225 protein-coding genes, 8 tRNA genes and 1 other RNA gene (2 of these 234 running past the window's edge) are annotated in these 225,300 nt (G+C 56.1%); 116 read left to right on the forward strand and 118 right to left on the reverse strand.

The window, feature by feature from the left end:
• On the reverse strand, positions 1-1,197 hold the 5' portion of the coding sequence (locus ACR0NN_RS00845; RefSeq protein ID WP_170718788.1) for a class I adenylate-forming enzyme family protein. Its footprint begins 321 nt before the window's first position; only the first 1,197 of its 1,518 coding nucleotides appear in the window; its start codon is at positions 1,195-1,197; its stop codon lies off the left edge, out of view.
• Positions 1,198-1,262: 65 nt separating this feature from the next.
• Between ACR0NN_RS00845 and ACR0NN_RS00850 the strand changes: the two genes are divergently transcribed.
• Positions 1,263-1,886: an XRE family transcriptional regulator gene (locus tag ACR0NN_RS00850; protein WP_170683679.1), complete on the forward strand. Its 624-nt coding sequence runs from the start codon at positions 1,263-1,265 to the stop codon at positions 1,884-1,886.
• Here the strand turns inward: ACR0NN_RS00850 and ACR0NN_RS00855 are convergent.
• The 5 genes from ACR0NN_RS00855 to ACR0NN_RS00875 form a co-directional block, all read right to left on the reverse strand.
• Positions 1,875-2,192, reverse strand: a complete 318-nt coding sequence (locus ACR0NN_RS00855) for a hypothetical protein (protein ID WP_480683715.1) — start codon at positions 2,190-2,192, stop codon at positions 1,875-1,877. The genes ACR0NN_RS00850 and ACR0NN_RS00855 overlap by 12 nt on opposite strands.
• Before the next feature lie 106 nt (positions 2,193-2,298).
• Entirely contained in the window at positions 2,299-2,958 is a 660-nt protein-coding gene (locus ACR0NN_RS00860; protein ID WP_170718790.1) for an MIP/aquaporin family protein, read from the reverse strand.
• On the reverse strand, positions 2,955-3,431 hold the full coding sequence (locus ACR0NN_RS00865) for an arsenate reductase ArsC (protein ID WP_170718792.1): 477 nt from the start codon (positions 3,429-3,431) through the stop codon (positions 2,955-2,957). Before ACR0NN_RS00865 ends, ACR0NN_RS00860 begins: the two co-directional genes overlap by 4 nt.
• A gap of 26 nt (positions 3,432-3,457) precedes the next feature.
• Complete coding sequence (locus ACR0NN_RS00870; RefSeq protein WP_170718794.1) at positions 3,458-4,282, reverse strand: arsenate reductase/protein-tyrosine-phosphatase family protein; 825 nt, start codon at positions 4,280-4,282, stop codon at positions 3,458-3,460.
• 32 nt (positions 4,283-4,314) lie between these two features.
• Positions 4,315-6,141, reverse strand: a complete 1,827-nt coding sequence (locus ACR0NN_RS00875; RefSeq protein ID WP_170718796.1) for an extracellular solute-binding protein — start codon at positions 6,139-6,141, stop codon at positions 4,315-4,317.
• 292 nt (positions 6,142-6,433) lie between these two features.
• On the opposite strand from ACR0NN_RS00875, the gene ACR0NN_RS00880 reads away from it, so the two are divergent.
• Both ACR0NN_RS00880 and ACR0NN_RS00885 read left to right on the forward strand, forming a co-directional pair.
• On the forward strand, positions 6,434-7,207 hold the full coding sequence (locus ACR0NN_RS00880; protein WP_170718798.1) for a 3-hydroxybutyrate dehydrogenase: 774 nt from the start codon (positions 6,434-6,436) through the stop codon (positions 7,205-7,207).
• 64 nt (positions 7,208-7,271) lie between these two features.
• Entirely contained in the window at positions 7,272-8,297 is a 1,026-nt protein-coding gene (locus ACR0NN_RS00885) for a patatin-like phospholipase family protein (protein ID WP_170718800.1), read from the forward strand.
• On the opposite strand, the gene ACR0NN_RS00890 is transcribed toward ACR0NN_RS00885, so the two are convergent.
• The 4 genes from ACR0NN_RS00890 to ACR0NN_RS00905 all read right to left on the reverse strand — a co-directional run bounded on the left by ACR0NN_RS00890 (position 8,298) and on the right by ACR0NN_RS00905 (position 11,520).
• On the reverse strand, positions 8,298-8,975 hold the full coding sequence (locus ACR0NN_RS00890; RefSeq protein WP_170718803.1) for a DUF502 domain-containing protein: 678 nt from the start codon (positions 8,973-8,975) through the stop codon (positions 8,298-8,300).
• A gap of 64 nt (positions 8,976-9,039) precedes the next feature.
• Complete coding sequence (locus ACR0NN_RS00895) at positions 9,040-9,954, reverse strand: pseudouridine-5'-phosphate glycosidase (protein ID WP_170718805.1); 915 nt, start codon at positions 9,952-9,954, stop codon at positions 9,040-9,042.
• Positions 9,951-10,844, reverse strand: a complete 894-nt coding sequence (locus tag ACR0NN_RS00900) for a PfkB family carbohydrate kinase (RefSeq protein WP_170718807.1) — start codon at positions 10,842-10,844, stop codon at positions 9,951-9,953. Before ACR0NN_RS00900 ends, ACR0NN_RS00895 begins: the two co-directional genes overlap by 4 nt.
• Before the next feature lie 55 nt (positions 10,845-10,899).
• Complete coding sequence (locus tag ACR0NN_RS00905) at positions 10,900-11,520, reverse strand: thiamine phosphate synthase (RefSeq protein WP_170718809.1); 621 nt, start codon at positions 11,518-11,520, stop codon at positions 10,900-10,902.
• A 166-nt stretch (positions 11,521-11,686) separates the two neighbouring features.
• Here ACR0NN_RS00905 and ACR0NN_RS00910 point away from each other — a divergent pair, with 166 nt between their 5' ends.
• Genes ACR0NN_RS00910 through ACR0NN_RS00925 form a run of 4 tightly spaced genes read left to right on the forward strand, consistent with a single transcriptional unit; the run spans position 11,687 to position 16,015 of the window.
• Positions 11,687-12,430, forward strand: a complete 744-nt coding sequence (locus ACR0NN_RS00910) for an RNA methyltransferase (protein ID WP_170718811.1) — start codon at positions 11,687-11,689, stop codon at positions 12,428-12,430.
• Between the two features lie 60 nt (positions 12,431-12,490).
• Positions 12,491-13,636 carry a heme A synthase gene (ctaA, locus tag ACR0NN_RS00915; protein ID WP_480683718.1) on the forward strand — a complete coding sequence of 382 codons (1,146 nt, stop codon included), beginning with the start codon at positions 12,491-12,493 and terminating at the stop codon, positions 13,634-13,636.
• A gap of 4 nt (positions 13,637-13,640) precedes the next feature.
• The gene (locus ACR0NN_RS00920; RefSeq protein WP_170718815.1) at positions 13,641-15,110 is read left to right on the forward strand and encodes a carboxypeptidase M32; all 1,470 of its coding nucleotides are present in this window, start codon (positions 13,641-13,643) and stop codon (positions 15,108-15,110) included.
• A 53-nt stretch (positions 15,111-15,163) separates the two neighbouring features.
• Positions 15,164-16,015, forward strand: a complete 852-nt coding sequence (locus tag ACR0NN_RS00925; RefSeq protein ID WP_170718818.1) for an alpha/beta hydrolase family protein — start codon at positions 15,164-15,166, stop codon at positions 16,013-16,015.
• 42 nt (positions 16,016-16,057) lie between these two features.
• Here the strand turns inward: ACR0NN_RS00925 and gyrA are convergent, their stop codons facing one another.
• Positions 16,058-18,781, reverse strand: coding sequence for a DNA gyrase subunit A (gene gyrA / locus ACR0NN_RS00930; RefSeq protein ID WP_170718820.1), 2,724 nt, complete (start codon positions 18,779-18,781; stop codon positions 16,058-16,060).
• Positions 18,782-18,975: 194 nt separating this feature from the next.
• Between gyrA and ACR0NN_RS00935 the strand changes: the two genes are divergently transcribed.
• Entirely contained in the window at positions 18,976-19,245 is a 270-nt protein-coding gene (locus ACR0NN_RS00935; protein ID WP_039535770.1) for an usg protein, read from the forward strand.
• A 9-nt stretch (positions 19,246-19,254) separates the two neighbouring features.
• On the opposite strand, the gene ACR0NN_RS00940 is transcribed toward ACR0NN_RS00935, so the two are convergent.
• Together ACR0NN_RS00940 and ACR0NN_RS00945 are read right to left on the reverse strand one after the other, a co-directional pair.
• Complete coding sequence (locus ACR0NN_RS00940) at positions 19,255-20,829, reverse strand: caspase family protein (RefSeq protein WP_170718822.1); 1,575 nt, start codon at positions 20,827-20,829, stop codon at positions 19,255-19,257.
• Positions 20,830-20,919: 90 nt separating this feature from the next.
• The gene (locus ACR0NN_RS00945) at positions 20,920-21,873 is read right to left on the reverse strand and encodes a radical SAM family protein (RefSeq protein WP_170718826.1); all 954 of its coding nucleotides are present in this window, start codon (positions 21,871-21,873) and stop codon (positions 20,920-20,922) included.
• 162 nt (positions 21,874-22,035) lie between these two features.
• On the opposite strand from ACR0NN_RS00945, the gene zwf reads away from it, so the two are divergent.
• The 4 genes from zwf (at position 22,036) to ACR0NN_RS00965 (ending at position 27,500) form a co-directional block, all read left to right on the forward strand.
• Positions 22,036-23,490, forward strand: a complete 1,455-nt coding sequence (zwf, locus tag ACR0NN_RS00950) for a glucose-6-phosphate dehydrogenase (RefSeq protein WP_170718829.1) — start codon at positions 22,036-22,038, stop codon at positions 23,488-23,490.
• The gene (gene pgl / locus ACR0NN_RS00955; RefSeq protein ID WP_170718831.1) at positions 23,487-24,158 is read left to right on the forward strand and encodes a 6-phosphogluconolactonase; all 672 of its coding nucleotides are present in this window, start codon (positions 23,487-23,489) and stop codon (positions 24,156-24,158) included. Before zwf ends, pgl begins: the two co-directional genes overlap by 4 nt.
• 5 nt (positions 24,159-24,163) lie before the next feature.
• On the forward strand, positions 24,164-25,774 hold the full coding sequence (gene pgi / locus ACR0NN_RS00960; RefSeq protein ID WP_170718833.1) for a glucose-6-phosphate isomerase: 1,611 nt from the start codon (positions 24,164-24,166) through the stop codon (positions 25,772-25,774).
• A gap of 106 nt (positions 25,775-25,880) precedes the next feature.
• On the forward strand, positions 25,881-27,500 hold the full coding sequence (locus ACR0NN_RS00965) for a long-chain-fatty-acid--CoA ligase (protein ID WP_170718835.1): 1,620 nt from the start codon (positions 25,881-25,883) through the stop codon (positions 27,498-27,500).
• Positions 27,501-27,518: 18 nt separating this feature from the next.
• Here ACR0NN_RS00965 and ACR0NN_RS00970 read toward each other — a convergent pair.
• The 4 genes from ACR0NN_RS00970 to ACR0NN_RS00985 all read right to left on the reverse strand — a co-directional run bounded on the left by ACR0NN_RS00970 (position 27,519) and on the right by ACR0NN_RS00985 (position 29,972).
• Positions 27,519-27,593, reverse strand: a tRNA-Asn gene (locus ACR0NN_RS00970).
• A 173-nt stretch (positions 27,594-27,766) separates the two neighbouring features.
• Positions 27,767-28,381, reverse strand: coding sequence for a hypothetical protein (locus ACR0NN_RS00975; RefSeq protein ID WP_480683721.1), 615 nt, complete (start codon positions 28,379-28,381; stop codon positions 27,767-27,769).
• 527 nt (positions 28,382-28,908) lie between these two features.
• Positions 28,909-28,983 (reverse strand) — tRNA-Asn (locus ACR0NN_RS00980).
• Between the two features lie 74 nt (positions 28,984-29,057).
• Positions 29,058-29,972, reverse strand: coding sequence for an MBL fold metallo-hydrolase (locus ACR0NN_RS00985; RefSeq protein ID WP_170718836.1), 915 nt, complete (start codon positions 29,970-29,972; stop codon positions 29,058-29,060).
• Positions 29,973-30,016: 44 nt separating this feature from the next.
• Here ACR0NN_RS00985 and ACR0NN_RS00990 point away from each other — a divergent pair, with 44 nt between their 5' ends.
• Positions 30,017-31,336, forward strand: coding sequence for an ATP-binding protein (locus tag ACR0NN_RS00990; protein WP_170683703.1), 1,320 nt, complete (start codon positions 30,017-30,019; stop codon positions 31,334-31,336).
• 2 nt (positions 31,337-31,338) lie between these two features.
• Here the strand turns inward: ACR0NN_RS00990 and ACR0NN_RS00995 are convergent.
• Positions 31,339-31,415 (reverse strand) — tRNA-Ile (locus tag ACR0NN_RS00995).
• Positions 31,416-31,522: 107 nt separating this feature from the next.
• On the opposite strand from ACR0NN_RS00995, the gene purM reads away from it, so the two are divergent.
• The 3 genes from purM (at position 31,523) to rnd (ending at position 34,430) form a co-directional block, all read left to right on the forward strand.
• Positions 31,523-32,569: a phosphoribosylformylglycinamidine cyclo-ligase gene (gene purM, locus ACR0NN_RS01000; RefSeq protein ID WP_170720149.1), complete on the forward strand. Its 1,047-nt coding sequence runs from the start codon at positions 31,523-31,525 to the stop codon at positions 32,567-32,569.
• Positions 32,566-33,162 carry a phosphoribosylglycinamide formyltransferase gene (gene purN / locus ACR0NN_RS01005; RefSeq protein WP_170718838.1) on the forward strand — a complete coding sequence of 199 codons (597 nt, stop codon included), beginning with the start codon at positions 32,566-32,568 and terminating at the stop codon, positions 33,160-33,162. The genes purM and purN overlap by 4 nt, the downstream gene beginning before the upstream one ends.
• A gap of 110 nt (positions 33,163-33,272) precedes the next feature.
• Positions 33,273-34,430: a ribonuclease D gene (rnd, locus tag ACR0NN_RS01010; protein WP_480683723.1), complete on the forward strand. Its 1,158-nt coding sequence runs from the start codon at positions 33,273-33,275 to the stop codon at positions 34,428-34,430.
• Here rnd and ACR0NN_RS01015 read toward each other — a convergent pair.
• Positions 34,427-34,951, reverse strand: a complete 525-nt coding sequence (locus tag ACR0NN_RS01015) for a hypothetical protein (RefSeq protein WP_170718842.1) — start codon at positions 34,949-34,951, stop codon at positions 34,427-34,429. The genes rnd and ACR0NN_RS01015 overlap by 4 nt on opposite strands.
• Positions 34,952-35,092: 141 nt before the next feature.
• Here ACR0NN_RS01015 and ACR0NN_RS01020 point away from each other — a divergent pair, with 141 nt between their 5' ends.
• Positions 35,093-35,503 carry a SufE family protein gene (locus ACR0NN_RS01020; protein ID WP_170683708.1) on the forward strand — a complete coding sequence of 137 codons (411 nt, stop codon included), beginning with the start codon at positions 35,093-35,095 and terminating at the stop codon, positions 35,501-35,503.
• Between the two features lie 3 nt (positions 35,504-35,506).
• Here the strand turns inward: ACR0NN_RS01020 and ACR0NN_RS01025 are convergent, their stop codons facing one another.
• Positions 35,507-36,172: a DUF1638 domain-containing protein gene (locus ACR0NN_RS01025; RefSeq protein WP_170718844.1), complete on the reverse strand. Its 666-nt coding sequence runs from the start codon at positions 36,170-36,172 to the stop codon at positions 35,507-35,509.
• A gap of 101 nt (positions 36,173-36,273) precedes the next feature.
• On the reverse strand, positions 36,274-36,972 hold the full coding sequence (locus ACR0NN_RS01030) for a cobalamin B12-binding domain-containing protein (RefSeq protein WP_170683710.1): 699 nt from the start codon (positions 36,970-36,972) through the stop codon (positions 36,274-36,276).
• Positions 36,973-37,290: 318 nt separating this feature from the next.
• Here ACR0NN_RS01030 and ACR0NN_RS01035 point away from each other — a divergent pair, with 318 nt between their 5' ends.
• Positions 37,291-38,358 (forward strand): PA0069 family radical SAM protein, encoded by a 1,068-nt coding sequence (locus ACR0NN_RS01035; protein ID WP_170718846.1) that lies wholly within the window; start codon positions 37,291-37,293, stop codon positions 38,356-38,358.
• Positions 38,359-38,367: 9 nt separating this feature from the next.
• On the opposite strand, the gene ACR0NN_RS01040 is transcribed toward ACR0NN_RS01035, so the two are convergent.
• From ACR0NN_RS01040 to gltX, 3 genes are all read right to left on the reverse strand, one after another.
• Positions 38,368-39,309, reverse strand: a complete 942-nt coding sequence (locus ACR0NN_RS01040) for an autotransporter outer membrane beta-barrel domain-containing protein (RefSeq protein ID WP_170718850.1) — start codon at positions 39,307-39,309, stop codon at positions 38,368-38,370.
• A 173-nt stretch (positions 39,310-39,482) separates the two neighbouring features.
• Positions 39,483-40,778, reverse strand: coding sequence for a citrate synthase (gltA, locus tag ACR0NN_RS01045; RefSeq protein ID WP_170683712.1), 1,296 nt, complete (start codon positions 40,776-40,778; stop codon positions 39,483-39,485).
• Between the two features lie 113 nt (positions 40,779-40,891).
• Positions 40,892-42,298, reverse strand: a complete 1,407-nt coding sequence (gene gltX / locus ACR0NN_RS01050; RefSeq protein WP_170718852.1) for a glutamate--tRNA ligase — start codon at positions 42,296-42,298, stop codon at positions 40,892-40,894.
• Positions 42,299-42,376: 78 nt separating this feature from the next.
• Here gltX and ACR0NN_RS01055 point away from each other — a divergent pair, with 78 nt between their 5' ends.
• Positions 42,377-44,404 (forward strand): ComEC/Rec2 family competence protein, encoded by a 2,028-nt coding sequence (locus tag ACR0NN_RS01055; protein ID WP_170718854.1) that lies wholly within the window; start codon positions 42,377-42,379, stop codon positions 44,402-44,404.
• On the opposite strand, the gene lexA is transcribed toward ACR0NN_RS01055, so the two are convergent.
• The 6 genes from lexA to ACR0NN_RS01085 all read right to left on the reverse strand — a co-directional run bounded on the left by lexA (position 44,398) and on the right by ACR0NN_RS01085 (position 49,215).
• The gene (lexA, locus tag ACR0NN_RS01060; RefSeq protein WP_170720151.1) at positions 44,398-45,096 is read right to left on the reverse strand and encodes a transcriptional repressor LexA; all 699 of its coding nucleotides are present in this window, start codon (positions 45,094-45,096) and stop codon (positions 44,398-44,400) included. The two genes, ACR0NN_RS01055 and lexA, sit on opposite strands and share 7 nt — an antisense overlap.
• Before the next feature lie 70 nt (positions 45,097-45,166).
• Complete coding sequence (locus tag ACR0NN_RS01065; RefSeq protein ID WP_170718856.1) at positions 45,167-46,339, reverse strand: molybdopterin molybdotransferase MoeA; 1,173 nt, start codon at positions 46,337-46,339, stop codon at positions 45,167-45,169.
• Entirely contained in the window at positions 46,336-46,809 is a 474-nt protein-coding gene (gene moaC / locus ACR0NN_RS01070; RefSeq protein WP_170718858.1) for a cyclic pyranopterin monophosphate synthase MoaC, read from the reverse strand. Before moaC ends, ACR0NN_RS01065 begins: the two co-directional genes overlap by 4 nt.
• Positions 46,809-47,621 (reverse strand): indole-3-glycerol phosphate synthase TrpC, encoded by an 813-nt coding sequence (trpC, locus tag ACR0NN_RS01075; RefSeq protein WP_170683717.1) that lies wholly within the window; start codon positions 47,619-47,621, stop codon positions 46,809-46,811. Before trpC ends, moaC begins: the two co-directional genes overlap by 1 nt.
• A complete protein-coding gene (gene trpD / locus ACR0NN_RS01080; protein WP_170683718.1) occupies positions 47,618-48,637 on the reverse strand; it encodes an anthranilate phosphoribosyltransferase in 1,020 nt (339 codons plus the stop codon). Before trpD ends, trpC begins: the two co-directional genes overlap by 4 nt.
• Positions 48,634-49,215, reverse strand: a complete 582-nt coding sequence (locus ACR0NN_RS01085; RefSeq protein ID WP_170718860.1) for an aminodeoxychorismate/anthranilate synthase component II — start codon at positions 49,213-49,215, stop codon at positions 48,634-48,636. Before ACR0NN_RS01085 ends, trpD begins: the two co-directional genes overlap by 4 nt.
• Before the next feature lie 197 nt (positions 49,216-49,412).
• Here ACR0NN_RS01085 and ACR0NN_RS01090 point away from each other — a divergent pair, with 197 nt between their 5' ends.
• On the forward strand, positions 49,413-50,900 hold the full coding sequence (locus ACR0NN_RS01090) for a divergent polysaccharide deacetylase family protein (RefSeq protein WP_480683729.1): 1,488 nt from the start codon (positions 49,413-49,415) through the stop codon (positions 50,898-50,900).
• Between the two features lie 24 nt (positions 50,901-50,924).
• Here the strand turns inward: ACR0NN_RS01090 and trpE are convergent, their stop codons facing one another.
• From trpE to fabI, 5 genes are all read right to left on the reverse strand, one after another.
• The gene (trpE, locus tag ACR0NN_RS01095) at positions 50,925-52,436 is read right to left on the reverse strand and encodes an anthranilate synthase component I (protein ID WP_170718861.1); all 1,512 of its coding nucleotides are present in this window, start codon (positions 52,434-52,436) and stop codon (positions 50,925-50,927) included.
• Between the two features lie 11 nt (positions 52,437-52,447).
• On the reverse strand, positions 52,448-54,289 hold the full coding sequence (locus tag ACR0NN_RS01100; RefSeq protein WP_170718864.1) for a SurA N-terminal domain-containing protein: 1,842 nt from the start codon (positions 54,287-54,289) through the stop codon (positions 52,448-52,450).
• 81 nt (positions 54,290-54,370) lie between these two features.
• Complete coding sequence (locus ACR0NN_RS01105) at positions 54,371-55,546, reverse strand: aminotransferase (RefSeq protein WP_170718868.1); 1,176 nt, start codon at positions 55,544-55,546, stop codon at positions 54,371-54,373.
• A gap of 40 nt (positions 55,547-55,586) precedes the next feature.
• On the reverse strand, positions 55,587-56,096 hold the full coding sequence (gene gpt / locus ACR0NN_RS01110; RefSeq protein WP_170683723.1) for a xanthine phosphoribosyltransferase: 510 nt from the start codon (positions 56,094-56,096) through the stop codon (positions 55,587-55,589).
• Between the two features lie 5 nt (positions 56,097-56,101).
• Positions 56,102-56,908 carry an enoyl-ACP reductase FabI gene (fabI, locus tag ACR0NN_RS01115; RefSeq protein ID WP_170683724.1) on the reverse strand — a complete coding sequence of 269 codons (807 nt, stop codon included), beginning with the start codon at positions 56,906-56,908 and terminating at the stop codon, positions 56,102-56,104.
• A 134-nt stretch (positions 56,909-57,042) separates the two neighbouring features.
• Between fabI and pdxH the strand changes: the two genes are divergently transcribed.
• From pdxH to ACR0NN_RS01135, 4 genes are all read left to right on the forward strand, one after another.
• The gene (pdxH, locus tag ACR0NN_RS01120) at positions 57,043-57,648 is read left to right on the forward strand and encodes a pyridoxamine 5'-phosphate oxidase (RefSeq protein WP_170718869.1); all 606 of its coding nucleotides are present in this window, start codon (positions 57,043-57,045) and stop codon (positions 57,646-57,648) included.
• A 121-nt stretch (positions 57,649-57,769) separates the two neighbouring features.
• The gene (locus tag ACR0NN_RS01125) at positions 57,770-58,297 is read left to right on the forward strand and encodes a cold shock domain-containing protein (RefSeq protein ID WP_170718871.1); all 528 of its coding nucleotides are present in this window, start codon (positions 57,770-57,772) and stop codon (positions 58,295-58,297) included.
• A gap of 7 nt (positions 58,298-58,304) precedes the next feature.
• Positions 58,305-58,772, forward strand: coding sequence for a DUF192 domain-containing protein (locus ACR0NN_RS01130; protein ID WP_170718874.1), 468 nt, complete (start codon positions 58,305-58,307; stop codon positions 58,770-58,772).
• Positions 58,773-58,815: 43 nt separating this feature from the next.
• Positions 58,816-58,892 (forward strand) — tRNA-Pro (locus ACR0NN_RS01135).
• Between the two features lie 9 nt (positions 58,893-58,901).
• On the opposite strand, the gene ACR0NN_RS01140 is transcribed toward ACR0NN_RS01135, so the two are convergent.
• The gene (locus ACR0NN_RS01140; RefSeq protein ID WP_170683727.1) at positions 58,902-59,336 is read right to left on the reverse strand and encodes a hypothetical protein; all 435 of its coding nucleotides are present in this window, start codon (positions 59,334-59,336) and stop codon (positions 58,902-58,904) included.
• Between the two features lie 547 nt (positions 59,337-59,883).
• Between ACR0NN_RS01140 and ACR0NN_RS01145 the strand changes: the two genes are divergently transcribed.
• On the forward strand, positions 59,884-63,501 hold the full coding sequence (locus ACR0NN_RS01145; protein WP_170718876.1) for a vitamin B12-dependent ribonucleotide reductase: 3,618 nt from the start codon (positions 59,884-59,886) through the stop codon (positions 63,499-63,501).
• 546 nt (positions 63,502-64,047) lie between these two features.
• Entirely contained in the window at positions 64,048-64,293 is a 246-nt protein-coding gene (locus ACR0NN_RS01150) for a CREC-EF hand family protein (RefSeq protein WP_170683729.1), read from the forward strand.
• Between the two features lie 54 nt (positions 64,294-64,347).
• Here ACR0NN_RS01150 and ACR0NN_RS01155 read toward each other — a convergent pair whose 3' ends face one another.
• A complete protein-coding gene (locus ACR0NN_RS01155; RefSeq protein ID WP_170718878.1) occupies positions 64,348-65,892 on the reverse strand; it encodes a trimethylamine methyltransferase family protein in 1,545 nt (514 codons plus the stop codon).
• A 413-nt stretch (positions 65,893-66,305) separates the two neighbouring features.
• Between ACR0NN_RS01155 and ACR0NN_RS01160 the strand changes: the two genes are divergently transcribed.
• Positions 66,306-66,824, forward strand: coding sequence for an outer membrane beta-barrel protein (locus ACR0NN_RS01160; protein ID WP_170718880.1), 519 nt, complete (start codon positions 66,306-66,308; stop codon positions 66,822-66,824).
• 40 nt (positions 66,825-66,864) lie between these two features.
• Here the strand turns inward: ACR0NN_RS01160 and ACR0NN_RS01165 are convergent, their stop codons facing one another.
• Positions 66,865-67,209 carry an MmcQ/YjbR family DNA-binding protein gene (locus tag ACR0NN_RS01165; RefSeq protein ID WP_170718883.1) on the reverse strand — a complete coding sequence of 115 codons (345 nt, stop codon included), beginning with the start codon at positions 67,207-67,209 and terminating at the stop codon, positions 66,865-66,867.
• A gap of 217 nt (positions 67,210-67,426) precedes the next feature.
• Between ACR0NN_RS01165 and cysS the strand changes: the two genes are divergently transcribed.
• Genes cysS through ACR0NN_RS01180 form a run of 3 tightly spaced genes read left to right on the forward strand, consistent with a single transcriptional unit; the run spans position 67,427 to position 71,236 of the window.
• On the forward strand, positions 67,427-68,824 hold the full coding sequence (gene cysS / locus ACR0NN_RS01170; protein ID WP_170718885.1) for a cysteine--tRNA ligase: 1,398 nt from the start codon (positions 67,427-67,429) through the stop codon (positions 68,822-68,824).
• Positions 68,824-70,458, forward strand: a complete 1,635-nt coding sequence (gene cimA, locus ACR0NN_RS01175) for a citramalate synthase (RefSeq protein ID WP_170718887.1) — start codon at positions 68,824-68,826, stop codon at positions 70,456-70,458. The genes cysS and cimA overlap by 1 nt, the downstream gene beginning before the upstream one ends.
• A 1-nt stretch (position 70,459) precedes the next feature.
• Positions 70,460-71,236, forward strand: a complete 777-nt coding sequence (locus tag ACR0NN_RS01180; protein WP_170718889.1) for a squalene/phytoene synthase family protein — start codon at positions 70,460-70,462, stop codon at positions 71,234-71,236.
• Between the two features lie 2 nt (positions 71,237-71,238).
• Here the strand turns inward: ACR0NN_RS01180 and ACR0NN_RS01185 are convergent, their stop codons facing one another.
• Positions 71,239-72,465: an MFS transporter gene (locus ACR0NN_RS01185; protein WP_170718892.1), complete on the reverse strand. Its 1,227-nt coding sequence runs from the start codon at positions 72,463-72,465 to the stop codon at positions 71,239-71,241.
• 98 nt (positions 72,466-72,563) lie between these two features.
• On the opposite strand from ACR0NN_RS01185, the gene ACR0NN_RS01190 reads away from it, so the two are divergent.
• From ACR0NN_RS01190 to ACR0NN_RS01200, 3 genes are read left to right on the forward strand one after another with little or no spacing between them, the layout of a single operon-like run.
• Positions 72,564-73,196 carry a DNA-3-methyladenine glycosylase 2 family protein gene (locus tag ACR0NN_RS01190; protein WP_170718894.1) on the forward strand — a complete coding sequence of 211 codons (633 nt, stop codon included), beginning with the start codon at positions 72,564-72,566 and terminating at the stop codon, positions 73,194-73,196.
• Positions 73,193-73,858, forward strand: coding sequence for an alpha/beta fold hydrolase (locus ACR0NN_RS01195; RefSeq protein ID WP_170718896.1), 666 nt, complete (start codon positions 73,193-73,195; stop codon positions 73,856-73,858). The genes ACR0NN_RS01190 and ACR0NN_RS01195 overlap by 4 nt, the downstream gene beginning before the upstream one ends.
• A 29-nt stretch (positions 73,859-73,887) precedes the next feature.
• The gene (locus ACR0NN_RS01200) at positions 73,888-74,190 is read left to right on the forward strand and encodes a putative quinol monooxygenase (RefSeq protein ID WP_170718898.1); all 303 of its coding nucleotides are present in this window, start codon (positions 73,888-73,890) and stop codon (positions 74,188-74,190) included.
• A 4-nt stretch (positions 74,191-74,194) separates the two neighbouring features.
• Here the strand turns inward: ACR0NN_RS01200 and ACR0NN_RS01205 are convergent, their stop codons facing one another.
• Positions 74,195-74,620 (reverse strand): VOC family protein, encoded by a 426-nt coding sequence (locus ACR0NN_RS01205; RefSeq protein WP_480683735.1) that lies wholly within the window; start codon positions 74,618-74,620, stop codon positions 74,195-74,197.
• Positions 74,621-74,651: 31 nt separating this feature from the next.
• Positions 74,652-75,257: a pseudouridine synthase gene (locus ACR0NN_RS01210; protein WP_170718902.1), complete on the reverse strand. Its 606-nt coding sequence runs from the start codon at positions 75,255-75,257 to the stop codon at positions 74,652-74,654.
• A gap of 211 nt (positions 75,258-75,468) precedes the next feature.
• Here ACR0NN_RS01210 and ACR0NN_RS01215 point away from each other — a divergent pair, with 211 nt between their 5' ends.
• Complete coding sequence (locus ACR0NN_RS01215; protein ID WP_170683741.1) at positions 75,469-76,056, forward strand: HNH endonuclease; 588 nt, start codon at positions 75,469-75,471, stop codon at positions 76,054-76,056.
• A gap of 3 nt (positions 76,057-76,059) precedes the next feature.
• Here ACR0NN_RS01215 and ACR0NN_RS01220 read toward each other — a convergent pair whose 3' ends face one another.
• Together ACR0NN_RS01220 and ACR0NN_RS01225 are read right to left on the reverse strand one after the other, a co-directional pair.
• On the reverse strand, positions 76,060-76,524 hold the full coding sequence (locus ACR0NN_RS01220; protein WP_170718904.1) for a disulfide bond formation protein B: 465 nt from the start codon (positions 76,522-76,524) through the stop codon (positions 76,060-76,062).
• Positions 76,521-77,099, reverse strand: a complete 579-nt coding sequence (locus ACR0NN_RS01225) for a YqaA family protein (protein WP_170718906.1) — start codon at positions 77,097-77,099, stop codon at positions 76,521-76,523. The genes ACR0NN_RS01220 and ACR0NN_RS01225 overlap by 4 nt, the downstream gene beginning before the upstream one ends.
• A gap of 145 nt (positions 77,100-77,244) precedes the next feature.
• On the opposite strand from ACR0NN_RS01225, the gene ACR0NN_RS01230 reads away from it, so the two are divergent.
• A tRNA-Leu gene (locus ACR0NN_RS01230) sits at positions 77,245-77,330 on the forward strand.
• 33 nt (positions 77,331-77,363) lie between these two features.
• On the opposite strand, the gene ACR0NN_RS01235 is transcribed toward ACR0NN_RS01230, so the two are convergent.
• Genes ACR0NN_RS01235 through ACR0NN_RS01245 form a run of 3 tightly spaced genes read right to left on the reverse strand, consistent with a single transcriptional unit; the run spans position 77,364 to position 81,446 of the window.
• Positions 77,364-78,398 carry a lipocalin-like domain-containing protein gene (locus ACR0NN_RS01235; RefSeq protein WP_170718910.1) on the reverse strand — a complete coding sequence of 345 codons (1,035 nt, stop codon included), beginning with the start codon at positions 78,396-78,398 and terminating at the stop codon, positions 77,364-77,366.
• Positions 78,388-80,802, reverse strand: a complete 2,415-nt coding sequence (locus tag ACR0NN_RS01240; RefSeq protein ID WP_170718912.1) for an FtsX-like permease family protein — start codon at positions 80,800-80,802, stop codon at positions 78,388-78,390. Before ACR0NN_RS01240 ends, ACR0NN_RS01235 begins: the two co-directional genes overlap by 11 nt.
• Positions 80,799-81,446, reverse strand: a complete 648-nt coding sequence (locus ACR0NN_RS01245) for an ABC transporter ATP-binding protein (RefSeq protein ID WP_170718914.1) — start codon at positions 81,444-81,446, stop codon at positions 80,799-80,801. The genes ACR0NN_RS01240 and ACR0NN_RS01245 overlap by 4 nt, the downstream gene beginning before the upstream one ends.
• Positions 81,447-81,604: 158 nt before the next feature.
• On the opposite strand from ACR0NN_RS01245, the gene ACR0NN_RS01250 reads away from it, so the two are divergent.
• On the forward strand, positions 81,605-82,039 hold the full coding sequence (locus ACR0NN_RS01250; protein ID WP_170684227.1) for a two pore domain potassium channel family protein: 435 nt from the start codon (positions 81,605-81,607) through the stop codon (positions 82,037-82,039).
• Here the strand turns inward: ACR0NN_RS01250 and cls are convergent.
• The 3 genes from cls to ACR0NN_RS01265 all read right to left on the reverse strand — a co-directional run bounded on the left by cls (position 82,036) and on the right by ACR0NN_RS01265 (position 86,116).
• Positions 82,036-83,448, reverse strand: a complete 1,413-nt coding sequence (gene cls / locus ACR0NN_RS01255) for a cardiolipin synthase (RefSeq protein ID WP_480683739.1) — start codon at positions 83,446-83,448, stop codon at positions 82,036-82,038. The two genes, ACR0NN_RS01250 and cls, sit on opposite strands and share 4 nt — an antisense overlap.
• A 23-nt stretch (positions 83,449-83,471) precedes the next feature.
• Positions 83,472-84,443, reverse strand: a complete 972-nt coding sequence (locus ACR0NN_RS01260; RefSeq protein ID WP_170718917.1) for an HAD family hydrolase — start codon at positions 84,441-84,443, stop codon at positions 83,472-83,474.
• 62 nt (positions 84,444-84,505) lie between these two features.
• Complete coding sequence (locus tag ACR0NN_RS01265) at positions 84,506-86,116, reverse strand: arylsulfatase (RefSeq protein WP_480683741.1); 1,611 nt, start codon at positions 86,114-86,116, stop codon at positions 84,506-84,508.
• A 191-nt stretch (positions 86,117-86,307) separates the two neighbouring features.
• On the opposite strand from ACR0NN_RS01265, the gene ACR0NN_RS01270 reads away from it, so the two are divergent.
• Positions 86,308-86,988 carry a Crp/Fnr family transcriptional regulator gene (locus ACR0NN_RS01270; RefSeq protein WP_170718919.1) on the forward strand — a complete coding sequence of 227 codons (681 nt, stop codon included), beginning with the start codon at positions 86,308-86,310 and terminating at the stop codon, positions 86,986-86,988.
• A 7-nt stretch (positions 86,989-86,995) separates the two neighbouring features.
• Here the strand turns inward: ACR0NN_RS01270 and ACR0NN_RS01275 are convergent, their stop codons facing one another.
• Positions 86,996-88,087, reverse strand: a complete 1,092-nt coding sequence (locus ACR0NN_RS01275; RefSeq protein ID WP_170718921.1) for an AI-2E family transporter — start codon at positions 88,085-88,087, stop codon at positions 86,996-86,998.
• Positions 88,088-88,244: 157 nt separating this feature from the next.
• Here ACR0NN_RS01275 and ACR0NN_RS01280 point away from each other — a divergent pair, with 157 nt between their 5' ends.
• The 3 genes from ACR0NN_RS01280 to ACR0NN_RS01290 all read left to right on the forward strand — a co-directional run bounded on the left by ACR0NN_RS01280 (position 88,245) and on the right by ACR0NN_RS01290 (position 91,293).
• Complete coding sequence (locus ACR0NN_RS01280) at positions 88,245-89,102, forward strand: YihY/virulence factor BrkB family protein (protein ID WP_170718923.1); 858 nt, start codon at positions 88,245-88,247, stop codon at positions 89,100-89,102.
• A complete protein-coding gene (locus tag ACR0NN_RS01285) occupies positions 89,102-91,006 on the forward strand; it encodes a multiheme c-type cytochrome (protein WP_480683986.1) in 1,905 nt (634 codons plus the stop codon). The genes ACR0NN_RS01280 and ACR0NN_RS01285 overlap by 1 nt, the downstream gene beginning before the upstream one ends.
• A gap of 92 nt (positions 91,007-91,098) precedes the next feature.
• The gene (locus ACR0NN_RS01290; protein ID WP_170718926.1) at positions 91,099-91,293 is read left to right on the forward strand and encodes a hypothetical protein; all 195 of its coding nucleotides are present in this window, start codon (positions 91,099-91,101) and stop codon (positions 91,291-91,293) included.
• 6 nt (positions 91,294-91,299) lie between these two features.
• Here ACR0NN_RS01290 and ACR0NN_RS01295 read toward each other — a convergent pair whose 3' ends face one another.
• Together ACR0NN_RS01295 and ACR0NN_RS01300 are read right to left on the reverse strand one after the other, a co-directional pair.
• Positions 91,300-92,016 carry an RlmE family RNA methyltransferase gene (locus tag ACR0NN_RS01295; protein WP_170718928.1) on the reverse strand — a complete coding sequence of 239 codons (717 nt, stop codon included), beginning with the start codon at positions 92,014-92,016 and terminating at the stop codon, positions 91,300-91,302.
• Positions 92,016-93,128, reverse strand: a complete 1,113-nt coding sequence (locus tag ACR0NN_RS01300; RefSeq protein ID WP_170718930.1) for a Ppx/GppA phosphatase family protein — start codon at positions 93,126-93,128, stop codon at positions 92,016-92,018. The genes ACR0NN_RS01295 and ACR0NN_RS01300 overlap by 1 nt, the downstream gene beginning before the upstream one ends.
• 242 nt (positions 93,129-93,370) lie before the next feature.
• Here ACR0NN_RS01300 and ACR0NN_RS01305 point away from each other — a divergent pair, with 242 nt between their 5' ends.
• The 4 genes from ACR0NN_RS01305 to ACR0NN_RS01320 all read left to right on the forward strand — a co-directional run bounded on the left by ACR0NN_RS01305 (position 93,371) and on the right by ACR0NN_RS01320 (position 95,878).
• Complete coding sequence (locus ACR0NN_RS01305; protein ID WP_170683756.1) at positions 93,371-93,667, forward strand: virulence factor; 297 nt, start codon at positions 93,371-93,373, stop codon at positions 93,665-93,667.
• A gap of 26 nt (positions 93,668-93,693) precedes the next feature.
• Entirely contained in the window at positions 93,694-94,620 is a 927-nt protein-coding gene (locus ACR0NN_RS01310) for a methylenetetrahydrofolate reductase (RefSeq protein WP_170718932.1), read from the forward strand.
• A gap of 9 nt (positions 94,621-94,629) precedes the next feature.
• A complete protein-coding gene (locus tag ACR0NN_RS01315) occupies positions 94,630-95,694 on the forward strand; it encodes a methyltetrahydrofolate cobalamin methyltransferase (protein ID WP_170718934.1) in 1,065 nt (354 codons plus the stop codon).
• 110 nt (positions 95,695-95,804) lie between these two features.
• Positions 95,805-95,878 (forward strand) — tRNA-Gly (locus tag ACR0NN_RS01320).
• Position 95,879: 1 nt separating this feature from the next.
• Here ACR0NN_RS01320 and ACR0NN_RS01325 read toward each other — a convergent pair.
• Entirely contained in the window at positions 95,880-96,737 is an 858-nt protein-coding gene (locus tag ACR0NN_RS01325; RefSeq protein ID WP_170718937.1) for a class I SAM-dependent methyltransferase, read from the reverse strand.
• 24 nt (positions 96,738-96,761) lie between these two features.
• Entirely contained in the window at positions 96,762-98,807 is a 2,046-nt protein-coding gene (locus tag ACR0NN_RS01330) for an ASKHA domain-containing protein (RefSeq protein ID WP_170718940.1), read from the reverse strand.
• Between the two features lie 214 nt (positions 98,808-99,021).
• Here ACR0NN_RS01330 and guaB point away from each other — a divergent pair, with 214 nt between their 5' ends.
• The 3 genes from guaB to ACR0NN_RS01345 all read left to right on the forward strand — a co-directional run bounded on the left by guaB (position 99,022) and on the right by ACR0NN_RS01345 (position 104,080).
• Entirely contained in the window at positions 99,022-100,470 is a 1,449-nt protein-coding gene (gene guaB, locus ACR0NN_RS01335) for an IMP dehydrogenase (RefSeq protein ID WP_170718942.1), read from the forward strand.
• Positions 100,471-100,521: 51 nt separating this feature from the next.
• Positions 100,522-101,685, forward strand: a complete 1,164-nt coding sequence (locus ACR0NN_RS01340) for an RsmB/NOP family class I SAM-dependent RNA methyltransferase (RefSeq protein WP_170718944.1) — start codon at positions 100,522-100,524, stop codon at positions 101,683-101,685.
• A gap of 103 nt (positions 101,686-101,788) precedes the next feature.
• Positions 101,789-104,080, forward strand: coding sequence for an ATP-binding protein (locus ACR0NN_RS01345; protein WP_170718949.1), 2,292 nt, complete (start codon positions 101,789-101,791; stop codon positions 104,078-104,080).
• Positions 104,081-104,085: 5 nt separating this feature from the next.
• On the opposite strand, the gene ACR0NN_RS01350 is transcribed toward ACR0NN_RS01345, so the two are convergent.
• The gene (locus ACR0NN_RS01350) at positions 104,086-104,679 is read right to left on the reverse strand and encodes a gamma-glutamyl kinase (RefSeq protein WP_480683746.1); all 594 of its coding nucleotides are present in this window, start codon (positions 104,677-104,679) and stop codon (positions 104,086-104,088) included.
• Between the two features lie 190 nt (positions 104,680-104,869).
• Here ACR0NN_RS01350 and recA point away from each other — a divergent pair, with 190 nt between their 5' ends.
• From recA to ACR0NN_RS01375, 5 genes are all read left to right on the forward strand, one after another.
• On the forward strand, positions 104,870-105,934 hold the full coding sequence (recA, locus tag ACR0NN_RS01355; protein WP_170683765.1) for a recombinase RecA: 1,065 nt from the start codon (positions 104,870-104,872) through the stop codon (positions 105,932-105,934).
• Between the two features lie 179 nt (positions 105,935-106,113).
• A complete protein-coding gene (gene alaS, locus ACR0NN_RS01360; protein WP_170718954.1) occupies positions 106,114-108,786 on the forward strand; it encodes an alanine--tRNA ligase in 2,673 nt (890 codons plus the stop codon).
• A gap of 1 nt (position 108,787) precedes the next feature.
• Positions 108,788-109,075 carry a DUF1330 domain-containing protein gene (locus ACR0NN_RS01365; protein ID WP_170683767.1) on the forward strand — a complete coding sequence of 96 codons (288 nt, stop codon included), beginning with the start codon at positions 108,788-108,790 and terminating at the stop codon, positions 109,073-109,075.
• A 359-nt stretch (positions 109,076-109,434) separates the two neighbouring features.
• Positions 109,435-110,055 carry a transglutaminase-like cysteine peptidase gene (locus ACR0NN_RS01370; RefSeq protein WP_170718956.1) on the forward strand — a complete coding sequence of 207 codons (621 nt, stop codon included), beginning with the start codon at positions 109,435-109,437 and terminating at the stop codon, positions 110,053-110,055.
• A gap of 41 nt (positions 110,056-110,096) precedes the next feature.
• Complete coding sequence (locus ACR0NN_RS01375) at positions 110,097-110,657, forward strand: hypothetical protein (RefSeq protein WP_170718535.1); 561 nt, start codon at positions 110,097-110,099, stop codon at positions 110,655-110,657.
• A gap of 528 nt (positions 110,658-111,185) precedes the next feature.
• Here ACR0NN_RS01375 and typA read toward each other — a convergent pair.
• The 3 genes from typA to ACR0NN_RS01390 all read right to left on the reverse strand — a co-directional run bounded on the left by typA (position 111,186) and on the right by ACR0NN_RS01390 (position 114,383).
• Positions 111,186-113,003: a translational GTPase TypA gene (gene typA / locus ACR0NN_RS01380; RefSeq protein ID WP_170718958.1), complete on the reverse strand. Its 1,818-nt coding sequence runs from the start codon at positions 113,001-113,003 to the stop codon at positions 111,186-111,188.
• Positions 113,004-113,484: 481 nt separating this feature from the next.
• Complete coding sequence (locus tag ACR0NN_RS01385) at positions 113,485-113,730, reverse strand: hypothetical protein (protein WP_170683771.1); 246 nt, start codon at positions 113,728-113,730, stop codon at positions 113,485-113,487.
• Positions 113,730-114,383 carry an alpha/beta hydrolase gene (locus ACR0NN_RS01390; protein WP_170683772.1) on the reverse strand — a complete coding sequence of 218 codons (654 nt, stop codon included), beginning with the start codon at positions 114,381-114,383 and terminating at the stop codon, positions 113,730-113,732. The genes ACR0NN_RS01385 and ACR0NN_RS01390 overlap by 1 nt, the downstream gene beginning before the upstream one ends.
• Positions 114,384-114,562: 179 nt before the next feature.
• On the opposite strand from ACR0NN_RS01390, the gene iscR reads away from it, so the two are divergent.
• The 10 genes from iscR (at position 114,563) to ACR0NN_RS01440 (ending at position 122,364) form a co-directional block, all read left to right on the forward strand.
• Positions 114,563-115,021 (forward strand): Fe-S cluster assembly transcriptional regulator IscR, encoded by a 459-nt coding sequence (gene iscR / locus ACR0NN_RS01395; RefSeq protein WP_170683774.1) that lies wholly within the window; start codon positions 114,563-114,565, stop codon positions 115,019-115,021.
• A gap of 54 nt (positions 115,022-115,075) precedes the next feature.
• Positions 115,076-116,119, forward strand: a complete 1,044-nt coding sequence (locus ACR0NN_RS01400; protein ID WP_480683751.1) for a cysteine desulfurase family protein — start codon at positions 115,076-115,078, stop codon at positions 116,117-116,119.
• An 18-nt stretch (positions 116,120-116,137) separates the two neighbouring features.
• Positions 116,138-117,658, forward strand: coding sequence for a Fe-S cluster assembly protein SufB (gene sufB / locus ACR0NN_RS01405; RefSeq protein WP_170718963.1), 1,521 nt, complete (start codon positions 116,138-116,140; stop codon positions 117,656-117,658).
• On the forward strand, positions 117,658-117,861 hold the full coding sequence (locus ACR0NN_RS01410) for a hypothetical protein (RefSeq protein WP_480683753.1): 204 nt from the start codon (positions 117,658-117,660) through the stop codon (positions 117,859-117,861). The genes sufB and ACR0NN_RS01410 overlap by 1 nt, the downstream gene beginning before the upstream one ends.
• 51 nt (positions 117,862-117,912) lie before the next feature.
• Positions 117,913-118,668 carry a Fe-S cluster assembly ATPase SufC gene (sufC, locus tag ACR0NN_RS01415; RefSeq protein WP_170718967.1) on the forward strand — a complete coding sequence of 252 codons (756 nt, stop codon included), beginning with the start codon at positions 117,913-117,915 and terminating at the stop codon, positions 118,666-118,668.
• Positions 118,668-119,948 carry a Fe-S cluster assembly protein SufD gene (gene sufD / locus ACR0NN_RS01420; protein ID WP_170718969.1) on the forward strand — a complete coding sequence of 427 codons (1,281 nt, stop codon included), beginning with the start codon at positions 118,668-118,670 and terminating at the stop codon, positions 119,946-119,948. Before sufC ends, sufD begins: the two co-directional genes overlap by 1 nt.
• Positions 119,948-120,433 carry a YIP1 family protein gene (locus tag ACR0NN_RS01425; protein ID WP_170718972.1) on the forward strand — a complete coding sequence of 162 codons (486 nt, stop codon included), beginning with the start codon at positions 119,948-119,950 and terminating at the stop codon, positions 120,431-120,433. Before sufD ends, ACR0NN_RS01425 begins: the two co-directional genes overlap by 1 nt.
• Complete coding sequence (locus ACR0NN_RS01430) at positions 120,430-120,996, forward strand: Yip1 family protein (RefSeq protein ID WP_170718974.1); 567 nt, start codon at positions 120,430-120,432, stop codon at positions 120,994-120,996. The genes ACR0NN_RS01425 and ACR0NN_RS01430 overlap by 4 nt, the downstream gene beginning before the upstream one ends.
• Before the next feature lie 13 nt (positions 120,997-121,009).
• Positions 121,010-122,230, forward strand: a complete 1,221-nt coding sequence (locus ACR0NN_RS01435; protein ID WP_170718976.1) for a cysteine desulfurase — start codon at positions 121,010-121,012, stop codon at positions 122,228-122,230.
• Between the two features lie 57 nt (positions 122,231-122,287).
• Positions 122,288-122,364 (forward strand) — tRNA-Arg (locus tag ACR0NN_RS01440).
• 124 nt (positions 122,365-122,488) lie between these two features.
• Here the strand turns inward: ACR0NN_RS01440 and mepK are convergent.
• Positions 122,489-123,058, reverse strand: a complete 570-nt coding sequence (gene mepK / locus ACR0NN_RS01445) for a peptidoglycan L,D-endopeptidase MepK (protein WP_170683796.1) — start codon at positions 123,056-123,058, stop codon at positions 122,489-122,491.
• 344 nt (positions 123,059-123,402) lie between these two features.
• On the opposite strand from mepK, the gene ACR0NN_RS01450 reads away from it, so the two are divergent.
• The 4 genes from ACR0NN_RS01450 to ACR0NN_RS01465 are packed head-to-tail and all read left to right on the forward strand — an operon-like array spanning position 123,403 to position 127,637.
• Positions 123,403-125,004 (forward strand): L,D-transpeptidase scaffold domain-containing protein, encoded by a 1,602-nt coding sequence (locus ACR0NN_RS01450; protein ID WP_170718978.1) that lies wholly within the window; start codon positions 123,403-123,405, stop codon positions 125,002-125,004.
• Positions 125,005-125,038: 34 nt separating this feature from the next.
• Complete coding sequence (gene lpxD / locus ACR0NN_RS01455) at positions 125,039-126,130, forward strand: UDP-3-O-(3-hydroxymyristoyl)glucosamine N-acyltransferase (RefSeq protein ID WP_170718980.1); 1,092 nt, start codon at positions 125,039-125,041, stop codon at positions 126,128-126,130.
• Between the two features lie 32 nt (positions 126,131-126,162).
• On the forward strand, positions 126,163-126,420 hold the full coding sequence (locus ACR0NN_RS01460) for an acyl carrier protein (protein ID WP_170683802.1): 258 nt from the start codon (positions 126,163-126,165) through the stop codon (positions 126,418-126,420).
• 8 nt (positions 126,421-126,428) lie between these two features.
• A complete protein-coding gene (locus ACR0NN_RS01465; protein ID WP_480683758.1) occupies positions 126,429-127,637 on the forward strand; it encodes a beta-ketoacyl-[acyl-carrier-protein] synthase family protein in 1,209 nt (402 codons plus the stop codon).
• Positions 127,638-127,694: 57 nt separating this feature from the next.
• Here ACR0NN_RS01465 and ACR0NN_RS01470 read toward each other — a convergent pair whose 3' ends face one another.
• Entirely contained in the window at positions 127,695-128,288 is a 594-nt protein-coding gene (locus tag ACR0NN_RS01470) for an invasion associated locus B family protein (RefSeq protein ID WP_170718982.1), read from the reverse strand.
• 437 nt (positions 128,289-128,725) lie between these two features.
• On the opposite strand from ACR0NN_RS01470, the gene ACR0NN_RS01475 reads away from it, so the two are divergent.
• Positions 128,726-130,273 carry a helicase HerA-like domain-containing protein gene (locus ACR0NN_RS01475; protein ID WP_170718984.1) on the forward strand — a complete coding sequence of 516 codons (1,548 nt, stop codon included), beginning with the start codon at positions 128,726-128,728 and terminating at the stop codon, positions 130,271-130,273.
• A 27-nt stretch (positions 130,274-130,300) separates the two neighbouring features.
• Here the strand turns inward: ACR0NN_RS01475 and ACR0NN_RS01480 are convergent, their stop codons facing one another.
• The 7 genes from ACR0NN_RS01480 to ACR0NN_RS01510 all read right to left on the reverse strand — a co-directional run bounded on the left by ACR0NN_RS01480 (position 130,301) and on the right by ACR0NN_RS01510 (position 136,460).
• A complete protein-coding gene (locus ACR0NN_RS01480; protein ID WP_170718986.1) occupies positions 130,301-130,555 on the reverse strand; it encodes a hypothetical protein in 255 nt (84 codons plus the stop codon).
• Between the two features lie 183 nt (positions 130,556-130,738).
• Complete coding sequence (locus ACR0NN_RS01485) at positions 130,739-132,052, reverse strand: branched-chain amino acid ABC transporter permease (RefSeq protein WP_170718988.1); 1,314 nt, start codon at positions 132,050-132,052, stop codon at positions 130,739-130,741.
• Positions 132,049-133,059 carry a branched-chain amino acid ABC transporter permease gene (locus ACR0NN_RS01490; protein ID WP_170718990.1) on the reverse strand — a complete coding sequence of 337 codons (1,011 nt, stop codon included), beginning with the start codon at positions 133,057-133,059 and terminating at the stop codon, positions 132,049-132,051. The genes ACR0NN_RS01485 and ACR0NN_RS01490 overlap by 4 nt, the downstream gene beginning before the upstream one ends.
• Positions 133,059-133,454 (reverse strand): hypothetical protein, encoded by a 396-nt coding sequence (locus ACR0NN_RS01495; RefSeq protein ID WP_170718992.1) that lies wholly within the window; start codon positions 133,452-133,454, stop codon positions 133,059-133,061. Before ACR0NN_RS01495 ends, ACR0NN_RS01490 begins: the two co-directional genes overlap by 1 nt.
• Positions 133,455-133,534: 80 nt before the next feature.
• A complete protein-coding gene (locus ACR0NN_RS01500; RefSeq protein WP_170718994.1) occupies positions 133,535-134,365 on the reverse strand; it encodes an ABC transporter ATP-binding protein in 831 nt (276 codons plus the stop codon).
• Entirely contained in the window at positions 134,362-135,150 is a 789-nt protein-coding gene (locus tag ACR0NN_RS01505) for an ABC transporter ATP-binding protein (protein WP_170683818.1), read from the reverse strand. Before ACR0NN_RS01505 ends, ACR0NN_RS01500 begins: the two co-directional genes overlap by 4 nt.
• 128 nt (positions 135,151-135,278) lie before the next feature.
• Positions 135,279-136,460, reverse strand: a complete 1,182-nt coding sequence (locus ACR0NN_RS01510) for an ABC transporter substrate-binding protein (RefSeq protein ID WP_170683820.1) — start codon at positions 136,458-136,460, stop codon at positions 135,279-135,281.
• Between the two features lie 170 nt (positions 136,461-136,630).
• Here ACR0NN_RS01510 and ACR0NN_RS01515 point away from each other — a divergent pair, with 170 nt between their 5' ends.
• Positions 136,631-137,728, forward strand: coding sequence for a PQQ-dependent sugar dehydrogenase (locus ACR0NN_RS01515; RefSeq protein WP_170718996.1), 1,098 nt, complete (start codon positions 136,631-136,633; stop codon positions 137,726-137,728).
• 167 nt (positions 137,729-137,895) lie between these two features.
• On the opposite strand, the gene ACR0NN_RS01520 is transcribed toward ACR0NN_RS01515, so the two are convergent.
• A complete protein-coding gene (locus ACR0NN_RS01520) occupies positions 137,896-138,900 on the reverse strand; it encodes a GlxA family transcriptional regulator (RefSeq protein ID WP_170718998.1) in 1,005 nt (334 codons plus the stop codon).
• A gap of 169 nt (positions 138,901-139,069) precedes the next feature.
• Here ACR0NN_RS01520 and ACR0NN_RS01525 point away from each other — a divergent pair, with 169 nt between their 5' ends.
• Entirely contained in the window at positions 139,070-140,440 is a 1,371-nt protein-coding gene (locus tag ACR0NN_RS01525; RefSeq protein ID WP_170719001.1) for a class II 3-deoxy-7-phosphoheptulonate synthase, read from the forward strand.
• 52 nt (positions 140,441-140,492) lie between these two features.
• Here the strand turns inward: ACR0NN_RS01525 and ACR0NN_RS01530 are convergent, their stop codons facing one another.
• On the reverse strand, positions 140,493-141,164 hold the full coding sequence (locus tag ACR0NN_RS01530) for a PAS domain-containing protein (protein WP_170719004.1): 672 nt from the start codon (positions 141,162-141,164) through the stop codon (positions 140,493-140,495).
• Positions 141,165-141,396: 232 nt separating this feature from the next.
• On the opposite strand from ACR0NN_RS01530, the gene ACR0NN_RS01535 reads away from it, so the two are divergent.
• The 10 genes from ACR0NN_RS01535 (at position 141,397) to phoB (ending at position 150,836) form a co-directional block, all read left to right on the forward strand.
• Positions 141,397-142,287: a YicC/YloC family endoribonuclease gene (locus ACR0NN_RS01535; RefSeq protein ID WP_170719006.1), complete on the forward strand. Its 891-nt coding sequence runs from the start codon at positions 141,397-141,399 to the stop codon at positions 142,285-142,287.
• A 15-nt stretch (positions 142,288-142,302) separates the two neighbouring features.
• Positions 142,303-142,944, forward strand: coding sequence for a guanylate kinase (gene gmk, locus ACR0NN_RS01540; protein WP_170719008.1), 642 nt, complete (start codon positions 142,303-142,305; stop codon positions 142,942-142,944).
• Entirely contained in the window at positions 142,941-143,462 is a 522-nt protein-coding gene (locus ACR0NN_RS01545; protein WP_170719009.1) for a gamma carbonic anhydrase family protein, read from the forward strand. Before gmk ends, ACR0NN_RS01545 begins: the two co-directional genes overlap by 4 nt.
• A gap of 6 nt (positions 143,463-143,468) precedes the next feature.
• Complete coding sequence (locus tag ACR0NN_RS01550; RefSeq protein WP_170719012.1) at positions 143,469-144,500, forward strand: ATP-binding protein; 1,032 nt, start codon at positions 143,469-143,471, stop codon at positions 144,498-144,500.
• Positions 144,501-144,670: 170 nt separating this feature from the next.
• A complete protein-coding gene (locus ACR0NN_RS01555) occupies positions 144,671-145,711 on the forward strand; it encodes a substrate-binding domain-containing protein (RefSeq protein ID WP_170719014.1) in 1,041 nt (346 codons plus the stop codon).
• Between the two features lie 90 nt (positions 145,712-145,801).
• Positions 145,802-147,274: a phosphate ABC transporter permease subunit PstC gene (gene pstC, locus ACR0NN_RS01560; RefSeq protein WP_170719016.1), complete on the forward strand. Its 1,473-nt coding sequence runs from the start codon at positions 145,802-145,804 to the stop codon at positions 147,272-147,274.
• On the forward strand, positions 147,271-148,602 hold the full coding sequence (pstA, locus tag ACR0NN_RS01565) for a phosphate ABC transporter permease PstA (protein ID WP_480683764.1): 1,332 nt from the start codon (positions 147,271-147,273) through the stop codon (positions 148,600-148,602). The genes pstC and pstA overlap by 4 nt, the downstream gene beginning before the upstream one ends.
• 12 nt (positions 148,603-148,614) lie before the next feature.
• Complete coding sequence (gene pstB, locus ACR0NN_RS01570; RefSeq protein WP_480683766.1) at positions 148,615-149,412, forward strand: phosphate ABC transporter ATP-binding protein PstB; 798 nt, start codon at positions 148,615-148,617, stop codon at positions 149,410-149,412.
• Between the two features lie 16 nt (positions 149,413-149,428).
• A complete protein-coding gene (gene phoU, locus ACR0NN_RS01575) occupies positions 149,429-150,133 on the forward strand; it encodes a phosphate signaling complex protein PhoU (protein ID WP_170683840.1) in 705 nt (234 codons plus the stop codon).
• 13 nt (positions 150,134-150,146) lie between these two features.
• Positions 150,147-150,836: a phosphate regulon transcriptional regulator PhoB gene (phoB, locus tag ACR0NN_RS01580; protein WP_170683841.1), complete on the forward strand. Its 690-nt coding sequence runs from the start codon at positions 150,147-150,149 to the stop codon at positions 150,834-150,836.
• Here the strand turns inward: phoB and ACR0NN_RS01585 are convergent.
• Complete coding sequence (locus tag ACR0NN_RS01585; protein WP_480683768.1) at positions 150,833-151,744, reverse strand: LysR family transcriptional regulator; 912 nt, start codon at positions 151,742-151,744, stop codon at positions 150,833-150,835. The two genes, phoB and ACR0NN_RS01585, sit on opposite strands and share 4 nt — an antisense overlap.
• A 98-nt stretch (positions 151,745-151,842) precedes the next feature.
• Here ACR0NN_RS01585 and ACR0NN_RS01590 point away from each other — a divergent pair, with 98 nt between their 5' ends.
• The gene (locus tag ACR0NN_RS01590; protein WP_170719026.1) at positions 151,843-153,072 is read left to right on the forward strand and encodes an acyl-CoA dehydrogenase; all 1,230 of its coding nucleotides are present in this window, start codon (positions 151,843-151,845) and stop codon (positions 153,070-153,072) included.
• A gap of 132 nt (positions 153,073-153,204) precedes the next feature.
• Positions 153,205-153,972: an SDR family oxidoreductase gene (locus ACR0NN_RS01595; protein ID WP_170719032.1), complete on the forward strand. Its 768-nt coding sequence runs from the start codon at positions 153,205-153,207 to the stop codon at positions 153,970-153,972.
• Here the strand turns inward: ACR0NN_RS01595 and ACR0NN_RS01600 are convergent.
• The 4 genes from ACR0NN_RS01600 to ACR0NN_RS01615 form a co-directional block, all read right to left on the reverse strand.
• On the reverse strand, positions 153,969-154,835 hold the full coding sequence (locus ACR0NN_RS01600; RefSeq protein WP_170719034.1) for an acyl-CoA thioesterase: 867 nt from the start codon (positions 154,833-154,835) through the stop codon (positions 153,969-153,971). The genes ACR0NN_RS01595 and ACR0NN_RS01600 overlap by 4 nt on opposite strands.
• Before the next feature lie 48 nt (positions 154,836-154,883).
• Complete coding sequence (locus ACR0NN_RS01605) at positions 154,884-156,101, reverse strand: serine hydrolase domain-containing protein (RefSeq protein ID WP_170719037.1); 1,218 nt, start codon at positions 156,099-156,101, stop codon at positions 154,884-154,886.
• Between the two features lie 116 nt (positions 156,102-156,217).
• On the reverse strand, positions 156,218-157,258 hold the full coding sequence (locus tag ACR0NN_RS01610) for a phosphotransferase family protein (RefSeq protein WP_170719039.1): 1,041 nt from the start codon (positions 157,256-157,258) through the stop codon (positions 156,218-156,220).
• Positions 157,259-157,275: 17 nt separating this feature from the next.
• Positions 157,276-158,094 carry an SDR family NAD(P)-dependent oxidoreductase gene (locus ACR0NN_RS01615; protein ID WP_170719041.1) on the reverse strand — a complete coding sequence of 273 codons (819 nt, stop codon included), beginning with the start codon at positions 158,092-158,094 and terminating at the stop codon, positions 157,276-157,278.
• Positions 158,095-158,222: 128 nt separating this feature from the next.
• Between ACR0NN_RS01615 and ACR0NN_RS01620 the strand changes: the two genes are divergently transcribed.
• The 3 genes from ACR0NN_RS01620 (at position 158,223) to ACR0NN_RS01630 (ending at position 160,551) form a co-directional block, all read left to right on the forward strand.
• Positions 158,223-159,224, forward strand: coding sequence for an NADPH:quinone oxidoreductase family protein (locus tag ACR0NN_RS01620; RefSeq protein WP_170719043.1), 1,002 nt, complete (start codon positions 158,223-158,225; stop codon positions 159,222-159,224).
• 128 nt (positions 159,225-159,352) lie between these two features.
• Positions 159,353-159,802 carry a type II 3-dehydroquinate dehydratase gene (gene aroQ, locus ACR0NN_RS01625; RefSeq protein ID WP_170719046.1) on the forward strand — a complete coding sequence of 150 codons (450 nt, stop codon included), beginning with the start codon at positions 159,353-159,355 and terminating at the stop codon, positions 159,800-159,802.
• Positions 159,799-160,551 (forward strand): LuxR family transcriptional regulator, encoded by a 753-nt coding sequence (locus ACR0NN_RS01630; protein ID WP_170719048.1) that lies wholly within the window; start codon positions 159,799-159,801, stop codon positions 160,549-160,551. The genes aroQ and ACR0NN_RS01630 overlap by 4 nt, the downstream gene beginning before the upstream one ends.
• A gap of 373 nt (positions 160,552-160,924) precedes the next feature.
• Here ACR0NN_RS01630 and tsf read toward each other — a convergent pair whose 3' ends face one another.
• The 5 genes from tsf to ACR0NN_RS01655 form a co-directional block, all read right to left on the reverse strand.
• Positions 160,925-161,800 (reverse strand): translation elongation factor Ts, encoded by an 876-nt coding sequence (tsf, locus tag ACR0NN_RS01635; RefSeq protein ID WP_170683857.1) that lies wholly within the window; start codon positions 161,798-161,800, stop codon positions 160,925-160,927.
• Between the two features lie 76 nt (positions 161,801-161,876).
• Positions 161,877-162,677: a 30S ribosomal protein S2 gene (rpsB, locus tag ACR0NN_RS01640; RefSeq protein ID WP_170375336.1), complete on the reverse strand. Its 801-nt coding sequence runs from the start codon at positions 162,675-162,677 to the stop codon at positions 161,877-161,879.
• 167 nt (positions 162,678-162,844) lie between these two features.
• Positions 162,845-163,699: a lyso-ornithine lipid O-acyltransferase gene (gene olsA, locus ACR0NN_RS01645; protein ID WP_170719050.1), complete on the reverse strand. Its 855-nt coding sequence runs from the start codon at positions 163,697-163,699 to the stop codon at positions 162,845-162,847.
• On the reverse strand, positions 163,686-164,441 hold the full coding sequence (gene olsB / locus ACR0NN_RS01650) for an L-ornithine N(alpha)-acyltransferase (RefSeq protein WP_170683861.1): 756 nt from the start codon (positions 164,439-164,441) through the stop codon (positions 163,686-163,688). The genes olsA and olsB overlap by 14 nt, the downstream gene beginning before the upstream one ends.
• 104 nt (positions 164,442-164,545) lie before the next feature.
• Entirely contained in the window at positions 164,546-164,728 is a 183-nt protein-coding gene (locus ACR0NN_RS01655; protein WP_170393080.1) for a DUF3553 domain-containing protein, read from the reverse strand.
• Positions 164,729-164,770: 42 nt separating this feature from the next.
• Here ACR0NN_RS01655 and ACR0NN_RS01660 point away from each other — a divergent pair, with 42 nt between their 5' ends.
• A complete protein-coding gene (locus tag ACR0NN_RS01660; protein WP_170719052.1) occupies positions 164,771-165,367 on the forward strand; it encodes a histidine phosphotransferase family protein in 597 nt (198 codons plus the stop codon).
• Here the strand turns inward: ACR0NN_RS01660 and ACR0NN_RS01665 are convergent.
• The 10 genes from ACR0NN_RS01665 to ACR0NN_RS01710 form a co-directional block, all read right to left on the reverse strand.
• Complete coding sequence (locus ACR0NN_RS01665; protein ID WP_480683774.1) at positions 165,364-166,626, reverse strand: glutamate-5-semialdehyde dehydrogenase; 1,263 nt, start codon at positions 166,624-166,626, stop codon at positions 165,364-165,366. The two genes, ACR0NN_RS01660 and ACR0NN_RS01665, sit on opposite strands and share 4 nt — an antisense overlap.
• Positions 166,627-166,665: 39 nt before the next feature.
• Entirely contained in the window at positions 166,666-167,772 is a 1,107-nt protein-coding gene (gene proB, locus ACR0NN_RS01670; RefSeq protein ID WP_170719056.1) for a glutamate 5-kinase, read from the reverse strand.
• Entirely contained in the window at positions 167,760-168,794 is a 1,035-nt protein-coding gene (gene obgE / locus ACR0NN_RS01675) for a GTPase ObgE (protein WP_170719058.1), read from the reverse strand. The genes proB and obgE overlap by 13 nt, the downstream gene beginning before the upstream one ends.
• A gap of 37 nt (positions 168,795-168,831) precedes the next feature.
• Positions 168,832-169,368, reverse strand: a complete 537-nt coding sequence (locus tag ACR0NN_RS01680) for a GNAT family N-acetyltransferase (protein WP_170719061.1) — start codon at positions 169,366-169,368, stop codon at positions 168,832-168,834.
• The gene (locus ACR0NN_RS01685; RefSeq protein WP_170719063.1) at positions 169,365-169,973 is read right to left on the reverse strand and encodes a LysE family translocator; all 609 of its coding nucleotides are present in this window, start codon (positions 169,971-169,973) and stop codon (positions 169,365-169,367) included. Before ACR0NN_RS01685 ends, ACR0NN_RS01680 begins: the two co-directional genes overlap by 4 nt.
• Positions 169,970-170,473 carry a GNAT family N-acetyltransferase gene (locus tag ACR0NN_RS01690; protein WP_170719065.1) on the reverse strand — a complete coding sequence of 168 codons (504 nt, stop codon included), beginning with the start codon at positions 170,471-170,473 and terminating at the stop codon, positions 169,970-169,972. The genes ACR0NN_RS01685 and ACR0NN_RS01690 overlap by 4 nt, the downstream gene beginning before the upstream one ends.
• Before the next feature lie 84 nt (positions 170,474-170,557).
• Complete coding sequence (gene rpmA, locus ACR0NN_RS01695; RefSeq protein WP_010440093.1) at positions 170,558-170,827, reverse strand: 50S ribosomal protein L27; 270 nt, start codon at positions 170,825-170,827, stop codon at positions 170,558-170,560.
• A gap of 11 nt (positions 170,828-170,838) precedes the next feature.
• Positions 170,839-171,459, reverse strand: a complete 621-nt coding sequence (locus tag ACR0NN_RS01700) for a 50S ribosomal protein L21 (RefSeq protein ID WP_170683875.1) — start codon at positions 171,457-171,459, stop codon at positions 170,839-170,841.
• Between the two features lie 209 nt (positions 171,460-171,668).
• Positions 171,669-172,475, reverse strand: coding sequence for a DUF2059 domain-containing protein (locus tag ACR0NN_RS01705; RefSeq protein WP_170719067.1), 807 nt, complete (start codon positions 172,473-172,475; stop codon positions 171,669-171,671).
• Positions 172,475-173,317: a DUF2059 domain-containing protein gene (locus ACR0NN_RS01710; protein WP_170683879.1), complete on the reverse strand. Its 843-nt coding sequence runs from the start codon at positions 173,315-173,317 to the stop codon at positions 172,475-172,477. The genes ACR0NN_RS01705 and ACR0NN_RS01710 overlap by 1 nt, the downstream gene beginning before the upstream one ends.
• Positions 173,318-173,440: 123 nt before the next feature.
• Here ACR0NN_RS01710 and ACR0NN_RS01715 point away from each other — a divergent pair.
• The 9 genes from ACR0NN_RS01715 to ACR0NN_RS01755 all read left to right on the forward strand — a co-directional run bounded on the left by ACR0NN_RS01715 (position 173,441) and on the right by ACR0NN_RS01755 (position 182,159).
• Positions 173,441-173,530: transfer RNA gene (locus tag ACR0NN_RS01715), tRNA-Ser, on the forward strand.
• 203 nt (positions 173,531-173,733) lie between these two features.
• Positions 173,734-174,288, forward strand: coding sequence for a hypothetical protein (locus ACR0NN_RS01720; RefSeq protein WP_170683881.1), 555 nt, complete (start codon positions 173,734-173,736; stop codon positions 174,286-174,288).
• 208 nt (positions 174,289-174,496) lie between these two features.
• Positions 174,497-175,525, forward strand: a complete 1,029-nt coding sequence (locus tag ACR0NN_RS01725; RefSeq protein ID WP_170719070.1) for an alcohol dehydrogenase catalytic domain-containing protein — start codon at positions 174,497-174,499, stop codon at positions 175,523-175,525.
• A gap of 41 nt (positions 175,526-175,566) precedes the next feature.
• Positions 175,567-176,442 carry a branched-chain amino acid ABC transporter permease gene (locus ACR0NN_RS01730; RefSeq protein ID WP_170683884.1) on the forward strand — a complete coding sequence of 292 codons (876 nt, stop codon included), beginning with the start codon at positions 175,567-175,569 and terminating at the stop codon, positions 176,440-176,442.
• A 5-nt stretch (positions 176,443-176,447) separates the two neighbouring features.
• Positions 176,448-177,545, forward strand: a complete 1,098-nt coding sequence (locus ACR0NN_RS01735; protein ID WP_170719072.1) for a branched-chain amino acid ABC transporter permease — start codon at positions 176,448-176,450, stop codon at positions 177,543-177,545.
• Complete coding sequence (locus tag ACR0NN_RS01740; protein WP_170719074.1) at positions 177,542-178,306, forward strand: ABC transporter ATP-binding protein; 765 nt, start codon at positions 177,542-177,544, stop codon at positions 178,304-178,306. Before ACR0NN_RS01735 ends, ACR0NN_RS01740 begins: the two co-directional genes overlap by 4 nt.
• Positions 178,303-179,076 (forward strand): ABC transporter ATP-binding protein, encoded by a 774-nt coding sequence (locus tag ACR0NN_RS01745; protein WP_170719077.1) that lies wholly within the window; start codon positions 178,303-178,305, stop codon positions 179,074-179,076. Before ACR0NN_RS01740 ends, ACR0NN_RS01745 begins: the two co-directional genes overlap by 4 nt.
• A gap of 5 nt (positions 179,077-179,081) precedes the next feature.
• Positions 179,082-180,968 (forward strand): AMP-dependent synthetase/ligase, encoded by a 1,887-nt coding sequence (locus ACR0NN_RS01750; protein ID WP_170719079.1) that lies wholly within the window; start codon positions 179,082-179,084, stop codon positions 180,966-180,968.
• Positions 180,969-180,998: 30 nt separating this feature from the next.
• Positions 180,999-182,159 carry an ABC transporter substrate-binding protein gene (locus tag ACR0NN_RS01755; RefSeq protein ID WP_170584417.1) on the forward strand — a complete coding sequence of 387 codons (1,161 nt, stop codon included), beginning with the start codon at positions 180,999-181,001 and terminating at the stop codon, positions 182,157-182,159.
• Positions 182,160-182,219: 60 nt separating this feature from the next.
• On the opposite strand, the gene rpsI is transcribed toward ACR0NN_RS01755, so the two are convergent.
• Both rpsI and rplM read right to left on the reverse strand, forming a co-directional pair.
• Complete coding sequence (gene rpsI / locus ACR0NN_RS01760; protein WP_010440030.1) at positions 182,220-182,705, reverse strand: 30S ribosomal protein S9; 486 nt, start codon at positions 182,703-182,705, stop codon at positions 182,220-182,222.
• Positions 182,706-182,711: 6 nt separating this feature from the next.
• Positions 182,712-183,170 (reverse strand): 50S ribosomal protein L13, encoded by a 459-nt coding sequence (gene rplM, locus ACR0NN_RS01765; protein WP_039536983.1) that lies wholly within the window; start codon positions 183,168-183,170, stop codon positions 182,712-182,714.
• A 238-nt stretch (positions 183,171-183,408) separates the two neighbouring features.
• On the opposite strand from rplM, the gene ACR0NN_RS01770 reads away from it, so the two are divergent.
• On the forward strand, positions 183,409-183,771 hold the full coding sequence (locus tag ACR0NN_RS01770; RefSeq protein WP_170690340.1) for a nuclear transport factor 2 family protein: 363 nt from the start codon (positions 183,409-183,411) through the stop codon (positions 183,769-183,771).
• Positions 183,772-183,774: 3 nt separating this feature from the next.
• Here the strand turns inward: ACR0NN_RS01770 and ACR0NN_RS01775 are convergent, their stop codons facing one another.
• Positions 183,775-185,178, reverse strand: a complete 1,404-nt coding sequence (locus tag ACR0NN_RS01775; protein WP_170719082.1) for an aminotransferase-like domain-containing protein — start codon at positions 185,176-185,178, stop codon at positions 183,775-183,777.
• A 99-nt stretch (positions 185,179-185,277) separates the two neighbouring features.
• On the opposite strand from ACR0NN_RS01775, the gene ACR0NN_RS01780 reads away from it, so the two are divergent.
• Positions 185,278-185,505, forward strand: coding sequence for a YjiS-like domain-containing protein (locus ACR0NN_RS01780; protein ID WP_170719085.1), 228 nt, complete (start codon positions 185,278-185,280; stop codon positions 185,503-185,505).
• Between the two features lie 59 nt (positions 185,506-185,564).
• On the opposite strand, the gene ACR0NN_RS01785 is transcribed toward ACR0NN_RS01780, so the two are convergent.
• The gene (locus ACR0NN_RS01785; protein WP_170719087.1) at positions 185,565-186,008 is read right to left on the reverse strand and encodes a PaaI family thioesterase; all 444 of its coding nucleotides are present in this window, start codon (positions 186,006-186,008) and stop codon (positions 185,565-185,567) included.
• Positions 186,009-186,066: 58 nt separating this feature from the next.
• Here ACR0NN_RS01785 and ACR0NN_RS01790 point away from each other — a divergent pair, with 58 nt between their 5' ends.
• The 4 genes from ACR0NN_RS01790 to gluQRS all read left to right on the forward strand — a co-directional run bounded on the left by ACR0NN_RS01790 (position 186,067) and on the right by gluQRS (position 189,938).
• Positions 186,067-186,852 carry an enoyl-CoA hydratase gene (locus tag ACR0NN_RS01790; protein ID WP_170719090.1) on the forward strand — a complete coding sequence of 262 codons (786 nt, stop codon included), beginning with the start codon at positions 186,067-186,069 and terminating at the stop codon, positions 186,850-186,852.
• A 250-nt stretch (positions 186,853-187,102) separates the two neighbouring features.
• Positions 187,103-188,443 (forward strand): methylenetetrahydrofolate--tRNA-(uracil(54)-C(5))-methyltransferase (FADH(2)-oxidizing) TrmFO, encoded by a 1,341-nt coding sequence (trmFO, locus tag ACR0NN_RS01795; protein ID WP_170719092.1) that lies wholly within the window; start codon positions 187,103-187,105, stop codon positions 188,441-188,443.
• 38 nt (positions 188,444-188,481) lie between these two features.
• Complete coding sequence (locus ACR0NN_RS01800) at positions 188,482-189,096, forward strand: methyltransferase domain-containing protein (RefSeq protein WP_170719096.1); 615 nt, start codon at positions 188,482-188,484, stop codon at positions 189,094-189,096.
• The gene (gene gluQRS / locus ACR0NN_RS01805) at positions 189,093-189,938 is read left to right on the forward strand and encodes a tRNA glutamyl-Q(34) synthetase GluQRS (protein ID WP_170719099.1); all 846 of its coding nucleotides are present in this window, start codon (positions 189,093-189,095) and stop codon (positions 189,936-189,938) included. The genes ACR0NN_RS01800 and gluQRS overlap by 4 nt, the downstream gene beginning before the upstream one ends.
• 19 nt (positions 189,939-189,957) lie before the next feature.
• On the opposite strand, the gene hisI is transcribed toward gluQRS, so the two are convergent.
• Entirely contained in the window at positions 189,958-190,350 is a 393-nt protein-coding gene (gene hisI / locus ACR0NN_RS01810; RefSeq protein ID WP_170719101.1) for a phosphoribosyl-AMP cyclohydrolase, read from the reverse strand.
• A gap of 48 nt (positions 190,351-190,398) precedes the next feature.
• Here hisI and ACR0NN_RS01815 point away from each other — a divergent pair, with 48 nt between their 5' ends.
• Positions 190,399-190,851 carry an iron-sulfur cluster assembly scaffold protein gene (locus ACR0NN_RS01815; protein WP_170719104.1) on the forward strand — a complete coding sequence of 151 codons (453 nt, stop codon included), beginning with the start codon at positions 190,399-190,401 and terminating at the stop codon, positions 190,849-190,851.
• Positions 190,852-190,909: 58 nt separating this feature from the next.
• A complete protein-coding gene (locus ACR0NN_RS01820) occupies positions 190,910-191,548 on the forward strand; it encodes a MarC family protein (protein ID WP_170719106.1) in 639 nt (212 codons plus the stop codon).
• 185 nt (positions 191,549-191,733) lie between these two features.
• On the opposite strand, the gene ACR0NN_RS01825 is transcribed toward ACR0NN_RS01820, so the two are convergent.
• The 5 genes from ACR0NN_RS01825 to sciP all read right to left on the reverse strand — a co-directional run bounded on the left by ACR0NN_RS01825 (position 191,734) and on the right by sciP (position 197,527).
• The gene (locus ACR0NN_RS01825) at positions 191,734-191,856 is read right to left on the reverse strand and encodes a hypothetical protein (protein ID WP_010440002.1); all 123 of its coding nucleotides are present in this window, start codon (positions 191,854-191,856) and stop codon (positions 191,734-191,736) included.
• A 110-nt stretch (positions 191,857-191,966) separates the two neighbouring features.
• The gene (gene recG, locus ACR0NN_RS01830; RefSeq protein WP_480683783.1) at positions 191,967-194,057 is read right to left on the reverse strand and encodes an ATP-dependent DNA helicase RecG; all 2,091 of its coding nucleotides are present in this window, start codon (positions 194,055-194,057) and stop codon (positions 191,967-191,969) included.
• Complete coding sequence (gene ligA, locus ACR0NN_RS01835) at positions 194,054-196,306, reverse strand: NAD-dependent DNA ligase LigA (protein WP_170719111.1); 2,253 nt, start codon at positions 196,304-196,306, stop codon at positions 194,054-194,056. Before ligA ends, recG begins: the two co-directional genes overlap by 4 nt.
• Positions 196,307-196,431: 125 nt before the next feature.
• Positions 196,432-197,148, reverse strand: coding sequence for a response regulator transcription factor CtrA (gene ctrA / locus ACR0NN_RS01840; protein ID WP_170683913.1), 717 nt, complete (start codon positions 197,146-197,148; stop codon positions 196,432-196,434).
• Positions 197,149-197,233: 85 nt separating this feature from the next.
• Positions 197,234-197,527: a CtrA inhibitor SciP gene (gene sciP, locus ACR0NN_RS01845; protein WP_170393125.1), complete on the reverse strand. Its 294-nt coding sequence runs from the start codon at positions 197,525-197,527 to the stop codon at positions 197,234-197,236.
• Between the two features lie 130 nt (positions 197,528-197,657).
• On the opposite strand from sciP, the gene mnmA reads away from it, so the two are divergent.
• Positions 197,658-198,803, forward strand: coding sequence for a tRNA 2-thiouridine(34) synthase MnmA (gene mnmA / locus ACR0NN_RS01850; RefSeq protein WP_170719114.1), 1,146 nt, complete (start codon positions 197,658-197,660; stop codon positions 198,801-198,803).
• Here mnmA and ACR0NN_RS01855 read toward each other — a convergent pair.
• From ACR0NN_RS01855 to ACR0NN_RS01935, 17 genes are all read right to left on the reverse strand, one after another.
• Complete coding sequence (locus ACR0NN_RS01855; RefSeq protein WP_170719116.1) at positions 198,800-199,381, reverse strand: cadmium resistance transporter; 582 nt, start codon at positions 199,379-199,381, stop codon at positions 198,800-198,802. The genes mnmA and ACR0NN_RS01855 overlap by 4 nt on opposite strands.
• On the reverse strand, positions 199,381-200,538 hold the full coding sequence (lpxB, locus tag ACR0NN_RS01860) for a lipid-A-disaccharide synthase (RefSeq protein ID WP_170719120.1): 1,158 nt from the start codon (positions 200,536-200,538) through the stop codon (positions 199,381-199,383). The genes ACR0NN_RS01855 and lpxB overlap by 1 nt, the downstream gene beginning before the upstream one ends.
• Complete coding sequence (locus tag ACR0NN_RS01865) at positions 200,538-201,332, reverse strand: UDP-2,3-diacylglucosamine diphosphatase LpxI domain-containing protein (protein ID WP_170719123.1); 795 nt, start codon at positions 201,330-201,332, stop codon at positions 200,538-200,540. The genes lpxB and ACR0NN_RS01865 overlap by 1 nt, the downstream gene beginning before the upstream one ends.
• 4 nt (positions 201,333-201,336) lie before the next feature.
• Positions 201,337-202,122 carry an acyl-ACP--UDP-N-acetylglucosamine O-acyltransferase gene (lpxA, locus tag ACR0NN_RS01870; RefSeq protein WP_170683926.1) on the reverse strand — a complete coding sequence of 262 codons (786 nt, stop codon included), beginning with the start codon at positions 202,120-202,122 and terminating at the stop codon, positions 201,337-201,339.
• Positions 202,119-202,592 (reverse strand): 3-hydroxyacyl-ACP dehydratase FabZ, encoded by a 474-nt coding sequence (gene fabZ, locus ACR0NN_RS01875; RefSeq protein WP_170393131.1) that lies wholly within the window; start codon positions 202,590-202,592, stop codon positions 202,119-202,121. The genes lpxA and fabZ overlap by 4 nt, the downstream gene beginning before the upstream one ends.
• 72 nt (positions 202,593-202,664) lie before the next feature.
• Positions 202,665-203,249: an OmpH family outer membrane protein gene (locus ACR0NN_RS01880; protein WP_170719125.1), complete on the reverse strand. Its 585-nt coding sequence runs from the start codon at positions 203,247-203,249 to the stop codon at positions 202,665-202,667.
• A 6-nt stretch (positions 203,250-203,255) separates the two neighbouring features.
• Positions 203,256-205,616, reverse strand: coding sequence for an outer membrane protein assembly factor BamA (gene bamA, locus ACR0NN_RS01885; RefSeq protein ID WP_170719127.1), 2,361 nt, complete (start codon positions 205,614-205,616; stop codon positions 203,256-203,258).
• A gap of 349 nt (positions 205,617-205,965) precedes the next feature.
• Entirely contained in the window at positions 205,966-207,318 is a 1,353-nt protein-coding gene (rseP, locus tag ACR0NN_RS01890) for an RIP metalloprotease RseP (RefSeq protein ID WP_170719130.1), read from the reverse strand.
• A gap of 4 nt (positions 207,319-207,322) precedes the next feature.
• Positions 207,323-208,495: a 1-deoxy-D-xylulose-5-phosphate reductoisomerase gene (dxr, locus tag ACR0NN_RS01895; RefSeq protein ID WP_170719135.1), complete on the reverse strand. Its 1,173-nt coding sequence runs from the start codon at positions 208,493-208,495 to the stop codon at positions 207,323-207,325.
• Complete coding sequence (locus ACR0NN_RS01900) at positions 208,495-209,277, reverse strand: phosphatidate cytidylyltransferase (RefSeq protein ID WP_170719137.1); 783 nt, start codon at positions 209,275-209,277, stop codon at positions 208,495-208,497. The genes dxr and ACR0NN_RS01900 overlap by 1 nt, the downstream gene beginning before the upstream one ends.
• On the reverse strand, positions 209,274-210,005 hold the full coding sequence (locus tag ACR0NN_RS01905; protein WP_170719140.1) for an isoprenyl transferase: 732 nt from the start codon (positions 210,003-210,005) through the stop codon (positions 209,274-209,276). The genes ACR0NN_RS01900 and ACR0NN_RS01905 overlap by 4 nt, the downstream gene beginning before the upstream one ends.
• Before the next feature lie 9 nt (positions 210,006-210,014).
• Positions 210,015-210,578: a ribosome recycling factor gene (gene frr, locus ACR0NN_RS01910; RefSeq protein ID WP_170683938.1), complete on the reverse strand. Its 564-nt coding sequence runs from the start codon at positions 210,576-210,578 to the stop codon at positions 210,015-210,017.
• 185 nt (positions 210,579-210,763) lie between these two features.
• Positions 210,764-211,759 carry an acryloyl-CoA reductase gene (gene acuI / locus ACR0NN_RS01915; protein ID WP_170719141.1) on the reverse strand — a complete coding sequence of 332 codons (996 nt, stop codon included), beginning with the start codon at positions 211,757-211,759 and terminating at the stop codon, positions 210,764-210,766.
• A gap of 48 nt (positions 211,760-211,807) precedes the next feature.
• The gene (locus ACR0NN_RS01920) at positions 211,808-212,902 is read right to left on the reverse strand and encodes a dimethylsulfoniopropionate demethylase (RefSeq protein WP_170719143.1); all 1,095 of its coding nucleotides are present in this window, start codon (positions 212,900-212,902) and stop codon (positions 211,808-211,810) included.
• A 1-nt stretch (position 212,903) separates the two neighbouring features.
• Positions 212,904-213,410 carry a DinB family protein gene (locus ACR0NN_RS01925; RefSeq protein WP_170719145.1) on the reverse strand — a complete coding sequence of 169 codons (507 nt, stop codon included), beginning with the start codon at positions 213,408-213,410 and terminating at the stop codon, positions 212,904-212,906.
• The gene (locus tag ACR0NN_RS01930) at positions 213,410-214,114 is read right to left on the reverse strand and encodes a DUF1326 domain-containing protein (RefSeq protein ID WP_010439955.1); all 705 of its coding nucleotides are present in this window, start codon (positions 214,112-214,114) and stop codon (positions 213,410-213,412) included. Before ACR0NN_RS01930 ends, ACR0NN_RS01925 begins: the two co-directional genes overlap by 1 nt.
• Before the next feature lie 4 nt (positions 214,115-214,118).
• Positions 214,119-214,910, reverse strand: coding sequence for a DUF2182 domain-containing protein (locus tag ACR0NN_RS01935; protein WP_170719148.1), 792 nt, complete (start codon positions 214,908-214,910; stop codon positions 214,119-214,121).
• A gap of 89 nt (positions 214,911-214,999) precedes the next feature.
• On the opposite strand from ACR0NN_RS01935, the gene ACR0NN_RS01940 reads away from it, so the two are divergent.
• The 9 genes from ACR0NN_RS01940 (at position 215,000) to ACR0NN_RS01980 (ending at position 221,982) form a co-directional block, all read left to right on the forward strand.
• Positions 215,000-215,731, forward strand: coding sequence for a FadR/GntR family transcriptional regulator (locus ACR0NN_RS01940; RefSeq protein ID WP_170683950.1), 732 nt, complete (start codon positions 215,000-215,002; stop codon positions 215,729-215,731).
• 112 nt (positions 215,732-215,843) lie between these two features.
• Positions 215,844-217,244: a selenium-binding protein SBP56-related protein gene (locus ACR0NN_RS01945; protein WP_170719150.1), complete on the forward strand. Its 1,401-nt coding sequence runs from the start codon at positions 215,844-215,846 to the stop codon at positions 217,242-217,244.
• Positions 217,245-217,257: 13 nt separating this feature from the next.
• Entirely contained in the window at positions 217,258-217,908 is a 651-nt protein-coding gene (locus ACR0NN_RS01950; protein ID WP_170719152.1) for a hypothetical protein, read from the forward strand.
• Positions 217,909-217,970: 62 nt separating this feature from the next.
• Positions 217,971-218,333: a DUF4345 family protein gene (locus ACR0NN_RS01955; RefSeq protein ID WP_170719156.1), complete on the forward strand. Its 363-nt coding sequence runs from the start codon at positions 217,971-217,973 to the stop codon at positions 218,331-218,333.
• 35 nt (positions 218,334-218,368) lie between these two features.
• Positions 218,369-218,716, forward strand: a transfer-messenger RNA (tmRNA) gene (gene ssrA / locus ACR0NN_RS01960).
• Between the two features lie 99 nt (positions 218,717-218,815).
• Positions 218,816-219,250, forward strand: a complete 435-nt coding sequence (locus ACR0NN_RS01965) for an ester cyclase (protein WP_170719158.1) — start codon at positions 218,816-218,818, stop codon at positions 219,248-219,250.
• A 125-nt stretch (positions 219,251-219,375) separates the two neighbouring features.
• The gene (locus tag ACR0NN_RS01970) at positions 219,376-220,191 is read left to right on the forward strand and encodes a chromate resistance protein ChrB domain-containing protein (RefSeq protein ID WP_480683793.1); all 816 of its coding nucleotides are present in this window, start codon (positions 219,376-219,378) and stop codon (positions 220,189-220,191) included.
• The gene (gene chrA, locus ACR0NN_RS01975) at positions 220,188-221,438 is read left to right on the forward strand and encodes a chromate efflux transporter (protein ID WP_170719165.1); all 1,251 of its coding nucleotides are present in this window, start codon (positions 220,188-220,190) and stop codon (positions 221,436-221,438) included. Before ACR0NN_RS01970 ends, chrA begins: the two co-directional genes overlap by 4 nt.
• 76 nt (positions 221,439-221,514) lie before the next feature.
• Positions 221,515-221,982, forward strand: coding sequence for a ClpXP protease specificity-enhancing factor SspB (locus ACR0NN_RS01980; RefSeq protein ID WP_170719167.1), 468 nt, complete (start codon positions 221,515-221,517; stop codon positions 221,980-221,982).
• Between the two features lie 28 nt (positions 221,983-222,010).
• On the opposite strand, the gene ACR0NN_RS01985 is transcribed toward ACR0NN_RS01980, so the two are convergent.
• Positions 222,011-222,574, reverse strand: a complete 564-nt coding sequence (locus ACR0NN_RS01985; RefSeq protein ID WP_170719169.1) for a hypothetical protein — start codon at positions 222,572-222,574, stop codon at positions 222,011-222,013.
• Positions 222,575-222,782: 208 nt separating this feature from the next.
• Between ACR0NN_RS01985 and fumC the strand changes: the two genes are divergently transcribed.
• The 4 genes from fumC to ACR0NN_RS02005 are packed head-to-tail and all read left to right on the forward strand — an operon-like array spanning position 222,783 to position 225,232.
• Positions 222,783-224,177 (forward strand): class II fumarate hydratase, encoded by a 1,395-nt coding sequence (gene fumC, locus ACR0NN_RS01990; RefSeq protein ID WP_170719171.1) that lies wholly within the window; start codon positions 222,783-222,785, stop codon positions 224,175-224,177.
• Complete coding sequence (locus ACR0NN_RS01995; RefSeq protein WP_170719174.1) at positions 224,177-224,353, forward strand: DUF4169 family protein; 177 nt, start codon at positions 224,177-224,179, stop codon at positions 224,351-224,353. The genes fumC and ACR0NN_RS01995 overlap by 1 nt, the downstream gene beginning before the upstream one ends.
• Positions 224,350-224,571 (forward strand): ribbon-helix-helix domain-containing protein, encoded by a 222-nt coding sequence (locus tag ACR0NN_RS02000; RefSeq protein WP_170719176.1) that lies wholly within the window; start codon positions 224,350-224,352, stop codon positions 224,569-224,571. The genes ACR0NN_RS01995 and ACR0NN_RS02000 overlap by 4 nt, the downstream gene beginning before the upstream one ends.
• A gap of 58 nt (positions 224,572-224,629) precedes the next feature.
• Positions 224,630-225,232, forward strand: coding sequence for a DNA-3-methyladenine glycosylase I (locus ACR0NN_RS02005; protein WP_170719177.1), 603 nt, complete (start codon positions 224,630-224,632; stop codon positions 225,230-225,232).
• Positions 225,233-225,244: 12 nt separating this feature from the next.
• Here ACR0NN_RS02005 and ACR0NN_RS02010 read toward each other — a convergent pair whose 3' ends face one another.
• On the reverse strand, positions 225,245-225,300 hold the 3' end of the coding sequence (locus tag ACR0NN_RS02010; protein ID WP_170719180.1) for a fructose bisphosphate aldolase. 826 nt of this gene lie beyond the right edge of the window; only the last 56 of its 882 coding nucleotides appear in the window; the start codon falls outside the window, past its right edge; it ends in the stop codon at positions 225,245-225,247.

The following is a 225,300-nucleotide window of genomic DNA, read 5'->3' on the forward strand; positions in this document are numbered from 1 at the left end:
CAGATAGATGATCTGCCCATCAGCGGCCATCGCGCCCTGATCTCCGGTCAGAAACCAATTGCCAGCCATCCGCGCCTCGGCTTCGTCCGGGGCGTTCAGATAGGTCAGCATCAGGCCAGGGTCGTCGCGATGAACTGCAATCGTGCCTTCCTGCCCCTGAGGGACTGGTCCGTTGGGTCCGACGATTGCAACCCGGCGCCCCGGCTGTGGCTGGCCCAAGGCCTCGCCGCGCGCAGGATGGCTGGGGCTGGACGAAATGAAGGTTGAGCATTCGGACATGCCATAAGCTTCATAAAGTTCGGTCCCGGTGGACTGCACCCATTTCTGATGAAGATGCCGCGAGAGTTTTTCACCGGCGCAAAGACCGTGGCGGAGATCGGGCAGGTTCAGCTGGGCCTCTTCCTGCAGCATCTTCCTAAAGACCCCTGGGGCCGCGGCAAAAATTGTGGCGCTGTGCTGTTTCAACAAGGCAGGCAGAGCGTTGATGTCCGTCCCCGGTTCAGGGATCAGAGCGGTCGCGCCAATAGTCCACGGGTCCATCAAACCCGTCCCCAACGTATAGGTCCAATTGAATGCGCCTGCATGGCACAGTCGATCCGAGGAATGCAGGCCATACCAACCGTCCACCATCATTTGCCGCGCCCAAATGGCCCTATGAGCATGCGCGACTGCGCGTGGTTTGCCGGATGTTCCGGAAGTATAAACCACATAGGCCAGCCGCTCGGGGTCTCCCAATTCATAGCTCGCAGGGGGCAGCGCGCGCATTTCGATCAGATCACCCAGCAGTATTTGACGCGGATGCGCCGCGCAGGAGACTTCGGGATCGCGCAAGATCGCAGCAGGCCGCAAGTCGTCGATGATCTTTGCGGTCTCTCGTTCTGTCAGCTGAGATGAGGTCGGCACCGGCACCAGACCCACGGCGATCGCACCCAGATAGGCGATTGGAAAATCGACCGTGTTCCCCAATCTCATCAAAAGGATGTCGCCGGGGGTCAAACCGCGCTGCAGAAAACCGGTGGCGGTTCCCAAGATCGCGGATTGCAAGTCGCTATAAGTCCAATCAGTTGCACTATTGGGCCCGAGCACTGACAACGCAGTTTTCGCGGCAGATCCCTGCGCGTGACGCAGGACATGCGCGGCAAGATTAAATGGGCGCGGGCAGGCTGGTGGAGGCCCCTGATCAAAGATCGACAACATGGGAACTGGCTATCGCTGCGCGAGGCGCGTTGCAAGCGGGGCATGCTGGCCCTATAGAAAGACGCATGACCAAAAATGACCATAAATCCATCGTCAGGATCGCGCGTGATAACGGTTTGAAAACCGAATTGGAGCCCGTCGATCTGGGCGCGCGCGTGCGTGAATTGCGCAAAGCTCGAAATTGGACGCTGGAACAGGCGGCCAGTCAGGCGGGATTGGCAAGGTCAACGCTAAGCAAGATCGAGAACGGTCAGATGTCACCGACCTATGATGCGCTGAAAAAACTGGCCACGGGTTTGGAAATTTCGGTGCCGCAACTGTTCACGCCTCCGCAACGTGATCAGGTGATCGGACGTATGGCCGTGACAAAGATGGGTGAGGGGACGGCACACCCAACAACAACTTACGAACATGAGTTGTTGGCCGAAACGCTGACTAAAAAACAGATGCTGCCCTATCGTGCCCGTGTGCGTGCACGGTCGATGGAGGAATTCGATGGCTGGGTGCGCCATGATGGCGAAGAATTCTTGTATGTTCTAACGGGTGTCGTGCGACTGTTTACCGAATTCTATGAGCCCGTCGAAATGCGCCGTGGCGATAGCGCCTACTATGACGGCAGCATGGGGCATAACGTGATTTCGGTCAGTGATGAGGATGCGACGATCCTGTGGGTCACGTCACTTGCCTAGGGCTTGGGCCGCCTCGCGGTTCAAAGCTTCGGTGAACAGGAAATCTTCAAGCTCTTCGCGCGCTTCGTTGACGGTCAGGTGGTGGCGCTCGGCCAAGTAGGCTTCGAACTGTTTGCGATCTTCGCCGACGCGCGCCATATCTCCATCACGCAAGTTCGGAAACCTGCGTTTTGCGCGCGCGTATGACGCGTCCCAGTCTTGCGTCAGATCAGCCCAGTTTAGCATCTGCGAGCCTTCCTTGGTTGGTGTTTCAGGACTGCTCTCCCCAATGACAGCGTAAGAAGCCGGACGTGACGCTGCAGACATGACAAAATGTCGCAGGTGCTTTGCAGGGATTCTGAAGCAAAAACCCGCTGCGGAGATACCGCAACGGGCCCACGGACCTGCTGTTTAGTGAGTGGCGGCCGGTCCGTTATTCTTCTGGCTTGAACAGCCAGTTCAGTATTACGTGCCCGATAAACACAGCAACTATCTGCATTATTATGAACATCGGGATATGCGCAGGGTATATCCCTGCAAACGTATCCGTAAAGCCCCTTGCGATTGTAACGGCTGGATTGGCAAAACTTGTGGATGACGTGTACCAGTAGGCGCCGGTGATATAGAGCCCCACAAGCGCTGGTACCGTGTCAGGTTTGTGCCGAATTCCGCCGAAGATTACAAAGAGCAGGCCCAAGGTGGCGATGATCTCCGAGAACCACTGATGTGATCCGGTGCGATGTAGGGTTTCCGAGGTCTGTAGAATCGGCAAGTCGAACATGTAGTGGCTGGCCCATACACCAACGATCCCACCCGCGACCTGTACCAGCATGTAAGGCGCAACCGCGCCCCAGGGATGCTCGCCGCGCAAGGCGAAGGCCAGCGTCACCGCCGGGTTGAAGTGTGCGCCTGAAACTGGACCAAGCGTGGTTATGATCGCATATAGCATGCAGCCCGTGGCAATCGCGTTGGCCAGCAAGGCCAAGGCGATGTTCCCGTCAGCGAGCGTTTGTGCCATGATGCCTGATCCAACAACGCCGATCAGCAAGAAGGCAGTGCCCAGAAACTCGGCGAAATACTGACGGGCGGTCATTGCATGGATCCGATGCGTTTGAGATGGGTGGTGAGTTCGCCGCTATCCATGGTTTCGACCGGGAGCGCCAGCAGTGCCTCGGCGCGACGGCCCAGAATGTCGTAAGCGGTGCGGAATGCGGTATCCCAGTCGGCCTCGGATGCGGCGGCGGGGTCCTCAACACCCCAATGCGCACGCACGGGTGCACCCGGCCAGACAGGGCAAGTCTCTTCAGCGGCCGAACCGCAAACCGTGATCACCATGTCCATTTGCGGTGCGTTGTCTTCGGCAAACTCATCCCAGCTTTTGGACCTTGCATCACGGACGTCATGGCCCACGGTCCCCAGCAGAGTCAGGGACTGTGGGTGAACCTTGCCGGTCGGATTTGAGCCCGCGGAATAGGCACGAACGCGCCCTGCGCTGGTGTGGTTGAAGATCGATTCCAGCAGAATCGACCGGGCGGAGTTGCCGGTGCACAGAACCAGTATGTTCATTGAAATTTCCTTAGATTTGTCGCGGACTATTCGGCCATGCGGCCGATATCATCCACTTTGTGCTGTAGTGAGATGCGATCGAGTGTTTCAAACGGGAGGCTCGCAAATGCAGTGATACGGTTGCGCAGCAACCCATAGGCCTGTTGAAATGCCAACTGCTTTTGCGCTTCAGTCCCTTCAACCTTGACCGGATCGGGCAGGCCCCAATGTGCGCTCATCGGCTGGCCGGGCCAGGCAGGACAGGCCTCGTTTGCGGCGTGGTCGCAGACCGTGAAGACAAAGTCCATTTTCGGGGCATCGTCAGACGCAAACTCGTCCAGCGACTTTGAGTGGAGCTGGGATGTGTCGTAGTCTTTCTGCCTCAACAGTTCCAGAACGTTTGGATTGGGTCCATCTGATGGCGCGGTACCTGCTGAATAGGCGCGAAACAGTCCGTTGCCTTCGGCGTTCAGGATGGCTTCGGCCATAATTGAACGGGCAGAGTTGCCAGTGCAGATGAACAACGCGTTCATGACGCGATCAGGACTGGTCATAACGGGGTCCTCGGAGGGTTGCAGGCACAAATCTGGTCGATTCTGACAGCACCCACCCAACAGGTCGTCGAACAGGCCGCGCACCGCAGATAGGTTGGCTGTATATTGCAACGAAGTCCCGGTTCGGCTCTGCTGGATTAGCCCAGCGGATTTGAGCGCGTTCAGATAGGTCGAGGCAGTGTTCGGCTTTAGTGCCAAAGCCTCGGCGATATGGCCCGCAGCGACGGAATCGGGATAGCGACGCATCAACAGCCGGAACAAGTCCAGCCGTTTGGGATGCGCGAGGGCGGTAAGCCTGTCATGAATCTTTATTTCCATATTTCACGAAATACGGAAATAAAGTGGGTGCGTCAATCCTGATACCACCAGACCTGAGGCATATATTCAGGTCCATCGCCATAGATCGGCAGGGTGTCTGGTTGCTTTAGCTCTTTGACATGGGCAATGCGGCCGACATCAAAGCTCCAGATCGGGATGACATAGCGGCCTGCGGTCAGAACCCGATCCAGGGCGCGTGTTGCTGAAACAAAGTCTTCGTGGCTTTCCGAGGCCAGCATCGCATCGATTAACCCATCGACAGCGGGCGACGTCAGCCCCATCACGTTTCGCGTGCCCGGGGTATCGGCATTCTCACTGCCCCAATACAGGCGCTGTTCGTTGCCTGGCGAGAGTGACAGCGCCCGACGGAAAGGAGTCATGTCAAAATCTTGGGCATCGATACGCGAGGTGTATTGCGCGTCATCCACTTTCTCGACCGTGAGCTTTATGCCCAGCCGTTCAAGCGCACGGGCGTAGATTTCCGCGATCACGCCGACATCCTGAACCACATTCAGGCTGCCTTGGCTAATGACCAGATCGATCTCAAACGGCTCGCCCTCAGCGTTGCGCAGTTGGCCATCCTGTATTGTCCAACCAGCCTCTTCCAGCAATTTAAGAGCTTCGCGGATGCTACGCCGATTGCGTTCGGTTCCATCGCCTTGGGGTAATTCGTACCCTTCCAAGGTGCCGGGGGGCAGTTCGGCGGCATAGGGTTCCAGCAGCTCTGCAACTCGGCCTTTCGCCTGTCCGGGCTTCATGCCCAACTCCGAGCCCGAGAAGTAAGAGGTAATTCTGGGCTGCGCCCCGCCGGTGATTGTGTCGTTGATGAACTCAAAGTTAAACGCCAGTGTCAGCGCCTCGCGCACGCGCCAGTCATCGAAAGGGGCTTTGCGGGTGTTCATGACGAACCCGGTCATACCCGATGGCTTCTGATGTGGGATTTCAGTTTTGACCACATCGCCGCGCTGAACCGCCGGAAAGCCGTACTGGTTGTTCCATTTGTCCGCGTTGAATTCGCGCACGGCCGACAACTCGCCTGCCTTGAACGCCTCAAACGCGACGGTGCCATCGCCGTAAAACTCAATCCGCATGTCATCCAAATTCATCGTACCCTTGCGATACGGAATATCAGTGCCCCAATAGTCGGGGTTTCGACGCAGATTCACATAGCGGCCAGCCTCATAGTCATCGATCACATATGGCCCCGACCCGATGGGCACATCGTGTAGCTGAGCGTCAGCGAAAGACTTCCCCTCCCACTGCGCTTTTTGCAGGATCGGGCGCATTCCGGCGAGTAGCGCCAATTCGCGGTCAGGTTCGTTAAAGGTGATCCGAACGCTGCGCGGTCCGGTCTGCTCGATGCTGTCGATTTTGCCCCAAAGCCCGCGATAGCGTAGGTGACCCTCGGTACCCAGCGTCTCATATGACCAGATCACATCATCAACGGTGACGGGCGTGCCATCCGAGAACTTTGCCTCTTCGCGAAGGGTGAATTCGACCCAAGTCCGGTCCGGATCCGTCTCAACTGATTCGGCTAACAACCCGTAAAGAGTGAAAGGTTCGTCCCAGGACCGACCCATCAGGCTTTCATGAGTCCAAAATCGCAACTGCCAGGGCGAGGTGCCTTTTTGCACAAATGGGTTCAAACTGTTATAGCCGCCGGTATTCCCAAAAACGACCTTGCCGCCTTTGGGTGCATCCGGGTTTGCGTAGGGGAGCGACACAAAATCCGGTGGTAGGGCCGGGTCTCCATACATAGCTATGCCATGGGCCGATTCTGCCGAGGCCAACGAGGCTGTAAGAATCGAAGCGATTCCCGCAATTGCGGGGCGAAGCGGGCGGAGATAATCGTGGCTCATTTTGGAAACAATCCTGCTCTGGCCTTATTTTGTTTGGGATTCACCGTAGCCATGATTTTTCCTGTTTTCAAACTTTTAGCTTGGACGGATGCAAAGAATTGCTTATAAAGGATGCACTGCTCGATAGGTTTCTTGCCTGTATGAAACCTGCCTCAATAACTTAACGCCCGCTTCGTGCGGGCGTTTTTTTTGGCAGAAACTGCCGGGATACCTCTGGCTGATCATTCCCCGTTTCCTTTGCAGGTGCAGCATGGCACTGTGTCCGCGAAACGAAATCCATTGGGAGAGTGTCATGAGTCTGTCGGGCAAAACAGCCGTCATCACAGGGTCGAATTCAGGGATTGGGCTGGGCATCGCCCGTGAGCTGGCCAAAGCTGGTGCGGATGTTGTTCTGAACTCATTCACCGACCGGGATGAAGATCACGCGTTGGCCGCCGAGATCGGTCAAGAGACCGGCACGAACGCCCGCTACATCAAGGCGGATATGTCGAAGGGTAATGAATGCCGGGCACTGATCGAGCAGGCAGGCGCGTGCGACATTCTTGTAAATAATGCGGGTATTCAGCATGTCGCCCCGATCGATCAGTTTCCGGTCGACAAATGGGACGCGATCATTGCGATTAACATGAACTCGACCTTCCATACGATGGCGGCTGCTTTGCCGATGATGCGGTCAGCGGGTTGGGGGCGCGTGGTCAACATCGCTTCGGCCCATGGATTGACAGCTTCGCCCTTCAAAGCAGCTTATATCGCGGCCAAGCATGGCGTTGTTGGGATGACCAAGACCGTTGCGTTGGAAACGGCGCAAGAGCCGATCACCTGCAACGCCATCTGTCCGGGTTATGTGCTGACCCCGCTAGTCGAGGCGCAGATTCCCAACACAATGAAAGAATACAACATGAGCCGCGAGGATGTGGTGAAGAACATCCTGCTTGAGCGGCAGCCGTCCAAGGAATTTGCCACTGTTGAGCAACTGGGTGGCACGACGATCTTCTTGTGCTCGGACGCAGCGGCGCAGATCACGGGGACGACGATTTCTGTGGATGGGGGATGGACGGCCTTGTGAGGGATCATGGGGGCTCTGCCCCCATACCCTCGGGATATATTTGGCCAGATGAAGAGGCGGAACCATGAAACGGATCAATCTGGCTTTGCAGGGTGGTGGTGCTCATGGTGCGTTTACCTGGGGTGTTCTGGACCGTCTTCTGGATGAAGAGGATGTTGAGGTCGCGGCGATTACCGGGACCTCCGCGGGGGCGCTGAACGGTGCCGCCTTCAAATCAGGGATGGTCCATGCCGGGCGCGAAGGGGCTAGGGCCTGTCTCGATGGTTTGTGGAAGCGCATGGGGGCCGTTGGCGACATGCGCGTGGCCCATTGGATGCGGGGCATTGAGCCCGCCCATGTTACGCGGGCCATCGAATATTCGTTGCCCTATTCAATGGCCGAGACATGGTCGCGACTGGTGTCGCCTTATGCCTATGGGCCATTCTATCGCAATCCGTTGGAGCCGGTTGTAGATCGGTTCAACTTTGCTGAGATTTGCGCAGATGAGGGGCCCGAGCTGTTCGTTTGCGCCACCTGTGTGCGAAGCGGTAAGATCCGGGTTTTTACCGGCGAAGAGATTTCGACCGACGCCATCTTGGCTTCGGCCTGTCTGCCCAACCTGTTTCAGGCGGTCGAGATTCATGACCCGAAATCGGGCCGCACCGAGGCTTATTGGGATGGGGGCTATACCGGTAACCCCGCGCTTTATCCTTTATTTGGTGGTGATCTGCCCGATGATGTCGTGATCGTGAACATCAATCCTTTGGAGCGCGATGAGATCCCTAAAACGCCACAGCAGATTCAAAACCGGATCAACGAGATCAGCTTTAACTCGTCCCTGTTTCGCGAATTGCGGGCAATCAATTTTGTTCAGCGCTTGCTGGCCGATGGTAAATTGAAAGCGGGTGAGATGAGCCGGGTGCTGGTTCACATGATTGCCGATGATGAGCTGATGAATGATCTGTCTGCTGCTACCAAGATAGTACCCAATCCGGTGGTGCTGAACCGATTGAAACAAGCTGGCCGCAGCGCTGCAGATCAGTTTCTAAGTGCTCATAAAGACGATCTGGGTGCGCGCAGCACAGTCGATCTTCCTGCAATGTTTGGCTGATTACTCGGGCGGTTGGGTCGGGTCTTTTTCGTTCGGATAGACCAAACCAGCCGAAATCACCAGTTTGGCGGCATCCTCGATAGACATATCAAGAAGGATCACATCTTCGGCGGGGAAGAACAGCAGGAACCCGGATGTGGGGTTTGGTGTCGTCGGGACGAACACGCTCAGTAACTCGCCCCCGGTTTCTGCGCGCTGGCTGACTTCGCCGCGGGCAGTTGTTGAGACGAAGCCAATCGCCCAGATGCCGCGGCGCGGGTACTGTATCAGACACGCTTTCTCAAAAGACCGTTCGGTTTGTGCGAACACTGTTTCCGAGATTTGCTTGATCCCCGAATAGACCGAGCGAACCACGGGCATGCGGTCGACGAGACTCTCGGCGAGTTGGATCAGCGAGCGGCCCAGAATACCCTTTGCAATCCAGCCAACGATGATGGTGAACAGCAAGAAGATGACAACACCGACACCGCGCAGATTGACGCCGACATATTCTGACGGCTGGAACCTCTGCGGGATCAGCGGCAAGACCGCGCTATCGATCCACCCCACAACCGACCAGATCAGCCATATCGTCAGCCAAACAGGTGCGATGACGACGATGCCCGTCAGAAAAGACGCCCGCAATCGCGAGAACAGGCCCGGGCGCCGGTGGGGTTCTTCGTCAAACGGTGTGTTCATTACGGTCCTGAGTGGTTTGCGAATTTAGGTAAGCAGTCTGAGGCCTTGGTGCAATAGGGCTTTGTTACTGGGCCGAATTCACCAATTCACGTGCGATGGCGGCAGCCAGACGCGCGTTGTTGCGCACAAGGGCGATGTTGGCGGTCAGGGAACGGCCCCCGGTTCGCTCAAAGATGCGTTGCAGCAAATAAGGGGTAACACCTTTGCCTGTGATGCGATGGGTCTCGGCGTCTGCCTGGGCAGAGGCGATGATTGGGGCCAGTTCCTCAGCCGGGATCTGATCGTCCTGCGGGATGGGATTTGCCACCAGCTGGCCACCTGGCAAGCCCAGCGCGCGGCGAGTGGCGTGGGCTTTGGCGATATCTGCCGCGTCATCCATGCGTAACGGCGCTGCGAGCGGAGATTTGGCGGACCAAAAGGCGGGAAACTCATCTTGTCCGTGTGCGATGACAGGCACGCCTAGTGTTTCCAGAACCTCCAGCGTTTTGGCGAGGTCGAGGATTGCTTTGGCGCCCGCCGCAACCACGGTGACCGGGGTTTGGGCCAGCTCGTGCAGATCGGCTGAGATATCGAATGAGGTTTCGGCCCCTTGATGAACCCCACCGATGCCACCGGTGGCAAAAACCTCGATTCCGGCATAGTGCGCCGCAATCATGGTGGCCGCGACTGTCGTGGCCCCGGTACCACCCGTAGCAAGACACGCGGCCATGTCGGCGCGCGACAGTTTTGCGACACCCTGCGCCTGGCCAAGTGTGCTCAGTTGGTCTGCTTCCAACCCGATGTTTAATACACCGTCAATGACCGCGATCGTGGCCGGAACTGCACCTGCATCCCGGATGTCTTGTTCGACCTGCGCCGCGACCTCAATGTTCTGGGGATAGGGCATGCCGTGTGTGATGATGGTGCTTTCCAACGCCACGATGGGCTGGCCTGCATCCTTCGCGGTGCGGACCTCGGCGGAGTAGTGAAGGTTGATCACAGTGGGGTTTCTCCGGAAACATAGTTTGCAGCGGCATGCAGGGCGCGGGTGAGGGCCGCGTCATTTTCTGCGCCATTCGCCTCGGCGGCGATGTGGGCCGCCATGAAGGTATCCCCGGCACCGGTCACGCGGGTGACCAGAACCGAAGGGGGAGTTTGGGTAAGGACGCCGTTTGCATCCCCGACAGAGGCTGAGTTGCCGCCATCTGTCACCAGAACACGTAGTGCGCCACGGTCCAGCAGACCTTTGGCGGCGCTTTCGGAATCAGTGAACTCGCGTTGACAGAGCAGACCGGCTTCTTCGAGGTTTACATAAAGCGTGGCGCGTGCGTGTTTGAGGAAAGGAAGCAGCCGCTCGGCCTTGCCGGGAGAGGCGGGTGCGACGCGCAGGTCAGCCTTTGCAAAGGCAGGGCTTTGGGCAATCTCTTCCAGCAGCGTCAGCGTCAGGTTGCCGTCCAGCGCGATGGGCCCTTCGAAGGGTGTATTTTCATAGCCCAGAGGCCCGTGCATCAAAGGACGCAGGATCTTGGCTCCGGCAGCTTCAAGCGAATGCGCGTCCGCGATGGCGGCGATCAGTCCATTTGCGCCCTCTACCGCCATGTACCGGTCGGTGGGCAAGTCCTGCGAGCGATAGATGTGGTCGGTGACTATCCCCAAGCGTGCACAGGACCGGACCAGCTCGTCACCTTCGGGGTCGCGGCCAATGGCCGTTAGCAGCGTAGGGGTCATGCCAAACCGCACAAGGGTCATGGCGATGTTCATGGCGACGCCGCCCGGCAGGCGGGTAATCCGGCCCGGTACATCCGAGCCCTGCCGCATGGCGCTGGCCGAGCGTCCGATCACGTCCCAAAGGACCGAACCGATACACAGGATTTCGCTGTTTGTGTTCATGCCTCGTGTCATGCCGCAGCCCCGGCGCGGGCGCAAGGGTTAACGACCCGAGCGATCAGCCCATTGCAGCAATCAGAGAGTTCAATGCATCCAGCGGGTTATCCTGTGACCAGATTTCGTCTCCGATGCCAAAGAAATCGGTGCATGGTGCAAGGTCTCGGACCAGATCTGGCGTCAACCCGCCTTCGGCCACAACAGGGACTTCGATCATCTCGGACCACCATTGAAACAGGTCTTTCTCGGCCAGCGTGCCATCGCCTAACGTGGCGGAACCAACAGGGCCGAAAGCAACGTAATCCGCACCGTTTTCGCCCGCCGACATGCCATCATGGCTTGAGGCTCCGCAGAAGCTGCCGACAATTGCGTCTGCACCCAATTCCTTGCGGGCCGCCCGTATCGATCGAGAACCGTCGTCCAGATGAACTCCGTCCAGCCCCAGCCGCTGCGCCAACAGCACATGGTTGGAAATCACGATGGCAACGTCACGCACATGCGCAACTTCACGGCAGGCATCGGCGGCGCGCGAGATCATGTCTTCGTCACTGCCTGCCAGGGCAAGGCGAATGCAGGCAATATCAGCCCCATCCAATACGTGGCCCAATTGATCGGGGAACGTGCTCAGCGCGATGGTCGGAGGCGTGATCAGGTAAATCTGCGGCTGCTCGGGGGTGTCCATGGCGCGTCCTTCGGGTTTGTCTTCTTTCGCGCGGTTTAGCGGATTGCGCGGGGGAAGCAAACTTTTATGCCTGCCAAGCTGGGATTTGGGAACAGAAGCCGCCGGGGCGACTTGCTCTTGATCCAAGCCGGCAGTAGAGCAAGCCAAGTTTTTTTCGGAGTAAGCCATGCCCAGCGATACGTCCCAACCCTCCTTTGTTCTGGTGCGCCCACAAATGGGTGAGAACATCGGTGCCGCTGCGCGGGCGATGTGGAATTTCGGGTTGGATCGGATGCGGATCGTCGCGCCCAGAGACGGATGGCCCAATCCAAAAGCCGTCGCAATGTCCAGTGGGGCGGGGCGGCTTTTGGATGAGGCGCAACTGTTTGATGATCTGGCGAGTTCGTTCGAGGATACGACCTTTGTCTTTGCCACCACAGCGCGACAGCGCGGTTTGACCAAACCGGTCTACAGCCCCGAACGCGCGATGCAGATCGCGGCAGAGAAGGTGGCGGCCGGTGAGAAAGTCGCCGTGCTGTTTGGCCCGGAACGGGCTGGGCTTGAGAATGAAGATATCGCCAAGGCCAATGCCATCATCTCGGTGCCGGTGAATCCCGAATACGCCTCTTTGAACCTTGGACAATGCGTTCTGCTAACAGCCTATGAATGGATGCGCCAAACCGGGGACGTTGTTCACGAAGCCACCGATCTGGGCAAGGGGGACTGGGCGACAGGGATCGAGGTTGAAAAACTGGTCGAGCATTATGAAGACCGGCTGGAAGAGGCCGGATTCTTCTATCCCCCCGAAAAGGCCGAAGGGATGAAGACCAATCTGCGCAATTTGTGGTCGCGGATGCGGATGACGCGCGCTGACGTGCAAATGCTGCACGGGATCATGCGGCAGATGGTCCGCTGGAAGGATAAGGGCTAAGGCTGGACCTCGGTCAGCCAACGCCCTAGCTTGCGACGAAATCAAGGATATGAGGCCAGCATGAGCGGCAAGCGCAGCATCTTCGAAGAGGTTTCGGGAGACCAGAAACAGGAAGCGGTTCAGCCCGGCATGATTGACCGTGGGCGCGGTGGCGCACGTAGTGCGATCCGTGTCTGGCTGATGATCCTGTTTGCGCTTGTAGTCATCATGATCGCCGTCGGGGGCCTAACTCGCCTGACCGATAGCGGGCTCTCGATCACGGAATGGCGGCCAATAACCGGGGCCATCCCGCCTATGAATGAGGCCGACTGGCATTCCGAATTCGACAAATACAAAGAAATCGACCAATGGCGCATCCAGAACCAGTGGATGGAGCTGGATGATTTCAAAACCATCTATTGGTGGGAATGGGGCCATCGTCAGCTTGGTCGGGTTATTGGCCTCGTCTGGGCGGTTGGTTTCTTTGGCTTCCTTGCAGCACGCAAGATCCCAACCGGGTGGACCGGCAAGCTGCTGATCCCCGGCCTGCTGGGCGGCGTTCAGGGTGCTGTGGGCTGGTGGATGGTCGCCTCGGGCGTCACGCAGGGCGAGGGGATGACCGCTGTCGCCAGCTATCGTCTGGCCGTGCATCTGGGTCTGGCCTTCGTCATCCTAGGCTTCCTCGGCTGGTATATCTTTGAACTTGGCCGCGAGGAACGTGACCTGATGCAGGCGCGCCGCGCGAAAGAGGCGAAACTGTTCTCACTCTCAACCGGCCTGTTGCATTTCACCTTTTTGCAAATACTCATCGGCGCGATGGTCGCCGGAATAGACGCCGGCCGATCCTATTCCGATTGGCCCCTGATCGGCGGTCAACTCCTACCGCCGGACGCCGCAGCGTTAGAACCAATGTGGCGCAACTTCTTTGAAAGCCCCGGTCTGGTGCAATTCATCCACCGCTATGTCGGCTATCTGCTGCTCATCTTCGGCTTTGTCGTCCGGCGGCGCGGGCAAGCCAGCGCGCATCCGCAAACGCGTTTCGCTTTCAATGCAGCCTTTGCGGCGCTGTCGCTTCAGGTGTTCGTGGGCATCGTCACCGTGGTCTACGCGGCCCCGTGGCAGATCGCTATTTTCCACCAATTCATGGCCGTCGTTGTCTGGACCTTGGTCCTGCGCGCTCGGTTCCTGACCGCTTATCCCATTGCAACATCTGTGCGCGGAGTTTGACCCTATGACTGCATTCAATGATCTGATGGCTTTTCAGCGCGAAACTTCCGCTCTGGGCCAGATTGCCGGACGGTTGGGCTGGGATCAGGAAACAGTCATGCCACGTGGGGCAGCCGCGCAGCGCGCTGAAGAGATGGCCGCGATCGAAGCAGTGTTGCATGCGCGCCGCTCTGATCCACGCGTGGCCGATTGGCTAGAACAAGCGGCGCCGCAGGATGAGGTCGGCAAGGCGCAACTGCGCGAAATTCACCGTGCTTATGACCGCGCGGTCAAGGTGCCTGCAGCTCTGGCCACCGCGATTGCCCGCGTCACCTCCGCAGCGCAGGGCAAATGGGCGCAGGCACGGGCCGACGAGGATGTCGCCGCCTTTTTGCCGGTGCTGGAAGAGGTTGTTTCGCTGAAGCGTCAGGAAGGCGAGGCGCTGGCGCAAGGTGGCAACGTCTACGATGCCATGGCCGAGGATTACGAGCCCTATACAACCGGTGCCCAAATCGCCGCCATCTTTGATGAGATGCGCCCGCGTCTGGTCGCTCTGCGCGCCGCAGTTCTGGATCGCCCAGAACCTGCAGCGTTGACCGGCAGTTTTGATGAACTGGCCCAAATGCGCCTGTCGCAAAAGCTGGCCGTCGCGTTTGGGTATGACCTGAACAACGGGCGCGTCGATAAGGCGGTACATCCGTTCAGTTCGGGCAGCGGTCTGGACGTGCGCATTACCACTCGCACCAGCGAGACCGACCCGTTCAACTGTTTCTATTCCACCATTCATGAGGTCGGCCACGCCGCCTATGAGCAAGGCATCGACCGAGATTATCTGCTGACCCCTTTGGGCAGCGGCGTGTCGATGGGTGTGCATGAAAGCCAAAGCCGTATCTACGAAAATCAGCTAGGCCGCTCGCGCGCTTTCACCGGTTGGTTGTTCGACCAAATGAAAGAGTCATTCGGCGATTTCGGGATCACGGATGCAGATGCCTTCTATGCAACCGTCAACCGTGTTCACAATGGCTATATCCGTACCGAAGCGGACGAGGTGCAATACAACCTCCACATCATGCTGCGCTTTGACCTTGAGCGCGCCCTGATGGCCGGAGACCTGCAGGTCAATGATTTGGAGGCTGCGTGGAATGACCGGTTCAAGGCCGACTTCGGCTATGCCGTCGACAAACCCTCGAACGGGTGTTTGCAAGACGTCCATTGGTCGGTCGGCCTGTTCGGCTATTTCCCAACCTATTCCTTGGGCAATGTCTATGCCGGGTGTCTCTATCAGGCGCTTCGGACGGCTGTGCCGGATTTAGACGCGCAACTGGCCGAGGGTAATACGACAGGCGCAACCCGCTGGTTGCGCGAGAATGTTCAGCAATATGGCGGGCTTTATGCTCCGCGTGAGGTGATTGAACGGGCAAGCGGAGTTGCGCTCGGGCCTGAACCGCTGTTGAGTTATTTGGAAAAGAAATTTGGGGCGCTTTACGCACTGTGACGGAAGCCAGGCGCACGCGTTTAAAACGAGTACTCGCCATAACTCTCGCAGCTATGGCGCTGATCTGGGTGCTCGAAGCGACGCCTGACGTACCCTCTCTGGCGAGCTTGTATCAGCAGACCGAATGCGGGGCAGCTGATGATCCGTGCTTTGTATCCGGTCGCCAGTACAACGTGCTGCTACCGCAGGGAGAGGGGCCGTTCCCTGCAGTCCTGTTTTTTCATGGATCAAACGGGACCGGAGCAAAAATAATCAGCTCTGCTCATCTGGCCTTGCCCATTCTGAAACGCGGATACGCGCTGATCGCTCCTACGGCGCTTGAGATCGAATACCGGAATGGTCCTGGTACGGGTTGGGTCTGGAGAGCCGGGCAGAGTGATCGTGATGACTATGCGTTTGCATCGGCTGTGTTAGACGACGCGACATCTCGATTCCCCATTGATATTAACAAGATATTGACTGCAGGTTCGTCACGCGGCGGCAGCTTTGCGTGGTACTTAGCCTGCGCCAATATCGACGAACACCTACGGGCCTTTGCGCCTGTCATGGGGACACCGGTCCGGGGTAGGCCAGGGCCCTGCGCGACCTCTGGATTTGCGTTCGACATGTTTCATACGCATGGTTTTCAGGATACCGTCATTCCTTTTGCCGGGAACGGACCCTTTGACAACTGGCCTGGCTATCTCGGCGCGGTCGAGGTCGTGGACACAATGGCACATCTTGCTGGCTGCTCTGATCTCGATATCACAGAACAGGCGAACCAGGTCCTGAGGCGCTGGTCAGGCTGCTTGACCGGGGCGAGGGTTTCAGTTTTAGGGTTTGAGGGCGGCCACGTAATCCCCGTCGGTTGGGCCGAAATGGCCATCGAGTGGTTCGATAACCTACACCAACAAAAAGGGTGGTGACCATTGATCACGACCCGTTTCATTTCATCATGAAAGAGATGCTTACTCCTCAGCCTCTTCCTCGCCTTGATCCGCGATCCAGGCAACGCTGACCACTTCCTCACCCTTGCCAGTGTTGAACACTTTCACACCGCCGGCCGAACGGGATCGGAAGGAAATCCCATCCACAGGTACGCGGATCGACTGGCCTTTTGAGGTCGCCAGCATGATCTGGTCGTCAATCTCAACGGGGAAGGAGGCAACCAGTTCGCCGCCGCGCATGGCCTTGTCCATGGCCGCAACGCCCATGCCACCGCGTCCGCGGACAGGGTAATCATGGCTGGAGCTCAGCTTGCCCGCGCCGCCTGACGTGATGGTCAAGATCAGGTTCTCTGCCGCCGACATTTCGGCATAGCGTTCCTGTGTGATCGAGCCGGGTGCGGCTTCGTCCTCATCCGTCTCGCCGTCATCGGCAATGCCCGCGACCGCGCGGCGCATCTTGAGATAGGCGGCGCGCTCGTCCGGGTCGGCCTCGAAATGGCGGATTACGGACATCGAGACGACGCGGTCACCATTGCTCAGCCTGATGCCACGCACACCGGTAGATTCGCGTGAATTGAAGACACGCACATCGGTGGTACGGAATCGGATCGCACGGCCTGAATTGGTGACCAGCATCACGTCTTCATCTTCCGAGCAGATACGGGCATTCACCAGCTCGATACCCTCGGGCAGTTTCATCGCGATCTTGCCGTTGCGGCGGACATTGGTGAAGTCCGACAGGCGGTTACGGCGCACGTCACCGGCGCTAGTGGCAAAGACGATCTGCAGGTTTTCCCACTCTTCGTCCGGCACATCCACCGGCATGATTGCCGCGATGGATACGCCTGTTGGAATCGGCAGGATGTTGACGATGGCTTTGCCCTTGCCGGTTCGGCCCGACTGGGGCAGGCGCCAAGTCTTAAGCTTGTAGACCATCCCATCGGTCGTGAAGAACAGCAGTTGTGTGTGGGTGTTGGCCACGAAGAGGTTGGTCACAACATCCTCTTCTTTGGTCTGCATCCCCGACAGGCCCTTGCCGCCGCGTTTTTGCGCCCGGAAATCGGCCAACGGAGTACGTTTGATGTACCCGCCCGAGGTAACGGTCACGACCATATCCTCGCGCTCGATCAGGTCCTCGTCTTCCATGTCGCCGGACCAGTCGACGATCTCGGTACGACGGTCGACGGCGAATTGTTCACGGACACTGCGCAGCTCATCTGCGATGATGCCCATGATCCGCTCGCGTGAGGACAGAATATCGAGATATTCCTTGATCTTGGCGGCCAGTTCTTCCAGCTCGTCCGTGACCTCTTTGACGCCCAGTTGGGTCAGGCGCTGCAGGCGCAGATCGAGGATGGCGCGGGCCTGAACCTCGGTCAGGTTATAGGTGCCGTCGTCGTTCATCTTGGACAGAGGATCGTCGATCAGACGCAGATACCCTTCGATTTCGGCGGCGGGCCAACGGCGCGTCATCAGCTTTTCACGTGCTTCAGCCGCATCGGCGGAGGAACGGATCGTGGCAACCACTTCGTCCACGTTCGACACGGCCACGGCCAGACCACACAGGATGTGGCTACGCTCGCGGGCCTTGCGCAGATCGAACGCGGTGCGGCGCGCAACAACATCCTCGCGGAAGTCGATGAAGGACGTCAGGAACCGGCGCAAAGTCAGTTGCTCGGGCCGTCCGCCATTTAGGGCCAGCATGTTGCAGCCAAAGGACGTCTGCATCGGAGAGAAACGATAAAGCTGGTTCAGCACCACCTCAGGCGTCGCATCGCGCTTGAGTTCGACCACAACGCGCACACCGTTGCGGTCGGATTCGTCCTGAACGTGGGCCACGCCTTCGATCCGCTTTTCACGCACCGCCTCGGCAATCTTTTCGATCATCGACGCTTTGTTTACCTGATATGGGATCTCATCCACGACGATGGCATAGCGGTCCTTGCGCAGTTCCTCGACGCGAGTCTTGGCCCGGATGATGACGCTGCCGCGACCTTCCAGATAGGCTTTGCGCGCACCGGATCGGCCCAGCATTACGCCTCCGGTAGGGAAGTCGGGGCCGGGTACGTATTCGATCAACTGCTCAGAGGTCAGGTCCGGGTCGTCGATCAGGGCGAGCGTCGCATCGACCACTTCGCCCAAGTTATGCGGCGGGATGTTCGTCGCCATACCAACGGCGATACCACCGGCGCCATTGACCAGCATGTTGGGGAAACGGGCGGGCAGGACTGTTGGCTCTTTGTCCTTGCCGTCATAGTTGTCCTGAAAATCGACCGTCTCTTTTTCGATATCAGCAAGCAAGGATGCGGCGGGTTTGTCCATGCGAACTTCGGTATAACGCATGGCCGCCGGGTTATCGCCGTCCATCGAACCAAAGTTGCCTTGACCATCCAGCAGAGGCAGCGACATCGAGAAATCCTGCGCCATCCGCACCAGCGCGTCATAGATCGCGCTGTCGCCGTGCGGGTGATATTTACCCATAACGTCGCCGACAGGACGCGCCGATTTACGGTACGCCTTGTCATGGGTGTTTCCGGTCTCATGCATCGCGTAGAGGATGCGCCGGTGCACGGGCTTCAATCCATCACGCAGATCAGGGATGGCACGGCTGACGATGACCGACATGGCATAGTCCAGATAGGATGTGCGCATTTCGGATTCGATTGAGACCGTCGGGCCGTCATAAACAGGGCGCTCCGGTGGGGTTTCGTCCATGTTTTCAGGGATTTCTGGCGTATCGCTCACGTAGGCTGCCCGTGTCTTGTTCTTGATCTATATCTTGTGGATGCACCTTATCAGACCCGGCATATAAGGTGCAAGCAAGCAACCGTTCCCCGACCAATTTAGGTCGGTAACATCGGAGTAACATATTGTTATCTAAGTATTAGGAGAGTTCCGTGTTACCCTGAGGGGACCTTGCAACAAGTTTGGAGGTCTGCATGGCGCAAAGTGAAACGGAACTCATGCTTAAGGGGTACGGGCTGACCACGGCGGAATTCTTCTACCATATGCCCGACTATATTCACGTTCTGAATACGTTCATCTGGCAGGATTACGACCTCGCTCCGGATCATCCCAAGCTGTTTGAGTTCGTTGAATTCTGGCAGAAAGAAATTGAAGGGCCGTTGCACTCGGTCCGGTTTACGCACCGCAAGATGATCGCACCCGGAGAGTGGCGGAACATGGTCGGTGAGTTTCGGGTGAACTAAGGCGCGAAATTAACCAACGCGCCAAGCGTAAACCGAGCATCCGGTCGAACCGGTACTGGTAAAGCTGTTGCCATCTTCGGCCAGACGTCCACGCCATTTGACCGTAATACCGGGGAAATAGTCGGTTCCGGTCAGTTGCTGATCATTCAGATATACCTCGGTATTTGCATTTTGGCCCAGTGAGTCTGATAAACGACCCGAAAATTTGTTCGCGCCCGATTTAACGTAGTTGACCGAGCCGGTCACTTTGACCACCAGTGCACAGGTCGCTTTGTACCGCCAATTCCCCACAAGAGACTGGCCATTTGCAGCAGATTGCGTCGAGGCAGGGGCGATGGCCTTGCAGATTGTGCCACTTTTGCCTTCCAGCTCTTCCAGTGCATGTCTGGTCCCCAGATCATCCGGCCCCAATTGTGAGGCACTGGCCGCAAGGTAGTTTGTGAAAGCACGCTTGGTTCTAGGCCCGGCGATGCCATCCGCACCACCTGCGCTGCATCCCAGCGCGTTGAGAGCGGCCTGCGTTGATCGCATCACCTGAATGTCGTCTGTTACAACCAATGTATCATTTGCGATGACTGGGGTTTCGCGGCTCGGGAGGCTTTGATCTGTGTCGGTTGGCGAAGTGTTGGCGAGTGCAAGACTGTCACGTATCTGCAGGGCGACCTTGTAGCTGTAAACATCTGACTGGTCGGAGTATTTATCGAGAAACGTATCGAATGCTTCGATTGTTCCAACAGAACGTGCCAAATTCAGATCAGCGCGAATATCGGCGTTCTCCGCCGAAGCGGAGTTTGTTTGTTGCGAGTCCAGCACCGCAGGGGTGAAGTAGAACTCCCCCAACAATTCATCGTAATAGGCCGGTATCTGGTCATGTTGGACGGTTCGCGACAGATCCCGCACTTCGGTTCGAAGCGCCGCAACCATGCTGCGTAGTTCCAACCCCGGTTCGGACAGACGGGGTAGCAGTGCACGGGTAAAGACCGAGTTCTGCGCGGCGTCATCATCGCTTAGCCGATCCAGCGCCATCTGACCGGCCCCGGCAGAGAATATGACGAACATACCCTGTGGTGCATTGATCCGGCCAAGACCGCGTGTTCCACCAATGCTGCGCCCGTTGGTTGATTTGAACGGGTTGTCGCGGCACGCGTCAATGATGGCGATTGAGGTCCGTGCTCCGGTCGCGCGGACCCGATCCAACAGGTCAGACAGGGCGATAGACTCAGATTTGATGAAATCAGACTGACCGGCCTTCGGGGTCTCGATATCGGTCGGCAACAGATAGTTCTCGCCGTCTATTTCCACGCCATGGCCGGCAAAAAAGACAAAGGCGGTATCGCCTGCTTCCAATTGGGCAGTGAATTCAGAAATGCGCTGGTTCATTCCGCGCCGGTCAAGGTTTACGCCCTGAAAGGTTTCAAACCCCAAGCCCTGAAGCTTTTGGGACACAGCTTCCGCATCGGCGACCGCTTTTTGCAAATCGATGACCGAGTCGTAGTCGTCATTTCCTATGACAAGCGCCAGCCTGTCTTGTGCCCAGAGCGGGGCAGCGAGGACCAAGAAGCAAATACCAAACAACCATTTCATTAGAACGGCCCGTTTTTTGAACACGACGTATATTCATATACGGGATTTCAGCGAACATGCGCAGTGAATTTGGTCACTTAGGCAAAATGATCAGGCCGAACAGCTTGCACCACCTAATACACAGAATTTGGCGCAGTGCGGATGGTTCAGATGCACGTCAGCCTCAGCTTCGGCGAGCGTTTCACCCAGTTCAAATTCCGGCGAATAGGGCAGTAGGGTACATGCCAACACAGCCGGCCGTTTTGCCCCTTTGCGTTTGACCACCATACGCGAGCTAGCGCACATAACTGCATCGGGCGACTTGTTCAGAATACCCCAGCACGCGGTTGTAATTTCAGGAACTTCTACGGTTTCGTCCATCTCGGGGAACAGCACGGTCTGCGCTGGATTTTGTGCATCAATGTCAAAGCCGTGCTCGGCAAAAAACGTAGCATATCCTGCGCGGCTTTCGGCGTCGCTTTCGCCCCAGACACTGCGCCCGGCGATGGCCATCTTGAAGCCGTTATCCCGCAGCCATTCCATTCCCGTCAGAGTCTTTGCAAAACTGCCTTTGCCGCGTTCTTCGTCATGCAATTCCGGGCGGAAATGATCGACAGAAATCCGCAGGGTCAGTTTGTCTGCGAAGTCGCGCTGTAATTCCATTAAGCCCTCACGCATTTTACGGCGCATCATCGGCAGCATTGCGTTGGTCAGGATTAAAACGTCGTACCCGCGTTCAAGTGAGGCTTGGGTCATCTCGATCATTTCGGGGTTCATGAATGGCTCACCGCCGGTAAAGCCGATCTCACGAATAGGCCATTGGCGCTGTTCAATCTGATCCAGATAATCGCGGACTTCGTTTGCGGTTATGTAGACCAACGCATCATTGGTCGGGCTGCTTTCGATATAGCAGTTCACGCATTCGATATTGCACAGAGTGCCGGTGTTGAACCACAAGGTCTCTGGATTGCTCAGCGAGACCGACGCGCGCGTTTGCCCGTCCGCTGTCACCAAACTGTCTTGAAACTTTCCGATATTCGCGGCCTGAGGGGCGTTGTCTTTCATTCCCGTATCCGGTTTTGTGCCTTTGCCAATCGATTTAATCGTTTGCGACTGTTTAGTTAAGTGCGTTTGCTCTTAGCTGACAGAGTTTTGATGTTGGAAGAAAATTGCCAATTGATTGCGCTAACATTGGACATGCCTCAAGTGGCAAGGTAAGGAAAAGCCATGGTTTCTCGCGTCATACCCGTAGACCCATTTGATCTGGTCATTTTCGGCGGAACCGGCGATCTGGCGCAGCGTAAGATCGTTCCGGCCTTGTTTCGCCGTTACTGCGCCGGTCAATGGCCCGAGGCTACGCGGATCATCGGCGCAGCGCGCGGAGATCTAAGAACCCAGGCGTTCCGCGACCTTGTATCTGATTCGTTGCGTCAACATGCACCCAGGCGGGCAACGGATTCTGAGGCGGTTGACCGCTTTTTGCAGCGTGTCGAATATGTTCGGTTGGATGCGGTGTCAGATGAGGGCTGGACCCAACTGGCGGAAATGCTGAGCGCGGATCGTATCCGGGCCTTCTACTTCTCGGTTGGGCCGCGACTGTTTGGGCCGCTGGCCGAGCAGATCAGAGCCCACAATTTGGAGACGCCCCAGACCCGTATCGTCGTCGAAAAACCCTTCGGGCACGATCTTGAAAGCGCTCAGGCGCTAAATTCAACGCTGGCCACACATTTCGACGAGGGTCAAATATATCGCATCGATCATTATCTGGGCAAAGAAACGGTTCAGAACCTGATGGCAGTGCGGTTCGGGAATATGTTGTTCGAGCCCCTCTGGAACAGCCAATATGTCGATCACATACAGATCACTGTGGCCGAGACGGTCGGCATCGATGGGCGAGAAGACTATTATGAGCGTGCAGGTGCCATGCGCGATATGGTGCAGAACCACCTGATGCAGCTTTTGTGCCTGATCGCGATGGAGCCGCCCGCAAAATTCGACCCTGACGCAGTGCGCGATGAAAAGCTGAAAGTGATCCGTGCGTTGGATCAAGTTGAGCCGCACCATATCGTTCGTGGCCAGTTTGCAGGCGGTCCTAGTGGCCGGGGATATCGTGACGTGGTCGGAAATCCGCGTTCGACAACCGAAAGTTACATCGCCTTACGCGCGCATGTCAGTAACTGGCGTTGGGCGGGGACTCCGTTCTATTTGCGCACAGGTAAAGAACTGGTGGCGCGATCTTCAGTCATCAATGTGATGTTCAAGGACGCGCCGCATTCGATTTTCGGGGAAGAGGCCGGACGACATGCAAACGCGCTGTCCATCCGTCTGCAGCCGAATGAGGGCATTACCCTGAAGGTGACCATAAAAGAGCCGGGGCAGGGTGGAATGCGACTAGTCGACGTGCCGCTGGATATGAGCTTTGCCGAGGCTTTAGGCCCCGAGAATCAGGACCCGCCCGACGCCTATGAGCGGCTGGTGATGGATGTTATCCGCGGCAACCAGACGCTGTTCATGCGCGGCGATGAGGTTGAGGCCGCTTGGGCCTGGACCGATCCAATCATCGCAGGCTGGCAGGCGCGCGGCGATGTTCCCAAGCCTTATGAAAATGGCAGCACCGGACCGGGTGATGCCGAGTTGTTGATGAAACGAGACCACCGCCGCTGGCAAGGAATAAACCCATGAATATCAAAGACTACGCCGACCGAGATATGCTGGCCATTGATGTCGCGAACGCTTTGGCCGGAGACCTTGAGGCCGCGTTGCTGCATCATGACACAGTCTCGCTGGCTGTTCCCGGTGGCACTACGCCGGGGCCAATTTTCGATGGCCTATGTGCTGCAGATTTGGAGTGGGAGCGGGTGCGCATTGTGCCGACCGACGAACGGTGCGTGCCGGGGGATCACGAACGCTCGAACGAGCGCTTGATCCGTGAACGGTTGCTGACAAACCGCGCCTCTGTCGCGCAATACATTCCTCTGTTTGCCGCTGGCCATGAGCCCGAGGCGGTTCTGCCTGAGATTGAGAGCATGATTAACCCGGTGCTGCCTTTGTCGGTGCTTGTACTGGGCATGGGGGAAGATATGCACACGGCATCTCTGTTCCCAGGGATGGATGGCCTGACCGCAGCGCTAGACAGTCATGCACCGACGCTGGCGGTGGCGCGCACGGATGTGCAGCCCGAAGCGCGTATCACTCTGACGGCACCGGTGCTGGAGGGCGCATTGTCCAAGCATCTTGTCATTTTTGGTAGAGCCAAACGTGATGCCCTGGACCGCGCCATGTCACTGCCGCCCGAAGAGGCACCGATTGCAGCTGTGTTGAGCGGCATGATGGTTCATTGGGCGGAGTGATCATGATGAAATTGGATCAACTGAAATCACTTGCAGCAGCAGCGGATAGCCGTCGGATACTGGACCTGTTCGACGCTGATGCAGATCGAGCAAAGGGCTTTTCCGCATCAACCGGCGATCTGCTGTTTGACTACTCGAAGACGCAGATCGATGACGATGTTCGGGATGCCCTGATCCAGCTCTGCGATCAGGCTAATTTGGCTGAGCGTCGGGCAGCGATGTTTGACGGGGAAAAGATCAACGAAACCGAAGGGCGCGCGGTCCTGCATACCGCATTGCGCAACCTTGGCGGAGGTCCTGTCGAAGTTGATGGTCAGGATGTAATGCCGGATGTGCTGGAGACTTTGCAGCGCATGCGCGTCTTTGCCGAGGAAGTGCGTGGCGGTGCGATCAAGGGGGCAGGTGGTACCTTTACCGACGTGGTGAATATCGGCATCGGCGGCTCGGACCTTGGGCCGGTCATGGCGACGCATGCGCTTGCACCGTATCACGATGGGCCAAAGCTTCACTATGTGTCGAATGTGGATGGCGCGCATATCGCCGACACGCTGCGCACGCTTGATCCAACCCGGACTCTGGTCATCGTGGCCTCGAAAACCTTTACCACGATCGAAACCATGACCAATGCGCGCACGGCGCGGGCGTGGATGGTTGATGGCGGTGGTGACCCCACACAGCAGTTTGCGGCCGTCTCAAGCGCGGTAGGCAAGACTGCTGCCTTTGGTATCCCCGAGGCGCGCGTATTTGGTTTCGCCGATTGGGTTGGCGGGCGCTATTCGGTTTGGGGTCCGGTCGGCCTGCCAGTGATGATCGCCGTCGGCTCGAACGCGTTTGATGCGTTTTTGCGCGGCGGGCAGGCGATGGATCTGCATTTCCGCGCGGCGGAATGGGTTGAAAACATGCCTGTTATGTTGGCTCTTGTGGGCATCTGGCACCGACAAGTTATGGGCCATGCCAGCCGCGCAGTATTGCCCTATGATCAGCGCTTGTTGCGGCTTCCGGCCTATTTCCAACAGCTTGAGATGGAATCTAACGGCAAGTCCGTCGCGATGGATGGCAGTACTCTTGCGTTGCCCTCAGGACCTGTCGTCTGGGGAGAGCCAGGCACCAATGGACAGCACGCATTTTATCAGTTGATCCATCAAGGAACGGATGTGATCCCTTGCGAATTCATGGTGGCCGCCGAAGGGCATGAACCAGAGCTGGCACATCATCACCGGCTGCTTCTGGCCAACTGTCTGGCACAGTCAGAGGCCCTGATGAAGGGCCGGTCATTGGATGAAGCCCGAGGGCGCATGGCCGAGAAGGGACTGACCGGAGACGAGTTGGAACGTCAGGCGCGGCACCGCGTCTTTTCAGGCAACCGTCCCTCGACCACATTGATGTATCCGCAGCTGACACCCTTTGTTCTGGGCCAGATCATCGCGCTGTATGAGCATCGGGTGTTCGTCGAAGGGGTCCTGATTGGCATTAATTCTTTCGATCAATGGGGCGTTGAGCTTGGCAAGGAACTGGCGACATCTTTGGGTCCCATCGTCGATGGCGAGAGCAGTGCCGAGGGCAAGGACGGCTCGACCGCTTCTTTGGTGGGATACGCCCTGCGCCATCGCGGTTGACGCGGCACCCCGTCGCACTCTCTTATTGTCAGACAATTGAAATCTTGGCAGGGTCATTGCCAAGGTGGAACAGCGCGGCCAAGCGCTGACGATGGGAGGAATGTCCATGCTGGGACAGATGATGACGCAGCCGTTGCTGATTTCGTCACTGATTGATCACGCTGAACGCAATCACGGCGAGACCGAGATTATCTCGGTCGAGACCGATGGATCCGTGACTGAGACCAATTGGGCCGGGATCGCGCAAAACGCACGACGATTGGCTTCTGCGCTGGTGAAGCTTGGGCTGCAGCCGCAGGATCGTGTGGGCACGCTGGCTTGGAACAACCGTCGGCATCTTGAAATTTACTATGCGGTATCAGGTGCAGGCTTTGTTTGTCACACGGTCAACCCGCGTCTGTTTCCCGAACAGCTAACCTATATCATCAATCACGCGCAGGACCGGGTTCTGTTCTTTGATGCGACCTTTTTGCCATTGGTTGCCGCGCTGCAAGAGCATCTGACCGAAGTGCAGCATTATGTACTGATGGGCGCGCGGGATGAGGCTGCGGTGTCTCAGGTGCCGGGATTAGTCTTCTATGATGAGCTGATTGAAACCGGTGGTGAGGACTATGCGTGGCCCATCTTTGACGAGAACACTGCATCCAGCCTTTGTTATACGTCAGGGACCACGGGCAACCCTAAGGGCGTTCTCTACTCTCACCGGTCTACATTGCTGCACAGCTTTGCGTCTAACACGCGTGATGTGATCGGCTATTCCGCGATGGATGTCGTTATGCCGGTGGTGCCGATGTTCCACGTCAATGCCTGGGGCTCACCCTATGCTAGCGCCATGTCCGGGTCGCGCATGGTGATGCCGGGGCCGGGTCTGCATGGCGAGGCGCTGGTTAATCTGATTGATACATATGGTGTGACATTGGCGATGGGCGTGCCGACGATCTGGCAAGGATTGCTGGCCCATGCGGCGACATGCGGAACCAAGCTGGAAAGCCTCAACCGCACCGTGATCGGTGGCGCGGCATGCCCGCCCTCGATGATCGAAACCTTCCGTGAAACCTATGGGGTCGACACCGTCCATGCCTGGGGCATGAGCGAGATGAGTCCCTTGGGAACCACGAATTACCCGATGGCCAAACATCTTGAGATGCCTCTTGAGGCCCAACACAAGCTGCGTGAAAATCAAGGCCGTCCGCCCTTTGGTGTCGAGTTGAAGATTGTCGATGATGACGGCAACGATCTGCCACATGACGGTGAAACACAGGGCGATCTGATGGTGCGCGGTCATTGGGTGTTGGACAGCTATTTCCACATGCAAGACGAGAGCTTGCTGCAGGATGGCTGGTTCGCAACAGGTGACGTGGCAACGCTGGACCCGGATGGCTACATGACGATCCGAGATCGGTCAAAGGACATCATCAAATCGGGTGGTGAATGGATCAGTTCGGTCGAGTTGGAGAATATTGCCGTCGCGCATCCTCAGCTGGCTACTGCCGCCGTCGTCGGTGTACCGCATCCGAAATGGGATGAGCGGCCGCTATTGGTTGCGGTCAAGGCCGAAGGCGAAGAGCCAACCGAACAGGACCTGTTGTCCTTCTTTGACGGTAAAATCGCCCAATGGCAGGTTCCGGACAAAGTTGTGTTTGTCGACGCATTGCCGTTGAACGCGACGGGTAAGGTCCTGAAACGCAATCTACGCGCGGATTTCGGCGATGTGTTGATGGGGTGAATGCCAGTCAAGGAAGAATGGCTCCGGCGGTAGGGATCGAACCTACGACCAATTGATTAACAGTCAACTGCTCTACCGCTGAGCTACGCCGGAACGGTCCGCGCCGTATAGCAACCTCAATTTACGACGTCCAGAGGATAAGACTCATTTACCAAACAATTCTCGCACAGGTCCAAAAATCAACAGACCGCGCGAATTTATACCCTGAAAAACGATCCATTCAGTTGCCGGGTTGGACGCCTAAATTTGAAACGCCAAAGGACGACTTACGCCTCAGACGCGTTTGCCTGCTGAGCCGCTTTTTCGGCTTCTCGTTCCTGTCGCGTAAATATGGGTGCAGCGGCCGTGTCGATATTATGTTTTTCCAGCAGATGCTCCATATAGCTGCCGGGTTCTGGAACACCGCCAATGAACGCCAGAAATTGTCGGACCCTTCGCCCATAGAAATGAACGGAGTAGGTGTCATTCGTGATTGACCTACGAACTTTGCGAACCATCTTGCCACGCATCAAGAAACGTCGATTTTTGAAACTTATTGGATACAGGCTATTTGTTGGAAGCGCATATTTGGCTTCACCTGTTTTCTTAAGATAGTGCGAGATCGCGTGTGGACCCCAAACACCCCAAGTTAGGTCGCCAGCATGTGCCGGGGTTCCGGCGTCCCTCAGTTCTTCGAAGTGTTTCCTCACCTTCGGCGTAAACCATTCAGGTATTCCGTATTCGTCCTCAGTCATTTCAATAAGTTGACCAAGCGCATCGCTATCCGAAGGCAAGCCCAGGACCCCGCCCGCGATATGACTTTCGGACTCCCACGCGTAGAAATGACCCGTGTCCGATTTGAAGGTTTTCACGCAATATGCGTCAAGGTCGGCCCAGATCATCCGATCGTTTTGCTGAATCAGGTGGTATCGGGAAACGTCTGAATACAAAGCAAAACTGCCGGTCCGTCAGTGTGTAACGAAGCGGTTGCTGCTTAGGACAGTTTCACCACTGATTAGTTCAACGCCTTCTGGCACGTTCTGTATATCACAGTAGTGATAAAGCTTTACATGATGCCCCGCGTCCAAGAATGACTAAGCACAAAGGACTTCAACGTAGCTGAGCGGGCCTTTGACCCACAGCATACCAATTTCATACTCACGATTCATCTGCTGACTTGTTCCTGCGCGCCTGCTGACTGAGCACCTGCCAGCAATAATCATCTTTGACCCTTAGTCCTAAATGTCAATTTCCGATCGAGGCAAGGCAATCTATGGTCGATTTTGTATCGACGTTGGACGCTACATTGGAAATTGGATTGGATCGCCATCCTGGGACTTATGAAGGGATCATGCAAGCTTGCGTGGGACTAGCATCATTTAATGATAGCGCAGCAAGTGCGCTGTCTAGTCATATCATCTAAGGGATTTGGCTCCGGCGGTAGGGATCGAACCTACGACCAATTGATTAACAGTCAACTGCTCTACCGCTGAGCTACGCCGGAACTGAGGGGCGTATAACAACAGCAATTTTCGCCGTCCAGAGGGGAAGCGCATGAGCGTGTAAAATTTTTTCTGTTTAGACGACGCGTCTGAAACGCGCCTCTGCTGACAGTTTATCTTCAGGCACAACTTTCGCTCTTCCGGTCAGATCAATCAGATGGGCAAATACGTTCCGTTCTGCGGCGGAAAGTAACGAGACTGGAGTTTCTACATAAATTTCCTGGGCAAGTTGTTGTGCGGTTTGGGGGCCTCTCTCTAATGCTGCTAGAATCTGCCTTTCTCGCTGCAATCGGTGACTAATAAGCCAATCCAGACGCTCGGCGGGTTTGGTGATCGATGCACCGTGGCCAGGGTGGAATGTTGTCCAGTCGCGCGCACGAAGGCGACGACAGGCGGCCATGAAATCCGTCAGGTCGCCATCTGGGGGCGAGACCAGAGAACTGGCCCAACCCATGACATGATCGGCGGTAAAGCAGATATCTCCCCAAGCCAGCGCAATATGATTGCCAAGATGGCCGGGCGTGTGAATGACCTCTAGCTGCCAGCCTTCTGCCGCGACACACTCGCCATCCTCAAGTTCGATATCCGGGCGGAATTCTGCGTCTATGCCTTCACCTCCACCGGCAAGCCCATCCTGGGCCAATTGAGTCATAACATCGCTGCGCCCGGCTTGTGGCCCTCCAAACGCCAGAATCGGTGCACCCGTCTGGGCTGCGAGCGGGGAGGCCAAAGGTGAGTGATCCAAGTGTGTGTGCGTAACGAAGATATGACTGATCCGCTGGTCGGGTTCCAACGCATCAAGGATGGCCTGCAGATGTGCGTCACTCAAAGGTCCCGGGTCGATGACTGCGATGTCTGATTCGCCTAAAAGGTAAGTGTTTGTGCCCCGATAGGTCATTGGCGAAGGATTGGGGGCAAGCACGCGCCTGAGGCCCGGAGCAAGCTGGTCTACCTGTCCGGGGCGTGGGTTGAATTCGTCGGGGGCTTGCATTCTGACCTCTTCCTCTTACCCAGGCAGCCCGCTAGGTTTAGCGCATGTCGACCCAATGGCTCAAACCCTATATGCCGCGCAGTTTGTATGCGCGTGCCGCACTTATTCTGGTGCTGCCGGTGATCGTTGTGCTTTTGGTTGTCGCGATTGCCTTTCTGCAAAAACACCTTGAGGAAGTGACTGCCCAGATGACCCGCACCGCGGCGCGCGAGGTGAATTTGGTGCTGGATGTGATGCAAGGGTCTGAAACTCAACAGCAGGCATTGGCTGCCGCGCGACGAGACTTGTCTGTTTTAAACATGACCGCACGGTTTTTACCGCCAAATGAAGAACCGCAGAGCAGTTCTCGGCGTTGGTACGATTTCATTGCACCTCAGGTGGATACAGAAATGCGAACACTACTGCCAGAGACGCAGTACGTGGCGCTGCCAAACGGGCAGGATGTGCATCTGTTCCTGGCGACGAATCTGGGAATGCTGGAGCTGGGGTTCGACCGCCGTCGTCTTTCGCCTACGGCTCCGCATCAGCTAATCGTGACAATGGTGTTCTTCGCCGCGTTGATGACGACGATCTCGTTTCTATACATGCGAAACCAGCTGCGGCCGATTACGCGTCTGGCGGACGCGGCACAGGCCTTTGGGCGCGGACGTGTGGTGCCGTATTCGCCCGGAGGTGCGATTGAAGTGCGCGCAGCGGGGAATGCCTTTGTCGACATGCGCGCCCGAATCGAGCGGCAGATTGAGCAACGCACACTCATGCTATCGGGGGTGAGCCACGACCTGCGTACACCTCTGACGCGCCTCAAGCTGGGATTGTCTATGCTGCCTGAAGACGAGGCCGCGCCGTTGCTGCAGGACGTGGATGAGATGCAATCGCTGCTGGACGCATTTTTAGACTTTTCACGTGGCGCAGCGGAAAGCGCGCCCGAAGAGGTCGAGCCCGAAAACTGGCTCAGCCAGATTGTTGACGATGCACAGCGCGCTGGCCAGCGAGTTGAGCTGATTTCGGTCGAGGGGCAGGGGACAGCCATGCTGCGACCGTCTGCCATGCGGCGGGCTGTTGAGAACTTGATCGGCAATGCGATCCGCTATGGGTCTCGCGCTGAGGTGAGCTTGTCGATGACGCCAAAATCGCTGCGCATTCGGGTTGAGGATGACGGCCCCGGTATTCCGGTCGAACACCGTACCGAAGCTGTTAAACCCTTCACGCGCCTTGATCCGGCACGGAACCAGAATCAGGGCAGCGGCGTGGGATTGGGCCTTGCGATCGTCGCCGATATCGCCCGCGTGCACGGGGGGATTCTGCGGCTGGGCAGCAGCGAAAGACTGGGCGGACTATGCGCGGATATCGTCATTGGGCGGTGATTTGGTAGGCCCGGAGGGACTCGAACCCCCAACCAAAGCGTTATGAGCGCTCTGCTCTAACCAATTGAGCTACAGGCCCGCCTGAGGGCTTTGCCTATCACGATGGCAGCCCGCGTCAAGCCTGACCGTTGCAACATGGCTCACAATCGAATAACCCGCGCGCAAAGCACTCATGAGGGATTGGCCATGACAGCGGGCAAGAACGGAATCACCTATGCCGACGCAGGTGTGGATATCGATGCAGGCAACGCTTTGGTTGATCGGATCAAGCCTGCCGCCAAGCGCACCAATCGTTCAGGTGTAATGAGCGGGCTAGGGGGCTTTGGTGCCCTTTTTGACCTGAAAGCGGCTGGCTATCAGGACCCGATTCTGGTGGGGGCAACCGATGGTGTGGGCACCAAGCTGCGTATCGCAATTGATACCGGCGTTGTCGATGGCGTGGGCATTGATCTCGTGGCGATGTGCGTCAACGATCTGATCTGTCAGGGCGCTGAGCCATTGTTTTTCCTTGACTACTTCGCGACCGGCAAGCTGGACACCGACACTGCCGCGCGGATTATCGAAGGAATTGCCGAAGGCTGTGCTCAATCCGGGTGTGCGCTGATTGGCGGCGAGACCGCCGAGATGCCGGGTATGTATCCGGACGGGGATTTTGATCTGGCCGGTTTCGCGGTCGGCGCGATGGAGCGCGGCTCGGCCTTGCCTGAGGATGTGCAAGAGGGTGATGTGCTGCTTGGGCTGGCCTCGAACGGTGTGCATTCCAACGGCTACTCGCTGGTGCGCAAGCTGGTTGAAATGTCTGGACTGGGCTGGGACGCAAAGTGCCCCTTTGGCGACGGCACTTTGGGTGAGGCACTGCTAACGCCCACGCGGCTTTACGTAAAGTCTGCGCTGCAAGCGATCCGGGCAGGGGGCGTTCATGCGCTTGCTCATATCACCGGTGGCGGTTTAACCGAAAACCTGCCGCGCGTACTGCCCGAGGATCTTGGCGCTGAGATTGATCTTAGCGCTTGGGACCTACCGCCCGTATTCAATTGGATGGCAGACATCGGGGGTATTTCGCAGGCCGAGATGCTCAAGACATTCAATTGCGGGATCGGCATGATTGTTGTTTGCGCCGCAGATCAGGCCGATGATCTGACTGCATTGCTGACAGAGACTGGCGAATCTGTTGCGCGAATCGGATATGTTTCTGCCGCGCCGGGTGTGGCCTATTCAGGCAAATTGCTGTGAGCTACAAACGCATCGCGATTCTGATTTCTGGCGGGGGGTCAAACATGGTGTCACTGGTCGACAGCATGACCGGGGATCATCCCGGGCGTCCCTGTCTGGTTCTAGCGAATGACGCCGATGCCGGGGGGCTAAAGAAAGCCGCGGACCGCGGTATTCCCACTGCTGCCGTAGACCATAGGCCATTTGGCCAAGATCGCGCCGCGTTTGAGGCTGAACTGATAAAGCCGTTGATCGAAGCCCAGCCGGATGTGGTGTGTCTGGCCGGTTTCATGCGCGTTCTGACCGGAGAGTTCGTATCCCGCTTCCAAGGCCGGGTGCTGAATATCCATCCGTCGCTTTTGCCCAAATACAAAGGGTTGAACACACATGCCCGCGCGATCGAAGCGGGCGATGCCCAGCATGGTTGTACTGTTCACGAGGTCACGGCGGCGTTGGATGATGGGCCAATTCTGGGACAGGCACGGGTGGATGTGCTGGCGGGGGACACGCCCGATGACCTCGCCGCCCGCGTGTTGACGTGGGAACACAAGCTCTACCCTGCGGTGCTGCGCCGGTTCTGTATGGGCAAGAAAGACCCAGTTCTGTTGCCCTGATTTCTTGGGGTGATTTACACGCAATCGTTATTCGTCTTATGGTCGCATATCGCTCGGGACGAGGACGGCACGGGCAGTTACAATAACCAAAAGCAAGAACAGCACCGCGCATGAAAACCCTGACAACGACGCAAGAGCTGGCCGCATTCTGCACGGCTGCTGCGCAATATCCTTATGTCACTGTAGACACTGAATTTCTGCGCGAACGAACCTATTATTCTAAACTCTGTCTTGTGCAGCTTGCAGTGCCAAATGCGGATGAGGACAGCGCCGTGCTGGTCGATCCACTGGCGGAAGGTCTATCATTAGAACCTTTGTATCAGCTGTTTCGGGATGAAAGCGTGGTCAAGGTTTTCCATGCGGCGCGACAGGATCTTGAGATTTTCTGGGTAGACGCAGGCGTGTTTCCAACGCCGCTGTTCGACACTCAGGTCGCCGCGATGGTCTGTGGCTTTGGTGAGCAGGTCGGATACGAGACCCTGGTGCGCAAGATCTGCAAGGAAGGGGTCGATAAAACCTCTCGCTTCACCGACTGGTCACGACGTCCGTTGACGGATGCGCAAAAAACCTATGCTTTGGCCGATGTTACTCATCTGCGAAAGATCTATGAACACCTAGCTGCAGAGCTGAAAAAGACCAGTCGGGATCACTGGGTGGCAGAAGAGCTTCGTATCCTTACCCGCCCCGAGACCTATGACATACGCCCGGAAGAAGCATGGCGCCGTGTTAAGACCCGGACGAATTCGGCCAAGTTTCTGGCAGTTGTCAAAGAGCTGGCTCAATTTCGCGAAGCTTATGCGCAAGAGAACAATGTACCGCGTAGCCGGGTATTCAAGGACGATGCGCTGATCGAGATGGCGTCGACCAAACCAAAATCGCCATCGGACTTGGGTGGGTCACGGCTATTGCTGCGTGAGGCCCGAAAAGGGGCAATTGCGGATGGCATTCTGGCTTCGGTGAAACGTGGCGTAAACTGCCCTCAGGATCAGTTGCCCAAGGTCGACAACAGCCGAGATAAGCTGAAGGTCAATCCCGCGCTTGCGGATTTGCTGCGGGTTCTTCTGAAGTCGAAAACCGAAAGCGCGGGCGTTGCTGCGAAACTGATCGCATCAAGCGCCGAGCTGGATCAGATTGCGGCCGGGGAACGCGATGTGGCTGCCATGTCAGGCTGGCGGTTCGAGGTGTTTGGTGAGGACGCTTTGAAGCTGTGCGAAGGCAGGATTGCGTTGGCTGCAAATGGTCAAGCTGTTCAGGTTGTCGCGCTCTAACGGCGGCGGGATTCCAACGCGTTCTGCTGGCCTTTAACCCGGACCAGTCGAATACCTTCTAGTTCCTGTCTGCTGACATTAATGGCCTCTGACACCATTCGAGACCGCTCAGGCCCCTGTGCGGTTGCATAGCTTGGGTAATCCACGCGGAAGGTAAATTCCATAATACCGTTTTTTGTAAGTTCTTCAGACCTTACGCGCGCAAGCTGCGCATTGAATGCGCCCTGTCGGATGGCCGTGCCGGTGGCGTATACGATCGCGCCGGAAGCAGTGGGATCGATCCGCAGTTCATTGATGACGGCGATTGGGACGCTGTTATCCTCGGCCTCTGGACGCGCAAACAAGCCCCTGCCGTCGCCCTGCTGTGGAACAAGCGCGTTGGCGTCATCTGCAGGTACGCCTACCGGGCTGGGCGTGCTGCTGCCAAACCAATTCGATGGATTGGCCCGAGAGTTGCTCCAGTTGCCACATGCGGAGAGAAACAGGGTAGATATCATCAGAAAAGACAGAGTTTTGTGCATGGACCCAACACTTTGCGCAACTTAACTTGCATCGGGTTAACGTAATTTTGGCATCTTGAAAAGCCACGCTGGGGACTGGACAGCCGGTTACGCTGGGCATAGTTCACAATTGTGAACGCGTAACGCAAGGACGACCCAACCATGGCCACGCCTGCCTTTGAAGAGATTGTCGAAGATTTCGAATTCCTGGAGGACTGGGAAGATCGCTATCGCCATGTCATCGAACAAGGGAAGGCGATGGAACCGCTGGAAGATGCGTTCAAAGTTCCTGCGACCAAGGTCAATGGTTGTGCAAGTCAGGTCTGGCTGCATCCGTCGGTCGAAAATGGCCAGTTCCACTTTGATGGTGACAGTGATGCCTTGATCGTGCGGGGGTTGATTGCAGTGTTGCGCAGTCTCTATAACGGCCTGCCGGTTGCTGAAGTCCCGAAGGTGGACGCAGGCGGCGAATTGGCCCGACTTGGGTTGCAAGAGCATTTGTCCGCTCAACGTTCAAACGGACTACGGGCTATGATCGAGCGTATCCGTGAGGTGGCCCTGGCCAACGCCTGACATTCACGAAGGCGGGCGCGCTGCCCAATCCGAAAGCGTTGTTTCCAGATCGCCATAGCCGGTCAATCGACGCTCGAACGCCAGCCCCATCCGTTCGGCACAGTCCTGCGCTCGACGGGTCAGTTCGGGATTGTCGGTTTGGGCTTGATAGACAAGTTTGGTGTAGTTCCCGAAATACATGTCGCGCAGTTCAGGGTGCCGATCCAGGCCCAGTGGTTTCCAGACAAAAGCATCGAACTGCCGCGCCAAGAAATCGGTCAGGTAAAACGCGGTAACCTCATCATCACCATGCGCGGCAAAGGCCAAATTCCCTTCGAAGAACGAATAACAATGCGGGCCTTTGATCATTTCGACCCCCAGCCGTTCGCACGCGGCCTGTAACAGCCCGCCAGTTCCGCAATCCGCATAGACGATATAGATCTGATCGTAAGCGTCTTTGTGCTTTGCAACGGCATCCTCAACGGCCTGAGTGATCTTTTCCGGATGCACATGCAAGATGGCGGGCAGGCAGGTCAGCGCCATATGATCCCAACCGTTCCGTTCCTTCAGATCTAAAATCTCACGCGCCAGCGCACCGCAAGCGATCAGCAGAATGGACTCGGTCTGGCGCGCTGTTGAGTACCCTTGGCGGGTCAGGCTGTCGTCATCTGGTATCTGATTATCGGTCATCTGATCTCTCTGACTGCGAGCTGGCTATATCTGGGGCCAAGGTTCAGACAAAAAAGGCCGCCCCAACAAGGACGGCCTGTTTCACGATATGGTTTCGTGCGTTAGCCGGCCAGTTGGTTGTGCTTGCGCGACATAAAGTCCTTGGCCATCTCCACGGCCACGGCTGCGTCACGGCAATAGCCGTCAGCACCGATCGCCTTGCCGAACTCTTCGTTCAGCGGAGCGCCACCAACCAGAACGGTGTATTCATCACGCAGGCCCTGTTCGACCAGCGTGTCGATCACAACCTTCATGTAAGGCATGGTCGTGGTCAGAAGGGCGGACATGCCCAGAATGTCGGGCTTTTCGTTTTCCAGCGCTTCCAGATAGTTTTCGACCGGGTTGTTGATACCGATATCGACAACCTCAAACCCGGCGCCTTCCATCATCATCGCAACAAGGTTCTTGCCGATGTCGTGGATATCGCCTTTGACGGTGCCGATCACCATCTTGCCAACACGCGGTGCGCCGGTTTCAGCCAGCAGAGGCTTCAAAATCGCCATACCGCCTTTCATCGCGTTGGCCGCCAGCAGCACCTCGGGAACAAACAGGATACCATCGCGGAAATCGTGGCCGACGATGGTCATGCCACCCACCAGCGCTTTGGTCAGGATATCATAGGGCTGCCATCCGCGCTCGAGCAGGATGTTAACACCTTCTTCGATTTCTTCTTTCAGGCCGTCATAAAGATCATCGAACATCTGTTCGACAAGTTCGTCGTCATTCAGTTCGGACAGGACGATGTCTTCTTCATCAGACATGGGCATTTCCCTGAGCTGTACGGGCCATCGGCCCTTGGTGGCATTTTTTCCGTTTTGGCCATTTCGTCGCAGGTCTACTGTGACGATTGCGACCTAGGTCGTTCTGAGACCGACCTATAGGCCGATTAATTACCCTAAGCGACATTAAATTTTGCAAGATTATCCTGCATTCGTTTCATCAGCCACGGTAAATTCAATTTTTTGTTCTTCGATTTCTGCGCCCCTTCGGTCCGTAAATATCTGGATGGAAAACACTGCATTTCTTGCCATCTGGAAGGATTCTGATTATTCAAAGTTGAAGGAACATAAGGTGAACAAATGAGCGCCGCTGTCAAACATCCCGGGCGTGGTGCCGCCTCAAACGCCGCTGGGCGTTTTGAGCGGTTTGCGACTGAGGCTGCCGAGGATGGCTGGGACTTGCATGACGAACTGCCGCCTTTGCGGACAGAGGTCCGGGATGAGGGCGCGCGCAGTCTCATAACCTACAACAAGTCTCCGGATTTGCCCTTTGATCGGTCGATCAATCCATACCGGGGCTGTGAGCATGGCTGTGTCTATTGCTTTGCGCGACCAACCCACGCGTATCTTGGACTGTCGCCAGGATTGGATTTCGAAACCCGTCTTGTTGCGCGCGCCAACGCGGCCGAAACACTGCGCCGCGAGCTTTCTGCGCGATCCTACAAAGTAGCGACGATTGCATTGGGCACGAATACCGATCCCTATCAGCCGGTCGAGAAAAACCGAGAAATCACAAGAGACTGCCTGAAGGTTCTGAGTGATTTCCAACATCCGCTCGGCATTGTGACCAAAGGAACATTGATCGAGCGTGATCTCGACATTCTGGCGCCGATGGCACGGAATGGTTTGGTACGGGTCGGCATTTCGTTGACGACCTTGGACCCAGATCTTTCCCGGAAAATGGAGCCTCGGGCGCCGTCACCACAAAGACGGCTTCGCATGATTCGAAACCTTTGCGGGGCAGGGGTTCCTGTTCGGGTCATGACGTCTCCGATCATACCGGGCTTGACGGATCACGAGCTTGAAAACCTTCTGGAGGCTGGCAAGCAGGCAGGGGCAGACTCTGCCAGTTGGATCATGCTGCGACTGCCGCGTGAAGTGTCCGAGCTGTGGCGCGAATGGTTGGCCGAGCATCAGCCAGGCAGGGCCGAGAAGGTGATGGCGCGGCTGCGCGAAATGCATGGTGGCAAAGAATATGACCCACGCTGGGGCCACCGGATGCGCGGCGAAGGAACCTATGCCGAGATGGTCTCTCAACGCTTCAATGCGGCTGTGAAACGGCTTGGGTTGTCGGTCAAGCTACCGCCTCTGAATTGTGCAGACTTTGCGCCACCGCCCCAGCCCGGAGATCAGCTGGCTTTGTTCTAAAGTGATCGCTCAGAAACTGATGCCAATCCCGGCCGAAAACCCATTCACCGTATCGCTGCCATAATAGCGGACCATGAACCGGGTGGTTGACACCCAGGGCACCCAGGTATCGGACAAATCAACCTCGATCCCGCCGCCGACACGGGCCAGCCAGTCGGTTCCAAGCACCAATGCCTGATCGCCAATCAGATAGGATAAAGACAAGTCTCCCACCCAGCGGACCGGGCGCCCAAACATACGCTTTCCGGTCGGAAAGCGATATCGCGACCACAGAACGGCATTTGCGGCGGTGGATTCAACCAACAGGTCTTCGTTGTCGCCAATCGGCCAATATTCGATGTGAGTGTAACGCAGGCTCGCTTCGAATTCGCGATCATTCGACAATGGTTTTTCGTAAGAAACTGTCATGGAGCCACCCGCACCCCCGGCCCAAATCCCTCCGCTGTCCAGGAAATCCCGGTCTAGGCCCAATCGGTTTGCGATTGCCTGAGCCCCGACTGACGCGTCGGATTGTGTCCGACCAACTGAAATGTGGGCCATCGGGGTGAGCTTCCAGAATTCTCCGATGTCGAACTGATATCCTACGCCGCCGGTAAGGGCGAGGCTCGTCCATTTCAAAGGGATGCGTGTCGTCTCGCCCGTGCCGCTGAAGGTTAAAACCGGGTCGTAGCGGGCGTAGCCGATATATCCCTCAAGGTAGATCGGCACACCTTCGGCAAGGCGAAAACCCCCTCCCAGCTGTGCAGACTTGAAGTCGTAATCTCGATTGGCTGTATTTGATTGCAACGCAATCGTACTGGCTGAATCATCTGGGATTCCTGCCAATCCCAATATCGCAAGAGACCCCGCAGCGTTTTCTTCTTGTTGCTTCTCAAAAGCGCGTTCCAGCAAGCTTTGAGCAGACGCAGCCTGAGTGAACAACAACAAGAGTAGCAAAAGTGGTAAACGCATGAGAACCAATTCCAACCGCAAGATATGGCGACCATAGGTTGGCTAGAATGTCTCGGGAAGAAAGAACACGCTCATAGATTGTGATTGGCTCTGCAAGGTTTCATTTTCGTAACGCTGCGCAACAAAAAAGGCCCCGGTTTTCCGGGGCCTTTGCGTCGAAATCTGACTGTTGGTCAGCGATTTTCGATGTCTACATAATCGCGGCTTGTCTCGCCTAGATACAGCTGACGCGGACGACCAATCTTGTTCTGTGGATCGGCAATCATTTCTTTCCACTGGCTGACCCAGCCAACCGTGCGCGACAGAGCGAAGATCGGAGTGAACATCGAGGTTGGGAAGCCCATCGCTTCCATCACGATTCCCGAATAGAAATCGACATTCGGGAACAGTTTCTTTTCGATGAAATATGGATCTTCCAGCGCCTGTTTTTCCAGCGCCTTTGCGACCTGCAGCTTGGGGTTGTTTTCGATGCCCAGCAGGTCAAGAACTTCGTCCGCTGATTGCTTCATAACCTTCGCACGTGGGTCAAAGTTCTTATAGACACGGTGGCCAAAACCCATCAGGCGGAATGGATCATCCTTGTCTTTGGCGCGCTCAATGAACTCTGGGATACGGTCCACGCTGCCAATTTCTTCCAGCATTTCAAGGCATGCTTGGTTCGCGCCACCATGTGCGGGTCCCCAGAGGCAGGCGATGCCTGCCGCAATACACGCGAACGGATTCGCACCAGATGAAGACGCCAGGCGTACGGTCGAGGTCGATGCGTTTTGCTCATGATCGGCCTGCAACATAAAGATGCGATCCATGGCGCGCGCCAGAATCGGGTTTACTTCATAGTCCTCAGCAGGAACCGCGAAACACATGCGCAGGAAGTTCGACGCATAGTCCAGATCATTGCGCGGATACACAAAGGGCTGACCAATGTGGTACTTATAGGCCCATGCCGCAATGGTCGGCATCTTCGCGATCAGACGGTGCGAAGCAACCTCACGCTGACGCGGGTCAGAAATATCGGTCGAATCGTGATAGAACGCAGACATCGCCCCGACAACACCCACCATGATGGCCATCGGATGCGCATCCCGGCGGAACCCGCGATAGAAATACTGCATTTGTTCGTGCAGCATCGTGTGACGGGTGATCGTGGTCTCAAAGTTTTCGAGATCATTAGCGGACGGCAACTCGCCATATAGCAGCAGATAGCTCAGCTCTAAGAAGTGCGATTTGGACGCAATTTGTTCAATCGGGTAGCCGCGATGCAGCAGTTCGCCCTTGTCACCGTCAATAAAAGTGATGGTGCTGTCACAGCTTGCAGTCGAGGTGAAGCCTGGATCGTAGGTAAAGACGCCAGCCTGACCATAGAGCTTGCGAATATCGATCACATCGGGCCCCGCAGTCGGAGAAAATACCGGCAGATCATAGCTTTCGCCGTGGACAGTCAGTTTGGCTGTTTTTTGGCTCTCGGTCATGTTTATCCCTTCTTCATTCGTGCACATGTCGGCTCGTTGTCCGACAAGCAGGCAACGACTGCGTTCAGCAGCGCAGTCCGTCATTAACGGAGCAGCGTTACCCTAATGTGAAATCAGGTCAGGTTCGCTGCATCAGAAAGCCGCGCCAGGGTTTCATCCCGCCCAAGCACAAGCATCATGTCAAATACCGAAGGTGTTACTGCTCGGCCCGCCAGCGCCGCGCGCAGCGGACCAGCCAGTTTGCCGAACTTAACCCCATTCGCCTCTGCGAACGAATTCAGGGTCTCCTCCAGTTCGTTGCGAGACCAGCTAGCATTTTGCAGCTGCGGCGTCAATTCATTCAGTATACCATCGGATACAGATGCAAGCGCCTTTGCCGCCTTTTCATCCGGTTGAATTGGCCGTGATGTAAGGATAAATTCAGCTTTTTCAAGTAATTCTGGGAAAGTGCGCGCCCGATCTTTGAGGCAATACATTGCACGGATCAAATCACTCGATTGTGTTTCAGACAGAAGTGGCAAACCAGCCGATTTCAGATACTCCTGAATCTCTTGCTGCAATGCAGCATCTTCCCCAACGGCAATATGCTGGCCACACAGGTTTTCCAGCTTTTTCATGTCAAATCGCGCCGGGCTTTTGCCGATGCCATCAAGGTCAAACCACTCTTTGGCTTGCGTATCCGTAAAGAATTCGTCGTCTCCGTGGCTCCAACCCAACCGCGCCAGATAATTGCGCATTCCGGCTGCCGGATATCCCATGGCTTGATACTCTTGCGCCCCCAATGCTCCATGGCGCTTGCTGAGTTTTTTGCCATCTGGGCCGTGAATCAATGGGATATGCGCCCAGAATGGAACGTCCCAGCCCATCGCCTCGTAGATCATCATCTGACGGGCCGCGTTGTTGAGGTGATCGTCACCCCGGATTACATGGGTCACGCCCATGTCGTGGTCATCAACTACAACGGCCAGCATATAGACGGGTGTTCCATCCGAACGCAGCAGGATCATGTCATCCAGCTGATCGTTGCGAATGGTGACTTCGCCTTGAACCTGATCACGGATGATGGTGGAGCCGTCCTGCGGGGCCTTTATGCGGATCACATAAGGGGCTTCAGGGTGCGATGAGGGTTCGGCATCCCGCCAGGGGCTACGAAACAGGGTCGACTTGCCTTCAGCGCGTGCCTGTTCGCGGAATGCCGCGATTTCTTCCTGCGTCGAAAAACACTTGTAAGCCTTACCCTCGGACAGCAGTTGATGTGCAACTTCGGCGTGCCGGTCAGCGCCATCGAACTGGCTGATGACATCGCCATCGTGATCCAGCCCGAGCCACGCCATACCCTGCAGAATCGCAGCGGTCGCTTCGGGGGTTGACCGCTCGCGATCCGTATCTTCGATCCGCAGCAGGAATTTGCCCCTACGGCCCCGCGCATAAAGCCAGTTGAACAACGCAGTGCGCGCGCCACCAATGTGCAAAAAACCGGTGGGAGAGGGGGCAAAGCGGGTGACGACCTGATCGGACATGGTGTGGATTAACCTTTTGGTAACCTTCGCGGGCATAGTTTGGCGACTATCTACCCAGCCCGAAGGACGGGGGCAACCATGCGTGCTCTGACACGGGTCGAGACCGCATTGCTGACCCAGCGGGGACATTTGTTTCCGTGGTCTCCGATTTGTCTGGCTGTCGGCATCGGCGGGTATTTCGGCCTGAGGTTCGAGCCCGCAGCTGACCTGTACGTCGGCGTTCTGGCATTTGCGTTGCTTTTGTTGGCGGCGGCGCGCTGGATCGGGGTTGCCTGGCGTCCGCTGGCCGTCGGAATGGCGCTGATCGCAACAGGATTTCTGTTGGCAGGCGCTCGGGCTCATACGGTTGCAGAGCCGGTTCTGCAATGGCGCTATTACGGCCCAGTCGAGGGGAGGGTCGCGGCGCTGGACCGCTCTGCGTCGGATGCGTTGCGGGTGACACTGGATCAGGTGCGGATCGGGGACGTGCCTGTTGACCAGAGACCACAGCGCATCCGGCTATCCATTCATGGTGACACCGTGAACCTTTCGCCAGGCCAAAGGATCATGACCACCGCCCATCTTTCGCCGCCGCAAGGACCTGTCGAGCCTGGCGGTTTTGATTTTCGACGCCACGCTTGGTTTCAGCAGCTTGGCGCTGTCGGATACACCCGCGTCCCGGTTTTGACCTCGGCGCCGGCCCAAGATGGGCGTGACGGCGTTCGTGTAACGGCCTGGCGCATGGCCATCTCGGACCGGGTGCGCGCGATCCTACCTGGCGAGGTCGGAGGGTTTGCCGCTGCTGTCACCACCGGAGATCGCAGCGGAATGGGGCAATCCTCGCTTGAGGCGCTGCGCGCATCTAATCTGGCACATCTTCTTGCGATTTCTGGTTTGCATATGGGGTTGCTGACCGGCTTTGTTTTCGTGGCTTGTCGCGTTGGGTTTTCGATGATGCCTGCACTTGCGCTGCGTGCACCTGTTCGGAAACTGGCAGCCATCTGCGCCTTGTTTGCCGCTACGATCTATTTGTTCCTCTCTGGTGGAAATGTAGCAACCGAACGGGCATTTGTTATGGTTTGTGTCATGTTGGGGGCGGTGCTGCTGGATCGCCGCGCGATTTCACTGCGTGCGGTGGCAGTTGCTGCGCTGATCGTTCTGGTGTTGCGACCTGAAACCTTGCTGAGCCCGGGATTTCAGATGTCATTTGCTGCCACGACCGCGCTTGTTGCAGCGTTTGGGGCCCTGCGCAACTACGGTCCAATGCCCGGCCCAAAGTGGTTCCGACCGGTGCTTGCTTTGCTAATGTCTTCAGCCATTGCGGGGATCGCAACCGCGCCAATTGGGGCCGCGCATTTCAATACCGTCTCGCACTACGGATTAGTGGCGAACCTCGTTTCGGTGCCCGTGATGGGTACGCTTGTCGTTCCCAGCGCCGTTGTTGCAGCGCTCCTTGCGCCCTTCGGGCTTGAAGCAATCGCGCTGCATGTGATGGGTTTGGGGCTGAGATGGATACTCGCCGTTGCACATTGGGTATCGGATCTCGAGGGCGCACGGGGATTTGTTGTCAGCCCATTGGGATTTGTTCTGCCCGTTCTGACAATGTCGGTCCTATGGTTGATCTTGTGGCAAGGTCGCGCGCGATGGATCGGCGTGGCTCCTGCGGTGGTGGCTATTGCGATGTGGGGGCAGGGCAGCCGGCCTGATGTTCTGATCGCTGATACCGGGGGTCTTGTCGGCGTCATGACCGAAGAGGGACGTGCGCTGAGTAAACCCAAAGGTAGCGGATTTGTCGCATCAGTTTGGTTGGAAAATGACGGGGATGGCGTAGATCAGACCAAGGCTGCGCTGCGTTGGCCCGAGCCTACCGAAGGTGTTCAGCGTTACCTGATGGGTGGCAAAGAGCTTGTGCACCTGACGGGTAAACGCGCAGCGCTTGCATTCGATGAGTGTGATCCAGATCAGATCGTAATTGCACCAGTCTCTCTGTCGCTGAAAGGGGCATGCAGTGTCTATGATCTTGAGACACTGCAAAAGACAGGCAGTCTTGCGCTGTCAAAGGGTCGGGTATTGACCAGCACCTATGTCTCAGGCCGTCGCTTGTGGTCGCCTAAGTCGCGTCAGTAGCTGCGGATCAGACCGACCAGACGACCCTGAACCTTCACTTTATCTTCAGGCAGAACGCGGGTTTCATAGGCTGGATTGGCTGCTTCTAGCGCGATGGCCTGACCGCGGCGGAAGAAGCGTTTCAGAGTAGCCTCCTGATCCTCGACCAGCGCAACCACGATATCACCATTATCAGCAGCTGTGGTTTCGCGGATGACCACCACATCGCCATCATTGATCCCCGCTTCGATCATGGAGTCACCCCGAACCTCGAGCGCATAATGCTCTCCACGGCCCGAAACCATTGATCCCGGTACAGCAACGCGGTGTGAGACATGTCTGATCGCTTCGATCGGAACACCAGCTGCGATCCGGCCCATCACAGGCAATTCCATCGCATCAACGGTGACAGGTTCGAAATTGGCGGGGCGAGGACCTTCTGGACGGTCGCCTTCGATCACGCGAGGTTTGAAACCCGCCGTGGGTTCACCGCCCAAACTTTCGGGCAGCTTCACGATTTCTATGGCGCGCGCCCTGTGGGCGAGACGGCGGATAAAGCCTCGTTCCTCCAGCGCGGTGATCAGTCGGTGGATTCCGGATTTGGAACGCAGGTCCAACGCCGCCTTCATTTCATCAAAACTGGGCGGAACACCGTCCGCTTGCACGCGTTTGTGGATGAATTCCAGCAAATCCAATTGCTTCTTGGTCAGCATCGCTCGCACCTCATCGCTCATGCGTTTTCTTTTGTTCTACGCATGTTCACGTTTTGTGTCAACGGATTTGCTAAATCGGCAGGTAGGTGACGTCTTCACCAACGGTGCGCGCTGGATCGTTGGGCTGGCGTACAATCAACGCATTTGCCTGCGCCAGAACGCTAAGCAGCGAGCTGTCTTGATCACCACAAGCGCGAATACCGCCGCGGTCTACAACTGCGCGCATGTAATGTTCGCGCCCACCGTTTTGAGCAAGCGGAGCCGTCAGCCGGGCCTGTTGCAGAGGCGAAAGCACCTGATCTATTCCCAGCATGTGGCGCACCATCGGAACCAGAAAAAGATAACCACAAACCATGGCGCTGACAGGGTTGCCGGGCAGGCCAACCATTGCGGCATCGCCCAAGTGCCCGGCCATCAGCGGTTTGCCGGGGCGCATGCGAATCTTGTAGAATGACTGTTCCAGACCAAGACCCTCTGACACATCTGCAACCAGATCATATTCGCCGACCGAAGCCCCACCAATGGTCACGACAAGGTCTGCGCCCTGCGCCAAGCCAAAAGCGGTTTCCAGTGACGCAACAGTGTCTCGTGCAATCGGAAGCACACGTACATGCGCGCCGTTGTTTTCAAGCAACGCTTTCAAGCCAAAGGTATTCGAGGCTATGATTTGATCAGGCCCGGGCGTTTCACCGGGCATCACCAGTTCGTTGCCAGTCGAGATCAATGCGACGATAGGTTTGCGCGCCACAGGAACTGATGCAACGTTCATCGCCGCCATCAGCGCAATGTCTTCCGGCCTGATCCGGCGGGGAGCCTTGATTTCTGTACCAATGGCGAAATCGATACCTGCTGGACGGATATTGGTCTTTTCGCCGGGGATGTCCGTTATCGTGATTAGATTGCCGCGCCGGTCGACATCTTCCTGAATGACCACGAAATCCGCACCATTAGGGACGGGCGCGCCAGTGAATATCCGCACCGCCTGTCCTGGGCCGACGTTTCGTTCAAAGCGCTGTCCGGCTGCAGACTCTCCCACAACCTTGAACATCGCGTGCAGTTCAACTTCGGTCGCCTTAACCGCGTATCCATCCATTGAGGAGGCCGCAAAAGGGGGCTGATCACGGGTTGCGGTGACATCTTGCGCCAAAACACGACCGCTTGCATCGGAAAGGCCAACGGTTTCTGCCGGCAGAGGGGAAACCAGATCAAACAGCAGCGCGCGCGCTTCTTCTACTGATATCATGACGCCTCGTAACGACCTGATTTTCCGCCATCTTTCAGCAATACCCGAATGCCGCCGATTTCCATCGCCTTATCCACGGCCTTGGTCATGTCATAAACGGTCAATGCTGCTGTTGAGACTGCAGTCAGCGCCTCCATCTCGACTCCGGTCTGCCCCGAGGTCTTAACGGTGGCTTCAATCTGAACGCCGGGAAGATCGGGGTCCAGAGTAAGCTCAACAGCGACTTTGGTGACGGGTAATGGATGACAGAGTGGTATGAGATCCGGCGTCTTTTTGGCGCCCATGATACCTGCAAGCCGTGCAACGCCCAGCACATCGCCTTTCTTGGCGCGCCCTTCAGAAATGATATCAAATGTTTCTTGCGCCATCTTGATGTGACCGGCGGCGACCGCAACCCTGTCGGTGACGGCCTTGTCAGACACATCCACCATGTGGGCCTCACCTTTGGCATCAAAATGCGTCAGTGGCATCACATCACTCCGGGGATCAATGGATTGGCCAGCAGTGAACGGGTGGCGCTAGCCACATCATCCTGACGCATCAGGCTTTCACCAATCAGGAAGCAACGCGCGCCATAACGCGCGATATCGGCGAGATCGGCCGGAGTACTCAGGCCGCTTTCGCAGACAATCGTGCGATCCGCGGGAACCAGCTTTGACAGATGGCGCGTCGTATCAAGACTTGTCTCGAAGGTCTTGAGATTGCGGTTGTTTATCCCGATCAGGGGGCTTTTCAACTGTGTCGCCCGCTCCAGTTCTTCGGCATCATGCACTTCGATCAGAACATCCATTCCCCAATCGAAAGCAGTTTGCTCAAGCTCTGCCGCCTGCGCGTCTTCGACCGAGGCCATTATAATCAGGATACAGTCGGCACCCAGAGCTCGGGCCTCGACCACCTGATAGGGATCATACATGAAATCCTTGCGCAGTGCGGGCAGCGAACACGCCGCGCGCGCTTCGGTCAGGAAGTTTTTCGCCCCCTGAAAGCTTGGTGTGTCTGTAAGAACCGAAAGGCAGGCGGCCCCTCCAGCTTCATAGGCTTGGGCCAATGCAGGCGGATTGAAATCTTCGCGGATCAATCCCTTGGACGGGCTGGCCTTCTTAACTTCTGCAATTAGCCCATACCCAGTGCGGGTTGCCTTGTGCAAAGCTTCTGCAAATTCGCGCACCTCTGGTGCACTACGGGCCTCGGACTCCAATGTTTCCAGAGACTTATTTGCCTTGTCTGAGGCAACTTCTTCTAATTTGTAGGCTTTGATCCTATCCAGAACGGTCTCTGTCATGCGGCTTCCTGTGTAATGCGTGCCAGCGCGTTAATCTTGTCGCGGGCCTTTCCGCTGTCGATGCTTTCAGCAGCCATCGCGACCCCTTCGCGCAAATCGCTTGCGGCGTCTGCGACGACAAGGGCAGCGGCAGAGTTTAGCAGCACCGCATCACGATAGGCCGAGGGTTGGCCATCAAGCAATGCGCGGAATGCGACGGCGTTTTCTTCCGGCGTGCCACCGACGATGTCTTCGAACGGATGTACGGGCAGGCCAGCGTCTTCTGGGTGAAGCTCGACTTCCTTCACTGCGCCATCTTTTACCGAGGCGACCCAGCTGATGCCTGTGATCGTCAATTCATCAGTTCCGTCAGAGCCATGCACCAACCACGCATGCTCAGCACCCAGCAGGCCCAACGTTTCCGCCATCGGGCGGATCAGGTCTTTGCTGAACGCTCCGGTCAGTTGCCGCTTTACCCCAGCGGGGTTGGTGAGTGGACCGAGAATGTTAAAGATCGTGCGCGTCCCAAGCTCTTGCCGTGATGGCATGACATGGGCGATGGCAGGGTGATGCATCGGGGCCATCATGAAGCCAATGCCGACCTCTTGCAGCGCTTTTTCAACAACTTCCGGCCCGACCATCACGTTGATGCCGAGCTGGCCAAGCGCATCTGCCGCGCCGGATTTCGAACTGAGATTTCGGTTGCCGTGCTTGGCAACCGTGACTCCAGCACCTGCAGTCACAAAAGCGGTGGCAGTCGAGATGTTCAGCGTACCCTTGCCGTCACCCCCGGTTCCAACGATATCCATCGCACCAGCCGGGGCTTTCACTGCATTGCATTTCGCCCTCATCACGGCGGCAGCCGCCGCGTATTCATCTACCGTTTCACCCCGAGTACGCATTGCCATCAGCAAACCGCCGATTTGGCTGGGTGTTGCTGCGCCATCAAAAAGAATGCCAAAGGCCTGCTCAGCCTCGGTACGGGTCAGAGGTCGGTCAGCCGCAGCACCGATCAGCGGTTTCAGAGCGTCGCTCATGCTGGGACTTTCATTTCATTCAGGAAATTCTTGAGTAGGGCGTGCCCGTGTTCAGAGGCGATGGATTCCGGGTGGAATTGAACGCCGTGAATCGGCAGCTCTTTGTGTTGCAACCCCATGATCGTGCCGTCTTCAAGCTCGGCGGTGATTTCAAGGCAGTCAGGGAGGCTTTCGCGCTCGACGATCAGAGAATGATAACGTGTCGCCTCGAAGGGTGAAGGAAGACCTGCGAATACGCCTTTTCCGGTGTGCTTCATCGTGCCCATCTTGCCGTGAACGATTTCATGGCAGCGCACAACCTTTCCGCCAAAAGCCTGACCGATCGTCTGATGGCCAAGGCAGACGCCCATTAGTGGCGTTTGGGTCTCAGCGGCTGCTACGGTTAGCGCCAGACAGATGCCCGCCTGATCAGGGTCACAAGGGCCAGGGCTCAGCAGGATACCAGCCGGGTTCATCGCCATCGCTTCCTGCACATCCAGCGCGTCATTCCGGCGCACGACCATCTCGGCCCCAAGCTCACCCAGATAGTGAACGAGGTTGTAGGTAAACGAGTCATAGTTGTCGATCAGCAGCAGCATTTGAGCACTTATCTTCTTATGGCCATTTCGGGCTGGCGATGCAGGCCTCAGGCGCGGTATGATGTCGGGACATACATGCTCAGGCTTGCGCGGCAGCGTCAAGAGGACATACCCAACTTGACACAGTACAAGTAAGCGCCACGAAAGATGGTGTCCGGGCGAAAGAGGCACGAAACAACGCGAGAGGCGAGAATTCGATGGGCGGATTTTACGGTGGATTGATCGCCGGGGCGGTCTCGGTATTGGCACTGGGCGCAGTTTTGTCGCTTACCACACCTTTGACGCGCAAACCAGAAGTGGCGGCAACAGCCCCCGAAGTTGCTGATGCGCCCAAGCCCGTCGAGCCTGCGAAGGTTGACGAAAGCAGCGTTGATGCTGATCTGGTGGAATTGCCGCCGTCTGGGCCAGAGGCTCCTGAAGTATCGTCAGATTCCCTGGATGGGTTGGCTGGCATAGAGTTGGAACCGGGCGCGCGCCCCGAAACAGTTGCAACGCCGTCCGAGACTTCCGCGCCCGAAGGCATTTCCGCTCCGGCAGTGACTGTCCAGACGCAGGCCCCGGCCGCGCCGCCCGCACCGCTGGTCGAGCCAGAAGCGCCAAAGCAAGAGGCCGAACCGGCAACGCTTGCAGAAGCTCCACCTCCGCCAGAGCCAGAGTTGGTCCCAGAACCGGAAGTGGTGGAAGAAGAACCTAAAGAACAAGCACCTCAGATCGCGGCGCTGCAGCCAGAAACCGAGGCCTTGCCAGATGTGCCTGTCGAGACGCCGGAAGTTGAGCTCGTACCCGAAGACAATCCGATCGCTGTTGAGGGCGAAGAAGATACGCGCCCGGTTCAGCAGCCTCGTGTCCTGCAGCTGCCGCAAATCGGTGGCGACGGTGATACCGCATTGAACGGCTCGCTGGCAGGTAAACGTATCATTCCACTGACCGAACGGGATGATGCTCCGGCGGAGCAAGCTGAGGTCGTGCCCGAAGTAGAGGCAAAGCCAATCGAGGCCCATGCGGCAAGTTTCGATAACCCGGACTCCAAACCGCTCATGTCGATCATTTTGATCGATGATGAAGGGGCCTTTGGGGCCGAGGCGCTTCAGGATTTTCCATATCCACTTAGTTTTGCCATAAGTCCGTCAGACCCAGAAGCGGCTGAGAAGATGGCGCGTCACCGCGCAGCAGGGTTCGAAGTCCTGGCGTTGATTGACATGCACGAAGCAGCCAGCGCACAGGATGCCGAAGTGTCGCTGTCGGTTTGGTTGGATGAATTACCGCACACCGTTGGCATTTTGGAAGGCGTCGGAACCGGCATTCAGGGCAACCGAAAGCTGGCCGATCAAGTCGCGGCGATTGCAGGCGATACCGGGCGAGGTTTGGTGACGCAGGACAACGGCCTGAACACCGCGCAGAAACTGGCCGCGCGAAACGGGATTCCTTCAAGCGTCGTGTTCCGCGATTTCGACGGCGCCAGGCAGGATCCTAAGATCATGCGCCGTTTTCTTGATCAGGCCGCATTCCGAGCCGGGCAGGAGGGGGCCGTCGTCATGTTAGGGCGCCTTCGCCCCGAAACGATTTCGGCCCTACTGCTGTGGGGCCTTGAGGACCGCGGCAGCCGCGTGGCCATGGCGCCAATCTCAGCGGTCATGATGAAAGAGGTTCAGCAGGACAATCCTGAAACCCCGACGGATGGCTAACAGCAATTAACTGCCGTCGACCTATTAGCTGTTTCCGCTACCGGTAAAACGCGCTGCATCCGCTGCCGCGCGGCGGATAGCGTTGGATTTATGGACCGTCTCCATATATTCCGCTTCGGGATCGCTGTCATAGACAACGCCTCCGCCAGCTTGAATATAGAGCTTGTGGTCCTTCACAATGGCTGTGCGCAAAGCGATGCACATATCCATGTCGCCACCAGCGCTGAAATAGCCGACGCCGCCGCCGTAAAGGCCGCGCTTTTCAGGCTCCAGCTCGTCGATGATCTCCATAGCGCGGACCTTGGGCGCGCCTGAGACGGTCCCGGCAGGCATCCCGGCAAAGAAGGCATCCAGCGCGTCTTTATCTTCGGCCAGCTCTCCGACAACGTTTGACACGATGTGCATCACGTGGCTGTAGCGTTCGATTATGAACTCTTCGGTGGGTCGTACGGTGCCGATCTTGGCAACGCGACCAGTGTCGTTACGACCCAAATCCAGCAGCATCAGATGCTCGGCCAGTTCTTTCTTGTCGGCCAGCAGATCGATCTCGTTCGCCTTGTCCTCTTCGGGCGTCGCACCGCGTGGACGGGTGCCAGCGATGGGGCGTATCGTGACTTCATCACCAAAGACGCGGACCAGAATCTCGGGGCTTGCGCCTACAACCTGAAATCCGCCGAAGTTGAAGTAGAACATAAATGGCGACGGGTTGGTGCGCCGAAGCGAGCGGTAGAGTGCAAAGGGGGGCTGCGGGAAATCCTGCGTCCAGCGTTGGGCTGGAACGACCTGAAAGATATCACCGGCGCGGATGTATTCTTTGGCCTTTTCAACGGCCTCCATATAACCGGATTTGGTGAAGTTCGATGTCGGAGGGCCGACCTCGATGGCGTCCCCTAGATCACGGGTTTCGGCGGGCATGGCGCGTTCCAGATCGCGCACCGCGTCCATCACGCGCTCGGCGGCTTGCGCATAAGCTGCCTTGGCGGTTTGACCTTCGCTGACCCAAGCTGGTGAGACAACGGTCACCTCACCTTTGACGCCGTCCAGAACGGCGATGACCGACGGACGCAACATGATCGCGTCGGGCAGGCCCAACGGATCGGGGTTCACATCCGGTAGATACTCGACCAATCGCACCATGTCATAGCCCAGATAGCCAAACAGCCCGGCGGCAGCTTGGGGCAGATCATCCGGCAGCGCGATGCGGCTTTCGGCCAGCAGGGCGCGCAGGTTGTCCATCGGGTTACCATCCTGCGGCTGGAATGCCTCCGCGTCAAACCGAGCAGATCGATTCAGGGCCGACGACTCACCATTGCATCGCCAGACAAGATCGGGCTTCATTCCAATGATCGAATAGCGCCCGCGCACTTCGCCACCGGTCACTGACTCGAGCATGAATGCGTCTTTTTGCGCGCCGGTTAGCTTGAGCATCAGAGACACAGGCGTATCCAGATCCGCAGCAAGGCGCGTGTAGACAGCCTGATTTTCACCCGCGTCATAAGCGCGTGCGAAGGTTTCGAAATCCGGGGTCAGGGCCATTTGCGGTCTCTTTAGTAACTTGCCCGTACTGCGTTCAGCGCTTGCTGATCCAGCACAGGGCGTGCGCGGGTCTGGGCGTCGCGCACGTAGATATCAAAGATGTTTTGCGCCAAAGCCTGATCCAATTGCGCGGCCAGCGCATCCTGCATCTGGCGTTGCTCATCTGTTTCGGCTGGCGGCAGCTCTTCATCCAGACGCACAATCAAGGCTGTGCCATTTCCGGGTATGACCCGCAGCTCACCCGGTTCCATTTCAAAGACCTGAGTCATGAATTCTATCGGAACATCCTCTAGGAAAGCGGTGCGGGTCAGGGCGTTTTCCACCCGGAAAGGCAGGCCCGTGGCGGTGAAGTCACCATCGGTCGCCAGCTGTGTCAGAACCGTATTGGCTTGATTTTGCAGTGCTTTCGCGGTTTCGACCTGAACCCAGGCATCGGCGACACGGGCGCGGGCACTGTCCAGAGGCTCTGGGCGCGGTTCCAGAACCTCATTCAAGCGCATGGCAAAGATCGAACCGTCTTCGAGAAATGCGACCTCGGGAAAATCACCTTCCTGAACGGCAAGTGCAGCTGCGCGGAAGCCGTCATACGCGGCGACGCCTTCATCACTTTGCTGGGTCCAGTCGACCTGGCCCAACTCCATTTCGGTCTCACCGACCAGTTCTTCCAGCGTTGCGCCACCTGCAAGCAGGTCGTTGATGTCTTCGGCCTGTGCCTCGATCTGACGGCGCGCGCGGTCGGCAGCAAGCTCTGCGCGTAGTTCAGGCACGGCATCTTCAAACGTGACATTGTTTTCAGCCAGAGATCCATTGATCCGGAACAAGGCAGGGCCGAATACAGTGGGAAGCGGGCCGACCACGTCGTCAATCTCAGCCGCGAACACGGCGTCGGCAGCATCGCCCAGATCTTCGCGGGTGACGTCGCCGAGATCAACATCGCTCAGCTCAAGCTGTCGATCGCGGACCAATTGTTCGAAATCTGCGCCGCCGACTTCCAACTGCGCCAGCGCCTCGGTCGCGGCCTCTTCGCTGGGATAGGGCAGGCGTTCAACCAGTCGACGCTCGGGCTGAAAATACTGATCCACCCGCTGATCATAAAGGCGGCGCAGGGAATCCTCATCAACTTCGATTGTATCAAGCAGCATGTCTGGCGACAGAATCGCATAGGTCAGTTGCTTAGTGCGGGGCAGGGTGAACTGATCGGAGTTCTCGTCGTAATAGGCCTGAACCTGTGCGTCAGTCGGCTCCGCAATAGGTGTCTCCAACACATCGCCAGACAGGGTGGCAACGGTAAAGCTACGGCGGGCCAAGACATAGTTTGACAGTGCTTCGGTCAGCGTGCGGGGCATCTCGACCCCGCCCATGACTGCGCCCTGAACGATCGTGCGGGCAGATTCTTTACGCAGATCCGATTCGAACTCGGAATCGGTGATACCTACTTGTTCGAGCTGAAAGCGATAAGCTTCGCGGTCGAATGTGCCGTTGACGCCCTGGAACGCAGGGATCTGCACGATCTCGTTCTGCAGATTCTCGTCGCCGATCGAAATGCCAAGCTGACCAACCTCATTATCAAGCGCGGCCAGTGCGATCAGGCGCGACAGGGCAAGTTGGTCGAGACCAAGATCATGCGCCTGAGAAATCTGCATGGCCTGACCGGTTTGCGCTTCGACGGCACGAATTTCGCGCTGCAACTCGCGGAAGTACTCATCGACCGAGACGCTTTCGTCTCCAACTTGGGCAACAGTGCGAACGGTGCCGGTCAGGCTAGTTGCGCCAAAGCCCGCAAGGCCCAGCATCAGAAGACCCATGAGAATCCAGACAAAGGTTTTGGATAGGTTTTTCATGCCTGCGGCCATGGTGCCCTCTTGGTTTTGTCGGCAAGTGTCTGCCCTGTCGGTTGCGGCCCTGAATACGATGCGTGCAGCCGGGGGGCAAGCTTAGAAGGACAGGGCCTTCAAACGGTCGAACAACTGCGCGATTCCTGCGCGATCGAGATTGGCAAAGGCGATCCGGACCTGTCGCTTTCCAGCGGGGTCGTGTTCGGGCATGAACATGGTCCCGGGCAACAGTAGAATGCCGGCATCGGGGACCAATTGCCGGGCCAGTTCGTCCGATGCAATCTCAAAGGGATGTTCGAGATAGGCGAAATACGCCCCCAGCCCCAGAAGGCACCAGCCCTGTGCTTCAATCAACGGCATCCCTTCGGAAATAGCAGCCCGCCGATCAAGGATCTCTTTGCGTTCGCCCGCAACCCATTGAGACAGGTTCTGCATTCCCCAAAGCGCTGCGAACTGCCCAATCTGGCCAGGGCAGATGGCGACCGTGTCCAGAAATTTCTCAATCTCAGCTAATAGCGGAGCGCCCGCAGCAATGGCACCCACGCGATGTCCGGTCAGCCGATAGGCTTTTGAGAACGAATAGAGATGCACGAATGTCTCGTCCCAGTCCGGTTGCTGAAACAAGTCATGCGGAGCCCCGGTTCGGCTGTCGAAATCGCGGTAGGTTTCATCGACCAACAGCCGAATTCCCGCCTCTTGCGCAAGGTCATAGAAGCGGCGCACCAATTCTGAAGGATATTCCACGCCGCCGGGATTGTTCGGCGACACCAACGCGATTGCCCGTGTTTTGCCTGTGATCAGCGCACGCGCCTGTTCCGGATCAGGCAACAAATCATCCCCGGTGGGCAAATCAATCGCTTTGACCCCGGCCATATCCAACCACATTTTATGGTTGAAATACCAGGGAGTTGGCAGGATGACCTCATCACCCTGATCCGTGATCGCGGATATTACGGCCGAGAAGGCCTGATTGCAGCCCGAGGTGATCGCAACCTGATCTGCCGAAACTTTTGCTGCATAGTGCGCGCTGATCTGAGCTGCGAGTTCAGATCGCAAATCATCATTGCCCAGAACCGGACCGTAAAGATGAGCGCTGTCTTGGCTGACCGCAAACTCAGCCATGGCCTGCCGCAGCGCGAGCGGCGGAGGATCAACAGGGGCGGCCTGACTGACATTGATCAACGGACGGTCGACCGTGAATTCGACCCCTTCAAGCCAACGCCGCGCCTCCATCACCGGAGGGGCAAAGGTGGCAGCGGTGCGGGTCAATGTCATAGTGAGTCCGTGAATTTAGTGCTCAAGCTGTAACGCTTGCTTAATCTGTACCCCGATAGGGTTCGACATATTGCAGGGCCATATCCCATGGGAAGAATATCCAAGTGTCCTGGCTGACCTCGGTGATGTAGGTATCCACCATCGGACGCCCTTTGGGCTTGGCATAAACCGTCGCGAAATGCGCGTTGGGATACATTTCGCGCACCAGTTCCAGCGTTTTGCCGCTGTCGACAAGGTCGTCGATAATCAGAATGCCGGTGCCATCCCCCATCAATTCAGCGTTGGGGGCCTTGAGAACCTCGGCCTCGCCTTGCGACTGATGGTGGTATGATTTCACGCTGACTGTGTCGACGGTACGGATATCCAGCTCGCGGCTGACAATCATCGCAGGGGCCATGCCGCCACGGGTAATTGCCACAACCGCTCGCCATGCACCATCATCTGGTCCTTGCCCATCCAAACGCCAGGCCAGCGCACGTGAGTCGCGATGAATCTGGTCCCAACTGATGTGGAAGCCTTTTTCGTGGGGCAGGCGGTCCTTGGCGCTCATGGTTTTTATCCTTTTTCCACGTCCGGCGCATCAACCGCCTTCATGCCGACGATGTGATATCCCGAATCTACGTGAAGATTCTCACCGGTCACCCCGCTGCTGAGATCCGACAGCAGGTAGAGGGCTGATTTACCGACGTCATCGATGGTCACATTTCGGCGCAACGGCGAGTTATATTCGTTCCACTTCATGATATAGCGAAAATCGCCGATGCCGCTGGCGGCCAGTGTCTTGATCGGGCCCGCGGAAATCGAATTCACGCGAATGCCGTCTTTGCCTAGATCCTCGGCCAGATACTTGACCGACGCCTCAAGGGCAGCTTTGGCAACACCCATCACATTATAATGCGGCATGACCTGCTCGGCACCGTAGTAGGTTAGGGTGACCGCACTGCCACCTTCGTTCATCATCTTTTCCGCGCGTTGCATAACGGCAGTGAAAGAATAGACCGAAACATCCATGGTAAGGTTAAAGTTCGCGCGCGAAGTATCAACGTAGCGCCCGCGCAGCTCGTTCTTGTCGGAAAAACCGATGGCGTGAACAACAAAGTCCAGCTTGCCCCATTTCTCTTCAAGGGCGCTGAACAGTTCATCGATAGATGTTTCGTCGCTGACGTCACAGGGCAAAACAATCTCGCTGCCCAATTGTGCCGCCAAGGGATCGACGCGTTTTTTCAGAGCATCCCCCTGATAAGAAAAGGCCAGTTCGGCCCCGGCGTCGGACAAGGCGCGGGCTATCCCCCATGCGATTGATTTGTCATTGGCCAGTCCCATGATGAGGCCGCGTTTTCCGGCCATCAACTGATTTGACATCTTCGGTTCTCCGCCTGTCGTCGCATTGTGTTTGGTTGGTTTATGCCATTGATTGTCCTGCTTCAAGGCCATGCGCTCTTGCCCGCAGCGGGTTCTCGCCTTAGGGTCGGGTTAATTATTTCCAGGGGATGGAAATGAACGAGCATAATGGCATCTTCGCCGGGGCGGATCCGTTCGAAATAGCGGGTCGGTGGCTGGCTGAGGCAGAGAAAAACGAACCGAATGATCCGAACGCGATTGCGCTGGCAACCGTGGATTCGCAAGGCTTGCCAAATGCGCGCATGGTCCTCTTGAAAGAGATCGAAAAAGAAGCATTTGTCTTTTATACAAACTATCACAGCGCCAAGGCGCAGGAGTTGGATAGTGCCCACAAAGCTGCATTTGTGATGCATTGGAAATCTTTGCGGCGTCAAATACGTGTTCGTGGTATGATAACCAAAGAGGATGGGCTGAAGGCCGACGAATATTATACATCGCGCTCGCTCAAAAGCCGTTTAGGTGCGTGGGCATCGCGCCAGTCAGAGCCTTTGGATAGTCGCGCGACGTTGATGGCTGAGGTGGCGAAGGTGACTGCGAAACTGGGAACCAATCCACCGCGCCCCGATTTTTGGGGAGGATATAGAATCTCGCCTGTCGAGATAGAATTCTGGGCCGATGGCGCCTTCAGGTTGCATGACCGGTTTCAGTGGAAACGACCGAGTGTTGATTCCGACTGGCAAGTGCAGAGGTTGAATCCATGACGTTCGCGTGTCGCGAAATGCAACTGGTTGCAGATAAAAGCTTTTTTCGGCTTGAATTTGCGGGCCAATACCATAAACAACAAACCCTTAACGACCTACGTATTATCGTAATGGGAAAACAGTGCCAGAAGATCTGAACAGCATGTATCGCGTCCGTGGACACGTTAAATGGTTCGACCCCGCTAAGGGGTACGGATTTGTTGTGTCCGACGAAGGCGGCCCGGACATTCTGTTGCACGTAAATGTGCTGCGGAACTTTGGCCAAAGCTCGGTTGCTGATGGCGCCGGCATTGAGATCATGACGCATAAAACTGATCGCGGCGTTCAGGCCGTTGAGGTGATCAGCGTCGATCCGCCCTTGCGCGCAGAAACCATGATGCTGGCCGATTTTGCCGAGCTTGATCCAGCCGTGATTGGCAGCGCCCCACTTGAGGCCGCGCGCGTCAAATGGTTCGACAAGGGTAAGGGTTTTGGCTTTGCCAATGTGTTTGGCAGCAGCGAAGATGTGTTCCTTCATATCGAGGTGTTGCGGCGTTCGGGCCTTGCGGATCTGCAGCCTGGCGAGGCGTTGGCGATGCGTGTCATCGACGGTAAACGCGGACGGATGGCTGCGCAGGTTCTGGCCTGGGAAGCGGCCCTTAACGATTAGGTTTCGAATGATCAGAACGACTTTGGCACTGGTGTTCCTGTCGTTTTTGTTAAGTGGGATCGCACAGGCCGAATGCCGACCTGACCGCGTTGAATTGCGAAACGATCTGGCCCAGGTCCGATTTGACATCGAATTGGCGGTAACTCCGGAAGAACGCTCTCGTGGGCTGATGTTTCGCGAAAGCATGCCCGGCAGATCCGGGATGTTGTTTATCTTCGATCCCCCGCAACGCGTTGCGTTTTGGATGAAGAACACGCTGATTCCCCTAGATATGATTTTTGTTGATCGCGCAGGCACTGTGACCCGCGTTCATGAGGGTGCGGTTCCAGGAGATCTGAGCCCGATTGAAGGCGGAGATTCGGTTTACGCGGTGTTGGAAATCAATGCGGGTCTCGCTGAGCGCTATGGTATTCGGCCCGGAACGCAGATGCGCCACGAAGTTTTTTCGCAAGGTCCTGCAATTTGGCCCTGTTAGGGCTTTTCAAATCAGATTGGCGCGTTTAGGAAGGCGCACGGTCCGGGGCGTGGCGCAGTCTGGTAGCGCACCTGTTTTGGGTACAGGGGGTCGTAGGTTCGAATCCTGCCGCCCCGACCATTCCTTCTCTTACACTGGCGTACCGCCATAGTCGGTGTAGAGGCGGGAAAAATCCCTGTCCAATTCTTCGCTTTCGATGGGTATCCTCAGGGTTGAGCCATCTTTCTGCGGAACCAAGAAGAACAGATCGGCATCGACTCGGTACCCCGCTTGATTCTTGGTTGAACTGAGCCGCGTGACGATTTGCGGCAGGTCTTGCGCATATCCATTGAAATTGAGAATCAAATAGGCTGTTGCCTCGGGCGAAAGCGTTTCGCGGCATTCAAAGCTGCTTGCTGCGTTCTTGATGTACTTGTCGCCCGGGCCAGCGCAGTCGGTTTTGAACGAATTGAACAGACTCTGTGGGTATCCGGCGAACTGGGCGCTGCGTGACCCTTCGGGGGTTTCCTGTGCTGTACAGGACACGATTAAGCCCACAATAGTTAACAACGAAATCAAACGCATGTTGAATAGTTTTCCCATCCAGAAATGTCGTGGTCTTCTGACTATGGCATGCGCTTTGTTGTCGTGACGATGATTCTCTCAACATGCCCTTAACGCCGGATTGGATGATCAATTGCCTCTAACTGTGGCGGAAAAAACGAAAATTCATCCTGACAAGCCAAAGGTAAATTCTGTGTCGCACGGGGACATCTCTGTGGAGGAATCGTGATCCGGCGAATTTCCGCCGGTTCGTCAAAAAGGGTCAAGCTAAAAGAATCCGAAAATGACCAAAAAAGCCCGTTGACCAACTATGGGAATATACGTCAGATTGTATAGGCCAAAACACGAGCCACTAAATCTGGTAGGCAATGACCGGAAAAGGGCATCGGGCGAGGGACGGATAACAAACCAGTATGACGTGAACCCGCAGTTAGGGTTCTGCGCGGCTTAAGGCGGCGTCCGGTCTCTTGCGTCTTGAATTAGTTGGGCAAAGCGGGCGGCACCCCGCGACATCGAAATTCAGTGCCGAGAATGAAGATTTGGACAGATCGAAGCTGGGGCAGCGGACATGAAGATTGAAAGAAAATTTACCAAACCGGGACAAGATGCATATGCCGAACTGGATTTTGTGTCCGCGACCTCTGAGATTCGGAACCCCGACGGCACGATTGTTTTTCGCCTTGATGGTATCGAGGTTCCTGCGAAGTGGAGCCAGGTGGCCAGCGACGTAATCGCACAGAAATACTTTCGCAAGGCAGGCGTTCCATCCAAGCTGAAGAGAGTTAAGGAAAAAGACGTTCCTGAATTCCTGTGGCGCTCGGTTCCTGCAGACGATGCCGAGTTTGATGGCGAAACATCATCCAAGCAGGTGTTTGACCGTTTGGCAGGTGCCTGGGCCTATTGGGGCTGGAAAGGCGGTTACTTCTCGACCGAGGAAGACGCGCGGGCTTACTTTGACGAGATGCGCTATATGCTTGCAACTCAGCGCGCCGCTCCGAACTCACCGCAGTGGTTCAACACCGGTCTGCACTGGGCTTATGGGATCGACGGGCCGGCGCAGGGTCACCACTATGTCGATTACAAAACCGGCAAGCTGACCAAATCGAAATCCGCCTATGAGCATCCTCAGCCGCATGCATGTTTCATCCAGTCCGTCGATGATGATCTGGTGAACGAAGGCGGCATCATGGATCTGTGGGTGCGCGAGGCGCGCCTGTTCAAATACGGCTCAGGCACCGGGACCAACTTTAGCCACTTGCGCGCAGAAGGTGAGGCGCTGTCGGGTGGCGGCAAGTCCTCGGGCCTCATGGGCTTTCTCAAGATTGGCGACCGCGCCGCTGGCGCGATCAAATCAGGCGGGACAACCCGTCGGGCAGCAAAGATGGTAATCGTCGATGCAGATCACCCCGATATCGAGCAATTCATCGAATGGAAGGTGATCGAAGAGCAGAAAGTGGCCTCGATCGTTGCCGGATCGAAGATGCACGAGAAGATGCTGAACGGCATTTTCGAGGCCATTCGCTCGTGGGACGGCGCTGCTGATGACGCCTATGATCCGAACAAGAACGACAGCCTGAAAAAGGCTGTTCGTGAGGCGAAAAAGATCGCCATCCCCGAGACTTACATCAAGCGCGTTCTGGATTATGCGCGTCAGGGTCACGACAGCATCGAATTCCCGACCTACGACACGGATTGGGATTCGGAAGCCTACAGCTCGGTCTCGGGTCAGAACTCAAACAACTCGATCCGTGTGACCAATGCGTTCCTGACCGCTGTTGAGAAAGACGCGGATTGGGAGCTGATCAACCGGACCGATGGCAAGGTTGCCCGCACCGTAAAGGCGCGCGATCTGTGGGAAAAGGTGGGCCACGCCGCTTGGGCCTGTGCCGATCCGGGCATTCAGTTCCACGACACCGTCAACGAATGGCATACATGCCCCGAAGATGGTGAGATTCGCGGCTCGAACCCGTGCTCGGAATACATGTTCCTCGATGACACAGCCTGTAACCTGGCGTCGATGAACTTGCTGACTTTCCTTAAGGATGGTGAGTTCCAGGCGGCAGACTATATGCATGCCTCGCGTCTGTGGACGCTGACGCTGGAAATCTCGGTGACGATGGCGCAGTTCCCGTCTAAGGAAATTGCGAAACTGTCTTATGACTTCCGCACCTTGGGTCTGGGCTATGCGAATATCGGCGGGCTGCTGATGAACATGGGCTATAGCTATGACTCGGACGAAGGCCGGGCCATCTGTGGCGCGTTGACTGCGATCATGACCGGTGTGGCCTATGCGACTTCGGCCGAAATTGCTGGTGAGCTGGGTGCCTTCAAAGGGTACGAGCGCAATGCAGATCACATGCTGCGCGTCATCCGCAACCACCGCCGCGCGGCGCAAGGTGTAACCGAGGGTTATGAGAAACTGGCGGTAAAGCCGGTGCCTCTGGACCACGGAAACTGCCCCGACAAGCGTCTGGTGGATCTGGCCATGTCGGCCTGGGATGAGGCGCTGAGCCTCGGCGAGAAGAACGGCTATCGCAACGCGCAGGCCACCGTGATCGCGCCGACCGGTACCATCGGTCTGGTGATGGATTGCGACACCACTGGGATCGAGCCGGACTTTGCGCTGGTCAAGTTCAAGAAACTAGCCGGTGGCGGTTACTTTAAGATCATCAACCGCTCGGTGCCTTCTGCGCTGGAAAAGTTGGGCTATTCCTCGTCTCAGATTGAAGAGATCGTGGGTTACGCGGTCGGTCACGGCACCATCGGCAACGCGCCGGGGATCAACCATACCTCGCTGACCGGTCACGGCTTTGGCCCCAATGAGCTGGCCAAGGTGGATGCCGCACTGGAAAGCGCGTTCGACATCCGGTTCGTCTTCAACCAGTGGACACTGGGCGAGGACTTCTGCACCGGCGTGTTGGGCATCCCGGCGACCAAGCTGAACGACCCAACATTCGACCTGCTGCGGCACCTGGGCTTTACGAAGGCTGATATCGACGCCGCAAATGACCATGTCTGCGGAACGATGACGCTGGAAGGTGCACCGCATCTGAAGGAAGAGCACTATTCGATCTTCGATTGCGCCAACCCGTGCGGCAAGAAAGGCAAGCGTTTCCTTGGGGTTGACAGCCACATTACCATGATGGCTGCGGCACAGAGCTTCATCTCGGGCGCGATCAGTAAAACGATCAACATGCCCAATGACGCGACCATCGAGGATTGCCAGAAGGCCTATGAACTCAGCTGGTCGCTGGGTGTGAAGGCCAATGCCCTGTACCGTGACGGCTCGAAACTGTCGCAGCCTTTGGCAGCAGCGCTGGTCGAGGATGACGACGAGGCGGCGGAAGTGCTGGAAAGCGGTTCGACGCATGAGAAAGCTGTCGTTCTGGCCGAGAAGGTGATCGAGAAGGTTGTGGTCAAGGAAATGATCCGCAGCCACCGCGAGAAGCTGCCGCATCGCCGCAAGGGCTATACCCAAAAGGCAATCGTCGGTGGCCACAAGGTCTATCTGCGCACCGGTGAGTTCGAAGATGGCAAGCTGGGCGAAATCTTCATTGACATGCACAAGGAAGGCGCTGGCTTCCGGGCGATGATGAACAACTTCGCCATCGCCGTGTCGGTTGGCCTGCAATACGGCGTGCCGCTGGAAGAGTTTGTGGATGCCTTTACCTTCACCAAGTTCGAACCGGCGGGGATGGTGCAAGGCAACGACTCGATCAAGAACGCGACGTCGATTCTTGATTACATCTTCCGCGAACTGGCCGTGTCTTATCTGGACCGCACCGATCTGGCGCATGTGAAGCCCGAAGGCGCGACGTTCGACGATCTGGGCCGAGGCGAAGAAGACGGTTTGTCAAATGTCTCGGAGATCAGTGAAAGCGCGGCCACCAAGTCGTTGGAAGTGCTGAAACAAATCAGTTCAACTGGCTATTTGCGCAAGCGTCTGCCGCAGGATCTGATGGTTTTCAACGGTGGTCAAGCCGACGTGACGGGCATGGCTGAAACCGCAGCTACGTTCGAAGCACCGGCTGAAACAGCCGTCGCAACCAGCATGGACGCACGTACCAAAGCCAAGATGCAAGGGTACGAGGGTGATCCCTGCGGGGAATGCGGAAACTACACGCTGGTGCGCAACGGCACCTGCATGAAGTGCAACACCTGCGGCGCGACAAGCGGGTGTAGCTGAGTTTAGCGCCCCGGCAACCCGGGGTGCAGGGGTCGGATCGCTGCCACAAGCACCGACCCCGACGAATACGGAGCAAGGCGCTGAGACTTACCTTCGATGCCTCGCTCCACTCGGTCGACATGCCCGTGTTGGCCGGGAACAGGGTGGGGCGGAATATTTGCTCCCTCCCACTCTCTCACGGGGCGGGTGCGCTCGCCCCATGCGCAGTCCAGGCCGCAGGCAAAAAAACACCGGGCGGTCAACGAAATGAGCCTGGAAGGCGAAACTGACAGGGGGCTTCGGCCCCCTTTCTTTTTTCAAGTCCGAGTCGCGGTTTTTGGGCAAGGCCTTGCCTGATCCCTCTGTTTGGATCGGGCAAGAGTTGCCGAAACCGGTGTTGAGCATTTCGCCCGGCAAGCCTCCGCAGATGCGACTCGGGCAAACACGCAGAGATTGGCGCGTCTGCAGCAAAATCAATCTGAGCGGGTGACGTTTCAGGTGAGTGGCGTTTTTCTGGCGCCTGTCCGGACGCAAACACTCAGGAAAAACCTAATCAGGAGGCATAACATGAAACCGCAAAAATTGCTCGTAATCTCGGCACTGGCATTTGGCTTGCCAACTTTGGTGCACGCACAGAGCGCAGCTGACGTAAACGGCGATGGCGTTCTGACAATCGACGAGGTCAAGGCCGTGGTGCCCGATGTCGATGCAGAGGGCTTTGCCCAAATGGATGCGAACGGCGATGGCGCGCTGGACCAGGATGAGATCACAATTGCCCAGCAAGCGGGTCTGCTGCCGTTAACCGATGGCTAGTCCACATTAAATACGAGCGGCCCGAATTTTTCGGGCCGCTTTTTATTCAAGAGCTTATGCGGGCAAGTAAATGTTGAATCTGTCGCGAAGTTCAGCATCCAGCAGTGGATCGAATCTGGCCGGTGACGGGTTCGCCAAAATCTCTTCTTTTCGTTTCACGGCTTTTTCGATCAGATCTGGCTTACCAAGTTCGACCCATTCCTTCGGCGACGATCTGTCTCCAAAGGTCGGATAGACATAATCCGCCTGCATGCGCCCTAATGTTGCATCAGTGCCAAGATAATGACCGGGCCCGCCCATGCAGACCTCGGCCATTTGATCCAACGCCAATGTCTCGTCGGTTACCTCTATCCCGCGCACGCAGCGCTGCGCTTGCCCGATCAGATCGTCGCTAAGGATCAAGCTTTCATGGCAAAACCCAAGCAAAGAGGCGTGCATGCCGGCGGCCTCATACACCATGTTCAGGCCTGCAAGCCCAGCCATGACATTTGAGCACATCTGCTCCCAACCGGCCTGCATATCGGGCAATTTCGCATCAGAAGCACCCGCGGCAGCACCGCCCGGCAGATTGTAGAATTGGTGCATTTGCGCGCAACCAGCGGTCAGCAGCGCTTGTTCTCCCGAGCCGATTGACATCGCGCCTGTGCGCAGGTCCAGACCAAAGGGCCAAGTGCCAAAGATCGCTGGAGCACCTGCCTTTACGGCGTTTACATAAACCAAACCGGCAAGGCATTCTGCCGTCGCTTGAGTGATTGCACCAGCGACGGTTGAGGGCGCGGTGGCTCCGGCCATGCCGGCCGACAGCAACAGTACCGGCATTCCGGCCTTGATGCACTCTTCCATCACCTCACAGCTTTCGGTGGCGAACTTCATCGGCGGCACCACGAAGCAGTTGGAGTTGGACATGAATGGCCGCTCGCGCCATTTGTCCTCACCACCGGCGATCATGTGCAGCATCTCGATGGCCGGGGCCACATGGCTGGGCTCGGTAAAGGATGTGCCAATATGTTTGAACGTGCCTGAGGTGGTGGCGTAGACCGTGTTCAGGTCCATCTCGAGGTTGTCTGCAATGTCGCGGCACACCATTGGGCGCTGAACAAAATGAATGTTTTCAAGCTGTTCACAGATTCGGGTGGCGTCATGCAGGTCCTGCAGAGTCGAATCGCGGTATTCCTGGCCGTGCACATCAACCATGCTGACTGCAGCCCCGGCGGTGCCATAGTGGACCCGGGTGCCTGACAGCTCCAGATCCGATTTGCCATCCCGACTGTACAGCGTGACCGAGCGATTGGCCTCGGCGATGGTGTCTTCGACCAATGCACGTGGAAAGCGAATGCGGCCATCGTCGCCCAGCGAGCATCCCGCAGCCACAAGGTAGTCGATGCCGCTCTGGGGCGCGTCCGCAAGGCCGATGGTCTCAAGCGCGGTCAGTGCGGCCTGATGGATACGCTCGATCTGTGCTTGGGTCAGTACCTTAAGCGTCCCACCTTCCATACCTGGCCGAATAGGGCGCAGATGTTCAGGGAGTGCCGACGCACGGGCCGCACGACGCGCGGCGCGACCACCGCTGCGTGATGAATTTCGGGTTTGTTCGTTCATGTTTGATTTCCGGTCGAAAAAGTACCTATTGGGTGCGTGTACTCAGACCGAGGTTGGCCGCCCTCGTGCCGCACGCCCGCGATCCGCACCAATGGTGCGGCTGACCAGACGGATTTTCCAAACTTCGTTGTGCATCAACTTCCTCAGTTTGATGTCGGCATTGTTTCAAGGCGTCAAAGGACAATCTGTTCTGTTTGCGACTCTGTCGTAGTTTTCTTTTGCTGTCCGTCAATTTCAATCGGCAGCAAATCCTCGTGTTCAAATGTTTTTTCCCCATCTGGGTAAGAATCTGTTAATCTACGCATAGTTATTTGGTTTTGAACCCTTTGTTAAAGCAGATGCATGGGCCAACAGATCACCAGATCTTGGTCCTTTGTATGCGCCCAACCGGCAACGGATGATTGGAGGTCTGCATGAAGTCTTTGACGGCCGCACTTGCCGCAGCCCTGATATCAGGGGCCGGGTCGGTCGTTGCAGAAGACTGGACAGGGGCCTATGCCGGTTTCAGCTTTGGATATGCAGATGTTGATGGGTCTGGCGGCGCTGGTGGCAGTGGTGCCAGCTTTGGACCTCTGATCGGGTACGACTACGATTTCGGAAGTTTCGTGCTGGGCGGTGAGTTGGAATACAACCGCCTGAACCTTGATCTTGGGCAGTCTGACGGCCGATTGGACAGCATGTCACGGCTCAAACTGCGGGGCGGCTACGATTTTGGTTCGACGCTGGGGTATGTTGTTGTGGGAACGGCGCGGGCCAGCACCTCGGGTGACAGTGATACCGCAGCAGTCTACGGGATTGGGGTTGCCTATCCGCTTGGTGATCGATTTGTCATCAGCGGCGAGGCGTTGCGGCAGGACTTTGATGACATTCCGGAATCGGGGGGAAGCCTCGATTCAAATGTGTTCAATCTGCGCACCACATTTCGTTTCTAAATTGTTGTGCATGAGTGGTTCGGCTCAACTGATCTAACCGTCAACTTCGCGGCGACAGGCCTGCCTGAACTTTCTTGGTCAAAGAAGCGCGGACAATGTCATATGAGGCGAGCAGGCGATGTTGCATCTCGTCCGGATCTGTCTCCCACGGCAAGCGAACCCAGCTGCGGTGGAAGTAGGGCGCTTTGGTAACAATCCCGGCGTCGATCAGCATCTGAGCGGTTTCGATATCCGGGGTCTTGACTGAAACCCCATCTCCGACAGCGCCTACGCAGGCGAACATTTTGCCGCCCACTTTCCATGCATCGTGTCCACCGCCCCAAGGGTCGGACAGCTCGGCACCAGGCAGATCGACACAAACGGAGTTGATGTATTCGCGGGTCATAGGGGCAGGGTGCCGATGTTGCCGAAAAAACTCAAGACTTGGCTCAACTGAGAACTCATGCTACCTACAGGCCATGAACCAGAGAACCTGCATCATTATCTGCTGCATTACCTGCTGATTTCTCAAGCGGGCCGGTTTCTTTCGTTTTCATCTCTGAGACAAGTTGCTAAGCCCTCGCCAACGCGTGACGTATATGCTGTTTCAGGAGCACGACCCGATGACGACGATCAAACTGCACAACACAAGGACACGGACGAAAGAGGATTTCGTTCCGATCGATCCCGAAAATGTGCGGATGTATGTCTGTGGCCCGACCGTCTATGACCGGGCCCATCTGGGAAATGCGCGGCCCGTGGTTGTGTTTGACGTGCTCTACCGAATGCTGCGGCACGTCTATGGCGCTGATCACGTGACATACGTGCGCAATTTCACCGACGTGGATGACAAGATCAACGCCACTGCACTGTCACGTAAACAGGCCGGGGCCGAAGGGTCTTTGGAGCAATTGGTGCAGGAGCGTTCGGACGAGACGATTGGCTGGTATCTGCACGATATGGGCGCGCTTGGGGCGTTAGAGCCCAACGCGATGCCGCGCGCCACGGAGTATATCAGCCAGATGGTCGCGATGATCGAAGATCTGATCGCCAAGGGGCATGCCTATGCCGCCGAAGGTCATGTGTTGTTTGCCGTGGACAGTTGGAAAGACCGCTATGGCGCGCTTTCGGGTCGGTCCGTTGACGACATGATTGCCGGGGCGCGGGTTGAGGTGGCGCCTTACAAGAAAAACCCGATGGATTTTGTATTGTGGAAGCCCTCAACCGATGAGTTGCCTGGTTGGGACAGTCCGTGGGGTCGGGGGCGTCCGGGCTGGCATATCGAGTGCTCGGCCATGAGCTATGAGCTGCTGGGTGAGAGTTTCGACATTCATGGCGGCGGTAACGATTTGATGTTCCCGCACCATGAGAACGAGATCGCGCAAAGTTGCTGCGCGCACCCTGAGGGCGAGTTCGCCCGGGTCTGGATGCACAACGAGATGCTGCAGGTCGAAGGGAAGAAAATGTCCAAATCTCTGGGCAATTTTTTCACTGTGCACGACCTGTTGGAGCAAGGCGTGCCCGGTGAGGTGATCCGGTTTGTATTTCTACAGACCCATTATCGCAAGCCGATGGACTGGACCGAAAAGAAGGCGCGCGAAGCCGAGGCAACATTGCGCAAATGGCGGGCGCTGACAGCGGGCATCGAGCCTGCCGCCAGCGCGGCACCGGCAGTGATCGACGCGCTTGGGGATGACCTGAACACGGCGGGTGCCATTGCGGAGCTTCACCGGCTTGCTGCGGAAGGAGACGCTGCCGGGCTGCTCGCAAGTGCGCAAGTTGTTGGGCTCTTGTCCGATGATTTGGGCGCTTGGGCAGATACCGATACTGTGGATCTGAGCTCTTATGCAGATCGGCTGGCCGAGGCTCGCGCCGTTGCAATGCAGAGCAAAGACTTTTCGGAGGTCGACCGGCTCAAAGCAGCTTATGTCGCGGCGGGCCTTGAAGTTCGAATGAGCAAAGAGGACGTCGAACTGGTTCCGGGCGCTGGGTTTGATGCTGACAAATTGGAAGATGTGTGATGACCAAAGAACGCCTCTACCTCTATGACACGACGCTACGCGACGGGCAGCAGACGCAGGGCGTGCAGTTCTCGACCGCCGAAAAGGTGCAGATCGCGCAGGCTTTGGATGCGCTGGGTGTGGACTATATCGAAGGCGGCTGGCCCGGAGCGAACCCGACGGACAGTGCGTTTTTCGAAGCTGCGCCAAAGACGTCTGCTCGCCTGACCGCCTTTGGCATGACCAAGCGATCGGGACGATCGGCAGAGAATGATGATGTGCTGGCGGCGGTGATGAATGCCGGTACGTCTGCGGTCTGTCTGGTTGGCAAGTCGCATGACTATCATGTGACCCATGCGCTTGGGATCGAGTTGGAGGAAAACACCGAGAATGTCCGCGCCTCGGTTGCGCATATCGTGGCACTGGGGCGGGAGGCTCTGTTTGATGCCGAGCATTTCTTCGATGGCTACAAGGACAATCCCGACTATGCCATCGCAGTCTGTCGTGCAGCGTTAGAAGCCGGTGCGCGGTGGGTGGTGTTGTGCGACACCAATGGCGGTGCCCTTCCGGCTGAGGTTGGGCGCATCGTGTCCGAGGTGATTGCTGCAGGTTTGCCGGGGGATCGACTGGGCATTCATACGCATAACGATACTGAAAACGCGGTGGCGTGTTCATTGGCTGCAGTGGATGCAGGCGCGCGGCAAATACAGGGCACCCTGAATGGGTTGGGCGAGCGGTGCGGCAATGCCAACTTGACCGCTCTGATCCCGACGCTGATCCTGAAGGAGCCCTATGCCTCGCGCTACGAGATTGGCGTGAAACCCGAGGCATTGGCCGGGCTGACCCGGATCAGCCGGATGCTCGATGATATTTTGAACCGCGTGCCCAGCAAGCAGAGCGCTTATGTCGGCGCCTCTGCCTTTGCACACAAGGCCGGGCTTCACGCGAGTGCGATCCTCAAAGACCCGTCGACTTATGAGCATATTGACCCGGCAAGCGTGGGCAATGCGCGTATCATCCCGATGTCGAACCAGGCGGGCCAGTCAAATCTGCGCAAGCGGTTGATGGATGCGGGCTTGACGGTCGAGCCCGGTGATCCGGCTTTGGGCCGCATTCTGGATCGGATCAAACTGCGTGAAGCCGAGGGTTATTCCTATGACACGGCTCAGGCGAGTTTCGAACTGCTGGCCCGCGATGAGCTAGGACAGTTGCCGGAGTTCTTTGAGGTCAAGCGCTATAAGGTGACCGTTGAGCGCCGGAAGAACAAATACAACAAGATGGTCAGCCTGTCTGAGGCGGTGGTTGTCGTTAAAGTGGATGGCGAGAAAAAGCTGTCGGTCAGTGAGTCTCTGGACGAAAGCGGCAGCGACCGGGGGCCGGTGAACGCGTTGGCGAAGGCTCTGGCCAAGGATCTGGGACAGTATTCGCAGATACTGTCAGATATGCGGCTAGTCGACTTCAAGGTGCGTATCACCCAAGGCGGGACCGAGGCGGTGACCCGCGTGATCATTGACAGCGAAGACGGGCAAGGGCGGCGCTGGTCCACCGTTGGCGTAAGCGCGAACATAATTGATGCCTCGTTCGAGGCGCTGCTGGATGCGATCCAGTGGAAACTGGTCAGCGATTGCGCCCCGCACTCAGCGGCTGCTGAATAACGTGGAATTCGACGACGACATCAAGGCTTGTGCAGCGCTTGTCCATCGGGCCGATCCTGATCGCTTTATGGCGGCCATGGCCGCGCCGGTCGAGGCTAGAGCGGTTCTGTTCCCGATTTACGCGCTGAACGTCGAAGTAGCTCGTGCCCCTTGGGTGACGCAGGAAAGCATGATCGCAGAAATGCGCCTGCAATGGTGGCGCGATGCGCTGCAGGAAATCGCTGAAGGCCCAACCGTGCGCCGGCACGAGGTCGTCACACCTTTGTCGCGCGTCCTATCTCCGCATTTGGCGGCAAGTTTGGATGAATACATTTCTGTAAGACGTTGGGATATCTATCGTGATCCGTTTGAGGATGGGGCGCATTTCGATGCCTACATCAATCATAGTGCTGGATCGCTGATGGTTGTTTCCGCGCAGGCTTTGGGGGCTTCTGATGAAGCCGTGTTACGCGATTTTGGTTATGCCGTGGGCGTTGCGAACTGGCTGCGGGCGATCCCCGAGCTTGAGGCGCGGGGGCGCATCCCCTTGTTGGACGGAACCCATCACGGAGTTCGTGCGCTGGCGCAAAAGGCGCTGGACCGATTGGCGCGTGCGCGATCTGCGCGGACCGAGGTTTCGAGACAGGCTCGGCCTGCGCTGTATGCCGGGTGGCAAAGTGAGTGGGTGCTGCAAACCGCATTGGCCCGGCCAGAGCGTGTGGCCGCAGGAGCGTTGATGCAGGGTGAGATTCGTCGCAGGTTTACCTTGATGAAAGCAGTCGCAACCGGGCGCTGGTGAAATCAAGCCGCTTGCGGGTCCGAGGGCCGCATCACCAACCACAACAGCGCGCCGCCAGCTAGCGTCAGTAGTGGGATCATCGCCAGGTTTACGGCTGTCCAGCCTTCAACGGCCGAACCGCCTGAGCAGTTCATCAGACCGCCAGAGGCCAGAGAGGCAAATGTCACGCCGCCAAAGACCAGAAGGTCATTCAGGCCCTGCATCCGTCCGCGCTCGTGCACCTCATGCGAGTCTGCCAACATGCTGGTGGCCCCGATAAAGCCGAAATTCCAACCGATTCCCAGCAGGATCAGGGCGACGAAGAAATTGCCCAGATCAACCCCTTGCAGGGCGACGATGCCCGCGCCACCTAGAATAGCCAGACCGAGGGCCACAATCTTCTCAACCCCAAACCGCGCGATCAGGTGGCCGGTGAAGAAGCTGGGAATATACATGGCCAGCACGTGGCTGGTTACGATATCAGCCGCGTCGCCTTCGGTATATCCGCATCCAACAACGGCCAAAGGTGTTGAGGTCATTACGAGGTTCATCAGAGCGTAGGAGACCATGGCGCAAATGATCGCCACAGCGATGCGCGGGGTTTTCAGCAGCTCTAGTCGAGTCCGGCCTTTGGGCTCGTCTTCGGTTGGTTTCGGCGGGGTCGGGATGTCCAGGAAGAAGAACAACACGGAGCCCAAGACGTTGATTGCAATCACTGCCAGATACGTGCCCAAAAATGGGACCACATATGCCTGTGAGGTCAACTTGACGATCTGAGGACCGATGATGGCAGCTGCAAGGCCTCCCGCCATAACGTAGGAAATTGCTTTGGGTCGATATGCGTCCGATGCGGTGTCGGCGGCTGCAAAGCGATAGAATCCATGCGCGCTCATATAGATACCGGTCAGCAAGCTGCCCAGCAGAAAGATCGGGAATGAGCCGAGATAAAGGCCATAGGCCCCGATGATGCCACCCGCAGCACCCGCGGTTGATCCCACAAGAAATCCTGCGCGGCGTCCCCAGCGCTGCATGATCGCCGAGATCGGCGTCGCCGCAAGCATTGATCCCAGAACGATCAGCGAAATGGGCAGTGTCGCAAGGCAGACATTGCTGGCCAGGGATTGCCCGGCGAGGCCGCCAACGATGAACATCATCGGCATCTGCGCGCCCAGAATCGCCTGCGCCGCCACCAATACGGCGACGTTGCGTTTGGCCTGACTGTCGTTGGGGGTGGCAGCGATCATTGTCATGGGCGAATGGTTATCTAGGATTGAGACTCGGCACAAGCGGGTTGCATATGCGGCACATCCGCCTAACGTGCGGACAAGGATCACTTATCGGAGAGCGCATGTCCGTTGGACGCATCATCGAGACACCGGACTGCGTGACGGAAGGGGCCGAGTGGCTGGCGGGGGCCTGCCCACGGATGGCTTACGCGATGGAGCAAACCGGTCCTTTGCCATTGCGGCGGAAGCCTGACGGGTTTGCCCAACTGCTCAGCGCGATTGTCAGTCAGCAGGTCAGTGTGGCCTCGGCCAATGCGATCTGGAAGCGGTTGCAGGAGGCGAAACTTACCGGCCCGCGCAAGATCATGTGGGCCACCGATGATGATCTGCGCGCTGTGGGTCTCAGCCGTCAGAAGATTCGCTATGCCCGCGCGCTGGCCGAGGCGCGGATTGACTATGACGCGCTGCGTGACGCGCCGGATGACGAGGTGGTTGCGGTTTTGACCCAGGTTCCGGGGATTGGCGTCTGGACCGCTGAGATTTACGCAATGTTCTCGCTGGGCCGCGCTGACGTCATCGCGCCGGGGGATTTGGCATTACAGGAGGCCGCGCGCATCCTTTACGATCTGCCAGAACGACCAAAAGACAAAGAGTTACGCAAGATGGCTGAAGCGTGGTCGCCCTGGCGATCGGTTGCGGCGCGCGTGTTGTGGGCCTATTACCGGGTCGCAAAAGACAGAGAAGGGATCAGATGACACGGGTTTTGAACGCGCTGAGGAAAGAGCCGGTTTCGGGGGATACACGCTCGGTCGTGGTGTTCGTGCATGGCTATGGCGCCAATGGAGCTGACCTGCTGGGTCTGGCTGATCCGCTTGGGGAACATCTGCCGGATACGTTGTTTGTTGCACCCGATGCGCCCGAGCAAATCCCCGGTATGCCCAATGGGTTTCAATGGTTTCCGATTCCATGGATCGACGGGTCCTCGGAAGAAGAAGCCCGCCGAGGCATGGAAATGGCGGTTGAGGATTTCAACGCGTTCCTAGATGCATTGATGGTGGACGAAGATGTCTTGCCCGAGCAGGTCGTTCTGTTTGGTTTCAGCCAGGGCACGATGATGAGTCTTTATGTTGCCCCACGTCGTGAGGACCCTGTGGCCGGGATCGTCGCCTTCTCGGGCCGATTGCTCGAGCCTGATCTGCTGCCAGATGAAACTGTCAGTCGTATGCCAATTCTGCTGGAGCACGGGGATGCTGACGATGTCGTGCCACCTCAATCTCTGCCTGAGGCTGCCGAGGCATTGCAAGCCGCCGATTTCAAGGAGGTCTATGCCCACGTGATGAAAGGCACTGGCCATGGGATTGCACCGGATGGGCTGAGTGTGGCGCTAGCCTTTATGCGGGACAAGCTGAGCCTCTAACCTAAAGGCGTTTACCAAAGGAGCATTTGATGCTGATCGTGACCGGAGTAGTGGAAGTTTCTGAAGCAGGGGTCGAGAAAGCCTCGGCCGCTGCGCAGGAAATGGTTGCGGAAACCCTGAAAGAGCCCGGTTGCCTCATCTATGAGTTCAGTCAGATTCTGGGCCATACGGCCCGGTTTCGGGTTTACGAGGAGTGGCAGGATCAAGCCGCACTTGAGGCCCATTTCGCGACGCCCCATATGGCGACGTTTCAGGCCGTTCTGGGCGAGGTTGGCGTGACCTTTAGCGAAATCTACCGCGTGATAGGGGGCGAAAAGCAGCCGCTGCGCTAGCCTTTCAATCCCACAAGTGACCTTCTGAGAACTCGACCGAATTGCCCGCCGGGTCGCGTACATAAAGCGACCGGGCCCCGTTGGGCCAGTCAAATTCGGCATCGACGGGAATGTTCCAGTTCAACAGATGCTTACGCATTGCCGCGATCTCATCGCGGGTCAGAACAAGGCAAACATGGCCGGGGCCACGCGCGCCATGTGGGGGAACGGGCAAATCGGGGTTGCCCAGTGGTTTCTCGGTCTCGTCGGCTTTGAATATCAGCAGGACGGACCCGCCGATCCGATAGAAGATATGGCGATTGGTGACGCGCTGGATTTTTTCAAGGCCCAGAATCTGGCCATAGAAATCCTCGGCCGAATCCAGATCGTCGACATAGAGCGCGGCTTCCAGGATGGCCGATGGAGCAGGAATGTCTGGTGTGACCTTCATGCCCTAAGCCTATCACATCACGCAGTTTTTGTCACCGGCGCGGGCGGCGGTCACGCTTGCGCTGTGGTGTTGTGTTCAGGGTTGGAATGGACAGGCTTTCCCAACGGCCAGGGGCCAGCCCATCCAACGCCCAATCTCCGATCCGGGCACGGATCAGGCGCAAGGTCGGGTGCCCGACCGCTGCCGTCATCCGGCGCACCTGCCGGTTGCGACCTTCCCGAATCGTCAGCTCAACCCAGCTGTCTGGCACAGTTTGACGAACACGGATTGGTGGTGTTCGCGGCCAAAGCCCATCAGGCTGGTCGACCAGTCGCGCCTTAGCAGGGCGGGTCAGGCCATCTTTCAGCTCAACGCCGTCGCGCAGAGCCTTTAGCGCGGCTGCATCGGGGATACCTTCGACCTGAACCCAATAGGTCTTGGCCATCTTGTGCTTGGGATCTGAGATCTGCGCCTGCAGTCGACCATGGTCAGTCAGCAGCATCAAACCTTCACTATCCCTGTCCAATCGCCCGGCAGGATAGACGCCGGGCAGATCGATGAAATCCGAGAGCGTCCTGCGCGGCGAGTCGGAATTGGCGCGGTCGGTGAACTGCGGCAACACATCGAAGGGTTTGTTGAAACGGATGAACCAGGACATGCCCCGCCATAGCGTCCGCGCCACATCTTCGCAACCTGTGGATAAGTGTCACTTATCTGTTGCGGATTCGGCCTAACCAATACCCGAGATGTTGTGTGAACTCGGCACTTGTCAGAGATTTAACACGATATATAGTTAACTTAAGGCCGGGGCGGGTGTTCCCCGCTCTGATGTCACAAACGGGCAGAGCAGAGCGAGGAGCGATTCTGATATGGACGGAGACTTCAGGACCGAATTTGTCAGGGAAACCGGTGCGCTCAAGCACCATCCGGCATTGGTTTTGAACGCCGACTACCGTCCCTTGTCTTATTACCCCTTGTCATTGTGGCCCTGGCAGGAGGCGATCAAAGCGGCTTGGCTCGACAGGGTGGATATCGTTGCGGAATATGATGAGGTTGTCCGCAGTCCCAGTACCGAGATCCGAATACCCTCGGTCGTCGTTTTAAAAGACTATGTCAAACCCAGAAAGCGCGTGGCCTTCACGCGCTTTAATTTATTTCTGCGGGACGAATTTAAATGTCAGTACTGCGGCAGCCGTGAAAACCTGACCTTTGACCATGTTGTACCGCGTGCGGCGGGTGGGGTGACAAGCTGGCAGAACGTGGTTGCGGCTTGCAGCCCGTGCAATCTGCGCAAAGGTTCCAAATCGCTGAGACAGGCCGGTATGTCCTTGAACAAACCGCCGCGTCAGCCAGATGCCGAGGCGCTAAGGAATATTGGCCGGAAGTTCCCGCCCAACCATCTGCACGACAGTTGGATTGATTTCCTGTACTGGGATGCCGAGTTGGATCAGCAATAACCTCTAGCGCGCGCGCCAGGCCGCAATCCAGATCAGAACCAGACTCGCCGAAATTAGCGCATTCCAACCTGCCATGGAGATCCCGAACATCTCCCACGGGATATCATCGCACCGCACAAGCGGGGCGGACATGATCTGATCCAGCAGTTCTTCGGCGCTGAGACCTCCGATATCGCCGGATGTACAAGTGGATGGGCCCTCCCACCAGCCTTGTTCTACGCCTGCATGATAGAACCCAATCCCGGCTGTTGTGGCCGCGGCCAGAGCACCCATCAGCGGCAATGGTCGGATGCCCGGGAACGCGAAAGCGAGCACCCCTAAAACAATGGCGGCACTATGCGGATATCGCTGCCATATGCACATTTTGCAGGGTGCTAACCCCCCGATGTACTGAAAGCCCCATGCCCCAAACAGCAACGCGGCTGAGCCGGACGCGGCGATCAAAACCAATAGTTGCTTACGTGTCATAGATATCTCACCACAAGAAAGCCGCCAAACAGCAGGACAATGAACAGGGTAAACATCAAACCCAGCCGTTTTTCGATGAAGTCACGGATTGGTTCCCCGAATTTCCACAACAGCCCGGCGACAAGGAAGAATCGGAGGGCTCGCGCAAGAATCGAGGTCGCGATGAACGTTCCCAGCGGCATCCCGGTCCAACCGGACATGATGGTGATAACCTTGTAGGGGAATGGCGTGACTCCCGCTGCAAGCACGGCCCAGAAGCCGAAATCATTGAAACGAGTGTTGAATTCTTCCATCGCATGGGCTTTGCCCATGGCTTCCAGAACGGGCTGTCCGAGGCTTTCGTAAAAGAATGCGCCAATTGCATAACCCAGAATGCCCCCCAGAACCGATGCGACCAGCGCAACCGAGGCAATCAGCCAAGCGCGAGTCGGGCGCGCAAGAATCATCGGAATCATCAGCACATCGGGGGGAATCGGAAAGAAAGAGCTTTCGATAAACGCTACGACGGCCAAGGCCCAAAGCGCATGAGGGTGTTCGGCCAGACGGATCGTCCAGTCATAAAGTGATCTTAACATATAGAACAAATATCCCGATTATGATTGTTGCAAGCCAAACCATGCACCTGTCGAACCGTCAACCTCCGGCATCCAAACAATCAGCGCGATGGTTGTTTTTTGCCTCTGGACCTTCCCTCGGTTGGGCGCTAATCCAGTGATCGTGGCCCAAGTGGCGGAATGGTAGACGCAGGGGATTCAAAATCCCCCGCCTTCACGGGCGTGAGAGTTCGAGTCTCTCCTTGGGCACCACATCTAATCTGTTAGAATTGCGATGTATTGGCCTCAGTACCCGGTCATTTCCAGATAACCGTTTCCGGTGTGGCTGCCTGTGGCCTTAACAGGGCCTTCCCAGTATTCGAATTGTGTTCCCATCCAGGCCGTGGGTGTCAGCGCTTCGACCTCGATATCAACCCCGCGATCCGGCAGCTTTACCTGCCATTTGGTTGGGATATCGCGTTGTGCAACGCGCGTGGACTCAAGAGGTTGCAATTCAACTGATCCGTTGGGCAGGGGCGTCGTTTGGCCATCAGATTCGATCCATGTGGCTGCGGTGTAGTCGCCTCGATCCCCGCGCAGGCGGAAAGCCATCAGTTTTTCGCCGTTATCGAAGCTGAGCGAAAACCAATCCCAGCCGCTTTGGTCTTCGGCCAATGGTTGCGAGGACCATTCGCGGTCTAACCAGCCTTGGCCCGAGACCTCGATATCTCGATCAGGCAGATGCAGGACACCCTGGACCGCGTAGAAGGGCTGAGAATAGTAATAGCTCGCTTGTCCACCCCCGGATTTCACCGAGTAACCGGCATCGCCATGAAAGACCAATGGTCCCTGTGCCTGTAGCGCGAGATCATAGCCGAAGTCCGATCCGTTTGCTGTTAGGCTCAATGCGCTCAAATCGTCGCCGCGCATATGCCATTCGTCAATCCAAGCCTCGAACGGCTCTGCGGTTACACCGGCTTGTCCAATGCCGCCTCGGGATAGGCGTTCGGTAAAATAATGCGCTTCGGGCGTTGTGACCGCAGCATGGCCCATCCAGATTTGGGGGCTTTGCCAACCTCCTTGCTCGAACGGCTTCAGAGCGGATCGAAATAAGGTCCATTGAATGCCATAGTCGCCGCCTTCGGCGTCTTTGAGGTTTGCAGTCAGATACCACCATTCGATCCGGAACGCAGGGTGCGGACCGTAATCTCTTGGAAATTGAAAGCTATAGCCCGGTTCAGGACGCGCGAAGCCTTCAGCATCACCCCCCAGCCCGGCATACCCTTGCGCCCAGCTGGATATCGGGAGCATCATGAACAGAATGAGCGCTTTAACGTTCATTTGCAAAAACTCTCAGCAAATCGGCGGGTGGTAGGCGGAGCAATTTCAGAGCGGGTAGGGCCGCCGCAAGGGCTGCTGCGACCAGCGTGAGCAAGAACAGGCTCAGCCAGTCAGCGGGGAATAAATGCATAGGCAGGCGCCAACCGAAGGCCTGCACATTAATGACGGCCAACAGAATCCAGGCGAGGATCAGCCCAAGCGGCAGAGCAAGACAGGCCGTCATCGCAGCAAGCAAGACGCTACGCAATAGCTCTAGCCGAGCCAACCGTGCGCGCGTCAAGCCAAGGGCCCATACCGGGGCGACCTGAGGCAAGCGCTGAGTCCACAAGGTCAATAAACTGGTCAGGATCGCAAAACCCGCGACACCCAAGGTCAACACGTTCAATGCCGAGGTGATGACGAAGGTTTTTTCGAAGATGGCCATCGATTGTGCTTTCATGGCTGCCTGCTGCACCACCGCATTCGGTGCAAGATCAAACCGCTCACGTAACGCCTGCGCAAGACCGGTGGCCTGATCCGGTGCGACACGGATACCAAAGCGTCGGGTTTCAACACCCGGTGCGATTTGATCGAACAACGGCATGGCGACGATGGCTTGACCGGTCGGATTGCCATAGTCGGAATACACTCCGGCGATCGGCAGAATGTGATTTGGGCTGATAGTCAAACTATCTCCGGGCCACAAATCTGCGCGCCGGGCAAGTTGCTCATTAATCAGAACGGCGCCATTGCTCAGCACGTTTTCCCAGACATCCGGCCCCTTAGCAATCAAGGGCCAGTTTCGGCGATAGCTTTCGTGATCAACAATCCCGTACAGGAACAGCGGTCCGGTTTCATGGGCCAACTCGGTGCTGCGTATGGGCAGAATGGCTGATGTCTGGGGGGCCAGCCATTCTGTTATGTCTGCTGCTTGAGACTCGTCTTGGGCAGTCAAATAGAGCTCGGAGGTCAATCGTTGATCCAACCAACCGGTGAAAGTCAGACGAAAACTCGATACCATCGTGCCCACGCCAATATTCGCAGCCAATGCCAATAGAAGGGCCATCAGCGCCAGCGACAAACCGGGAAGCTGAGCGCGCATGTCGGCCAGCACCCATTGTGATACGGGGGTTTTCGCGCGTCTAAGAAACAACGCCAAAATGCTTGATAGCAAAAGAGGTAATAGCAGCGCCGCCCCGGTCAGCAACCCGGCTAGCAGAATGAATCCGGCAATCAATCCACCGCCGGCGAAGTATGCGATTGCGCCGATGACAATCAATGCCAGACCCACCGCGCCGGTGATCCGAGCAGATGCTTTGCCTCCGCCCCAGGCTTGCAGGCCGGGCCCTGCGAGTATGGGCATTCGGGAAAGTCGCCATAGGGCGTGACCGCTGGCCGCCAGCGTGCCACCTATGGCCATGGCCAAACCCGCAGCAATCCATTGCGGGCGCAGTGACATTTGCCCGTCAATCGGCGCCCCGTAAAGGCCGCGCAGAGTGGCGGCAACGTCTGGCAGCAAGGCTCCGGCCAGGAAATATCCTAGTACAAGACCGAAGAGGCCTCCGATCAGGGCCAGCAGCAACAGCTCGAATAAAATGATCCGGATTAAGCTTTGCATGGGTAGGCCCAGCGCCCGTAAGGTTCTGATCGTGCCGCGTCTTTGCGCGAAGGCAAGGCCGACCGTGCCGTGAACGATGAACAGACCGACAGCGAAAGACAGAAGGCCAAAGGCGGACAGGTTCAAGTGAAAGCTGTCGGTCAGCTGTGCGGTGTCCAATTGCGCAGACGGCGTGATGCGCTGAAGTTCGGGAGCTAGCTCCGACAGGGGCGACACACCACGGGGCTGATTGGGCAGGATCACCAGACGGGAAATCTGACCGCGGCGGTTTAGAAGGTTTTCAGCAACGCCGATGTCAGTCAGCACCAGATCGGGCGGCAGCGCTGTGCTGGTAAGGACAGGCGGGAAGCCATCATCTGTCTGAAACAGTGGTGCGAGAGCGGGCGACATCAGCAGCCGTCCGGGCGCAGTTAGAATATCTGCTGGGTCGGGCGCATCTGCGCCTTCTTCGATCTGAGTGATCGCGGGTAGAGCAGGGTAGGCGACCATATCCACGCCCATCAGGCGCACCGTGCGGCCCTCGATGCGCAACGATCCCTCAAGGACCGCCGCCACCTGCCAGCCCGCACGCCTGAGTTCTGCATATCGCGACAAGGGGATCGTGGTACCGGTTGCTCGAAGCTCGTCAAATTGCCCGATTGCAAGCTGGGCGTTGGCGCGTTCATAGCTGGCACGGGCCTGGGCATTGATGGCTTGCACGGCCGACCATAGGCAAGTTGCCAGCGCGATACCTGTCAAAAGGGTCGCCAATTGCAATGGATGTGCCCGCCAATGAGACAGCAGAGCCTGGACCGCAGCGCGTGTCATACGATGCGCCCGCCTGCCAGATGCGCGCGCCGGTCGAGACGGCTGGCGATCTCATTCGAGTGGGTAACCAGCAACAGCGCAGCACCTGTATCGGCAACCAATGACAGCATCAGGTCCAGCACGACAGCGCTGGCGGTTTCGTCCAGATTGCCTGTCGGCTCATCCGCCAACAGCAGACGGGGACGGATTGCCATGGCGCGCCCGATCGCGACCCGCTGCTGCTGGCCGCCGGACAGTTTCTCAGGGTAACGATCCTGCAGGTCGCTGAGGCCAAGGCGCTCGGTCAGATGCGCAACCCAATCCGGGTCATCACGACCGGCAAGCCGCGCATGGATCGACAGGTTTTGGGCAACCGTTAATGATGGGATCAGATTGAATTGCTGAAAGACCAATGACAGTGCGCTGCGTCGCAACTCGGCGCGTTCAGGGTCGTTCAGACGGGACATGGCGCGCCCGTCCAGCGTGATCTCGCCGCCATCAAACCCATCCAGAGCAGCCACCAGATGCAACAATGTGCTTTTGCCGCTGCCGCTTTCTCCGGTCAGCGCCAATGTCTGGCCCCGCTCCAGCGTCAGCGACACATCATTCAGAACAGGGCGCCCTCCGGGATAAGATTTCCGAACGTGGTCAATCGATAGCAACATGTGGTCTCTCATCTGGTCCCGTCACAATGTGCAACGCCACGCCCCAGTGTCCAGAGCCGAGATCGGTTCTATTCGCCGCAGTCCCGTGTCTGGAGGCGGGGTTGTTCCCGGCGCGCGAAAGATCCATGCTGGCGTCGATCAGAATAAAGGCCGTTTACATGACATTGTCGCAGCAGATCATTTGGGGCAGCTTCTACCTAGGTATTTGTTTTCTGATCGAAATCATGCTGCTGACTTGGTGCGTACTGGTTATCCGCAAACTCGTCGCGAAATGGGAGACGCGCAGCACAATCCTGGCAACCGCAGGCCCGATCAGCGTTGCGCTTGTATTCATCGTGTTGACCCATACGGTTCAGGTCTGGATCTGGGCGATTGTCTGGGTGTGGGGCGATGTGCTGCCGGATTGGAATTCGGCGCTCTATTTCTCATTGGTGACCTTCACGACGCTGGGCTATGGCGACATCGTTCTGGGCGAGGGGTTGCGCATTTTCGGAGCCTTCGCCTCGGTCACCGGTCTGCTGGCCTTTGGTTTATCGACCGCGTTCCTTGTGGCGCTCATGACGCGCGTATTCGAAGATCGATTCCTGAACTAAAGGATCGGAGCAAACAACCGCGCAAGCGGTGCGCAAAACCGGATATGAAACGGTTGCTGCTGCAGGTCACGGGTCAGTTCGTAGCTTGATGCAAAATCGGTTTCCAACATGGCAGCTACAGCTTGCGCAGCGCGGGGATCAAAGAACAGGGCCATCGCCTCGAAATTCAGGCGAAAGGATCGGTTGTCCAGATTGGTGGTGCCTACGGCAGCCAGGGTGTCATCAACAACGAACGCCTTTTGATGCATAAAGCCATCCGTATAGCGAAACACCTGCGCGCCGCAGTCGCGGATTTCATCGAAATAGGCGAACGCGGCCAGCCATGGCAGGCGATGGTCGATGACCTCCGGCACGAGTATCCGCACATCCACACCGCGCATTGCCGCGTGTTGTAGCGCAGTCATGATATCAATATCGGGCACAAAATAGGGCGAGGCGATCCATAGTCGTTCTTTCGCCTCAGCAATCGCCGCGAAAAACATCATGGCCCCGGTCTCGGTATCGTCACCCGGACCTGTTGCAACCAGCAGCGCGTTCATGTCCTGCTCAGATTCGCTGCCTGCCCAATCAAGCTGATCGATCAGGTCTTCATTGCGCGCCCAGTGCCAATCTTCGGTGAAGATCAGTTGCAATTGCCGGACCACGTGACCGGTCATCTTGATATGCGTATCCCGCCAGCGACCGAACTTAGGGCTTTGGCCCAGATATTCAACGCCGATGTTGTGACCTCCGATAAAGCCGGTTTCACCATCCACGATCACCGTCTTTCGATGATTTCTATAGTTCAACTGAAAGCGAAAGTTTGGTCCGCGCTGCTCACGCGGATCAGCCACATCAACACCTGCCTCGCGCAGTGTTTCCAGATAGCTTGAGGGCAGGCCATAGCTGCCCACCGCATCGGTCATGAACCGGACGTGTACGCCGCGTTTGGCCGCTTCAATAAGGTGCTTTTGAACCTTTTGCCCTAATTCATCATCCCGGACGATGTAGAACTGGATCAGCACATAGTTTTTGGCGTCGTCTATGGCTTTCAGAATGGCTTCGAATGTGGCCTCCCCATCAATCAATAGCTCGGCACCATTGCCCCGCGATACGGGCAGGTGAGCCAGCGCCTCGAACGGGCGGGGATTGACCCTTAATGTTTTGAGATCTGGCGTTGAGAAGTCGGCAAAGGTCTTGATGCCTTCCACGACGCGCTCGCTTTCTTGCCGCGCGATCCGATACCCCCTGAACCGATGGTGCCCAAGGAACAAATACAGCGGTACGCCAAACATGGGCGCCGAAAGCAGGAACACGACCCAGCCCACGGCCCCTTGCGGCGTGCGAGCCGTTTGTGCGGCGCGCACAGAAAAGACGACTGCTGTGCAATAGAGTGCAAACAGAAAAAGCGAGACGAGAAGTGTCCACATCAGTGCTTAGCGATCCGAGTTATTCAGTTTGCACCAGTGTAGATGCGCGCCCAGTCATTGGCCATATCAACGATGACCCAACCCATATCGGGGCCTTTGTCTAACCCGTCGACCAGACGTCCGATCGGGCTTTCACGGTCATAAGCCCACTCACGATCCGCATCTGTGTGATGGATCAAGACGCCCAAACGTGGCCCGTCACCGGCAGTTGTCCAATCAAGCATGGCAAAATCACCGTCCGAGTTTCCACCGGCAAGAATCGGGCGTTTGCCAATCGTGCGCTCGATATTGATCGGCTTGCCTTCCTTATCATCAATGAAGGCGATGCCGGGTGCTTTGTTGATCACCGGGGTGCCGTTTTCATTGTCATAGGTAGTCTCACCATAGGTGCCCAGAACCTGTTCAGGCGGAATCCCGTACGCCTGTTCCGCAAAGACACGCATGAAATGCAAACCACCGCCCGAGACGATATAGGTTTTGAAATCCTCATCGCGCAGGTATCGCAGTAGTTCGACCATCGGCTGATAGGTCATCTGATCATAGGGTAAATCCGTATCGGGATGACGTGCGGTGCTCAGCCACTCGGCGACCTCCGATTGAAATTCTTCAACGCTGGTACCTGAATGCGAGGCGTTCACCACCTCGATCAAGGCATCATGACCGCCTTCCAGTATGGTTTGCAGGTCCCTTTCGGCGGCTGCCTTCAAGGCCGGAGTTGATAGGACAGACGGGTCTTGCTCAGCAATTTCGGCCAGTCGGTCCATGGCAAAGATGAATTGAAAGTAGACAGGTTGCTCGGCCCAGAGGGTACCGTCATTGTCAAACACCGCAATCCGATCGGAGGGCGTGACATAGCTTTCATTTTGCGGATCGCTGACTGCACTTACAAAGTCGATGATCTGCTGTTTTGAAGTTGAGTCAGTCCAGCTTGGAAGGGGGTCGGCAATGGCCGCAAGAGGTACGGTGGCAAGAATTGCTGCAAGTTTGAGAAACATCCTGAATTGCCTCTAATTCAATAGGGAAGGGGCCGCACTAATATGCGGCCCCTTTCTTGTGTTTAATTTGAGGTCGGAGTGGCCAGTTTTTCCATGACCTGATCCAGGCTAAAGCTGGCGGCCTTCTGGCGTGGCGGGTACTCCTGAAAAGTGCTGAGGAAGTTGGCAACATATTGCTGCGCTGGCACCAGGAAATATACCCGATCGATCATCCAGTCATAATAGGTATTGGATGTGCGGTATCCACGCTCATAAGGATCGCGGCGCAGATTGACGATGATCGGCACGCGAAGCTCGGTGAAAGGCTCCATCCAGGCGCGAAGTGTGGCCCACGCTTTCTGCTCTAGAAATATTAGCTTCCAGTCATCAAAGCGGAGCGCGGACAAGTCGCCATCATCGGTGAAATAGAAGATTTCACGACGCGGGCTTTCAGTCGCTTCACCCGTCAGCAACGGCAGGATGTTGTACCCATCCAAGTGCACTTTGTAGTCGCGACCCATTGCCGGTGAGGAATAGCCTGCCTTCAACTTTTCCTTGATCTCGGGATCACCTGCGACCGCGAGGTAAGTGGGCAGCCAATCCATGTGATGCACGATCTCGTTCGAGACCGAGCCCGCCTCGATCTTACCGGGCCAACGCACCATGGATGGAACGCGCCACCCGCCTTCCCAGTTGGTGTTCTTTTCGCCCCAGAACGGGGTTGAGGCGGCGTCTGGCCACGTATTGTAATGTGGTCCGTTGTCGGTGGAGTAGTGCACGATGGTGTTGTCAGCGATGCCAAGTTCATCCAACAGATCAAGCAGTTGGCCGACCTGAATGTCATGTTCGATCATACCGGCCGTGTATTCATCGGCTGGGCTGCCGACCATTTCATTGGCTTTTTCGCGCATCTCTTCGCCGACATGAGTGCGGAAATGCATTCGTGTGCCGTTCCACCAAACATAGAACGGTGTGCCGTTTTGATTGGCTTCGCGGATGAATTCGACAGCGGCTTCCAGCGTTTCCTGATCGACCGTTTCCATACGCTTGCGGGTCAGTGGGCCGGTGTCTTCGATTGCACCACCTGCGCTGGACTTGATTACGCCGCGCGGGCCGTAGGCTTCGCGGAAGGTGCGCCCGTCGGGCAGAATGGCATCGCCGGGATAGTCCTCATGCTCGGGCTCTTCCTCAGCGTTGAGGTGGTAGAGGTTCCCAAAAAACTCATCAAACCCATGGTTTGTCGGCAGGTGCTCATCTCGGTCACCCAGGTGGTTTTTGCCGAACTGACCTGTGACATAACCATGATCTTTGAGAAGACCGGCGATTGTTGGATCCTCGACCTGCATTCCTTCTTTGGCGCCCGGCAGGCCCACCTTGGACAGGCCGGTCCGGAACACGGACTGCCCCATGATGTATGACGAGCGACCAGCAGTGCAGGACTGTTCACCGTAGTAATCGGTGAAGATCATGCCCTCATCCGCGACCCGGTCGATATTGGGGGTTCGGTATCCCATCAGGCCCATCGTATAGGCCGAGATGTTGGATTGACCGATATCGTCGCCCCATATGACCAGAATATTTGGTTTCTGGTCTTGCGCCCACGCAGGCAGCGCTATCAGAACCGCAATTGATGCGGCAGCAGTACGGCGTAACCCAATACGCCAGCTTTCCAAGAACCGGGTGGTAGATAACATGATTTACTCCTGAACTGTTGGACATTTTGTCCTAGAGAAATAGGTAGAGTCTGCGACCAGAATTGAATTAGCTACAGTTGGTAAGCTGCGGATATCCTGTCTTAATAGTCGAAAAACAGGAATCACATGGCAGTAATGTAGGCCACCAAGGCCTGATTGAATTTATCATATGATGAAGTTTAAATATATAGATGGCAAGAATTGACACTGAATTCAAAACGCTGCGTGAAAATACCTGGCTGGAAGCCAGATCCCCTGCCTTTCAAGAGGCTCTGATGCGCTGCGCAGTACGCCGTTGTTACGGGACTGACGAAGCCCTTTATCTGCAAGGGGATCCTGCGAATGGGATTCATGCCGTTTTGGATGGTGGGGTAAAGATTACTGTCCCGGCGGATGACGGGCAGGAATTTGTGGTTCATCAGGAAGGGCGCGGTTTCTGGATCGGTGATCTGGCATTGTTTGCAACAGCGCACCGTTTGGTCAGCGTAGTCGCGACCCGTCCGACTGAGACACTGTTTTTTCCGGCTTCGCGGCTGGAACGTATGGTGCAGGAAGCTCCCGACTATGTGCGCGACTTCTACGCGTTAACGCATGAGAACATGCAGAAAACCCTGCGTATTGTTGCTAATCTTGCGGTTACCGGAACCGAGAAACGGTTGGTTCTACGGTTGCTACATTTGGATGAGGTCGCGTCGGATGACCAAGGCTGGATACCGGTGTCACAAGAAGAACTGGCCGCGATGATAGCCGTTTCGCCGCCAACACTTCACCGTGCCCTACACCGGCTCATTAGTCTCGACCTGATCGAAGGTGGCTATGGTCGGTTGCGGCTAAAAGATCGTCGCGCACTGATTTCCAGCTGTCAGAGTTGACCGGGATTCAGGCCGAATGCTTTGCGGACGACCGATCATCCTCACCCAATCTTCCATCCAGTGACATCAGGATTGCCACAGGGCGCAGCGCCGGGATGTGGCTGAATATGATCAGGATGCAAACAGTCAAGGGCACGCTCAGGAACGCTCCGATCAGACCCCAGACCGTAGTCCAGAAGGTTAGCGCCAATATAACAAGAAACGTCGACATGTTCAGGGACCGGCCCAGCAGGGCTGGATCAAGAAAATTGCCGATGACGAATTGAAGGGTGCCGCAGCCCAAGACGATGATCAGAAATGGTCCGATGGTTTCGAATTGAACCAGGGCGATCATCGAAGGAAAGATCACCGCAATGATCGACCCGATCGACGGGATGAAATTCAGCGCGAATGTCAGTACGGCCCATGTTTCGGCATATTCGAGCCCCAGCGCTTTGAAGATCGTATAGCTGATGAGGGCTGTGATCAGACTGATCATGGTTTTAACACCAACATAACGCTGCAGACTGTATGAAATCGCATCCAGAACCGAGGCAAGATCAGCCCCCAATTCCGGGTTTCCGGCGGCAAGTTGGATTTTCCTGCGAAAGGCCAGCCGCTCGGCCATCAGAAACGCGACGTATAGGCTGATCAGTAGAAACTGGTTCAACAGCGATGTGGCGCTACCCAGCATTATCCGAGCCACAAAGGACATATCGATATTGACCAGGTTATCGCGAATAAAGCTGGTGACGTCGTTGCCAATCAGCCCGGTAATCCTGTGAACTGCCCCGTCGAATTGGCTTTCATAGGTATTGATAGAACGTGCAAATTGCGTGGCCTGACTGCCCAGGATGTACATGATCATGAACAATCCGGCCAAGACAACCGTGACGCCTGCGACATTCGCCAGCCAAATGGGGACGCGGGTCACCGCAATGACCCGATCGCTGAGGGCCAGGATCAACACATTGACAAGCAACGCCATGGTGAGTGGGATCAGAAAGTTCGCCCCAGCATAAAGGCCAAGCACAGCAAGCGTGGCCACGATCACAACGTCGCGCAATACACTCAGTTGCGGGCGCGCCCTCGATTGGGTGTTTTCTGAGTCAGAGGTCATGCGATGGCCTTGGTCTGTATTCCGCCTTGACGCGTTTGTTTGATCCTGCACAGGCTGATCGGTTTATGCAATCCATACAGAATGTTATGGGCAGGAAAACGGCACGCTTGGCCGATTGACGGTTCTGTCAGACCAAAAGGCAGGTTAGGCTTGGGCAATGTCAGGTGTTTCGATTCCCTCATCCGGCCAACTCCTGCGGGCGCTCTGGCTTGCCGTGCGCCGGTTCAATGACAAAAATGGGTTTGTCATGAGCAGCCATGTCGCGATGTCTTTGATGATGGCTCTGTTTCCGTTCGTTTTATTCACTGTGGCTTTGGCTGGGGCTTTGTCGCAGGGTTATGTCACGGATGAGCTGATCGAGCTTATCTTCGGCGCTTGGCCCAAAGACGTGGCAGACCCTATCGTCGCAGAACTCCGTGCCGTACTGGCAGGGGCTGGGTCAGGGGTGATCACAATAGGCGGCTTGCTGGCAATCTTTTTCGCCTCGAACGGAGTGGCTGCCGTGCGCAAGGCGATGACTCAGGCTTATCACGACAAGGACAATTGGCCGTTCTGGAAAACCCGATTGCTTTGTTTTGTGCTCGTCATAATCGGTGGGGCTGCCATCTTGGCAATTGCTGCGGTTGAGGTCGTTTTACCGGTCTATACCCGTTTGGTTTCCGAAAAAACGGCTGTGGATGTTGATAACTGGCTATCGGTGGATCGCCTGCGGTGGACCTTTACCGTTGCTGTGCCAGCGGGCACCGTTCTATTGGCGCATCTGATATTGCCCTCACGGCGTCATCGTCTTGTGCAGATTCTGCCGGGCGTGATCCTGACCTTGGCGCTGTGGGCTGCGGGAGGTTGGGGATTCTCGATCTATATCGCCCAATTCGCCACATATAGTGCGACTTACGCCGGTCTCGCCGGGGCTATGGCGGCGTTGATCTTTCTGTATTTGTGCTCTGCAATGTTGATTCTTGGAGCCGAGTACAATGGCGCGTTGATTGACCTTCAAAATGCGGAAGGCACATGATGCGCCGCCGAGTTATTTTGTTAACTGCGACATTATGGGCTTTGGCTCATCAAGGGCAGGCGCAAGATTATGTCGGGTCGGATGCGTGTTCAGATTGCCATCAGGAACAAACCCAGGCTTGGGAAAACTCGCACCATGCGCTGGCGTGGACCGAAGTGGGCGACGGCCATGTATTAGCTGATTTCGATGGTACCCTATTTTCCCATGACGAGATGAGCGTGTCGTTCACGGATCAAGACGGAACGTTTGCGGTGCAAGTTACCGAAAAGGACGGTGTTACCACCGCCTATCCCGTCCACTCGGTGGTGGGAATTGCACCTTTGCAGCAATACCTCTTTGAAACTGAACCGGGCAGGTTGCAAAGCTTTGATGTGGTCTGGGATGTGGAAGAGGGGCGCTGGTTCCATCTTTATCCGGATCAGGATTTGCCTCCGAATGACGGGTTGCACTGGACGGGGCCGTACAAGAACTGGAACGCACGTTGTGCCGAGTGCCATGCGACAGGCTATGTGAAGAACTACGATGCCCAGACAAGGCGCTATGACTCGACCCAAGCTGAGATTGGTGTGGGGTGTGAGGCGTGTCATGGACCGGGGTCTGCGCATCTTGAGTGGACAACCGGCAATGCGTTGCAAGACGGTCTGGGCGAGTTCGGATTTCCGATTGATTGGGGCAGGGGACAGACCGAAGCCGAAATTCAGCAATGCGCCGGGTGTCATTCCCGGCGTGAGGCTTTGGAGGACGGGAACCCGCACCCCGGAAAACCCTACCACGATGCCTATAATCTGGCCCTTTTGCGGCCGGGCCTGTATCACCCGGATGGCCAGATATTGGATGAGGTCTATGTGTATGGCTCGTTCCTGCAGTCGCGCATGTATGCGGCGGGTGTTGGGTGCATGAATTGCCACGATCCGCACCGGGCCGAGGTAAAGGTCGAAGACAATGGGTTGTGTACCCAGTGTCATTCGCCCGCTGGTAACTCGGATTTCCCAACGCTTCGAAAAGCAGACTATGACACGCCCGCGCATCACCATCACGCTGAGGATTCAGAAGGTGCGCAATGCAAGAGCTGCCATATGATCGAGCGAGTCTATATGGGGGTGGACGGGCGGCGCGATCATAGTTTCCGCATCCCTCGTCCTGATCTTGGGCTAGGAACGGATGCTTGCACAGATTGCCATTCGGAAGAAGGGCAGCCCTGGGCGACACAACAGATCGCGGGCTGGTTCCCTGCATCGACCTACAGGTCCGAGCACTACGGAACCGCATTCGCAGCAGCAGGTAGCGGTCAGTTGGATGATCCGGCTACTTTGACTGCAATCGCTTTGGATCGAAGGCAGGCGGGCATCGTACGTGCGACTGCCCTCTACCTGCTGCAACCCTTTTCGACGCCAGAATTGGCAGAGCAGATGGCGCCGCTTTTGACCGATTCCGATCCGCTGGTTCGGGCGAATAGCCCGGCGCTGCAGCGGCAGGCTCCACCTCAGCTACGTGCTGTACGACTTGAACCGCTATTGTCGGACCCATTGCAAAATGTGCGGATCTCAGCAGCCAAAGAGTTTCTTTCCATCCGGCCTGAGGACATGACAGCCGAGCAACGCGCAGATGCTCAGGAAGGTATGGCCGACTGGCAGCGTAGCATTTCCAATCGCCTGGATTTTCCTGAAACGCATATGGTTTTGGGAGGTTGGGCGCTGACGCTCAGAAACGCGCCTGCCGCAGAACGCGCGTTCCGCGAGGTTGTGGTGCTGGACCCTCAGCGCGTCGAGGCCTGGCCGATGCTGGTTCAATTGGCCCATATCAACCGTGGCCCTCAAGCTGCGTTGGCGACATTGGACGAGGCCCTATTGGTGCTTCCCGATGATCCGAATCTACGGCAATTGGCACGCGATCTTGGGCGTTGACCGGCACCGATCCGGCAGATTTGCGCCATCTTCCAGGCTTATTCAGCGGCTAGAACTCCGGGGTAGGTACTCGGATTGCCAACAGGTGACGCATGTCAGATCGCTCTGCAACCTTCACAAAACCGCTGACGCCGGCCCGGAAATCGACGCTGGACCAACGCATCGAAGAACTACGCGCGCGCAAGCCCGTCGATATCAATCATGGTGAGGCGCTGCTGCTGCAAGGCATCGCTGCGGCATCTTTGCGAAAGCAACATGTATCGCAAGGCAAGATTGATCTGGACTAAGGGTACCTAGCCCCTGAAACCAGTTGCGACGACAAACTTTTCAGAGCTATCGGAGCGAGAGGCCGGAGGCTTCACATTGGCAACTTTGGTGAACTTCTGCTTGAGCAATTTCTGCAAGTCACCCTCGGCCCCCCCAGCCAGAACTTTTGCGACAAAAGTGCCGCCTTCTTCCAGCACATCGAATGCGAAATAGGCTGCTGTTTCACACAATGCCATGATCCGCAGGTGGTCGGTCTGCTTGTGGCCCGAAGAGGCCGCCGCCATGTCTGACATCACCACATCTGCCTTGCCACCCAGCCAGTCTTTGACCTTTTGATCGGCATCGTCTTCCATGAAATCGAGCACATGCGCAGTGGCCCCGGCGACCGGTTCAACCTCTTGCAGGTCAATACCCAGAACCGTGCCGATCCGCTTGCCGCTTTTTTCACCCAGCGCATTAACGCGTTTCACTGCAACCTGCAGCCAGCCACCGGGGGCGCAGCCCAGATCAACCACTCGTGCGCCGGGGACCAGAAAGCGGAATTTGTCATCCAATTCAAGGATCTTGAACGCCGCACGACCGCGATAGCCTTCGGCCTGCGCGCGTTTGACATAGGGGTCGTTCAACTGCCGTTCCAGCCAGCGGGTCGAGCTGAGCTTGCGCCCGCGCGCCGTTTTGACCTTGACCTTCAGGTCGCGCTGCCCGCGGCCCGAGTTGTTTTTTCCAGTCGGTGTCTTCGCCATCAGAACGGTCCGTCTTCCAATACACCGTCCGCACTCATTTGGGCATAAAGCAAGCCTTCGCGCAGCCCCCGATCCGCCACGGAAAGGCGATCAGTGGGCCAGCAGCGTAACAAAGCCTGCAAAATGGCCGAGCCGGACATGATCAGGGCCTGCCGATCTTCTCCGATCCGGGGATCACGGCGGCGCCCACGAGGGCCGAGTTCTAGATAGCCTCGTATGACCTTGTCAATCTGATCGCTGGTCATGCGTAAACCGTCCACCTTGGTCCGGTCATAGCGTTTGAGCCCCAAATGCGAGGCGGCCACCGTGGTTACTGTGCCGCTGGTGCCCACAATCTGGAAACCTTCGCGGGTTTGTTCGTCTTTGTAAGGGGCAAAATCGGCAAGGTTTTCCTCAAAAAACCAACTCATGAGCGCAAACCTTGCTGCATCATCTTCAACGTCGTTGAACTGATCCCGCAGCGTAGCGACGCCCAGTGGGACACTGATCCAATCAACAACCTTGGCCGCAGGGAATGGGCTTTCAGAAGTGTGGAAACCGTTATGCAGTCGCATGATCGCGGCAGGCCGGTCGCGTCGGGGCACAGAGGAAATGTCGATCCAGACCAGCTCGGTCGAGCCCCCGCCGATATCAACGACTAACAATTGCTCAGTCTTGGTCGACACAAGCGGGGCGCAGGAGATGACAGCCAGACGCGCTTCTTCCTCGGGCTGGATGATCTCAAGCGTAAGGCCGGTTTCACGTTTAACCTGACGGATGAAATCGCGCGAATTCTTGGCGCGACGGCATGCCTCGGTCGCGATCAGGCGCATGCGCCTGACCTTATTGCGTTTGAGCTTTTGCTGACAGATCCGCAGGGCCTGAACCGTGCGTGCCATCGAGGCCCGCGACAACCGCCCGGTGCGTTCCAGACCGGCGCCCAACTGCACCGATTTGGAGAAACTGTCGACCACATGGAAGCCACTGCCCTTGGGCTGGGCGATCAACATGCGGCAGCTATTTGTCCCCAGATCCAGCGCCGCATATAACGCATCTGGATCGGGTCTTGCCGGCGCGGGGCTTTCGACCGCTTTCGGGAACGCGCCCGCACCTCTGGGACGCTTGGGCGCCATCTTAAACGCCCTCCGATTTTCGAGTTACCCCGACCATAGGTCGCGCAATTGGATCACGCAAGATGCTCATTAAAGTCATTAGGATTTTGATGTTCGGTTTTGTCTGCGAGGTCTTTAAAAGCGTCCATATGCAGAGGTGGGCAAAAAGGTCGCTGCGCAGACGCCTTATGTCGAAAATCGACCGACCTGAGCCCATATTGAAGTTTAGAACCGGTCCATCTGGTTAGAAGGAATCACAGGCGATGCCCGACGTCACAATCGTATATTGGCGCGATATTCCCGCTCAGGTCATCGTCGGCAAAGGCCGTCGTGGTGCGAAACGACAATTGGAAGAGCGGTTCGAGCAAGCGATCGACCGGGCTGCCATGAAGGTCAATGCTAAAGACAGTGATGCCTATCTGGCCGAGTGGCGCAAAGCTGAACCTTTCGCAATCGAGGGCGATCCGTCCGAGATTGCCGAGGCCGAGGCCCAGCGTTTGGAAACAGAGTACGATCAGGATCGCATCAAGGCCCTGATCGCCAATGACGGTTGGGCATGAGCCCCAGAACTTTATGGGAGGCCGCAATGGCTTTGCTGAACTTCAAGAAACGTGATGCCGTCGAAAACGGCCCTGTGAACCCGACCGTCGAAGCCTTTTTGCAGGGCTACTCGATCGAGGTGATGCCGCGCACCGCTGAAAAGGTCGAAGATTTCCGCGCTTTGCTGCCCGAGGGCACTCGCGTCTACATTGCCCATATTGAGGGCACGCCGATCGAAGACATGGTCAAAACAGCGAAGCGTATCGCTGCCGAAGGTTATCCGGTCATGCCGCATTTTCCGGCGCGGATCATCAAGGATGCCGCGACGCTGGAAAAGTGGATCTCCATGTATCAGGGCGAAGCGGGCGTGGAGCAAGCACTGCTGCTGGCAGGCGGTGTGGACAAGCCGCATGGCGAGTTCGAGAGTTCGATGCAGCTGTTGGAAACCGGCTTGTTCGACAGGGCAGGCTTCAAGCGTCTGCACGTCGCGGGCCACCCCGAAGGCAACAAGGACATCGATCCGGACGGCTCGACCAAGAATGTCGATGAAGCGCTGCGCTGGAAGCAGAAGTTCTCGGAAACCACCGACGCCGAAATGGCGCTGGCCACTCAGTTTGCCTTCGACGCCAAGCCGATCATCGCGTGGGCCGACAGCCTGAAAGAGGCGGGTATCGATATTCCAGTACATATCGGCATCGCGGGTCCGGCCAAACTGCAGACCCTGATCAAGTTCGCCATCGCCTGCGGTGTTGGCCCCTCGCTGAAGGTGCTGCAGAAACGCGCCATGGATGTCTCGAAACTGCTGTTGCCTTATGAACCGACCGATGTGATCACCGAACTTGCCAACCACAAAGCGGCGAACCCTGATTTCAACATCACCAAAGTGCACTTCTTCCCGCTTGGCGGCATCAAGACAAACGCCAACTGGGCCATCAACAACGGCGGCGCTTCGGCGCAGCCTGTAAACTCCTAAGGAACGGACATGACCCGTACAGTCGTAGAATCAAAAACAAAAACTGCCGTTCTGGGCTTTGACGAACCGTTCTGCGTCATCGGTGAGCGGATCAACCCGACTGGCCGCAAAAAACTGGCTGCGGAACTCGAGGCGGGCGATTTCTCGACCGTTGAAAAAGACGCGCTGGCGCAGGTAGCGGCAGGCGCGACCGTTCTGGATATCAATGCGGGCGTTGTCTACAATTCGAACCCCAACCCCAACGAGACCGAGCCACCGCTGATGACCAAGATCGTCGAGCTGGTGCAGGGCTTGGTTGATGTGCCGCTGTGCATCGACTCATCTGTACCTGGCGCGCTGGAAGCGGGTCTTGAGGCGGCTGAGGGACGTCCACTGCTGAACTCGGTCACAGGCGAAGAAGAGCGTCTGGAGTTGGTTCTGCCGCTGGTCAAGAAATACAACGTGCCGGTCGTGGCGATCTCGAACGATGACACAGGGATTTCCGAAGACCCCGATGTGCGTTTTGCCGTTGCTAAAACCATTGTGGAACGCGCTGCTGACCACGGCATCCCAGCCCATGACATCGTGGTTGACCCGCTGGTGATGCCGATCGGTGCAATGGCAACTGCCGGTCAGCAGGTGTTCGCTCTGGTCCGTCGCCTGCGCGAGGAACTGGGTGTGAACACCACTTGCGGTGCTTCCAATATCTCGTTCGGCCTGCCGAACCGCCACGGAATCAACAATGCATTCCTGCCGATGGCAATGGGTGCTGGCATGACGTCCGCGATCATGAACCCGGTGGCCCTGCCAGTGACGCAGAAGCGGATCGCCGAGAAGAAAGAGCAGGTTGCCGCCGCTGGTATCATCCTGCCCGAGGGCATGGATGACGAGACCTTCGTTCAAATGTTCGGCCTTGGATCGACCTTGCCGCGTGCGGGCAAAGAGATGGAGGCCATCCGCGCCGCCAATCTGCTGACCAATAACGACGCGCATGGCGGTGAATGGATCCGGTTCAACAAACCGCCCGCTGAGGCCGGTGCCGAGGGCGAGGGCGCGCGTGGCCGTCGCGGCGGTGGCCGTCGCCGTCGCGCTTAAGGTATTTAAAACAAAGGATTGGGCCGGATCGTTGATCCGGCCTTTTCGATCCTTCAGGGTTTGTTGACCCTTGAATCCCGGTAAAAAGCAGTGCTAATCAATGCCCAGCGGCGGGTATGATGTAATGGTAGCCTGTCAGCTTCCCAAGCTGAACGCGCGGGTTCGATTCCCGCTACCCGCTCCAATCAGTCTGCGCGTCGAGCCTGATACAGGTTGATCGTCGCGGGTATGAGGACATTGGAGCTAGACTGATACTGCCGGAACTCTTCCGCTACAGCTTGTTGAATGGCGTCTGTATCCGCCTCATTCCCATCGAAATGCGCGACAACACGGCCCGCGGGGCCAACACGCGTCACCAGATGCGCTGTGCCTTCAACACCGCCGAAACCCGTCAGGTTAAGTGTAACCGCGACGCCGGTTATGTCAGACAGCCCAGCCTGGATCATCAGGCCTTTAACATGGTCGATGTCGTGGAACGCCAGCGGCCCAGGGGCATAGCGGTCTACGCGGGGTGGTTGGCCCATTCGTCGCACGGCGGCGACATGGGGTATCTTGAACCAAGGGTTGGCATCCAGCGGCCCCCAGGAAGCAAAGGTCATTTGCCCACCGGGTTTCAAGGCTGAGGCGATGTTTCGGAATGCCGCGACCGAGTCACCGAAGAACATCACTCCGAACCGAGAGATTGCCGCATCCATCTGATCGGGTGCAAACGCATAGCTTTGCGCGTCCGCGTGCTGAAACGTAAGTGTCTGAAGCCCGTCGCGTTCAGCCCGTTTGGCTGCGCGGTCCAGAAAGGGTTGTGAAATGTCAGCGGCCAGAACGTGCCCGTTCGGCCCTACCGCGCGAGCGGCAGCGATTGCGCTGACGCCCGTGCCACATCCGATATCCAGCACCTTCATGCCTGCCGACAAGGCGGCTCGGTTCAGAACAAGATCAAGAACAGGCGCAAAGGCGTGATCGAGCTGATCTTCATAAGTCAGCCATTTGGTGCCTTGTTCCGAGTTTCCCCAGAATTCCGCCTGTTCCTGGTTTTCTGATGTCATACCCGCCTCCTTTGGATGAGGCGACTATGACCTCCTGCGGCGGCGGCGACCAGATTTTTCCTCGTCCCCACCGCCGGTATTGAAGGACGGGGCGGGCAGGGTGACGACCTGAGCAAGCTCTGGGAACGGATCGGTTTTGTGCGGGATCGCGTTGGCGGCGACAAAATGGTCCTGAAACTTCGGTTCGATGGCGGTTTCAACCTTGGTGATCTCGCGCACAACGCGTTCGATCTCGGCCCGCGATCCGATATTGCAGAGCGCAATCCGTGCCCCGGTGCCCGCCGCATTACCCGCGCTGGACACCTTTTCCAACGGTGCGTCGGGGATCATGCCCAGCACCATCGCGTGCTTCGTTGAAATATGCGCGCCAAACGCACCGGCCAATACCACGCGATCCACACGGTCAACTTCCATCTCATCCATAAGAAGGCGCGCACCAGCATAGAGCGCGGATTTGGCCAACTGGATGGCACGAATATCGCCTTGGGTAACGGTGATGCGTGGGCCACCCTCGGCGCTGGCATCGTGGATCAAATAGGAGTTGGTGCGACCTTCGGGCACACAACGCGGCGTTCCCGTCTGCGCGGCCGAGCCGATCAGCCCGCTTTCGTCCAGCAGACCCGCGATGCGCATCTCGGCCACTGCCTCGATAATGCCCGAGCCGCAGATACCGGTGATGCCGGTGGTGGCAATGTCCTGATCAAAGCCTTCGTCATTCGACCATTTTTCGGACCCGATCACGCGGAAACGGGGTTCTTTGGTGACTGGATCGATCTCAATCCGCTCAATCGCACCCGGGGCGGCGCGTTGGCCCGAGCTGATCTGTGCACCTTCAAAGGCGGGACCTGTTGGTGAAGAGCAGGCCAGCACACGGTGAGTGTTGCCCAGCAGAATTTCAGCATTGGTGCCCACATCGACGATCAGCACCAGATCGTCGGATTTGCCTGGTTCTTCGGATAAGGCGACCGCGGCACAGTCGGCGCCCACATGGCCCGCGATACAGGGCAGAATATAGACCTGTGCGCGCGGGTTCATAGTGGTCAAATCCATCTCGCGCGCAGGCAGAGACATGCTTTCGGAAGTGGCCAATGCAAAGGGTGCCTGCCCCAGTTCGACCGGGTCCAGACCCAGCAGCAGGTGGTGCATCACCGGGTTGCAGACGAACACCGTCTCGACGATTAACGCCGCGTCGATCCCGGCTTCGTCAGCAATCGAAGTGGTTAGGTCATTGATCGCTTCGCGAACGGCCTTGGTCATTTCTTTATCGCCGCCGGGGTTCATCATGGCGTAAGAAACGCGGCTCATTAGGTCTTCACCAAAGCGAATTTGGGGGTTCATTAGACCCGACGAGGCCTTGACCTCTCCGGTCTCAAGATCGGTCAAGTGGGCAGCAATGGTTGTTGAACCTAGGTCGATGGCCAGACCATAGAGCCCCTGTTCGTGCAGTCCGGGCCAAATTTCGACGATGCGCGCCACTTCGTCCTTGTGGCCTTTGTGGACGGCGACCGTAACCTCCCATTTTCCTTTGCGCAGAACGGGTTGCAGCTTGGACATGAGCGACAGGTCGGCCGTGACCGCCTCGATGTTCCATTGCTGGCGCAGCGCGCGCTCCAACCGTTCCAGATCGCCGGTGGGGGAATGCATGTCAGGCTCTTCCACGACAACGAAATAGAGGCGCGTAGCAGGATCCATGGTGATGGCGCGCGCGGCGGCAGCCTTGCGGACGACTTGACGGTGCACCTGGCTTTCCGGTGGGACATCGATCACGACATCTCCCTGAACCGAGGCCTGACAGCCCAAACGCCGCCCGGGTTTCAGGCCACGTTTGTCGTCATAGCGCTGTTCCACCGCGTTCCACTCGCTCAGCGCGTCTTCCGAAACGGTCACACCGTGTTTGGGGAACTCACCATAACTGGGGGTAATCTGGCACTTGGAACAAATGCCACGCCCACCGCAGACCGAATCCAGATCGACGCCCAACTGGCGCGCCGCGGTCAGAAGCGGCGTACCAACGGGAAAGTGCCCGCGTTTGCCGGACGGTGTGAAGACGACAAGAGGATCGGTGGTCATGAATGCCTGCCTTTGTATTCGCGCGTATGCCGGGGAACATATGGGATTAGGCACAAAGGGAAAGAGCATTCAGCGGCACGTTTTGCGTTGCTTGCGTCGTTTTCGGGCGCGGCAAAGCCCCGCATCGAAAAACAACGCTTGTTCAGGGCTTTCCATTGGGTGAAATCCATGTAATAGGGTCACCGTCAAACGGGCTTTTGCATGGGGTTTTCAGATGCAGATTCGTGAGGCACTCACCTTTGACGACGTACTTCTTGTTCCGGGCGCATCATCTGTGCTTCCGGCAACGGCAGATACGAGCACACGCGTGACGCGTGAAATCACTATGAACATCCCGCTTCTCAGTTCGGCGATGGACACGGTGACCGAGGCGCGCATGGCCATCGCGATGGCACAAGCCGGAGGGATCGGCGTTGTGCACAAAAACCTCTCGGTCGAGGAACAGGCTCGTGAAATTCGTCGGGTAAAGCGGTTCGAATCCGGTATCGTCTATAACCCTGTGACGTTGCGCGCGGATCAGACGCTGGCGGATGCGCAGGCTTTGGTCGAGCGGTATAACTTCACCGGTTTTCCTGTGGTCGACGAAAGTGGCCGGGTTGTCGGTATCGTCACAAATCGGGATATGCGCTTTGCAACCTCGGATGATACGCCGATCCACGCGATGATGACTTCGGACAATCTGGCGATGCTGCAAGAGCCTGCCGATCTCGAAGAAGCCAAAAGCCTGATGCGCGCGCGCCGGATCGAAAAACTGTTGGTTGTTGACGGTGGTGGCAAGCTGACCGGTTTGCTGACCCTGAAAGACACCGAACAGGCTGTGCTGAACCCTACTGCATGCAAAGACCGCCTGGGTCGCCTGAGGGTGGCAGCGGCTACCTCGGTTGGTGATGCAGGATTTGAGCGGTCTGAGCAGCTGGTGGATTCAGGCGTCGACATCATCGTTGTGGACACGGCACACGGCCATTCGCAGGGGGTGCTGGACGCGGTAAAGCGCGCCAAGACACTGTCGAATGAGGTGCAGATCATCGCCGGGAACGTCGCCACAGCTGAGGCAACGAAGGCGTTGATCGACGCGGGCGCTGACGCGATCAAAGTCGGCATCGGACCGGGCTCCATCTGTACGACACGGATGGTTGCGGGCGTTGGGGTTCCGCAGTTGACAGCGATCATGGATTGCGCTGCTGCGGCCGGAGATGTTCCGGTCATCGCGGATGGCGGGATCAAATTCTCGGGCGATTTTGCCAAGGCCATCGCGGCGGGTGCGTCTTGTGCGATGGTCGGCTCAATGATCGCTGGTACGGATGAAAGCCCGGGCGAAGTCATCCTGTATCAAGGACGTTCGTTCAAATCCTATCGCGGTATGGGCAGTCTTGGCGCGATGGCGCGTGGCTCGGCGGATCGGTATTTCCAGAAGGATGCGGCCAACGACAAGCTGGTGCCTGAAGGCATCGAAGGGCAGGTGCCCTATAAGGGGTCGGCAAGTGCGGTTGTGCATCAATTGGTCGGCGGTTTGCGAGCGGCCATGGGCTATACCGGATGTGCGACGGTGGACGAGATGCGCAAGAACTGCAATTTCGTCAAAATCACTGGCGCGGGGCTGAAAGAAAGCCATGTGCATGACGTTCAGATCACGCGCGAAAGTCCGAATTACCGCGTCATGTAAACTTGTGAAGCATGGCTTTAACAAAGGCCGCGCAGATAAACGGATATTACAATGACACCTGCGGCTCGGGTTCAGGCTTCGATCGAGATTCTCGATGACATTCTTGCCGGTATGCCGGTAGAGAAAGCTTTGACAGGCTGGGCCAGGCGCAGCCGATTTGCGGGGTCCAAGGATCGCGCGGCAGTTCGCGATCATGTGTTTGATGCTCTGCGTTGTCGGCGATCCTACGCAGCGCTTGGAGGATCAGAGACCGGTCGTGGCCTGATGATCGGGGCCGCCCGATCCTCTTCGGTGGATCTGTCCACTATATTTTCGGGTGATCGCTTTGCACCTGCTGTGGTGACTGAGGCCGAGCATTCCAGGCCGTTTCAATCGGATGCAGAACGCCTGGATATACCTGAATGGCTGTGGCCTGAGTTTCAGAAGTCGTTGAAAGACGAGACCGAGCCTGCCGCAATTGCATTGAAATCACGTGCTCCAGTCCATCTGAGGGTCAATCTGCAGAAAACTGATCTGCCCATGGCCATCCAATGTTTGGCAGAAGAGGGCATCAAGGCACATCCACACTCGGCCTGTGTCACGGCTTTGGAGGTAACCGAAGGCGCACGCAAGATCGCGCAGAGCGGCGCCTATTCCGATGGGCTGGTCGAGTTGCAAGATGCAGCGAGTCAGGCGGTTGTTTCTGCGATAGACCTAAAGCCTGGAATGCGGGTTCTGGATTATTGCGCCGGCGGTGGTGGAAAAGCTCTGGCGTTGGCGGCTAGAGCCAAAGATATTCATGTCTTTGCGCATGATGCCAGCCCAGATCGAATGCGCGACTTACCCAATCGTACGACACGTGCGGGTGCAGAGATTTCCATACTGACCGCAGATCAGATCGCCGATCACGCGCCATTTGATGTTGTTCTGATCGATGTACCATGCTCAGGCAGTGGATCATGGCGCAGGGCCCCTGCAGGGAAATGGGCGCTGACGCCAGAGCGGTTGTGCGATCTATCGAAAACTCAGACCAGTATCCTCAATGTTGTTGCTCCGCTTATTGCCCCCAAAGGCGTGCTTGCCTATGCAACATGTTCGATGCTGAATTTGGAAAACAACAACATTATTGATGAATTTCTGACATTTGACAGGGACTGGAAGTGCACCTTTCGGAAATCGTGGCTGGTTTCACACGGGACCGACGGTTTTTACACAGCGCACTTGACGCGATCATAAAGTCTAAAGCACAACCATAAGCAGTTTATACCTCTGATCAATAAGCGGTGGTTAACCATTACCGGCCGATATTGCTCAGAAATTGTCATAACCTGGGCTGTTTATGTCTAATATTTCAGAATTTTTTCCTTCACGTTCAAGTGGCTGGAGGATTGATCGCGGTCGATATATCTCATTAATACTGATCGCAATATTGTTAAGCGCACTTCCTGTTTTCGGCGTTCTTCCCTCACAGTTAAATGCCGGAGTTGCGGCCGTCGGCATATCCTTTCTGGTAGTTGTAGCCATTGCATTGGCACGCGTTTGGTTCTTCAAACAGATCGAAGCGCAAACCCATGCGGCCATGGCAGCTTTTCTTGAACAGCAGGATGATGCTTGCATAATCACTGATCCAGTTGGTGAGATATTGGTCGCAAACACCAGCGCCAACGCGCGCCTGATCAAGAAATCTGGTTCACGATTTGACGTATGTCTTCGCACAGTATTTGCCAATCCATCTGCTGTGATACTGCGATTGCAGTCGCTTGCTGAAAAACACGGAGCAGCGGAAGAGGATATTGTAACGCGAGGACAGACAATCCCCGTTTGTGTATCACGCTTGAGTGGCGACCGTTTTTGTTGGCGCTTCAGACTGGATGCGCCAAAAATCTGGCGCAATGTTCAAATGCCTGTTGTGACAGTTGGGCGCAACAATGTTGTTCTCGACGCCAACGAGGCTGCGATCAAATTGTTTGGTCAATTGCCCGAAAGCCTCGAGCTTGGGCTGCAAGGTGATGGTGAGAGTGGGGGCAGTGTTGTACGATTCGGGTCAGGCGATGCTGAAAGAACCTTTGGTATCTCCACGCTTCGGCACAGTGGGATCGTGCGTGACGTACTTCTGACACCTTTTCCGCAACCTAAATCGTCGCCGGAGCCGACATCCTTCGCGGCGCTGCCGGTTCCAATCATGTGCCTGACACCCCAAGGCGTGGTTGGCGAAACAAATCGCCTCGCGGTCGATTTGGTTGGTGAAATCGAGCCGGGAACCTCGAATATCGAGAACATGATGCAAGGTCTTGGTTATCCGATCCGAGACTGGCTTGCGAACGCAGCCGAGCAAGGCGCAGCACCCCGGTCAGAGTTCCTGCGATTGGTGCGCGAAGACAAAGAGATATTTGTTCAGGTCACCTTGTCTCGGATACTCAAAGACGGTCAGGTCTGCCTGATCGCCGTATTGAACGATGCGACCGAGTTAAAAACGATGGAGGCACAGTTCGTTCAGGGCCAAAAGATGCAGGCGGTTGGGCAGTTGGCCGGCGGGGTCGCGCACGATTTCAACAATTTGCTGACCGCAATTTCAGGGCACTGCGATCTGTTGCTGTTACGCCATGACCAAGACGACCCGAATTACGGAGATTTGGTGCAAATCAACCAGAACGCCAATCGTGCGGCTGCGTTGGTCAGCCAATTGTTGGCCTTTTCGCGCAAGCAAACGCTCAGGCCCGAAGTTCTGGATCTGCGCGACACGATTTCCGACCTGATCCATCTTTTGAACCGTCTTGTGGGCGAGAAAGTACGCCTGACACTCAGCCATGATCCGGTGCTTAAATCTGTTTGTGCAGACAAGCGCCAGTTAGAGCAGGTTTTGATGAATCTCGTCGTCAACGCTCGCGATGCGATGCCAGAGGGTGGTGAGATTCGGATTGAGACCGAAGTGATAAACTTGGATCAGCCCATCTCGCGTGATCGGGCGACAGTACAGCCTGGTGAATACGTCACTGTTAAGGTCATCGACAGCGGCGTCGGAATCCCCGCGGATAAACTGCAGAAAGTATTCGAGCCGTTCTACACGACCAAACGCACTGGCGAAGGCACAGGGCTGGGTCTGTCTACTGTGTATGGGATCATCAAGCAGACCGGAGGTTTCATTTTTGTAGACAGCGTTCAGCACAAAGGAACCGAGTTTACGGTCCTGTTACCGGTGAGCGCCCGCATCCAAACGCCAGAACCTGAAAACCCTGAACCCCCTGAGGAACAAGGTTCGCGCCAAGGCGAAGGTGTTGTACTGTTGGTGGAAGATGAGGCTCCGGTACGCGCTTTCGCGACACGTGCCCTTCGGTTGAAAGGATATACCGTCCTCGAAGCTGAATCGGCAGAAGATGCACTGCAATTGCTGGACGATCCTGAGCTTGCAGTTGACGTGTTCGTAACAGATGTGGTCATGCCCGGAATGGACGGCCCAACATGGGTGCGCGAAGCAATGCATACGCGACCTGATGTGCGGGTGGTCTTTATGTCCGGATATACCGAAGGTGCATTTGGAGAATCTGGACCAGAGATCGAGAATTCCACCTTTTTGCCAAAGCCGTTTTCGCTAACCCAACTGACCGAAGCGGTATTTCAGCAAATAAACTGAAACCGCTACTCAGCGGAGTGATAAAGAGCAAATTCAGCGGCGTGCTTTGATTGAAAGCGGTGCAGGGTATGCTCGGATACATTCATCGGGCATTCGGGCGAGACATTTTCGCGCGGCAGAACGATCTCGCATTCCAATCGATTTTGCAGGAAGTCGAGGATTCCCTTATGATTGTCATATTTGAAAACATGCGTGACGCCCGCACCATTTTTACGCGGCTGTAGAAACTCGGTCTGACACCCCACATCAGCAAAAGCTGGGCGGGGGCTTTGCATATAGGCATTCAAGAACGCCTCAAAACTCAGGTCTTTTGTTGAATGTGCATGACCGGCCAATTCAGGGCGCGTCCGATATCGATACCAGCTACCAAGCCAATCGACGGGTTCACGCACGATCGCCACCACGTCCATCTCGGTATCGAACATCTTGCGAAACATGGTCTGAAAGAAGCGATCATAGCGGCGCATGTTCGCGTGTTTCAGGTCCGTGGGTCCTGATACTACAATATCCGCCCGGTCGCGCAGGGCGGTTTGATAGGCGGTGCTGCCGGTCTTCGGAACCGACAGAAGCGCGAGTCGCTTATCATAGAAAACAAGCATTTATCTTTTCTCTTCAACACCTTTCGTGTCTCAGATTGTCGTAAACGACTCTTTAACACAATTGCTGAAGAGTGGATTTCATAAGTTTTAGTTGAAATGTTCTCTTTTTGGTCCCATAAGGAACAAGAGGCGAACAAAGCAGCGATTGCCGCCCGATCAAGGGTGTGACAAAAGAGAAGGCGACAGGACAATGGCGGATCTTCTGACGATGAGCGACAAGAAAAACGCAGACAAGCAAAAGGCGCTCGACAGCGCGCTGGCACAGATCGAACGGCAGTTCGGTAAGGGCTCGATCATGAAGCTGGGCGAAGATGCCAAGCAGGATATCGATGCAAGCTCGACCGGGTCCTTGGGCTTGGATATTGCGCTGGGTATTGGCGGTCTGCCAATGGGGCGGATTGTTGAGATTTATGGGCCGGAAAGCTCCGGCAAAACCACTTTGACGCTGCATTGTATTGCAGAACAACAGAAACGTGGTGGTGTCTGTGCATTCGTGGACGCGGAGCATGCGCTTGATCCGCAATATGCGCGCAAACTGGGCGTTGATCTGGACGAGCTGCTGATCTCGCAGCCCGATACCGGTGAACAGGCTTTGGAGATTACCGATACGCTGGTGCGGTCGGGGGCTGTGAACATGGTCGTAGTTGACTCGGTTGCCGCATTGACGCCGAAATCCGAGCTGGAAGGCGACATGGGTGACAGCAGCGTGGGCGTTCAGGCGCGATTGATGAGCCAGGCCATGCGCAAGCTCACAGGTTCGATCAACCGGTCCAACTGTATGGTCATTTTCATCAACCAGATTCGGATGAAGATCGGCGTGATGTTCGGCAGCCCGGAAACCACGACCGGTGGTAACGCGCTGAAATTCTACAGCTCGGTTCGTTTGGATATCCGCCGCATTGGTGCGATCAAGGACCGTGACGAAGTTGTTGGCAACCAGACGCGGGTCAAGGTCGTAAAGAACAAAGTAGCACCGCCATTCAAGCAGGTTGAATTCGACATCATGTATGGCGAAGGCATCAGCAAGATGGGCGAGTTACTTGATCTGGGCGTCAAGGCAGGTGTGGTCGAAAAGTCGGGGTCGTGGTTCAGCTATGGGGATGAGCGGATCGGGCAGGGGCGCGAAAACGCCAAGCAATATCTGCGCGACAATAGCCGTGCGGCGCTAGAAATCGAAGACAAGATTCGTGCGGCACACGGGCTGGATTTCGAGATGCCTCCCGAAGCGGAAGAGGATGATATCCTCGAAGCTTAAAGAACGCTGACGGTGCCCGGGGAATTCCCGCCGGGCTCACCGAAGAGCTGAGAATACTTGGAACGGGGCGGTCCATCGGGGCCGCCTTGTTTCGTTTCGGGCGTGTCGCCTGTGGACACTCAGCAGGTGCGCGGCTAAACCAATGCGGACCAGAATGATAGCGCGCTGAGAGAGCCCAAATGCCCACGCTGAACGATATCCGCTCGACCTTCCTGAACTATTTCGCAAAGCAGGGCCACGAAGTGGTTGCCTCTAGCCCGCTGGTTCCACGCAACGATCCCACTTTGATGTTCGTGAATTCGGGCATGGTGCAGTTCAAGAACCTGTTCACCGGAGTTGAAACCCGCGATTACCAGCGCGCGACAACAGCGCAAAAATGTGTGCGCGCTGGCGGTAAGCACAATGATCTGGACAACGTGGGCTACACGGCGCGTCACCATACGTTCTTTGAAATGCTGGGGAACTTCTCGTTCGGCGACTACTTCAAGCCCGAAGCAATCCCCTTTGCTTGGGAGTTGATCACCAAAGAATTCGGGATCGACAAGAACCGTCTGTTGGCAACCGTTTACCACACCGATGACGAAGCTTTTGAAATCTGGAAAAAGGTTGGTGTGCCCGAAGACCGGATCATCCGCATCGCCACCAACGACAACTTCTGGCAAATGGGTCCGACCGGCCCGTGCGGCCCGTGTACCGAGATTTTCTATGACCACGGGGACCACATCTGGGGCGGACCTCCGGGTTCTGCCGAGGAAGATGGCGACCGCTTCATCGAAATCTGGAACATCGTTTTCATGCAGAACGAACAGTTCGAAGACGGCTCGATGGTCGAACTTGATATGCAGTCTATCGACACCGGCATGGGGCTAGAACGTATCGGCGCACTGCTTCAAGGCAGCCATGACAACTATGACACCGATCTGTTCAAAACGCTGATCGAGGCCTCAGCGGATGCGACCGGCGTTGATCCTTATGGTGATCAGAACGTGCATCATCGCGTAATCGCGGATCACTTGCGTTCGACTTCGTTCCTAATTGCAGATGGTGTGATGCCGTCGAATGACGGACGCGGATATGTCTTGCGCCGTATAATGCGTCGTGCGATGCGCCATGCGCATCTGTTGGGGGCCAAAGATCCTGTGATGCATCGTCTGGTCCCGACATTGGTGCAACTGATGGGCGCGCAGTATTCGGAGCTCGGACAAGCGCAGCCGCTGATCGAAGAGACGTTGCTGCTGGAAGAAACCCGGTTCAAACAAACCCTGGATCGCGGTTTGAAGCTGCTCGACGAGGAAGTCTCAGGCTTGCCCGAAGGTGATCCGCTGCCCGGCGACGCAGCATTCAAGCTCTACGATACCTACGGTTTTCCATTGGACCTGACACAGGATGCGTTGCGAGAAAAAGGCCGGACCGTTGACACCGATGGGTTTGATGCCGCTATGGCCGAGCAAAAGGCCAAGGCCCGGGCGGCTTGGGCCGGGTCTGGTGAATCTGCGGATCAGGTGGTTTGGTTCGATATTCTGGACGCAGCCGGGGCGACCGATTTTCTCGGTTATGATACCGAGAAGGCCGAGGGGCAGGTTGCCGCGCTTGTGGTTGATGGTGCTTTGGTCGACAAGATCGAGGTGGGAGGCACCGGTTGGATCGTGGTCAACCAGACTCCTTTCTATGGCGAAGCCGGCGGTCAGGTCGGTGACACAGGTGAAATCCGCCGTTTGGATGAGCGGAATGATGTCGCGCGTGTGGGTGACTCCAGAAAATTTGCGGACGGAAAAGTCTACGCCCACAGGGTCACGGTTGATCATGGAACGATCTCAAAAGGTGACTCGGTTGAGTTGGAAGTCGATCACGCACGTCGCACGGCCATTCGTGCAAACCATTCCGCGACACACCTTCTGCACGAAGCCCTGCGCGAGACTTTGGGCGATCACGTAGCGCAGCGAGGTTCATTGAACGCATCAGATCGTTTGCGGTTTGATTTCAGCCATTCCAAGGCCCTAAGCCCGGAAGAGATTAAGAAGGTTGAGCGCGAGGTGAACGCGTTCATCCGTCAGAACTCGACCGTGGAAACCCGTATCATGACTCCGGATGACGCCCGTGAACTGGGTGCCCAGGCTCTGTTCGGCGAGAAGTACGGTGACGAGGTGCGTGTGGTTTCGATGGGCAAAGCGCCGACTGGCAAGGGCCAGGATGGCGAAACATGGTCGATCGAGCTGTGCGGCGGCACCCATGTGCGCCAGACCGGTGACATCGGTACCTTCGTTGTGCTTGGGGACAGTGCCAGCAGCGCGGGCGTGCGGCGGATCGAGGCTCTGACCGGCGATGAGGCGTTCAACTATCTTTCAAAACAGGACCAACGGCTCACTTCAATAGCCTCAGAGCTGAAGGCGCAACCGGACGATGTTGTTTCTCGCGTGAAATCCCTGCTGGATGAACGCAAATCGCTGCAGAATGAGGTCGCACAATTGCGCCGCGATCTGGCTATGGCTGGGGGCGCCGGGCAGGGTGGCGGAACCGAGGCCCGCGATGTGAACGGTATCGCATTTTTTGCGCAATCGCTTTCGGGAGTGTCCGGAAAGGACCTGCCCGCCCTGATTGATGAGCACAAAAGCCGTTTGGGTACCGGAGCGGTCTTGCTGATTGCCGATACCGGTGGAAAGGCGGCCGTCGCTGCAGGTGTCACACCTGACCTGACAGACAAAGTGTCAGCTGTGGATCTGGTCCGCGCAGCGGTTGCGGAACTGGGCGGCAAAGGCGGCGGCGGGCGACCTGACATGGCGCAAGGCGGGGGCAAAGATGCCACGAATGCAGATGCTGCGATCAAGGCAGCCGAACAGGTACTAGGAGCATAATATGCCAGCACTTTGGATCGCACATGTCACAGTGACGGATGCCGACGCTTACGGGAAATACGCCGAACTCGCGGGGCCTGCAATCGCGGCGCATGGTGGAGAATTTATCGCTCGGGCAGCGCGCTACGTGCAGTTGGAAGGCAAAGAACGCCCCCGCAACGTGGTCGCACGTTTTCCAACACTTGAAGCGGCGGTGGAGTGTTATAACTCACCGGCCTACCAACAGGCGCTGGACCATGCCCGTGGAGCAAGTGAGCGCGAACTGGTTGTTGTCGAAATCAGCGACTGAGAGCCAAGCTGATTCTATCTAATATTGGCAAGTCTCAGCAGACGCCATCCAAACATCGGGCCTTTGAAATTTGCCTGTTGCCAATGCGGCAATATATTTTGTGCTCTGAATAGTTATGGAATTCAACGATCTAGCTTGTAGTCGTGAATTCCGAAGCACGTCTTGTCGCCCCAATTGTGGCATTGTGTGCCACTTTCTTGCGCGGAAATGGTCACGAAGAGTGACGAATTTCCGCCGCTTTTTCCGCTCAGCCTGAGATCCGATTGCGTGTGAACTACAGTTGACGGATATGATCCATAAACAGGCAAGGTTCTGATCCACGTTGATCGTCTAAATGGAATCGGCCTCGAGGTACAGGCATGCATATCTATGGCACAAGCTTAGACGCCTACAAAGAAATTGCCGTCAAGCTGGTTGGCGTTATCACCTTTGCAATTGCAATCAATGGATCGCCTTTGATTGGAAACGCTGCATCCGCAAATGAAACTGCATTCATAAAGGTGATTTCAGCGTCACCGCCTCCCTCGGGTGCCAAGCAGCTGTGCCGACAGTATTCATGGGCGTGTGCGAACAAAGGTGTAGTTTCACTTTCGAGTGCGCAAGAGTTGCAATTGGTGAAGAAAATTAATCGCCGCGTCAATGCTTCGACACGCGAAGTTACCGATCAATCTCAGTACAAAACACGTGAATTATGGGCGTTACCAACCTCCAGGGGCGGAGATTGCGAGGACTTCGCGCTACTTAAGAAACGTGACCTGATAAATGCTGGAATAAATCCACGAAAACTGTTGCTTGCTACAGTTCTGGATACAAAGCGAAGTGCACATGCGGTTCTGATATATCGTTCATCTCAAGGCGATGTGGTTTTGGACAATCTGACCAATAGAGTTAAGCCTTGGGCAGCTACCAACTATCTATTCTTAAGGATGCAAGACCCAAACCAACCCAAAAAATGGGTTGGTGTTTACGCCAGCAGCTGACAGATTTCATATAGAGAGCGCTAGTCTTTTTCGGTTTCTATTTGCTGAACCATCATTTGGTGGTTCAGCCTTTGCTTACCGATCGCCCCAAACTATTTTCTTTTGTTTTTACCCTTTTTTCCCTTTCCCTTTTTTCCTTTCCCTTTTCGACCCTTTGCTTTGGCCTCTTTATCTTTTTTGCCCTTCGCTTTGTCTCCTGGGCCTTTGCAGCCGCAGCCTGGGTTGTCGTCATCCCGGTCGTTGTCATCGCCACCATCGCCATCTTCGTCGCCGTCGTCATCACCGCCGCCATTGTCGTCGCCGCCGCCATTGTCGTCACCGCCGCCGTTGTCGTCTCCACCGCCATTGTCGTCACCGCCGCCATTGTCGTCACCGCCGCCATTGTCGTCACCGCCGCCGTTGTCGTCGCCACCGCCATTGTCGTCGCCGCCGCCGTTGTCGTCACCGCCGCCGTTGTCATCACCGCCGCCATTTTCACTGCTACCGCCGTCGCCACCAGTGGTGTTGTCGTTGCCGTCTGGATCGCTTGCGTCAGCCGTGTTGCGACTTACAATTCCATCGCTGTCCCGGTCTTCGCCTCTCGATGTTTGATTCGATATTGACGCTGTCGGGAAATCCGTCAGGAGTGTTGCGAATGCAGGGCAGTCGATTAGAGTACGTGAAAGGATTTCCTCGAAGTCTGCGCGTCTCTGGATGTATCGCAGCATGCGGGACGATACGACATCACACGCGCAAATAGTGTTGGAAGACACGGATTGTTTCGCCGTTTTAACGGTGCACATTTCCGAAGCATAGGTGGGAGCCGCCGATAACAACGGAAACGCTGCAGAACAAAAAACGATTGATAACAAACGGGAACGAACGCGCATATTGCGTCTCCTTGCAACTAGTTAACTCAGCACCATCGAACATGAAGCGCCTTACTCTTGCCACAGATACAACTCGAATACGCCTCAATAGCAAGTGACCAAGATCACAAAACTGAAAAATTTAATACAACTTAAGATGGAAAATTCCACGAAAACAGGTGCAAAAACAGCTACAGACACCCTGATCACATTTTGCACAAGTTTTCGGGATAGGCTCAAAACTGTCACAGTATTGGTATTGTTTCCAACGTCGCAACGCGTTCAAGCGGACCTTGCCATCCTCTTGCGCTCGTGCGGATCCAGGAAACGTTTGCGTAGGCGGATTGCGTTCGGTGTGACCTCGACCAACTCGTCATCATCAATATATGCGATGGCTTCTTCCAATGAGAATTGAATGTGGGGGGTCAGTCTAACGGCATCATCAGATCCGCTGGCACGCACGTTGGTCAGCTTCTTCCCTTTGAGCGGGTTTACCTCAAGATCGTTGTCGCGCGAATGTTCACCAATCACCATGCCCTGATAGACATCTGTCTGTGGGCCCACAAACATGCGGCCCCGTTCCTCAAGGTTCCACAACGCATAAGCGACCGCCTGACCGTTTTCCATCGAAATCAGAACGCCTGCACGCCGTCCAGGGATCTGTCCTTTGTGCGCCGCCCAGCCGTGGAACACACGGTTCAAGACGCCTGTGCCTCGTGTATCGGTCAGGAACTCGCCATGATAGCCAATCAGCCCGCGAGACGGCACATGGGCGATGATACGGGTCTTGCCAGCGCCTGCGGGGCGCATCTCGGCCAGTTCGCCTTTGCGCGCACCGGTAATCTTCTCGATGACAGCACCAGAATACTCGTCATCCACATCAATGGTGACTTCTTCGATAGGCTCAAGACGCTGGCCGTCTTCTTCACGGAACAAGACCTGCGGGCGCGAAATGCTAAGCTCAAACCCTTCGCGGCGCATGTTCTCGATCAAAACGCCCATCTGAAGTTCACCGCGGCCTGCGACCTCAAAGGCTTCACCGCCGGGGGTGTCGGTGATGCGGATTGCGACGTTTGATTCGGCCTCTTTCATCAGGCGGTCACGGATGACACGCGACTGGACTTTCTTACCGTCGCGACCTGCCAATGGGGAATCGTTGATGCCGAAGGTCACTGTAATGGTCGGCGGGTCGATCGGCTGTGCGGGCAAGGCTTCTTCGACCTGCGGGGCAACCAGCGAATCCGCGACGGTGGCTTTGCTCATGCCCGCGATGGTGACGATATCACCGGCTTCGGCCACGTCGATAGGTTGCTGCGCCAGACCGCGGAACGCGAGGATTTTTGATGCTCGGAAATTTTCGATCAATGATCCGTCGCGGCTAAGCGCCTTGAGGCTATCGCCCGCTTTCAACGTCCCACTCTCCACACGACCCGTCAGAATCCGCCCAATGAACGGATCACTGCCCAAGGTGGTGGCGAGCATCCGGAAGGGTTCGTCCTTTTTCTCGATCTGTTTGGGGGCAGGGACGTGATCGACGATCAGATCAAAGAGTGCGACCAAATCCTTGCGGGGGCCGTCGAGTTCCATATCAGCCCAGCCAGAACGGCCCGAGGCATACATGGCGGGGAAATCCAGCTGATCATCGTCCGCGCCAAGGTTGGCGAAAAGGTCAAAACATTCATCCAGCGCGCGGTCGGGTTCGGCGTCAGGCTTGTCGACCTTGTTCAGCACCACGATCGGGCGCAGACCCAAGGCCAGCGCCTTTGACGTCACGAATTTGGTCTGCGGCATCGGGCCTTCGGCTGCGTCCACCAGGAGCACAACGCCATCGACCATGCTAAGAATCCGTTCGACCTCGCCTCCGAAATCGGCGTGGCCGGGGGTGTCGACGATGTTGATGCGGGTGTCTTTCCATTCGACCGATGTGGCCTTGGCCAGAATGGTGATGCCGCGTTCGCGTTCCAGATCGTTGCTGTCCATGGCGCGCTCGGCCACGGCCTGATTTTCCCGGAACGCTCCGGATTGTTTGAGCAGCTCATCCACCAGGGTCGTTTTACCGTGGTCCACGTGAGCGATGATTGCGATATTGCGCAGGTCCATGAGAGGTCAGCCTTTGAACGGGAAGTTGCCGCGCGCATAACGCGATGGGAATAAATATACCAGCCCTATCCGCGGGGCGGTGGGCGGTTGTTGCTGAAAATACCTTGCTTGTCAGGGAAACGCGCATGCTTGTGCACGACCTAATCTCATCAGAGTACTTTGATGGGCCGGATTCCAAGCTAACTTTACCATAGGTCAGGTAAACCCGACTATTCGGGCCTTCGCTTTTGTGCTAGCTCAATAATTGTTTTTAGTTTGTTTTTAATGAGTTTGATACAATGACGACTTTTGCAAAATCGATCATTATCGTTTCGGCAATGATTGTGGCGTTGGGGTGGCTTGCAGACGGGGGGTCCGTCGACATTGATGCAGCCCAGAGTGTTGAGCGGTTATCGGGTTTTCCAGTTTAAGCGCCGACCGGACGATATTTCTGAAAAGGAGCTTTCGGGCTCCTTTTCTTTTTTAGCCACGAAAAAACAGGTCACTGTTTTTCGATCGCTTTCAGCTTAGAGCGATGCTCTGACAGCCGTTTTACCACGAATTGACGCGCCTTGCGTTCGGCCAACCGTACGCGGATTTCAGTCAAGAACGCTTCTTCCAGCGATTGCGAGGCCGCGCCGAGTACTTCACCAACCTCGACAAAAAAACGATCCTCGCCCGTCTCGTCCATAACCTTCATCGTGTCCTCGGCCAATCTGGCAGCGAGGGTGGTGATGGTATCGGACATCAGCGCGTATTCTCTGTCAGGCGGCGTTTTACGTAGTCCGTCACGTCAGTCATCAGAGTGTCCATGTGACGATCCTGGAAGAAGTGATCAGCACCTTCCACCTCATTATGGGTGATAGTGATGCCCTTCTGTTCGTGAAGCTTGCCGACCAGAGACGTCGTGTCCGCGGGTGGCGCAACGCGGTCAGAAGACCCGTTGATAATCAAACCTGAAGACGGGCAGGGTGCCAAGAACGAGAAGTCGTACATATTCGCAGGCGGCGAAACACTGATGAAACCGGTGATCTCAGGGCGACGCATCAGCAATTGCATCCCAATCCAGGCGCCGAACGAGAATCCAGCCACCCAGCAATGTTTCGAATTGTTGTTCATCGACTGAAGGTAATCCAGCGCCGAAGCCGCATCGCTCAACTCACCTACACCCTGATCATATTCGCCTTGACTGCGGCCAACACCGCGGAAGTTAAAGCGCAGAACCGTGAAGCCCATGTTGTAGAAGGCATAGTGAAGGTTATAGACCACCTTGTTGTTCATGGTCCCGCCAAACTGAGGATGCGGGTGAAGCACGATAGCGATCGGTGCGTCTTTTTCCTTTTGCGGGTGGTAGCGGCCTTCCAGGCGGCCTTCGGGTCCGGGAAAAATCACCTCGGGCATGTGTGCTTTGGTCCTGTTTTTTGACGCGTCGGCCCTGAGATTATCTTGACGGTAATCATCAGGTACCTTAGAACGGTTCTAATTACATTGTGTCGCGTGAAAACGCTGTCAGTGGGAGATACGCACTGGCTAAGGCGGCGTCAATGTTTTCGCGCGGTTCTTACCCAGGGGAATTGAAAATGAAGCTGTCGACCAAGGGACGTTATGCGATGGTTGCGCTGGCTGATATCGCGCTACAGTCCTCTGACAAGCTTGTCACATTGGGTGAGATTTCCGAGCGGCAGGATATTTCTCTGCCCTACCTCGAACAGCTTTTTGTCAAGCTGCGCCGGGCTGATCTGGTGGCTTCGGTGCGTGGGCCAGGTGGCGGATATCGCCTGGCGCGCCCCGCGTCCGACATTCGTGTTGTCGAAGTGCTGGCCGCCGTCGATGAGACGGTCGATGCGATGCACAAAGGGGCGGGTGCCTCTGGAGCCTCTTCGGGCAGTCAGGCGCAATCACTGACCAACCGGCTGTGGGAGAGTCTCAGCGCCAACGTGTATGTGTTTCTGCATCAGACGCGGCTCTCGGATGTGATCCGGAATGATTTGGCGCCGTGCCCGGCTGTGCCCAGCTTGTTTGCGGTCGTGGACGACTGATCTGATGAAGTTTCTTTGTGGCTCAACAATACGCACTTTGGAAAAGATACATCTATGAATCGGGTTTATCTTGACTATAACGCTACCGCCCCGCTGAGGGCTGAGGCCCGCGAGGCTATGATCGCGACCATGGATCTGGTGGGCAATCCGTCATCGGTCCATGCCGAAGGGCGCGCAGCAAAGGCAGTTGTTGAGAAAGCGCGCGCACAGATCGCAACCGCGTTTGGCGCGGACGGTGCTGACATCGTGTTTACATCCGGTGCGACAGAAGCGGCAGCTTTGGCCATGGCAGGGCGCGACCTTTCTGGTGCGACGATTGAACATGATGCGGTAAGAGCTTGGACCAATGAGGCTTTGCCAGTGTCTCAGTACGGAGCTGTATCGGTCTCGGACGCATCCCAGTCCACTTTGCAACTAGCGAATTCGGAAACCGGGATTGTTCAGAAGCTTCCAACGGGTCTTGCCATCACTGATGCAACTCAAGCTTTTGGAAAGCTACCAATCGCATTCAACTGGATGGGTGCCGAAATGGCGCTGATTTCGGCCCACAAGCTTGGCGGGCCAAAGGGTATCGGGGCGTTGGTGATGAAGCGCGGCACCGATCTTGCCGCGCAGATCAAAGGTGGCGGGCAGGAAATGGGTCGTCGGTCAGGTACGGAAAATGTCGTTGGAATTGCAGGGTTCGGGGCCGCAGCTCAAGCGGCGGCCAGCGATCTGGCGAATGGCGTTTGGGAAAAAGTAACAGAACTTAGAAATATTCTAGAAAACGCTCTTGAGGCTGGTTCGAAAGCTACTATTTTTGTCGGGAAAGGTCAGGAGCGGCTCCCAAACACCTTGTGCTTTGCCACGCCGGGCTGGAAGGGAGAGACCCAGGTCATGCAGATGGATCTGTCGGGTTTTGCGATAAGCGCGGGCTCGGCCTGTTCCAGCGGCAAGGTTCGCGCGAGTGCTGTGCTGACGGCCATGGGACTGGATGAGTTGACGGCAGCCAGCGCTATTCGCGTGTCGCTGGGGCCGGAGACAACGGAAGAAGATGTGCTGCGTTTCGCCGAGACGTGGCTGGAAAAAGAGAAAAAGCATCGCGCGCGCGCCGCGTGATCAGACGGAGGGTGAGTCATGGCCGCTTTGGACCAGACCCAGGTGAAAGAGGGTGTTGATCAGGAAACCGTAGATGCGGTTCGTGAGGTCAGCACCTACAAGTACGGCTGGGAAACAGATATCGAGATGGAGTATGCGCCCAAAGGCGTAAACCCCGATATCGTCCGTCTGATCTCGGACAAGAATGACGAGCCGGAATGGATGACCGAATGGCGTCTGGCCGCATTTGAGCGCTGGACCCAGATGGAAGAGCCCAAATGGGCGATGGTGCACTATCCGCCGATCGAATTTCAGGACCAGTATTACTATGCCCGTCCGAAATCGATGGAAGAAAAGCCAAAATCTTTGGATGAGGTCGACCCCAAGCTTCTCGCAACTTACGAAAAGCTCGGCATTCCCTTAAAAGAACAGATGATTCTTGCGGGCGTAGAGGGCGCCGAGGATGCGCCCGCAGAGGGTCGCAAGGTGGCGGTTGACGCCGTTTTTGACTCTGTTTCAGTTGGAACAACATTTCAGAAGGAACTGAAAGAGGCCGGCGTCATCTTCTGCTCGATCTCCGAAGCCATCCGCGAGCATCCAGAGCTGGTCAAGAAATACCTCGGTTCCGTTGTCCCGGTGTCCGACAATTTCTATGCGACGCTGAATTCGGCCGTGTTCTCGGATGGATCATTTGTCTACGTCCCGCCGGGCGTGCGTTGCCCGATGGAGCTGAGCACTTATTTTCGCATCAACGCGGAAAACACAGGTCAGTTCGAACGCACGCTGATCATCGCCGACAAGGGCTCTTACGTCTCGTATCTGGAAGGCTGCACAGCACCACAGCGCGACACCGCGCAGTTGCATGCTGCTGTAGTTGAGATCATCGTCGAAGAAGACGCCGAGGTGAAATATTCGACCGTTCAGAACTGGTTCCCCGGGGATGAGAATGGCAAGGGTGGTATCTACAACTTTGTGACCAAACGCGCCGATTGCCGGGGTGATCGGTCCAAGGTGATGTGGACTCAGGTGGAAACCGGTTCGGCCGTAACCTGGAAATACCCGTCTTGCATCCTGCGTGGTGACGACAGTCAGGGTGAGTTCTATTCGATTGCGATTGCCAACAACTATCAGCAGGCCGATACTGGCACCAAGATGATTCATCTGGGCAAGAACACCAAGTCGCGGATCGTGTCCAAAGGGATTAGCGCCGGGAAGGCGCAGAATACCTATCGCGGTCTGGTCTCGATGCACCCCAAGGCCAAGGACAGCCGGAACTACACCCAGTGTGACAGTTTGCTGATCGGTGATAAGTGCGGGGCGCATACGGTGCCGTATATCGAGGTCAAGAACAACTCATCTCGTGTCGAGCATGAGGCAACGACCTCGAAAGTGGATGACGATCAGCTGTTTTATTGCCGCCAACGTGGCATGGATGAGGAAGAAGCCGTGGCACTTGTTGTCAACGGGTTCTGCAAGGACGTCCTGCAGGCGCTGCCGATGGAGTTCGCCATGGAAGCGCAGCAGCTGGTGGCGATCAGCCTCGAAGGATCGGTTGGCTGATGACGCCCAGACTCCAACAGCGAATCCGAAAGGATGATGTGCTGACGGCGCTTGGCTATGCGCTGCCAGTGCTCGGCGGCTTGTTGGGGGTTGCCTACGTCAACACCAAATACATGGACTTTATTACCCCGGTCTGGGCCGTGGGCGCTGGTGCATTGCTTGGATGGATCATCGCTCGCGTTATCCGCAAGGCACTGGGATAGGAACTTATCGGGGCCACGCTGCGCCCCTTGCGAGATGCAAAAGGACAGAAAATGCTGGAAATCAACAACCTGCACGTCAAACTTGAGGAAGAAGACAAGCAAATCCTAAAAGGCGTCGACCTGACGGTTGAGCCCGGCAAGGTACACGCGATCATGGGACCAAACGGGTCGGGCAAGTCGACGCTCAGCTATGTCTTGTCTGGTCGCGATGGCTATGAGGTGACCGAAGGCGGCGCCGCGCTCGATGGCGAAGACTTGCTTGAGATGGAGCCGGAAGAGCGTGCTGCTGCGGGCGTATTTCTGGCCTTCCAGTACCCGGTGGAAATACCCGGTGTTGGCAACATGACATTCCTGCGGACCGCCGTGAACGCACAGCGCAAAGCGCGTGGTGAAGAAGAGCTTTCTGCTGCAGACTTTCTGAAAGAGGTGCGTGCGAAGGCGAAAGCGTTAAAAATCGACGCCGACATGCTGAAACGCCCGGTCAATGTGGGCTTCTCAGGCGGTGAGAAAAAGCGCAATGAAATCCTACAGATGGCGATGCTGGAGCCCAAGATGTGCATCCTTGACGAGACCGACTCGGGCCTCGACGTGGATGCGATGAAACTGGTGGCCGAAGGTGTGAATGCGCTGCGCGACGAAGGGCGCGGGTTCCTTGTGATTACGCACTATCAGCGCCTGTTGGATCACATCAAGCCGGATGTAGTTCATATCATGGCCGATGGGCGCATTGTGAAATCCGGTGGCCCTGAATTGGCGCTTGAAGTCGAAAACAACGGATATTCCGACATTCTGGCCGAGGTGAACTGATGGCTTTGCCCCAAGCAAAACAAACCGCAACCGAAGAACGGTTGTCGGCGCTGACAATGCCAGATGCAGGATGCACCCGCAAAGCGCGCGAGGCTGCAATCGCCCGCGTGCGCGAGATGGGGTTGCCAAGTCGTCGTGACGAGTATTGGAAATATACCCGACCCGACACATTGATCTCGGCTGAAGCTCCAACTGCGGCGTTATTCGACACGGATGAGCCGGCGATGTTTCACGCATTTGATCGGTTGCGGATCGTTTTCATCGATGGCGTCTTTAGCCCCGAAGAGTCCGACGACCTATCGCTTGAGGGTGTCACGATCGACCGGCTGGAAGACATTTGCTGCAAAGATATCCATTGGGCCAAAGAGTTATATGGTGTTCTTGAGGCAAAGGGTCAGTATCCGGTACCGCGTCCATTGGCGGCACTGAATACAGCCTTTGCATCAGATGGCGTTGCCATTCATGTGACTGGAAAGCCGAGCAAGCCGATCAATCTGGTTTACCGTCATGAATCAGAAACTTCGGATGCGATCCTGCACCACATTATTCGTGTAGAAAGCGACGCAGAGGTGACGATCCTCGAAAACGGGCCCGCGGCATCGCGGTTCAACAAATGCATGGAGATCGATATCGCTGACAACGGCACGTTGCATCACGTCCGCGCGCAGGGTCGGGATCACCAACGCCGCGCAGCAACTCATATGTTTACGCGCCTTGGAAAAGAATCTGTCTATAAGTCCTTCACCTTGACCGTGAACGGCGTTCTGACACGGAACGAGCAAGTGGTTGAGCTGACAGGAGATGACGCGGTTGCGCATGTGGCAGGTGCTTGTGTCGGAGATGGTGATTTTCACCACGACGACACGGTGTTTGTCACCCATGACGCGGTGAACTGTGAAAGCCGCCAAGTATTCAAGAAGGTCCTCCGCAATGGCGCGACGGGCGTGTTCCAAGGCAAGATCCTCGTCAAAGAGGGTGCTCAGAAAACCGATGGCTATCAGATTAGCCAATCGCTGCTTTTGGACGATGACAGTCAGTTCCTCGCCAAACCCGAACTTGAGATTTATGCCGATGATGTGGCTTGTTCGCACGGTTCGACCTCTGGCGCGATTGACGAGACGGCTTTGTTCTACCTGCGTTCGCGCGGTGTCCCAACTGCGGAAGCCACCGACATGTTGACACTGGCCTTTTTAGCTGAGGCTGTTGACGAAATCGAAGATGAGGACTTGGCCGCCGATATCGTGTCCCGTTTGCAAGATTGGCTGGCACGCCGCCGCTGATGCCTGTGACATCAGATATCGTGGCCACGTATCGCGGACCGGGGCGTGTTGTGCGTCGTCTGCTTGATATGGGCCCGCGCGAAGATCGGGCTCTGGCATTTGTGATGGCCTTTTGTGTTGTAGGTTTCATCGCACAATTGCCCGGGCTTGCGCGTCAGGCCCATCTTGAAGGGTTAGAGTTGAACATGCTGATGGGTGGGGCCTTGATGGGCTCTGTCTTCATCTTGCCGCTGTTCTTCTATTTGCTCGCCTGGCTTTCTTATTTTGGCGCTCGAATGGTCGGAGGCGGGGGCACCAGCTATGGCGCACGGCTGGCACTGTTCTGGGCGCTTCTTGCCTCAGCACCCTTGGTGCTGCTGAACGGGCTGGTGTCTGGCTTCATTGGCCCGGGTCCGGCGCAAACAGTTGCTGGTTTGTTATGGGTTGCGGTTTTCCTCTGGTTCTGGTTGTCGGGTCTCAGACAATCGCAAAAGGCTGCCAAATGAATACCACCGCGCTGCTCAATCTGGTCGTATTGACGCTGACGAACCCGGCAGAGGCAGCACGGCGATTGCTGGCGATGCAGCTTGGAACGGATGTTCTTTGGCTGACTTTCTCGCTTGCGGTTATTTTGAATGCACTGGTTCAGACCGCCTCGGGCTTTGTCATACCTCTCATCAGTCCGGACGTTCAGCAATTGGCCGAGCCATTGTCGCGGACGATTATCGTATCGGTAGCGGCGATCCTGATCAGTGTCGTGACGTTCCTTTTGGTGGGCCGCGTTTTGGGTGGTACCGGAACGTTCAACGAGTTCATGACCTTGATTGTCTGGTTGCAGATCCTACAGATTACGGGCCAGGCGATTATTCTGGTTTTGGTGGCGGCACTGCCGTTCTTGTTCTTGCCTGCGAGCCTGGCGATGTTGGCGCTAAGCCTTTACATCACTTTGCATTTTCTCAACGAAGCCCACCGGTTTGGCTCTTTGGGAAAGTCGTTTCTGGTGATCCTGTTGTCGGGCCTTGTCGCAATTCCCTTTGTCCTTTGGCTGATCCCTGCTGGATCCGTATAGAAAAGCCCTGCCTATGTATGATGTACAGAAAATTCGTGCCGACTTTCCGATCCTGTCTCGTGAGGTCAATGGTAAGCCGCTGACCTATCTTGATAACGGGGCGTCCGCACAGAAACCGCAAACTGTGATTGATGCGGTTACTCAGGCTTATGCGCACGAATATTCGAATGTGCATCGCGGGCTTCACTACCTTTCGAATCTTGCGACCGAAAAATATGAATCCGTCCGCGGTACCGTTGCGCGGTTTCTGGGCGTGTCGGATGAAGATGAGATTGTCTTGAATTCGGGCACTACCGAAGGGATCAATCTTGTCGCCTATGGTTGGGCAATGCCGCGCTTGCAGGCAGGGGATGAAATTGTCCTGAGTGTGATGGAGCACCACGCCAATATCGTGCCCTGGCATTTTCTACGTGAACGGCAAGGTGTGATCCTCAAATGGGTCGACGTTGATGCGACCGGGCATCTGGACCCCCAAGCGGTAATTGATGCGATCGGTCCAAAGACCAAGCTGGTGGCGGTGACGCATTGTTCGAACGTTTTGGGCACGGTGGTTGATGTCAAAACGATCACGCAAGGCGCGCATGCCAAGGGTGTTCCCGTTCTGGTGGATGGTAGCCAAGGCGCTGTTCATATGCCCGTTAATGTCGAAGATATCGGCTGCGACTTCTACGCCATAACCGGCCACAAATTATATGGTCCATCCGGGTCAGGTGCGATCTATATCAAATCAGACCGAATGGCCGAAATGCGCCCCTTCATCGGTGGCGGTGACATGATCAAAGAAGTGTCCAAACATCAGGTGATCTATAACGACCCACCAATGAAGTTTGAGGCAGGAACCCCCGGCATCGTTCAGACAATCGGTCTGGGCGTGGCGCTCGATTACATGATGGAACTGGGGATGGAGAACATTTCCTCTCATGAGGCTGGTTTGCGCGAATACGCGATGCAACGTTTGACCGGGTTGAACTGGTTGCAGGTTCAGGGAACGACGGCGAACAAGGCGGCGATCTTCAGCTTCACCTTGGATGGCGCAGGGCATGCCCATGATGTTTCGACTATTCTGGACAAGAAAGGCGTCGCCGTGCGCGCCGGTCATCATTGCGCGGGGCCTCTTATGGATCACCTGGGCGTCACTGCCACCTGTCGTGCAAGTTTCGGGCTGTATAATACGACGGATGAGGTCGACACGTTGATCGATGCGTTAGAGCTGGCTCACGATCTGTTTGCTTGATTCAATTGCGGATTTGCAGTTGCACCCGGATTGGAACGGGGGTAGCTAAACGCCAAGGCACCTGTAGCTCAGCTGGATAGAGCGCTGCCCTCCGAAGGCAGAGGCCAGAGGTTCGAATCCTCTCAGGTGCGCCATTTCCAAAAATTTAAGCACCCGGAACTCGTGATTGCGGATCGCCGACTCGTTGATGGACAAAACAAAACCCCTGTCAGAACCAACTGATAGGGGTCAATCAAAAGAACAGGTTGTAGGGCTATTTCAGCCGCGCCATGTGCGGATGACACCGCAATCCATGTGAACGAAGTTCGAGCGGTAGTATTGTCCAACCCCACCAGCACGACACGAAATTGCTGCTTTCGCCATCTGAGAAACCGAGCGCGACGAGAGGCGCAGATCGGCGGCTTGGGCTTTCATATGAAGTGAGTTCTTCGCAACCCCGCGCGAGCGACGACGCAGCATCGCGTTGGTTTGTGGCGAGCGGTAACCCGACAACAGCATATAAGGTTCGCTGACATCCATCATGTTGTGGGCTGCGGCCATGATGTCGATCGTACGCAGGTCTATGGATTTGACCTGGTCGTTACGCCAATCACGCATAAAGTGGTTCACTTCTTTAACCGCGTCTTTGATGTATTTGCCATCAACCCAATAGACCATATCGATCCGCTCACCCGTGCGGCCCGAATACATGCGAATGCGGCGAATATCTCCGCCTCCACGAAGAAAACCAGCTGCTTTGGAATAGGTTGGTGCTGCGACGACTGCCGTTGCGGCGAATGCACCCAATAGGGCACGTCGGGTCAGGCCCGATGCACTGCTCTCTGTCATTTTTGTTTCGTCCCGTACTGTTCCTGCCTGCACACGATGTTACGCGCGCCGTCTTTATTTTTTCCCATCCCAGATGCGGGATTTATTACACAGTCGGAATCAACAGCCAAGAAATCTTTGGCTTCAGCGAAATCTAGGGGGAAATTTCGGCAGTTTTTTGCGCAACTGATGCAAGTATGCTAGCTTTTGGCGCAGTTAACATCGCGGCGATGCAAACGCGCACCAGGGGTGAAAGAAGCGCTGATATGATGAATTTGTGAATAGACATCGGACCCGCGGCGAAACATTATTTTCAGACGCCGTCATTAAGGCACAATAAGTCATTGAATAATCAAGGCCATCCCATGTCGATTGTTACCCGTGCTCGTTCAAGTGTTTTTGTATTCGCCTTTCTTGCTGCCTCCGCGACATCTGCTCAGGCAGGCACCAGCGGTACAGCGTTCCAGATGGCGGTGGCGGAAAGCGCGGCAGGCAATCCTGCGGTTGCGGAATTCTATCGCTCGAATGGATTTGATCCGGTCTGGGTTGGCGACACTGCTGAGCACGCGGCTCGGCGCACAGCATTGATCAAAGCGCTGTCAGCGACCGATCTGCATGGGCTTCCGGGGGTACGCTACGACATTCAGGCATTGATGACCAAGATGCAGGATGCGCGCACAACGCGTGATCTGGGCATGTTGGAAGCCGAGTTAAGTCGGGTTTTTGTAAAATATGCCAGCGACTTGCAGTCAGGCACTGTGCAACCGTCCAAGATCGACGATGGGCTTGTACGAACCGTTGAGCGGCGTGCGGCTGATGAACACCTTGGCTTGCTCGTGTCAGGCGAAGGGGACGCGTATTTTCACAAATTGATGCCGCAATCGCGGCAATATCGGGCATTGCTGAAGCAGAAGAAGGCGCTGGAAACGCTGATTGTGCAAGGTGGGTGGGGCGAGACCGTTCCAGCAACCAAGTTGGAATTGGGTGATACTGGGCCAAGCGTCGTCAAGTTGCGCAATCGCCTTGTCGCAATGGACTTTCTGAAGCCGACAGCCAGCCCGGTCTATGATGATGCGCTGTTCGCGGCGGTTCAATCTTTTCAAACGGCCCACGGGCTCGAACCCGATGGGGTCGCGGGTCAGGGGACGATAGCCGAGATCAATCGCCCGGTTTCGGACCGACTAAAGGCGGTTTACGTCGCCCTTGAAAGGGAACGTTGGCTTCCCGAAGAACGGGGTGAGCGGCACATTCTGGTCAATCAGGCTGATTTCTCGGCCAAGATCGTGGATGACGGTCTGGTCACTTTCGAGACCCGCGCCGTTATTGGTAAGAACACACATGACCGGCGCAGTCCCGAGTTTTCGGACGAAATGGAGCATATGGTGATCAACCCGAGCTGGTATGTGCCACGCTCGATTATTACCAAGGAATATCTTCCCCAGTTGCAGTCCAATCCAAATGCGGTTGGCCATATCCAGATTACTGATCGCCGCGGCCGTCAGGTGAATCGCGGGGCCGTTGACTTCACTCAGTTCACTGCGCGCAATTTCCCATTTTCTATGCGGCAACCCCCCAGCAAAAGTAATGCGTTGGGGTTGGTGAAGTTCATGTTCCCCAATAAGTACAATATCTATCTGCATGATACGCCTCAGAAATCTTTGTTCGCGCGCGAAGTGCGGGCGTTCTCGCATGGGTGCATCCGACTGGCGCAACCGTTTGAATTTGCCTATGCGCTGCTGGCCAAGCAGGAAGAGGACCCCAAGGCATTCTTCCACCGCGTGCTGAACACCGGTAAAGAAACCAAGGTCGAACTCGACAAGAAAGTGCCGGTGCATCTGATTTACCGAACTGCCTATATCGGCCCAAAGGGCGAAGTTCAGTATCGCCGTGATGTGTATGATCGGGATCGCAAGATCTGGGAAGCGCTGCAAAAGGCAGGGGTGGTCCTGCCGGACGTTCAGGGGTAATCACGGGGCAAATCCCGCCACGAGGACGCCCGACATGCAATTTACCGTTCAGCAAATCGCCGAAGCCTTAGGGGCTGTGGCAGAAGGTCAGACCAACCTGACCATTCTGCGCGCCGCCGAGCCCGGAGATGCCGGGCCAACCGATCTGGCCATGGCGATGTCGCCTAAATATGCAGAGGCGTTGGAAAATGGTGACGCACGCGCGGCTATTCTTTGGGCCGGGGCTGATTGGAAGGCGCTAGGGCTGGACGCCGCCATTTTTGTGGACCGCCCGCGTATGGCGATGGCAGGGATCACGTCGATGTTGGACCGGGGGCAGGGCATAGCCCCGGGTATTCACCCATCGGCTGTCGTAGATGCCACTGCTGAGATAGGATCTGACGTATCGATTGGGCCTCTTGCGGTGATTGGCGCTCGGGCAAAGATCGGCAAGGGCTCGGTCATCGGCGCACATTGCGTGATTGGCATGGATGCTGAAGTCGGGGAAAATGCTCTGCTGCGCGAGATGGTCAGCATCGGAGCACGGGCGCAGATCGGCGATCGTTTTATTGCGCAGCCAGGCGCCCGCATCGGAGGCGATGGGTTCAGCTATGTCACGCCTGAGGTTTCGGGTGCTGAGAATGCGCGGAAAACGCTGGGTGATCAGGGGGATGCCAAGGCACAAAGCTGGTTACGCATCCATTCTCTGGGCGCGGTCGAAATTGGCGACGATGTCGAAGTCGGCTCAAACTGCACGGTCGATAACGGGACCATCCGCAACACGGTGATCGGCAGCGGGTCCAAGCTGGATAACCTTGTCCATGTGGGACACAACACCCGCGTTGGTCATGATTGCCTGTTGTGCGGTCAGACTGGTGTATCCGGCTCGGTCGAGATCGGAAACAACGTGGTGCTGGGTGGTCAGACCGGCGTTGTCGATAACATTTTCATCGGGGATGGCGTGATTTCCGGTGGCGGGACCAAAATCCTGTCCAATGTTCCTGCTGGTCGCGTGATCATGGGGTATCCCGGGATTAAAATGGAAAGCCACACAAACATTTACAAAGCGCAACGTCGTCTGCCTCGGATGGCGCGTGATGTCGAGGCGTTGAAAAAGGCTGTTTTCAAACAGCCTCCAAGTGATTAAATCATCCCCAACGCGAAAATCAGGGGATCGAGATGAGCATCAGCGAACGCGTCATAGCAATCATTGCCGAACAGGCTGTACTTGAGCCTTCGGACGTGACGCCCGACAGCACACTCGAAGATTTGGGCATAGACAGCCTGGGTCTGGTTGAGAGCATTTTTGCCATCGAAGAGGAATTCGATATCACGATACCCTTCAATGCAAACGAGCCCACTGCCAGCGATTTTGATATCTCGAACGTGGCAGCGATCATATCGGGCATCGAAAAACTCGTATCGGAAAAGGTCTGACCGCCGGTATGAAGCGCGTTGTCATCACCGGGGCTGGCACTATCAACGCGTTGGGCCATTCCGTTCCCGATACTTTGGAAGCCATGCGCGAGGGCCGTTGTGGTATCTCTGAGCTGGAATTTCGCGATGTGGACCGTCTGTCGATCAAGATCGGTGGTCAAGTTCGGGGCTTTGAGGCTGAGGGCCGTTTCAATCGCCAGCAGATGACGCTGTATGATCGCTTCACTCAGTTCACTCTGACGGCCGCTAATGAGGCTATTGATCAATCCGGCATTAAGTTCTCGGGTGAAACAGCCGCGAGATCAGGCGTGGTTCTGGGAACCGCCGGAGGCGGCGTCTCGACCTGGGATGATAACTATCGATCGGTTTATGAGGACGGTAAAAACCGCGTCCACCCATTCGTCGTGCCAAAGCTGATGAACAACGCGGCGGCCAGCCACGTATCGATGGAACACAACCTCAAAGGCCCCAGCTTTACCGTCTCAACGGCCTGTGCATCATCAAACCATGCAATGGCGCAGGCTTTTCAGATGGTGCGGAGTGGGGCAGCCCCGGCCATGGTAACGGGCGGTTCGGAATCGATGCTGTGCTTTGGCGGGGTTAAGGCCTGGGAAGGCCTTCGGGTCATGTCAAAAGATGCCTGCCGCCCCTTTAGCGCCAATCGAAACGGAATGGTGCAGGGTGAAGGCGCAGGTGTCTTTGTGTTCGAGGAATACGAACATGCTCGGGCGCGAGGGGCAGATATTCTTTGCGAAGTTGTTGGCTTTGCCATGTCTTCGGATGCGGCCGACATCGTGATGCCCAGTAAACAAGGCGCCGCACGTGCCATGGCAGGGGCACTGTCAGATGCGCGGCTGAATGCAAGCGACGTGGGCTATATCAACGCACACGGAACCGGAACTGCAGCAAATGACAAAACCGAATGTGCTGCTGTCGCGGATGTGTTCGGGCCCCATGCGGATGATCTGATGATTTCATCAACCAAGTCGATGCATGGTCATCTGATCGGTGGCACGGGTGCGGTCGAGCTGCTGGCCTGTATTATGGCGTTGCGCGATGGCGTTGTTGCGCCGACCATCGGCTATGAAGAACCTGATCCTGAATGCGCTTTGGATGTCGTCCCAAATGAGGCGCGCGAGGTAAAGGTAGATGTTGCTCTGAGCAATGCCTTCGCGTTCGGTGGGCTAAATGCGGTTCTGGCGCTGAAGCGGATGTAAAAAAGCCGCCGTTTGAGCACGGCGGCCATTTCGATTTCTTAGCGATGCGGCTCGAATTTAGTTCGTCGGGGCCTGCAGGCCATCATAGCCCGCTGTGAAGCCCTTCAACGAGGCTTCTATTTCGATAACCTGATCCGGGGCCAGCACAGTCACCATCGAAATGGCCGCTTTGTTGCCAGATTTCATGGCGTCAATGTCGCCTTGAGTGAATCCTAGACGCGCGATGCAGCCAATAGGATTACAATGATGATAGTTATAGCGCTTGCGCGGCGCCCCATCGATCGACAGCGCCAATTGTGCCTGCAAGATAACTTCCAACGGGACAACCACAGTTGCCGCCGCAACAGCAACATTGCCTTCGGGTAGTTTTTCTACGGTTAGTTCGGCTATTGGCTGGCCTTCTTCGCCATTCAGGATTTGCCTGATTGCGCATGGTTCGTTGTCGGTTCCGGTGTTCAGGCAGAGTACGGCCCAATCGCCGCTCTCTTCCTTTAAATACTGCTCCCCGACACGAGGCCCGGTCTCGCCCAGATCAAGATCGCTTCCAACTTCGGAGCCAGCTTCCGACTGTTCGGTTGTTTCTTGTGCAATTGCCGGTCCGCACAGCAGTGCTGCAGTCACCATGTGAATTGGGATAAGTTTCCTGATCATGAATGCCTCATCTAACTGATCCAGTTTTTTGACTCGTCTACCACTGCAATTCAACGGTGTCAGGGCAAATCCGAATGCCCTGTTGGGAATTGATCGATTTTTGCCGATTTGTGCGGACAGCGCCACGACAAACAGTAAAAAAGGGAGCCGGTGGAGCGGCCCCCTTTCTGAATTTTTTCTCCCCGTCGGACTGGCCGACTTAGTTATGCGCAGACGTTACGAAAGGGGAACCCGGTGGTCAACTCCTAACCGGAAAAAATTAATCTTTGCTTCATGCTTTTTGCCCAACGGAAAAAAGCCGTGCCCGAAGGCACGGCCAGTCGACAGGGAGGAAGTTTGCCCCGCAGTCAAACCACGAAGGGCAATATTTACTCTCGCAGCGAAAGGTTAACTTTGTATGCTTGCAGTAGATCGGTAGAATTTGGGGCAATATTTCAATGGACAACAAGATCTTCGTAGGTGGTGGTGGCGACAACTATGCGGTGCCTCAGGGGCTGACACTGAAATATGCGAACCGCCACGGCTTGATCGCAGGTGCGACCGGTACAGGCAAAACGGTTACGCTGCAAATTCTGGCCGAAGGGTTCTCGCAAGCAGGGGTGCCAGTGTTTCTGGCTGACGTCAAAGGTGACTTGTCGGGACTGGCGTTGCCTGGAAGCGAAACGCACAAATTACATCAAGCCTTTCTAGACCGCGCATCAAAGATCGGGTTCGATGAGTTCTCATATGCCGCATGTCCGGTCACCTTCTGGGATCTTTTCGGTGAGCAGGGGCACCCGGTACGAACCACCGTGACCGAAATGGGCCCTTTGCTGCTATCGCGGCTGATGGAGCTGAGCGAAGCGCAGGAAGGCATCCTGAACATCGCATTTCACGTTGCCGACGAAGAGGGCATGCCGTTGCTTGATCTGAAAGATCTACAGGCCCTCCTGGTTTGGATCGGCGAAAACCGGGCTCAGCTCTCGCTGCGTTACGGCAATGTCTCGACATCATCCATCGGTGCGATTCAGCGGCGACTACTGGTATTGGAAAATCAGGGCGGAACGAACCTGTTTGGTGAACCCGCGTTGGATCTATCCGATCTGATGCGGACGGATGCGAGCGGGCAGGGGATGGTGAACATTCTGGCCTCGGACAAGCTGATGGGCTCGCCGCGCCTGTACGCGACCTTTTTGCTGTGGTTGCTCAGCGAGCTGTTCGAAGAGTTGCCCGAGATTGGCGACCCAGAAAAACCAAAGCTGGTGTTCTTCTTTGACGAAGCGCATCTGCTGTTCGAGGACGCCCCGAAAGTGCTGGTGGACAAGGTCGAACAAGTCGCGCGGCTGATACGATCGAAAGGCGTGGGTGTTTATTTTATATCGCAAAATCCAGCCGATATTCCCGAAGATATTCTTGGCCAACTGGGCAATCGAATTCAGCATGCGCTGCGGGCCTTTACTGCGCGTGATCGAAAGAATCTGCGCCTTGCAGCCGAGACTTATCGTGAGAACCCTGCCTTTGATACCGAAGCCGCCATTCGCGAGGTGGGCGTGGGTGAGGCGGTGACCTCGATGCTGCAGAAAAAGGGGGTTCCAGGGATTGTTGAGCGAACCCTGATCAGGCCACCAGGTTCGCAACTCGGGCCGATTACCAAGGCTGAGCGTCAGTCGATTATCAAAGCATCTGCGATGGATGGAAAATATGGTACGCGTGTCGATCGCAAATCGGCATTTGAGATCCTTCAGGCGCGTGCCGAAACGGCTGCCGAAGCAGCAGAACAAGCTGAATCTGACGAGATACTGGAACAACAAAATCCAGCCGAGCGTGAATATGCTTCGGCTCGCAGGTACTCGGGCAGTCGCGTCGGGCGATCTTCGTCCCGCATCTCTCGCAAGAAGGACACCTTCGCCACAGCCATGAGCGAGGCCGTGATCAAGGAGCTCAAAGGCACCACGGGTCGTCGGATCGTCCGGGGTATTCTGGGTGGACTATTCCGTAACCGCTAGCGATTGAACGCACCGGGGCCGCTTGGATCAACGATTCAAGCGGCGCAGACCTTCCTGTTTGCAATAGTTGTCCGCCTCAGGCACCGACATTTTTGTTGCAGGAAAATCAATCGCGCGATCCCAGTTTACCCGATCTTGACGGTATAGCTGACAGGTCACGACGCCCTTGGGGGTCTGCACTTTTACCGGAGTGGTCTCCAGCTGTTCTGGAGATGGAATGCAGGCGGACAACGCTGCCAACAGCGGAATCCCGATTGCGAAAACTCTGAGTGGTTTTTTCATGTCGATTACAGTGCTCTCATCCTGGTTAACTGTCTGATCGTTAAAACTCCGCATCAAACAAGCGATGCGGGGCACAGCGCGATGTGGTGAATCGCGATATACCGATCTAGACCTTTCTGACCTTCCGCACAATAAACCTCACGGATTAACGGCGGGTTAGGGGAAATTCTCACAGAATTTTGCTTATTTCTCTGGTATCAGCCCTCTTGGGCTGAATCTGAGAACAATCAGCAGGATCAGACCCATGGTGAACAAGCGCATATGGGCGGCGCTATCGATCAGATGCGTCTTGAGTGCACTGCCATCAGGCATGCCCGAGGTGATCAGGTTCATCAACCACAGGCCCATGGGTTCGACCTGAACCCAAAGGAACCAAATCAGAAACGCACCCAGCACCGCTCCGAAATTGTTACCTGATCCTCCGACGATTACCATCACCCAGACAAGGAAAGTGAATCGCAGCGGATTGTAGGTGCCCGGAGTCAACTGCCCGTCCAGCGTGGTCATCATTGCACCCGCGATGCCGCAGATGGCGGAGCCCAGAACAAAGATCTGCAAGTGGCGGCGCGTGACGTCCTTGCCCATTGCTTCGGCGGCCACCTCATTGTCGCGAATGGCGCGCATCATCCGTCCCCAAGGGCTTTTTAAAGCCATCTGCGCCATCCAGAGCAGCACCAGCAGCACAACAAGGAACAACAGCGAATATCCCAGCTTGACCGATAGCGTTGAGGCCGTGACTGGATCAATCCCGAACCACTCGGCTCGTGCTAGGAAAGCGGGGTCCTGCTGTAGCTCGACCTCATAACCAACCACAGGGGCGGGGCGCGGAATGCCGTAGACGTTCTTAACCCCACGGGCCAGCCAGTCTTCGTTCTTCATGATCGCGATGATGATCTCGGCAATCCCCAATGTGGCAATCGCCAGATAGTCCGAGCGTAGGCCCAGAGCGGTTTTGCCGATCAACCATGCGGCGCCTGCAGCTAGTAAGCCGCCGGCTGGCCACGCGAACAAAACGGGCAAATTCAGGCCGCCAATATTGCCTGCGACGGCGGGGTCAATCGCTTCAATTGCGGCGATATTGGGATCAAAGATCGCGCGGTATACAAAGAAACCGACAATCAGAATGCCGATGATCGCCAATGTCTGTGTCCGGCCTTTGGGCATCTTCTGCGCAACCATGACAGCCGCGACAACGGTCGCTGCCCCCAGCAACAATGCCAGTACGACGCCATAGCCGCCCGCTGACCACGCTCCGGGTGTTGGCGGTGTTGAGACAAGCACAACCGCCAGGCCGCCCAGCGCGACGAAGCCCATGACGCCGACGTTGAAGAGGCCCGCAAAGCCCCATTGCAGGTTTACTCCGATCGACATGATAGCCGAGATGAGGCCCATGTTCAGGATCAGGATGGCCGCGTTCCAGCTTTGCGTGAAGCCGGTCAGCAGGATCAACGCACCGACGGCGACAAAAAGCAGAGTGTTTTTGACGGGCTCGCTCATATCACTTTCCCCTTGAACAAGCCTGTGGGCTTAAACAGCAGTACAATCAGCAGGATCGCAAAGCTAACGGCAAATTTGTAATCGGTGGACAGGAACTGGACTAATCCGGACGGCTCCAGACTTTCCGGCGCCAGATAGGTCAGAACTTTCTTCCACGCGTAGGTGACGGTCACTTCGGAAAACGCGATGATGAACCCACCCGCGATGGCCCCGATCGGGTTGCCGAGGCCACCGACGATGGCCGAAGCAAAGATAGGCAGCAGAAGTTGGAAGTAGACAAATGGTTTGAAGCTTTTGTCGAGCCCATAGAGCACACCCGCAGTTGTCGCCAGCGCAGCAACGATGATCCATGTGATCATCACTACACGCTCGGGATTGATGCCCGACAGCAGCGCCAGATCCTCGTTGTCCGAGTACGCACGCATCGACTTGCCGGTGCGGGTCTTGTTCAGAAACCAAAACAGCAGCACCACAGCAACGACGGCCACGATCACGGTGATGCCCTGTGAAGTCTTGATCGCCAACCCCTCGCGCAGCCCGGTCATCGCCTTGAAGTCCCGTGCCGAAACGATAAACCGCGCGCCGTCCGAGAACCTCTGATCATCCGGCCCGATGATAAAGCGCACCAGCCCGTTCATGATGAACATAACGCCCATCGAGACGATCACCAGAATGACCGGTTTGGCCTTCTGCTCTCGGTAGAACCGATAGACTAAACGGTCCGTGATAAGTACCAGAACGATACAGCCCAGAATGGCAAAGGGCAGGGCGAGCAGTGCGGTCGGTAGCGGCCCAAAACTGACCCCCGCAGCTTGTAGGACCCACGTAACCAGCACAGCAATCATCGCGCCAAAGGCCATCGTGTCGCCATGGGCGAAGTTCGAAAACCGCAGGATGCCATAGATCAGCGTCACCCCCAACGCCCCCAGCGCCAACTGGCTGCCATAGGCGATTGCGGGAACAAGAACGAAGTTGGAGAGCGCCACAAAGGCGTTGAGGAAGTCCATTATTCCATGACCTCACATGTACCTATGCTGGATTGAACTGAGAGATCACCGAGCGCATTGTAGATTTGTGTACGTACGCTTCGACCATCAGGAAACACCGTTATGGTCAATCCCGCGAGTGGTCCCGTTGAAGGGACCAGAAAATGCCGTACCCCGCCAACACCAAGTTGCTCGATTGGGTTGTTCTGTATGGCAGATTCCAGTTTGATTGGTCTCGAAGACGACGAATAAACGAGTGTTGGTATTCCAGAAAGAGAACCGACACTGTTGAGCAATTGGTCGTCAGACCAATCACAATTTAATTCGAATACCTGAGGTAATGTATTCGTTGCATCCGCAAACGCCGAATTGGCCGTTACGCCGATCGCACAAGCCATGGCAGCAAACTTACCCATCTGTTTCTCTGGCTTTTGAGGCGTGGCAAACCTGTGCCAATCTAGTGAACGGGATATTGAGCCCAAAATCTGCACTCTGGTTATCCCCCCAAGAAACTCTTGCGCACTTCGGGATCAGCCAGCAGTTCCCTACCCGTGCCGGTATAAGCATTTCGCCCCTGAACCAGCACATATCCCTTGTCCGCAATTTCCAGCGCCTGACGCGCGTTCTGTTCGACCATCAGGATCGGCAGACCGGTGCGGGAAACCTCGATGATCCGATCAAACAACTCATCCATCACGATGGGTGAAACACCGGCGGTGGGTTCGTCCAGCATCAGGACCTTGGGCTGGGTCATCAGCGCACGGCCCACGGCGACCTGTTGTCGTTGGCCACCCGATAGCTCTCCGGCGGCTTGGTTGCGCTTGTCACGGAGGATGGGGAAGAGGTCATAGACCTGCTCCATCGTGTCCGAGAAATCGTCACGGCGGATGAAAGCGCCCATCTCAAGGTTCTCTTCCACCGTCATCGAGGTGAAGATGTTTGAGGTTTGCGGCACAAAGCCCATCCCGCGCACCACGCGGTCTTGTGGGCTGAGATTGGTGATGTCTTCGCCATCCAGCCGAACAGACCCTTGGCGCACATCCAGCATTCCGAACACGGCCTTCATCGCGGTGGATTTACCCGCGCCGTTCGGGCCGACAATCACCGCAATCTCGCCCTTGTCGACGGCGATGGTGCAGTCATGCAGGATGTCCGGCCCTTTGCCATAGCCGCCGGTCATGGTGTCACCGATCAGGAAAGGACCTCCCTCGACCCGATGCGTTTCGCCGCTTTTCCGATGCGCCGGCGTCATTGTTCCGACGCCATGCGTATTGGTGATTGAAGCGTCCTTGTTGCCATGATCGTCCTGGTAGGGGTTGTCGCTCATGCGCCCGCCTCCAGTTTATCCTTGTTTTTCAGGCCGGTGCCTAGATAGGCCTCGATCACGTGCTCATTGGCCTTGATCTCGTCCAGAGTGCCTTCGGCCAACACCTTGCCCTCGGCCATGCAAATGACCGGGTCGCAAATCTTGCCGATGAAATCCATGTCATGCTCGATCACGACGAAGGTATAGCCGCGTTCCTTGTTCAAACGCAGGATCGTATCTGCGATGGTCATCAGCAGCGTACGGTTCACACCCGCGCCAACCTCGTCCAGAAACACGATCTTGGCGTCGACCATCATGGTGCGGCCCAGTTCAAGCAACTTCTTTTGACCGCCCGAAACCTGACCGGCCTTGTGATCAGCCAGATGTTCGATGGTCAGAAACTCCAGCACCTCATCGGCCTTGGCCTTCAGCGCGCGTTCTTCATCAGCGATACGTTTGCGTCCAAACCATGTGTTCCAGAGTGATTCACCTGATTGCGCACCGGGCACCATCATCAGGTTCTCGCGGCAGGACATCGAGGAAAACTCATGTGCAATCTGGAATGTGCGCAGCAGGCCCTTGTGAAACAGCTCATGCGGGGGCAGGCCGGTGATATCCTCACCGTCCATGAAGACGCGACCAGAGGTTGGCGGCAGCACGCCCGCGATCACGTTGAACAGAGTGGTTTTTCCGGCCCCGTTCGGTCCGATCAGACCGGTGATCGAGCCCTTTTGGATTTCCAGCGATGCCCCGTCCACCGCATGAAACCCGCCGAAATGCTTGTGCACGTCATCGACGACGATCATCTTTTCCCCTAGCCACCATTTTTCGGCGTTGTTGACCCATCCCCGTGAATGAGGTGCGGGTTTTTGTCATTGAAACAGCCCGGGCACAAGGCCCGGGCTGCTTGTTTTTTATGACGCTTTATGCCGGATCAACGGAAGTTGACGGTCTTGTTCTCGCCGTCGGTGACTTCGATCTCACGATACGAACCCGCGCTTTCACCGGGGCCGATCAGCTCAACGCCTGATGCGCCGACATAGTCGATGTCCTGACCAGCAGCCAAGAGTTCCAGTCCTTTTGCCAGTTCACCGGGATAGATCTTTTCACCCGGAGCATTGGCAACGTCCATGACTTTCGCACCGTAATCCGCGGGGTTGGTTGAACCTGCGGCTTGCATCGCCAGCATGAACAGCGCGGCAGCGTCATAAGCTTCAGGCGAATAGGGCGATGAGCCGTCAAACCCAGCAGCTTCTGCCATAGCAAAGTACTTTTCAGCACCTTCACCGCCGGAACCGGCAATCTGACCGAACGAACCGTTCAGGTCGGGGCCGACATTTGCAGGCAGCGAGTCACCGATCATGCCACCTGGCAGACCAAACGTGTCAAACGCACCGCTGTCCAGAGCTGATTGGATGATGCCCAGACCACCTTGGTCCAGATAGCCCGCAACAACCAAGATGTCGCCACCGGCCGAGGCCAGCGCGCCGACTTCGGCCGAGTAGTCGGCTTTTCCGTCTTCATGCGCGGCCACGATTGTCACTTCGCCACCCGATGCTTCGAACGAAGATTGAATCGCGTCTGCCAGACCCTTGCCATAGTCGTTGTTGGTGTAGGTCAGTGCGATCGAGCTGATGCCGCGATCGTTCAGAATGTCGGCCATCACCTGACCTTCACGCGCATCCGAAGGCGCTGTGCGGAAGAACAGGCCGTTATCTTCCATGGTCGACAGGCCGGGTGACGTTGCCGATGGCGAGATCATGACCATGCCGTTCGGGATCGCGACGTTCTGCAGGATCGCGCCAGTCACACCCGAGCAGTCGCCGCCAATAATACCGGCAACGCCATCAGCAATCATGCGCTCACCGTTCGAGGTCGCCAGACCGTTATCGATACAGCCAGTATCTGCGCGGGTTCCAGTGACGGACGCACCGTCCAGCAATTTGCCGGATTCAGTGACTTCGGCCATCGCCAGCTCGGCGCCCGAACCCATGGCCGGTGCCAGCGATTCAATCGGGCCGGTAAAGCCGAACAGTACGCCCAGCTTAACGTCTTCAGCCATTGCGGTGCCCGCCAGCAGAGCGGTTGCTGCAGTAGCGGTAAGCAGCTTTTTCATGAGGTTACTCCCTATTTATTGTTTGAACGTCTTCGTTCTGGGCACGACCCTAGGCAAGCTGTCCGGAAAAGAAAAGTCCTAACAAAAAAGTGCTTTTGTCGGCAGACAATCTATCTGATTTGATAGGGATTAAGACTTGGCGCTTATGTAATGTCAGGAAGAGGATAGATATGCTCAGAACTTTCGCGATTCTCATTCTGTCCTGTTGGTCGGTGTCGGGCTGGTCCGATGTTATCGAGGTATCAGTCGGAGAAATTGAGGTCAGTCCCGTCGCGACGGGGTTAGATACACCGTGGGCCATTGGCATTCTTCCCGACAACAGTTTTCTCGTCACTGAGCGCGATGGAGAGCTGCTTTATGTTGCCGAAGGTAAAGCGAAACGTGTAAGAGGCGTGCCCAAAGTGGCCACAAACGGGCAGGGTGGTTTGCTCGATGTCACGATTGCTCGGGATTTTGAGCAAACCCGCGAAGTTTTTCTGACGTTTTCAAAGCCTCAGAGGGGTGGTGCGGGCACCGCCGTTGCCGTCGCGCGTTTGTCGGAAAGCGGGGACCGGCTGACCAATCTGCGTGTGATTTTCGAGGCTGTTCCCGGTGGTTCCGGCGGGCGGCACTTTGGGTCTCGGGTCGTTGAGGCCAGGGACGGCACGTTGTTTGTCACCATTGGTGATCGGGGGGATCGTCCATCCGCTCAGGACCGATCCAACCACATGGGAACCGTTATTCGGATCAATCGAGATGGGTCGGTTCCCAGTGACAATCCGTTTGTCGGTCAATCCGATATTCGGCCCGAGATATGGTCGTTCGGCCACCGAAACCCTCAGGGCGCTAATCTGGATCTTCAAGGTCGTCTCTGGGTTTCGGAACACGGAGCCAGAGGCGGGGATGAGGTAAACTTGGTCAAGCCCGGAGCCAACTTTGGATGGCCCGTAATCTCTTACGGAGTGCACTATTCGGGTCAAAAGATAGGCGAAGGCACATCGAAAACGGGGATGGAGCAGCCTGAACATTATTGGGATCCATCCATCGCCCCTTCGGGTTTGATGGTGTATTCGGGCAAACTATGGCCGGAATGGAAGGGGGATATTTTCGTAGGTTCTTTGAAATTTGATTACATCGCACGACTTTCCGGCAATCCTCTGCGCGAAGTTGAGCAAATCAAGGGTTCCGAAACAGAGCGCGTTCGCGATATCGTAGAAGCACCCGATGGATCAATCTGGTTTATTTCGGTCGGGCAGGGGGCGGTTTATCGGATGTCGCCTGTCAGATAACTCGCAAAGAATATTGAGAGATTTCTCAGTCAGCAGCAGGAATCCCAAACGAGGCTTCGTCGAATTTGACGAGCCCTTCGAAACAACAACCTATCTGGAACAGCCGATGTTACGGCCCCACCTGCACTACTTCGAAAAACTGCTGTAACTCTGACTGTGTTCGCGGATTAAACCGACAAACGCCCACTTTGCGCACCACGCTCACGATAGGGTGTCGTATTGTAATGCGCCCGGTAGCATTTTGAGAAGTGGCTGGGCGATGCAAAACCACACGCCAGCGCCACGTTGATGACGCTCATATCTGTCTGCATCAGCAGGTTGCGTGCTTTGTGCAAACGCAGTTCCATATAATATCGCTTGGGCGAGCGGCTGAGATAGCGGCGGAACAGGCGTTCAAGCTGGCGCGTGGACATCCCCACCTCTTTGGCCAGAATTGAAGGCGAAATTGGCTCTTCGATGTTCTTTTCCATCATCAGGATGACCTGGCTGAGCTTGGGATGCCGCACACCGATCCGTGTCGGGGTCGACAGACGCTGTGTGTCCTGATCGGTGCGGATCGAGGAATAGATCATCTGATCAGCAACCGCGTTAGCAAGATCTTCGCCATAGTCTTCGGCAATCAGCTTGAGCATTAGGTCAATCGACGAGGTGCCGCCAGCGGTTGTCATCCGGTTCCCGTCGACCAAGAACACAGATTTGGTCAGTTCTACTGTGTCGAACTCTTCAGCAAAACTGTCCGAGTTTTCCCAGTGGATAGTCGCACGTTTGCCTTCCAGCAAACCAGCCTTCGCAAGGGTATAGGCAGCGGTGCACAGCCCGCCAATTTTCAAGCCCTTTCGCGCTTCGCGGCGTAGCCAGTTCAGAATTCGTTTGGTGGTTGCGGCCTGAACATCAACGCCGCCGCAAACCAGAATAACATCGTCGCGCTGCAGCTCATCAAGGTCTGAATCTAGGTTGAAAGAAGTTCCCGCAGAACAGCACACAGTCTCTCCGCCTTCGCCCGCTAAGGTCCAAGTATACAGCTCACGGTTTGCCATGCGATTGGCAATACGAAGACTGTCTAAAGCTGATGCAAATGACAGCAATGAAAACTTGTCCAATAGGACAAAAACGAAACTATGCGGCTTGCCTGTGCTATGATCCACAGTGACAACTTGGCGTTGCTCTTGCATGGCGAACTGTCCTTGATTCTGCCCGCGTCGCGAGTTCCACGACGACGGATGTTCAAATCACCATGCTCAAAGCTTGTTTGCGGCGTCAAGAGGCGCAAAAGGGATATGGCCTCTCATGAATGCATTTTGTATAGAGGCCACCTGAAATACCTCAGCGGAGATATAAGCTATGACTGAATGGCAAAAAACGAACTGGCGCAACAAGCCCCGGGTTCAGATGCCAGACTATACCGACGCGGCCGCGCTGGCCAAAGTCGAGGCGCAGCTTTCGCAGTATCCCCCGCTGGTCTTTGCGGGTGAATCACGTCGGTTAAAGCAGCACTTGGGCGCTGCCGGTCGCGGCGAAGCCTTCCTGCTGCAAGGCGGGGATTGTGCTGAAAGCTTTGAACAATTTAGCGCGGACTCGATCCGTGATACATTCAAGGTAATGCTGCAGATGGCGATGGTGCTGACATATGGCGCCAAGGTTCCCGTGGTGAAAGTTGGCCGCATGGCCGGGCAATTCGCCAAACCGCGCAGCGCGCCTACCGAAGTCGTGGATGGTGTGGAGCTGCCCAGCTACCGTGGTGATATCATCAACGAGCTGGCCTTTACACCCGAGGCCCGCATTCCGAATCCCAACAAGATGCTGCAGGCCTACACCCAGGCGGCCGCGACTTTGAACCTGCTGCGGGCGTTCTCGACCGGTGGTTTCGCGGATATGAGCCACGTGCATTCTTGGACGCTAGGCTTTGCTGATGGGCAAGACGTTCAAAAGTATTCTGAGATCGCTGATCGCATTCAGGATTCGATTGATTTCATGGGGGCGGCGGGCATCACTGCAGATACTACACACGAGTTCTCGTCGGTGGAATTCTACACCAGCCACGAAGGCCTGCTGCTTGAGTACGAAGAGGCGTTGACGCGTCTGGATTCGACATCTGGCAATTGGTTGGCTGGCTCGGGCCACATGATCTGGATCGGCGACCGCACCCGTCAGCCGGATGGTGCTCATGTCGAGTTCTGCCGCGGTGTTCTGAACCCGATCGGTCTGAAATGCGGTCCGACGACGACTGCGGAAGACCTCAAGGTTCTAATGTCCAAGCTGAACCCGGATAACGAAGAGGGTCGCCTTACGCTGATCGCGCGCTTCGGCGCTGGCAAGGCAGGTGAGCATCTGCCGCGTTTGATCAAGGCCGTGAAGGAAGAAGGTGCCAAGGTCACTTGGGTTTGTGACCCGATGCATGGCAATACCATCAAGTCGGCGACCGGATACAAAACTCGTCCGTTCGATTCGGTCCTGCGCGAAGTGCGCGACTTCTTCGGTGTTCATCAGGCCGAGGGTACGATCCCCGGGGGTGTTCATTTTGAGATGACGGGTCTGGACGTGACCGAATGCACCGGCGGCGTGCGCGCGGTGACCGAAGAGGACCTTTCGGATCGATACCACACGGCGTGTGACCCGCGCTTGAATGCGTCGCAGTCGCTAGAACTGGCCTTCCTTGTTGCAGAGGAACTGACCAACCTGCGCCGTGATCGCAGCAAACGCGCCGCCAGTTAAGCTTGGCATCTTTCGAAAATAGGAGCGGCGGGCTTTTGCCCGTCGTTTTTATTTAGTCGTCCCGTGACGATACCAGCCGCAGGTGTGGTGCGCCTTTGAACGTGGCCTCCGCCTCGGCAAATCCTTCTGCATGTTCTGGTGTCGTTATTGGTGGCCGTTGCAGATCGGAAACTGTGTTCACGCGATGATCCGAGACAATGAAACGGCGTGGAGTTACGCCGATAGCACCATCACTGACCATGACCCCAAGAATACGACTGACATCGCCAAGATCGCTTTTGAGCGGAAGCAGGATCATGCGGGCCTGCAGATTGACGCGACCTAGCTTCCCTTTGGAAAGCAAGCCCAGCTCCGCGACGGCCGGATTGGTCAAGACTTGATCCAATAGAGATTTGACGTTGTCGCGCGCGCTCGGTTCGAAAAATGACGTCAACGGCATACCGCGCACTTCCATGCCCGCCAGTTTGTTCAGATGGCTACCGGCCAATCTAAACCGGGCCAAACCAGGCGCGATACGTTCCAGTATGAATGTGTATTCCAGAATATTTTCCAGCCCGCGCGGATCAATCTGTGATCGCATGGGTACGCCTTCACCCGTCAGCAAGGCGGTCCAATAGGCTTCGGCCTGACGAATGGGTGAGAGGCTTCGCCCGCTGTCAAATCGGTCCATTGCGACGATCTTTCCAAATTCTGAGCCGGAGCCAGTCCCGAAAAAGGTTTTCATTTCATCACCCTACCGTCAATCACTCGCGATTTTCCTAAAATGCCGTCTACTGGGCAAAGCTGCGATCCGCCAGCCTTTCTGATGGGCAGATTGACACGGGTTAATACAATTTTGGAGTATTTCTTTAACGAATGGTTAACCTCTCGATTTCTGGTGCGAATTGAGCAAGGACTTGCCCCTTGCTGGCCAATGGCATTAGGTGCGACCAACAAATCTGACGGAAAGGGCAGGCATGATCAAATCCATGACCGGTTTCGCTGCGGGCAAGGGGACGTTCGGACCTCACAGCTGGACGTGGGAATTGCGCAGCGTTAATGGCAAGGGTCTGGATTTGCGTTTGCGTCTGCCGGACTGGTTAACCGGGCTTGAGGCGGCGTTGCGAGTTGATCTGTCAAAGCAGATCAATCGTGGCAATGTTACGTTGTCGCTTCGACTGAGCCGTGAAGAAGCTGCTTCGGACATTCAGTTAAATGCGCCGGCGATGGAGGCCGCGCTGGACGCGCTGGCCCAAACCGAAGCCTTGGCGGGTGCGCGGGGTGTTCTGTTGGCGCCGTCCAAAGCCAGCGATCTTCTGGCCCTGAAGGGCATGTTGGAGGCGGGGAGTGATGCTGATGATCCGACCCCGCTTGTTGAACAGCTGAAATCGGAATTCGGTGCTTTGTTGGCTTCCTTCCTTGAGATGCGCGGCACCGAAGGCAAGGCCTTGGCGGGTATCCTGGGTGGGCAACTGGATCAGATTTCAAAGCTGACGGAACAGGCTGCTGAACTGGCCAAACGTCGCCGTGGGGAAATGGAACAAAACTTGCGCGATAATCTCGCCCGCATTCTGGACAATGCGCAGGGTGCAGACCCGGAACGGGTCGCGCAAGAGCTTGCGTTGATAGCGGTCAAAGCGGATATCACGGAAGAGATCGATCGTTTGATCGCACATGTCGCAGCAGCGCGCACCTTACTGGCGCAAGACGGCCCCGTTGGGCGCAAGCTGGATTTCTTGATGCAAGAATTCAACCGCGAGGCCAACACTCTCTGCTCGAAATCGCAGAATGCCGAACTGACTGCAGTTGGATTGGAACTGAAGGCAGTCATCGATCAGATGCGCGAGCAAGTACAGAACGTGGAATAAGGACGGGAACATCACATGGCGGATCGCCGAGGTCTATTAATCATTCTGTCCTCTCCATCTGGTGCGGGCAAATCCACTCTGGCACGACGCCTGATGCAGTGGGATGTCGGACTTGAGTTCTCTATCTCGGCCACCACCCGCGCCCCGCGTCCGGGCGAGGAGCATGGGCGCGAATATTACTTCCTGTCCGAGGACGAGTTCAAACAGCAGGTGGCGGATGGGCAGATGCTGGAGCACGCACATGTTTTCGGCAACTTCTATGGCTCACCTGCGGGGCCGGTGCGCGAGTCTATTACCCAAGGGCGCGATGTGCTGTTTGATGTGGATTGGCAAGGTGAGGTCCAAATCCGCAACTCTGACTTGGGCAAACATGCGCTCTCGATATTCATCCTGCCGCCCTCCATCCGCGAGCTTCGGCGCAGGTTGGAAGGGCGCGGACAAGACAGCGAGGATGTGATCGCCAAGCGGATGCTGAAAAGCTGGGATGAGATCAGCCACTGGGGGTATTACGACTACGTGCTGATCAATGATGATCTGGATTCGACCGAAGAAAAACTGAAAACGATTGTCAGTGCCGAACGCATGCGCCGCATACAACAACCCAGCCTGCAAAACCACATCCGCTCGTTGCAGACCGAGTTTGAGGGCCTATCATGACCATCTATGCTTTGGGCGAACACGCGCCTCAGATTCACGAAGATACATGGGTCGCCCCTGATGCCAATCTGATTGGCAAAGTGGTGCTGGAGAAGCGTGCGTCGGTCTGGTTCGGATGCACCATACGCGCGGATCACGAGGAAATCCGTGTAGGCGCCGGCAGCAACGTGCAGGAAAACTGCGTGATGCATATAGATGCGGGCTATCCACTGACCATTGGGCAGAATTGCACAATTGGACATAAGGTCATGCTGCACGGCTGCACGATCGGGGACAATACGCTGATCGGTATGGGTGCCATCGTCCTGAATGGTGCGAAGATTGGAAAACACTGCCTGATCGGGGCTGGGGCGTTGATCACCGAAGGCAAGGAAATTCCCGATAACTCGCTGGTCATGGGATCGCCCGGCAAAGTGGTCAGACAGATAGATGAGACTGCAGCGCAAAAGCTGACGCTGAGCGCGCTCCACTATCAAGACAACATGCGCAAGTTTCGTGAAACTCTGCGACCGGTCTGATCTGGTATGACTGACAATCTGCTTGCCGAACTTGTTTCCGCCATTCCGCTGCCCGCGTTGTTGGTTAGTCAGAATGAACGCATTCAAGCCGCCAATACTGAGGCGCAAACACTGCTGGGCGGTGCAATAGAGGGCAGGCATTTTGCCACCATCCTGCGCCAACCACAGGTCATCGAAGTGATCGAGCAGTGCCTGCGTTCGAAGCAGCCCGGTACTGCGAGGCACCTGTCCAATGACGGGGCGCAAGACACAACATTCGAAGTTCAGTGCCGATATATCAGCGGTACCGAAGCCGTTCTGGCGGTGTTTCAGGATGTCACATATCTGGAACAAGCGGGTCAGATGCGGCGTGATTTTGTTGCGAATGTCAGTCATGAACTGCGCACACCGCTAACTGCTTTGATGGGCTTCATCGAAACTCTGCGGGGTCCGGCCCGTGACGATACCGCTGCTCGTGATCGCTTTCTGCAGATCATGACGGATGAGGCCAATCGGATGAATAGATTGGTTGGGGATTTGCTGTCGCTCAACCGCGTCGAAAGTGAAGAGCGGGTCAGACCAAAAGAACCGCTGGAACTGACTGGGCTCATCCAGTCGACATTGAACACACTGCGTCCCTTGGCGGATGACGCCAGTGTAACCGTTTCGCTTGATGCGCCGGCAGAGCCCGTCACGATGATCGGCGATAGCGATCAGTTGCGTCAGGTCATTACCAACCTTGTCGAAAATGCAATCAAATATGGCGGCGGGGGCGGCAATGTCGAAGTGGTTGTGCGTCTGTTCGAGCGGGATACCGCAATGCGTGGTCCCGCTGTTCGAATCAAGATCATAGATCAGGGCCCGGGTATCGATGCCAAACATCTGCCGAGGCTAACCGAGCGATTCTATCGTGCCGACAATCACCGTTCGCGTGAGTTGGGCGGGACAGGGCTGGGGCTCGCCATTGTTAAACACATCGTCAACCGGCACCGTGGTCGGCTGCGCGTTGAAAGTGAATTGGGTCAGGGTGCCACATTCACCGTAATCTTGCCCCGTTAAACGCAAGGCTATCGATGCTGACCCACCGTCAAGTTAAGAATTTCTGAGAAATTCGTGAGTTGTCATGAAACCGTTACATACCTGTCACAAAAGGCTTACGCGCGAGTCATAGTGCTGCGCGCAGATCATCATGAGGGTGATCAGTACCCATCATTCTCAAGGAGACTGAAATGTCCTTTGTAAAACTGTCGGCTTCTGCGCTGGCAATCGCCGCCGTCTCGGCAACCGCTGCTGCCGCACGTGACAATGTTCAGGTTGCCGGTTCGTCGACCGTACTGCCTTATGCTTCGATCGTAGCTGAACTGTTCGGTGAAAACACAGATTTCCCGACCCCGGTTGTAGAATCGGGCGGTTCCTCGGCTGGTCTCAAGCGGTTCTGTGAAGGCGTTGGCGAAAACACAATCGACGTTGCAAACGCATCGCGCGCAATCCGCGAAAAAGAAATCAAAGCCTGTGCTGAAAACGGCGTGACTGACATCATGGAAGTGCGCATCGGTTATGACGGCATCGTATTTGCAAGCCAGCAGTCGGGTCCGGCCTTCACTGCGTTCCAGCCTGCAGACATCTACAATGCGATCGGCTCGAAAGTCATGAAAGATGGCGCGCTGGTCGACAACAGCTTCAACAGCTGGGCCGAGTTCAACGGCGACCTGCCGGATGTTGAAATCGCCATGTTCATTCCGGGCACCAAGCACGGCACCCGTGAAGTGTTCGAAGATAAAGTTCTGCTGGCAGGTTGTGAAGCGACCGGCGCCATGGAAGCCATGGTCGCAGGCGGCATGAGCGAAGATGACGCCGAAGACGCGTGCCTCGATGTCCGTACTGACGGCAAGTCGGTCGATATCGACGGTGACTACACCGAAACCCTGGCTCGTATCGACACCAACCCCAACGGCATCGGCGTGTTTGGTCTGGCGTTCTATGAGAACAACACCGACAAGCTGAAAGTCGCGACCATGGGCGGTATCGCACCGTCGACCGAGACCATCGCGTCGGGTGAGTACCCTGTTTCGCGCCCGTTGTTCTTCTACGTCAAGAAAGCGCATATCGGCGTGATCCCTGGCCTGAAAGAATACGCTCAGTTCTTTACCGCTGACGAAATCGCAGGTGGTTCGGGCCCGCTGGCCAACTATGGCTTGGTTGCTGACCCTGAGCTGGCCAAAACTCAGGACGCAATCGCGAACGAAGTGACCATGGGTTCGGGCAGCTAAACCGGAACATAAGGTTACGCATCTGGGGCGGCCGCAAGTGTCGCCCCAAAGCATCTTTAAGAAGTCCCGATCAAGACCCGTGGGGGTAGTATGCCGATAATTTGGCTTTTCCTGATCGTCATCGCGATCTCTGCAGTCGGATTTTTCCTTGGGCGTTCGCGTGCTTTGCGTAGCGCCGGAGGTGACAGCCGAAATCTGCACTCACTTCCAACGTTTTATGGCGCAAATGTCGCCCTGAAAACGGTCGTTCCAGCGATCGGTCTGTTGATCGTCTGGTTGCTTGTGCAACCGCTATACGTGAATTCTCAGGTCTCCGAGATGATCCCTGAATCAGCCATCAAAGAAGGTTCGTCGCTGAGCCTTGTGATGGCCGAGGTGCGCCGCACCGCCAGTGGGTTGGACAACGCTGTAGCTCAAGGCTTGCTGACAGAGACCTCCGCGGGTGATGCAAACGCAGATATTGCTGAAATCACTCAGACGCTGAAGGACGCAGGGCAGGTTGTAACCTCGGACATAACGCAACCTGTACTACACGCAGCGCAGAGATATCGGGTCATGAATGCGACCGGATATGCCATCATGTCGGTTCTCGTCATTTTGATCGCGCTGGCCGGTGCCGCATTCAGCTGGTGGCAAACCCACTTGGAATACCGCGCGCGCAATGTCGTTGAGCAGGGCGTTCGTGTCCTCTTGCTTGCCGCAGCGTCAGTTGCGGTGCTCACGACGGTTGGCATCGTATTGTCGCTGGTCTTCAACACTTGGGAGTTCTTCAAACTCTACCCCGCATCCGAGTTCTTTTTTGGTACAACCTGGGCGCCCAGCTTTTCGGGCCGAGGTGGAGCATCCGATCTGGGCATTATCCCGCTGCTCTGGGGCACATTCTACATCTCGCTAGTCGCGCTGCTTGTCGCTGTGCCGATTGGTTTGTTCGCTGCCATTTACCTCAGCGAATATGCCTCGCCCCGTGTGCGCGCATTCGCTAAACCTTTGCTTGAGGTTCTGGCTGGTATTCCCACCATCGTTTACGGTCTCTTCGCCCTGCTGACTGTCGGCCCACTGCTGCTGAGCGTTTTTGGCGATGACGGATTGGGTTGGATGAAAGCTGGTACAGCGGTGATGACCGCTGGTCTGGTCATGGGCATCATGCTGATCCCGTTCGTTTCTTCCTTATCTGACGACATCATCAATGCGGTGCCACAGGCGATGCGTGATGGGTCCTATGGGCTGGGTGCCACTCAGTCCGAGACAATTCGCCAGGTCGTTTTACCGGCAGCCCTTCCGGGGATCGTAGGTGCGATCCTTCTGGCCGCCTCGCGCGCTATTGGTGAGACCATGATCGTGGTTCTTGGGGCAGGGGCGGCGGCCCGGCTGGACCTCAACCCCTTTGAGGCCATGACCACCGTCACCGCAAAAATCGTCAGCCAGTTGACTGGGGACGCTGATTTCGCCTCGCCCGAAGCCCTTGTGGCCTTCGCGCTTGGCATGACCTTGTTCATCCTCACATTGGGGCTGAACGTTTTCGCCCTTTATATCGTGCGTAAGTATCGGGAGCAGTACGAATGACCGACGCCAGTATGCAAAGCCCCGAAACCGGTCATCACGCGGTTTCGCTTACGGCGACTGACGCACGGACCAAGAAACGCGCAGCTGCCGAAAAACGGTTTCGCGCTTATGGTATCGTCGCAATCGCAACCGGACTGTTCTTTCTTGTCGTGTTGTTTGCCTCGATCCTGTCGCAAGGTATCCCGGCTTTCCAGCGCACGGTCGTAAGCGTAGAGTTCACCCTGACGCCAGCCCAACGCGATGAGGCTGAGGGCACGTTGTTCAAGACCAAGGCCTATTCCGATCTGTTCATCGCAGAGCTGAACAAGGATCTGGCCGAAAGCGGAATCACCGTTGATTTTGACGAAGCCGCGATCGAGCGTTTGCTGGGCAAAGTTGGCGGTAAGATCCGGACATTTTATGCCAATAACCCAAACAAACTGGGTGAGCCGATCATGTTCGATCTGGCAGCCTCAAGTCGGGTAGATGGGTATTTCAAGGGCCGTGTGTCGCGTGACACCTTGCAAGATAGTCGCTTTTTGCAGCTCAGCGATCTGGATCTGGTCGATGCGTTGAAAGAGGCGGGGATCATCAAACAGGCATTCAACTGGCCCTTCATTACCGGCGCGGATTCCGGAGTGGATAACCCCGGTGGGGCAGGTATCGGTGCTTCGGTCGTGGGCTCGTTCTTCATGATGCTGGTGGTGCTGTGCCTCTCGCTGCCGATCGGGGTCGCTGCGTCGATCTATCTGGAAGAATTCGCGCCGCAAAACAAATTCACTGACCTGATCGAGGTCAATATCTCGAACCTCGCAGCTGTTCCATCGATCGTTTTCGGTATTCTTGGCCTGGCTGTGTTCATCCAGTTCATGCACCTTCCGCAATCGGCGCCGCTGGTTGGCGGTCTCGTGCTGACGCTGATGACGCTGCCGACAATCATCATCTCAACCCGCGCATCACTTAAGGCCGTGCCGCCGTCGATCCGTGATGCGGCACTTGGGGTAGGGGCCTCGAAAATGCAGGCCGTGTTCCACCACGTGCTGCCACTGGCTGCACCCGGTATTCTGACCGGCACTATCATCGGTCTGGCACAAGCGCTGGGTGAAACAGCCCCGCTGCTGCTGATCGGCATGGTGGGCTTTGTTGCCCGCGGCTATCCCGATGGATTTCTGGCAGGTTTTACCGAACCGAACTCGGCCATGCCCGCGCAGATCTACACTTGGGCCGCGCGCGCTGACGTGGGGTTCTATGAGAAAGCCTGGGGCGGGATCATCATCCTTTTGATGTTCCTGCTGACCATGAATATCATCGCAATCATCCTGCGCCGCCGCTTTGAACGCCGCTGGTAAATGGAGGCTACAATGAATGACATGACACGAGTGGAGAGAACCGTGGACTCCAAAGACATCAAGATCAACGCCAAGAATGTTCAAGTCTACTATGGCGACACCCACGCGATCAAAGACGTGAATGTCGATATCGAAGACAAGACGGTCACGGCCTTTATCGGCCCGTCAGGTTGCGGTAAATCAACCTTCCTGCGTTGCCTCAACCGGATGAACGACACGATTGATATCTGCCGGGTCAAGGGTGATATCCTGCTGGATGGCGAAGACATCTATGACAAACGTGTCGATCCGGTTCAGCTGCGTGCCAAGGTGGGGATGGTATTCCAGAAACCGAACCCGTTCCCCAAGTCGATTTATGACAACGTGGCTTACGGTCCACGCATCCATGGACTTGCGAAGAACAAGGCCGAACTGGATGAGATCGTTGAAAAATCCCTGCGTCGCGGTGCGATCTGGGATGAGGTCAAGGATCGTCTGGATGCCCCCGGCACGGGCCTGTCAGGTGGCCAGCAGCAACGTCTGTGCATCGCCCGCGCTGTAGCGACAGAACCCGAGGTTCTGCTAATGGATGAGCCATGCTCGGCGCTCGACCCGATTGCAACTGCGCAGGTCGAGGAACTGATTGACGAGCTGCGATCGCGCTACTCGGTGGTGATCGTCACACACTCGATGCAGCAGGCTGCGCGAGTCAGTCAGAAGACCGCATTTTTCCATCTGGGTAACTTGGTTGAATTTGGTGAGACCGGTCAGATCTTCACCAACCCGGAAGACCCCCGGACTGAAAGCTATATCACCGGCCGGATCGGCTGAGCACAGGATTATTGCAATGAGCAGCGAACAACATATTGCATCGGTTTTCGACCGGGATCTCGAGGCCATTCAGGCGCATATCATGAAGATGGGCGGGCTGGTCGAAGCCGCCATCATGGGCGCCGCGCGGTCGTTGGAAACTCGCGACGAAGAACTCGCCAAAGAAGTACGACAAGGCGACAAGGCCATCGATGCCTTGGAAGAGCTGATCGATGAGGAAACCGCGCGACTGATCGCTCTGCGTGCTCCGACAGCGGGTGACTTGCGACTGGTGCTGTCGGTCCTGAAAGTTTCGGGCAACCTGGAACGGATCGGTGATTATTCCAAGAATATTGCCAAACGCACGACCGTTCTGGTCAATGCTGGTGAAATCAACGGCAGCGCCGCCGCCTTGCGCCGCATGGCGCGTGAGGTTGAGTTGATGCTACGCGATGCGCTCGACGCCTATATCCAGCGCGATGCCGAACTGGCAGCGGATGTGATCGAGCGCGATCTGGAAGTGGACCAGATGTATAACGGCTTGTTCCGCGAGTTTCTGACCTTCATGGCCGAAGACCCGCGCAACATCTCATCCTGCATGCATCTGCATTTCATTGCCAAAAACATCGAGCGTATGGGGGATCACGTGACCGCCATCGCCGAACAGGTGGTTTACCTGGTCACCGGCGAGCGCCCCAGCGAAGCCCGGCCTAAGGCCGACAACACCTCGCAAACGATCTAGGAGACCGTCCGTCATGTCCGCTGATCAACCTACAGTTCTGGTGGTTGAAGACGAGTTGGCCCAGCGCGAAGTCCTCGCCTACAATCTGGATGCCGAAGGGTTTCGCGTGATACGCGCAGCCAACGGGGACGAAGCCTTGTTGTTGGTCGAAGAAGACCGCCCGGATATCATTGTGCTGGATTGGATGATGCCCAATCTCAGCGGGATCGAGGTGTGTCGCCGCCTGAAAACGCGGCCTGACACCCGTTCGATCCCGATCATCATGTTGTCGGCCCGATCCGAAGAGGTTGACAAGGTGCGCGGTTTGGAAACCGGTGCAGATGATTATGTGGTCAAGCCTTACTCAGTCGTTGAACTAATGGCCCGCGTGCGGACACAACTGCGCCGCGTGCGACCTGCCACGGTGGGGATCCGGTTGGAATTTGACGACATTATCCTGGACTCTGAGACCCACAAGGTCAGCCGCGACGATAAGCTTCTTAAGCTGGGCCCGACTGAATTCCGCCTGCTGAGCACATTCATGGAAAAGCCTGGGCGGGTCTGGAGCCGCGAACAACTGCTGGATCGAGTTTGGGGCCGCGACATCTATGTCGATACGCGGACCGTCGATGTGCATATCGGACGCCTGCGCAAGGCTTTGACCCAGCATGGTGGCGCAGATCCTGTGCGAACGGTGCGCGGGGCAGGGTACGCGTTGGGTTAACGCGGCAGAACCTCTTCTGGCTGCGCCTGCGAGGCTAGCCAGTGCCGGAAACTACGCAGCGCTTCATCACCAGACTTTTCGCGCGGCCAAACCAGATAATAGGCGCCCACGGTTTCAATTGCATCTGGAAAGGCTGCAACCAATCTGCCAGTCGCCAAATCCTGTTCGATCAAATAATTCGGCAGCAAGGCGACGCCCAGCCCGTGAAGCGCGGCTTGATTGATCGTAGTGAACTGGTCGTGCACCGTGCCGGGCAGGGGGTGCGGATGTTCGACGCCCATCTGCTGAAACCAATCCTGCCACGCGCGCGGTCGTGTCTGGATATGAAGCAAAGGCAATTTAAGCAATTCACTTGGTGCGTTAGGTGATCCTTGCGGTAGCAACTCGGGTGCGCAGACAGGTAAAACCCGCTCAACACTCAGCAACAGCCGATCGGTTCCGGGCCAATCAGGTTCTCCAAAATGTAACGCTGCATCAAAGGGTTTTGACGCAAAGCTGAACGGTCGTAGCCGTGTTGTCATGTTGATTGTGATATCTGGATGCAGACGCGCAAACTCGGGCAGGCGGGGAACCAACCAGCGCATACCGAATGTCGGTAATATCGCTAGGTTCAATGTCCCGCCTACCGGTGCAACATGTAGCTTAAGCGCCGCTTGTGCGATCTGGGCCAAGGCCGGCCGAATTTCACGAACATAGTCCTGTCCGGCCTTTGTCAGAGACAGCCTTTTTCGATCGCGGCTCACCAACTCAGCGTCTAGATGCGCCTCAAGCGTCTGAAGCTGTCGGCTAACGGCGCTTTGCGTCAGAGCCATTTCATCTGCAACGGCTGAGGCTGACCCAAGCCGGTCCAAGGCTTCGAGCGCGCGTAGCGCAGAGATCGGTGGTAGAATAGGGCGTTTGGGTCGCATCTATGCGTTTTGATCATGAAAATATGCATATGTCTCGCTTTTTTTTGCGAAAAACTCAGGATATGGTTGCGCCAACTCACACCGACCGGAGAATTAGAATGAACGCTCCAGAAGCTAAGCCTGTCTTGCGCGCGAAGGATGCCCCCGAGCTTGGGGCTTTCAATTGGGATGATCCGTTCCGTCTGTCCGACCAGTTGGAAGAGGATGAACGTCTGATCGCCGACAGCGCGCGTGCGTATGCTCAAGAAAAACTGCAACCGCGTGTCACCAAGGCCTTTCAGAACGAAGAGACCGATCCGGGGATCTTTCGCGAGATGGGAGAGATGGGCCTGCTCGGCACAACAATCCCCGAGGAATATGGCGGCATCGGTGCGGGCTATGTGACTTATGGTCTGGTTGCGCGCGAGGTTGAGCGGGTGGATTCTGGCTATCGCTCGATGATGTCGGTGCAAAGCTCGTTGGTGATGTATCCCATTTATGCGTACGGCACCGAAGAACAACGGCGCAAATACCTGCCAAAACTGGCCAGCGGTGAGTGGATTGGCTGCTTTGGCCTGACAGAACCTGACGCTGGGTCTGATCCTGCGGCAATGAAAACCCGCGCCGAGAAAATCGACGGCGGCTATCGTTTGACCGGCAGCAAGATGTGGATTTCAAACGCGCCGATTGCTGATGTATTTGTGGTCTGGGCGAAGTCGGATGCACATGACGGTAAAATCCGAGGGTTTGTTCTGGACAAAGGCACTAAAGGCCTAAGTGCACCGAAGATCGAAAACAAGTTGAGCCTGCGAACCTCGATCACTGGTGAAATTGTTTTGGATTGCGTCGAAGTGGACGAGGGCGCACTGCTTCCTCATGTGCAAGGCCTCAAGGGGCCGTTTGGTTGTCTGAATCGCGCGCGCTATGGCATCAGCTGGGGCGCTATGGGAGCTGCCGAATGCTGCTGGCATGCGGCGCGTCAATATGGCTTGGACCGCAAGCAGTTCAATCGACCCTTGGCGCAGACGCAGCTATATCAACGTAAATTGGCAGAAATGCAGACAGAAATTTCACTGGGTCTGCAAGCAAGCCTGCGCGTTGGGCGTCTGATGGACCAAGCCGAAGCCGCGCCCGAGATGATATCGATCATTAAGCGCAACAACTGTGGCAAAGCTCTGGATATCGCTCGGATGTCTCGTGACATGCATGGGGGCAACGGGATATCGTTGGAATTCCAAGTGGTGCGCCACATGATCAATCTTGAGACAGTCAATACCTATGAAGGCACGCATGATGTCCATGCCTTGATCCTGGGGCGGGCACAAACGGGTCTTCAGGCGTTCTTTTGAAGACTAGCTCAATTATTGCATAATCGGTATTATGTAAAAATATAACTGGCGAACCATAGTCCCATTGATCGCATTGGCTGTGGTTTACCAACATGTTACGATGCGCACGTAATTTAGAGCCCGGATGTTGCTATGGATCTAAATGGAAAGACCGTTGTTATAACCGGCGCTGCAAGTGGCATCGGTAAAGGTTTGGCCGAACGGTTCTCAGTTGAAGGCGCGCGTGTCATTTGCGCCGATATCGATCTTGAAGGAGCACGGTCTGTAGCGCGGCAAATTGGTGGTACTGCCTTTAGTTGTGATGTCTCCAAAGAAAACGATATTCGTGTACTGATTGAGACGGTTGAAGATACGATTGCTCCGATTGATCTATTCTGTGCCAATGCCGGTATATTGACCTTTGGCGGGCTCGATGTGCCGGACGAAGATTGGGATCGCATCTGGCGGATCAACGTTATGTCTCATGTCTGGACGGCAAGGCATTTGATCCCACGAATGTTGGCACGTGGCAGCGGTTATCTGATGGTCACGGCGTCCGCCGCCGGATTGCTCAACATTCCCGGAGCCGCGCCATATGGCGTGACCAAACATGCGGCCGTGGGTTTTGCTGAATGGGTCGCGCTGACGTACCGCGACCGCGGAATTCGGGTTTCAGTGTTATGTCCGCAAGCCGTGCGCTCTGAGATGACACGCGGATTTGAGGATTCGGTTGCAACAATTGATGGGATGCTTGAACCCGCTGATGTTGCGCAGTCCTGCGTCGAGGCGCTTGCGGAAGAGCGGTTTTTAATCCTTCCGCATCCGCAAGTTTCGGACTATGTGCGCCTGAAAGCCGAAGATCATGATCGATGGCTGGACGGAATGAATAAGATTGATCAGCAGTTTGTAAGAGATATCTAAGGCGATTTTCGACGCCTTAAAAGGCCTTCCTGCGCTACTGATGCAATCAAAGTGCCATCTTGGGCATAGATCGAGCCGCGGTTAAAGCTGCGCCCCTGCCCTGTCCATGGCGATTCCATCTTGTAGAGATGCCAGTTCTGAAATTGAACGGGTGCATGAAACCAGATTGCGTGATCAAGACTCGCGCCGTCGATCTCGCCAGTAAACCAGCTTAGCCCATGAGGACGCATTCCTGAGCTCAGCAAGCTCATGTCTGAGGCATAGGCCAGAAGTAGATGCTGTGTAATCGTATCCGCGTGATTGGCTGCATTCATTCGAAACCAAATATGGTTCTTGTCGTCTGCCTTGGCGGGCGAAAACAAGTCTAACGGGTCGATCTCGCGCACTTCGATTGGACGTTCGCGCAACAGTTCCGGCTTTAGTTTGTCTGGTACGCGATCCAGATAGTTTTCGCGCAATTCATCGCGCGACGGATAATGTTCAGGCACATCGACCTGAGGAATAGGATGCTGATGATCCCAACCATCATCCTGTTTATGGAACGAGGCCGACATGTTCAGGATTTGCTTGCCATGCTGAATCGCAACCACGCGACGGGTCGTAAATGAACGTCCATCTCGCGCGCGATCCACTTGATATATAACAGGAATCGAAGGATCGCCCGGTCTAATAAAATAGGCATGTAAGGAATGACAGAGCCGTCCTTCAACCGTTCTGTAAGCCGCTGCGAGAGCCTGTGCAATCACCTGCCCACCGAAGATGCGCGTCGGTGTTTCCCCGCCTGAACCGGTTCCGCGAAACAAATCGACTTCGAGGCGTTCGATATTCAGCAGATCAAGCAGTATGCGTTCGGCTTCGGTCATTCTGGGGTCTCCGGCGTCTTGGCTTTTCCGGTATCACCCTAAATCGGATCATTCAACGAGCGCTGCGTGAACAAGTGCTTTTAGCTCCGCGCGCGATGGATAGGAGCTGGATGGCGACAGCTGGGTGAAAAACACAGTCGAAAGCGCGTTGATCGGATCAATCCAGAAATAGGTTGAGGCCATTCCACCCCAACCATAATCACCGATCGAGCCTGGGGCTTTGGTGCGCGATGGATTCAGAAGCACTGCGCCACCGATACCGAACCCTGTACCTTCCATGGGTTGTTCGGCAAAGCTTTGGGGTCCCATGGATGCAATGTCGCCCGGTAAGTGATTGCGAAACATAAATTCTACAGTCTTTGGGCCCAGCAGGCGTTCGCCATTGCCAGCTCCGTTGTTCCTCAGCATTTCGGCAAACTTGCTGTAGTCGTCGATCGTACTGATCAATCCGCCGCCACCGGAAAAGGTTGTGGTCGATTCAAATGGAGTTTGCCCGGCGCTGTCTACCAATCGGAGAGTTTCGCCGCCGGATTTGGCTGCGTTCAGTGCCATCGCATCTCCTTCCAGCGGTGTATATAGCGACGCAAATCGGTCCCCTGCCCCTGCAGGGACCGAGAACGCGGTTTCCTTCATCCCGAGTAGTTGGAAAATGTTCTCGTCGAAGAATACATCCAGCGATTTGCCTGACACAACTTCGATCACGTGGCCGATTACATCAATTCCGACCGAATACTCCCATCGTGTACCGGGTTGAAACGCCAAGGGTAATTCCGCCAACACTTTGACCCGATCCGCCAGAGGGCCCTGTTGCGCGGAGAAAATCAGATCCAGTTCATCCATTGCTTCGGGCAGCAGGCCAGGATTGAACGGATAGCTTAGCCCGCTGGTATGCGTCAGCAACTGATGCAGGCTTGGAGTTGGTGCGTCCTCGGTCTGATCAATACTTGTCGCATTTGGCGCTAGCACCTTCATGGTCGCAAATTCTGGCAGAAACTCGGAAACAGGCGCATCGAGATGAAACAACCCCTGCTCGACCAGCATCATCAGTGCGACGGATGTCACGGGCTTGGTCATCGAATATATCCGAACCAGACTGTCGCGCTGAAACTCAAGGTCGTTTTCGATACAGCGGCGACCACAAGCGTGAAAGAAGGCCTCTTGCCCATGCTGATGTATCAGAAGTGCGCTGCCAGCATATTTCCGCTGGTCGACATATCTCTGCATCCACTTGCGAATATGCATCTGCGCAGTCGGATCAAGTCCCATATATCGGCTCCGTGTTCGTTGGGTCGATCTTGCATGCCGACTGAATGCAGTAACAGATTAATCTGCCTGTTTCAGCCCATTTACGATGACTTGACGTTTGGTTCAGAGAATTCCCCTTATGTCTGATTCAACGCGGATAACCCGTGCTGCGCAAAGATTGGAACATATGCACCAAACGCGCGCGCCCTTGCCGGGTCCGATGCGTTGCCGTCGAGCGCACGTTTATAGACACCTTGCAGAATACCAGCCATGCGGAAGAAGTTGAAAGCAAGGTAGAACCCAAAATTCTCGATCCCCGGCAAACCGCGACGCGCGCAATAGTCGGCGATAAAGGCCTGATCAGAGGGCAGGCCCAAGCTTTCACGATCAACACCGGCCAGACCTCGGCCTTGTTTGCCGGGTGGCAGTTGCCACTGCATGATGACCGCCGCCAAATCCGCATAAGGATGCCCGATGGTTGAAAGTTCCCAATCCAGCACGCCAATGCAGGCTGTTCCGTCGGTTTCAAACATCAGATTGTCGATGCGGTAATCGCCGTGTACCAGTGTTCTTTGATTGTCATCAGCAGGGATCTGCGACTCCAAAGCAGAAATCAACTGGTTCATATCAGGAATGATTTCGGTTTCAGACGCGCGATATTGCTTTGTCCAACGGGCAATCTGCCGCTCGAAATAGTTGCCGGGCGGTCCGTAATCGGTAAGGCCTGCAGCATCGATTTCGACCATATGCAATTCGGCCAGCACGCGGTTCATTTCTTCCAGAACACCCGTGCGCGTTTCGTTGTCTTCACCCTGCATGACGGGGTCAACAAACGTGCGTCCTTGCAGATGTTCCATCACATAGAAGGCCGACCCGATGACTTCGTCGTCTTCGCAAAGCAGGTAAACCTTGGGTACAGGCACGTTACTGCCCGCTAACGCTGCCAAAACGCGAAACTCTCGATCCACCGCATGAGCAGATTTCAATAGAACCCCAGGGGGTTTGCGCCTTAAAACATAAGACTTGGTCGGAGTACGCAGCAGATAGGTAGGGTTGGACTGGCCAACGGTAAACTTCTCCGCTTCAAGTGGGCCGTTAAATCCATCAAGGTGTGATTTAAGATAAGCATCAACAGCGTTGATATCCAGAGACGTATCGCTCAGTTGTTTCTCAGTCATTTGATGTGAACCGGTCGTTACTGGGCATCGGCAAAGATATTACCCGCCGTTTGTACGTTGATCCCACCTGAGACCGGGATCACCGCACCGGTGACATAACTGCCGCCACGGCCACACAGGAACAGCAGGCATCCCGCAATATCTTCGTCTCGACCAACGCGGCCCAGCGGGACACCCTTGCCCACCAAATCACGCTTGGTTTCGTCTTCGGTCGCAAAGGCCGTCATGCGCGACACGAACGGCCCCGGAGCTAGCGCATTTACTGTGACCCGATAAGGCGCCAGTTCTTTTGCCATGATCTTTGACAGGTGGATCACCGCTGCTTTTGAGGCGGAATAGCTGTAGGCCCCGTCTCCCATCGGGACCTCTCCCATAACAGAGCCCACATTGATCACCCGCGCCGGATCGTCGTCAGAAGCAGATTGCATCAGAAGTGGCAGCAGCTTCTGGGTCAGATCAAACACCCCTGCTACGTTGACGGCCATAACCTTGTCCCATGCGGCACGGGGAAACTGGCCCATTGGCGCCCCCCATGTAACGCCAGCATTATTCATCAGTATTTCAAGTGATTGGGTGCGTTTCTTGACCTCATTAACCAGCGCATCGATACCCGTTTCATCGCCGATGTCGCCAGAAAACCCTTCGGCCGAGCCAGGCGCATCCAATGCATTCAACTCCGCCGCGACCGCTTCGCACGCGTCGCCTTTGCGCGAGGCTATCAATACATGCGCCCCGGCATAGACCAGTGCTTCGGCTGCCATTCGGCCAATTCCGGTGGCGCCGCCTGTCACCAATGCCGTTTTGCCGCTTAGCGAAAACAATGTCTCAGGGGTCATGCGTTCTCCTTTTTGAAATTCGATACGATACACTCGACCTTGCGGAACCGGACGAGCGATTGCCTTGACAATGCTTGTCAGCAATCCAACGATTTCAATTCACGCGAAGCAAGAGGCAAGTAGAGAACATGCAGGCATTACTCAGCGTCACACCAGGCGGTCCGGAAACATTGGAATTGACTACCTTGCCTGATCCGACCCCAAAAGCGGGCGAAGTCGTTGTACGTATCCGCGCCGCTGGCGTAAATTTTCCTGATACATTGATGATCCGAGACCTGTACCAAATGAAACCGCCCCGCCCTTTTGCCCCTGGTGGCGAAATCGCAGGCGAAATTAGCTCGGTTGGCGAAGGTGTAACCGATTTCGCGCCCGGTGACCGTATTCTCGCGCTGTCCGGACATGGCGGGTTTGCTACGCATCTGACGCTCAATCCTGCGACCGCTGTCAAAATTCCAGATGCAATGCCATTCGAAGACGCCGCATGCTTCATCTTTACCTATGGCACATCTTACCACGCTCTCAAGGACCGTGCTCAGCTGCAGCCAGGAGAGTCTGTTTTGATCCTTGGGGCAGCAGGCGGTGTTGGGTCTGCCGCGATCGAACTTGCCAAATCGATGGGCGCACGCGTCATCGCGGCGGTTTCTTCTGCGGATAAGGCGGAATTCTGCAAGAAGGTCGGTGCAGATGAGACGCTGATCTATCCGCGCTCGATAGATCGCGAGGCGCAAAAGGCCCTGTCTGGAGAGATAAAATCACTGGCCGGAAGTGGCGGCGTCGATGTTGTTTATGACGCCGTGGGTGGAGACTACGCACAGCCCGCACTGCGCAGCATGGCTTGGGGCGGGCGCTATCTTGTCGTTGGATTTCCCGCGGGTATTCCCAGCATTCCGTTGAATCTGACGTTACTCAAGGGCTGTCAGATCGTTGGCGTGTTCTGGGGGGCTTCGGTGCTTCGCGATCCGAAGGGGCACGCACAGAACATGGCTGAATTGTTTGGGATGTATGCCGTGGGAAAGATCGCGCCACGCATCAGCGCAAAATTTCCGCTGGAACGCGCAGCCGAAGCAATCAGCATGCTGGAACGGCGCGAAGCTCTCGGTAAAGTTGTAGTGACGATGGAGGATATCTGAACTGTGCCTGCGTTGAGCTGTTGCGTCAAAACCGATGCGACAACGATGCTCTACCCCTAAGAGAGAAGGCCGCTAGACGCCTCTTGGATTCATGTTTATGAAAAAAGGAAGATGGGGACAGTTTGAAGATGCACAATATCCTGGTTCTGAATGGTCCGAACCTGAACTTGCTGGGCACGCGACAACCCGAAGTTTACGGCGCGACCACGTTGCAGATGATCGAAGATCTATGCGTGGCGCATGGCCAGTCGTTGGGCCAAAATGTCACTCATTTCCAATCCAATCATGAGGGCGCGTTGATTGATGCAATCCATGCTTCTCGTAGTACTCAGGACGGCATTGCCCTGAATGCAGGCGCGTTCACGCATACTTCGGTGGCGTTGATGGATGCGATTTCTTCTGCCGAAGTCCCGGTGGTTGAGGTGCATTTGTCCAACATTCATGCCCGTGAAGCATTTCGGCATAAATCATATATCGCGCCTGTTGCTATTGGGCAGATCTGCGGATTTGGCGCGCAAAGCTATGTGTTGGCGCTGAATGCGCTCGCCGCTCACCTGGCTGAGAGAGGCACGGGATGAACCTCAAAGAGTATCTCAATTTCCTCAGCTACGCGAAAACGCTCGAAGAGCTTTGGGATGCGCATTGCCGACAGATGGCGAAGTTTGGGTTTGACCGGCTCTTATACGGTCACACCCAATATCGCACGGCGACATCATTGGGTGATCCAGAGGACTTTGTGATCCTGACCAACCATTGCCAGCGGTATCTGGATGGCTTTCTGCGGTCGGGCCTCTATTTTCATGCCCCAATGCTGAAATGGGCCCTAAACAATGACGGGGCCGCCAGTTGGAGCATGATCCACGACATGATGTCCAGCGGCGTTATGTCTGAAGAAGAAATCAGGGTGTTTGAGTTTAATAAATCCCTTGGTGTTTCAGCTGGTTATACGGTCAGCTTCAACTCGATCTCAATGCGGTCCAAGGGCGCGATCTCACTTGCGGCACGGGAGCATGGCCAGCAAGAAATGGATGAGGTCTGGAAAAAGCATGGCGAAGACATTTTGCTGATGAACAATGTCGCGCATCTGAAAATCCTCACCCTGCCCTACAATGCACCGAACCGTGCATTGACCAAGCGTCAGCGCGAGGCGTTACAATGGGTCGGTGATGGCAAGACAACCCAAGACATCGCATTGCTTATGGGGTTGACCTCTGCAACTGTTGAAAAACACCTACGCTTGGCGCGTGAGGCACTGTCTGTTGAGACTACGGCGCAAGCAGTACTTAAGGCTGCTTTGCAGAATCAGATGTTTGTTATGGAAGCATGACCCTATTTTGACGCTAAATTGCGTCAAATTGACCTAGGGTAAGGAATACATGACTTTCCGAATCTTACGATAAAATTGCAAATTGATATTGTTCCGTGAGTGGTGGCTTTAGCCAGGGAACATTTTGATTGGATCTTTGTAATTCCAAAGCTCTCTGATCGCTCTGACACCGAGGCGTCTATTCGTCCACGTCTCTTTGTCGGAATTTTTGAGGGGCCCTTCCATCCCCATCATGCGGGGCCCCTCAATTCAGCACTTTCTTCCATCATCTAATTGCTGCGCGCCGCTGCGCAGTTGGCATGAAAAAACCCGGCTGCATTGCGCAACCGGGTTTGTTTTTTCGCAGCCTCACGTGTGGAGGCTGCGTCAGACTTTAGCCCTGAGCGGCCTTGGCAACCTCGGCCGCGAAGTCTTCTTTTTCAACCACGATGCCTTCACCAACTTCCATGCGGACAAATCCGGTGATGGTGGCGCCTGCTTCTTTGGCCGCCGCTTCGACGGTCAGGTCGGGGTTCACGACAAATTGCTGGTTCAGCAGAGTCGATTCGGCGACGAACTTCTTCATTCGGCCTTCGATCATCTTCTCGATCACCTGCTCCGGCTTGCCGGATTCGCGGGCGATGTCCATCTGAACCTGCTTTTCTTTCTCGACAACAGCCGGATCCATGTCGGCTTCGGACAGAGCTGCCGGGTTCACAGCCGCGATGTGCATCGCAACCTGCTTGCCAATCGCTTCGTCACCACCTGACAAGGCTACCAGCACGCCAATTTTGCCCATGCCATTTGTCGCTGCGTTGTGGACGTAAGACACAACAGTGTCGCCCGACAGTTTCGACATGCGGCGTACCGACATGTTTTCACCGATGGTAGCGATTTTGTCAGTCAGCGTGTCCGCAACCGATTTGCCGCCCAGATCAGCAGCCAGCAGCGCGTCAACGTCATCAACGCCTTCGGCAGCATAGGTGATCTTGCCAACCATTTCCTGGAACTCGCCGTTCTTCGCAACAAAGTCGGTTTCCGAGTTCACTTCGACTGCCACACCGTTGTTACCGTTCACGTGAACAGCAACCAGACCTTCGGCTGCGGTACGGCCCGATTTCTTCGCCGCTTTGGCCAGGCCTTTAGTACGCAGCCAGTCGACGGCTTCGTCCATGTTGCCGCCGGTTTCGGTCAGCGCTTTTTTTGCGTCCATCATGCCTGCGCCGGTCGAGTCGCGCAGTTCTTTAACCATTGCTGCTGTGATTGCCATCTTTTGGCTCTCCTCAATTCAAACGGAATTGGGGCAGGTCTACCCTGCCCCATATGTCATTTACGTGACGGGCAGCTTACGCTTCGGCTTTGGCTTCCGGCGCGGCTTCTTCTGCGGGTGCTTCTTCGGCAACGGCTTCCTCAACCGGAGCTTCTTCGAATGCACCCAAGTCAACGCCTGCTGCACCCATCTGTGCAGTCATACCGTCCAGAGCGGCACGTGCGGCCAGATCGCAGTACAGCGCGATTGCGCGGGCTGCGTCGTCGTTGCCGGGGATGATGTAGTCAACACCATCGGGCGAGCAGTTGGTGTCGACAACAGCAACAACCGGGATACCCAGCTTGTTGGCTTCGGCGATGGCCAGTGCTTCTTTTTTGACGTCGATGACGAACAGCAGATCAGGAACGCCGCCCATTTCGCGGATACCGCCCAGCGACGCCTGCAGTTTGCCCTGGTCACGCTCCATGCCCAGACGCTCTTTCTTGGTCAGGCCTTCAGCACCCGATTCCATCGCTTCGTCGATCTGGTTCAGACGGTTGATCGACTGGGAAACGGTTTTCCAGTTGGTCAGCGTGCCGCCCAGCCAGCGGTGGTTCATATAGTACTGGGCCGATTTTTCAGCAGCTTCCGCGATCGGGCCAGCGGCCTGACGCTTGGTGCCAACGAACAGAACGCGGCCACCTTTTGCAACAGTGTCACGAACGGCCTGCAGCGCTTGATCCAGCATCGGAACGGTCTGGGTCAGGTCCATGATGTGGATGCCATTGCGCGAGCCGTAGATGAACGGGCCCATGCGGGGGTTCCAACGCTGTGTCTGGTGACCAAAGTGAACGCCAGCTTCCAGCAGCTGACGCATGGTGAACTCGGGAAGAGCCATGCTATGTTTCCTTTTCCGGTTTACGCCTGAGCGGGGGTGAAAGAAGCGGATGCTCCAACCGGCGGCCTTGATAAGGATGTCTCCCTCAAAAAGGCCAAACCCCGCCTGCGGGTTTGAATGGCGCGCGTATACGGCAGGTTTAGCAGCAGCGCAAGGGCCAAATGCCCTTATTTTTCAAGCCGCGCCAGCGAATGCGCATGACGTACAGCCTCTTCACAATGAGCCGCCAGCGCTTTGCGGTTTTCAAAGTCGCTAACCTTGGCTGGCGCGTGGTAGATCAATTCCACGGTACCTTGCCGCCGGGCGCCCAAAGTCTTCAGCAAATGCGGTCCGAATTCCATGTCGCCCCACCAGCCATAAAACCTTTCGGGTTGTCCTTCGGGTGCGTGAAAGATGACCGATACCGGTTGAACATACATGAACTCTCGCAATTCTTCAGTGAAGAACGCCGCAAAGAGAGTTGTTTTAAATGGTAAAACCCGAAGACCGTCTGTCGAGGTGCCTTCGGGAAAGAACAACAGCTTGTGCCCGGCTTTCAGACGCTCTTCAAACACCCTGGTCTGTTCACGGGCCTTTTTGCGATCGCGCTTGATAAACACAGTACCTGTTGCGCGCGCCAGCCAGCCTATGCCGGGCCAATTCGCGACCTCGGCTTTTGACACGAAATACACACGCTTACGCGCATTCAGCGCAAAGATATCCAGCCACGACGTATGGTTGGCAACCACTGCCCCACGTTCCCGCATCAATCTACCAGAGGTGCGAAAACCGATCCCAAGGAATCGAAACGCATTGCGACAAACGAATTGTGAAATGAATGGCGTCACCGGCCGTTGAACGCCACAAAGCGGGCGTTCGATCAGGCGTGTGACGAGTAAGACGAGCAACCCTCCAAACACCAGAAGGGCTAGTGGCAGGCCGCGAAGGACCACCAAAACCCAGCCCAAGAATCCAAGCTCAATGGGATCAGGTGCATCTTCGCTCTGCCAGGAGGGATCACTCACCGGTTCAAGCTCCGCCATAGATGCGCCGCTGACGCTCATTCATGCGGTTTGTGTCCAGGATCAGGCACACGTCCGTGGTGTTGAATGCATGATCGATAAACGCCCCTTCGCCCACGAAACCGCCCAATCGAAGATACGCTTTGATCAGCGCAGGCACCTGCACCATCGCAGCACGCCGATCCAGTGCATCTGGTGGCAATAGATCCATGGGTTGAAACACATCGGGTTGCGCCCGAACCTTTAGATCTGGCGGGGCAAGATGGTTGTGATGCAGCATCGATAACGGTTGCGCCAGTTTCTGCACGTCGATTCCGTGGAAACTCGCCACACCAAACAAGACCTCAATCTCGCGCTCGGAGACATAGGCGGCCAAACCATTCCACAAATGATACATCGCAGTGCCGCCGCGGTAGTCCGGATGAACACACGAACGTCCGAGCTCCAGCAGTTTGCGACCACTTTGCTTGAGAACACTCAGATCGTACTCATCTTCGGAATAGAACTGCCCGAGTTCCGCCGCCCGTTCACCCGGGAGCAGTCGATAAACGCCGATCACCTCATCAGTTGTATCGTCTATGGCCAGCATATGATCGAAATATGGATCGAAGCGATCTTGTTCGAGCCCGGCCTCATGGTCGACCATCTCACCGCCGCCACCCAGTTCCCGGACGAACACGTCATAGCGCAGACGTTGGGCCGCCCGCAGTTCAGCCTCGTTTTCGGCCAATTTGACAGTGAATGAGGGGCCTTTGTCGGGCATCAAATATGTTCCATTATGTCGATTGCGCGCTGATAACGCGATTGCGCTGCCAAAGGCAACTCGCCCGCGTTTCGCCTGAGTTGTTAACCTTTCCTAAACCAGTTTCACGGATCAAAGACCGGCATCAGGGCTATGCGTGTCCCGTCGATCACCACTTTCCCCTGCTCGCGAAAGTTAACGGTGATCTTGCCTCCGATATTGGACTGCACCTGTCCAACGCCCCAATCGGGGAAATCGGGGTGGCGGACAAACATGCCCGGTGCAAGAATGGCATTCAGATCTGTCATATCGGGCCTCCGGGTCCAAGGCAGATGCAGCAGGAGGTACGCATGGGCGCGTCAGACGTCAACCTGGCCGAATTGATCGGCTCTCGGATCTGTCATGATCTGATCAGCCCTATCGGGGCGATCACCAACGGGCTTGAGCTGTTGGAGATGGTTGGCGCTGTTCAAGGTCCCGAGATGGAGCTGATTTCGGACAGCGTAGGCAGTGCAGGAGCACGCATCCGGTTTTTCCGCGTGGCCTTTGGCGCAGCCAGTGATCAGCCTCTGGGGCGAGCCGAGGTGGTCGAGCTATTGCGCGATGTCGAACAAGTAGGCCGGGTCAAGATCAGTTGGAACCTTACGGAACCCGTTCCGCGCAATCAGGTGAAACTGGCCTTTCTTGCCATCATGTGCTGCGAAAGCGCAATGCCCTTCGGGGGCGAGGTGGGGATTGAGACCAAAGGCGATGCATGGACAGTGACCGGTGTCGCTGACAAGCTAAGCCTCGACACAGGGCTGTGGCGAGGGGTCTCAACAGGGCGCTTCGCCGAAAAGCTTACCCCCGCTCAGGTGCAATTCGCCCTGTTGCCCAACACGGCTTTGGAGATGGGGCGTCGGGTTGAGGCAGAAACAACCTCAACCCAAGTGAAACTGCGGTTCTAGCCCCGTGTCGTACCGTTTCCACGCACCAGATATTTGAAACTGGTCAGCTGAGCAGCCCCAACCGGGCCGCGCGCGTGCATCTTGCCGGTGGCGATGCCGATTTCGGCACCCATGCCGAATTCGCCACCGTCTGCAAACTGGGTCGAGGCGTTGTGCATCAGGATCGCGCTGTCGAGCCGTTCGAAGAACCGTTCGGCGGCGGCGGGGTCTTCGGTCATGATGCAATCGGTGTGGTTTGAACCATGCTCGCGTATATGCGCGATGGCTGCATCGATATCTGCAACGGGGCGCGCTGCAATGATGCTATCGAGATATTCATTGCCCCAATCGTCATTCGACGCGGGAATGGTGTTTTCGATCGCCAGAACGCCCTCGGCATGCACTTCGACACCAGCAGCCAGCAACGCAGCGATCAGATCGCGGCCTAGAGTTTCAGAGACATCTTCATGGATCAGCAGGCATTCCGCTGCGCCGCAGATACCCGTGCGTCGGGTTTTGGCGTTCAGGACGACATCCAGCGTTTTCTGAGGATCAGCAGCCTTATCGACATAGATATGAACGATACCTTCGAGATGCGCAAAGACCGGCACACGCGCTTCGCGTTGCACAAGCCCAACCAGCCCCTTGCCACCACGAGGCACGATGACGTCGACATAATCGGTCATGGTCAAAAGCTCTTGCACCGCAGCGCGATCACGGGTGGGGACAAGCTGGATGGCATCTTCGGGAAGGTCTGCTGCTTTCAGCCCTTCAATCAGACAGGCATGGATTGCCTTAGAGGAATGGAAACCTTCGGACCCACCGCGCAGGATCACGGCATTGCCTGATTTTAGGCAAAGGGCCCCGGCGTCGGCCGTCACGTTGGGGCGGCTTTCGTAGATCACGCCGATCACGCCCAAGGGCGTGCGCACCCGCTGAATGTTCAGACCCGAGGCCATGTCCCATTCGGCCAGCACTTCACCTACGGGATCGACCTGATCAGCCACTGTGCGAAGCCCGTCGACCATGCCCTGAACACGCGATTCATCCAACATCAGGCGGTCCATCATCGCAGGGCTCAAACCTTTCTCGCGACCGAACTCCAGGTCTTTCTTGTTGGCTTCAATGATGTCGGAGCGATGGTTCCAAACCGCATCCGCCGCCGCAATCAGCGCTGCGTGTTTACGTTCGGCACTGGCAAAGGCAAGCTCTTGCGAGGCGGCTTTGGCGCGCGCACCAAGGTCGGCCATCATTGCGGGAATGTTGTCGAAGTCCTTCATCTCATGCGCCTTTCGGTCTCAATTTATCAAGTCGCGCCTTTACAGCGCCAGATCGTCTCTGTGGATCAGGGCGGCGCGGCCAGGATAGCCAAGAGTCGCCTCAATCTCAGAGGATTTTCGTCCTTTGATCGCGTCCGCCTCTTGCGCGGTATATCGGCTAAGCCCCTGCGCCAGCCTGCGCGCCTGCGGATCCATTACGGCCACAGGATCACCGCGACCGAAATCACCGGTCACCTCGACAATACCAGCGGGCAGCAGGCTTTTGCCATTGGCAAGCGCCCTTGCAGCACCGTCGTCCACCACGATCTCTCCACGAGGTTTCATCGCCGAAATCCAGCGTTTGCGCGCCGCGTGCGGGTCAAGAGTGGCCGTGAACCACGTGCAATTCGCGCCATTCTCTAGCGCTTTCAGCGGGTTAAGGGGCGATCCTTCGGTAATTGCCATATCGCAGCCGGCCGCTGTCGCCATCTTGGCCGCCAGAAGCTTGGTCTTCATACCACCCTTGGACAGTCCCGATCCGGCATCACCTGCCATCGCCTCGATCTCGGGTGTAATCTCTTGGATCACATCGTACCGGCTGGCACTCGCATCCTCACTGGGATTACCCGAATAGAACCCGTCAACATCCGAGAGCAAGATCAACTGATCCGCGCCGATCGTCACCGCGATCTGCGCTGCGAGCCGGTCATTGTCGCCATATCGGATTTCATCCGTAGCGACTGTGTCATTTTCGTTAACAATTGGAACAACACCCAAACTCAGAAGAGTTTCAAGAGTTGCGCGCGAATTCAAATATCGCCGCCGATCTGCGCTGTCTTCCAGCGTAACCAGTACCTGCGCTGTCTTGATCTCATGCGGGGTTAAGGCCTCTTCATACGCACGGGCCAACCGGATTTGTCCGACCGCAGCTGCGGCTTGCGACTGTTCCAGCGGCAGGTTTTGCACGGGCAGCCCAAGAACGCCACGGCCCAAGGCAATTGACCCGGATGAGACCAATACAACATCCGTGCCCTGCCCTTTCAGCCACGCCACATCCTGCGCAAGGGATTTCAACCAATCCGATCTGAGCAACCCCGTTGCCCGGTCAACAAGCAAGGCCGACCCGATCTTGACCACCAGACGGCTGGCATGGGTCAGGGTTGCCAAGGCGCGACCTCCTCAGCGGGTTTCTGGCGCAAACGGTTTTCGTCAATCTGCGCCCGCAAGGCACGCAACACTTCGGTCACGCCCAGATGCGCGACACCGGACATGGTCATGACCGGGCCACCTATTGCCTGTTCAAGCTCTTCCTTGGCAAGCGCAAGCTCTTCTTCATCCAGCGCGTCGACCTTGTTCAGGACGGTGATGCGCGGCTTTTCCGCCAGTTCTCCGCCATAGGCTTCAAGCTCGTGAATGATGGTGCGGTAGTCCTCTGCAACGGTCTCGGACGTACCGTCGACAAGATGCAACAGGACAGCACAACGCTCCACATGCCCAAGGAAACGGTCACCGATCCCGCGCCCCTCATGCGCGCCTTCGATCAGGCCGGGGATGTCTGCAACGACGAATTCCACGTTATCAACACCAACGACCCCAAGATTGGGGTGTAGAGTGGTAAACGGGTAATCCGCGATCTTGGGGCGTGCATTCGAAGTGGCCGCCAGGAAGGTTGACTTGCCCGCATTGGGCATCCCTAACAGGCCCACATCTGCAATTAGTTTGAGCCGCAACCAGATGGTACGGTCGATCCCCGCCTGCCCCGGATTGGCGCGGCGCGGCGCTTGGTTGGTCGCTGATTTGAAATGCAGGTTGCCAAAGCCACCATTGCCACCTTTGGCCAGTAAATACCGCTGCCCGACCTCAGTCAGGTCGCAGATCACGGTCTCTTCGTCTTCATCCAGAATCTCGGTGCCGACGGGCACACGCAAGATGATGTCATCACCATCCTTGCCGGTGCGTTGCTGACCGCGCCCGGGCTGACCGTTCTTGGCAAAGAAATGCTGCTGATAGCGAAAGTCGATCAGGGTGTTCAGCCCGTCCACGACCTCGGCCCAGGCCGAACCGCCCTTGCCGCCGTCCCCGCCATCGGGTCCGCCATATTCAATGTATTTTTCGCGTCGGAAACTGACGCAGCCGCCACCTCCGGCCCCGGACCGGATGTAGACCTTTGCAAGATCGAGAAATTTCATGTGTGTCCCCTACTGCAAAGGCCCCATCGGCCACAAGTCAGAGTTTCTTTGTATACGTCCAGGTGGGCACATTCGCATCGCGCGCCACCGAATAGGTTTCCGCATCGCCAAGATACTGGAACCCGCAATGGGTCAGCACCCGGGCTGAGGCCGGATTGTCCTGAAACACGCTGGCGAACATGGTCGCGTTTTCCAACGGATTCGCGTTGACCAGAGTTTCAACGGCCAGCGACGCGATGCCGGTATTCCAGTAAACCGGCGCGACCCAATAGCCGACCTCGGACTGGTTGCGATCCAGCCGCGTCAATGAGATCAGGCCAATCAGCTCGGGCCCGCCGTCTTTGGTGGCATCCATCGCCCAGACATCCTCATCCCGGTCTTCGGCCATCGCGCGCGTCACAAACGCTTCGATCGAGCCCGGTGGCAAGGGATGCGGGATCGACGTGGTCATACGGGCCACGCGCTCATCACCTGCATAATGTTCAATGAGACCCATATCCGACCGACGCAATGGGCGCAGGTCGAACCGCTCGGTTTCAATGACCGGCTGGTTGATTATCGTCTCAAGCTTCATGAGTGCGTTCCTCCTCCGAACAACACAAAAAGTACGGACGCAACTGTCAAACTCGCTAACGTCCACATCAGATATTTTTCCGCAGGCCGACCTTCAACCGCATGGGCAATTCTATCGCCCGCAAAGGTCCAGATTGGGTGAAGAACAACCTGACAAATCAACAAACAGAGAGCGATCGTGACCGTCGCCTCCAAACTTGGCGTTCCTGCAGCCACAAATCCCGTAAACCCGGCAATGATCATCGCCCAGGCCTTGGGGTTCAGCGGATGCACGATCAGCCCGGCCCAAAATCCGGGTGCAACGCTGTCACCGGAATGGGGCGAAAGCCGTGTATTGGCGATCTTCCACGCCAGCCACACAATATACGCAGCCGAAGCATACTTGAGTGCCGCAAACACCATCGGCGCCTGTTCAGCCAATTGCAGCAGGCCAAACCCGACGGGCCAAATGATCAACTGCTTGCCAAGTATAACCCCGCCAACAAACGGCAGCGCCGCGCGGAAGCCATAGCGCGCACCGGTGCCCAACAGAACCATGTTAGCCGGCCCCGGTGTTCCGACTTGAGACGCCGCGAAGATCAGGAAGCTGGTGGTTGCAACGGTCATTGCACAGCCCCCCATCTGGCTTGGCTGAGCGCCATCCACTGCAACGTCACGGTTTCTCCGGTCGATCGCACGACAGCTTCGGATTGTGACGTGGGATCAAATCCCAGTTTTGTCAGCACAGCATGGGAACGATCATTGCCAAGGTGATACGAGGCTTTGAGATCGTCTTTGCTGCTTTGGAAGTGCCGACTGACAATGGCGCGTGCGCTTTCGGTTGCGTAGCCATGACCCCAATATCGGTGGCCTAGCCAATACCCAAGCTCATCGCCTGCCGAAATCGTACCTATCAGTTGCCCACCTCGTACAATTGCAAACGCATCGTAAACTTGCGAGGCGAGGTTTTTGGTAAAATTCTCTGCATCGGTGATTGCAAAGGGAAAAGGGATGCTCGTTACCCACCGCACAACATCCAGATCGCTCAGGAGGTCGACAAGACGCGCCGAATCCTCACGCCGGAAACGGCGCAGGGTCAGGCGTTCTGTTTTGATCACTTCGGTCATGGGACCGCTCCTGAAAACGAGAAAGGGGACCGGCACTTTGTGCCGGTCCCCCATGAATTTTTCTTAAACCTTCTGGGTTTCGGCTTACTCTGCGGCCTCCGCCACTGGCAGGACCGAAATAAAGGTGCGGTTTTTAAGTCCCTTATGGAACTTCACGGCGCCATCGACAGTTGCAAAGATGGTGTGGTCTTTGCCCATGCCTACGCCTTCGCCCGGCCAGAACTTGGTGCCGCGCTGACGTACGATGATGTTGCCCGCGATGGCCGCCTGGCCACCATAGAGTTTCACGCCAAGGCGACGACCTGCTGAGTCGCGACCGTTACGGGAGGAACCGCCAGCTTTTTTATGTGCCATTCTCTCTCTCCTTAGCCTTTGGCCAGTTCTTTGGCCTGCTCAACCCATTCGGGTTTCACTTTGACGGTGTCGATAGCAGCAATCTGCTCGTCCGACAAGGCGGCCAGAGCGGCAAAGCTCTCGATACCGGCCTCAACCAGCTTTTTGGCAGCGGCAGGGCCGACACCGTTCAGCTTGGTCAGATCGTCGGCGGCAGCAGCAGCGGCGGGTGCCTCTGCTTTGGCTTCCGCTTTCTTGGCGGCAGGCTTTTTCGCTGCAGGAGCAGCTTCGCCAGCCGGAGCCGAACCGGTTGCGGCTTTGATGCCCGACTTGTCAGCGCCCGACGACAAGATGTCGGTGATCTTGACCAGAGTCAGCTTCTGACGGTGGCCAACAGTACGCTTCGAGCTGTGCTTACGACGGCGCTTCACGAATTTGATGACCTTGTCACCTTTGATCTGTTCGATCACTTCGGCCTGTACGCCCGCGCCTTCAACGAAAGGTGCGCCAACAACCGGAGCGTCGCCGCCCAGCATCAGAACATCGTTGAATTGAACTTTTTCACCTGCGTCGGCAGCCAGTTTTTCAACGCGGAGGATATCGCCCGCCTGAACCTTGTACTGCTTGCCGCCAGTCTTGAGGACCGCAAACATGTGTCTTTCCTTTGTCTAACCGCGTTCTGTGGTCCCCTTACGGGCGTTTTCGGCTTCCGCCACCTCGAACAGCGCGCCCTTTTTGGGCTGTGTGACGACCCGAAGGCATACGCCCGTTGGGTCAATAATAACGAGACCCGGCGCGGAGATTCCGGCCGGGATGCGCGCTTATCCAAGCATTGTGGGTTAAAGTCAACCCAAATCCGCAGTCAAAGATCAGAGGCTTGCATTGCCTGTGCAACAGCCTCGCCCAACTGGAATGAGATCCCGTTGATCATCCGATCAAACCCTTCGAATAAGGCCTTGTTCAACGCGCGACCGGTTTCGGTACGCGAAAAGGCAATATTCTCTCGCATCTGTGCCTCGGACAAAGGTTGATAGGCCATCAGAAGAAACGAATACATCCAATCGCTCGTTTCCTTCTTGGTCTCTTCGCGCTGCGACAGAAGTTCTGCAAGCCAGGCTTCTTCGTCTCCAAAGGTACCCTGCCCCGCCGCCAGCCCGCGATAGAAACTGAAATCAGCGCTGATTGTGCCCCTGACGTTCTGTTCAATCAGATCGTTGACCTGCACATATTCATCCACCAGGCGAAAAAAGGCGTCCTCGCGATCAGTTTGATCATAGACGGTGCGCGCCATGTCTTCGATCGTCTCATCTGATAAGGCACGGCGGGCCGAGTTTTCCAGCGAGATGATGGTTTGCCCAAGATCACTTTCGAAAAAGATCGCTGCTTGTTCCAGTTGCGCCTCAGACATGTTCTGTTCGACCGAGTTGGACATCTGTTCAAACATCCAAACGGGATCATAAAGCTCTTTCATCTGAGCTTCGAAATATGACCCACCCGCGCCGTCCAGCATCGTTTCGTTTATCGACTGACCCTGTGCTTGCCCCTCGTCACTCAGGATATCCAGGAATTCGGACACTTGCATGGCCCGCAAAAGCCGATCGACATGCTCACCGGCAGCCAGCGAACTGGCGGACATTACCAGCGCGGTTGCAGCAGCCAGCAGACGCATCAGATATCCTGCGCCGGACGGAGTTCGGCCATTCTGGATGCCAGCACCTCGAAACGCATGGCCATTATCTCATATTGGATGGCGTTCAGCAGCTCATAGACTTCTTGCATCAGAGGTTGCTCAAGCGCCTCGACATAGGCGTCGACATCTTCATCCGAAAAGTCCTGATACGTATACGCCGCCCCGGCCAAAGCCGACAGCTGCAACGACTGGCGCATCGCCGCTTCGTTGCGACCCATCATTTCGCGCAACTCATCGCCGTTAAGCTGCAACTCAATAATTCCCGCCGCGCTCGCCGCCATCAAAAATCGTACCTGAATTTCTTGCAAGGCCCGCAGAGAGGTACCGCTTGCATCAACTGCCCGGTTCATGCGCTTTAGGCTTTCAACACGGCTGGAGCCATCTTTGATGAGTTCCGAAACGATTTTCTGACCAGCCAGTTGTTTCGCTTCATCGTCATCATCGATATGTGCTGCATTCTCAGCAACAACCAGCCTTTGGCCCAAGTCTGACGCATAAAAGGTAACCGCGTGGGTCAGCGCCTCTTGGCTGAGAGTCTGCTCAAGGATTGAGACAGCGGTATTGTGCATCAATTCGGTATCGAACACTTCTTCCGTAAGCCGCGCCCAATCCGACCCAAAGCCATCCGGGTCTATTCCCAACATTTGAGGCGCCGAGGCAGACGCTTGCGCAATACTTTCCAGCGCAACGTCAAATCCGGTTGTGGTCAGAAACGCCTCAATCTGGTCGCGACTGGCGGCGTGCGAGGGTGAAGCGATCACTCCAAGCGCAAAAAGCGGAGGAATGAGGATGAGTGTGAACTGGCGCAGTAAGTAAGTCATAGATATCAGCCTAGGTGTTTTCTTGCCTCTGGCAATGGAAAATCCCGGTATCGCCAAATTCCCGAATTTTCTGCTTGCACCCCTGCCCGTTCCTCACTAAATCCCCCCCTCACAGACCCCCGCGGAGAGGTGCCGGAGTGGTCGAACGGGGCGGTCTCGAAAACCGTTGTGGGTGCAAGCCCACCCAGGGTTCGAATCCCTGTCTCTCCGCCATAAATTCTTTGATCCTTCAAGTCAGTATTCGCCCTTTCAGGCACCACAATGGTCTTGAATGGCATGATGTTGCCACCTGTCGCTACGCCAATCAGCGCAGTGTGGCTCAAACCCGCAAATTGCTGCAAATTCACGGGTTTTCCCCTTTGCGTCGTCGTAGAATTACCCCATCTCGGCGACACATCATTTGAAGGAGACCCCATATGTCGCGTCTATTACTTATCGTTGCCATCGCCGTCATCGGCGGAGGTGCTTATTATTATGCCACGAAACCTGAACCCACACCTGCAGAACAGCTTCAAGCTGCTGCGGAAGATGCTTCCGATGCGGTTGGTGAGGCGGCTTCTGCTGTGCAAGAAGCAGCAAGCGATGCGGTTGAAGCTGCAACTGAACAAGCATCTGAGGCTGCTTCGTCAGTGACGGATCAAGCCAGCGAGGCCGCGTCTTCTGTGGCCGAACAGGCCAGCAGCACGGCGGAATCTCTAACCGAACAGGCCAATGATGCGGCTTCGGCTGCGGGAGAGCAGGTCGCAGCACTTGCAAACCAAGGGCAGGAGCTGTTCAACACTTGGCTTCAGGACGGTATGCTGACCGTGCAGAATTTTGACTATGACGCCATGGTTACGTCGATCCAGGACAGTGATCTGACTCAGGACATCAAAACTCAGGCCATGAAAATTCTTGACGATATCAAAGCGTCGCCTGAGCTTGTCGTCGAAAAAATACAAGATCTGCGCAATCTTCTGACGCAGCAGTGATCATTCCCTGAACCAGCCCCATGCGGGCTGGTTCACCCAATCTGATCGTTGTGCATGTTTCGCTACGTTACGGCACTACTCAATTGACAGCGCCGACTTCTTTTGATTGCCTTCTAATCGTGGAGACGAAGAATTTAGGCTTTTTGTCAGAGAGTTACATTGCGCCGATAGTATTTCTGCGTAAGGATCACCCATAAAGGAGTGCTGGATGACCACCCTGCCTGACACCATGTTTGCCGTTGTCCAAAAAGGGGATGGATACTCTGGCACTGCAACCGAACCGACGCTGAAGGATGCTTCGGAATGGTTGGCTAAGGCCGAAATGCCTTTGCCTGTTCCGGCTGCTGGTCAGGTGCTGATCAAGATGCGTGCCGCTTCGGTAAACCCTTCTGATATTCATTTCATCAAAGGCGAATACGGTCAGCCTCGGGTCAAGGGCGCTGCGGCTGGGTTTGAAGGTTGCGGCGATGTTGTCGCAACCGGAACCGGCGCCGAAGCTCTGAAAGATCAACGGGTGGCCTTTGTTGCCGCGGGATCAGGGGCCTGGGCCGAATACGTCGTCACGCAGGCACAGATGTGCATCCCCCTGCGTCCCGAAATTTCTGACGAAGACGGGGCAGCGCAGATCGTTAACCCTCTAACAGCCATGGCGATGGTGGACATTGCACAAAAAGCGGGAGAGGCGTTTGTCATCTCCGCCGCCACTAGCCAACTTGGCAAGCTAATGTGTAGCCTTGGGCGTGATCTCGGGTTGAAACCCATTGCGCTGGTTCGGCGTGCCGAAACGGTCGACACGCTGAAACAACTGGGCGCAGCAGAAGTGGTGGTGACCAATAGCTCTGAGGCTGCAGCCGAATTCGCGTCCATGAGCCGAGATCTGAAGCCACGGGTATTTCTGGATGCTGTGGCCGACCAAATCTCGGAACAGGTGTTTTGCGCCATGCCCAACGGGGCGCGTTGGGTGTGCTACGGCAAGCTCAGCACTGAATTGCCCAAGCTGACACAGATGGGTCAACTGATCTTTATGGGCAAACGGATCGAAGGCTTTTGGCTCACCCGCTGGATGATGGACACGCCGCCCGCCGATCAAATGCGGGTGGTAGGCGAGGTACAAGCGCGTTTTGCCGATGGGCGTTGGAAAACCGATATTTCTGAACGGCTTGCCCTACGCGATGTGGTGCCAAATCTGGCTGATGCACTGAAAAAGAGTGACGGCAAGGTGATTATCACGCCATAGTAGAGCGACGTGCCGGACGAACCGGCTGAGGGAGGGTAAGATTGGATAACGCACAGCTGCTGATCAGCGGGCTGGCGAATGGCTGCGTCTACGGCCTGATCGCACTTGGCTTTGTCCTGATTTACAAAGCGACCGAGGCGGTCAATTTCGCGCAGGGCGATTTCATGATGCTGGGTGCGTTCGTAACAATCGGACTGACCAATACCGAGTATATGGGTTTGCCATTCTGGCTGGCTCTACCGATTTCGTTGGGGATCATGGGTGCATTGGGGTACCTGATCGATCGCCTGATCATCCGCCGCGTGTTCGGAGAGAGCCAGACCGCTGTCGTAATCCTGACCATCGCATTAGGCTTCGTGATCCGATTTGCCGCTGGCCTAATCTGGGGGCACGAGCCGCAAACCCTGCAGAACCCTTTGGCCGGAAAGGAAATCCGCTTTGGTGGTCTCGTGTTGGGGATGGAGGATGTGGCAGTTATCGTCGTCACAGTCCTGCTGACCTGGGGGCTCTATGTGTTTTTCAGCAAAACCAAGCTGGGGCTTGCCATGCAGGGCGCGTCTCAGAACCAGTTGGCGGCTTATTACATGGGTATCCCGGTCAAACGGGTTCAGGGATTTATCTGGGCTTTGGCGGGTGTTGTCGCCGGGATCGCCGGAATTCTGTTCGCTGCAAAGGGTTCGGTTGATCCAACAACCGGCCTATTGGGCATCAAAGCCTTCGCCGCCGCCGTGATCGGAGGGTTCGGTAGCCTGCCCGGAGCCCTGGCCGGAGGGCTTATCGTTGGCGTCATCGAGCCCTTCGCCAGCCGATACATTGCCGCCGGATACAGCCAGATTGCGCCTTATGCGCTGTTGCTGGCGGTCCTGATCTTCCGACCGCACGGGCTATTCAGCCAAGTGCGGGTCAAGAAGGTCTGATCGCCATGCGGATTGTGTTCAAAACCAACTACATGCAGGACATTCGCCCATGGAAGGATGGCTATCAGCTAAGCCTCTATCTCATCCTGTTGGTTGTCATTGCAGCTGCGCCATGGTGGCTGGATGACTTCTATCTTGGGGAACTGACCAATGTTCTGATCTGGGCGATCGCAGGGCTGGGTCTGATGATCCTTACTGGCCATACGGGACAAGCCAGTCTGGGCCATGCCGCGTTTCTGGCCGTTGGATGCTATGCCAATGTCATCTTGGTCGAGGCAGGTGTGCCGTTTCTGATCGCATTCCCGTTGGCGGGCGTGTTGACCGGCATTGTGGGCGCGACAGTGGCCATCCCTGCCCTACGATTACATGGCATCTATCTGGCGATCTTTACGTTGGCCCTGTCGGTCTTGATGGATGATATCATCGTGCTGGCCGAGCCCATTACAGGTGGCGTCGCAGGCAAGTATTTAGGCGGGGTAAAAATCTTTGGTCATTTGGTCGACCGGTGGGCCACGCCCGGTCCGTTCTACTGGCTGGTGCTATCCGTGGCCGTCATCGTGACGCTGGGTTACATCAACCTTTTGCGCGCCCCTTTGGGTCGCAGCTTTATCGCTGTTCGGGATTCCGAGGTTTCGGCGCAGGCGATGGGCGTGGATATTGCACGTACCAAGACAATCTCATTCGCCTTGTCCTGTGCGGTCACCGGGCTGGCGGGTGCATTGATGGGTATGTTTGCCGGGGCGTTCAACAATGAGACATTCAGCGTCGTAATCTCGATTCAATTGCTGATGATGATCGTGATCGGCGGGTTAGGATCGATCCATGGCGCATATCTGGGTGCGATCGTGATTGGATTCTTGCCTCAGTTCCTGTCGATTTCCAAGGAATATGCGGCAGCCCTGTTTGGCGGCAACACGGTCGCCATTCCGGGCCTGGAATTCGGAATCTTCGGCATGATCCTGATCACGTTCATCCTGTTCGAACCGATGGGTCTTTATGGCCGATGGCTGAAAATCCGCACCTGGTTCGAGCTGTTCCCCTTTTACCGCAAAGACATGTTCAAACGACAGAAATCCTATCTCAAGACGGAGCGTCTGAGATGAGCTTGCTAGAGTTCAAAAATGTCACGTTGAAATTTGGTGGCCTGACCGCCGTGGATGATCTGTCATTCGACGTGAAAGAGGGCGAGGTGTTCGCCATCGTCGGCCCGAACGGCGCGGGCAAATCCACAGTCTTCAACCTGATCTCGCGCTTCTATGATCCCATTGCCGGGACGATCCGGTTTGACGGGCATGATCTGTTGCGGGTTAAACCCTCGGCTGTGGCGGCCTATGGCGTGGCACGGACATTCCAGAATATTGAGCTGTTCGAACACGCGACCGTATTGCAAAACCTTCTGGTCGGACGTCATCGCCATCGCAAAACCAACCTGATCTCGGAAATTCTGTTCACGCCATCCACGCGCGGACAGGAAATCGAGAACCGCGAAAAAGTTGAGGAAATCATCGACTTCCTCGACCTTCAGGCCTTCCGAGACAAGATGATCTCGGGCCTGCCTTATGGAGTGCGCAAAGTGGTCGAAGTCGCCCGCGCCCTAGCGACTGACCCGAAACTCTTGCTGCTTGATGAGCCCGCCTCGGGCCTGTCGGTCGAAGAGACGACGGACATGCGTTGGTGGATCGATGACATCAGGCGACAAATGGGGATCACAGTTCTGATGGTCGAGCACGACATGGGGTTGGTCTCGGGCGTGTCCGACCGCGTGCTGGCAATGGCTGATGGCGCGAAGCTGGCGTTGGGTGCACCAGCAGAGGTTCAGTCGCATCCGGCGGTGGTCGAGGCCTATTTGGGGAAAGCTTCATGAGCAAGCCAATCCTCAGCATTCGCAATGTTGAAAGTTTTTATGGCCCGATCATGGCCATCCGTGGTGTCTCACTGGATGTGCATCCGGGCCAGATCGTCTCGATCCTGGGTGCAAATGGTGCCGGTAAGACGACGCTGATGAAAACAGTCTCAGGCGTCATGGACCCCGAGAAAGGTACGATCACGTTTGATGGCCAACAGATACAGGGATCGGAACCCCATAAGGTCGTTCAGAAAGGTGTCGTCCACGTACCCGAGGGGCGCGAGGTTTTTCCTCTGCTAACGGTCGATGAAAACCTGAGCCTCGGCGCCTATACATTGAAGGACAAAGGACAAATCGATCATGATCGCGATCTGGTTTTTTCTTACTTCCCCGTCCTGAAAGAACGTCGTAACCAAGAGGCCGGGACGCTGTCCGGCGGGCAGCAGCAGATGCTGGCCATCGGGCGCGGTTTGATGGCCAACCCGCGTATCATGTTGCTGGACGAACCCTCGCTGGGTTTATCTCCGTTGCTGGTTCAAGAGATTTTCGGCATCCTCAAACGTCTGAATGATGAACAGAATATGACGATGATGCTGGTCGAACAGAACGCCAACGCCGCGCTTGAGCTTGCCCATCATGGCTATGTGATGGAGATCGGGCGGATCGTCATGGATGGCGCGGCTGAAACTTTGCTGCAATCCGAGGACATCCAGAACTTCTATCTGGGCGTTCAGGAAGAAGGCGCGCGGGAAAACCGGCGCTGGAAACGCAAGAAGACCTGGAGGTGAGCCGGATGGATGCAAGCCCCCTTCCCCCTCAGATCACCCTAAATGGCGTGCAGTTCAATGCTGCACCCGGCCAGCGCCCGCTGCGCGTTGATGGATGTACGACGATCTGCGAATTGTTCCAGAAACGCTGCGCTGAACTGGGTACCCGGACAGCGCATCGCGAAAAAGATTTTGGTATCTGGAAATCCTATTCCTGGGCGGATTATTGGCAGCATGCCAAATGGATTGGGCTGGCTTTGCGCAAGCTGGGCCTTCAGCGTGGCGAAGTTGTCTCGATCCTGTCCGAAGACCGCAAGGAATGGGCGTGGTTCGACATGGGCATCCAATGTGTCGGCGGGATTGCTTCGGGCGTCTACACCACGGATTCAGCCAGTCAATTGAAATACCTGCTCAATGACAGTGGCAGTCGGTTTCTGATTGTCGAAGATGAAGAGCAGTTGGACAAATTTCTTGAGATTGAGCAAGACCTGCCCGATCTGCTCAAAGTCATTATACTTGAGGACGAAGGCCTGCAGGATCTTGACCATCCGCGCTGCATGATGATCGATGATCTCTATGCTTGGGGCCGACAAGCCGACACCGACGAGCCCGGTGCATTCGAGGCAGAAATCGCTGCTGCCACGCCGCAAGACACAGCCCTGCTCATCTACACATCGGGCACCACGGGCAATCCCAAAGGCGCGATGCTGAGTCATGAGAACATCATGGCCGCGATCGAGTCTGGGGCGCATTCCCTGCCCTCTCAATCCACCGATGAACAGCTGTGTTTTCTGCCGCTCTGTCACATCCTCGAGCGTGATGTGTCGATCTATTACCCGCTGGCGATGAAATGCACCGTGAATTTCGCGGAGAGCCCTGAAACCGTGTTCACCAATCTGCAGGAGGTCTCACCAGCCACCTTCACCGCCGTCCCACGCGTGTGGGAGAAGATCTATTCGCAAGTCATGTTCATGGTCAAAGACGCAACGCCAACGGGGCGTTTTGCGTTTGCGCAGGCCCTGAATGCGGGTCAGGCGCGCGCAGATTGTATCCTTGCTGGGCAACCCGTTTCTGCGCCGGTCGCCTTGCGTTACTGGGTTTGGGATCGGTTGGTCTTGCGCAACTTGCGTCGGATTCTGGGAATGGATCGAATGCGGCGCGGTGGCTCGGGCGCGGCACCTATCTCGCCGGATTTGCTCAGGTGGTATTGGGCGATCGGAGTGCCCATTGTCGAAGGCTTTGGGATGACCGAAACCGCCGGAATAGCCGCGCTGAACACGCTTGAAGCCAACAAGATCGGCACCATCGGCAAGCCGGTTCCCGGCAATGACATGCGCATAGCCGAGGACGGAGAAATTCAGATCAAGGGCCTGAACGTCTTTCAGGGCTATTGGCGCAACAATGCCAAGACGGCTGAAAGCTTCACTTGCGACGGCTGGTTGCGCACTGGGGACATGGGCCATATTGACGAGGATGGCTTTGTAACCATTACAGGACGACTGAAAGACATCATCATCACCGCAGGCGGCAAAAACATCACGCCCGCCGAGATCGAAAGTGGGTTGAAGTTCAGCCAATATATCTCGGACGCTGTGATCGTCGGGGATCGGCGTAAATATCTGACGGCGCTGATCATGATCGATCAGGAAAACGTCGAAAAATTCGCGCAGGAACGCAAGATCCCCTTTTCGAACTTCGCATCCCTCTGCGCAGCACCCGAGGTGACCGATCTGATCGGCACAGAGATCAAGGCTGTGAACAAAGAATTTGCGCGGGTCGAACAGATTAAGGATTTCCGCCTAATCGACGTATTGCTGACGGCCGAGGATGATGAACTGACAGCGACGATGAAGCTCAAGCGTGGTCTTGTTGAAAAGAAACACGCACATCTCATTGAGGATATGTACAATTAGTTAAGGGGCGACCCAACAGGGAGGAGAAGTATGAAACACTTATTTAAGGGCCTTGCCGCAGCCACGGCATTGACTGCATCCGCCACGATCAGCTGGGCGCAAACACAAGGCGTGACAGATGACGAGATCGTCATTGGTTCAGTAAACGACTTGAGCGGGATATTTGCCGCTGTTGGTGTGCCGGCGACCAAAGGTGCGAATGTAGTCTTTGACCGGGTTAACGCCGAAGGTGGCGTGCACGGGCGTAAGATTCGCTTTGTGGTCGAGGATAACGGCTATCAGATGCCGCGCGCGATGCAGGGCTATAACAAGCTGCTGAACCGCGACAAGGTGTTTGCCATGCTGCAATCCTTGGGTACGCCGATGAATGTTGCCGGGTTCAAGCTGCTGGACCCGAAAGGTATTCCCAACGTCGCTCCTCTGACCGCCGCGCGGCAAATGCTGCAAGAGCCGATGAAGAACAAGTTCACGTCGTTCTCGACCTATTACGACCAGGCGCGGATTGGGGTGAAGTACCTGAACGGGGAGTTCGGATCGCAAACCGTCTGCACGATGTATCTGCCCACTGATTTCGGCGAGGAAATTCTGGAAGGCAGCAAAGCCGGAGCCGAAGAGGCTGGTATCACCTTTGGCGCAGAAACCACCCATAAGCCAGACGAGACGGATTTTGTGGGGTCCTTGAGCAAGCTTAAGGAAGAAGGCTGCGATATCGTTACGATGGCCTTGGGCGTTCGTCAGGCAATCACTGTTGTCGGAACCGCCAAGAAGATGGGCCTAACCGACATGAAATTCCTTGGCACCTCGGCCAGCTTCCTGACCGTCGTTGCTCAGGTGCCCGGCGGCGTGACAGATGGGTTCTATGCAGCCGCGTCTTGGCTCGATCTGTGGGCGCGTGCCGAAGAGCCCGCCCCGGCTGCATTCATCGCAGAGTACAAAGAAGCCACGGGAGAAGATCCGGTCGGTTTCTCGATGCTTGGCTATTCAGCGGCCGAGATGATGGTCAAAGCGCTTGAGGCCGCAGGCCCTGATCTGACACACGAGAGCTTCATCGCCGCGATGGAATCGCTCGACTATATGGATGAGTTGGTCGGCAACCAGATCACCTATGGGCCGGACGACCATCAGGGCGCTGATACGGTATTTGTCAGCGTCGTTGAAAATGGTGCGTGGAAGCTGGTTTACGAAGAATAAAGCCAACAAAGAAAAAGGGCTCGCAAGTGCGAGCCCTTTCCCATTCGGTATCCGTAGCGATTAACGCTTCGAGAACTGGAACGAACGACGCGCTTTGCGCTTACCGTATTTCTTACGTTCCACAACGCGGCTGTCGCGGGTCAGGAAGCCAGCGGCTTTCAGAGCGCCACGCAGGTTGGGATCGTACAGTTGCAGCGCTTTCGAGATGCCGTGTTTGACCGCACCGGCCTGACCGGTCAGGCCACCGCCTTTGACGGTTGCTACAACGTCGAACTCACCTTCAACGCCGGCAACCTGGAACGGCTGGCGCAGGATCAGTTGCAGAACGGGGCGTGCGAAGTACTTGTCCTGGTCTTTGCCGTTCACGGTGACCTTGCCGGAGCCCGGCTTGATCCAAACGCGGGCAACAGCGTCTTTACGCTTGCCAGTGGCATAGGAACGGCCCAGCTCGTCACGTACGGGTTCACGCACGATGACTTCTTCGGCCACGGTTTCAACGCCTGCGACGGCGCTCAGCTCTTCGAGAGTATTGATCTGATCAGCCATCGGTCATTAGCTCCGGGTGTTTTTCTTGTTCATGGACTTGACGTCCAGAACTTCGGGCGCTTGCGCCTCATGAGGGTGCTCGGCACCGGCATAAACGCGCAGGTTCGTCATCTGCTGACGCGCCAGACGGTTGCCCGGCAGCATGCGCTTGACCGCTTGGGTCACGACGCGCTCGGGATGTGCACCTTCCAGAATCTGCTGTTTGGTGCGCGATTTGATGCCGCCCGGGTGGCCAGTGTGCCAGTAGAAGTTTTCTTCGCGCTTCTTGCCGGTCATCTGGATTTTGTCAGCGTTGATCACGATTACGTTGTCGCCCATGTCCATGTTCGGGGTGAACGACGCTTTGTGCTTGCCACGCAGGCGCATGGCGACGATCGAGGCAAGACGGCCCAGAACCACGCCTTCGGCGTCGATCAGAATCCATTTCTTGTCGATGTCTGCAGGTGTTGCAGAAAAGGTTTTCATGGCAGGATAGTCCTGTTTGATGTGAAAGACCGCCCTAAGACAGAGCGGTCCGAATTCGATGGAGGGGGTTTAGACCTACTGTGTATGCAGGTCAATACACGCAAGTCATAAATAATAAAGCTAAAACAGTGCCTTATAAAATAGGTATCATTTTACCCCAACTATTCACCTGTTGTGCACGACCTTATTAAGACAAACGCGATCCACCCACTCGTTTCAACAAGAACCGGGGGACACAATGCAAGAATTAGACAAGGTAATTGCCGCTTATGGTTCAGCATGGCAGGAAACTGACCCGGTCAAAAGACTTGAGCTGCTTGAACAGTGTTTTGCTCAGAATGGCCGATACGTCGACCCAACAGCAGAAGTATCTGGCAGAGATCAATTGTCAGACCATATCGGAGCAGTACTGAAAGACACACAAGGTCGTGTTGAATTGACCAGCGCCCCCACCTCCCATCATGATGTAGTGCACTTTACGTGGCACATGATTGCATCCGATGGCTCTATGATGGTTGCTGGGCATGATTTCATTCGCTTTGATGCAGATGGCAAGATTGCCCATTTGGCGGGCTTCTTTGGAGACCCTGCCCCTTTATAGGCTCTATACGCTTATCTGCTCGGGCGGGTTGTCCAGCAATGCACGCAAGCGCAACATGGCATCTTCAAATTTTTCTAGTGAGACGTGCCCATTCACTGCGATACGGACGGCATTTGGTGCCCGACCATCGCGCAGGGCGAATTCATCGGCAGACCGCAGCTGAATGCCTTCCCGCTCAGCCGCACGGCTGAACGCAGCAGACCGCCAACCTGAAGGGAGATGAAGCCAGACAAATGGGATATCGGAATCCCAGTTTAGGTCAAACCCACCCAGAGCGTTTACCGCAACCCGCACATATTCACCCATCTTGGCGCGAACGTCTTTGGCCAGTTGCCTTGATTCTGGATGCCCCAACAGTAATCGCGTCAATTCAGCCAGAGGCTGGGCTAGTCCAAAATATCCGTATTCAGCAGACCGACGCAGATCGACGCTTCGTTCTCTGGGGGCAATCGCAAAGCCCACTCGCAGCGCTGGCGTCAGAGTTTTGGAGATCGACGAAACATGCCAACCCCGTTCGGGAGCCAATGCGCGATAGCTAGGAGCGCGGGCCTCGCCCATTCGATAGCAATCGTCTTCGATGATCTGAAGTTCATATTTTCGTGCGATCTCAACGACTTCTTTGCGACGTTCCAGCGGAGAATGCCCACCCGTCGGGTTCTGAACCTCCGGAGAAACACATATCGCTTGTGCCTTTGTTTGCCTGAGGATGTGATCCAGCGCGTCAGGGTTAATGCCCCATTTGTCCATCTTTACCCCGACAATCTCGGCGCGCATCAATTCGCCGGCCCGTCGGAATCCGGCATAAGACAAGTCCTCTACCAGCACGACAGGCTTCGGATCTCGCAGAACAGTCTGGAAAACAACGCAGATGCCGCTTTGCCCCCCATGAGTCAGTACAATATCGTCAGCAGTTAGAGAACCAAGGGGAAGGTCCGACAACCAATTGACGACAACCTGGCGCACTGGTTGATAGGCGTCTCGGGTCGGATAGTTCATGAACATTCGAGGGTCACCTTTTGCAACCTTTGCAAGGCACTCACGCATCAAGGTCACCTGCCCTACGTCTGGCAGGCGTGGGCTGAACAGGCTGACATTCGATTCATATTTGTCATCCCTCAGATGCAATTGACGGGACCAGACATCATCCAGAATAGGCGAACGCGGCGGGGCGACAAATGTACCACGTCCAACCTCGGCTTGTAGCAAACCCTCATCGGTAAGAATCGTGTAGGCGCGTGCGACCGTGCCCGGAGTGATCTTCAGTCGATACGCCAATTCACGCACCGGAGGCAGTTTCTTTCCCACCTCCAGCGTTTTGTTTTCTATTGCTTTTCGGATCGTGTCGGCGACCAGAGTGTACTTTGGACCTTTGGATTTGGGCAGCGCCTCTGGCCAAATTGTATCCATTACAATTCTTCCTTTGATTTCGACACAATGCTGAATGTATCAAGTCACTGTACCGAACATTTTAGATTTGTGTCAATACAATTTGAAAGGATACCCAAGATGACACGCGCAATGCACAACCCCGCCCTTATGCTGCTGAACGCCAGCCCCCGGCTGCCGCTGATCGCCGCGCTGGCCGTGCGGTTTGCGGCGATTGTCACACAATGGGAACAGCGCCGCCGCAGTCGAGTAAATCTGGGCAAGCTGGATGATAGACTGCTTCGTGATGTCGGTCTGACCCGCCATCGTGCAGATGCAGAAGTCAGCCGTTACTTCTGGATGAGATAGATTATCCCCAGTCCCATCTAAGGGACCTCTTCCTGGCCGGGGTTTATCCCCGGCCTTTTTTATCCGAAAGCCGCAGCCACTGATCCTGCTGGCGGAATGGAATAAGTCATGCTGGCGCGCGCAACCGGCTTGTCCGACCCTTCCGAATAGATCAGAACATCCCCAACAGCCAAGGTGCGTCCCAATTTCAATAGCTTACATTCGGCTATCAAATCAGAGCCGCCTTCGGGTTTGCGTAAGAAATCCAGCGAACTACTGGTCGTAACAGCCAAAGACTGACGCCCTTTGCGTGCCAGCACCATCGCGTAGACGCTCACATCGGCCAATCCAAACATAGAAGGGCCCGAAACGGTGCCACCGGGGCGCAGGTGACGTTCCTCGACTTTCAGACGCATGGTGATCGTTGTCTCGGTCAGGTCCTCGACGACAAAGTCGTTGTGCACCTGAGGGAACACCTGTGCCAAATACTCTGTCAATTCTTGTTTGTTCAGCGCTAATGACATGCTTCCCCTCTTGGCTCTGTCCGCCTAGAGTTGGCCCGAACGCCAGTGGGAGGGCAAGATGGCAATTCTGGAACGTAACGACACTGGTGCGGTTGCACGGCTTAAGATGAACGCGCCCGAGCGGCTGAACGCGCTGAGCGACGAGATGCTGGCAGCGCTGCAGACTGAATTTGATGCGTTGCGAGAAGATAAGTCGATTCGTGTTGTTGTTCTTTCCGGTGCTGGCAAAGCGTTCTGTGCAGGGCACGATCTGAAGCAGATGACCCAAGGACGACAGGCACCGGATGGTGGTCTGTCCTATTTTCAGGATCTGTTCGATCGCTGTGCAAAGATGATGATGTCCATCCAGTCCCTGCCCCAGCCCGTGATCGCCCAAACGCACGGAATCGCCACCGCTGCAGGCTGTCAGCTAGTCGCAACCTGCGATTTGGCGGTCGCCGCCAAAGGAACGCGATTTGGTGTAAACGGGGTCAATATCGGCCTGTTCTGTTCGACTCCAATGGTAGCGCTCAGCCGGAATATTCCTCGAAAACAAGCATTTGAGATGCTGACGACCGGTGACTTTATCTCGGCCGAACGTGCGGTTGAGCTGGGTTTGGTCAATCGTGTGGTCCCTGAAGCCTTGCTTGAGGGCGAAACCAATGCGTTGGCCGAGAAACTGGCGACCAAATTAAGTAGCGCTGTAAAAATCGGTAAAACCGCATTCTATCAACAGGTTACAATGCCAACTGAACAGGCGTACGCCTATACTGCCGAGGTAATGGCACAGAATATGATGGACCGGGATACCGAGGAAGGCATAAGCGCCTTTATCGAAAAACGACCACCCAATTGGCGTCAGTGACGCAATTATTTCATACATTTTTCTTTACTGTTCGCATTTTTGCACTTTTCAAAAGGGCGACACTGTGGCAATGCTGGGACAAGGCTAAGGCCTGAATATGCTTTTGGGTCGCCGTGGGCGGAAGGTCCCTCCAGCTGGTTTCTCTCACCGGCGCAGACATTCCCGCAGCGGCGACCCCAAGACTTCTTCCAAGAAAATTGACCCGATCTGCGCATTGCGCATGACGTTGCCGTGCCCTATTTGGCAGCGCATGACAGACAGATTGCATATCGTGGGCGGCGGCATGGCCGGGTCCGAGGCCGCCTGGCAGGCGGCGGAAATGGGCGTGGATGTTGTGATCCACGAAATGCGGCCACAGGTGGGCACCTTTGCGCACCAGACCGGCAATCTGGCCGAGATGGTGTGTTCGAATTCGTTCCGATCAGACGACGACGAACAAAACGCCGTAGGGCTGCTCCATTGGGAGATGCGGGCAGCAAACGGGTTGATCATGACCACCGCCGATACCCATCGTTTGCCGGCTGGCGGTGCGCTGGCGGTAGACCGTGATCCGTTTGCTGAAACCGTGACCGCCAAGCTAAAGGCCCATCCGCGCATATCGGTCACTGGGGAAGAAGTCACCTCCCTGCCCCAGGATGGCCAATGGATCTTTGCAACAGGCCCTCTGACATCACCCGCATTAGGTGAAGCAATTCGTTCTGAGACAGGGGCCGAAGCACTGGCCTTCTTCGATGCCATCGCTCCGATCGTCTATGCCGACAGCATTGATATGAGCCAGGCCTGGATGCAGTCACGCTATGACAAGGGCGAGACCGAGGAAGAGCGAACTGCCTACCTCAACTGCCCAATGGACCGTGATCAGTACGAAGCATTCATTGATGCGCTACTCGCTGCGGACAAGACCGAGTTTCATGAAGGCGAAACCGCAGGTTACTTCGATGGCTGCCTGCCGATCGAGGTTATGGCCGAACGTGGTCGCGAGACCCTGCGCCATGGCCCGATGAAACCGGTTGGTCTGACCAATCCGCATGCACCGGAGGTAAAACCTTACGCGGTGGTTCAATTGCGGCGCGATAATGCTTTGGGTACTTTGTTCAACATCGTCGGGTTCCAGACCAAGATGAAATACGGTGCCCAGACCGATGTGTTTCGGATGATACCGGGATTAGAAAGCGCCAGCTTCGCGCGGTTGGGTGGTATTCACCGTAACACTTTCATCAATTCTCCGACCCTGCTGGATGCGCAGATGCGGCTTAAGTCTCAGCCAAACATTCGGTTTGCAGGTCAGATCACTGGCGTCGAAGGTTATGTAGAAAGCGCCGCGATGGGCCTGTTGGCTGGTCGATTGGCCGCTGCCGAGATTCTGGGCCGTACGCTGCCTGAAGTTCCGCAAGACAGTGCGATGGGCGCTTTGATCCACCACATCACGGGCGGCGCCGAGGCAAAAACCTTCCAGCCGATGAACGTGAACTTCGGACTGTTCCGACCGGTCGATGGCCTGAAAGGTGGTCGCCGGGGCCGTAAAGACCGCTACAAGGCCTATACGGATCGGGCGAAATCTGAGTGGAGCGGCTGGCTCAAGCAGTGTTGACTGGACGCCACCCCCGGCCAGCGCCTAACATATGAGGCATGAGCGATAAGTTTCTGAAAGACACTTACAATCTGAACTCTGCCCAAGAAACGCGTGATCACTATCAGAGATGGGCGGCCTCCTACGATGAAGAAGTTGGGGAACACGGCTATGTCACCCCGGATCGCGTCGCTGCAGCGCTGAGGTCCTATGTCACCGATTTGGACCTACCCGTACTGGACTTTGGGTGCGGCACCGGGTTGTCCGGCGTCGCGCTACAAAAGGCAGGTTTTCGTGTGATTGACGGGATGGACCCGACACCAAAGATGCTGAAAGGCGCTGCCGCCAAGGGAGTGTATCGCAACCTGATCAGCATCGAAGTCACCGATCCGAACCCCATACATGCCGGCGCTTACACTGCGATCACATCCACTGGCGTCATCGGCGTTGGCGCTGCGCCGCCTGAAACCTTCGATCTACTGATGAACGCTCTGCCAAGCGGCGGCTATCTGGCCCTTTCGTTCAATGATCACGCCTTGGCTGACAGCGCATATACCGGGCGGTTGAACGATTGGCTGGACATGGGGCATGCGCGCCTGTTATTTCGCGAATACGGACCACATTTGCCCGGAATGGACATGAAATCTGACGTTTACGTTGTTGAAAAGTCGTGACATTCAAAACGCGCTTTGCTCCATCCCCGACAGGTCCGCTGCATCTGGGACATGCTTATTCTACGTTGCTGGCCTATGATCTGGCACAGGCCGCAGGCGGAGCATTCCTTCTGCGGATCGAAGACATTGACCAGTCTCGGTCGCGTCCTCATTGGGAGGCTCAGATCTACGAGGATCTGACGTGGCTTGGGTTGAACTGGCCCCAACCGGTAATGCGCCAGTCTGATCGATTGGCCCGATATCGTGAGGCGCTAGCGGCGCTGATCGGAATGGGGTTGGTCTATCCTTGCAAATGCAAGCGTACAGATATTGAGGCCGCCGCCGGGGCGCCGCAGGAAGGTGTGCCCCAGTTTGGACCCGATGGACGCATCTATCCGGGCACCTGCCGCAATCGCTCTGTTTCAGATGCAGGTGCCGAAGATGTTCTGCGTCTTGACATGAAAAAAGCCATAGAAGCGTCTGAACTTTTGAAATTTACTGAAACCGGTGCAAAATATTCCGGCACGCATGCGTTGAATGCCAACAACCTTCTGACTGCAGTCGGCGACATAATCCTTGTTCGGCGCAATATGGGCAGTTCATACCACTTGTCCGTAGTTGTCGACGATGCGGATCAAAACATCACTCATGTGGTCCGAGGCGAAGACCTGTTCAGTGCAACCCAGATTCATGTGCTGCTACAGGGCCTGCTCGGGTTGCCGACACCGGTTTATCATCATCACCGCCTGATCCGGGATGAAAGCGGCAAACGGCTTGCCAAACGAGATGACGCGCGCGCCATCTCGCTCTATCGCGAACAGGGGGCATCGCCTGCTGAAATCAGGGCGATGGTAGACCTGTGATCTGTCCACCGTCAGAGATCTAGTGCTCCATCGGCTTCATAAGCTCGACTTCTATTCCATCCCGAACAGCGGTGTAGAAACAGCTCTGTCGATTGGTATGGCACGCTGGTCCGGTCTGGTTCACTACAACCAGCAGGCAATCCCGGTCACAATCGATCCGAAAATCCACCAGGGCCTGCACGTGGCCCGAGCTTTCGCCTTTGACCCAAAACGCCTGCCGTGATCGCGACCAATAGGTAACGCGCCCGGTTTCCAAAGTGCGCTCGATCGATGCGGCATTCATCCAAGCCATCATCAACACTTCACCCGAGTGTTCGTCTTGTGCGATAGCCGGGATCAATCCGGCCTCGTTAAACTTCAGTGTCGATGGATCGAACAAGACCGTGTCAGCCATTGCAAAAACCTTTTGCATCCCAGAATCTCGCTATTATGTATGGGGAATAGAAAACGAGGGAAAGCCATGAGCGGCGAAACCGATCTGATTAAGCTCTATTCCGGACGCATACTGGCGCTGGCTGCGGATATTCCACATCTCGAGCGCTTGGAAAACCCCGATGCGACTGTGAAAAAACGGGCACCCTTGTGTGGATCTACCGTGACTGTCGACGTCAAACTCGAAGACGGTCGGATCACGGGTTTTGGACAGGACGTCAAGGCCTGCGCATTGGGTCAAGCCGCGGCATCGGTCGTCGGCAGTTCGGTGATCGGAGCGACGCGGGCTCAGGTCGAAACCGCGCGCGATCAGCTTTCGGCGATGTTGAAAAAAGATGGCCCTGCACCAGATGCGCCTTTTAACGGCCTCGAAGTTCTTGTGCCGGCGCGGGACTATAAGAATCGCCACGCGTCGATCCTATTGGCGTTGGACGCAACTGCTGAGGCGATGGAACAGGCAGAACAGGCCAATTGCGCCTGACCGTGGTGTTCTCATACAAACCCGTATAGGGTGCCCCAACCGGTTTTGGGGGGCTAACGTGAACAATTTGCTGGAACATTTCGTGACGCTTTGGGTCGTGATCGATCCGATCGGCACCATTCCCGTGTTTATCGCTGTCACCGCTGGGATCGCTGCAGGCGCGCGACGTAAAACCGCCCTTTTGGCTGCATTGGTCAGCGCAGGCATTCTGATGTTCTTCCTGTTGTTCGGGCAACTCGTGATCGAAGCCTTGGATATCGGCCTGAATTCGTTCCAGGTGGCGGGCGGGATCATCCTGTTCCTGTTTGCTTTGACCATGATCTTCGGCGAGAGCAAACAAGTGATCGAGCAACGCCAGGCTGAAGAAGACCTGGATGATAAAATGCACAAGACCAATCCAGCCATTTTTCCTTTGGCCGTTCCTTCGCTGGCGTCACCCGGTGCAATGCTGGCGATTGTGGTTCTGACTGACAACAACCGCTATAGTTTTGCCGATCAGAGTATTACGGCGCTGGTAATGCTGGCCGTAATTGCCATTGCATTTGTTCTGATGTTGTTGGCCGAGCCGATCATTCGTTTGATCGGGCATTCCGGTGCAGCAATCATTAGCCGCGTGATGGGAATGATCCTGGCATCCGTCGCGGTGAATTCAGTGCTGTCTGCGACGATTGAGATTATAAAAACCGGTGAGTTATAAAAAGAACCGCCGCACCTTCCGGGCGGAAAGGGCGGCGGCAAGTCATGCGTTTCTCATGTAGGGTCCGGATTACCGCACGGGGCCGAGGCAGGCCCCTTCAAGGGAATTGGGACAGGCAGGTCACCCTTGATCATGACGGGGAGACAAGCGCGGTGTGATCGGCACGAGATCGCAGGCAGAAAGGCTTAGAACCCGCTTGGCAGGTGAAGGGCAACCACCAGCATTACGACCAGTGAAACCGCGCCCGCTGCATCTTGCAAAATTGTAGATTGCGAACGGGTAAAGGCAGTTTTGATCTGGCTCAGCATGGTCTCACCTCCGGACGGGATTAATCCTTTGTTGACCTTTTGTTCTCATATTTTAATGAGTCGGTAAAGAACTTTTTAAGAACATTTGTGAACTTTGTGGGATTGCCAGCCTAACCCACTGATATCAAACGGATCGCCTGATCCTGCTTCATCAGCCACAAAAGAACACGCGCGGCCTGCCCCCGATCCGAGGTCAGTTGGGGGTCAGATGCCAACAGTGCGCGCGCATCTGATTGCGCCACGGCCATTAGCCCGGCCTGCCTTTCGAGATCGGCGATCCGGAATTTTGGCAGGCCAGATTGCGCGGTTCCGATCAAATCTCCCGCGCCGCGCATCTGCAAGTCTGTCTCTGCGATACGGAACCCATCTTCGGTCTCACGCAGAACTTCCAGCCGTTTACGCCCGCCTTCGCTGAGCGGAGGCTGATACATCAGCAAACAGGTCGAGGCGTCTTCGCCTCGTCCGACACGGCCCCGTAGCTGGTGTAATTGCGCCAGTCCGAAGATCTCGGCCCGTTCAATCACCATAATCGTGGCGTTCGGGACATTGACGCCAACCTCGATGACGGTAGTTGCAACCAGCACTTTAGTCTGACCGCTTTGGAAGGCTGCCATGGCTGCATCTTTCTCGGCGGGCGGCATCTGACCATGCACCAGACCCACCACATCATCCCCTAAGATCGCGCGCAGCCGTTTGAACCGTTCCTCAGCTGCAGTCAGGTCCGAAACTTCGGACTCGTCCACCAAGGGGCACACCCAATAGCATTGCTTACCCGCATCAATCGCGCCGCGCAGATGGGCGACAACTTCATCCATACGCTGAGTGCTGACAATCGCGGTCTTGATCGATTTTCGTCCCGGAGGTTTCTCATCCAGAACAGAGACGTCCATGTCACCGTATTGAGCCAAGGCAAGGCTGCGCGGTATCGGCGTAGCGGTCATGACCAATACGTCTGCGCGCTGGCCTTTTTCGGACAGCTCCATACGCTGGCGGACGCCAAAACGATGCTGTTCATCAACAATGGCAAGCCTTAAGGCTTTGAATTCAACATCCTCTTGAAACACCGCGTGGGTGCCGACCAAAATCTGAATATTCCCCAGCTTCAGAGCCGCCAATTTTGCGCGGCGCTCGGCCCCTTTGTCGCGCCCGGTCAAGATTTCCAGAACGACTCCGGCCTCTTCCGCCAGTGGGCGCAGCCCTTCAAGATGCTGCCGCGCAAGGATTTCGGTCGGGGCCATCATCACCCCCTGCCCGCCTCCTTCGACCGCAACCAACAGCGCCATGAAAGCGACCAGAGTTTTCCCGGCCCCTACATCGCCCTGCAGTAACCTGTTCATTCGCGTCTCCGACGCCATATCCGCCGAGATTTCTTCAATTGCGCGTGTCTGTGCGCCAGTTGGTCGGTATGGCAGACTGGCCAGCACCTTGGATTGCAGCGCTCCAGTGCCGAGGCTGACAATCCCGCGCGCCTTACGCTCACGCTGCCGTGCAAGGGCCAAGGTCAATTGATGGGCAAACAACTCATCATAGGCCAATCGCTCACGTGCAGGCACAAAAGGAGCAACGTCGTCCGCACCCCTCGGGTGATGCGCTGCACGCATGGCTGACGCCCAGTCCGGCCAGTTCTGCTGTGCGACCTGAGCAGGGTCTGCCCACTCGGCCAGATCGGGCACCCGCGCCAGTGCACTTTGCGCGGCTTTATAGGCTGTTTTCTGCGTCACGCCTTGGGTCAGATGATAAACCGGCTCGAACTCAGGCAGATCACCCGCATTTTCGGGCGCAACCACATGATCGGGGTGAACCATCTGGGCCATGCCATCGAACAGCTCAAGCTTTCCTGACACAACACGGCGCGCGCCCTGTGGCAGCAACTTTTTCAGGTAATCCCCCCGGGCATGAAAAAACACCAGCTGAAAATCTGCCTGGCTGTCTTCTACATGGATACGATACGCGCCTCCTTTGTTTCGAGGCGGTCGATGCGTCCCTATCGTGACCTCAACTGTTAAAGTCGTTGGAAGGTTGGCGCCCTGTATCGTATCGCGTCGCCGCCGATCAATAACCGCATAGGGCAGCGAAAACAATACATCACGCGGCGACTCGATCCCCAACTGGCCCAAAAGCTGCGCTGTTTTCGGCCCCACACCATCCAGTGTTTCAAGCCCTGCGAAGAGCGGAAAGAGTTGCTCGGGCCTGCCGCTCATAGATCGCCGATCAGTTGAAGCCAGCCGTCTTCGTCCAAGGTTTCGATACCCAGATCAGCGGCTTTCTTAGCCTTAGACCCAGCGCCCGGGCCCGCCACCAGCAAATCAGTTTTCTGACTGACCGAGCCGGACACCTTGGCCCCCAAGGCTTCGGCGCGGGCCTTGGCCTCGGCACGCGTCATCTTTTCCAGCGTTCCGGTGAACACGACCGTTTTCCCGGCAACCGGACTGTCCGAAGCGGGCGCATCCGGAGGAACAATTGTCAGGTGCTTTCGCAGCTCATCAAATGCCGCACGCTCGTCTGGGTTCGCAAACGCGTCAGAGAGCGAAAGGCCCAGTGTGGCCCCTATACCGTCAATTCCAATCAGATCGCTCCACGCGCCTGCGGCGTTTGTCGGGACAATCAGATTGGCCAGCGCTGCGTCCCGAGCTTCTTTGACCCGAGCGCGTCGACCTTCCTCGGCGGCGACGATTCTCTCAGCATCTTCCGCCTGATCGGCGGCGCGCTGCGCAAGGGCGGCCGGTCGCGCCGCGTCGATCGATGCGGCCATCACATCCCAATCTCGGAAGAACAGTGCCAGATCACGCGCACCAACTTCACCCACATGGCGTATCCCGAGCGCGAACAACAGACGGGCAAAGGGGATGGTGCGCTTGTCATCGATCGCTGCGAACAAGTTACTGGCCGATGTCTCTCCCCAGCCGTCGCGATTCTTCAACCGAGCAAGATTTCCGGCATCACGGCTCTGCAACGTGAAGATGTCGGCTGGCGTGTTGATCGGCAGATCAGGGTCGCCATAAAACATCTCAATCTGTTTCGCGCCGAGCCCTTCGATATCGAACGCTTTGCGCGAAACAAAATGTTTTAGTTTTTCAACAGCCTGTGCGGGGCAAATCAAGCCCCCAGTGCAGCGGCGGACCGCATCACCCTCTTCCCGGATTGCTTCGCTACCGCATTCCGGGCATTTCGTCGGGAAAACATAGGGCTGCGCATCATCGGGTCGTTTCGTCAGATCGACATCCGCAACCTTTGGGATGACGTCACCTGCACGATAGACCTGAACCCAATCGCCGACGCGAATATCCTTGCCAGCGCGAATTGTCCCGCCTTTTGCGTCCCGTCCTGCAATGTAGTCTTCGTTATGCAAGGTTGCGTTTGATACGACCACCCCGCCCACGGTCACCGGATGCAGACGCGCAACCGGGCTGAGCGCTCCGGTCCGGCCGACCTGAATGTCGATCGCTTCAAGCCGGGTCCAGGCAAGCTCGGCAGGAAACTTATGCGCGATCGCCCAACGCGGCGTCGTTGAACGAAAGCCAAGGCGGGCCTGTAGAGCGAGGTTATCAACTTTGTAAACAACCCCGTCGATGTCATAGCCCAAGGTCGCGCGCTGAGCTTCGATCTGGCGGTAATGATCCAGCATTTCTTCGGTTGTCGCACACCGCTGCGTCAGCGCATTGACTTGAAAATCGAACGCTTTGAGCCGCTCAATCGCGCCCATCTGTGTCTCAGCCAAAGGTTCAGATAGCTCTCCCCAAGCATATGCAAAGAACTTCAGCGGCCGCGACCGCGTTATTTCAGAATCCAGTTGGCGGAGTGAGCCAGCGGCCGCGTTTCTTGGATTTGCAAAGGTTTTCCCACCAGTTTCGGCCTGCCGCGAATTCAATGCGTCAAAATCGTCATGAGACATATAGACCTCACCACGCACTTCAAGAACGTCTGGTGCGCCTTTGATTTGGTGCGGAATATTCGTAACTGTTCGTGCGTTTGCCGTTACATTCTCACCGGTTTCGCCGTCCCCGCGAGTCGCGGCCTGAACCAGTTCACCCTGTTCATATCTCAAAGAGAGCGACAGGCCATCGATCTTCGGTTCAGCTGTGTAGGCAAGTGGTGCTTCGTCCCCCAGCCCCAGATATTTACGAATCGAGCGGTCGAAATCAGTAACATCCGAGTCATCGAAGGCATTTCCAAGTGACATCATACGCACCGCATGAGCCACCTTTGCAAACCCGTCTGATACTCGCGCGCCAACTTGTTCAGAAGGGCTGTCGGAGCGTTTCAGATCCGGAAATCGGGCTTCAATTTCAGCATTGCGACGCTTGAGGGCATCATAGTCTGCATCCGAAATTTCCGGCGCATCTTCAGTGTGATACAGCTGGTTCGCGCGCAGCAATTCCTTGGCTAGCCGGGCCAGCTCGTCCTGCGCTTCATCTTTTGTCAGATCTGCGATTGCAGTGGTATCGCTCATGGCCCCGCCCCGTCACGTCGTCTTGAAACCCAGTGATAGGACGAGGCCATGGTCAGGTCCAGTGTTGTGCTGCGACGCGAGTGGAATTACCGCCCCGGACCAACGACGGCAGCTGTCAGATTTGGTTAAGCACCCACAGCAATGCGGGTTTCACCCATGTTGTTCGCTTGAGGATCCCGCAGGACATATCCACGGCCCCAAACCGTCTCGATGTAATTCTCACCGCCGGTCGCATTGCTGAGTTTCTTGCGCAACTTACAAATAAAGACGTCAATAATTTTCAGTTCCGGTTCATCCATGCCGCCGTATAGATGGTTCAGGAACATTTCTTTAGTCAGTGTCGTGCCTTTCCGCAGGCTTAAAAGTTCCAGCATCTGATATTCCTTGCCGGTCAGGTGAACGGTCTTCCCATTCACCTCAACCGTTTTGGCATCCAGATTGACGGCCACCTGGCCAGTATGGATCACAGATTGAGAATGCCCTTTAGAGCGGCGGATAATGGCGTGAATGCGCGCCACCAACTCTTCTCGATGGAAGGGTTTGGTCAGATAATCATCCGCGCCAAATCCAAAGCCTTTGATCTTGCTTTCGGTATCATCCGCGCCGGACAAGATCAGGATCGGTGTCTCGACCCGTGCGATCCGCAGTTGGCGCAGTACCTCATGTCCGTTCATATCTGGCAGATTCAAGTCCAGAAGAATGAGATCGTAATCATAGAGCTTGGCCAGATCGATACCTTCTTCGCCAAGGTCCGTCGCATACACGTTGAGATTGGCGTGTGTCAGCATCAGTTCGATGCTTTTGGACGTGGTCGGATCATCCTCGACAAGAAGTATGCGCATTTCTTACTGCTCCAATTTAGGTCAAATTCTTCAACTGATTTGAGCCTGAATAAAAAAGGTTAATCTGGCGTTACCGTTGAATCATTTATTCACTCTCTCCCTTAAGTTGTCGATATTTTTTTAAGGCCGTCACCTTCAAAGCGTCGATACCGTGTTCGGCGACCGCTGAAACCCACGAATTGAATTCTTCGTCGCTGATGCCATAGCGCTTTTTGGCTTCTGACAGAGAAATCAGCCCGTACAGCACACCACGAACGACGATGACTTTCCGCGAGGCCACCCATCGCCGCGTATCCGCAGGAGGTAAATCGGCGCGTGTCAGCACGCTCCCGTCCGGCAGGGTGACCGACCTTGGACCTTCCACTTTGTGCAAATACATCTTTCATACCCTCTACTGCTGCGACAAAGCTGCATCCAGTCTACTTAAAAGGGTGTGAAGCCGCCCCTTGAGAGTGTGTAGAATTTTCTTATATTCTGCCGGTCTTCTGTAACCCGGACTGGAACCGCCCATGGCCCTCGATACCGAGACCCCGCTGAACTCGCTTGGTTTTGCCAAACCACCTTCGGAAACGCGGGTGGTTGTGGCCATGTCGGGCGGCGTCGACAGTTCGGTTGTGGCGGCTTATCTGGCCGATCAGGGCTACGATGTCGTCGGCGTGACGCTGCAGCTGTATGACCACGGAGCCGCATTGGCCAAAAAAGGTGCCTGCTGCGCAGGGATCGACATCCATGATGCGCGCCGTGTGGCCGAAGAGCGCGGGTTTCCGCACTATGTCTTGGACTATGAAAACATATTCAAAGATGCCGTGATCGACGAGTTTGCCGACAGCTATCTGGCTGGCGCGACCCCAGTACCCTGCATCCGCTGTAATGAGCGCGTGAAGTTCAAGGACCTATTGGAGACTGCCAAGGATCTTGAGGCCGATTGCATGGCAACCGGTCATTATATTCAGCGCAAAATGGGCTCAAATGGCCCGGAACTGCACAGTGCTGAGGATGCGAACCGGGATCAATCCTATTTCCTGTTCTCCACCACGCCTGAACAGTTGGATTTCCTGCGCTTTCCGCTGGGTCATCTGCCTTCCAAGGATGCCACGCGCGAGATGGCGGCGCAGTATGGACTTGCCGTTGCAGACAAGCCAGACAGTCAGGACATCTGCTTTGTGCCCAATGGCAACTATGCCAGCGTGATCGAGAAACTGCGTCCTGGCGCGGCCGAGCCGGGTGAGATCGTGCATGCTGATGGCCGCGTGCTGGCGCAGCATGATGGCGTGATCCACTATACCATCGGCCAGCGTCGTGGCCTTGGGATCGGTGGCCTCAGCGATCCACTGTATGTGGTCAAGCTGGACGTTGACAAAAAGCAGGTTGTTGTTGGCCCCAAAGAGATGCTGGCCACAAGAACCGTCCCTGTGCGTGAGATCAACTGGCTTGGCGATGAACCGTTTACGTCGAAAGACGAATGGCATGTTTCGGTCAAGGTCCGCTCGACCCGCCCCCCGCGCGAGGCGATCATTCGTCCCCTGTCAGATACAACAGCCGAAGTTGAGTTACTAACACCCGAAGAAGGCATCTCTCCCGGACAAGCTTGTGTGTTCTACGAAACCGGCGGCAGCCGTATCTTTGGTGGTGGCTGGATCTGGCGTGGCTATTAAATCGCGTCAGTCCACGAATTGCTGAGGATATAGATCCCGGCACAGATCATCACGTAAGGCACCAGCTTCTCAAGCTTCTGCGCAAAACCGCCAGTCATGATCGGAGAGCGTGCGCCCATCAGCCCCAGCATAGTTAGGGTTATCGCTGCAACCAACGCGCCGGTGACGCCCGCAATCCGATAGCTGGGCGCTGAGTCCGCCAACAGCGGTGCAAGAACAGCGAAAGTGTCCATCGATAGGCTGATAAACAGCAGCATCGTTACAAGCGTTGAGGCGCCCGAAGATATTTTCGGGGCCTCTTCGGTCTCAGTCCTTCGGAATTGACGGATAGCTCCGACCAAACCGAGGCCAAGCGGTATCACGCCCAGATATCCGGCCCAATGTGGCACCACATCATCAACGCCCAATGCCAGCAATAAGGCGGCTGCGATGATCAGTATTTGCGCAAGTAAGAATCCTGTAACAGTCCGATGCGGACCGGACACCATCATGAGCGCAACAAGCGCTGCAAGGTTATCAAGGTTGGTCAGAACCTGCGCCATAAAGGCAGAGGCAGCAAAGATCACATGATCCAGCATCACGCGTTCATTCTGTCTATGACGGCTTTTGCCGCGCGCAATCCCGGCGCTTCGCCACCGCGTCCAAGGCGGTTCATCGTGGCTGCCATGGCGTGGCGTTGTGCGTCAGGTGTCGCTGCCACTTGTTCCAATGCCCCAGCAATCTTATCGGGCTGGCAATCGTCCAGCAAACATTCTGGCACAGCGCGAGTGTCTGAGACCAGATTGACCAGAGTCACCGTATCAAGTTTGACCATACGTTTGGCGATCAGCGTGGTGAGCCAATTCAAATTGTAGGCAATCACCATCGGTGTTGCTTGTGCGGCCAGCTCCAAAGACACCGTGCCCGAGGCCGCCAAAGCAAGATCAGCGGCAGCAAACGCCGCCCGTTTCCGCGCCTGAGCGTCGTCCGAAGGCAGCTGTCGCGGATCAACAACCACAGGCCGCCCCGGCCAATTACTTACCAGCTCGGTAACCGTATCAACCATATGCGCGACTGTCGGAACAACCACACGTGCGTCTTTTCGGTCTTTCATGAATTTCCGCAGCGCATCGCCAAATATCGGAACCAGCCGTTCAACTTCACCTCGTCGAGAGCCCGGCAAAGCCAGCACAATTGGGGCATCACCCAGATCATGAGCCAAGCGGAATTGTTGGATGTCTTGGGCCGAGGCTATTGGTTCGTTGACTACCGGATGGCCGACAAAGTCACACTCCATCCCTGCCCGCTCCATGTAAGGCGGCTCAAACGGAAGCAGCGCCAGAACGTGGTCGATTACTTTCGCCATCTTGTCCGCGCGCCCCGGTCTCCAGGCCCAAACGCTGGGCGCCACGTAGTGGACGGTTCGAATATCGCTTGAAGATTTGACCAACTTCGCAACCCTGAGCGAGAAATCCGGGCTGTCGATCGTGATAAGCACATCGGGTTGCTTATCCAGAACCGCCTGAGCAGTTTCTGCAATACGGCGTTTCAAATGAAAGTACTTGGGCAGAACCTCGACCAGGCCCATGACGCTAAGTTCCGACATGGGAAACTGACTTGTCAGCCCCTGTGACTGCATCAGCGGCCCACCAACCCCATCAAACTGCACTTCTGGTACCAGAGTTTTAAGCCCTTCCATCAGCGCGGCCCCCAATCGGTCGCCCGAGGGTTCACCAGCGACCAGGAAGACACGCATCAGATCGTACGCTCGCGAACGTAGAGGAACAGACCGAGGCGGTTACACTCATCAATCACGCGGTCGCGCTGCAGGACGATGACACCGCCCTTTTCGATCACAATGCCCGAGAGGCCAGCCGCGACTGCCCCCGCAACTGTATCAGGGCCGATAGTAGGCATATCGGCGCGCCTGTCCTGATCTGGTTTCGGTCCTTTAAACAGGATGCCGCCGCCTGCATCTGGGCGTTGTGTCAAGGATTGCAGCATCCATGCGGTTCCATAGATACCTTCGACCGCCAGCGCTTGGGATTTCAGCACCACACAAGCCTGACCGATATCTGCCGCCCCCATGCTGCGCAGGATTCCCGCGGCACGATCTGCGTCCGCATGATCCGCTTCAGAGGGCTGTGCTTCTGTCAATGCGCCGATTGGCGGCAATAAATCCGGCGCGATCTCATGCGCCGCACGAACCGTCAGGTCGGCATCCTCGAAAATACCAATGACAGCGCGCAATGCGCCGTCGTCCCCCGCCATAATGGCCTTTTGCAGGATTGGCACTAACGGCATCGTCGCTGCATCGATGCGCGCAGGGTTCACGGATGGACGGCGCACGGCCCCAGCCATACAAATCTCGGTTACGCCACGGGCTTTGAGATCAGCAATGAAACTGCCCAGCTGTTCTAGCGGGAACACGACCTCGGTGGTCAGCGTATCCGGCTCAAACCCTTCCAACGCGCAGATCAACGGACGGCTCGGCAAAGCCGCCACTACCTCCTCCGGCAGCGCTCCTGTTCCTGCGATCAGTGCCAACATGGAGCTATTTCCTTGGGGTCAGGAACGAACGGTCGGTTTGCCCGGTCACAAACTCAACGATTTGGCGCACATATTCATTTTCGGCATCCTCACCCAAGCGGTGGGCGCGATCCATGAACGTGCCATCACCCTCGGACAGTTCCTTGAAGGCTGCCCGCAGCGCCGAGATATCTTCGCGCGTGACACCGCGCCGTTTCAGACCAACCAGATTCAGACCATCCAGTTCACCCCGAGGGGCCTGAACCAACCCGTAGGGAATCACATCATTCGGAACCATTGTCAGAGCGCCAATGATGGCGCCCCGACCGACGCGCACGAATTGATGCAGCCCCGAGATACCGCCAACGATGACATCATCTTCGATAATGCAATGACCAGCAGCACCCGCATGGTTGACCAGAATAACCCGGTTGCCGATCTGAACATCGTGCGCCACATGGACACCCGCCATCAGCAGGCAGTCATCCCCGATCCGAGTAATGCCACCGCCACCATCCGTTCCGGTGTTAATGGTCACATGCTCGCGAATGCGGTTGCGCTCACCGATTTCAAGTCGGGTGTTTTCGCCGCCAAACTTTTTGTCTTGCGGGATTTCCCCGACAACGGCGAAGCTGAAAATCACCGTGTCATCACCCACCGAGGTGTCTCCGGTGACTACCACATGAGACTTCAGTTCAACCCGATCGCCCAAACGGACCTGTGGCCCGACATGGCAGAACGGACCAATCGTGCAGCCTTGCCCGATCTGCGCTCCGTCTTCGATAATAGCGCTGGGATGGATACCGCTCATGTTGTTTTTTCCATGTCCCAATCGACGTAGGCCGAGAACTCGGCTTCCGCCGCAACCTCACCTTCGACAGTCGCGCGACCGCTGAATTTGAAGATCTTACCACCCTTCTTGCCACGAACGGTTTCGACATGCATTTCGAGAACGTCGCCAGGCACTACCTTGCGGCGGAATTTGCATTTGTCGATGTTCATGAAATAGATCAACAGCTCGCTGTCGATCACGTCCATGCCAACGCCGAGCATAACCCCTGCGGTCTGTGCCATCGCCTCGACAATCGTCACGCCAGGCATAATCGGAGTTCCAGGGAAATGGCCCTGAAAATGCGGCTCGTTCATAGTGACATTCTTGATGCCGACCGCTGATTGATAGCCGTCGATATCTACAACCTTGTCGACCAGCAAAAACGGATAGCGATGCGGCAAAATACGCTGGATCAGCTGAATGTCGGCGCTCTTGGTTTCCGTGGTCATGATGCGGATGTCCTGTTCTGGATGTCTCTTTCAAGCGTGGTTAGCAATACCCGTTCCCAAGGGCAAGCCAGCCTATTCGCCGTTCTTGTTTTCAAGCGTCGACCCATCGCCGATTGCAGCGTTTATTCGGGCGATGGCGGCATCAGTGATGTCTGAGGCATCCGAACTCAGCACCACGTTCGAACGCTCAATAACGATGGATGCTCCAAATTCGCGCAACAGCTCGATCAGTACCGGTTGTGCCATCTCAAAAAACTGTCCGCGCGCCTCTTCTCCGCGGCGCGCCAGAACGTCGAGTTTTGCGCGCTGGCTATCCCGGTGCGATTGGACCTTTTCGTCAAATGCTTCAGCCAGAGGGCGGAATTCTTCTGCAGAAAGCTCAACCCGCTTGTTCGTCAGTTCTTTTTCTTCCGTACTGAGTTCGGCAACGATGCGTTCGTTTTCGTCAGAGAGCAGAGCGCTCTCGGCCTCGATTTCCCTAAACACTCGTTGACCAAAGGCCGAATCCGCAAATAACCGTTCGCTGGAAATTGTCAGCACGTCGGTTTGCGGGATGCCTAACTGTTGCGCATTCAGCGGTACAGACACAATCAGCAGTGCCAAAACGCACAGGGCCCGTAACGGGCCCTGCATGAATTTCATGGTTTCGTTGATCATCCGCGATCAGAACCTGGCTTGAACCGTCAGGTCAAAGCTTTGCTCTTTATCGAATTCCTCTTTTTTGAGGGCATTCGAGAAGTTAAAGCGCAGCGGGCCAAACGGTGTTTCCCACAAGACGGACACGCCGATTACGTGCCGGATGGATCCGCTGGCACCGACAATATCTGCACCAGCAGTGTTAACGTTGTTGATGTTGTAGAGGTTACCAACATCGTAGAAAACACCCCCACGCAGGCCCAGCTCTTCGGGAAGTCCCAGAGGGAAATCTGACTCAAAACGGGCGACCCAGTAGTAATTGCCCCCGATGGCGTCATCCTGACCGTTGGAAAGGTCACGCGGTCCGAGACCGGCAGGTTCGAATCCGCGGAACACGCTCGGCCCCAAGACGAACCGGTCAATTGTGCGGCTGAAATCGTCACCGGTCCAATTCAACGCGCCAAGCTCGAGCGTGGCACGAAGTACAACTTCTTCGTTCAGAACACGCTGCTGAGCAATCGCCCGAGCCGTCGTTTTGATGTATTCATTGTCACCACCGAGACCAGCCGCATCTACGCCAAGCTCAAACAGGACACCTGCATTGGGATTCAGACCACCAAGTCGACTATCATAGACATAAGAGACACCGATCGAACTGCTGGTCCGTTTCCCCTGATCGATTTCCGATGAGATAACCGCCCCGTTCGTTTCATTGCTCTGCTGCGTCATCTCGCTGCGATTCCATCCGTAGCGAAGCCGGAGCGCTGAGAGTTCGCCAATCGCATAGCTAAGCTGAGGTCTGAAAAACACGGTTTCTGTATCATAGCTGGCAAAGCTAGAATTTGTGCTGGCAAGACCCAAACCCAAATCAAAGCGCAGCTTGCGTCCAAGCAAATAAGGCTCGGTGAAATTGATCGTGTACTGTTCGGCATCCTGAGCGGTCGAAAGCGTAACGCCCAGATTCTGCCCTCGGCCGAGGAAGTTCGATTCATTCAGACCGATAGCAATCCCGAATCCGTCAGAGACCGAGTAACTGCCGCCAAGGCTTAGCGATCCGGTAGGTTGTTCTTCGACGTCAACGTCCACGATGACCTGGCTGGGTGAAGACCCCTCCCGCGTTTCCACATCCGCAACCGAGAAGAAACCAAGTGCACGGATACGTTCGGCACTCTGGCGAATTTCTCTGGGGTTGAAAGGGTCACCTTCGACCGTGTCGAACTGACGACGGATCACGCGGTCTAAAGTAGTGGTGTTTCCTTCGATATCGATACGTTCGACAAAAATGCGCGGGCCACGGGTCAGGACGAATTGCACATCCAAGGTCAGATCGCGCGGGTTCCGCGTGACGCGGGGTTCTACGCGCAGGAAGTCCACGCCTTGCTTCAGGCCTAGACGCTCCAACCGTGCAATCGAATTCTCAATAACCGTCGGAGAATAAATCACACCCGGTTTGACCTTGAGCGCAGCCTGATAAGGCGCCGGATCCACGCCGGGAATTTCACTGACGGTCGAAATCTGACCAAATGAGAACCTCTGCCCCTCGGTGACGTTCATCACCAGGAAGAAAGCATCGCGTTCACGCGTAAATTCGACATTGGCGCTGTTTACGCGAAAATCGATATATCCCCGCGACAGGTAGAAATCGCGGATAACCTGTTTGTCGAATTCAATCCGATCAGCAATGAATGTATCGCCGCGAAGGAACGTCCGCAGAATATTCGCTTGCTTTGTTTCCAGCACCCGACGCAAACGACGGTCCGAAAACGCGCGGTTGCCAACGAAACTGACACGTTCAACTTCGATTGTTGTGCCTTCGGCAACTTCGAACACAAGGTCTACGCGGTTATCGCTGCGTCGAATGATTCTTGGGATTACCGTGGCGGACACTCTGCCCTGCGCCGAATAGACCTCAGCAATCAGATCCGCATCAGCTTCGGCCAATTGCGGAGTAAAGACGCGGCGTGTCTGGGATGAGATCGCATCAAGGAGTACGTCATCCTTTACGCGGCGGTTGCCTTCAATACTAATTTGGTTGATCGTCGGATATTCTTCAACCGCGATAACCAATGTGCTACCGCGAGGTGTGAGTTCGACTGTCTCAAAAACACCACTGTCAAGCAAACGCTGAAAGGCATCATTAAGTTGTCCGGCGGTCACGGTCTGCCCCGGTTCGATTCCCGTCCGTGCGATAATGGTCGAAGTTTCGATCCGCCGATTACCTTCAACTTCGAAGTTGTTGATGGTGTAAGATTGCGCCAGCGCGGGCTGTGGCAGAACCATCAAACCCGGTGTAGCAAAAAGGAAAAAGAGGGTTAGTGCCCGCCACAAAATATTGCTTTGCCGCCCTCGTGAGCCGCAGAATGTGCCCGTGCCCCTGCTGTCAGTCATTTTTATCACTACCCAGAATTTTCAGACTTTAGCTGCTGAGTAGCCCGATTATGGGACCATGTCAAAAGACCAAAATGCAAAAAGCGGCCCAGTGGGCCGCTATGTTCGAACTAGAGTTGAGCACAGGAATCACAATCCGAGGAGATAGCCACCAACTGCCAAAGCCAAAGCGGTCACCGCAAAGCTTAGCAACATATCCCAATTCAGTTGAAACAGGACGCTGACACTCTGGTAAGACTTATGTAACGCTTTTGTCATGGTTCTCGAGCCCACACAATTCTAAGGACACGATAAGAGTACCTTTGAAATGCGGCAATTTTGCGTCTTAACGGTGCCTTGATTGCCTTAATCAGCAGAACAGATCGTTACTGACTGAGAAGAGCATAAGCGAAAGGATCAATGTAACGCCTATGCCCATCAGTACTCGAAAGGCTTTATCGCTTGGCGGGCGACCTGAAACCGCCTCGTAGGCATAGAATACAAGATGACCACCATCCAGTGCCGGGATCGGGAACAAGTTCAACAAACCAACGGCAGTAGACAGAACAGCGATGAAGAAGATGAAGTTCTGTGCACCCTGGCTCGCCATTGCCCCGGACGTTTCGGCAATGCCAATAGGCCCCGAAATATTGCAGGTACTGATCGCGCCGGTGATCATGTGCCACATACCCGACAAAGACCCATCAATAATGCGACCGGTTTGAATTACCCCACCCTTCACCGAATCCCATATACCTGCGGGGACCGTCTCGGGTTCAATCATCATGCCGCCGACGATGCCGATACGCCAATGCGTCACAAATCCACCTTCTGCTGTGGGTTCATCCGTGCGACGAGGTGCAAGCGCGAACTCAAGATCAGCCCCATCACGCCAAACATTCAACAAAAGGGCGCGCCCGTCAGATTCCTCGACATATTCTTTCAACTGTTCGAACGCGAATATCGCGTCACCGTCGACTGATGTGATAACGTCACCTTGCTGCAGCTGGATATCCATAGCAGCACTGCGGGGTGTAACCTGTTGGATCAACGGCGGAAAGAACCAAGGCGCCACGACTTCAATTGTCTCGCCATCCCGGATGACGGTGTAGTCCAATTCCGGCACGACCGGCAGCGTGTCCACGAAGTCTGACCAGTTTGCGGAATCATCGAAATCAGGGGTCGGCAATCCCGCGATCGCAATGATCTCGTCACCTTCCTGCAGTCCCTGAACCGTACCAGGCAACGGTTGTAGTGCACCAACTGTCAACGGTTCGCGTGAAACACCCTGCGACCAGAAGACAAGGCCAAAAACGAGTATCGACATCGCAAAATTGAAAATTGGCCCAGCCGCAACTGTTGCAGCTCGCGCCCACAAAGGCGCACCATGCATGGTCCGACGTAGTTCTTCAGGGCTTTGTTCCGCGATCTCAATCATCGCGTCTTCGTCTTTGCCCGACGCGGCATTGGAATCGCCCAAAAACTTAACGTAGCCGCCAAATGGCAGCAACGCGATTTGCCAGCGGGTTCCGCGTTTGTCTACACGGCTCCACAGAACTGGTCCGAAACCAATCGAGAACACCTCTGCGTGAATGCCAGACCATCGACCAACGATGTAATGGCCGTATTCGTGCACCGCGACAATCACCGAAAGCGCAATCACAAAGGCAATGATCGTATAAAGAAGATTTCCGAATTGCGGGATCAATGAAAGAATGTCCAAAATTTTATCCTGCTCGTTCTAATACGGTTTCATCGACCCACTGCCGTGCGAGATGGTCCGTTTGTTGTACATTATCAAGTGTCAGCGGTGCATCAATAAGCCCATCTGCGGCCTCAAATCGCTCCAGCACTGCCGAAACCGCGTCGGCCATGTCCAGAAAGCGAATTCGACGTTCGATAAAGTGATCCAATGCACGTTCTTTAGCGGCGTTGAAAATCGCACCCGACAGCCCCCCGCGTTGCATGACTTCCCGGGCAAGGCGTAGGGCGGGATACCGGGCCTCGTCCGGGTTTTGAAACCGCAGTTGGCCCAGTTGCGCCAGATCGAGCCTTGCAACCGGAAGCTCGTTCCGCTCCGGCCAGTGCAGCGCGTACCCGATGGCATGTCGCATATCTGGCGCGCCCATATGCGCCATTAGCGCACCATCCTGAAATCCAACCATCGCATGAACGATGGATTCAGGGTGAACGAGAACCTCAATTTTTGATGAATCAACGCCAAAGTATTCTTTTGTTTCTATGACTTCCAAAGCCTTGTTAAACATTGATGCGCTGTCAATCGTGATCCTCTGGCCCATGTTCCAATTCGGATGGCTGGAGGCCTGTTCGACTGTCGCCTTTGCCAGATCGCTCAGCGGCCAATCCCGGAACGCACCACCACTTGCAGTGATGATGATCCGCTCAACGCTTGCCATGTCTTCGCCAACAAGCGCCTGAAAAACTGCTGAATGCTCGCTATCGACAGGGAGCAGCGTGGCACCGTGAGACCGCGCCGTCTCCAGCACCAGCGGCCCCGCACAAACTAGCGTTTCTTTGTTCGCAAGCGCCAATGTCGCGCCTTGTTTCAACGCCTCAATCCCCGGAGCCAACCCAGCTGAGCCGACAATAGCAGACATTACCCAGTCGGCAGGACGTGCGCCGGCTTCGATTAAGGCCACCTGCCCTGCCGCTGCTTGCACGCCGCTACCTGCCAAAGCGGAAAGAAGGTCATCCAACCTGTCATCAAAGGCTGTTACTGCCACGTCGGCACCCAGACGAACGGCATCTTGTGCCAGTTGTGCGATATTGCTACCGCCGGTCAAAGCGATCACATCATAGGCGTCCGGGTTTCTTGAAATCAGGTCGAGCGTATTCTGCCCTATTGAGCCGGTTGCGCCGAATATGGACACCCTTCGCATCACATACCTCCGGGCGCGTAGAACAGCCCTGCAAGCAAAACAAACACTGATGCGCCCATCATCCCGTCGAACCTGTCCAGAAACCCACCATGGCCCGGTATCAAGTTCGAGCTGTCTTTGATTCCAAAGCTGCGTTTCGTGGCACTTTCAACGATATCGCCTGCCTGACTGGCCATCGACGCCAGCACCGACACGACCACAAAAGCAAAACCGAACCCGGCATAAAGCGCAAATCCTGTGCCAACAAGAGCGGCGGCTACCCAACCTCCGACGGTTCCGGACCAAGTCTTTTTAGGGCTTACTCTGGGCCAAAACTTAGGTCCGCCCAGCGTTTTGCCCACAAAATACCCGGCGACATCAGTGGCGATGACCACGAGGATCAGCCAAACCATCCACCCAAAGCCAAGGTTCTCTCGGATCGAGATGAAGCCCAGACCTGACGTCGCAATCCAGATCGCAAATAGTACATAGATGCCGCGGGCACGACTGATTTGTCCTGCCCCAACCAATGCCGGCGCGACCAGGCATGGCAATTTGTAAAGCGGCGGCAGGTGGTAGCTTAGGATGACCGCCACGCCGGTCAGGATCGCCAACTGAATCGCGACCCCTCGCTGTTCGGGGTCAATCATCCGAACCAGTTCCCAGGTCATCAATGCACAGATTGCCGCGATGAAGGCTTCAAACCAAAGCCCGCCAAGCCAGACTTCGATTGCGGCTATAGTCACCAGTACCGATGCCGACAATACCCGCGCCGTAAGATCAGACCATCGGCCGTCACTCATGCCAGAACCGCTCCGAACCGTCGTTCACGCGACCCATAGCTGCGGCAGAGGCGCTCCAGTTCTGCAGCAGTAAAGTCGGGCCACAACGTATCGATGAATTCGTACTCGGAATAGGCAGACTGCCAGAGCAGGAAATTCGATATCCGTGCTTCGCCACTTGTTCGGATGACCAGATCTGGATCGGGCAAAACGCGCGTGTCGAGATACTTCGGCAGCGTTTCCTCATCAACATCTTCGGGCCGCAACACTCCATCAGCTACGTCCTGCGCCAAACGCTTTGTTGCGCGAGCAACTTCATCGCGGCCGCCGTAATTCAGTGCAATGGTCAAATGGACCTGATCATTGCCCTGAGTTTCACACTCGAGCGTGTCCATCAATTCGGTCAATTTGGCATCTAGACGAACACGGTCCCCGATGAACCGCACGCGAATGCCGTTGTCCTTCAACGTCCTGGTTTCTTTGATAATGTAGCGTCGGAACAGACTCATCAGCCCCGCAACTTCGACCTGTGTGCGTTTCCAGTTCTCGGTTGAAAACGCAAAGACGGTAAGATATTTAATCCCCAACCTCGGACAAGCTTCGACAACTTCGCGGACGCGGCGTGCACCTGCGTGATGGCCGAACAACCGAGGGCGACCACGGGCCTGCGCCCAGCGACCGTTCCCATCCATGATGATCGCCACATGGCGTGGTCCGGCATGAAGCGCGTTATCGGGATCCTTGGGCATGATCGAAAATCAGACCTGCATGATCTCGGTTTGTTTGGTCTCAAGCGCATCATCGACCGACTTGATCATAGTATCGGTCAATTCCTGCACCTCGGTTTCCCAGAACTTTTGATCATCCTCGGACATGCCGTCAGCCTTGGCCTTTTTGATCTGGTCCATGCCGTCGCGGCGCACATTGCGGATCGAAACACGCGCGCTTTCTGCGTATTGCCCTGCAACCTTACCCAGTTCCCGGCGACGTTCCTCGTTCAGTTCAGGAATCGGCAGCATGATGATCGTGCCGTTCAGTTGTGGATTGATGCCCAAACCACTTTCGCGAATGGCCTTTTCAACTTTACCAACAAGGCCCTTGTCCCAAACGTTAACCGTCACCATGCGCGGTTCGGGGACGTTCACGGTGCCGACTTGGTTGATCGGCGTCATCGCGCCATAGGCATCGACCATAACGGGCTCAAGCATCGAGGCCGAGGCACGCCCGGTCCGCAGCGAGGCGAATTCGGTTTTGAGGTTGGCCATCGCGCCGTCCATACGGCGTTTCAGATCATCGGTGTCGAGTTCGAAATCATCAGACATGCTGCTCACTCCCCGTCTTCAGGTGATGTTCGGATGGGTCTTAAGCCATCACAAATGGGATGTATAGCAATCATGCTGATGAAATGTGGCAATGACCAGAACTGTTTCCGGCAATCTTGCCTCATTCCTGGATTTGAGACCGGCCGGTTTCATGATCCGGCCAGTCTTTTGATGCAGGAACCCGGTCAGGCGTTCACATCGACCACAACGCGGCCTTTAACCTGCCCCTGTAGAATGTCTGCACCCAATTGAGGCAGATCAGACAGGGTTGCCGTATGGACCATCGCCTCGAGCTTATCCATCGGAAGGTCTGTCGCTATGCGCTGCCAGGACCGGACGCGGTTGTCATAGGGCTGCATGACACTATCGATGCCCAATAGGTTCACACCGCGCAGCAGAAACGGGATCACGGTCGCCGGTAGCCCTGCACCTCCGGCAAGTCCAACCGCAGCAACGGATGCGCCATATTTCATCTGGCCCAAGACTCGGGCGAGCATCGCCCCGCCAACCGCATCAACACATCCTGACCAGGTTTCACTCTCTAGCGGGCGCTTGGTGGTTTCATTCAACTCATCGCGTGGGACAATTGTAGTCGCGCCCAATGATTTAAGGTAGTCGGCCGTTTCCGGTCGCCCGGTGACCGCTGCAACCTCATACCCCAGATGAGCCAGAATGGCCGTCGCAACCGAGCCAACACCACCTGCGGCGCCCGTAACCAACACCGGGCCATGTCCCGGCTGCAATCCGTGATCTTCCAGCGCCATAACAGCCAACATCGCAGTGAAACCAGCGGTCCCGACCGCCATGGCCTGCCGTGTATCCAACCCATTCGGCAAGGGTACTAGCCAATCCGCGCGGGCGTTGGCTTTCTGAGAGTACCCTCCCCAATGCGCCTCACCCACGCGCCAGCCGGTTAGGACAACCTTGTCGCCGGGCTTGTACCGACCATCTGATGATTGTTCGACAGTGCCCGAATAATCGATGCCCGGGATATGCGGGTAACTCCGCACCAAACCACCGCCCTTTGGAGACATGCACAACCCGTCTTTGTAGTTCACGGTTGAATACTCGACGGCTACAGTTACCTCTCCATCCGGCAAATCTGCCAGCGACATCTCCTTGACTGTGGCACTGGCGAGGCCACTTTCTTCATCCTTTTCAACGACAAGTGCGTTAAACATGAACTTACTCCCTTCGTTGCCTAGAGGCTCTATTCTTCAAATGTGGGCTTAGCGCCAGAACTTGTCCTGCACCACAGCCCATCGCATTCCGTGTTCTGTCATCAACTCGATCCGGGTGCCCGTAACCCAGTGGGATCTGTCGACCATTCCAATCGCGACATTTACCCCAAATTCTGGCGAGTAGGCGGCAGAGGCGACCTGCCCGACCTGTCGGCCCTCAGCCATCAGAGGCCAGGATTCCGTGCATGGCCCAATCTCACCTTCGATCACAAGCGGACGAATTTGCCGAGGCGGCCCGTTCTTCGCCTGATCAGCCAAGGCAGCCTTGCCTAAATAATCCAGCGGTGAGTTACAAAAGCGCGCCAACCCACATTCGTAGGGCGTATTTTCGCGCCGCATGTCCGAGCCGAAACTCAGCAGCCCACTTTCGACCCGCTCAATCCCATTAGGGCAACCAGCCCGTACATTCAGATCGCGCCCGTCTGCAAACAGGGCATCCCACAGCGGCATTCCATAGTCCGAACCTTCGACATAGATTTCAAAGCCACCCTGTTTGGACCAACCTGAGCGGGCGATGATGAAAGAGGTATCTTCAAAAGCTAACCGTTTGTATCGGAAGAATTTTATGTCTCTGATCGCATCGCCAAACACACGCGCCATCAGATCGTCCGACTTCGGTCCTTGCACGGCCAGAGGTGACACATCCGGCTCGGAAACATCGACATCCAGCCCCAGCGCGATCACAAGGCCCAAGGCATATTGCCAAAGGTCTCCATCAGCGACAGACAACCAATAATGGTCGTCCGCCAGTTTGATCGCCACCGGATCATTCAGTATCCCGCCATTATGATCCACGATCGGTACATAATAGCACTGGTCTGCCCGCATCTTGTCCATGTCGCGCGGGCTGAGCATCTTCATCAGCCGCAGCGCATCTGGGCCTTTGATCTGGACCTGACGTTCGCACGAGACATCCCAGACCTGCACATGTTGCTTCAAGTGAGCCGCATCAGCCTCAACGCTTTCAAAAACCGTCGGGAGCAGCATGTGGTTATAGACCGTATACGCCTTTACCCCTTCTGCTTCGACACCCGGAGTAAATGGAGTTTTGCGCACACGTCGGTTTGGCGTGATGACTGCCATGTCAGGTATCCTCTGGCAGAAAAACAAGATCGCTGACGGGCGCCTGAGAGCCGACTTCGGTCAGCATCTGGTGCAATTGTCCGCGATGGTGCGTCTGGTGGTTGAACATGTGGATCACGCATTGATCGTAAGGTTTTGTTACGTCAGCTTCTTTCGCTGCAGAATACCATGTGAACGAGCCACTCAGGACTTCGTCGTCCAACGTGTCGGCCCATCTGGCAATCCGATCGTCAATTGTATCGCGCAACGGCAACCAGTCAGCCATGCCGTCGCAGATCGAGACGCTCTCAGGGATGCCGCCACCAGGTCCCGGACCCTTGTCAAACCGAGAAATCCAGATCCAATCCCCCCAAAGCAAATGATTGGCTGTTCCCATGATCGATCCAAAGAACGCCCGGCGATTACGGGCGAGCTCTTCGGCAGGAACAGCCTGAAGAAAACCCTTCAACTGATTGTTTTGCCAGCGGTTATATCGCGCCATCTCACGCGCATAGGCTCCGGTGATCATCACTTGGGTCCGTGCCAGTCGATGGGGCAAATCTCGGCTGATTTGCCACCAAAATCCCAAACGCGGCCATAATCGCGAACCTTTGATTTGGTGCCTCGGGCCACGATAATGTCCGGTCCCATCCAGTATTTCGAGTTTGAAACCATCACCGGATGCTCAGGGTCCTTGCCTGCCAGCATCTCAATTTCACCCTGAATCTTACGCCCAATCATAATCCGGCGCTTTGTCCCGTCTCGCTCAATTTGAACGGGGGCACGCTCGGCCCCGATGATTTCGCTGACCAGCATCGTGAACAGCCCAGTCGTACCGCCTGCCTGACCACTGAAGATTTGTAGCAAGCCGTTGTATGCTTTGCCGCTGGCGCGCTCATCCACATAGGCCGCGACCTTCCATTGGCCCTCACCCATACGACCGGGGATATCAACCAAAAGGCCCACGTTCAGGCCGGACAAATCCTCGCCCTCGTAGTGCCCCTCATCAATGACGATACCCATCCATGCGTGGCAATGCCCTTCGGTCGGCGGGTGCGCACCCAGAGAGACAACGCAGGGACAGAATACATCGCAGGAACAGTTGAGGATCAGTTCGCCTTTGACTGCCCAGTCGGTCGGGCTCATCTCGCGACGCTTGGGATTGGGCATCCGGCTGTCAATTCTCTGACTGACCGGCAGTTTGTCTGCATCCGGTTTTCTGTTTTTAGCCATCGACTTATCCTCCGTAAGCAATGTGATGCACAAGCAGCGCCAGACCACCCGCAATCAAGACAAACCCCATGGGCCGCGTCACCGCGTGCCCGATCTGGGGAAGTTTTTCTAAAACCATGAACAGTGTCGCCAGCCCCATCCAGAGCAGGCTCATAACACCGCCCACAAAGCCCAGAGCCATAAAGCCCCAGCAGCAACCGACGCAAAAGGCGCCCAGCCCCAGACCCATGCGTAAACCGCCTGCGAAACCGGGTTTCCAATGGCCTAGGAAATAGGTCATTGGCGCGTGGCAGACGCCGTGGCAGACTTCTTTTGCGCGGGTAAACTGGAAGGCTCCGACCGCAATCAGCAGTCCTCCGGCAAGGTACGGCGATTTGGCAATTCCCAGCATATCGACCGCGCCACCGAAAAGCAGCGCCAGCTGGGCCCCTGTGATCAGCGCGGCGAAACCGACCCAGACGACGAAATACCCCAGCAACACGCCCAGCCACCCTGCCCGCGTGCCGTTGGCGCTGCGGATCAGGTCATCATAGCTGCGCAGGGTTGGCACCAGTGTCGGCAGCATCATCGCCGCCATCATGATCGCCCACATCCAGAACAGCGGGCCGAACTCGGCCATGGGCATGTACATGTCCATGCGCGGGTCCATTGCGGCCATGGTTTGTCCGATCGGGCCTGGGCGTCCGATCCAGTCCAGATCCATGTCGCGGCTCATCGAGACCATCATCCACCACGACCAGAGGATCGCGATGTAAAAGCCCAACCAAAGCGCGCTGCGGAAAACTGAGCGACTCACTTGCTTCTCCCGACTCAACTCTCTTGCTTTTCAAATGTCAGACTTTTAAATGTCAGACAAATAAAAAGTAACGAATCCGGCCAAAGACCATGAAAATCGATCCTCAGAGTTCGGCAGATCTGTCCGCCCAAATTGCGCAGGCAATCCGGGATGCGATCGTATCAGGTCGCTTGATCGTTGATGAACGTCTGCCTTCGGAATCCGAGCTGGCGGATCAGTTCAAAGTCTCGCGCCCCACGGTTCGCGAGGCGCTGAAACGCCTTGCTGCTCAATCGCTTATCCGCACGCAACGCGGGGCTTCCGGCGGCGCGTTTGTTAATCGGCTGAGTTTTGAGGACGCCTATTCCCAACAAGTGACTACCTCGACGCTGCTTTTGTCGATGAACGCGGTCAACTTCGATACGGCGTGCGAGGCACGCTATGCGCTGGAACGCGCCTGTGCCGCATTATCCGCGCAACGCCGCACCGCAGATCAACTCGCGACCATGCGGGCCGAAATATTCCGCCAGGCACAGCCGGGCCTTACTGATGAAGCCTTCTGCGCCTCGGACGTCGCTTTTCACCGTGCCCTAGTAGATGGCGCTGGAAATCCGGTGCTGTCTTACCAGCTTGCTGGCGCGGTCGAGGCGATGCAGCCATTGATGAACATGATCACTTTCACGGCCCGGTCACGCGAAGAAATCATCGCTCTGCACAGCGACATCGCCAATGCGCTGGAAGCACGGGATGTTACCGCGGTTGATACGGCTCTGGTCAAGCTTGAGACCTACACGCGGCAACTGGCACAGGACGTGGCCGAAAGACGACGCAAACCCGCCTGATCTCAGGCGTAAGGAAGGAACGACGAGGCACCCGAGCAGGCAGCATGACATCCGGCAGCAAGACCGGAACTCTCACTACGAATTGAATACCAATGACTTACGGGAGGACGTTATGAACCAAAGACCGGACCCAACCTTTTATCCATCGGCCAAACTGGCGATGGAAGGCCCCACTGAGACGTTGGCCTTCACGCTAATGCTCAGCCCCGATTTTTCGCAACCTGATGGCTTGGCTGTAGTGAATGTCGACCCATCCTCAGAAGATTATGGGAAGATTGTCCATCAGGTGATCATGCCTGAGAAAGGCGATGAGTTTCATCACTTCGGCTGGAATGCCTGTTCCTCTGCCCTGTCTCCGCTTAGCGGTCATGCGTTTCTTGAGCGCCGGTATCTGATCATACCTGGCATCCGATCCAGCCGGATCTACATAATCGACGTGAAAAATCCGCTTGAGGCGAAGATTCACAAGATTATCGAACCCGAAGAAGTCTTTGCGAAAACGGGATATTCCCGCCCGCATACGATCCATTGCGGACCTGAGGGTATCTATGTCAGCACGCTGGGTGGTGGTGGCGAAGATGGCACCGATGGCCCTCCCGGAATTTTCATCATGGACTGCGAAAGCTTTGAAATCATTGGCCGGTACGAGATCGAACGCGGCGTGCAGGACAAGCATTATGATTTCTGGTGGAACTTACCGCGCGACTACATGGTCAGCTCGGAATGGGGTCTGCCGCCACAGTTCGAGAACGGGATTGTGGCCGAGGACCTGCTGTCGAATAAATACGGCCACAGCATTCATTTCTGGAATCTGCGCAACCGGACCAATATTCAAACCATCGATCTAGGCGAAAACCATCAGATGGCGTTGGAAATCCGACCTGCGCATGATCCAGTCAAGCAATACGGTTTCTGTGGCGTTGTGGTCGATACTACCAATCTGCAGGGTGCGATCTTTACCTGGTGGCGCAATGATGAAGGCACGTTTGAGGCGAAGAAGACCATCACGATTGATCCGCAACCAGCTGATCCCGATGACTTGCCCGAGCTGCTGAAAGGCTTCTCGGCCGTTCCGCCGCTGGTGACGGATATCGACCTAAGCCTTGATGACAAGTACCTCTACGTCGCCTGCTGGGGCACGGGTGAGATGCATCAGTATGACGTGTCGGACCCGATGAATCCAAGACTTGCGGGTAAGGTTGAGATTGGCGGGATTGTCAAAAAGACGAAACATCCCAACGGGCAAGAGTTTGGCTATGGCCCGCAAATGGTCGAAATCAGCCGCGATGGAAAACGAGTCTACTGGACCAACTCGCTCTATTCCACATGGGACGATCAGTTCTATCCCGGTGAACGTGGTGCCGCGATGGTCAAGGCGGATGTTGACGAAACTGGCGGCCTGACTCTTGATCCGAAGTTCTGGGTCGAGTTCCCGGAAGGCTATCGCAGCCACCAGATCCGGCTCGAGGGTGGAGACTGCTCGACCGACAGTTTCTGTTACCCATCGGTCTGAGTTGGAGACCTTAATGACATCAACGGCTGGCCTCTGGCTGGCCGTTGTTCTCAGCGGAGCCTATCATGGGCTAAACCCCGGTATGGGCTGGCCGTTGGCAGTTTCATCAGCCTTGATGGAGCAACGCCAATCGGCCCTCTGGCGCGCGCTCGCCGCTTTGGCCAGCGGGCATTTTGTTGCAATGCTTGGGGTGCTGCTGCCTTTTGCCCTGATGGCCGCTCTGGTTGAATACCAACGCGAAATCCGCATCGGGGCGGCGCTGATTGTTATTGCAATGGGCGGCTATATTGCAATAACGCGCCGCCATCCTCGGATGTTGTCGCGCGTCCCGCCCAGCAAGCTGGCGCTTTGGTCGTTCCTTGTGGCCTTGGCGCATGGCGCTGCATTGATGCTGGTGCCGATCTATCTTGGCCTCTGTGGGCTGGATGAGTTGGATGCAGGGCACCAGGCGGTCTCGCAAATAATGGCTAACAATGGCCTGCTGGTGCTAACTGTCGCCGCCATTCATACCGCCGCTATGATCCTAGGCGGAGGCTTTCTAGCTTTTGCCGTTTATCGCTGGCTCGGCCTGCAATTCCTGTCGCGTGGCTGGTTCAATCTGGAATTTGTCTGGGCGATTAGCCTGATTCTGGTCGGTGTTTTGGGCCTGTGGTCAGCGATTTAGGCGCTTTTCTTTGCGTGAGGCTGAGCTAAATTGCACGAGCAGACCAAAAAGGAAAAAAGCCAATGATCACAGCCCTCAACGTAGTTGCCGCCCTGCTGACAATCGGCTTTGGCCTCTTCGGATTTCTGGCCCCGACGTTCACAGCCAACGCGTTGGACCTGGCGCCGACGAAAAGCACCATGGGCCTTAGCGAGATGCGAGCCTCGGTAGGCGGGCTGTTCGTTGTGACAGGCGCTGCAGTGCTTTGGCTTAACACTCCGATGGCATATGCCATGTTGGGTGTGGTCTATGCAGGCGCAGCGCTGGGTCGTTTTGTGTCACTGGCGCTGGACAACCCTCCTTTCGTCAAAGCACTGACCTTTGGTGGAATCGAGCTGGTAATGGCGCTCTGGCTTATCATCGCGAACTTGAACAGAGCGTCCTAACACTTTGAAACTAATGAGGCGACCTTACGCAATCCGGATTTGCATCCGGCCTCGTCCTCACCTATATAGGGTATGTCCTTCGGGACTATGGACATAAACGCGCTCGTAATAAGCGGATCGGACCCGGGGGCGGTACCCGGCGGCTCCACCAACCATCCTTCGTTTGGGGATTTTGGGGCCGAAACAGGATCGACGAACGTCTAAAGGGGTTAGCTTTGTCTCGGCTGTCTGCCACCGTTATCGGCGAAACTAGTACAATTGCAAACGACAATCGTGCTCCGGTTGCAGTTGCTGCGTAAGCAGTAGCAAGACCGAAACTTAAGCCCTTACGCCTAGCCGCGTAAGGCGGGGTTCGCAGGTACCTGGCAACAGAAACCTGCATTTACCCCATTATGTCTGTTCATTGCCCATAACTCATCGGGGATTCAGGGTTTATTCACTTGTTTGGCCCATTTTCCTGTTTGAGAGACAGGAGGGCTGACATGACGAATTCTGACAGGCTGAGGGCGTGGTATTCAGAGGTTTGGGAACAAGGCAATACCGAGGCGATAGATCAGTTCTTCGCCCCGGAAACCATGGCCGAAGGATTGATCCCGGAAATGCAGGTTGGCGCGGATGACTTTCGCGATCTGGTCTCGGCTTTCCGCCATGTTCTGGGCGATATCAAAGTCGAACTGCCCAAAATCATCGAAAACGGTGACTGGGTGTCTGGTATTTTGCATGTGCGTACATTCCGGGCCGATAACGGTGCCCCGCTTGAGGTGACGGGTCAGGTCATGGCTCGGTTCAAGGGGGACAAGATGGTTGAAGCTTACAATCAGTTCGATTTCATTTCTCTTTTCGAACAATTGGGACAGTTTCCGCAGGATACTCTTCCAGTCTGTATGACAGGGCAAAGGCTGGACTGGGCCGGGTAAAACAACCGCAAGCTTGACCCCTCCCGCGTTTGCGCGCTAGCACAGTCTCATGGGGTAAGCTTGCGAACACCCCGTGAGGCGGCAGCCCAAGTTCGCATGTATCCAAACTGATAAGGAAACATGCAATGGCTGCCCCCAATGCAATAACACCCCGTCAACTGTTGCGCCTGATCGGCATGCCACAGGCTCCGATTCTGATTGATGTGCGTATCGATGCAGATTTCGAAGATGACCCGTGCCTGATCCCCAGCGCAGTCCGTCATAACTATAAAGACTTGGAAGGTTTCAAAGAACGCTGCAGGGATCGTTCATGCGTTGTGATCTGCCAAAAGGGTAAGAAATTAAGCCAAGGCGTCGTATCTTGGCTGCAGGCCGAAGGGATAGCGGCTGAATATCTGGAAGGCGGTATGTTTGCGTGGCGCGACACCCCGGGCGCCTTGGTTTTAAGTGTTGCCACCTTACCCGCGCCGTCCGAAGGCGGCACACTTTGGGTCACGCGACATCGCCCAAAGATCGACCGAATTGCATGTCCCTGGCTGATCCGCCGATTTGTCGATACCCAAGCACGGTTTCTTTTTGTCGCGCCAAGTGAAATCCAAGGCGTAGCCGAACATTTTGGCGCGATACCGTTCGATGTAGAGGGCACTTATTGGAGCCATCGTGGCGACAGATGTACTTTTGACACGATGCTGGATGAGTTCGACCTGCACTCCGAGGCTTTGGATCGATTGGCCGGGATAGTACGTGCGGCGGATACCAGCCGGCATGACCTCGCACCAGAAGCTGCCGGACTGCTGGCAATTTCGGTTGGGTTATCGCGCCAATATCGCGATGATCAGCAACAGTTGGAAGCCGGTTTGCTCATCTATGACGCGCTCTATCGCTGGGCTCGGGATGGATCAGGTGAAACGCATGACTGGCCTACGGGTCACGCGCAATGAACCCGACGATACGTGAATTGTTCCGTGTTTTCGGACGCATCGGGCTTTTGTCATTTGGAGGCCCCGCTGCGCAGATATCACTGATGCATCAAGAACTGGTCGAAAAACGTCCATGGCTGGATGAACAAACCTATTTGCGCGCGCTGTCTTTGTGTATGTTGCTGCCGGGTCCAGAGGCCATGCAGCTTGCCACTTACGCCGGCTGGCGATTGCGTGGCGTGACTGGCGGACTGATCGCCGGATGCTTGTTCGTGTTGCCCGGAGCTTTGATCATCGCGCTCCTTGTTGCTCTGTACGCGGCTTACGGCAATTTGCCCTTGGTTCAGGCCGGATTTTTAGGCATCAAAGCTGCGGTCATCATCATTGTTCTACAAGCATTGCGAAACCTTGCGAAGAAAGCACTAACGGATACTGAACATCGCGTGATTGCTGGCCTCGCTTTCCTGGGCATCTTTGTCTTCAACCTTCCATTCCCGCTGATCATCCTGTGCGCCGCTGTCTGGGGATATGTCGCATCACAGAACCTCTTGCCGGATACCATTCAAACAAGTACAGCACCCGGTCGTCCGGTTCGAACAGCAGCTGTCTGGCTTATCCTCTGGCTTGGGCCGCTCGTTTTGCTGCAACTGAGCGGGCAGCAACTCCTTAGTGATCTTGGCTGGTTCTTCGCCCGTCTGGCTGTTGTGACCTTTGGCGGAGCCTACGCAGTACTGGCCTATATGACCCAAACCGTTGTCGATACTTATCAATGGATCAACACGGATCAGATGATTGATGCATTGGGGCTGGCCGAAACCACGCCAGGACCCCTGATTCTGGTGACACAGTTTGTGGCCATGCTCAGCGGGCAGATTGCTGGCGGCACTTCGCTGGCATTGGCAGCGGGGCTGGTCGCGTTGTGGGCGACCTTCGTGCCCTGTTTTCTGTGGATTTTTCTTGCCGCACCGCATCTGGAAAAAATTGCCACACGCCCGCGTTTGGGGGCTGCAATGCATGGAATCACGGCTGCGGTCGTTGGGGTGATTCTCAACCTCTCCGTGTGGTTCGGTTTGAACGTTCTGTTTGGCAGCCTCCCAGGATGGCATTGGGGTCCGATGTCCATACCATTGCCCGATCTAATGACGCTGGATATCAAGGCGCTTGCGCTTACGGTGTTGGCTGGCCTGTTGATTTTCCGCATTAAATCCGGTTTAGCGACCACATTGAGTGTCATGGTCATGGCCGGAATCGGGCTGCAGGTTTTGTAATCAATACTGCCCAACACGGCCTTTCGTTTCCGACCGAATGAACTATGCTGGGATTAACCACTTTCGAGGATCAACTATGTCGCAAGACATCGACTACGGGAATCTGATGCACACGGCCATGCGGGGCCTGATCAAGACCGTCCTGACCGACGTGTCACAACGGGGCTTGCCCGGTGCGCATCATTTCTTCATCACATTTGATACGCGATACGAAGGTGTCGAATTGGCCGACTGGCTGCAAGAGCGGTATCCGGGCGAAATGACCATCGTCATGCAGCATTGGTTCGAAAACCTTGAGGTTGGCGATGACGGGTTCTCAATCACGCTGAATTTTGGGGATGCTCCTGAACCGCTCTATATCCCGTATCTGGCCATCAAAACCTTCGTCGATCCTTCGGTTGAATTCGGATTGCGATTTGAAGGCTCTGAAGACGAAGATGATGAGATTCACGTGATGGAGGAGGCCCCGATCGAGCTTGAAGCCGAAGAATCAGAGCCTCAGCATGATGCGGATGTGGTTTCGCTGGATAGCTTCCGAAAGTAGACAAATCTAACCTCGCCAACTGCGGGGTTTATTCTTTCTTAAGAAAGGTTTCGACTGAACGCGATTTCACGCCGTCCCGAAATCTGGAAAAGGACAAGTTCAGCCCACCCTCTGCCAGTGTGCGGTCGAACTGCTGAAGCTCGTAGCCACCATTTTCGTCAATGAACAACGAAAAAACCGTCAACGTATCTCCGTCGATGCGACCCCACACAAACGGTTCACCTTTCATCGGATCAAGCGGCACTTCGTGACCGAACACGTTCCGTTTCATTGCCGCGGAATAGACATCGGCACGATCTGAGCTTTGGAAATCGACCGAATATTTTTCATCCTTGATGCGCCCATCTGCTTTGTAGGTTGTGGTCGTCCAGCTCACATTGAAACCGCCCTTGGTTTCGTGAATCGACACGCTCATGTCCCGAGGGGTTGCCGTTCCGTCTGAATCAACCACTTCTGCCGACCCGGTATAATCGCCCACAAATGGCGCAATGCCTGTTGCATGTGCTTGCTGTAAAAAAGCCAACAGCCAAATACACGCAGCAAACGCCAAGGCACTTACACTCAGGGGTCTTTTGAGAATTGATACGCGCATGGCCGACTCCGTCGTGGATGTTTCTCTATTCTAACTTTAGCTCGCCGACGTACAATGGCACTGTTTTCGCTAACAGAAATTATTTTGTTGGGGCGCTTTGTCTATACCTTTGCTTGCCCCAAGTTTAAGGTGCGCGCAACTGGCCGATTGCGCCACAGCCTTGCTGCGGGTAAACGGCATACGACTGCATACAAGACCGGAGCGACCGATGTCTCAAACCCGTACCGAATCCGACAGCTTTGGCCCTCTTGAGGTGCCCGCCGACAAGTATTGGGGCGCGCAAACGCAGCGTTCTATCATGAACTTTCCTATCGGTTGGGAAAAACAGCCCGTCGCCATCGTGCGCGCGCTGGGCGTGATCAAAATGGCCTGCGCGATTGAGAATAAGGCGATCGGCAAACTGGACGCCCAGATCGCGGATGCGATCATTCAAGCAGCTGGCGAAGTGTTTGAGGGCAAGTTTGATGACAACTTTCCTCTGGTCGTTTGGCAAACCGGGTCGGGTACGCAATCTAACATGAACTCGAACGAGGTCATTGCGAACCGCGCGATTGAGATTCTAGGCGGTGAGATCGGATCGAAAGACCCGGTTCATCCCAACGATCACTGCAATATGGGCCAATCTTCGAATGATACATTCCCAACCGCCATGCACATCGCCACCGCGATGAGCGTGCGCGATGTGCTGATGCCCGGGCTTGAAAAATTTGCTTCGGCTTTGGAAGCCAAAGCGAAAGAGTTCGCCGGAATCATCAAAATCGGCCGCACCCACACCCAGGACGCGACTCCTTTGACGCTGGAACAGGAGTTTGGAGGCTACGCGCACCAGATCCGTCAAGGCATTGCACGAGTCGAAGCCGCGATGCCCGGAATCTACGAGTTGGCTCAGGGTGGCACCGCCGTCGGCACAGGTTTGAACACCCATGGCGGATGGGACGAGGCAGTGGCGAAAAATATGGCCGAGATAACCGGGCTGCCGTTTGTGACCGCCCCGAACAAGTTTGAAGCTCTGGCCGCTCATGATGCCATGGTCTTCTTGTCAGGCGCTTTGGCCACGATTGCCGGGTCCTGCTACAAGATCGCGAACGATATCCGCCTATTGGGCTCTGGTCCCCGATCAGGCCTTGGCGAACTGATCTTGCCGGAAAATGAGCCTGGCTCGTCCATCATGCCTGGCAAGGTAAACCCAACGCAGGCTGAAGCGTTGACGCAGGTGGCAGCACACGTGATGGGCAATGATGCCGCGATGAAGTTCGCCGGCTCACAGGGCCATTTCCAACTGAACGTCTATAATCCAATGATGTCCTATAATCTTCTGCAGTCGATCCAACTGCTGGGGGATGCGACTGACAGCTTCACTGAACGTATGCTACTGGGCATCAAGGCCAATGAACCGCGCATCGACAAGCTGATGAAGGAATCTCTGATGCTGGTAACTGCATTGGCCCCCACCATTGGCTATGACAACGCTACAACCGTGGCCAAGACGGCGCATAAGAATGGCACCACGCTCAAGGAAGAAGCGATTGCGCTGGGCTTTGTGGATGAGGCTACGTTTGATGCGGTCGTGCGGCCTGAACACATGATCGGGCCCAAGGACTAATGGGCAAGCCGGTCAATCTGAACCGGTTTCGAAAAGAAAAGGCGCGGGCCGAAAAGAAGGCCCGCGCAGACGCAAACGCTGTAAAACACGGACGGTCCAAATCCGAGAAAGCAATTGCGAAGCTTGAGCAAGAACGCCAGAAGCGTGACCTCGACGGTCACAAAGTCGACGAATGAGCGGTCGGCCGGTAAAACGCTCTCTGACCCTGCAAGGTCACAGAACTTCGGTATCGCTTGAAGATGATTTCTGGCAGGCGTTTCGTGATATTGCGCGCGAAAAATATCTTCCAATCAACGTCTTGGCAGCCCAAATTGATGCAGAGCGTGATCCAGAAACCGGACTAGCCTCGGCCATTCGCGTCTATGTTCTGAATTGGTATCGTCAATCCGATTGATCACTTGCATTCACCCCTCAGCACTGCGTAAGCTATCAAGAACAAAAGGGGTACATGCATGAGCGATACGATAACAGGCCCAGATGGCAAACCCCGCTGCACGTGGTGCAATGCAGCGCCGGAGTTTTTCGACTATCACGACAAGGAATGGGGTTACCCGGTATCCGATGAAAGACGGCTGTTCGAAAAACTGTGCCTTGAAAGCTTTCAGTCAGGTTTAAGCTGGCGGACCATACTTTCTAAGCGAGAGAATTTCCGCTCTGCGTTTTGCAATTTTGATTTCAACGAAATAGCCGATTTTACTGATGCCGATATCCAGCGTCTGCTGGATGACAAAGGCATCGTGCGCCACCGCGGTAAAATCGAAGCTGTGATCAACAACGCACGCCGTACGCAAGACCTGGTCGCAGCCGAGGGGTCCTTGGCCGCCTATGTCTGGCGATATGAACCTAAGATGCCACCTACCCCCCGCTCGGCATCCACCTCTGCCGAATCCATCGCGATGTCAAAAGATCTGAAGAAACGCGGTTGGAAGTTTGTTGGTCCCACAACGGTATATGCATTCATGCAGGCCATGGGATTGATCAATGATCACGCCATCGGATGTGTCATGTGCGAAAAAGCGGCGCAGATGCGCCGCGATTTCATCAAACCGGAATAGTTACGCCTTCGATCAAACCGAGGCGCGATAAATATTGTCGATGTTGCTTCCAAGCGCTGAATTGAACT

This window comes from Ruegeria sp. BA2, assembly GCF_056539605.1.

Bases quoted from the DNA above. Each gene is read 5' to 3' on its own strand.
- ACR0NN_RS00850 (WP_170683679.1), top strand. From the start codon at position 1,263: ATGACCAAAAATGACCATAAATCCATCGTCAGGATCGCGCGTGATAAC.
- ACR0NN_RS00855 (WP_480683715.1), bottom strand. From the start codon at position 2,192: ATGTCTGCAGCGTCACGTCCGGCTTCTTACGCTGTCATTGGGGAGAGC.
- ACR0NN_RS00860 (WP_170718790.1), bottom strand. From the start codon at position 2,958: ATGACCGCCCGTCAGTATTTCGCCGAGTTTCTGGGCACTGCCTTCTTG.
- ACR0NN_RS00865 (WP_170718792.1), bottom strand. From the start codon at position 3,431: ATGAACATACTGGTTCTGTGCACCGGCAACTCCGCCCGGTCGATTCTG.
- ACR0NN_RS00870 (WP_170718794.1), bottom strand. From the start codon at position 4,282: ATGGAAATAAAGATTCATGACAGGCTTACCGCCCTCGCGCATCCCAAA.
- ACR0NN_RS00875 (WP_170718796.1), bottom strand. From the start codon at position 6,141: ATGAGCCACGATTATCTCCGCCCGCTTCGCCCCGCAATTGCGGGAATC.
- ACR0NN_RS00880 (WP_170718798.1), top strand. From the start codon at position 6,434: ATGAGTCTGTCGGGCAAAACAGCCGTCATCACAGGGTCGAATTCAGGG.
- ACR0NN_RS00885 (WP_170718800.1), top strand. From the start codon at position 7,272: ATGAAACGGATCAATCTGGCTTTGCAGGGTGGTGGTGCTCATGGTGCG.
- ACR0NN_RS00890 (WP_170718803.1), bottom strand. From the start codon at position 8,975: ATGAACACACCGTTTGACGAAGAACCCCACCGGCGCCCGGGCCTGTTC.
- ACR0NN_RS00900 (WP_170718807.1), bottom strand. From the start codon at position 10,844: ATGAACACAAACAGCGAAATCCTGTGTATCGGTTCGGTCCTTTGGGAC.
- ACR0NN_RS00905 (WP_170718809.1), bottom strand. From the start codon at position 11,520: ATGGACACCCCCGAGCAGCCGCAGATTTACCTGATCACGCCTCCGACC.
- ACR0NN_RS00910 (WP_170718811.1), top strand. From the start codon at position 11,687: ATGCCCAGCGATACGTCCCAACCCTCCTTTGTTCTGGTGCGCCCACAA.
- ctaA (WP_480683718.1), top strand. From the start codon at position 12,491: ATGAGCGGCAAGCGCAGCATCTTCGAAGAGGTTTCGGGAGACCAGAAA.
- ACR0NN_RS00920 (WP_170718815.1), top strand. From the start codon at position 13,641: ATGACTGCATTCAATGATCTGATGGCTTTTCAGCGCGAAACTTCCGCT.
- ACR0NN_RS00925 (WP_170718818.1), top strand. From the start codon at position 15,164: ATGGCGCTGATCTGGGTGCTCGAAGCGACGCCTGACGTACCCTCTCTG.
- ACR0NN_RS00935 (WP_039535770.1), top strand. From the start codon at position 18,976: ATGGCGCAAAGTGAAACGGAACTCATGCTTAAGGGGTACGGGCTGACC.
- ACR0NN_RS00940 (WP_170718822.1), bottom strand. From the start codon at position 20,829: ATGAAATGGTTGTTTGGTATTTGCTTCTTGGTCCTCGCTGCCCCGCTC.
- ACR0NN_RS00945 (WP_170718826.1), bottom strand. From the start codon at position 21,873: ATGAAAGACAACGCCCCTCAGGCCGCGAATATCGGAAAGTTTCAAGAC.
- zwf (WP_170718829.1), top strand. From the start codon at position 22,036: ATGGTTTCTCGCGTCATACCCGTAGACCCATTTGATCTGGTCATTTTC.
- pgl (WP_170718831.1), top strand. From the start codon at position 23,487: ATGAATATCAAAGACTACGCCGACCGAGATATGCTGGCCATTGATGTC.
- pgi (WP_170718833.1), top strand. From the start codon at position 24,164: ATGAAATTGGATCAACTGAAATCACTTGCAGCAGCAGCGGATAGCCGT.
- ACR0NN_RS00965 (WP_170718835.1), top strand. From the start codon at position 25,881: ATGCTGGGACAGATGATGACGCAGCCGTTGCTGATTTCGTCACTGATT.
- ACR0NN_RS00975 (WP_480683721.1), bottom strand. From the start codon at position 28,381: ATGATCTGGGCCGACCTTGACGCATATTGCGTGAAAACCTTCAAATCG.
- ACR0NN_RS00985 (WP_170718836.1), bottom strand. From the start codon at position 29,972: ATGCAAGCCCCCGACGAATTCAACCCACGCCCCGGACAGGTAGACCAG.
- ACR0NN_RS00990 (WP_170683703.1), top strand. From the start codon at position 30,017: ATGTCGACCCAATGGCTCAAACCCTATATGCCGCGCAGTTTGTATGCG.
- purM (WP_170720149.1), top strand. From the start codon at position 31,523: ATGACAGCGGGCAAGAACGGAATCACCTATGCCGACGCAGGTGTGGAT.
- rnd (WP_480683723.1), top strand. From the start codon at position 33,273: ATGAAAACCCTGACAACGACGCAAGAGCTGGCCGCATTCTGCACGGCT.
- ACR0NN_RS01015 (WP_170718842.1), bottom strand. From the start codon at position 34,951: ATGCACAAAACTCTGTCTTTTCTGATGATATCTACCCTGTTTCTCTCC.
- ACR0NN_RS01020 (WP_170683708.1), top strand. From the start codon at position 35,093: ATGGCCACGCCTGCCTTTGAAGAGATTGTCGAAGATTTCGAATTCCTG.
- ACR0NN_RS01025 (WP_170718844.1), bottom strand. From the start codon at position 36,172: ATGACCGATAATCAGATACCAGATGACGACAGCCTGACCCGCCAAGGG.
- ACR0NN_RS01030 (WP_170683710.1), bottom strand. From the start codon at position 36,972: ATGTCTGATGAAGAAGACATCGTCCTGTCCGAACTGAATGACGACGAA.
- ACR0NN_RS01035 (WP_170718846.1), top strand. From the start codon at position 37,291: ATGAGCGCCGCTGTCAAACATCCCGGGCGTGGTGCCGCCTCAAACGCC.
- ACR0NN_RS01040 (WP_170718850.1), bottom strand. From the start codon at position 39,309: ATGCGTTTACCACTTTTGCTACTCTTGTTGTTGTTCACTCAGGCTGCG.
- gltA (WP_170683712.1), bottom strand. From the start codon at position 40,778: ATGACCGAGAGCCAAAAAACAGCCAAACTGACTGTCCACGGCGAAAGC.
- gltX (WP_170718852.1), bottom strand. From the start codon at position 42,298: ATGTCCGATCAGGTCGTCACCCGCTTTGCCCCCTCTCCCACCGGTTTT.
- ACR0NN_RS01055 (WP_170718854.1), top strand. From the start codon at position 42,377: ATGCGTGCTCTGACACGGGTCGAGACCGCATTGCTGACCCAGCGGGGA.
- lexA (WP_170720151.1), bottom strand. From the start codon at position 45,096: ATGCTGACCAAGAAGCAATTGGATTTGCTGGAATTCATCCACAAACGC.
- ACR0NN_RS01065 (WP_170718856.1), bottom strand. From the start codon at position 46,339: ATGATATCAGTAGAAGAAGCGCGCGCGCTGCTGTTTGATCTGGTTTCC.
- moaC (WP_170718858.1), bottom strand. From the start codon at position 46,809: ATGCCACTGACGCATTTTGATGCCAAAGGTGAGGCCCACATGGTGGAT.
- trpC (WP_170683717.1), bottom strand. From the start codon at position 47,621: ATGACAGAGACCGTTCTGGATAGGATCAAAGCCTACAAATTAGAAGAA.
- trpD (WP_170683718.1), bottom strand. From the start codon at position 48,637: ATGAGCGACGCTCTGAAACCGCTGATCGGTGCTGCGGCTGACCGACCT.
- ACR0NN_RS01085 (WP_170718860.1), bottom strand. From the start codon at position 49,215: ATGCTGCTGCTGATCGACAACTATGACTCGTTTACCTACAACCTCGTT.
- ACR0NN_RS01090 (WP_480683729.1), top strand. From the start codon at position 49,413: ATGGGCGGATTTTACGGTGGATTGATCGCCGGGGCGGTCTCGGTATTG.
- trpE (WP_170718861.1), bottom strand. From the start codon at position 52,436: ATGGCCCTGACCCCGGATTTCGAAACCTTCGCACGCGCTTATGACGCG.
- ACR0NN_RS01100 (WP_170718864.1), bottom strand. From the start codon at position 54,289: ATGGCCGCAGGCATGAAAAACCTATCCAAAACCTTTGTCTGGATTCTC.
- ACR0NN_RS01105 (WP_170718868.1), bottom strand. From the start codon at position 55,546: ATGACATTGACCCGCACCGCTGCCACCTTTGCCCCTCCGGTGATGGAG.
- gpt (WP_170683723.1), bottom strand. From the start codon at position 56,096: ATGAGCGCCAAGGACCGCCTGCCCCACGAAAAAGGCTTCCACATCAGT.
- fabI (WP_170683724.1), bottom strand. From the start codon at position 56,908: ATGTCAAATCAGTTGATGGCCGGAAAACGCGGCCTCATCATGGGACTG.
- pdxH (WP_170718869.1), top strand. From the start codon at position 57,043: ATGAACGAGCATAATGGCATCTTCGCCGGGGCGGATCCGTTCGAAATA.
- ACR0NN_RS01130 (WP_170718874.1), top strand. From the start codon at position 58,305: ATGATCAGAACGACTTTGGCACTGGTGTTCCTGTCGTTTTTGTTAAGT.
- ACR0NN_RS01140 (WP_170683727.1), bottom strand. From the start codon at position 59,336: ATGCGTTTGATTTCGTTGTTAACTATTGTGGGCTTAATCGTGTCCTGT.
- ACR0NN_RS01145 (WP_170718876.1), top strand. From the start codon at position 59,884: ATGAAGATTGAAAGAAAATTTACCAAACCGGGACAAGATGCATATGCC.
- ACR0NN_RS01150 (WP_170683729.1), top strand. From the start codon at position 64,048: ATGAAACCGCAAAAATTGCTCGTAATCTCGGCACTGGCATTTGGCTTG.
- ACR0NN_RS01155 (WP_170718878.1), bottom strand. From the start codon at position 65,892: ATGAACGAACAAACCCGAAATTCATCACGCAGCGGTGGTCGCGCCGCG.
- ACR0NN_RS01160 (WP_170718880.1), top strand. From the start codon at position 66,306: ATGAAGTCTTTGACGGCCGCACTTGCCGCAGCCCTGATATCAGGGGCC.
- ACR0NN_RS01165 (WP_170718883.1), bottom strand. From the start codon at position 67,209: ATGACCCGCGAATACATCAACTCCGTTTGTGTCGATCTGCCTGGTGCC.
- cysS (WP_170718885.1), top strand. From the start codon at position 67,427: ATGACGACGATCAAACTGCACAACACAAGGACACGGACGAAAGAGGAT.
- cimA (WP_170718887.1), top strand. From the start codon at position 68,824: ATGACCAAAGAACGCCTCTACCTCTATGACACGACGCTACGCGACGGG.
- ACR0NN_RS01185 (WP_170718892.1), bottom strand. From the start codon at position 72,465: ATGACAATGATCGCTGCCACCCCCAACGACAGTCAGGCCAAACGCAAC.
- ACR0NN_RS01190 (WP_170718894.1), top strand. From the start codon at position 72,564: ATGTCCGTTGGACGCATCATCGAGACACCGGACTGCGTGACGGAAGGG.
- ACR0NN_RS01195 (WP_170718896.1), top strand. From the start codon at position 73,193: ATGACACGGGTTTTGAACGCGCTGAGGAAAGAGCCGGTTTCGGGGGAT.
- ACR0NN_RS01200 (WP_170718898.1), top strand. From the start codon at position 73,888: ATGCTGATCGTGACCGGAGTAGTGGAAGTTTCTGAAGCAGGGGTCGAG.
- ACR0NN_RS01205 (WP_480683735.1), bottom strand. From the start codon at position 74,620: ATGAAGGTCACACCAGACATTCCTGCTCCATCGGCCATCCTGGAAGCC.
- ACR0NN_RS01210 (WP_170718902.1), bottom strand. From the start codon at position 75,257: ATGTCCTGGTTCATCCGTTTCAACAAACCCTTCGATGTGTTGCCGCAG.
- ACR0NN_RS01215 (WP_170683741.1), top strand. From the start codon at position 75,469: ATGGACGGAGACTTCAGGACCGAATTTGTCAGGGAAACCGGTGCGCTC.
- ACR0NN_RS01220 (WP_170718904.1), bottom strand. From the start codon at position 76,524: ATGACACGTAAGCAACTATTGGTTTTGATCGCCGCGTCCGGCTCAGCC.
- ACR0NN_RS01225 (WP_170718906.1), bottom strand. From the start codon at position 77,099: ATGTTAAGATCACTTTATGACTGGACGATCCGTCTGGCCGAACACCCT.
- ACR0NN_RS01235 (WP_170718910.1), bottom strand. From the start codon at position 78,398: ATGAACGTTAAAGCGCTCATTCTGTTCATGATGCTCCCGATATCCAGC.
- ACR0NN_RS01240 (WP_170718912.1), bottom strand. From the start codon at position 80,802: ATGACACGCGCTGCGGTCCAGGCTCTGCTGTCTCATTGGCGGGCACAT.
- ACR0NN_RS01245 (WP_170718914.1), bottom strand. From the start codon at position 81,446: ATGTTGCTATCGATTGACCACGTTCGGAAATCTTATCCCGGAGGGCGC.
- ACR0NN_RS01250 (WP_170684227.1), top strand. From the start codon at position 81,605: ATGACATTGTCGCAGCAGATCATTTGGGGCAGCTTCTACCTAGGTATT.
- cls (WP_480683739.1), bottom strand. From the start codon at position 83,448: ATGTGGACACTTCTCGTCTCGCTTTTTCTGTTTGCACTCTATTGCACA.
- ACR0NN_RS01260 (WP_170718917.1), bottom strand. From the start codon at position 84,443: ATGTTTCTCAAACTTGCAGCAATTCTTGCCACCGTACCTCTTGCGGCC.
- ACR0NN_RS01265 (WP_480683741.1), bottom strand. From the start codon at position 86,116: ATGTTATCTACCACCCGGTTCTTGGAAAGCTGGCGTATTGGGTTACGC.
- ACR0NN_RS01270 (WP_170718919.1), top strand. From the start codon at position 86,308: ATGGCAAGAATTGACACTGAATTCAAAACGCTGCGTGAAAATACCTGG.
- ACR0NN_RS01275 (WP_170718921.1), bottom strand. From the start codon at position 88,087: ATGACCTCTGACTCAGAAAACACCCAATCGAGGGCGCGCCCGCAACTG.
- ACR0NN_RS01280 (WP_170718923.1), top strand. From the start codon at position 88,245: ATGTCAGGTGTTTCGATTCCCTCATCCGGCCAACTCCTGCGGGCGCTC.
- ACR0NN_RS01285 (WP_480683986.1), top strand. From the start codon at position 89,102: ATGCGCCGCCGAGTTATTTTGTTAACTGCGACATTATGGGCTTTGGCT.
- ACR0NN_RS01290 (WP_170718926.1), top strand. From the start codon at position 91,099: ATGTCAGATCGCTCTGCAACCTTCACAAAACCGCTGACGCCGGCCCGG.
- ACR0NN_RS01295 (WP_170718928.1), bottom strand. From the start codon at position 92,016: ATGGCGAAGACACCGACTGGAAAAAACAACTCGGGCCGCGGGCAGCGC.
- ACR0NN_RS01300 (WP_170718930.1), bottom strand. From the start codon at position 93,128: ATGGCGCCCAAGCGTCCCAGAGGTGCGGGCGCGTTCCCGAAAGCGGTC.
- ACR0NN_RS01305 (WP_170683756.1), top strand. From the start codon at position 93,371: ATGCCCGACGTCACAATCGTATATTGGCGCGATATTCCCGCTCAGGTC.
- ACR0NN_RS01310 (WP_170718932.1), top strand. From the start codon at position 93,694: ATGGCTTTGCTGAACTTCAAGAAACGTGATGCCGTCGAAAACGGCCCT.
- ACR0NN_RS01315 (WP_170718934.1), top strand. From the start codon at position 94,630: ATGACCCGTACAGTCGTAGAATCAAAAACAAAAACTGCCGTTCTGGGC.
- ACR0NN_RS01325 (WP_170718937.1), bottom strand. From the start codon at position 96,737: ATGACATCAGAAAACCAGGAACAGGCGGAATTCTGGGGAAACTCGGAA.
- ACR0NN_RS01330 (WP_170718940.1), bottom strand. From the start codon at position 98,807: ATGACCACCGATCCTCTTGTCGTCTTCACACCGTCCGGCAAACGCGGG.
- guaB (WP_170718942.1), top strand. From the start codon at position 99,022: ATGCAGATTCGTGAGGCACTCACCTTTGACGACGTACTTCTTGTTCCG.
- ACR0NN_RS01340 (WP_170718944.1), top strand. From the start codon at position 100,522: ATGACACCTGCGGCTCGGGTTCAGGCTTCGATCGAGATTCTCGATGAC.
- ACR0NN_RS01345 (WP_170718949.1), top strand. From the start codon at position 101,789: ATGTCTAATATTTCAGAATTTTTTCCTTCACGTTCAAGTGGCTGGAGG.
- ACR0NN_RS01350 (WP_480683746.1), bottom strand. From the start codon at position 104,679: ATGCTTGTTTTCTATGATAAGCGACTCGCGCTTCTGTCGGTTCCGAAG.
- recA (WP_170683765.1), top strand. From the start codon at position 104,870: ATGGCGGATCTTCTGACGATGAGCGACAAGAAAAACGCAGACAAGCAA.
- alaS (WP_170718954.1), top strand. From the start codon at position 106,114: ATGCCCACGCTGAACGATATCCGCTCGACCTTCCTGAACTATTTCGCA.
- ACR0NN_RS01365 (WP_170683767.1), top strand. From the start codon at position 108,788: ATGCCAGCACTTTGGATCGCACATGTCACAGTGACGGATGCCGACGCT.
- ACR0NN_RS01370 (WP_170718956.1), top strand. From the start codon at position 109,435: ATGCATATCTATGGCACAAGCTTAGACGCCTACAAAGAAATTGCCGTC.
- typA (WP_170718958.1), bottom strand. From the start codon at position 113,003: ATGGACCTGCGCAATATCGCAATCATCGCTCACGTGGACCACGGTAAA.
- ACR0NN_RS01385 (WP_170683771.1), bottom strand. From the start codon at position 113,730: ATGTCCGATACCATCACCACCCTCGCTGCCAGATTGGCCGAGGACACG.
- ACR0NN_RS01390 (WP_170683772.1), bottom strand. From the start codon at position 114,383: ATGCCCGAGGTGATTTTTCCCGGACCCGAAGGCCGCCTGGAAGGCCGC.
- iscR (WP_170683774.1), top strand. From the start codon at position 114,563: ATGAAGCTGTCGACCAAGGGACGTTATGCGATGGTTGCGCTGGCTGAT.
- ACR0NN_RS01400 (WP_480683751.1), top strand. From the start codon at position 115,076: ATGAATCGGGTTTATCTTGACTATAACGCTACCGCCCCGCTGAGGGCT.
- sufB (WP_170718963.1), top strand. From the start codon at position 116,138: ATGGCCGCTTTGGACCAGACCCAGGTGAAAGAGGGTGTTGATCAGGAA.
- ACR0NN_RS01410 (WP_480683753.1), top strand. From the start codon at position 117,658: ATGACGCCCAGACTCCAACAGCGAATCCGAAAGGATGATGTGCTGACG.
- sufC (WP_170718967.1), top strand. From the start codon at position 117,913: ATGCTGGAAATCAACAACCTGCACGTCAAACTTGAGGAAGAAGACAAG.
- sufD (WP_170718969.1), top strand. From the start codon at position 118,668: ATGGCTTTGCCCCAAGCAAAACAAACCGCAACCGAAGAACGGTTGTCG.
- ACR0NN_RS01425 (WP_170718972.1), top strand. From the start codon at position 119,948: ATGCCTGTGACATCAGATATCGTGGCCACGTATCGCGGACCGGGGCGT.
- ACR0NN_RS01430 (WP_170718974.1), top strand. From the start codon at position 120,430: ATGAATACCACCGCGCTGCTCAATCTGGTCGTATTGACGCTGACGAAC.
- ACR0NN_RS01435 (WP_170718976.1), top strand. From the start codon at position 121,010: ATGTATGATGTACAGAAAATTCGTGCCGACTTTCCGATCCTGTCTCGT.
- mepK (WP_170683796.1), bottom strand. From the start codon at position 123,058: ATGACAGAGAGCAGTGCATCGGGCCTGACCCGACGTGCCCTATTGGGT.
- ACR0NN_RS01450 (WP_170718978.1), top strand. From the start codon at position 123,403: ATGTCGATTGTTACCCGTGCTCGTTCAAGTGTTTTTGTATTCGCCTTT.
- lpxD (WP_170718980.1), top strand. From the start codon at position 125,039: ATGCAATTTACCGTTCAGCAAATCGCCGAAGCCTTAGGGGCTGTGGCA.
- ACR0NN_RS01460 (WP_170683802.1), top strand. From the start codon at position 126,163: ATGAGCATCAGCGAACGCGTCATAGCAATCATTGCCGAACAGGCTGTA.
- ACR0NN_RS01465 (WP_480683758.1), top strand. From the start codon at position 126,429: ATGAAGCGCGTTGTCATCACCGGGGCTGGCACTATCAACGCGTTGGGC.
- ACR0NN_RS01470 (WP_170718982.1), bottom strand. From the start codon at position 128,288: ATGATCAGGAAACTTATCCCAATTCACATGGTGACTGCAGCACTGCTG.
- ACR0NN_RS01475 (WP_170718984.1), top strand. From the start codon at position 128,726: ATGGACAACAAGATCTTCGTAGGTGGTGGTGGCGACAACTATGCGGTG.
- ACR0NN_RS01480 (WP_170718986.1), bottom strand. From the start codon at position 130,555: ATGAAAAAACCACTCAGAGTTTTCGCAATCGGGATTCCGCTGTTGGCA.
- ACR0NN_RS01485 (WP_170718988.1), bottom strand. From the start codon at position 132,052: ATGAGCGAGCCCGTCAAAAACACTCTGCTTTTTGTCGCCGTCGGTGCG.
- ACR0NN_RS01490 (WP_170718990.1), bottom strand. From the start codon at position 133,059: ATGGACTTCCTCAACGCCTTTGTGGCGCTCTCCAACTTCGTTCTTGTT.
- ACR0NN_RS01495 (WP_170718992.1), bottom strand. From the start codon at position 133,454: ATGGGTAAGTTTGCTGCCATGGCTTGTGCGATCGGCGTAACGGCCAAT.
- ACR0NN_RS01500 (WP_170718994.1), bottom strand. From the start codon at position 134,365: ATGAGCGACAACCCCTACCAGGACGATCATGGCAACAAGGACGCTTCA.
- ACR0NN_RS01505 (WP_170683818.1), bottom strand. From the start codon at position 135,150: ATGATCGTCGTCGATGACGTGCACAAGCATTTCGGCGGGTTTCATGCG.
- ACR0NN_RS01510 (WP_170683820.1), bottom strand. From the start codon at position 136,460: ATGAAAAAGCTGCTTACCGCTACTGCAGCAACCGCTCTGCTGGCGGGC.
- ACR0NN_RS01515 (WP_170718996.1), top strand. From the start codon at position 136,631: ATGCTCAGAACTTTCGCGATTCTCATTCTGTCCTGTTGGTCGGTGTCG.
- ACR0NN_RS01520 (WP_170718998.1), bottom strand. From the start codon at position 138,900: ATGCAAGAGCAACGCCAAGTTGTCACTGTGGATCATAGCACAGGCAAG.
- ACR0NN_RS01525 (WP_170719001.1), top strand. From the start codon at position 139,070: ATGACTGAATGGCAAAAAACGAACTGGCGCAACAAGCCCCGGGTTCAG.
- ACR0NN_RS01530 (WP_170719004.1), bottom strand. From the start codon at position 141,164: ATGAAAACCTTTTTCGGGACTGGCTCCGGCTCAGAATTTGGAAAGATC.
- ACR0NN_RS01535 (WP_170719006.1), top strand. From the start codon at position 141,397: ATGATCAAATCCATGACCGGTTTCGCTGCGGGCAAGGGGACGTTCGGA.
- gmk (WP_170719008.1), top strand. From the start codon at position 142,303: ATGGCGGATCGCCGAGGTCTATTAATCATTCTGTCCTCTCCATCTGGT.
- ACR0NN_RS01545 (WP_170719009.1), top strand. From the start codon at position 142,941: ATGACCATCTATGCTTTGGGCGAACACGCGCCTCAGATTCACGAAGAT.
- ACR0NN_RS01550 (WP_170719012.1), top strand. From the start codon at position 143,469: ATGACTGACAATCTGCTTGCCGAACTTGTTTCCGCCATTCCGCTGCCC.
- ACR0NN_RS01555 (WP_170719014.1), top strand. From the start codon at position 144,671: ATGTCCTTTGTAAAACTGTCGGCTTCTGCGCTGGCAATCGCCGCCGTC.
- pstC (WP_170719016.1), top strand. From the start codon at position 145,802: ATGCCGATAATTTGGCTTTTCCTGATCGTCATCGCGATCTCTGCAGTC.
- pstA (WP_480683764.1), top strand. From the start codon at position 147,271: ATGACCGACGCCAGTATGCAAAGCCCCGAAACCGGTCATCACGCGGTT.
- pstB (WP_480683766.1), top strand. From the start codon at position 148,615: ATGAATGACATGACACGAGTGGAGAGAACCGTGGACTCCAAAGACATC.
- phoU (WP_170683840.1), top strand. From the start codon at position 149,429: ATGAGCAGCGAACAACATATTGCATCGGTTTTCGACCGGGATCTCGAG.
- phoB (WP_170683841.1), top strand. From the start codon at position 150,147: ATGTCCGCTGATCAACCTACAGTTCTGGTGGTTGAAGACGAGTTGGCC.
- ACR0NN_RS01585 (WP_480683768.1), bottom strand. From the start codon at position 151,744: ATGCGACCCAAACGCCCTATTCTACCACCGATCTCTGCGCTACGCGCG.
- ACR0NN_RS01590 (WP_170719026.1), top strand. From the start codon at position 151,843: ATGAACGCTCCAGAAGCTAAGCCTGTCTTGCGCGCGAAGGATGCCCCC.
- ACR0NN_RS01595 (WP_170719032.1), top strand. From the start codon at position 153,205: ATGGATCTAAATGGAAAGACCGTTGTTATAACCGGCGCTGCAAGTGGC.
- ACR0NN_RS01600 (WP_170719034.1), bottom strand. From the start codon at position 154,835: ATGACCGAAGCCGAACGCATACTGCTTGATCTGCTGAATATCGAACGC.
- ACR0NN_RS01605 (WP_170719037.1), bottom strand. From the start codon at position 156,101: ATGGGACTTGATCCGACTGCGCAGATGCATATTCGCAAGTGGATGCAG.
- ACR0NN_RS01610 (WP_170719039.1), bottom strand. From the start codon at position 157,258: ATGACTGAGAAACAACTGAGCGATACGTCTCTGGATATCAACGCTGTT.
- ACR0NN_RS01615 (WP_170719041.1), bottom strand. From the start codon at position 158,094: ATGACCCCTGAGACATTGTTTTCGCTAAGCGGCAAAACGGCATTGGTG.
- ACR0NN_RS01620 (WP_170719043.1), top strand. From the start codon at position 158,223: ATGCAGGCATTACTCAGCGTCACACCAGGCGGTCCGGAAACATTGGAA.
- aroQ (WP_170719046.1), top strand. From the start codon at position 159,353: ATGCACAATATCCTGGTTCTGAATGGTCCGAACCTGAACTTGCTGGGC.
- ACR0NN_RS01630 (WP_170719048.1), top strand. From the start codon at position 159,799: ATGAACCTCAAAGAGTATCTCAATTTCCTCAGCTACGCGAAAACGCTC.
- tsf (WP_170683857.1), bottom strand. From the start codon at position 161,800: ATGGCAATCACAGCAGCAATGGTTAAAGAACTGCGCGACTCGACCGGC.
- rpsB (WP_170375336.1), bottom strand. From the start codon at position 162,677: ATGGCTCTTCCCGAGTTCACCATGCGTCAGCTGCTGGAAGCTGGCGTT.
- olsA (WP_170719050.1), bottom strand. From the start codon at position 163,699: ATGGCGGAGCTTGAACCGGTGAGTGATCCCTCCTGGCAGAGCGAAGAT.
- olsB (WP_170683861.1), bottom strand. From the start codon at position 164,441: ATGCCCGACAAAGGCCCCTCATTCACTGTCAAATTGGCCGAAAACGAG.
- ACR0NN_RS01655 (WP_170393080.1), bottom strand. From the start codon at position 164,728: ATGACAGATCTGAATGCCATTCTTGCACCGGGCATGTTTGTCCGCCAC.
- ACR0NN_RS01660 (WP_170719052.1), top strand. From the start codon at position 164,771: ATGGGCGCGTCAGACGTCAACCTGGCCGAATTGATCGGCTCTCGGATC.
- ACR0NN_RS01665 (WP_480683774.1), bottom strand. From the start codon at position 166,626: ATGAAGGACTTCGACAACATTCCCGCAATGATGGCCGACCTTGGTGCG.
- obgE (WP_170719058.1), bottom strand. From the start codon at position 168,794: ATGAAATTTCTCGATCTTGCAAAGGTCTACATCCGGTCCGGGGCCGGA.
- ACR0NN_RS01680 (WP_170719061.1), bottom strand. From the start codon at position 169,368: ATGAAGCTTGAGACGATAATCAACCAGCCGGTCATTGAAACCGAGCGG.
- ACR0NN_RS01685 (WP_170719063.1), bottom strand. From the start codon at position 169,973: ATGACCGTTGCAACCACCAGCTTCCTGATCTTCGCGGCGTCTCAAGTC.
- ACR0NN_RS01690 (WP_170719065.1), bottom strand. From the start codon at position 170,473: ATGACCGAAGTGATCAAAACAGAACGCCTGACCCTGCGCCGTTTCCGG.
- rpmA (WP_010440093.1), bottom strand. From the start codon at position 170,827: ATGGCACATAAAAAAGCTGGCGGTTCCTCCCGTAACGGTCGCGACTCA.
- ACR0NN_RS01700 (WP_170683875.1), bottom strand. From the start codon at position 171,459: ATGTTTGCGGTCCTCAAGACTGGCGGCAAGCAGTACAAGGTTCAGGCG.
- ACR0NN_RS01705 (WP_170719067.1), bottom strand. From the start codon at position 172,475: ATGCGTCTGCTGGCTGCTGCAACCGCGCTGGTAATGTCCGCCAGTTCG.
- ACR0NN_RS01710 (WP_170683879.1), bottom strand. From the start codon at position 173,317: ATGACTTACTTACTGCGCCAGTTCACACTCATCCTCATTCCTCCGCTT.
- ACR0NN_RS01720 (WP_170683881.1), top strand. From the start codon at position 173,734: ATGTCGCGTCTATTACTTATCGTTGCCATCGCCGTCATCGGCGGAGGT.
- ACR0NN_RS01725 (WP_170719070.1), top strand. From the start codon at position 174,497: ATGACCACCCTGCCTGACACCATGTTTGCCGTTGTCCAAAAAGGGGAT.
- ACR0NN_RS01735 (WP_170719072.1), top strand. From the start codon at position 176,448: ATGCGGATTGTGTTCAAAACCAACTACATGCAGGACATTCGCCCATGG.
- ACR0NN_RS01740 (WP_170719074.1), top strand. From the start codon at position 177,542: ATGAGCTTGCTAGAGTTCAAAAATGTCACGTTGAAATTTGGTGGCCTG.
- ACR0NN_RS01745 (WP_170719077.1), top strand. From the start codon at position 178,303: ATGAGCAAGCCAATCCTCAGCATTCGCAATGTTGAAAGTTTTTATGGC.
- ACR0NN_RS01750 (WP_170719079.1), top strand. From the start codon at position 179,082: ATGGATGCAAGCCCCCTTCCCCCTCAGATCACCCTAAATGGCGTGCAG.
- ACR0NN_RS01755 (WP_170584417.1), top strand. From the start codon at position 180,999: ATGAAACACTTATTTAAGGGCCTTGCCGCAGCCACGGCATTGACTGCA.
- rpsI (WP_010440030.1), bottom strand. From the start codon at position 182,705: ATGGCTGATCAGATCAATACTCTCGAAGAGCTGAGCGCCGTCGCAGGC.
- rplM (WP_039536983.1), bottom strand. From the start codon at position 183,170: ATGAAAACCTTTTCTGCAACACCTGCAGACATCGACAAGAAATGGATT.
- ACR0NN_RS01770 (WP_170690340.1), top strand. From the start codon at position 183,409: ATGCAAGAATTAGACAAGGTAATTGCCGCTTATGGTTCAGCATGGCAG.
- ACR0NN_RS01775 (WP_170719082.1), bottom strand. From the start codon at position 185,178: ATGGATACAATTTGGCCAGAGGCGCTGCCCAAATCCAAAGGTCCAAAG.
- ACR0NN_RS01780 (WP_170719085.1), top strand. From the start codon at position 185,278: ATGACACGCGCAATGCACAACCCCGCCCTTATGCTGCTGAACGCCAGC.
- ACR0NN_RS01785 (WP_170719087.1), bottom strand. From the start codon at position 186,008: ATGTCATTAGCGCTGAACAAACAAGAATTGACAGAGTATTTGGCACAG.
- ACR0NN_RS01790 (WP_170719090.1), top strand. From the start codon at position 186,067: ATGGCAATTCTGGAACGTAACGACACTGGTGCGGTTGCACGGCTTAAG.
- trmFO (WP_170719092.1), top strand. From the start codon at position 187,103: ATGACAGACAGATTGCATATCGTGGGCGGCGGCATGGCCGGGTCCGAG.
- ACR0NN_RS01800 (WP_170719096.1), top strand. From the start codon at position 188,482: ATGAGCGATAAGTTTCTGAAAGACACTTACAATCTGAACTCTGCCCAA.
- hisI (WP_170719101.1), bottom strand. From the start codon at position 190,350: ATGCAAAAGGTTTTTGCAATGGCTGACACGGTCTTGTTCGATCCATCG.
- ACR0NN_RS01815 (WP_170719104.1), top strand. From the start codon at position 190,399: ATGAGCGGCGAAACCGATCTGATTAAGCTCTATTCCGGACGCATACTG.
- ACR0NN_RS01825 (WP_010440002.1), bottom strand. From the start codon at position 191,856: ATGCTGAGCCAGATCAAAACTGCCTTTACCCGTTCGCAATCTACAATT.
- recG (WP_480683783.1), bottom strand. From the start codon at position 194,057: ATGAGCGGCAGGCCCGAGCAACTCTTTCCGCTCTTCGCAGGGCTTGAA.
- ligA (WP_170719111.1), bottom strand. From the start codon at position 196,306: ATGAGCGATACCACTGCAATCGCAGATCTGACAAAAGATGAAGCGCAG.
- ctrA (WP_170683913.1), bottom strand. From the start codon at position 197,148: ATGCGCATACTTCTTGTCGAGGATGATCCGACCACGTCCAAAAGCATC.
- sciP (WP_170393125.1), bottom strand. From the start codon at position 197,527: ATGTATTTGCACAAAGTGGAAGGTCCAAGGTCGGTCACCCTGCCGGAC.
- mnmA (WP_170719114.1), top strand. From the start codon at position 197,658: ATGGCCCTCGATACCGAGACCCCGCTGAACTCGCTTGGTTTTGCCAAA.
- ACR0NN_RS01855 (WP_170719116.1), bottom strand. From the start codon at position 199,381: ATGCTGGATCATGTGATCTTTGCTGCCTCTGCCTTTATGGCGCAGGTT.
- lpxB (WP_170719120.1), bottom strand. From the start codon at position 200,538: ATGCGTGTCTTCCTGGTCGCTGGTGAACCCTCGGGCGACCGATTGGGG.
- ACR0NN_RS01865 (WP_170719123.1), bottom strand. From the start codon at position 201,332: ATGTTGGCACTGATCGCAGGAACAGGAGCGCTGCCGGAGGAGGTAGTG.
- lpxA (WP_170683926.1), bottom strand. From the start codon at position 202,122: ATGAGCGGTATCCATCCCAGCGCTATTATCGAAGACGGAGCGCAGATC.
- fabZ (WP_170393131.1), bottom strand. From the start codon at position 202,592: ATGACCACGGAAACCAAGAGCGCCGACATTCAGCTGATCCAGCGTATT.
- ACR0NN_RS01880 (WP_170719125.1), bottom strand. From the start codon at position 203,249: ATGATCAACGAAACCATGAAATTCATGCAGGGCCCGTTACGGGCCCTG.
- bamA (WP_170719127.1), bottom strand. From the start codon at position 205,616: ATGACTGACAGCAGGGGCACGGGCACATTCTGCGGCTCACGAGGGCGG.
- dxr (WP_170719135.1), bottom strand. From the start codon at position 208,495: ATGCGAAGGGTGTCCATATTCGGCGCAACCGGCTCAATAGGGCAGAAT.
- ACR0NN_RS01900 (WP_170719137.1), bottom strand. From the start codon at position 209,277: ATGAGTGACGGCCGATGGTCTGATCTTACGGCGCGGGTATTGTCGGCA.
- ACR0NN_RS01905 (WP_170719140.1), bottom strand. From the start codon at position 210,005: ATGCCCAAGGATCCCGATAACGCGCTTCATGCCGGACCACGCCATGTG.
- frr (WP_170683938.1), bottom strand. From the start codon at position 210,578: ATGTCTGATGATTTCGAACTCGACACCGATGATCTGAAACGCCGTATG.
- acuI (WP_170719141.1), bottom strand. From the start codon at position 211,759: ATGTTTAACGCACTTGTCGTTGAAAAGGATGAAGAAAGTGGCCTCGCC.
- ACR0NN_RS01920 (WP_170719143.1), bottom strand. From the start codon at position 212,902: ATGGCAGTCATCACGCCAAACCGACGTGTGCGCAAAACTCCATTTACT.
- ACR0NN_RS01925 (WP_170719145.1), bottom strand. From the start codon at position 213,410: ATGATCACCGGAGCCTATGCGCGTGAGATGGCGCGATATAACCGCTGG.
- ACR0NN_RS01930 (WP_010439955.1), bottom strand. From the start codon at position 214,114: ATGGCTAAAAACAGAAAACCGGATGCAGACAAACTGCCGGTCAGTCAG.
- ACR0NN_RS01940 (WP_170683950.1), top strand. From the start codon at position 215,000: ATGAAAATCGATCCTCAGAGTTCGGCAGATCTGTCCGCCCAAATTGCG.
- ACR0NN_RS01945 (WP_170719150.1), top strand. From the start codon at position 215,844: ATGAACCAAAGACCGGACCCAACCTTTTATCCATCGGCCAAACTGGCG.
- ACR0NN_RS01950 (WP_170719152.1), top strand. From the start codon at position 217,258: ATGACATCAACGGCTGGCCTCTGGCTGGCCGTTGTTCTCAGCGGAGCC.
- ACR0NN_RS01955 (WP_170719156.1), top strand. From the start codon at position 217,971: ATGATCACAGCCCTCAACGTAGTTGCCGCCCTGCTGACAATCGGCTTT.
- ACR0NN_RS01965 (WP_170719158.1), top strand. From the start codon at position 218,816: ATGACGAATTCTGACAGGCTGAGGGCGTGGTATTCAGAGGTTTGGGAA.
- ACR0NN_RS01970 (WP_480683793.1), top strand. From the start codon at position 219,376: ATGGCTGCCCCCAATGCAATAACACCCCGTCAACTGTTGCGCCTGATC.
- chrA (WP_170719165.1), top strand. From the start codon at position 220,188: ATGAACCCGACGATACGTGAATTGTTCCGTGTTTTCGGACGCATCGGG.
- ACR0NN_RS01980 (WP_170719167.1), top strand. From the start codon at position 221,515: ATGTCGCAAGACATCGACTACGGGAATCTGATGCACACGGCCATGCGG.
- ACR0NN_RS01985 (WP_170719169.1), bottom strand. From the start codon at position 222,574: ATGCGCGTATCAATTCTCAAAAGACCCCTGAGTGTAAGTGCCTTGGCG.
- fumC (WP_170719171.1), top strand. From the start codon at position 222,783: ATGTCTCAAACCCGTACCGAATCCGACAGCTTTGGCCCTCTTGAGGTG.
- ACR0NN_RS01995 (WP_170719174.1), top strand. From the start codon at position 224,177: ATGGGCAAGCCGGTCAATCTGAACCGGTTTCGAAAAGAAAAGGCGCGG.
- ACR0NN_RS02000 (WP_170719176.1), top strand. From the start codon at position 224,350: ATGAGCGGTCGGCCGGTAAAACGCTCTCTGACCCTGCAAGGTCACAGA.
- ACR0NN_RS02005 (WP_170719177.1), top strand. From the start codon at position 224,630: ATGAGCGATACGATAACAGGCCCAGATGGCAAACCCCGCTGCACGTGG.